The sequence below is a fragment of the Dyadobacter sp. BE31 genome (assembly GCF_031457695.1).
In the GTDB taxonomy this organism is placed as follows: Bacteria; Bacteroidota; Bacteroidia; order Cytophagales; family Spirosomataceae; genus Dyadobacter.
Map to the genome: position 1 here is coordinate 230,686 of NZ_JAVDXA010000006.1, position 230,686 is coordinate 461,371.

Annotated in this window: 201 protein-coding genes and 1 tRNA gene (2 of these 202 running past the window's edge); 115 read left to right on the forward strand and 87 right to left on the reverse strand. The window is 50.3% G+C overall.

The genetic code is table 11. The annotated features are described in order from the left end of the window. Together J2Y43_RS26500 and J2Y43_RS26505 are read right to left on the reverse strand one after the other, a co-directional pair. Positions 1–209, reverse strand: the 5' end (the start) of a protein-coding gene (locus J2Y43_RS26500) for a heavy metal translocating P-type ATPase (protein ID WP_309989817.1). The gene continues 2,020 nt to the left of window position 1, outside the view; only the first 209 of its 2,229 coding nucleotides appear in the window; it begins with the start codon at positions 207–209; the stop codon falls past the left edge of the window. Positions 210–304: 95 nt separating this feature from the next. Then, entirely contained in the window at positions 305–643 is a 339-nt protein-coding gene (locus J2Y43_RS26505; protein WP_309989814.1) for a tRNA-binding protein, read from the reverse strand. Between the two features lie 106 nt (positions 644–749). On the opposite strand from J2Y43_RS26505, the gene J2Y43_RS26510 reads away from it, so the two are divergent. Then, a complete protein-coding gene (locus J2Y43_RS26510; RefSeq protein WP_309989811.1) occupies positions 750–1,853 on the forward strand; it encodes a lactonase family protein in 1,104 nt (367 codons plus the stop codon). A gap of 31 nt (positions 1,854–1,884) precedes the next feature. Here the strand turns inward: J2Y43_RS26510 and J2Y43_RS26515 are convergent, their stop codons facing one another. Beyond that, a complete protein-coding gene (locus J2Y43_RS26515; RefSeq protein ID WP_309989810.1) occupies positions 1,885–3,291 on the reverse strand; it encodes a thioredoxin-like domain-containing protein in 1,407 nt (468 codons plus the stop codon). 105 nt (positions 3,292–3,396) lie between these two features. Here J2Y43_RS26515 and J2Y43_RS26520 point away from each other — a divergent pair, with 105 nt between their 5' ends. After that, positions 3,397–4,167, forward strand: a complete 771-nt coding sequence (locus J2Y43_RS26520) for a YdcF family protein (protein ID WP_309989807.1) — start codon at positions 3,397–3,399, stop codon at positions 4,165–4,167. A 12-nt stretch (positions 4,168–4,179) separates the two neighbouring features. Here J2Y43_RS26520 and pfkA read toward each other — a convergent pair whose 3' ends face one another. Then, complete coding sequence (gene pfkA, locus J2Y43_RS26525) at positions 4,180–5,154, reverse strand: 6-phosphofructokinase (protein WP_106597640.1); 975 nt, start codon at positions 5,152–5,154, stop codon at positions 4,180–4,182. 322 nt (positions 5,155–5,476) lie between these two features. On the opposite strand from pfkA, the gene J2Y43_RS26530 reads away from it, so the two are divergent. The 6 genes from J2Y43_RS26530 to J2Y43_RS26555 all read left to right on the forward strand — a co-directional run bounded on the left by J2Y43_RS26530 (position 5,477) and on the right by J2Y43_RS26555 (position 13,520). Beyond that, positions 5,477–7,969, forward strand: a complete 2,493-nt coding sequence (locus J2Y43_RS26530; RefSeq protein ID WP_309989805.1) for a hypothetical protein — start codon at positions 5,477–5,479, stop codon at positions 7,967–7,969. Next, the gene (locus J2Y43_RS26535) at positions 7,966–8,493 is read left to right on the forward strand and encodes a YfiT family bacillithiol transferase (RefSeq protein ID WP_309989802.1); all 528 of its coding nucleotides are present in this window, start codon (positions 7,966–7,968) and stop codon (positions 8,491–8,493) included. Before J2Y43_RS26530 ends, J2Y43_RS26535 begins: the two co-directional genes overlap by 4 nt. 2 nt (positions 8,494–8,495) lie before the next feature. Then, the gene (locus tag J2Y43_RS26540; protein WP_309989799.1) at positions 8,496–8,723 is read left to right on the forward strand and encodes a DUF2905 domain-containing protein; all 228 of its coding nucleotides are present in this window, start codon (positions 8,496–8,498) and stop codon (positions 8,721–8,723) included. 132 nt (positions 8,724–8,855) lie between these two features. Beyond that, complete coding sequence (locus J2Y43_RS26545) at positions 8,856–10,421, forward strand: MrcB family domain-containing protein (protein ID WP_309989795.1); 1,566 nt, start codon at positions 8,856–8,858, stop codon at positions 10,419–10,421. After that, positions 10,421–12,685 carry a DUF2357 domain-containing protein gene (locus J2Y43_RS26550; protein ID WP_309989792.1) on the forward strand — a complete coding sequence of 755 codons (2,265 nt, stop codon included), beginning with the start codon at positions 10,421–10,423 and terminating at the stop codon, positions 12,683–12,685. The genes J2Y43_RS26545 and J2Y43_RS26550 overlap by 1 nt, the downstream gene beginning before the upstream one ends. Before the next feature lie 82 nt (positions 12,686–12,767). Next, complete coding sequence (locus tag J2Y43_RS26555) at positions 12,768–13,520, forward strand: GDSL-type esterase/lipase family protein (protein WP_309989788.1); 753 nt, start codon at positions 12,768–12,770, stop codon at positions 13,518–13,520. Here J2Y43_RS26555 and J2Y43_RS26560 read toward each other — a convergent pair. Beyond that, positions 13,517–14,029, reverse strand: a complete 513-nt coding sequence (locus J2Y43_RS26560) for a hypothetical protein (RefSeq protein ID WP_309989785.1) — start codon at positions 14,027–14,029, stop codon at positions 13,517–13,519. The genes J2Y43_RS26555 and J2Y43_RS26560 overlap by 4 nt on opposite strands. 156 nt (positions 14,030–14,185) lie before the next feature. Between J2Y43_RS26560 and J2Y43_RS26565 the strand changes: the two genes are divergently transcribed. Further along, a complete protein-coding gene (locus tag J2Y43_RS26565; RefSeq protein ID WP_309989783.1) occupies positions 14,186–14,554 on the forward strand; it encodes a hypothetical protein in 369 nt (122 codons plus the stop codon). A gap of 89 nt (positions 14,555–14,643) precedes the next feature. On the opposite strand, the gene J2Y43_RS26570 is transcribed toward J2Y43_RS26565, so the two are convergent. Continuing rightward, entirely contained in the window at positions 14,644–15,645 is a 1,002-nt protein-coding gene (locus J2Y43_RS26570; protein ID WP_309989780.1) for an aldo/keto reductase, read from the reverse strand. Between the two features lie 125 nt (positions 15,646–15,770). After that, positions 15,771–16,679 (reverse strand): helix-turn-helix transcriptional regulator, encoded by a 909-nt coding sequence (locus tag J2Y43_RS26575; protein WP_309989778.1) that lies wholly within the window; start codon positions 16,677–16,679, stop codon positions 15,771–15,773. A 314-nt stretch (positions 16,680–16,993) separates the two neighbouring features. On the opposite strand from J2Y43_RS26575, the gene J2Y43_RS26580 reads away from it, so the two are divergent. The 8 genes from J2Y43_RS26580 to J2Y43_RS26615 all read left to right on the forward strand — a co-directional run bounded on the left by J2Y43_RS26580 (position 16,994) and on the right by J2Y43_RS26615 (position 24,849). Further along, on the forward strand, positions 16,994–17,449 hold the full coding sequence (locus J2Y43_RS26580; protein WP_309989775.1) for a carboxymuconolactone decarboxylase family protein: 456 nt from the start codon (positions 16,994–16,996) through the stop codon (positions 17,447–17,449). Continuing rightward, positions 17,442–18,266: an isocitrate lyase/phosphoenolpyruvate mutase family protein gene (locus tag J2Y43_RS26585; protein ID WP_309989773.1), complete on the forward strand. Its 825-nt coding sequence runs from the start codon at positions 17,442–17,444 to the stop codon at positions 18,264–18,266. Before J2Y43_RS26580 ends, J2Y43_RS26585 begins: the two co-directional genes overlap by 8 nt. A 136-nt stretch (positions 18,267–18,402) precedes the next feature. Beyond that, positions 18,403–18,981, forward strand: coding sequence for an XRE family transcriptional regulator (locus tag J2Y43_RS26590; protein WP_309989771.1), 579 nt, complete (start codon positions 18,403–18,405; stop codon positions 18,979–18,981). Positions 18,982–19,285: 304 nt separating this feature from the next. After that, positions 19,286–19,990, forward strand: a complete 705-nt coding sequence (locus tag J2Y43_RS26595; RefSeq protein WP_309989769.1) for an HAD-IA family hydrolase — start codon at positions 19,286–19,288, stop codon at positions 19,988–19,990. Positions 19,991–20,019: 29 nt separating this feature from the next. Further along, positions 20,020–21,147: a TIGR03364 family FAD-dependent oxidoreductase gene (locus J2Y43_RS26600; RefSeq protein ID WP_309989767.1), complete on the forward strand. Its 1,128-nt coding sequence runs from the start codon at positions 20,020–20,022 to the stop codon at positions 21,145–21,147. Positions 21,148–21,157: 10 nt separating this feature from the next. After that, a complete protein-coding gene (locus tag J2Y43_RS26605; protein WP_309989764.1) occupies positions 21,158–22,135 on the forward strand; it encodes an alkaline phosphatase in 978 nt (325 codons plus the stop codon). Between the two features lie 33 nt (positions 22,136–22,168). Continuing rightward, positions 22,169–23,527, forward strand: a complete 1,359-nt coding sequence (locus J2Y43_RS26610; RefSeq protein WP_309989762.1) for an aspartate aminotransferase family protein — start codon at positions 22,169–22,171, stop codon at positions 23,525–23,527. Between the two features lie 20 nt (positions 23,528–23,547). Next, entirely contained in the window at positions 23,548–24,849 is a 1,302-nt protein-coding gene (locus J2Y43_RS26615; protein WP_309989758.1) for a DUF5690 family protein, read from the forward strand. 86 nt (positions 24,850–24,935) lie between these two features. Here J2Y43_RS26615 and J2Y43_RS26620 read toward each other — a convergent pair whose 3' ends face one another. Next, the gene (locus J2Y43_RS26620; protein ID WP_309989756.1) at positions 24,936–25,157 is read right to left on the reverse strand and encodes a hypothetical protein; all 222 of its coding nucleotides are present in this window, start codon (positions 25,155–25,157) and stop codon (positions 24,936–24,938) included. Between the two features lie 269 nt (positions 25,158–25,426). Between J2Y43_RS26620 and nhaA the strand changes: the two genes are divergently transcribed. Continuing rightward, positions 25,427–26,605 (forward strand): Na+/H+ antiporter NhaA, encoded by a 1,179-nt coding sequence (nhaA, locus tag J2Y43_RS26625; protein WP_309989755.1) that lies wholly within the window; start codon positions 25,427–25,429, stop codon positions 26,603–26,605. 3 nt (positions 26,606–26,608) lie between these two features. Here nhaA and J2Y43_RS26630 read toward each other — a convergent pair whose 3' ends face one another. After that, a complete protein-coding gene (locus J2Y43_RS26630; RefSeq protein WP_309989753.1) occupies positions 26,609–27,115 on the reverse strand; it encodes a hypothetical protein in 507 nt (168 codons plus the stop codon). Between the two features lie 62 nt (positions 27,116–27,177). Between J2Y43_RS26630 and nfi the strand changes: the two genes are divergently transcribed. Next, positions 27,178–27,918 carry a deoxyribonuclease V gene (nfi, locus tag J2Y43_RS26635; protein WP_309989751.1) on the forward strand — a complete coding sequence of 247 codons (741 nt, stop codon included), beginning with the start codon at positions 27,178–27,180 and terminating at the stop codon, positions 27,916–27,918. On the opposite strand, the gene J2Y43_RS26640 is transcribed toward nfi, so the two are convergent. Genes J2Y43_RS26640 through J2Y43_RS26650 form a run of 3 tightly spaced genes read right to left on the reverse strand, consistent with a single transcriptional unit; the run spans position 27,910 to position 30,798 of the window. Continuing rightward, positions 27,910–29,076 carry a glycoside hydrolase family 18 protein gene (locus J2Y43_RS26640; RefSeq protein ID WP_309989746.1) on the reverse strand — a complete coding sequence of 389 codons (1,167 nt, stop codon included), beginning with the start codon at positions 29,074–29,076 and terminating at the stop codon, positions 27,910–27,912. The two genes, nfi and J2Y43_RS26640, sit on opposite strands and share 9 nt — an antisense overlap. Before the next feature lie 52 nt (positions 29,077–29,128). Next, positions 29,129–30,028, reverse strand: a complete 900-nt coding sequence (gene ligD, locus J2Y43_RS26645) for a non-homologous end-joining DNA ligase (RefSeq protein WP_309989742.1) — start codon at positions 30,026–30,028, stop codon at positions 29,129–29,131. Beyond that, positions 30,025–30,798 (reverse strand): Ku protein, encoded by a 774-nt coding sequence (locus J2Y43_RS26650; protein ID WP_309989739.1) that lies wholly within the window; start codon positions 30,796–30,798, stop codon positions 30,025–30,027. Before J2Y43_RS26650 ends, ligD begins: the two co-directional genes overlap by 4 nt. Before the next feature lie 542 nt (positions 30,799–31,340). On the opposite strand from J2Y43_RS26650, the gene J2Y43_RS26655 reads away from it, so the two are divergent. From J2Y43_RS26655 to J2Y43_RS26670, 4 genes are all read left to right on the forward strand, one after another. Beyond that, positions 31,341–31,553 carry a hypothetical protein gene (locus J2Y43_RS26655; RefSeq protein ID WP_223400093.1) on the forward strand — a complete coding sequence of 71 codons (213 nt, stop codon included), beginning with the start codon at positions 31,341–31,343 and terminating at the stop codon, positions 31,551–31,553. A 445-nt stretch (positions 31,554–31,998) separates the two neighbouring features. Further along, positions 31,999–33,228, forward strand: coding sequence for a multidrug effflux MFS transporter (locus J2Y43_RS26660; protein WP_309989733.1), 1,230 nt, complete (start codon positions 31,999–32,001; stop codon positions 33,226–33,228). Between the two features lie 24 nt (positions 33,229–33,252). After that, positions 33,253–35,163 (forward strand): AAA domain-containing protein, encoded by a 1,911-nt coding sequence (locus J2Y43_RS26665; RefSeq protein WP_309989727.1) that lies wholly within the window; start codon positions 33,253–33,255, stop codon positions 35,161–35,163. Between the two features lie 96 nt (positions 35,164–35,259). After that, on the forward strand, positions 35,260–38,025 hold the full coding sequence (locus J2Y43_RS26670; protein ID WP_309989725.1) for a DUF5686 and carboxypeptidase regulatory-like domain-containing protein: 2,766 nt from the start codon (positions 35,260–35,262) through the stop codon (positions 38,023–38,025). Positions 38,026–38,112: 87 nt separating this feature from the next. Here J2Y43_RS26670 and J2Y43_RS26675 read toward each other — a convergent pair whose 3' ends face one another. After that, positions 38,113–39,123: a PDDEXK nuclease domain-containing protein gene (locus J2Y43_RS26675; protein ID WP_309989722.1), complete on the reverse strand. Its 1,011-nt coding sequence runs from the start codon at positions 39,121–39,123 to the stop codon at positions 38,113–38,115. A gap of 235 nt (positions 39,124–39,358) precedes the next feature. Between J2Y43_RS26675 and J2Y43_RS26680 the strand changes: the two genes are divergently transcribed. Next, a complete protein-coding gene (locus J2Y43_RS26680) occupies positions 39,359–39,991 on the forward strand; it encodes an NAD(P)H-binding protein (RefSeq protein WP_309989719.1) in 633 nt (210 codons plus the stop codon). A gap of 57 nt (positions 39,992–40,048) precedes the next feature. Here the strand turns inward: J2Y43_RS26680 and J2Y43_RS26685 are convergent, their stop codons facing one another. Beyond that, complete coding sequence (locus J2Y43_RS26685; protein WP_309989715.1) at positions 40,049–43,024, reverse strand: FAD-linked oxidase C-terminal domain-containing protein; 2,976 nt, start codon at positions 43,022–43,024, stop codon at positions 40,049–40,051. A 272-nt stretch (positions 43,025–43,296) separates the two neighbouring features. Between J2Y43_RS26685 and J2Y43_RS26690 the strand changes: the two genes are divergently transcribed. Next, complete coding sequence (locus J2Y43_RS26690; RefSeq protein WP_310226674.1) at positions 43,297–46,635, forward strand: VCBS repeat-containing protein; 3,339 nt, start codon at positions 43,297–43,299, stop codon at positions 46,633–46,635. Positions 46,636–46,659: 24 nt separating this feature from the next. Here the strand turns inward: J2Y43_RS26690 and J2Y43_RS26695 are convergent, their stop codons facing one another. Beyond that, on the reverse strand, positions 46,660–47,448 hold the full coding sequence (locus tag J2Y43_RS26695; protein ID WP_309989709.1) for an SDR family oxidoreductase: 789 nt from the start codon (positions 47,446–47,448) through the stop codon (positions 46,660–46,662). 177 nt (positions 47,449–47,625) lie between these two features. Here J2Y43_RS26695 and purH point away from each other — a divergent pair, with 177 nt between their 5' ends. The 3 genes from purH (at position 47,626) to J2Y43_RS26710 (ending at position 51,831) form a co-directional block, all read left to right on the forward strand. Beyond that, complete coding sequence (gene purH, locus J2Y43_RS26700; RefSeq protein WP_309989706.1) at positions 47,626–49,161, forward strand: bifunctional phosphoribosylaminoimidazolecarboxamide formyltransferase/IMP cyclohydrolase; 1,536 nt, start codon at positions 47,626–47,628, stop codon at positions 49,159–49,161. A gap of 75 nt (positions 49,162–49,236) precedes the next feature. Beyond that, entirely contained in the window at positions 49,237–50,049 is an 813-nt protein-coding gene (locus J2Y43_RS26705; RefSeq protein ID WP_309989703.1) for a hypothetical protein, read from the forward strand. A 162-nt stretch (positions 50,050–50,211) separates the two neighbouring features. Continuing rightward, complete coding sequence (locus J2Y43_RS26710; protein WP_309989700.1) at positions 50,212–51,831, forward strand: sodium:solute symporter family transporter; 1,620 nt, start codon at positions 50,212–50,214, stop codon at positions 51,829–51,831. A gap of 73 nt (positions 51,832–51,904) precedes the next feature. Here J2Y43_RS26710 and J2Y43_RS26715 read toward each other — a convergent pair whose 3' ends face one another. Both J2Y43_RS26715 and J2Y43_RS26720 read right to left on the reverse strand, forming a co-directional pair. Beyond that, positions 51,905–52,345 (reverse strand): peptidylprolyl isomerase, encoded by a 441-nt coding sequence (locus J2Y43_RS26715; RefSeq protein WP_309989697.1) that lies wholly within the window; start codon positions 52,343–52,345, stop codon positions 51,905–51,907. A gap of 127 nt (positions 52,346–52,472) precedes the next feature. Continuing rightward, a complete protein-coding gene (locus J2Y43_RS26720; RefSeq protein WP_310226677.1) occupies positions 52,473–53,234 on the reverse strand; it encodes a lytic transglycosylase domain-containing protein in 762 nt (253 codons plus the stop codon). Positions 53,235–53,723: 489 nt separating this feature from the next. Here J2Y43_RS26720 and glp point away from each other — a divergent pair, with 489 nt between their 5' ends. The 6 genes from glp to J2Y43_RS26750 all read left to right on the forward strand — a co-directional run bounded on the left by glp (position 53,724) and on the right by J2Y43_RS26750 (position 58,229). After that, positions 53,724–54,914 (forward strand): gephyrin-like molybdotransferase Glp, encoded by a 1,191-nt coding sequence (gene glp, locus J2Y43_RS26725; protein ID WP_309989692.1) that lies wholly within the window; start codon positions 53,724–53,726, stop codon positions 54,912–54,914. A gap of 50 nt (positions 54,915–54,964) precedes the next feature. Further along, entirely contained in the window at positions 54,965–55,204 is a 240-nt protein-coding gene (locus J2Y43_RS26730) for a MoaD/ThiS family protein (protein WP_090148288.1), read from the forward strand. 9 nt (positions 55,205–55,213) lie between these two features. Continuing rightward, entirely contained in the window at positions 55,214–55,663 is a 450-nt protein-coding gene (locus J2Y43_RS26735; protein WP_309989688.1) for a molybdenum cofactor biosynthesis protein MoaE, read from the forward strand. A gap of 124 nt (positions 55,664–55,787) precedes the next feature. After that, positions 55,788–56,696, forward strand: coding sequence for a bifunctional molybdenum cofactor biosynthesis protein MoaC/MoaB (moaCB, locus tag J2Y43_RS26740; protein WP_309989685.1), 909 nt, complete (start codon positions 55,788–55,790; stop codon positions 56,694–56,696). A gap of 9 nt (positions 56,697–56,705) precedes the next feature. Further along, a complete protein-coding gene (gene moaA, locus J2Y43_RS26745) occupies positions 56,706–57,698 on the forward strand; it encodes a GTP 3',8-cyclase MoaA (protein WP_309989682.1) in 993 nt (330 codons plus the stop codon). Between the two features lie 114 nt (positions 57,699–57,812). Then, positions 57,813–58,229, forward strand: coding sequence for a hypothetical protein (locus tag J2Y43_RS26750; protein WP_309989679.1), 417 nt, complete (start codon positions 57,813–57,815; stop codon positions 58,227–58,229). A gap of 72 nt (positions 58,230–58,301) precedes the next feature. Here J2Y43_RS26750 and J2Y43_RS26755 read toward each other — a convergent pair whose 3' ends face one another. The 3 genes from J2Y43_RS26755 to J2Y43_RS26765 all read right to left on the reverse strand — a co-directional run bounded on the left by J2Y43_RS26755 (position 58,302) and on the right by J2Y43_RS26765 (position 61,152). Then, entirely contained in the window at positions 58,302–59,489 is a 1,188-nt protein-coding gene (locus J2Y43_RS26755; RefSeq protein WP_309989677.1) for a glycosyltransferase family 87 protein, read from the reverse strand. Between the two features lie 61 nt (positions 59,490–59,550). Next, the gene (locus J2Y43_RS26760; protein ID WP_309989675.1) at positions 59,551–60,480 is read right to left on the reverse strand and encodes an alpha/beta hydrolase; all 930 of its coding nucleotides are present in this window, start codon (positions 60,478–60,480) and stop codon (positions 59,551–59,553) included. Positions 60,481–60,564: 84 nt separating this feature from the next. Next, entirely contained in the window at positions 60,565–61,152 is a 588-nt protein-coding gene (locus J2Y43_RS26765; RefSeq protein WP_309989671.1) for a hypothetical protein, read from the reverse strand. Between the two features lie 126 nt (positions 61,153–61,278). Between J2Y43_RS26765 and J2Y43_RS26770 the strand changes: the two genes are divergently transcribed. Further along, entirely contained in the window at positions 61,279–64,362 is a 3,084-nt protein-coding gene (locus J2Y43_RS26770; RefSeq protein ID WP_309989668.1) for a PVC-type heme-binding CxxCH protein, read from the forward strand. A gap of 38 nt (positions 64,363–64,400) precedes the next feature. On the opposite strand, the gene J2Y43_RS26775 is transcribed toward J2Y43_RS26770, so the two are convergent. After that, positions 64,401–64,661 (reverse strand): hypothetical protein, encoded by a 261-nt coding sequence (locus J2Y43_RS26775; RefSeq protein ID WP_309989665.1) that lies wholly within the window; start codon positions 64,659–64,661, stop codon positions 64,401–64,403. After that, positions 64,658–64,849, reverse strand: coding sequence for a hypothetical protein (locus J2Y43_RS26780; RefSeq protein WP_309989663.1), 192 nt, complete (start codon positions 64,847–64,849; stop codon positions 64,658–64,660). Before J2Y43_RS26780 ends, J2Y43_RS26775 begins: the two co-directional genes overlap by 4 nt. Positions 64,850–65,024: 175 nt before the next feature. On the opposite strand from J2Y43_RS26780, the gene J2Y43_RS26785 reads away from it, so the two are divergent. Then, complete coding sequence (locus tag J2Y43_RS26785) at positions 65,025–67,727, forward strand: PVC-type heme-binding CxxCH protein (protein ID WP_309989659.1); 2,703 nt, start codon at positions 65,025–65,027, stop codon at positions 67,725–67,727. Between the two features lie 80 nt (positions 67,728–67,807). Further along, on the forward strand, positions 67,808–68,728 hold the full coding sequence (locus tag J2Y43_RS26790; protein ID WP_309989657.1) for a TIM barrel protein: 921 nt from the start codon (positions 67,808–67,810) through the stop codon (positions 68,726–68,728). Between the two features lie 149 nt (positions 68,729–68,877). Here the strand turns inward: J2Y43_RS26790 and J2Y43_RS26795 are convergent, their stop codons facing one another. Continuing rightward, positions 68,878–69,186: an isoamylase early set domain-containing protein gene (locus J2Y43_RS26795; RefSeq protein ID WP_309989652.1), complete on the reverse strand. Its 309-nt coding sequence runs from the start codon at positions 69,184–69,186 to the stop codon at positions 68,878–68,880. Positions 69,187–69,332: 146 nt separating this feature from the next. Then, positions 69,333–71,594 (reverse strand): TonB-dependent receptor, encoded by a 2,262-nt coding sequence (locus J2Y43_RS26800; protein WP_309989648.1) that lies wholly within the window; start codon positions 71,592–71,594, stop codon positions 69,333–69,335. Positions 71,595–71,769: 175 nt separating this feature from the next. Between J2Y43_RS26800 and J2Y43_RS26805 the strand changes: the two genes are divergently transcribed. Next, on the forward strand, positions 71,770–72,180 hold the full coding sequence (locus J2Y43_RS26805) for a DoxX family protein (RefSeq protein WP_309989645.1): 411 nt from the start codon (positions 71,770–71,772) through the stop codon (positions 72,178–72,180). A gap of 62 nt (positions 72,181–72,242) precedes the next feature. Here J2Y43_RS26805 and J2Y43_RS26810 read toward each other — a convergent pair whose 3' ends face one another. Beyond that, on the reverse strand, positions 72,243–73,214 hold the full coding sequence (locus tag J2Y43_RS26810) for an aldo/keto reductase (RefSeq protein WP_309989641.1): 972 nt from the start codon (positions 73,212–73,214) through the stop codon (positions 72,243–72,245). A gap of 162 nt (positions 73,215–73,376) precedes the next feature. On the opposite strand from J2Y43_RS26810, the gene J2Y43_RS26815 reads away from it, so the two are divergent. The 6 genes from J2Y43_RS26815 (at position 73,377) to J2Y43_RS26840 (ending at position 79,975) form a co-directional block, all read left to right on the forward strand. Then, a complete protein-coding gene (locus J2Y43_RS26815) occupies positions 73,377–74,141 on the forward strand; it encodes a M23 family metallopeptidase (protein WP_309989637.1) in 765 nt (254 codons plus the stop codon). Between the two features lie 66 nt (positions 74,142–74,207). After that, on the forward strand, positions 74,208–75,494 hold the full coding sequence (locus tag J2Y43_RS26820; RefSeq protein WP_309989635.1) for an aminotransferase class V-fold PLP-dependent enzyme: 1,287 nt from the start codon (positions 74,208–74,210) through the stop codon (positions 75,492–75,494). A gap of 182 nt (positions 75,495–75,676) precedes the next feature. After that, positions 75,677–76,288 (forward strand): hypothetical protein, encoded by a 612-nt coding sequence (locus tag J2Y43_RS26825; protein ID WP_309989632.1) that lies wholly within the window; start codon positions 75,677–75,679, stop codon positions 76,286–76,288. A 102-nt stretch (positions 76,289–76,390) separates the two neighbouring features. Beyond that, the gene (locus J2Y43_RS26830; RefSeq protein ID WP_309989630.1) at positions 76,391–77,563 is read left to right on the forward strand and encodes a glutathionylspermidine synthase family protein; all 1,173 of its coding nucleotides are present in this window, start codon (positions 76,391–76,393) and stop codon (positions 77,561–77,563) included. A 212-nt stretch (positions 77,564–77,775) separates the two neighbouring features. Then, the gene (locus J2Y43_RS26835; RefSeq protein WP_309989627.1) at positions 77,776–78,108 is read left to right on the forward strand and encodes a hypothetical protein; all 333 of its coding nucleotides are present in this window, start codon (positions 77,776–77,778) and stop codon (positions 78,106–78,108) included. A gap of 187 nt (positions 78,109–78,295) precedes the next feature. After that, complete coding sequence (locus J2Y43_RS26840) at positions 78,296–79,975, forward strand: hypothetical protein (RefSeq protein ID WP_309989624.1); 1,680 nt, start codon at positions 78,296–78,298, stop codon at positions 79,973–79,975. Here J2Y43_RS26840 and J2Y43_RS26845 read toward each other — a convergent pair. Beyond that, entirely contained in the window at positions 79,972–82,920 is a 2,949-nt protein-coding gene (locus tag J2Y43_RS26845; protein ID WP_309989620.1) for a glycosyltransferase family 2 protein, read from the reverse strand. The genes J2Y43_RS26840 and J2Y43_RS26845 overlap by 4 nt on opposite strands. Further along, a complete protein-coding gene (locus J2Y43_RS26850; protein WP_309989615.1) occupies positions 82,917–84,134 on the reverse strand; it encodes a glycoside hydrolase family 2 TIM barrel-domain containing protein in 1,218 nt (405 codons plus the stop codon). The genes J2Y43_RS26845 and J2Y43_RS26850 overlap by 4 nt, the downstream gene beginning before the upstream one ends. Before the next feature lie 292 nt (positions 84,135–84,426). Here J2Y43_RS26850 and J2Y43_RS26855 point away from each other — a divergent pair, with 292 nt between their 5' ends. The 13 genes from J2Y43_RS26855 (at position 84,427) to J2Y43_RS26915 (ending at position 101,311) form a co-directional block, all read left to right on the forward strand. Beyond that, positions 84,427–85,065 carry a GntR family transcriptional regulator gene (locus J2Y43_RS26855; protein ID WP_309989611.1) on the forward strand — a complete coding sequence of 213 codons (639 nt, stop codon included), beginning with the start codon at positions 84,427–84,429 and terminating at the stop codon, positions 85,063–85,065. 302 nt (positions 85,066–85,367) lie between these two features. Then, positions 85,368–88,559: a SusC/RagA family TonB-linked outer membrane protein gene (locus J2Y43_RS26860; RefSeq protein WP_309989606.1), complete on the forward strand. Its 3,192-nt coding sequence runs from the start codon at positions 85,368–85,370 to the stop codon at positions 88,557–88,559. Positions 88,560–88,571: 12 nt separating this feature from the next. Further along, the gene (locus tag J2Y43_RS26865; RefSeq protein WP_309989601.1) at positions 88,572–90,158 is read left to right on the forward strand and encodes a SusD/RagB family nutrient-binding outer membrane lipoprotein; all 1,587 of its coding nucleotides are present in this window, start codon (positions 88,572–88,574) and stop codon (positions 90,156–90,158) included. A 179-nt stretch (positions 90,159–90,337) separates the two neighbouring features. Next, positions 90,338–92,401 carry a beta-N-acetylhexosaminidase gene (locus tag J2Y43_RS26870; protein ID WP_309989598.1) on the forward strand — a complete coding sequence of 688 codons (2,064 nt, stop codon included), beginning with the start codon at positions 90,338–90,340 and terminating at the stop codon, positions 92,399–92,401. A 168-nt stretch (positions 92,402–92,569) separates the two neighbouring features. Further along, positions 92,570–93,370 (forward strand): creatininase family protein, encoded by an 801-nt coding sequence (locus tag J2Y43_RS26875; RefSeq protein WP_309989595.1) that lies wholly within the window; start codon positions 92,570–92,572, stop codon positions 93,368–93,370. A 100-nt stretch (positions 93,371–93,470) separates the two neighbouring features. Then, the gene (locus J2Y43_RS26880; protein WP_309989592.1) at positions 93,471–93,851 is read left to right on the forward strand and encodes a Rid family hydrolase; all 381 of its coding nucleotides are present in this window, start codon (positions 93,471–93,473) and stop codon (positions 93,849–93,851) included. Between the two features lie 29 nt (positions 93,852–93,880). Further along, positions 93,881–94,825, forward strand: coding sequence for a 3-hydroxyacyl-CoA dehydrogenase family protein (locus tag J2Y43_RS26885; RefSeq protein WP_309989589.1), 945 nt, complete (start codon positions 93,881–93,883; stop codon positions 94,823–94,825). Further along, on the forward strand, positions 94,822–95,955 hold the full coding sequence (locus J2Y43_RS26890; RefSeq protein WP_309989586.1) for a mandelate racemase/muconate lactonizing enzyme family protein: 1,134 nt from the start codon (positions 94,822–94,824) through the stop codon (positions 95,953–95,955). Before J2Y43_RS26885 ends, J2Y43_RS26890 begins: the two co-directional genes overlap by 4 nt. After that, a complete protein-coding gene (locus J2Y43_RS26895) occupies positions 95,952–96,890 on the forward strand; it encodes a DMT family transporter (RefSeq protein WP_309989584.1) in 939 nt (312 codons plus the stop codon). The genes J2Y43_RS26890 and J2Y43_RS26895 overlap by 4 nt, the downstream gene beginning before the upstream one ends. Before the next feature lie 12 nt (positions 96,891–96,902). Further along, positions 96,903–97,859 carry a dihydrodipicolinate synthase family protein gene (locus J2Y43_RS26900; RefSeq protein WP_309989581.1) on the forward strand — a complete coding sequence of 319 codons (957 nt, stop codon included), beginning with the start codon at positions 96,903–96,905 and terminating at the stop codon, positions 97,857–97,859. A 68-nt stretch (positions 97,860–97,927) separates the two neighbouring features. After that, positions 97,928–98,671: an SDR family NAD(P)-dependent oxidoreductase gene (locus tag J2Y43_RS26905; RefSeq protein ID WP_309989580.1), complete on the forward strand. Its 744-nt coding sequence runs from the start codon at positions 97,928–97,930 to the stop codon at positions 98,669–98,671. A 150-nt stretch (positions 98,672–98,821) separates the two neighbouring features. Beyond that, positions 98,822–99,910, forward strand: a complete 1,089-nt coding sequence (locus J2Y43_RS26910) for a hypothetical protein (protein WP_309989577.1) — start codon at positions 98,822–98,824, stop codon at positions 99,908–99,910. 12 nt (positions 99,911–99,922) lie between these two features. Further along, positions 99,923–101,311 (forward strand): Gfo/Idh/MocA family oxidoreductase, encoded by a 1,389-nt coding sequence (locus J2Y43_RS26915; protein WP_309989575.1) that lies wholly within the window; start codon positions 99,923–99,925, stop codon positions 101,309–101,311. A 1-nt stretch (position 101,312) separates the two neighbouring features. On the opposite strand, the gene J2Y43_RS26920 is transcribed toward J2Y43_RS26915, so the two are convergent. From J2Y43_RS26920 to J2Y43_RS26945, 6 genes are all read right to left on the reverse strand, one after another. Further along, complete coding sequence (locus J2Y43_RS26920) at positions 101,313–101,651, reverse strand: cupin domain-containing protein (protein ID WP_309989571.1); 339 nt, start codon at positions 101,649–101,651, stop codon at positions 101,313–101,315. An 18-nt stretch (positions 101,652–101,669) separates the two neighbouring features. Then, the gene (locus J2Y43_RS26925; RefSeq protein ID WP_309989569.1) at positions 101,670–102,368 is read right to left on the reverse strand and encodes a hypothetical protein; all 699 of its coding nucleotides are present in this window, start codon (positions 102,366–102,368) and stop codon (positions 101,670–101,672) included. A gap of 121 nt (positions 102,369–102,489) precedes the next feature. Further along, positions 102,490–106,026 carry a M4 family metallopeptidase gene (locus J2Y43_RS26930; RefSeq protein WP_309989566.1) on the reverse strand — a complete coding sequence of 1,179 codons (3,537 nt, stop codon included), beginning with the start codon at positions 106,024–106,026 and terminating at the stop codon, positions 102,490–102,492. A 13-nt stretch (positions 106,027–106,039) separates the two neighbouring features. Further along, positions 106,040–106,468, reverse strand: coding sequence for a hypothetical protein (locus tag J2Y43_RS26935; RefSeq protein WP_309989562.1), 429 nt, complete (start codon positions 106,466–106,468; stop codon positions 106,040–106,042). A gap of 14 nt (positions 106,469–106,482) precedes the next feature. Further along, positions 106,483–106,896 carry a hypothetical protein gene (locus J2Y43_RS26940; protein WP_309989559.1) on the reverse strand — a complete coding sequence of 138 codons (414 nt, stop codon included), beginning with the start codon at positions 106,894–106,896 and terminating at the stop codon, positions 106,483–106,485. 14 nt (positions 106,897–106,910) lie between these two features. Next, on the reverse strand, positions 106,911–107,339 hold the full coding sequence (locus tag J2Y43_RS26945; RefSeq protein ID WP_309989556.1) for a hypothetical protein: 429 nt from the start codon (positions 107,337–107,339) through the stop codon (positions 106,911–106,913). A gap of 452 nt (positions 107,340–107,791) precedes the next feature. Between J2Y43_RS26945 and J2Y43_RS26950 the strand changes: the two genes are divergently transcribed. The 7 genes from J2Y43_RS26950 (at position 107,792) to J2Y43_RS26980 (ending at position 117,489) form a co-directional block, all read left to right on the forward strand. Beyond that, a complete protein-coding gene (locus J2Y43_RS26950; RefSeq protein ID WP_309989554.1) occupies positions 107,792–108,349 on the forward strand; it encodes a hypothetical protein in 558 nt (185 codons plus the stop codon). 151 nt (positions 108,350–108,500) lie between these two features. Next, positions 108,501–109,067 carry a carboxymuconolactone decarboxylase gene (locus J2Y43_RS26955; protein ID WP_309989551.1) on the forward strand — a complete coding sequence of 189 codons (567 nt, stop codon included), beginning with the start codon at positions 108,501–108,503 and terminating at the stop codon, positions 109,065–109,067. 229 nt (positions 109,068–109,296) lie between these two features. Continuing rightward, positions 109,297–109,872 carry a carboxymuconolactone decarboxylase family protein gene (locus J2Y43_RS26960; RefSeq protein WP_309989548.1) on the forward strand — a complete coding sequence of 192 codons (576 nt, stop codon included), beginning with the start codon at positions 109,297–109,299 and terminating at the stop codon, positions 109,870–109,872. 35 nt (positions 109,873–109,907) lie between these two features. Continuing rightward, on the forward strand, positions 109,908–112,685 hold the full coding sequence (locus J2Y43_RS26965; RefSeq protein WP_309989546.1) for a TonB-dependent receptor: 2,778 nt from the start codon (positions 109,908–109,910) through the stop codon (positions 112,683–112,685). Between the two features lie 6 nt (positions 112,686–112,691). Then, entirely contained in the window at positions 112,692–113,918 is a 1,227-nt protein-coding gene (locus tag J2Y43_RS26970; RefSeq protein WP_309989543.1) for an MFS transporter, read from the forward strand. 154 nt (positions 113,919–114,072) lie between these two features. Beyond that, the gene (locus J2Y43_RS26975; protein ID WP_309989540.1) at positions 114,073–115,215 is read left to right on the forward strand and encodes a DUF3179 domain-containing (seleno)protein; all 1,143 of its coding nucleotides are present in this window, start codon (positions 114,073–114,075) and stop codon (positions 115,213–115,215) included. 63 nt (positions 115,216–115,278) lie between these two features. After that, complete coding sequence (locus tag J2Y43_RS26980; RefSeq protein ID WP_309989535.1) at positions 115,279–117,489, forward strand: TonB-dependent receptor domain-containing protein; 2,211 nt, start codon at positions 115,279–115,281, stop codon at positions 117,487–117,489. An 87-nt stretch (positions 117,490–117,576) separates the two neighbouring features. On the opposite strand, the gene J2Y43_RS26985 is transcribed toward J2Y43_RS26980, so the two are convergent. From J2Y43_RS26985 to J2Y43_RS26995, 3 genes are all read right to left on the reverse strand, one after another. Beyond that, positions 117,577–119,220, reverse strand: coding sequence for a hypothetical protein (locus J2Y43_RS26985; protein WP_309989532.1), 1,644 nt, complete (start codon positions 119,218–119,220; stop codon positions 117,577–117,579). After that, complete coding sequence (locus J2Y43_RS26990; RefSeq protein WP_309989530.1) at positions 119,220–119,753, reverse strand: sigma-70 family RNA polymerase sigma factor; 534 nt, start codon at positions 119,751–119,753, stop codon at positions 119,220–119,222. Before J2Y43_RS26990 ends, J2Y43_RS26985 begins: the two co-directional genes overlap by 1 nt. Positions 119,754–119,853: 100 nt before the next feature. Further along, on the reverse strand, positions 119,854–120,192 hold the full coding sequence (locus J2Y43_RS26995; RefSeq protein ID WP_309989527.1) for a hypothetical protein: 339 nt from the start codon (positions 120,190–120,192) through the stop codon (positions 119,854–119,856). Positions 120,193–120,382: 190 nt separating this feature from the next. On the opposite strand from J2Y43_RS26995, the gene J2Y43_RS27000 reads away from it, so the two are divergent. From J2Y43_RS27000 to J2Y43_RS27015, 4 genes are all read left to right on the forward strand, one after another. Continuing rightward, entirely contained in the window at positions 120,383–121,552 is a 1,170-nt protein-coding gene (locus tag J2Y43_RS27000) for a prolyl oligopeptidase family serine peptidase (protein ID WP_309989525.1), read from the forward strand. A gap of 78 nt (positions 121,553–121,630) precedes the next feature. Continuing rightward, positions 121,631–122,347 (forward strand): hypothetical protein, encoded by a 717-nt coding sequence (locus J2Y43_RS27005; RefSeq protein ID WP_309989522.1) that lies wholly within the window; start codon positions 121,631–121,633, stop codon positions 122,345–122,347. A gap of 10 nt (positions 122,348–122,357) precedes the next feature. Beyond that, the gene (locus J2Y43_RS27010; protein WP_309989519.1) at positions 122,358–123,179 is read left to right on the forward strand and encodes an outer membrane beta-barrel protein; all 822 of its coding nucleotides are present in this window, start codon (positions 122,358–122,360) and stop codon (positions 123,177–123,179) included. Positions 123,180–123,259: 80 nt separating this feature from the next. After that, positions 123,260–123,487, forward strand: coding sequence for a hypothetical protein (locus J2Y43_RS27015; RefSeq protein ID WP_090148206.1), 228 nt, complete (start codon positions 123,260–123,262; stop codon positions 123,485–123,487). On the opposite strand, the gene J2Y43_RS27020 is transcribed toward J2Y43_RS27015, so the two are convergent. Then, the gene (locus J2Y43_RS27020; RefSeq protein ID WP_309989515.1) at positions 123,484–123,879 is read right to left on the reverse strand and encodes a hypothetical protein; all 396 of its coding nucleotides are present in this window, start codon (positions 123,877–123,879) and stop codon (positions 123,484–123,486) included. The two genes, J2Y43_RS27015 and J2Y43_RS27020, sit on opposite strands and share 4 nt — an antisense overlap. Positions 123,880–124,019: 140 nt before the next feature. Between J2Y43_RS27020 and J2Y43_RS27025 the strand changes: the two genes are divergently transcribed. Continuing rightward, positions 124,020–124,316 (forward strand): YciI family protein, encoded by a 297-nt coding sequence (locus tag J2Y43_RS27025; protein ID WP_309989512.1) that lies wholly within the window; start codon positions 124,020–124,022, stop codon positions 124,314–124,316. Between the two features lie 114 nt (positions 124,317–124,430). Here the strand turns inward: J2Y43_RS27025 and J2Y43_RS27030 are convergent, their stop codons facing one another. Both J2Y43_RS27030 and J2Y43_RS27035 read right to left on the reverse strand, forming a co-directional pair. After that, positions 124,431–125,036 (reverse strand): hypothetical protein, encoded by a 606-nt coding sequence (locus J2Y43_RS27030; protein ID WP_309989509.1) that lies wholly within the window; start codon positions 125,034–125,036, stop codon positions 124,431–124,433. A gap of 321 nt (positions 125,037–125,357) precedes the next feature. Beyond that, the gene (locus tag J2Y43_RS27035) at positions 125,358–125,978 is read right to left on the reverse strand and encodes a cyclic nucleotide-binding domain-containing protein (protein WP_309989507.1); all 621 of its coding nucleotides are present in this window, start codon (positions 125,976–125,978) and stop codon (positions 125,358–125,360) included. Positions 125,979–126,138: 160 nt separating this feature from the next. Between J2Y43_RS27035 and J2Y43_RS27040 the strand changes: the two genes are divergently transcribed. The 4 genes from J2Y43_RS27040 to J2Y43_RS27055 all read left to right on the forward strand — a co-directional run bounded on the left by J2Y43_RS27040 (position 126,139) and on the right by J2Y43_RS27055 (position 131,311). Then, the gene (locus tag J2Y43_RS27040; protein ID WP_309989504.1) at positions 126,139–127,209 is read left to right on the forward strand and encodes a hypothetical protein; all 1,071 of its coding nucleotides are present in this window, start codon (positions 126,139–126,141) and stop codon (positions 127,207–127,209) included. A gap of 113 nt (positions 127,210–127,322) precedes the next feature. Further along, the gene (locus J2Y43_RS27045; protein WP_309989501.1) at positions 127,323–128,273 is read left to right on the forward strand and encodes a DUF4249 family protein; all 951 of its coding nucleotides are present in this window, start codon (positions 127,323–127,325) and stop codon (positions 128,271–128,273) included. Further along, the gene (locus tag J2Y43_RS27050) at positions 128,270–130,606 is read left to right on the forward strand and encodes a TonB-dependent receptor domain-containing protein (RefSeq protein WP_309989498.1); all 2,337 of its coding nucleotides are present in this window, start codon (positions 128,270–128,272) and stop codon (positions 130,604–130,606) included. Before J2Y43_RS27045 ends, J2Y43_RS27050 begins: the two co-directional genes overlap by 4 nt. A gap of 63 nt (positions 130,607–130,669) precedes the next feature. Then, complete coding sequence (locus tag J2Y43_RS27055) at positions 130,670–131,311, forward strand: hypothetical protein (RefSeq protein ID WP_309989495.1); 642 nt, start codon at positions 130,670–130,672, stop codon at positions 131,309–131,311. A 331-nt stretch (positions 131,312–131,642) separates the two neighbouring features. Here the strand turns inward: J2Y43_RS27055 and J2Y43_RS27060 are convergent, their stop codons facing one another. The 3 genes from J2Y43_RS27060 to J2Y43_RS27070 form a co-directional block, all read right to left on the reverse strand. Next, positions 131,643–132,122 (reverse strand): hypothetical protein, encoded by a 480-nt coding sequence (locus J2Y43_RS27060; RefSeq protein WP_309989491.1) that lies wholly within the window; start codon positions 132,120–132,122, stop codon positions 131,643–131,645. A 311-nt stretch (positions 132,123–132,433) separates the two neighbouring features. Continuing rightward, a complete protein-coding gene (locus J2Y43_RS27065; RefSeq protein WP_309989488.1) occupies positions 132,434–132,973 on the reverse strand; it encodes a hypothetical protein in 540 nt (179 codons plus the stop codon). Between the two features lie 435 nt (positions 132,974–133,408). After that, a tRNA-Ile gene (locus J2Y43_RS27070) sits at positions 133,409–133,482 on the reverse strand. Positions 133,483–133,599: 117 nt separating this feature from the next. Here J2Y43_RS27070 and J2Y43_RS27075 point away from each other — a divergent pair. The 4 genes from J2Y43_RS27075 (at position 133,600) to lpxA (ending at position 138,201) form a co-directional block, all read left to right on the forward strand. Then, positions 133,600–134,835 (forward strand): HD domain-containing protein, encoded by a 1,236-nt coding sequence (locus J2Y43_RS27075; RefSeq protein WP_309990290.1) that lies wholly within the window; start codon positions 133,600–133,602, stop codon positions 134,833–134,835. Positions 134,836–134,915: 80 nt separating this feature from the next. Then, positions 134,916–135,956, forward strand: a complete 1,041-nt coding sequence (gene lpxD / locus J2Y43_RS27080) for a UDP-3-O-(3-hydroxymyristoyl)glucosamine N-acyltransferase (RefSeq protein WP_309989487.1) — start codon at positions 134,916–134,918, stop codon at positions 135,954–135,956. 44 nt (positions 135,957–136,000) lie between these two features. Further along, on the forward strand, positions 136,001–137,392 hold the full coding sequence (locus tag J2Y43_RS27085; RefSeq protein ID WP_291196321.1) for a bifunctional UDP-3-O-[3-hydroxymyristoyl] N-acetylglucosamine deacetylase/3-hydroxyacyl-ACP dehydratase: 1,392 nt from the start codon (positions 136,001–136,003) through the stop codon (positions 137,390–137,392). Further along, positions 137,389–138,201 carry an acyl-ACP--UDP-N-acetylglucosamine O-acyltransferase gene (gene lpxA / locus J2Y43_RS27090; protein WP_223400176.1) on the forward strand — a complete coding sequence of 271 codons (813 nt, stop codon included), beginning with the start codon at positions 137,389–137,391 and terminating at the stop codon, positions 138,199–138,201. The genes J2Y43_RS27085 and lpxA overlap by 4 nt, the downstream gene beginning before the upstream one ends. Before the next feature lie 123 nt (positions 138,202–138,324). Here the strand turns inward: lpxA and J2Y43_RS27095 are convergent, their stop codons facing one another. Genes J2Y43_RS27095 through tsaD form a run of 4 tightly spaced genes read right to left on the reverse strand, consistent with a single transcriptional unit; the run spans position 138,325 to position 143,113 of the window. Next, on the reverse strand, positions 138,325–139,128 hold the full coding sequence (locus tag J2Y43_RS27095; RefSeq protein ID WP_309989482.1) for an MOSC domain-containing protein: 804 nt from the start codon (positions 139,126–139,128) through the stop codon (positions 138,325–138,327). Positions 139,129–139,130: 2 nt separating this feature from the next. Then, the gene (locus J2Y43_RS27100) at positions 139,131–140,462 is read right to left on the reverse strand and encodes an IPT/TIG domain-containing protein (RefSeq protein WP_309989479.1); all 1,332 of its coding nucleotides are present in this window, start codon (positions 140,460–140,462) and stop codon (positions 139,131–139,133) included. Continuing rightward, the gene (locus tag J2Y43_RS27105) at positions 140,459–142,087 is read right to left on the reverse strand and encodes a T9SS type A sorting domain-containing protein (RefSeq protein ID WP_309989477.1); all 1,629 of its coding nucleotides are present in this window, start codon (positions 142,085–142,087) and stop codon (positions 140,459–140,461) included. Before J2Y43_RS27105 ends, J2Y43_RS27100 begins: the two co-directional genes overlap by 4 nt. Positions 142,088–142,114: 27 nt before the next feature. Continuing rightward, positions 142,115–143,113 (reverse strand): tRNA (adenosine(37)-N6)-threonylcarbamoyltransferase complex transferase subunit TsaD, encoded by a 999-nt coding sequence (gene tsaD / locus J2Y43_RS27110; RefSeq protein ID WP_309989474.1) that lies wholly within the window; start codon positions 143,111–143,113, stop codon positions 142,115–142,117. Positions 143,114–143,182: 69 nt separating this feature from the next. Between tsaD and J2Y43_RS27115 the strand changes: the two genes are divergently transcribed. Beyond that, the gene (locus tag J2Y43_RS27115) at positions 143,183–147,808 is read left to right on the forward strand and encodes a translocation/assembly module TamB domain-containing protein (RefSeq protein ID WP_309989471.1); all 4,626 of its coding nucleotides are present in this window, start codon (positions 143,183–143,185) and stop codon (positions 147,806–147,808) included. Here the strand turns inward: J2Y43_RS27115 and J2Y43_RS27120 are convergent. Continuing rightward, on the reverse strand, positions 147,798–148,325 hold the full coding sequence (locus tag J2Y43_RS27120) for an acyl-CoA thioesterase (protein ID WP_309989469.1): 528 nt from the start codon (positions 148,323–148,325) through the stop codon (positions 147,798–147,800). The genes J2Y43_RS27115 and J2Y43_RS27120 overlap by 11 nt on opposite strands. Positions 148,326–148,352: 27 nt before the next feature. Further along, positions 148,353–148,748 carry a hypothetical protein gene (locus J2Y43_RS27125; protein ID WP_309989466.1) on the reverse strand — a complete coding sequence of 132 codons (396 nt, stop codon included), beginning with the start codon at positions 148,746–148,748 and terminating at the stop codon, positions 148,353–148,355. A gap of 168 nt (positions 148,749–148,916) precedes the next feature. Here J2Y43_RS27125 and J2Y43_RS27130 point away from each other — a divergent pair, with 168 nt between their 5' ends. The 3 genes from J2Y43_RS27130 to pafA (J2Y43_RS27140) all read left to right on the forward strand — a co-directional run bounded on the left by J2Y43_RS27130 (position 148,917) and on the right by pafA (J2Y43_RS27140) (position 155,307). Then, a complete protein-coding gene (locus J2Y43_RS27130) occupies positions 148,917–151,727 on the forward strand; it encodes a pitrilysin family protein (RefSeq protein ID WP_309989463.1) in 2,811 nt (936 codons plus the stop codon). A 131-nt stretch (positions 151,728–151,858) separates the two neighbouring features. Beyond that, complete coding sequence (gene pafA, locus J2Y43_RS27135; RefSeq protein ID WP_309989460.1) at positions 151,859–153,544, forward strand: alkaline phosphatase PafA; 1,686 nt, start codon at positions 151,859–151,861, stop codon at positions 153,542–153,544. A 122-nt stretch (positions 153,545–153,666) separates the two neighbouring features. Further along, positions 153,667–155,307 (forward strand): alkaline phosphatase PafA, encoded by a 1,641-nt coding sequence (gene pafA, locus J2Y43_RS27140; protein WP_309990286.1) that lies wholly within the window; start codon positions 153,667–153,669, stop codon positions 155,305–155,307. 75 nt (positions 155,308–155,382) lie between these two features. Here pafA (J2Y43_RS27140) and J2Y43_RS27145 read toward each other — a convergent pair whose 3' ends face one another. The 4 genes from J2Y43_RS27145 to J2Y43_RS27160 all read right to left on the reverse strand — a co-directional run bounded on the left by J2Y43_RS27145 (position 155,383) and on the right by J2Y43_RS27160 (position 160,673). Beyond that, positions 155,383–155,817: an NfeD family protein gene (locus J2Y43_RS27145; RefSeq protein WP_309989456.1), complete on the reverse strand. Its 435-nt coding sequence runs from the start codon at positions 155,815–155,817 to the stop codon at positions 155,383–155,385. Between the two features lie 4 nt (positions 155,818–155,821). Continuing rightward, positions 155,822–156,736 (reverse strand): SPFH domain-containing protein, encoded by a 915-nt coding sequence (locus J2Y43_RS27150; RefSeq protein WP_106596933.1) that lies wholly within the window; start codon positions 156,734–156,736, stop codon positions 155,822–155,824. 121 nt (positions 156,737–156,857) lie between these two features. Further along, positions 156,858–159,347: a glycoside hydrolase family 9 protein gene (locus tag J2Y43_RS27155; protein ID WP_309989451.1), complete on the reverse strand. Its 2,490-nt coding sequence runs from the start codon at positions 159,345–159,347 to the stop codon at positions 156,858–156,860. A gap of 159 nt (positions 159,348–159,506) precedes the next feature. After that, the gene (locus tag J2Y43_RS27160; RefSeq protein ID WP_309989448.1) at positions 159,507–160,673 is read right to left on the reverse strand and encodes an acyl-CoA dehydrogenase family protein; all 1,167 of its coding nucleotides are present in this window, start codon (positions 160,671–160,673) and stop codon (positions 159,507–159,509) included. Between the two features lie 212 nt (positions 160,674–160,885). Here J2Y43_RS27160 and J2Y43_RS27165 point away from each other — a divergent pair, with 212 nt between their 5' ends. Both J2Y43_RS27165 and J2Y43_RS27170 read left to right on the forward strand, forming a co-directional pair. Continuing rightward, positions 160,886–162,202 carry a UDP-glucose/GDP-mannose dehydrogenase family protein gene (locus J2Y43_RS27165; RefSeq protein ID WP_309989445.1) on the forward strand — a complete coding sequence of 439 codons (1,317 nt, stop codon included), beginning with the start codon at positions 160,886–160,888 and terminating at the stop codon, positions 162,200–162,202. Between the two features lie 36 nt (positions 162,203–162,238). Further along, a complete protein-coding gene (locus J2Y43_RS27170) occupies positions 162,239–163,231 on the forward strand; it encodes an SDR family oxidoreductase (RefSeq protein WP_309989442.1) in 993 nt (330 codons plus the stop codon). Positions 163,232–163,360: 129 nt separating this feature from the next. On the opposite strand, the gene frr is transcribed toward J2Y43_RS27170, so the two are convergent. From frr to dusB, 4 genes are all read right to left on the reverse strand, one after another. Beyond that, positions 163,361–163,921, reverse strand: coding sequence for a ribosome recycling factor (frr, locus tag J2Y43_RS27175; protein ID WP_223400191.1), 561 nt, complete (start codon positions 163,919–163,921; stop codon positions 163,361–163,363). Positions 163,922–163,944: 23 nt separating this feature from the next. Beyond that, on the reverse strand, positions 163,945–164,667 hold the full coding sequence (gene pyrH, locus J2Y43_RS27180; RefSeq protein WP_019940260.1) for a UMP kinase: 723 nt from the start codon (positions 164,665–164,667) through the stop codon (positions 163,945–163,947). A gap of 61 nt (positions 164,668–164,728) precedes the next feature. Beyond that, positions 164,729–165,256, reverse strand: a complete 528-nt coding sequence (locus tag J2Y43_RS27185) for a biotin/lipoyl-containing protein (RefSeq protein WP_309989438.1) — start codon at positions 165,254–165,256, stop codon at positions 164,729–164,731. Then, positions 165,250–166,239 (reverse strand): tRNA dihydrouridine synthase DusB, encoded by a 990-nt coding sequence (gene dusB, locus J2Y43_RS27190; protein ID WP_309989436.1) that lies wholly within the window; start codon positions 166,237–166,239, stop codon positions 165,250–165,252. The genes J2Y43_RS27185 and dusB overlap by 7 nt, the downstream gene beginning before the upstream one ends. Positions 166,240–166,296: 57 nt before the next feature. Between dusB and J2Y43_RS27195 the strand changes: the two genes are divergently transcribed. The 4 genes from J2Y43_RS27195 (at position 166,297) to J2Y43_RS27210 (ending at position 169,234) form a co-directional block, all read left to right on the forward strand. Beyond that, entirely contained in the window at positions 166,297–167,262 is a 966-nt protein-coding gene (locus J2Y43_RS27195) for a CPBP family intramembrane glutamic endopeptidase (RefSeq protein WP_309989432.1), read from the forward strand. Between the two features lie 24 nt (positions 167,263–167,286). After that, entirely contained in the window at positions 167,287–167,508 is a 222-nt protein-coding gene (locus J2Y43_RS27200) for a DUF2007 domain-containing protein (protein ID WP_223400195.1), read from the forward strand. Continuing rightward, positions 167,480–168,313: a phosphatidate cytidylyltransferase gene (locus J2Y43_RS27205; RefSeq protein WP_106596942.1), complete on the forward strand. Its 834-nt coding sequence runs from the start codon at positions 167,480–167,482 to the stop codon at positions 168,311–168,313. Before J2Y43_RS27200 ends, J2Y43_RS27205 begins: the two co-directional genes overlap by 29 nt. Positions 168,314–168,478: 165 nt before the next feature. Continuing rightward, a complete protein-coding gene (locus J2Y43_RS27210; RefSeq protein ID WP_309989428.1) occupies positions 168,479–169,234 on the forward strand; it encodes a carboxypeptidase-like regulatory domain-containing protein in 756 nt (251 codons plus the stop codon). On the opposite strand, the gene J2Y43_RS27215 is transcribed toward J2Y43_RS27210, so the two are convergent. Next, positions 169,231–170,037 carry a UDP-2,3-diacylglucosamine diphosphatase gene (locus J2Y43_RS27215; protein WP_309989426.1) on the reverse strand — a complete coding sequence of 269 codons (807 nt, stop codon included), beginning with the start codon at positions 170,035–170,037 and terminating at the stop codon, positions 169,231–169,233. The two genes, J2Y43_RS27210 and J2Y43_RS27215, sit on opposite strands and share 4 nt — an antisense overlap. Before the next feature lie 110 nt (positions 170,038–170,147). Here J2Y43_RS27215 and J2Y43_RS27220 point away from each other — a divergent pair, with 110 nt between their 5' ends. Then, entirely contained in the window at positions 170,148–170,891 is a 744-nt protein-coding gene (locus J2Y43_RS27220) for a hypothetical protein (RefSeq protein ID WP_309989423.1), read from the forward strand. Between the two features lie 34 nt (positions 170,892–170,925). On the opposite strand, the gene J2Y43_RS27225 is transcribed toward J2Y43_RS27220, so the two are convergent. Beyond that, complete coding sequence (locus tag J2Y43_RS27225; RefSeq protein ID WP_309989421.1) at positions 170,926–171,474, reverse strand: DUF4494 domain-containing protein; 549 nt, start codon at positions 171,472–171,474, stop codon at positions 170,926–170,928. A gap of 147 nt (positions 171,475–171,621) precedes the next feature. On the opposite strand from J2Y43_RS27225, the gene J2Y43_RS27230 reads away from it, so the two are divergent. The 8 genes from J2Y43_RS27230 to J2Y43_RS27265 all read left to right on the forward strand — a co-directional run bounded on the left by J2Y43_RS27230 (position 171,622) and on the right by J2Y43_RS27265 (position 180,486). Further along, complete coding sequence (locus J2Y43_RS27230) at positions 171,622–172,254, forward strand: hypothetical protein (protein ID WP_309989418.1); 633 nt, start codon at positions 171,622–171,624, stop codon at positions 172,252–172,254. Positions 172,255–172,286: 32 nt separating this feature from the next. Next, entirely contained in the window at positions 172,287–174,110 is a 1,824-nt protein-coding gene (locus tag J2Y43_RS27235) for a hypothetical protein (RefSeq protein WP_309989416.1), read from the forward strand. Between the two features lie 25 nt (positions 174,111–174,135). Continuing rightward, positions 174,136–174,900, forward strand: coding sequence for an exodeoxyribonuclease III (locus J2Y43_RS27240; protein WP_309989413.1), 765 nt, complete (start codon positions 174,136–174,138; stop codon positions 174,898–174,900). A 77-nt stretch (positions 174,901–174,977) separates the two neighbouring features. Continuing rightward, entirely contained in the window at positions 174,978–175,559 is a 582-nt protein-coding gene (locus tag J2Y43_RS27245; protein ID WP_309989410.1) for a Uma2 family endonuclease, read from the forward strand. Between the two features lie 29 nt (positions 175,560–175,588). Then, positions 175,589–176,194, forward strand: coding sequence for a pseudouridine synthase (locus J2Y43_RS27250; RefSeq protein ID WP_309989407.1), 606 nt, complete (start codon positions 175,589–175,591; stop codon positions 176,192–176,194). Positions 176,195–176,283: 89 nt separating this feature from the next. Continuing rightward, on the forward strand, positions 176,284–178,878 hold the full coding sequence (gene mutS / locus J2Y43_RS27255; protein ID WP_309989404.1) for a DNA mismatch repair protein MutS: 2,595 nt from the start codon (positions 176,284–176,286) through the stop codon (positions 178,876–178,878). A 52-nt stretch (positions 178,879–178,930) separates the two neighbouring features. After that, positions 178,931–180,121 (forward strand): nucleoside permease, encoded by a 1,191-nt coding sequence (locus J2Y43_RS27260; protein WP_309989400.1) that lies wholly within the window; start codon positions 178,931–178,933, stop codon positions 180,119–180,121. Further along, positions 180,118–180,486, forward strand: coding sequence for a DMT family protein (locus J2Y43_RS27265; RefSeq protein WP_309989397.1), 369 nt, complete (start codon positions 180,118–180,120; stop codon positions 180,484–180,486). Before J2Y43_RS27260 ends, J2Y43_RS27265 begins: the two co-directional genes overlap by 4 nt. Before the next feature lie 48 nt (positions 180,487–180,534). On the opposite strand, the gene J2Y43_RS27270 is transcribed toward J2Y43_RS27265, so the two are convergent. From J2Y43_RS27270 to J2Y43_RS27295, 6 genes are all read right to left on the reverse strand, one after another. Next, positions 180,535–181,206: an RNA-binding protein gene (locus J2Y43_RS27270; RefSeq protein ID WP_309989395.1), complete on the reverse strand. Its 672-nt coding sequence runs from the start codon at positions 181,204–181,206 to the stop codon at positions 180,535–180,537. A 169-nt stretch (positions 181,207–181,375) separates the two neighbouring features. Further along, positions 181,376–181,831, reverse strand: a complete 456-nt coding sequence (locus J2Y43_RS27275) for an RES family NAD+ phosphorylase (RefSeq protein ID WP_309989392.1) — start codon at positions 181,829–181,831, stop codon at positions 181,376–181,378. Positions 181,832–181,842: 11 nt separating this feature from the next. Beyond that, a complete protein-coding gene (locus J2Y43_RS27280; RefSeq protein WP_309989389.1) occupies positions 181,843–182,355 on the reverse strand; it encodes an antitoxin Xre/MbcA/ParS toxin-binding domain-containing protein in 513 nt (170 codons plus the stop codon). A 90-nt stretch (positions 182,356–182,445) separates the two neighbouring features. Further along, the gene (locus tag J2Y43_RS27285; RefSeq protein WP_309989385.1) at positions 182,446–185,883 is read right to left on the reverse strand and encodes a DUF1080 domain-containing protein; all 3,438 of its coding nucleotides are present in this window, start codon (positions 185,881–185,883) and stop codon (positions 182,446–182,448) included. Between the two features lie 54 nt (positions 185,884–185,937). Then, entirely contained in the window at positions 185,938–187,215 is a 1,278-nt protein-coding gene (locus tag J2Y43_RS27290; RefSeq protein ID WP_309989381.1) for a Gfo/Idh/MocA family oxidoreductase, read from the reverse strand. A gap of 168 nt (positions 187,216–187,383) precedes the next feature. Next, positions 187,384–188,943 carry an acyl-CoA carboxylase subunit beta gene (locus tag J2Y43_RS27295; RefSeq protein WP_309989379.1) on the reverse strand — a complete coding sequence of 520 codons (1,560 nt, stop codon included), beginning with the start codon at positions 188,941–188,943 and terminating at the stop codon, positions 187,384–187,386. Between the two features lie 85 nt (positions 188,944–189,028). Between J2Y43_RS27295 and porQ the strand changes: the two genes are divergently transcribed. Continuing rightward, positions 189,029–190,120 carry a type IX secretion system protein PorQ gene (gene porQ / locus J2Y43_RS27300; RefSeq protein ID WP_309989375.1) on the forward strand — a complete coding sequence of 364 codons (1,092 nt, stop codon included), beginning with the start codon at positions 189,029–189,031 and terminating at the stop codon, positions 190,118–190,120. A gap of 9 nt (positions 190,121–190,129) precedes the next feature. Here the strand turns inward: porQ and J2Y43_RS27305 are convergent, their stop codons facing one another. The 7 genes from J2Y43_RS27305 to pyrF form a co-directional block, all read right to left on the reverse strand. Next, entirely contained in the window at positions 190,130–190,657 is a 528-nt protein-coding gene (locus J2Y43_RS27305; protein ID WP_309989372.1) for a dihydrofolate reductase family protein, read from the reverse strand. 63 nt (positions 190,658–190,720) lie between these two features. Next, positions 190,721–192,223 carry an ATP-binding cassette domain-containing protein gene (locus J2Y43_RS27310; RefSeq protein WP_309989370.1) on the reverse strand — a complete coding sequence of 501 codons (1,503 nt, stop codon included), beginning with the start codon at positions 192,221–192,223 and terminating at the stop codon, positions 190,721–190,723. Positions 192,224–192,337: 114 nt separating this feature from the next. Next, on the reverse strand, positions 192,338–192,889 hold the full coding sequence (locus tag J2Y43_RS27315; RefSeq protein ID WP_309989367.1) for a type 1 glutamine amidotransferase domain-containing protein: 552 nt from the start codon (positions 192,887–192,889) through the stop codon (positions 192,338–192,340). Between the two features lie 213 nt (positions 192,890–193,102). Beyond that, entirely contained in the window at positions 193,103–195,706 is a 2,604-nt protein-coding gene (clpB, locus tag J2Y43_RS27320) for an ATP-dependent chaperone ClpB (protein WP_309989364.1), read from the reverse strand. Positions 195,707–195,828: 122 nt separating this feature from the next. Further along, entirely contained in the window at positions 195,829–196,293 is a 465-nt protein-coding gene (locus J2Y43_RS27325; RefSeq protein ID WP_309989360.1) for a YciI family protein, read from the reverse strand. A gap of 137 nt (positions 196,294–196,430) precedes the next feature. After that, entirely contained in the window at positions 196,431–197,660 is a 1,230-nt protein-coding gene (gene lysA / locus J2Y43_RS27330; RefSeq protein ID WP_309989356.1) for a diaminopimelate decarboxylase, read from the reverse strand. Positions 197,661–197,699: 39 nt separating this feature from the next. After that, entirely contained in the window at positions 197,700–198,524 is an 825-nt protein-coding gene (pyrF, locus tag J2Y43_RS27335; RefSeq protein WP_309989354.1) for an orotidine-5'-phosphate decarboxylase, read from the reverse strand. A 98-nt stretch (positions 198,525–198,622) separates the two neighbouring features. On the opposite strand from pyrF, the gene rfbC reads away from it, so the two are divergent. After that, the gene (gene rfbC / locus J2Y43_RS27340; protein WP_309989352.1) at positions 198,623–199,168 is read left to right on the forward strand and encodes a dTDP-4-dehydrorhamnose 3,5-epimerase; all 546 of its coding nucleotides are present in this window, start codon (positions 198,623–198,625) and stop codon (positions 199,166–199,168) included. A 10-nt stretch (positions 199,169–199,178) separates the two neighbouring features. On the opposite strand, the gene J2Y43_RS27345 is transcribed toward rfbC, so the two are convergent. The 4 genes from J2Y43_RS27345 to J2Y43_RS27360 all read right to left on the reverse strand — a co-directional run bounded on the left by J2Y43_RS27345 (position 199,179) and on the right by J2Y43_RS27360 (position 202,634). Then, the gene (locus tag J2Y43_RS27345) at positions 199,179–199,859 is read right to left on the reverse strand and encodes a type 1 glutamine amidotransferase domain-containing protein (RefSeq protein ID WP_309989349.1); all 681 of its coding nucleotides are present in this window, start codon (positions 199,857–199,859) and stop codon (positions 199,179–199,181) included. A 70-nt stretch (positions 199,860–199,929) separates the two neighbouring features. Beyond that, entirely contained in the window at positions 199,930–200,589 is a 660-nt protein-coding gene (locus J2Y43_RS27350) for a response regulator transcription factor (RefSeq protein ID WP_019940293.1), read from the reverse strand. A 4-nt stretch (positions 200,590–200,593) separates the two neighbouring features. Next, entirely contained in the window at positions 200,594–201,457 is an 864-nt protein-coding gene (locus tag J2Y43_RS27355) for a sensor histidine kinase (protein WP_309989344.1), read from the reverse strand. Between the two features lie 703 nt (positions 201,458–202,160). Beyond that, positions 202,161–202,634, reverse strand: coding sequence for a hypothetical protein (locus J2Y43_RS27360; RefSeq protein WP_309989341.1), 474 nt, complete (start codon positions 202,632–202,634; stop codon positions 202,161–202,163). Between the two features lie 336 nt (positions 202,635–202,970). Between J2Y43_RS27360 and J2Y43_RS27365 the strand changes: the two genes are divergently transcribed. The 3 genes from J2Y43_RS27365 to J2Y43_RS27375 all read left to right on the forward strand — a co-directional run bounded on the left by J2Y43_RS27365 (position 202,971) and on the right by J2Y43_RS27375 (position 204,508). Then, positions 202,971–203,246, forward strand: a complete 276-nt coding sequence (locus tag J2Y43_RS27365; RefSeq protein WP_309989338.1) for a SelT/SelW/SelH family protein — start codon at positions 202,971–202,973, stop codon at positions 203,244–203,246. A 257-nt stretch (positions 203,247–203,503) separates the two neighbouring features. Continuing rightward, positions 203,504–203,926 (forward strand): Hsp20/alpha crystallin family protein, encoded by a 423-nt coding sequence (locus tag J2Y43_RS27370; protein ID WP_223400226.1) that lies wholly within the window; start codon positions 203,504–203,506, stop codon positions 203,924–203,926. 252 nt (positions 203,927–204,178) lie between these two features. Beyond that, positions 204,179–204,508, forward strand: a complete 330-nt coding sequence (locus J2Y43_RS27375; protein ID WP_106596973.1) for a hypothetical protein — start codon at positions 204,179–204,181, stop codon at positions 204,506–204,508. Between the two features lie 44 nt (positions 204,509–204,552). Here J2Y43_RS27375 and metG read toward each other — a convergent pair whose 3' ends face one another. Further along, the gene (gene metG / locus J2Y43_RS27380; RefSeq protein ID WP_309989335.1) at positions 204,553–206,628 is read right to left on the reverse strand and encodes a methionine--tRNA ligase; all 2,076 of its coding nucleotides are present in this window, start codon (positions 206,626–206,628) and stop codon (positions 204,553–204,555) included. 146 nt (positions 206,629–206,774) lie between these two features. Here metG and J2Y43_RS27385 point away from each other — a divergent pair, with 146 nt between their 5' ends. Both J2Y43_RS27385 and J2Y43_RS27390 read left to right on the forward strand, forming a co-directional pair. Next, entirely contained in the window at positions 206,775–207,773 is a 999-nt protein-coding gene (locus J2Y43_RS27385) for an NAD-dependent epimerase/dehydratase family protein (RefSeq protein WP_309989332.1), read from the forward strand. 76 nt (positions 207,774–207,849) lie between these two features. Continuing rightward, positions 207,850–209,256, forward strand: a complete 1,407-nt coding sequence (locus tag J2Y43_RS27390) for a lipopolysaccharide assembly protein LapB (RefSeq protein ID WP_223400229.1) — start codon at positions 207,850–207,852, stop codon at positions 209,254–209,256. On the opposite strand, the gene J2Y43_RS27395 is transcribed toward J2Y43_RS27390, so the two are convergent. Beyond that, on the reverse strand, positions 209,257–210,378 hold the full coding sequence (locus tag J2Y43_RS27395; protein WP_309989328.1) for a glycosyltransferase family 1 protein: 1,122 nt from the start codon (positions 210,376–210,378) through the stop codon (positions 209,257–209,259). It abuts the gene before it with no gap. An 87-nt stretch (positions 210,379–210,465) separates the two neighbouring features. On the opposite strand from J2Y43_RS27395, the gene J2Y43_RS27400 reads away from it, so the two are divergent. Beyond that, on the forward strand, positions 210,466–211,758 hold the full coding sequence (locus J2Y43_RS27400) for a pitrilysin family protein (RefSeq protein ID WP_309989325.1): 1,293 nt from the start codon (positions 210,466–210,468) through the stop codon (positions 211,756–211,758). A 77-nt stretch (positions 211,759–211,835) separates the two neighbouring features. On the opposite strand, the gene J2Y43_RS27405 is transcribed toward J2Y43_RS27400, so the two are convergent. Then, complete coding sequence (locus J2Y43_RS27405) at positions 211,836–213,077, reverse strand: pitrilysin family protein (protein ID WP_309989322.1); 1,242 nt, start codon at positions 213,075–213,077, stop codon at positions 211,836–211,838. Between the two features lie 139 nt (positions 213,078–213,216). On the opposite strand from J2Y43_RS27405, the gene J2Y43_RS27410 reads away from it, so the two are divergent. Further along, on the forward strand, positions 213,217–214,335 hold the full coding sequence (locus J2Y43_RS27410) for an ABC transporter substrate-binding protein (protein WP_309989320.1): 1,119 nt from the start codon (positions 213,217–213,219) through the stop codon (positions 214,333–214,335). 10 nt (positions 214,336–214,345) lie between these two features. Here J2Y43_RS27410 and J2Y43_RS27415 read toward each other — a convergent pair whose 3' ends face one another. The 3 genes from J2Y43_RS27415 to J2Y43_RS27425 are packed head-to-tail and all read right to left on the reverse strand — an operon-like array spanning position 214,346 to position 216,477. Beyond that, positions 214,346–215,485 (reverse strand): amidohydrolase family protein, encoded by a 1,140-nt coding sequence (locus tag J2Y43_RS27415; protein WP_309989317.1) that lies wholly within the window; start codon positions 215,483–215,485, stop codon positions 214,346–214,348. A gap of 28 nt (positions 215,486–215,513) precedes the next feature. After that, positions 215,514–216,017: a 2-C-methyl-D-erythritol 2,4-cyclodiphosphate synthase gene (gene ispF, locus J2Y43_RS27420; RefSeq protein WP_309989315.1), complete on the reverse strand. Its 504-nt coding sequence runs from the start codon at positions 216,015–216,017 to the stop codon at positions 215,514–215,516. 19 nt (positions 216,018–216,036) lie between these two features. Next, positions 216,037–216,477 carry a hypothetical protein gene (locus tag J2Y43_RS27425; RefSeq protein ID WP_309989312.1) on the reverse strand — a complete coding sequence of 147 codons (441 nt, stop codon included), beginning with the start codon at positions 216,475–216,477 and terminating at the stop codon, positions 216,037–216,039. A 204-nt stretch (positions 216,478–216,681) separates the two neighbouring features. Here J2Y43_RS27425 and J2Y43_RS27430 point away from each other — a divergent pair, with 204 nt between their 5' ends. After that, positions 216,682–217,152, forward strand: coding sequence for a Dps family protein (locus tag J2Y43_RS27430; protein ID WP_106596983.1), 471 nt, complete (start codon positions 216,682–216,684; stop codon positions 217,150–217,152). Between the two features lie 75 nt (positions 217,153–217,227). On the opposite strand, the gene J2Y43_RS27435 is transcribed toward J2Y43_RS27430, so the two are convergent. Both J2Y43_RS27435 and J2Y43_RS27440 read right to left on the reverse strand, forming a co-directional pair. Then, a complete protein-coding gene (locus tag J2Y43_RS27435) occupies positions 217,228–217,683 on the reverse strand; it encodes a hypothetical protein (RefSeq protein ID WP_309989310.1) in 456 nt (151 codons plus the stop codon). A 12-nt stretch (positions 217,684–217,695) separates the two neighbouring features. Continuing rightward, positions 217,696–218,148, reverse strand: a complete 453-nt coding sequence (locus J2Y43_RS27440; RefSeq protein WP_106596984.1) for a hypothetical protein — start codon at positions 218,146–218,148, stop codon at positions 217,696–217,698. A gap of 246 nt (positions 218,149–218,394) precedes the next feature. Between J2Y43_RS27440 and J2Y43_RS27445 the strand changes: the two genes are divergently transcribed. Further along, positions 218,395–219,051 carry an HAD family phosphatase gene (locus J2Y43_RS27445; protein ID WP_309989303.1) on the forward strand — a complete coding sequence of 219 codons (657 nt, stop codon included), beginning with the start codon at positions 218,395–218,397 and terminating at the stop codon, positions 219,049–219,051. 19 nt (positions 219,052–219,070) lie between these two features. Here J2Y43_RS27445 and J2Y43_RS27450 read toward each other — a convergent pair whose 3' ends face one another. The 3 genes from J2Y43_RS27450 to J2Y43_RS27460 all read right to left on the reverse strand — a co-directional run bounded on the left by J2Y43_RS27450 (position 219,071) and on the right by J2Y43_RS27460 (position 222,715). Continuing rightward, entirely contained in the window at positions 219,071–220,723 is a 1,653-nt protein-coding gene (locus tag J2Y43_RS27450; protein ID WP_309989299.1) for a hypothetical protein, read from the reverse strand. Continuing rightward, positions 220,720–221,940 (reverse strand): hypothetical protein, encoded by a 1,221-nt coding sequence (locus J2Y43_RS27455; protein ID WP_309989297.1) that lies wholly within the window; start codon positions 221,938–221,940, stop codon positions 220,720–220,722. Before J2Y43_RS27455 ends, J2Y43_RS27450 begins: the two co-directional genes overlap by 4 nt. A 118-nt stretch (positions 221,941–222,058) precedes the next feature. Then, positions 222,059–222,715, reverse strand: a complete 657-nt coding sequence (locus J2Y43_RS27460; protein WP_309989294.1) for a C40 family peptidase — start codon at positions 222,713–222,715, stop codon at positions 222,059–222,061. Positions 222,716–222,880: 165 nt separating this feature from the next. On the opposite strand from J2Y43_RS27460, the gene J2Y43_RS27465 reads away from it, so the two are divergent. The 8 genes from J2Y43_RS27465 to J2Y43_RS27500 all read left to right on the forward strand — a co-directional run bounded on the left by J2Y43_RS27465 (position 222,881) and on the right by J2Y43_RS27500 (position 229,877). Next, on the forward strand, positions 222,881–223,492 hold the full coding sequence (locus J2Y43_RS27465) for a fumarylacetoacetate hydrolase family protein (protein WP_309989291.1): 612 nt from the start codon (positions 222,881–222,883) through the stop codon (positions 223,490–223,492). A gap of 53 nt (positions 223,493–223,545) precedes the next feature. Next, positions 223,546–225,504: a M23 family metallopeptidase gene (locus tag J2Y43_RS27470; RefSeq protein WP_309989286.1), complete on the forward strand. Its 1,959-nt coding sequence runs from the start codon at positions 223,546–223,548 to the stop codon at positions 225,502–225,504. 3 nt (positions 225,505–225,507) lie between these two features. After that, on the forward strand, positions 225,508–225,966 hold the full coding sequence (gene bcp, locus J2Y43_RS27475; RefSeq protein ID WP_309989283.1) for a thioredoxin-dependent thiol peroxidase: 459 nt from the start codon (positions 225,508–225,510) through the stop codon (positions 225,964–225,966). A gap of 104 nt (positions 225,967–226,070) precedes the next feature. Further along, positions 226,071–226,928, forward strand: a complete 858-nt coding sequence (locus J2Y43_RS27480; protein WP_223400246.1) for a transketolase — start codon at positions 226,071–226,073, stop codon at positions 226,926–226,928. Positions 226,929–226,980: 52 nt separating this feature from the next. Beyond that, entirely contained in the window at positions 226,981–227,934 is a 954-nt protein-coding gene (locus J2Y43_RS27485) for a transketolase family protein (protein WP_309989281.1), read from the forward strand. A gap of 422 nt (positions 227,935–228,356) precedes the next feature. Beyond that, positions 228,357–228,899 (forward strand): sigma-70 family RNA polymerase sigma factor, encoded by a 543-nt coding sequence (locus J2Y43_RS27490; protein ID WP_309989277.1) that lies wholly within the window; start codon positions 228,357–228,359, stop codon positions 228,897–228,899. Positions 228,900–228,953: 54 nt separating this feature from the next. After that, a complete protein-coding gene (locus J2Y43_RS27495) occupies positions 228,954–229,394 on the forward strand; it encodes a hypothetical protein (protein WP_309989274.1) in 441 nt (146 codons plus the stop codon). Between the two features lie 18 nt (positions 229,395–229,412). Then, on the forward strand, positions 229,413–229,877 hold the full coding sequence (locus tag J2Y43_RS27500) for a hypothetical protein (protein ID WP_223400249.1): 465 nt from the start codon (positions 229,413–229,415) through the stop codon (positions 229,875–229,877). An 80-nt stretch (positions 229,878–229,957) separates the two neighbouring features. Here the strand turns inward: J2Y43_RS27500 and J2Y43_RS27505 are convergent, their stop codons facing one another. Beyond that, a protein-coding gene (locus J2Y43_RS27505) for a SulP family inorganic anion transporter (RefSeq protein ID WP_309989269.1) crosses the window boundary here: on the reverse strand, positions 229,958–230,686 show its end. The gene runs 849 nt beyond the window's last position; 729 of the gene's 1,578 nt are visible here — the last part of the coding sequence; its start codon lies beyond the right edge, outside the window; its stop codon occupies positions 229,958–229,960.

A 230,686-nucleotide genomic window follows, 5' to 3' on the forward strand; every position in this document is an offset into this window, starting at 1 on the left:
CCGATGCTTTGCAGCACCTTGTCCATATCGGGTAGGTCGACGAGGTCGGGGTCGTAGGATACCGATACCGACTGATTGGCATAATTCACCGCAGCATTTGTGATCCCTTTGGTGTGACCCAGCATGGACTCCACGCTCACCGCACATGCCGCACACGACATGCCGGTGACCGGGAGCGTCACTTTTTTTATATCTGTTGTCGTTTCCATAGTCTTTCAGAATTGGTATACAAAAATAAAATCCAACGCTGCCGGCAGCATTACACAATTCTGGCTGTGGTTTACAAGATTCATGGAAACGCGCTTCACGCGAGGCGTGCGCCGTTTGGGACGGGGAAATCGGGGCTGGTGAGGATCACTTCGCCGTCGGGCAGCACGTAGCCGGTCGTGAGCACTTCGGAGCGGAAATCGGCGATTTGTTTTGGAGGAAAATTCACCACGCAAAGCACCTGTTTGCCTTTCAATTGCTCTTTGGTATACCGTTTCGTGATTTGGGCAGAGCTGGGTTTGATGCCTATTTCGGGGCCGAAGTCGATAAGGAGTTTGTACGCCGGCTTTCTCGCTTTCGGGAAATCGTCGACCTGAATGATCGTTCCGGCGCGCAGGTCGACCTGCTCAAATTCCTGCCAGGTAATCGTGTTCATGGGTTTCTGGTTTGATTTTAATGACACTTATCCGGCAAAGTAACATTAAAAAAGCCTTTTGGCACCCTTTCCCAAACATTGAAGGGATTCATTTAAAACGCAAACAATGAAAAAACTGCTGTTATCCGTTATGCTACTTTCGGCGGGCCTCAAAGCCTTCGCACAGGACAGAAATATTACTTTTTATGTAGGTACGCAGGATAAGGGAGCGAATTCTTCGATAACCCGCTGCGAGTTGAACCTCGCCTCGGGCCAGATTACGCTCGTCGATACCATCAACAAGTCCGTCGCGCCGGGTTATGTAGCCATTTCACCCAACAAGCGGAACCTTTACGCGATCGGGTCAGACAACAAGGTGTCGGCCTATGCCATCGAGCCCGACCGCAAGTTGACTTTTTTGAATAGCCAGCCTTCGGAAGGAATGGGGCCCTGCCACGTATCGGTGCATCCGGCAGGCAAGATGGCCTTTGTTTCGAACTATGGCGGCGGAAGTTTTTCGGCCTATAATGTGGGCGAAGATGGAAAACTGAGTGCGCCCGTTTATAAAGAGCAATATACGGGCACGGGCCCCAACGCCAAACGCCAGGAAAAGGCACACGCGCATTTCGCGACGGCGAGCCCGGATGGTAAATATGTATATGTAACCGATTTGGGGAGCGACAAAGTGATGAATTACAGCATCGACGCTAATGCCGGAAAGCTCACGCCCAATGCAGCACAGCCGTTTTTCTCAGGAAAGCCCGGTGCCGGGCCGCGCCATTTGGTCATTCACCCTTCGGGCAAACGATTGTTCCTGCTCAACGAACTCGACGCTACCATAACGGCCTGCTCGGTCGATAAAAAAGGGGTGATTACGGCCATCAAAACTTATCCTACGATCCCCGCGGATTATTCAGGGCCTACGAATACGAGCGCTGCCGTGCATTTGCATCCGAACGGCAAGTTTGTTTATGTTTCCAATCGCGGGCATAACTCGATCACCGCATTCAAAATACTGGGCAATGGCGAGTTGGAAATGGTGGATCAACAAACGAAATCCATTGCCACACCACGCGATTTCAATATCGATCCGACAGGCAAGTACCTGATCGTAGCCAATCAGGCATCAGACAACCTGGTGGTGTATGACGTAGATGCAGCAACGGGCAAATTCACGTTCAAGCACGAAAGCATTGCCGTGAAGTTGCCCATTTGCGTGGCATTTCTATGAGTGATTTTAAAATCGAAGCTTAACGAAATGGTCAGAGTTTTCTGGCCATTTTGTTTTGGTAGTAATTCAAAAAGTCCTCCAATTGCTCGACAGGCATTTTGCGGGCGATGATCTTTTTGTTTTTATCCAGAATGTAGATCGTCGGCGTCGTTACCACATCAAACTTCCGATTGAAATCGATCTGGTTCAGGGCGTCGTAGCCGTTGATGAGCTCTTCCAGGTGATAGGTTTTTACGAAGGATTTCCATTCTTCGATATTATGCTCGGTGGAAATGGTCATTACCTTGATACCGTTGGCCTTGTTTTTGTCGTAAAACGCTTTCAGCACCGGGGAAGCCTCCTTGCAATGCCCACAGGTAGGGGCGAAGAAGAACAATACGGTGTAATTGGCGTCAATAGTCTGGACACTTACTTTTTTACCGGCAGGATCGGTCAGGGTCAGGGCAGGGAAAGTTTTGTTTACCAGCAAGTCCTTCATCGTTGCGACTTTTTCGGCAATGCGTTTTTTTACATCGTCGCTAACGCCCATTTCGCCGGAGAGGTAATATTTGTTGGCCATGTATACCCAAACGGCCTCGGTTCCAACGGTTTTGGGGTTTTCGTATTGATTGGTAATGTAAAATACCGTCCATGCTTTCAGGTCCTTGTTAGGTGAAACCTTCTTCACGATCAGGTCGGCGTCTTTGATAATCGAATCGGGCACCTGAACCACCAGGTTTTTGAAGTACCGCTCTATTTTGGGTTCAAAAAAGGGCGTATTCACGATCCGCGGGTCTGTGAAATCGAATGCATCCCAGTAATGTGCTTTGTAGTAATTGAAAACCCACATCGAGTCGGTTTTGCCGTTGGCTAATTTCGGGGCTGTGGGAATTTCGGGATCCGCCGACATTTTGAGCAGCTGCGACGTAAAAGTACCTGCGTTTTCGGTCAGCAGCTTTTTACGATAAGTACCAAACCCTTCCTGAATCGTGCGGATACGCGCCTGCGCCTCGGGTGTCGTTTGTTTGCTAAGCGCTTCGATCTCCTTGCTGCCTTTGGCTAATTCTTTTCGATAATTGTAAAAAAGCTCGTTTTCTTTGGAACCGGTTATTTTGATCGAGGTATTCACATCGGCAGAGTCGGCTTCGAGGGCGATATTGTTTTCCTTACCGGAATAGATTAGCTCGATCATCTTCTGGTTCCCTGGAAAGAGGATCACGTAAAGGCCGCCGGGCAGCGCAGTTTTTCCTTCGAACACGACCTTCCCGTTGGCATCTGCCTTCGCCGTGTCTTTCGGTACAAATTGTGTGGCATTCCGGTTATAATGACCGATCACAAACGACGAATCGCGGAACCCCTTAATGGTGGCTTCTATGCGGTAGCCCTGGGAGTAAGCGGAGGAAAAAAGGCCGAAAACGGCCAGCAGCAGCAAAAGGTAAGTGCGGGTATAATCTCTCATCAGGCTATGGAAAGTTTGCTTTAAAGCTGTTTATTGGATTATTTCAAAGTTTGAAGTCTGTAAAATTAACTTCAAAACGCTAACATCAGCAGGGTTCTTATTCAAATGTTTTATTTTCTCTCCAAAGCGATCGACTTTCTCATAATGCCGCTCAGCATTGTGTTTTTTATACTTATCTATTCATTTTTGACCAAAAGCAACCGGCGCCGGAAACTGGCCCTGGGTTTGGGAATTGCGTCGCTCGCGCTGGCCTCCAACTCGTACCTGGTGACGAAGGCTATCAATGCATGGGAGCCGAAATTCGTCAATCTGGCTGAGGTGAAAAAAACTTATGACGTCGGGATTTTGCTGTCGGGCGGGCTGATCACGATGAGCACGCCAAGGCAGGACCATCCGGCAATGGGCAATCATGGCGACCGGCTCCTGCAAACCTACCTGCTCTACAAGCATGGCAAGATCAGAAAGATATTGATTACGGGAACGAGCGGCGAAATGCTGATGACCCGGAAGCTGGGCGAGACGCGCCAGGCGGCAGCGTTGCTCGCAAGTTGGGGAGTGCCGGCCAAAGACATCCTATTCGAGGAAAAAGCTCGGAACACGCATGAGAATGCCGTGTACTCGGGCCGGATCCTGAATAAAATGTTTCCTTCCGGAAAATATTTGCTGATTACCTCCGCATTTCACATGCGCCGGTCGGCCGGGTGTTTCGAAAAAATGGGGATCAAAACAGACCCCTTCCCGGCCGACTTTCGTGGGGGATATAACCGGTTCTTTATCCATAAACTGGTACCGGACCCCGAGGCCTTTGCCTACTTTTGCATGCTATGGCATGAATTCGTAGGGTATGTAGCCTATAAAGCAGTGGGTTACTGCTAAACCTTGCCTGTGTTATACACTCAGGATTTTCACCATTCTCAACAAATCTTCGTTGATCGGCTTCGGTAGTCTGATGGTATCTTCGAAAGGCGTGTATACCAGCTCATTGTTGATGATACCGGCCATTACATTCTTTTGTCCTGCGATGAGGCCTTCCAATGCGCCCAATCCGAGGCGGCTTGCCAGGATACGGTCGTAAGCAGATGGTGTTCCTCCGCGTTGGGTATGGCCCAGTGTGGTTACACGGATATCCGCGTTCTCATCCACCTGCACCTTGATTTTGTCGGCTACTTCCTGTGCGCTGCCTTCTTCATCACCTTCCGCCACGATAATGATGGATGATGATTTCGAACGGCTCCATCCCTGTTTCAGGGTTTCTACGACCTGAGAGATCGGGGTAAGGACTTCGGGAACCATCACGAGCTCGGCGCCACCTGCAATACCCGACTGGATAGCAATATAGCCCGAGTCACGCCCCATCACTTCGATGAAGAAGATGCGGTCGTGTGAGCTGGCGGTATCACGGATACGGTCGATCGCGTCCAGTGCGGTATTCACGGCGGTATCGAAGCCAATGGTATAGTCGGTTCCGTACAAATCGTTGTCGATCGTTCCGGGAGCGCCTACGGTAGGGATACCGTACTCGTTGCCAAAGATCATCGCGCCGGTGAATGTACCGTTACCGCCAATGGCGATCAGTCCTTCGATGCCGAGTGCCTGCAAGTTGTCGTATGCCTTCTTGCGGCCTTCGGGGGTCATAAACTCCTTGCTTCTTGCTGATTTAAGGATGGTACCTCCTCTTTGAACTATATTGCTGACCGAGTGAGACTCCATCTTGTAGACGTCTCCTGCGATCATTCCGCTATATCCTCTTCTGATTCCAAACACTTCAATACCATGGTAGCATGCTCCGCGTACTACCGCCCGGATGCAGGCGTTCATACCAGGGGCATCTCCTCCTGAGGTAAAAACTCCAATTCGTTTCATTTAATAATTTCGGGTTACTTCTAATCTTTCTATGTACAGCTCCATATTGAACCTTAAAGGCACAATTTCCGCAAATTTATCCGGTATTTTCTTAAAATATATGCCTTGATTCTTAATTATGTTAAAAAAATGCCGGAACAAGATTCGTTTTTAGCATCTCAAACATATACCAATACTCATATATTTGCGCCGGTTAATGGAAATTTAATATCCCTCAACCGACGTTCGTTGCTACTATTACTGTTTGAAAAGTCATATTTAGGGCGGGCCGTGTGCGGTACCGCTTTCATCCGAAATCAACCCGTAGCTTAATATTACCAAAATGAAAAATCTGTTCTCCTGGCAACGTCTCTGGCCTCACCTGGTAGCTGTCATCGGTTTTATGATCTTGTCTGTCGCTTACGTTTCACCGGTGCTGCAAGGCAAGAAACTCAGCGCGACCGACGAGATCCAGGCGCTGGGCGGTGCGCGGGAGGTGATGGATTATTACAAGCAAACCGGTGAACGGTCGTGGTGGACAAATGGCATGTTCGCCGGGATGCCGGCCTACCTTGTTTCGGCCGACTATCCTACCAGTATTCCCACCAAAATCGGGCAGGGGGTGAACAAACTGCTCCCGGCGCCGGCCAACTATTTTCTGATCGGCATGGTGAGTGCCTATGTGCTGTTTCTGGTGCTTGGGGCGGGCGGCTGGCTCGCGGCAGTAGGTGCGGTGGCATTTTCATTCTCCTGTTTCAACGTCATTAACCTGGAAGCAGGGCATATTTCGCAGGTGATCGCGATCATGTATGCACCGGGCGTGCTTGCCGGTGTGATACTGGCGTTCCGCCGTAACTGGCTGGCGGGAGCGGCACTTACTGCATTTTTCCTTTCCCTGGAGTTGTATGCCAACCACGTGCAGATTACCTACTATCTCGGGATTGGTATCATAATCCTGGTGATCATGGAAAGTATCACCCTGATTAAAAAAGGCCTCGCAAAAGACCTGGTGATGATCCTGGGAGGACTTGCCCTGGCGGCGGTTGTCGCGGTTGGCACGCACACCACAAGGCTATGGAACGCTTATGACTATACCAAAGAAACGATCCGCGGAAAATCGGAGCTGACGGCAACGGGCAAGGATGCCGCGGCAAAAAAGGGCAATGGCCTGGATAAAGAATATGCATTCACATACAGCTATGGCGTGGGCGAGTTGCTTACCCTGGTGATTCCGAACGCATATGGCGGTGCTTCGTACGGCCCGCTGTCGAATACATCCGAAACTTTCAAAACGCTCACAGGTCGCGGTATCGATGCTGCTACTGCTCAGAATATAGTTCAGCAGCTGCCACTCTACTGGGGTGATCAGCCGATCATGGGTGGGCCCAACTACATTGGCGTCATTGTATTTTTCCTGTTTGTGCTGGGTCTGTTTATAGTCAAAAGTCCTTTGAAATACTGGGCAGCGGGTGTGATTGTGCTTTACGTGATCTGGGCGCTTGGGAAGAGCTTGGCTGGCATCAATTATCTGTTTTTCGACTATTTCCCGATGTTCAACAAGTTCCGCGCCATGACGATGGTGATCTCGCTGGCGCAGCTGCTGATGGTGTTGATAGGTGTTCTCGGATTGTCGGTGATTGCTCAGAAGAAGATCGCCGTGAAAGAACTGCAGAAGCCGTTCTTGCTTTCGGTAGCCATTACCGGTGGACTCATGCTGATCATGGCATTGTTACCGGGCTTGTTTTTCAGTTTTAAGGGAGCGAACGATCCGATGGCCGCGCTTGCGCAGCAGTATGGCCAGCAGGTCCAAAATCCTGAGTTTGGCCAGTTGATTTTAAATTCAGTCATCCAGGACCGAGAGGGCCTCATGAAGGGCGATGCGATCCGCGGATTGATATTCATTGCATTGGCCGCAGGGCTGGTGTGGTTTTATGCCCAGGATAAGCTGAAATCGCCGGTATTTTACACTGCGCTGCTCGTGCTGGTCATTTTTGATTTGTTCGGGGTGGATAAGAGATACCTCAATAACGATGACTTTGTAAGCGCTTACGTCGCCCAGGGGGTTACTACTCCGTCACCGGCGGACGAGCAGATTCTCCGCGATACCGATCCGGACTACCGGGTGTACGACGTGGCTTCCCAGGGAGGGCCGTTCAACAGTGCACAGGCGTCTTATTTCCATAAATCACTGGGCGGATATCACGCCGCCAAAATGCGCCGTTACCAGGAGCTTTTCGAGAGGCAGTTTTTTACCGAAAAGCCCAATATGGAAGTGCTGAATATGCTGAATGCCAAGTATTTCATCACGCCGGACCAGCAAGGTAACAAAGTTACGCAGCCTAATCCGCAGGCTTACGGTCACGCGTGGTTTGTGAAGTCTTTTAAAGTTGTGCCGAATGCGGATGCCGAAATGGCGGCGCTGGGCACGGTGAACTTGCGCACAGAAGCCGTGGTTGATCAGCGTTTTGCATCCAAACTGGAAGGCCTTAAAGCAGGTGCCGACTCGACAGCCAAAATCAGCCTGATTTCCTATAAACCCAACGAGCTGGTGTATGAAACCAACGCCAATGCGGAAGGACTGGCGGTGTTTTCGGAGATTTATTACAATGTCCGCAATGAATGGCAGGTGACGATCGACGACAAACCTGCGGACATGTTGCGTGCCAATTACGTGCTGCGCGCGCTTCGCGTACCTGCGGGCAAGCACACGATCAAGTTCCGTTTCGAGCCGGTTTCGGTGGCTGCTGGCAGCAAAATCGACCTTGTGAGCTCGCTGTTGCTCGTCGGCCTGATCGCCGGTGCGCTCTTTGTTGAATCCAAAAAGAAGAGCGCATGACGGATCGTCGCTATCCCATTGGCCCTTTTGCGTTGAAGGAGACTTATTCCGACGACGAAATCCGTGAATTTATACGCGTCATCGCCGAAATCCCGGCCGAATACCGGAAGCGGGTAGAGAACCTCCCGGATGCGGACCTGTTGAAAACATATCGGGAGGGAAGCTGGAATATCCGGCAGATCATTCACCACGTAGCCGACTTGCAGTTTGTGCATTACCTGCGCATGAAAAAGGCTATTACCGAGCCGGATTATAACGAGGTAACACTCATCGATATGAACGCCTGGGCCGCTACGCCCGATTCTCTAAATGTGCCTATCGAGGCTTCGCTGGCTATTTTCGAAGGGACACATGCCCGCTATGCCTACCTGGCCGGAACGTTGAGCGACGAACAATTCGCGCGCCGTTACTTCCATCCGCTGCGCGGGTTTTGGATCGATCAGAGGCAAGCGCTTGCGATGTCGGTATGGCATGTGAAGCACCACCTGGCGCACATTGATCTGGCATTGGGTAATATCGAATAATAATGTCCCAGGCAACAGGTAAATATCTCATTATCATTGGGCTGCTGGTGGTGCTGGTCGGCATTTTCGTATATTTTCTCAGCGACAAATTGCATTGGCTAGGCCGCCTGCCGGGAGATATCCGCGTCGAAAAGGAGAATTTCCGGTTCTATTTTCCGATTACCACTATGTTACTCCTCAGCGGTTTACTAAATCTGCTGATCTGGCTCTTCCGGAAATTCATGAATTAGTATGGCTGTTTTTCTATCAGCTTAATAACCAAGGTTATAAATTCGTGCGGAGGTGCGAATAGGCTTGGGGGAGAACAAAATATCATTCATCTTTAAGCCACTTGAATGATTGGTTCTCTAACACACTATTTCATGGAATTTTTCGAACAGCTCACCCGCTTTCTGGTGCAATGCCAGACCGAAAACCTTAAAACCTCCCACTTCCCAGGCAAGCTGGAAGGCCTCAAAATCAAGATCAGTTTTGGAAAAGGTAACCTTGCGCGGGTGCCGTGGATTGCGTTTCTGGCTCCCGGGCAGCACATCAGCAATGGCATTTACCCATTTTATCTTTTTTATAAAAACCAGCAACTGCTTGTACTCGCGTTTGGCGTGAGCGAAACACTTTCGCCCGAAATACCGTGGCAGCAATCCGGCGCGGAAACAATCAGCAGCTATTTTAAAAGAAATGGATTAGGCAGGCCGGCCAGGTACGGCGGCTCGTTCGTATTCCGGGTTTATGAAGCCGCGGATCTTGAAAAACAGCAAGTTGAAGCAGACTTGCAGGAAATGCTGGGTATTTATAAGGCCACCCTTGCCGGTAGCATGCCCGGGGCGCCGCAGTTCGACTATCGGGCGTTTCATCGCATGGCCTTGGAATGCGGCCTGCAAATCGATCCGGAGCTCGTGCTTCGTTTTGCAGCGGCACTTATTGCAAAGCCATTCGTAATCCTGACGGGCCTTTCCGGTGCCGGAAAGACGCGGCTGGCGCATGCATTTGCACAATGGATTTGTGAAAGGGAAGATCAGGTGTGCCTGGTGCCGGTAGGGGCCGACTGGACCAACCGCGAGCCACTCCTGGGCTTCCCGAATGCCCTCGAACCGGGACAATACATGAAGCCGGAAAGCGGCGTAGTCGACCTGTTGGTGTCGGCCGAAATCAATGCGGATAAGCCGTATTTCCTGATCCTTGACGAAATGAACCTGAGTCATGTAGAACGGTATTTTGCCGATTTTCTGAGCGCAATGGAGTCGGGGGAGCCGATACGGCTGCATAATGATGCTGCCGGTGTGGTACCGCCGCGCATTCGGATATCGTCCAATCTGTTCATGATAGGGACTGTGAATATCGACGAAACTACCTACATGTTCAGTCCCAAGGTGCTCGACCGGGCGAGCGTGATCGAGTTCAGTATTTCGAAGGAAGAAATGCACGCATTCCTGAAATCCGGGCGAAAACCTGATCCCGGCAACCTCATCGGGAATGGGGCTCATGTGGCCGAAACGTTTGTGACGCTGGCGGGCAATAGTGTGCCGGAGAGCCCGGTCCGGGCGCAGCTCACCGATGAATTGCTCGCATTGTTTGAAATCCTGAAACCGGCGGGTGCGGAATTCGGCTATCGGAGTGCGGCTGAAATCCAGCGATTTGCCGGGGTGATCGATCATCTTGGAGCCAGATGGCCGGTGCAGAAAGTGATGGACGCAGCTTTGATGCAAAAGCTTTTACCTAAAATCTACGGCTCTCGCAGGAAACTGGAACCCGTATTGAAAGCCCTGGGCAAGCGCTGTTTAGCGAACCCCGACCTGCTCGACGACTACCTGGCCGGTAAGAAAGATTTGTCCGGGTCGGAAGCGGTACATTACCCGGCGGCATTGGAGAAAATCAGGCGTATTTACAGGAACCTGATCGACCACGGCTTTGCCAGTTTTGCGGAAGCCTGATGGAAGGGTATGAACTCCTGATGGCCGCCGAAACGTCCGACGGGCTCGTTTCGGTGCGCATTATCGCCGAAGAACGCGATAAACCCACCATTTTTGAACTTGACGAATGGGAAGCATTTGAGCACGGTGAGGCCCGTATCCAGCTACTGGAAGGCTGTTTTTATGAATATGAAGTGCTGGGTGACTACGTGTTACGGCCGTCACCAGCCGTAGTGCCTTCCCGCATTAACCCTGGGATCGGGCGCCTTACGCCGCATGTGTATGTAGGCACGCTGACGATCGAGGTGCTGAGGCTGACGGATAATGCCGGTTGCGGGGAGATAAAAGTGGAAATTCGCTCCAAAAAGGCCGGTTACCGAACCGATTACCGCCTGATGTTGGAAGGAATCACCGAGCATTGTACCGATCTGCTATTTTACTACAACGCGCCGGTTACCCATCCCTTCGCACCCGACTACCTCACTGATCCGCAGACGATTTATCAGCGATTTGCATTTGTGAATGCGGTACTCACCAGCCGGGCGTTCGAAATAGCATTCCAGAAAATAGTCCGCAATCCAATCACGAAATGGGCAGGAGAGGAGGCGGAAAGGGATATACGGAACGTCGGTCGCCTTCATCGGAGTACCATTGTTCAGATGAGAAAACGTGGCAATCGCATTGCTCTCCGCGACGATCATATTCTCAAAAACAGACTGGCTTCGGTACCATCGCGGATCAGCGTGAGTTCGAAAACAGATTCGGTGGATACGCCCGAAAATCGATTTGTAAAGCATGCATTGGAGGTTTTTGCGGGTTTTGTGAACCATGTTAAACGCATTGCGCCGGAGCGCAGCCGTTTTCTCCGGGAAGCTGCGGTGCTGGAAAATCACTTACACCAGATGCTTTCAGCGCCGTTGTTCAAAGAAGTGGGGAAGCCGCTACGGCTCGCATTGAATGGCCCTGGCCTGGTCCGGAAAGAAGGGTATAAGCAAATATTGCGTGTGTGGCTGATGTTCGATCTGGCTGCACGACTGGTTTGGCGTGGCGGCGAGGACGTGTATCATGCGGGGAAAAAGGATGTTGCCGTGCTGTACGAGTACTGGCTGTTTTTCGAACTGCTTGGCATTGTAAAAAGTGTATTTGCCATTGAACCGGCGCATATCAGCGACTTGGTGAAACCAACGAAAAATGGGTTGGGGTTGCAACTCAAACAGGGCCGGCATTTGCCTATCAGTGGTGTTTTCGATACCGGTTCGCGGAAGCTCAATGTGGAGTTCAGTTTCAACAGATCGTTTTCGGGGCAAAACGATTATCCACAGGCGGGCAGCTGGACCACCGGAATGCGGCCGGATTTTACATTGTCGATCTGGCCGGCAGGCGTTTCACAAGTACAGGCCGAAACCGAGGAACTGATCGTACACATTCATTTTGATGCCAAATACAAAGTCGAATCGGTGGCGGGGGTATTTGGAGAAGATGAGGCAGCACTCGCGTCCGGGCAAACGCAGTCGGACCACACCCGGGACGATCTGTTGAAAATGCATAGTTACAAGGATGCCATACGCCGGACTGCGGGCGCATATGTGCTCTATCCGGGTGCGGATGGGAAGGTTTACAAACGAAAGGGATTCCATGAGCTGATTCCCGGCCTGGGTGCGTTTGCGATACGGCCTTCTAAAACCGATAATGGCCGTGACGAACTAAAACGCTTTCTGCTCGACGTCGTGGCGCATTTTCAGAACCGCGCTTCGCAGCGTGAAAAGGTGGCCTTCCGTAGTTTTGATATTTACAACAATCAGCTATCGGCGGATATGCGGGAGCTGCTGCCGGAAGCATTTGGTAAAAACCGAGATCTGATCCCCGACGATACTTTTGTGCTGGTAGGATATTACAAAAACGGAGCGCACCTCAACTGGATCCGAAAGCATAATCTGTACAATTTCCGCACCGGCGCCCAAAGCGGGGCGCTGTCGCTTGGCGTAGCCGAAGTGAATGCACGATATTTGCTGCTGCACGGGCCGGGCCAAACGTTGTCGGGTATGCTCTTTAAGCTGCATAACAGGGCCCCCAGGTTGTTCTCTAAGCAGGATTTGATACAAAAAAAATATCCGGACCCGTCACGGGATTTGTACCTGGTGTATACGACGGACCCCGAAGTTGAGCCCGAGTTTGCGGGAATGCGCTGGGATGTGACACGGCTTCCGGGCTACCGTGCCAATCGGGCATCCGGACTGCCGTTTTCCGTTAGCCTGACGGACCTCATGAAAGTGCTCGTAAAATGATGGCCGTTTTTTCGGTAGTATTTGCGGTGTAGGTCTTTTCTTAAACATTAAATGCTAATCGCTCCCAATCCAGGTACATTCAATGAAAATTCAAACACTTGTTGCTGTATTTCTGCTGATTTCCTTCAACGTTTTCTCACAGGCCAAGCTGAGCATTGTTTTTATCGGCAACAGCATCACGCAAGGGAAAGGCGGAGATAACGGCTTTCCGCCGCCCACGCACGCTGTCAACTATCTGAAAGCGCAAAAGGGCGTCGACGACGTCTTGTATGCGAACGTCGGGCGGAGCGGCTCTACCACGGTAGACTGGCTTCCGGAAACAGGCAAGTATTTCGCGCTGGCCACTACGGCAGCCGATAGTTTGTATCTCAAAAAAGACCATCAGCTGCTGTTCTCGATGAAACTCGGGACTAACGATAGTGCGATAGAAGGTCCCAACGGGTCGCCTGTTTCAAAGGAAAACTATAAAAAGAATGTGCAGACGATCGTTTCTGAACTGCTGAAACGGTATCCGGGTAGCAAGGTCATCATTCATCACCCGATCTGGTACAGTACCAACACCTATAATCGCTCGAAATACCTTGCGGAAGGGTTGGAGCGGCTTCAAACGTATGTTCCGGAGCTCGATGCGCTGATCGGAGAATACAAAACCACCGAGCCAGGACGTGTTTTCAAGGGCGACACCAAAGCATTCAAGTACTTCAAAAAACATTACCTCCAACTCTTCAAGCCCGAAAACGGGCAGCAGGGTGTATTTTACCTGCATCCCAATGTTGAAGGCGTCGCGGTACTGGGCGAGTTTTGGGGAAAGGCGATTAAAAAGAAGGTGCTTTAAGCGCCGGAATCCTTCCTCACAGGCTTCAAACCCCTCATTGCTTTTAGCCCGATAGCCGGGCTTTGTACCGGGATGGACAGGAGTTTTTCCTCGGTTTCGGGCTCGGTGTATTCGCGGTAGCCGGTGATGTAGCGTTCTATGATGAAATCTTCTTCCCGCTCGAACTGGACAGAGGGCTGATTAACGATCGATGAAATGTTGTACAACTTTTTGTGCCACAGCAGGGCGTTGAGGTTGCCGTCGAAATGGTAATGGTTCTCAAAGCCCCGGTCGAATTTGAAAACGATCGGCTTCCCCGCGTTGGCAAGCAGGCTTTCGGGCGTACCCGTGAGTGTGATCGGGATGTAGGTCTTTTTGTCGTAAATAAAGCCTCCGTGGGTGTTTTTGATATATTCCCGCATTTGTCGCGGCGCGTCGCCTACGAGGAGTACATCCACGAGCAGGATGTGTTCCGTGGCATAAAACTGTCCGGGGTTCTGGATGAGCGGGAGTTGGGAGATTCGGATCATGTAATAATTATTCCTGGATATGGACGTAAAATTAGCTAACATTCCGAGTGTCACAATCATCCCCGAAAAGGGTGCGGCACGGGTGTAACAATTTTTAGACAATCGCTTGTAGCAGTAAATCCCGCGAAATATATTGAGCGGAAATAAATTGTCACCATGGTAAAAACATACAGGTTTATCGCCCTCCTCGGCGATGGTCGCGAGAGATATAGCGACAAGGAGTTGAATGCAGAATGGCCCACTGAGCCGATCGTGATCGATGCGTTCGGGTTTTCGGACGTTTACCGGTATTCGGGAGTGGTTTTTCTGAACGAAGAATGGTTCGGGAAATACAGCAAAAACTGGCGTAACGATACTACGGAGATCGATAAGCTGCTGGTGAATTTGGTCAAATACTCAGCCAAGGAAGCGCATTCCGAGAACCTGACTAAAATTAAAAGCTACCTGGCTTCCCCGCCGGAGACGGTCGAGGAAGCCGTGGCGCTCTGGAGAACCTTTTACGATCCTTCTTTGAAAACTATTTAGGGCCTTGGATTAAAATCCGAAGGCCAAGGTTGTACGCACCTCTGGCGCTCCTATTGCCCCGGGATTTTGACCCCGGGGACTCAAATTTTTTAATGATTGACCATTTTCAGGGCGCCTTCACTGTACCTTGCTCCGGTGTCGGGGTAGCGGGCAATGAGGGCGTCGATAGTTTTAAGGTCTTCGGCTGAAAGGCCTACCTCGAGTGCGCCGGCATTCTCTTCGAGGTATTTGCGTTTTTTGGTGCCGGGGATCGGGATAATATCGTCGCCTTGTGCGAGTACCCATGCGAGCGCGAGTTGTGCAGGCGTGCATTGCTTGCCCGCGGCGATTTCTGCGAAGCCGCTTACGAGTCTGGCATTGTTATCGGCCACATCTCCCTGGTACCGTGGCAAAGTGCGGCGGAAGTCGCTTTCTGCCAGGGTTTCCGTATTCAATGTGTTGGTGACGAGCCCTCTGGCCAACGGCGAGTAAGGGACCAGTGAAATGCCCAGTTCGCGAACCGTATCGAGGATCGTTCCCTCCACATCACGGGTAATAACCGAATATTCGCTTTGCAACGCGGCGATCGGGTGTACGGCATGGGCTTTGCGAATGGATGCCGCGGAAGCTTCACTCAGGCCCAGGTAGCGGACTTTGCCTTCCTTAACCAGCTCGGCCATGGCGCCAACCATTTCTTCCACAGGTACATTCGGGTCGACCCGGTGGGCGTAATACAGGTCGATAGTCTCAATTTTTAGTCTTTTCAAACTGTTTTCAACGGCGATTTTCATCCAGGCGGGTGAACCGTCGAAGTAGGCACCGGCCGAGTTGCGGGGTGTGCCGGTCTTGTCGCCGTAGCGGAACCCGAATTTGGTGGCGATGAAAATCTTGTCGCGGTTCGGTACCAGGACTTTCGATATCAGTTTTTCGTTTTCGCCATCGGCGTACATGTCGGCGGTGTCCCAGAAATTGATCCCCAGGTCGAGGGCACGATGCAGCGTGGCAATGCTTTCCTCGTCGTCGGTGGGGCCGTAAGCGAAGCTCATGCCCATGCAGCCTAATCCGATGGCTGATAATTTTTCTTCTGTTTTTCCAAGGCTTCTGTATTGCATTTGTTTGTTGGCTATCGGCTTTTGGCCGGGTGGATAATGCAGTTTTCAGGGTAATTCTGATGATACAAAGCTACTCTCGAGCGGCGGGTGTCGCTTTATAGTTTTCAAACAGATCTTTATAAAAATCACACAGCCTTTGTGCGTACGTTTCCAGGGGTAAGGCCTGTCTGTTTTTTGAAGAAAATATTGAAATAGGCGGGGTACTCGAAGCCCAGACTGTAAGCGATTTCCGACACGTTCCAGTTGGTATGGTTGAGGAGCGCTTGTGCTTCCTTCGTAATGCGAGCCGAAATGTGCTCTGTGGTCGTCTTTCCTGTAATTTCCTTCACCGAACGGTTCAGGTGGTTCGCATGTACCGAAAGGCTTTGGGCGTAGTCATTGGCGGTTTTCAGGCGCAATGCATTTTCGGGGGTGTCGATCGGGAATTGGCGTTCGAGCAGCTCCATGAACAACGAGGTAATGCGTGCGGAAGCATTGATTTGCCGCTCAAATGTCTCGGCCGGTTGCATTTTCATGGCTTCATGGATGATCAGGTGCAGGTAGTTTCGCAGCATGCCGTATTTGTGCTGGTAGTCGGATTCGATTTCTACCATCATCTTTCTGAAAATGAGCGAGAGCTCTTTTTGCTGCTGTTCGTTTACAAAATACACCGGATTTGCCCCGATTTTGAACAGTGGCGAGTCCTGTAAAAAGTCTTTGCGCTCCGCCGGATTGACGAAAGTTTCGGTAAACAAGGCAAACCAGCCCAGCTGGGATTCCGAGATCGCTTCCCACGAGTAGGGTACCATCGGGTTCGAAAAAAGCAATGCGGGACGGTCTATTTCGATCCATTTATCGGCATAATGCAAGCGCCCCGTGCCTATAATGAATGATACTTTGTAAAAATCGCGGCGGCTGTATGGCGTTTTTTTATAGCACGAATTCCTTTCGAACACATTGAAGTGTCCGACACCGGCATTGTTCAGCGACAAGTCCGCCGGGTTAGCCTGCGGTACGCGACGGTAAAATTCCTGGATTGATTCGGTATGGCTCATGGTGTAATATTATAAAATTCAAATAGCAGATGCGGTGGTGAAAGTTTCCGGAGAGGTCGAATTAATCGCTTTTTAATTTCGAAGCGACTGGCTTTTGACGAATATTGGACTATCCAAAATATGTTAGAATGGATCACAGAGGTAGTCCGCATATGGCGTAGATTTGATCGTCAGGTTTGGTCAGGCATAGTCAAGTATTGTCATGAGTAGTCAAGGCCTTGCAAAGTGTATCGTTAAGGCTCAACTGACCACACTTGACTATTCCTGACAATACCTGACCATTACGACAAACGTTCATCAATTAAGCACCAACTATGTCCCACCGCAAACCAACCAGTGAACTAACCCCAAATGCCTTCGCGGCCGTGCGGGAACTTGAAAAGTATGTCGCCTCCACCGGTCTCGACAAAGTGCATTATAAACTGATCAAAATCCGCGCCTCGCAGATTAACGGATGCGGGTTTTGCCTGGATATGCACGCGCGGCAGGCCCGCGAAATGGGCGTGACCGAACAGCGCATATATATGTTAAGTGCCTGGCGCGAGGCGAATATTTATACGGAAGAAGAAAAGGCGATCCTGGCGCTCACCGAGCAAGTAACGCTCATCAGCCAGGGCGGCGTGAGCGACGAGGTGTACGGTAAGGCGGTGGCACTGCTCGGAGAGGAATATACCAAAGCCGTGGTAATGGGCGTGGTGGCGATCAGCGCGTGGAACCGTATTATGATCACCGACGAGGTGGCGGTCAATGCTGTGGAGAGTTATGTTTAACAGTCGTCCTATCCAGATGAACAGCCAGTCGGAAAAGGCCGATTTGCTCAAAAAGCTGCACCATAGCGGTAAAATGCTCGTGCTGCCTAATATTTGGGACGCTGCCGGCGCGGTAATGCTCGAAAACCTGGGCTATCCGGCTGTGGCCACGGCCAGTGCCGCCATTGCGCGTGCCCACGGCTATGAGGATGGCGAGCGGATCCCATTTGATTTTTTGCTAAGTATCGTGGCGCAAATCGTGAAAGCGGTGAGTGTGCCGGTTACAGTGGACATCGAGGCAGGCTATGCGGCCGATAACGAGCTATTGAAGTCAAATATCCGTCGTCTCATTGCCGTCGGTGTGGCTGGGATCAATATCGAGGATTCCGAGGTGCGTACGCGTGAACTGCTGCCGGTGGGTGAGCAGGTGGAAAAGCTGAAAGTGATCGGGCGGGTGGCAGAAAGGGAAAATACGAGGCTGTTTATCAATGCCCGTACGGATGTGTTTCTCCTGAATCCGGAATTGTCCGAAGATCAGAAACTCGCGCTGGCGATCGAGCGCGGTCGCGCGTACGTGGACGCGGGAGCCGACTGTATTTATCCAATCTTCGCCACGAGAGAGGAAACGCTCAAAACGCTGGTAAATGCCTTGAAAGTGCCTGTGAATGTAATTGCCAAATGCGATACACCAGACCTGGATGTGCTCCAAAAGCTGGGTGTGGCACGTGTGAGCTTTGGGCCGAACGTGCACCGGGCAGCATTGTTATCGATGGAAGCATTACTGAAAGATGTGAAGGAAAGCCTCAGCCATAAACCGGTTACCGACCTGCTCATGTGACCTGGTGTGGACTTTTTGCGTATAGTATTGAAATCTCCCGGAGGCCGCAACCGGGAGATTTTCTATTTTTAATCAAAATTAGGATTTACTTTGTATCTATATCCAACGAACTTAACCCGTTACCACGCTCAGCGCTATGCAGGAGGACATTCTTTTTCAGATCAGCAATAAATTAAAAGAAGTCAGGAAAAGTAAGGGGGTTACCCTTCAAGAGATTGCCGACGAGGCGGGCGTGACGAAAAGTCTTGTGTCCCAGATCGAAAACAGCCGGACGATCCCCTCGTTGCCGGTGATGCTGGGGTTGATCAAGGCGTTGGATATTGACCTGAACGTGTTTTTCAAGGACATCATTTCAACTGCGCCGGGCGAAAGCGTGCTGGTTCGCCGGAAGGAGGAGTACCAGCCTTTCACCAAGGAAAACGCGAAAGGGTACTTCTATCAGCGCATATTCAGCAAACAATTCAAGGACAACCATATCGACGTGGTGCTGCTGCGGCTCGAAAAGGATGCGAAGCGGCCGATGGTGCGCACCAATGCATTCGAATTTAAATATGTGCTTTCAGGCGCGGTGGAGTACACCGTAGGAAAAAATAAATATATCCTGAACCAGGGCGATTCTATGTTTTTCGATGCGAACGAGCTGCACAACCTCAAATGCAATGATTGTGACGAGGCGGTACTGCTCGTTATTTACTTCTTCAACGAGGCTCAGTAGCCTTTCGGGAAATTCTTCTTGTTAAATATTAATTAACATTTGCTTAATCTTTGACTGGGCTTGGTTCACTAGTTTTGCGGTGATCAAGGTATTGTCATGCATAATTTTTAATATTAGTTAACTTTTACTTGGTCATTAAAAGAATTTGCGGTATTTTTCAGCTGTAAACCAATGTCGGCTTGGCAGTAATGAAATGTGAGAGTTAAATTTCACTAAACATTTCAACTTGAATAGCCGTTCCGCCCAAAAGCAGACATTGTTTACGAGAAAGTTTAGTATTAGTTCACCAATTATACCAAGTGAGATGTCGATAGAACTGGTAGTTTTCGATATGGCAGGTACGACTGTCAAGGATAAAAATTTTGTAGGAATTGCATTTCAGCAGGCCATGCGGTCGCAGGGATATGAGATCGCGATTGAGAATGTGAACCCGCTGATGGGTTACGAGAAGCCGCTGGCCATTAAAATGATGCTCGAAGTGCGGGAGTCCGACAAGTCGAAGATTACGGCCGAGCTGGTAGATACTATTCACACGCACTTTGTGAACGGGATGATCAGCTTCTATCAAACGACCACCGAAATTGCGCCGCTGCCGCACGTGGAAGAAACTTTCAGCGCGCTCCGCGAGCAAGGAATTAAAATTGCATTGAACACCGGTTTCTCCCGGGATATTGCCGACGTGATCGTGAGCCGGTTGGGCTGGGAAGATAAAATCGATTGCCTTGTAGCCAGCGATGAAGTGCCTTACGGGCGTCCTTACCCAGATATGATCCGCAAGATCATGGCCGAACTGGGGGTAGCCTCGGCCGAGCGCGTTGCCAAAGTAGGTGATACCGAAGTGGATATTAATGAAGGGATTAATGCGGGTTGCAAATACGTGATCGGGGTTACGACCGGCGCATTTACCCGTGAGGCGCTGCTGCCTTACAAGCCTACGCATATCATCGATGATATTGCCGAGGTGCCGGGCATTATCTCGGCCAGTCACGAAATGGCTGTCCAGGGTTAATTCACTTACATTCATATCAGATTAAAAGCATGAGCAAATCTGCGATTGTCATCGGGGCGGGAATAGTAGGGTTGGCGACGGCAAGGGCTTTGGCCACAAGAGGTTACCAGGTAACAGTGATCGAGCGTTCTACGCAAGCCGTGGGGGCGTCCATCCGCAATTTCGGGATGGTATGGCCGATCGGTCAGCCGGAGGGTAAATTATATGAAAGGGCATTGCACGCCAAAAGTATCTGGAAAGAGGTGCTGGCGGGTGCGAAATGCTGGTCGCAGGAGGCGGGAAGCCTGCATATGGCCTACCAGCAGGATGAGTTGGAAGTGATCCAGCAGTTTGTGGAGGTGAGTCCTTACCGCCCTGTGAGTTTCCTGAATGCGGAACAAACATTGGCGAAATCACCGGCTGTGAATCCCGATGGGTTGTTGGGGGCGCTGTATTCGGCGGATGAAATGATCGTCGACCCACGCGAGGCCATTGCCGCTATTCCGGGTTATCTCACTGCCGCATTGGGCGTTACATTTATATGGAATACCGCTATTTCGCAGGTGACATACCCGGCGGTGTTGTCGGGTTCGAAAAGCTGGTCGGCGGACGAGATCTTCGTTTGCAGCGGCCAGGATTTTGAAACACTTTATCCCGAGCAGTTTTCGGCCGCGCCGCTGACCAAATGCAAGTTGCAAATGATGCGCCTCGAAGCGCAGCCCGACGACTGGCGCATTGGTCCCGCGTTATGCGGAGGATTGTCTTTCATTCACTATCACGGGTTCAAAGCGGCGGCGTCATTGCCCGGCCTGAAAGCCCGATACGAAAGCGAATATGCCGAATACCTCAAATGGGGCATTCACGTGATGGCGTCGCAAAACGGTTTGGGGGAGATTACGGTGGGTGATTCACATGAGTACGCGCTCACTTTTGATCCGTTCGACCGGGAGTTTATCAATACTATGATCCTCGACTACCTGGGTACTTTCGCGCAGTTTAAATCGCCGAAAGTGTACCAGAGCTGGCACGGGATCTATCCTAAAATGACGAACGGGGCGACGGAGATTGTTTTAAAACCCGAAAGCGGCGTGACGATTATCAACGGCCTCGGCGGAAACGGCATGACCCTTTCGTTTGGTCTTTGCGATGAAGTAGTTGGCGGAACTTACCAGTCTTAAATTCTGATATATGCTTGCAAAAGTTTTCTGTGCATTGGCGGTAGCCTCGTTGTTGCTGACCGCATTTCATTCCCGGTTTGAAGGAGCTTCATCGGGGCACACCGGGTTGGACGAAAAGCCGACGGGCATCGAGCACGTCATTGTGATCGGGGTCGATGGATTGAGCCCGGATGGTATCCAAAAGGCCCAAACGCCGAATATCGACCGAATGGTGGCCAATGGTGCGGTGAAATGGAACGTGCGGACGGTGCTTACCTCTGCAAGCAGCCAGAACTGGGCGTCGATGATCATGGGCGCGGGGCCGGAGCAACACGGGATTATCAATAACGATTGGGAGTTGAACAAGCACACGCTTCCGCCCATTGCGCAGGAGGCCGATGGTCGTTTCCCGACGATTTTCAGCATTTTACATAAGGCAAAGCCCAATGCGGAAATCGGTACGGTGTACCATTGGGGTGGTTTTGGAAGATTATTTCAGAAGAATGCAGTGAACTACGACAAGCATTTCTCAACGGAAGATTCCACGGCCACTGATTTCATTCAATACATTAAAAATAAAAAGCCGGTACTGGGCTTCGTGCATTTCGATCACGTAGACCACGCCGGCCACCACGACGGGCATGGGTCGGTGCAGTATTATCAGTCCGTTTCGAAGGCCGATTCGCTGATTGGCAAAATTCTGGCGGGTATTAAAGAGGCTGGTATCGCCGAAAAAACGCTGGTAATCCTTTGGGCCGATCATGGCGGCATTGGTAAGGGCCACGGCGGCGCCACGCCGCAGGAGGCGGAAATAGCAGGTGTATTTTCCGGTGCTGGTGTGAAGAAGGGTTATTCAATACAACAGCAAGTCTATACTTACGACCTCGCTTCGACGATTGCATTTGCGTTAGGTATCGAGCAGCCTTATGCGTGGATCGGTCGCCCGGTTAAGCCGGTTTTCAAAGGGTTTGATGAACCTAAAAACCTCTGGCTCGGCGAAAAACCTTAAATTGGTTCGAAGCATTTAACCTGAACCCTGCGAATGGCAGCTGTACACAACCGAACGGAAGGCGACATCAATTTATCATCCGCGCGTCAGGATTGGTATGCGGTCATCAGCGACCCCGAAACCTCGGGGTTCCTGCATGAAGATGCGGAATATTTTCTGCACCAGTCGCTTTCCACGCCCTGCCTGGACGTGCTCGCCTCGTGCGAGGGCATTTACCTGACGGATGTGCAGGGCAAGCGGTACATGGATTTTCACGGCAACAATGTGCATCAGCTGGGCTATCGACACCCTTATGTGATCGAAAAGCTGAAAGAGCAAATGGATATCCTGCCGTTTTCGCCGCGCAGGTATACCAATGTGCCGGCTATTGAGTTGGCCAAAAAGCTCGGTGACCTTATGCCGGGCGACCTCAATCGCGTGCTTTTCGCGCCGGGAGGCACTTCTGCGATCAGTATGGCTTTGAAACTCGCCCGCATTGTGACCGGCAAACATAAGGTAGTATCGCTTTGGGATTCCTTTCACGGCGCTTCGCTGGATGCAATTTCCGCAGGTGGCGAGCTCGATTTTCGGAAGGATATGGGGCCGCTCTTGCCCGGCGTGGAGCGCATTCCGCCGCCGATGACCTACCGCGGGCCGTTTGCAGCGGCCGGAAACGGTGACGTTCCTTATGCGGATTACCTGGAATATGTAATTGAAAAAGAGGGTGATATCGGTGCTTTTGTGATCGAGACTATCCGCAATACCGATGTGCAGATTCCCTCCCAGAGCTATTGGAGGCGTGTACGGGAGATTTGTACGAGGCATAAAGTACTCCTCATTCTGGATGAAATTCCGATCGCATTCGGGCGGACGGGAAAGATGTTCGCCTTCGAGCATTACGGTTTCGAGCCGGATATCGTGTGCCTCGGCAAAGGACTGGGCGGCGGTGTGATGCCGATGGCCGCCATTGTGGCGCGCGATAGTTATAATGTGGCGCAGAGCGTTTCGTTGGGACATTTTACGCATGAGAAAAGTCCCTTGGGCAGCGTGGCCGCATTGGCGATGCTGGATTTTATCGAGCAAAACGATCTGCTGGCCAAAGTGAATGCGGACGCGGAGTTTATGCGTGTGGAGCTGGAAAAACTGAAAGACAAGTATCTGCTCATCGGCGAGGTGCGCGGGATCGGACTGTTGTGGGGTGTGGAACTGGTGAAAGACCGCGGGACGAAGGAAAAGGCTGTACACGAAGCCGAAACGGTGATGTACGAATGCCTCAAAAACGGTTTGAGCTTCAAGGTATCGCAAGGGAATGTGGTGCAGCTTTCGCCGCCGCTCATCATCACCCGCGAGCAACTGACAGAAGCATTGCAGATTCTGGAAAAAGCCATTGAAACGGCTTCGGTTTTGGTATAGAAAACTCAACACTTAACCATATGCGCCTGAAAGAAGCACTTACGCGATCGAATACGTTTTTTATCAGTTGGGCTGTTATCGCTTCGTTCGGGGCTTATTTCTGTATGTATGCTTTCCGTAAGCCGTTTAATGCGGGGCTCTACCAGGGGCTCGAACTCGGCGAGGTGAGCTACAAGGCGATCCTGATCATTTCACAAGTGGCGGGTTATACGCTTTCCAAGTTTGCGGGAATTAAAGTGATTTCTGAATTGAAACATAATGCGCGGGTCAAGCTGGTGATCGGGCTGATCCTCATTGCGGAGCTTGCATTGCTCTGTTTCGGGTTGGTCCCGTATCCCTACAATTTCGTTTTTATGTTCATGAACGGCTTGCCGCTCGGGATGGTCTACGGTGTGGTATTCAGCTTTCTGGAAGGGCGCCGGTTCACGGAAATGCTGGCGATGGGTTTGAATATCAGCGTGGTGGTGGCGTCAGGGATTCTAAAAACAACTTATATTGAAGTCCACAGCCTGTTTCCCGGCATCTCGGAGTTCTGGATGCCGTTTTTTATGGGCTTGCTTTTCCTGCCGCTGTTTCTGATGTTCGTATGGATGCTTTCGGTGATCCCCAAGCCGACGGCCGAGGACATTGCCTTGCGTACGGAGCGCGTGCCTATGACAAGCGCGGACAAGCGGCTGGTAATGCGGCAGTTTGGCTTTCCGATCGTTTGCCTGGTTATTTTCTACGCCACACTGGTGGTCGTGCGCGATTTTCGCGACAATTTCACTATTGAAATCTGGAACGAGATCGATTCGCACTGGGGGAGCAGCGTGCTCACCACCACCGAAATGATCACGGGAATTGTGGTGCTGGTAATCATCGGCGGGTTGGCATTTGTGCGGGATAACCTCACGGGTTTCAAGCTTACCTACCTCATTCTCTTTGCAGGTATCACGCTGATCGGCATAGGGACGCTACTGTTCGAGAAATCGGTAATCAGTGGTTTCGATTGGATGCTGATGGTCGGCTTAGGTTTGTTCCTGGCCTATACGGTACTTCAAACCGTCGTTTTTGAGCGGATGATCGCATTGTATCGCATCAAAGCCAATGCGGGGTATTTTGTGTACATCTGCGAGAGTATTGGCTATATGGGTAGCGTGGGGCTATTGCTCTACAAGGAGTTTTTTATGAAGGACCTGAGCTGGTCGCGGGTGCTGATGCAATTCTCTTACCTGCAATTCGGCTTGGGGTTGCTGCTGCTCGCAGCCAGCAATATCTTCTTCGATAAGTACCGTTCGGGGCGTTCGGCTTCCAAGGTCGGTACGCCGTTTGCTGCGGCCTGATTACTTCCGGAAGGGGCATAAAAAAAGGAGGTGCAAGTGCCCTCCTTTTTAACATCTCAATTTCACCTTTCAATTTTTACTAAAACCTATTTTGTCGTTTTAAGCTCCACGATGGCCGCTTTCTGAGCAGGCGTTTGTGTTGTATATGGGTTCACTTTAGTCGCTTTCGGTGGTGCCGGTGTTTCCACAACCGGGGTGGATGCTGGCAACGTATTCTTAATTGTGTTAGCTGATTTATTGTCGTTGGCAAATGCAACTGAACTGGTCAATGCGATAACGCTAACGAGGGTTGTGATCAAAGTTTTCATAGCTCTATTTATTTTTGTTTCTTGTCTTTGTCTTATTTGATGATGCAAATATAAATGGGATTTTATGAATGGTTATATATTTATTCAATGAGTGATCAAACGGCTATTTGAGTGGTTTTTATTGGTGATGAGTGATTTAATGGTTTTTTGGCAGGTGTTTTGTTTTGAAATATTCAAATATATCCCAACATGCTAATGAGATGGTTTTTATTTGAAAAGTACAATATTTGATTCGATTGTAATTTCCCGCTAATTACTATATTGCCGGTATGGCTAAAATCATCAACCTCAAACCTTTCAAGGAATTTGTCCAATCGGAATCGCTGGGCGGCGCGATACTGATCATTTGTGTGGTTATCTCGCTCATTATTGCCAATTCATCCCTTGCGGGCGCGCTCGAAAACCTGCTCAACACGGAGCTGGGTTTTCATACCGAGAGCATTCATTTGCGCTACCCCGCGCTTTTGTGGATCAACGATGGACTGATGGCCATTTTCTTCCTGCTCGTGGGGTTGGAGATCAAACGGGAGCTCGTAGAAGGCGAGCTATCATCATTCAAAAAAGCAGCGTTACCCATTTTCGCGGCGCTAGGAGGTGTGCTGGCCCCGGCGGCGATCTACTTTATAGCCAACCAGGGCACATCCACGGCTGCCGGCTGGGGCATTCCCATGGCGACCGACATTGCCTTTGCCATCGCGATCATCACCATGCTGGGCAACAAGGTGCCGCCCTCGCTCAAAATCTTCCTCGCGGCCCTCGCTATTGTCGATGACCTCATGGCCATTCTCGTGATTGCCATTTTCTATTCCTCGGAGCTGCATTACAATTACTTGCTTTATGCAGGAGCCATTTTCGGCGGCTTGTTGGTGATGAACCGTGCGGGTGTCAGGAGCCTGGCGGCTTACCTGGTTCCGGGCGCGTTTATCTGGTATTTCGTGCATCACTCTGGCGTACACGCTACCATCGCGGGCGTGCTCACAGCCTTTGCTCTACCCACTACACCCGACGCGCAGGAGTCGCCACTCGAAAAGCTCGAACATATTCTCGTAAAGCCGGTGAACTTCGTCATTATGCCGGTTTTTGCATTAGCCAATACCAACATTACCTTCGAACAAGGGATGCTCGAAGGGCTTACCACTCCACTTGGGCTGGGTATAATCCTTGGGCTGGTAGCAGGCAAGCCGTTGGGTATCAGCTTGCTTTCATGGCTGACCGTGAAGCTGGGCATCAGCAGCATGCCGAGCCGGACCGGTTGGGCGCATATTATCGGCGTCGGGATGCTGGGTGGTATCGGTTTTACGATGTCGGTGTTTATCGCATTGCTTTCGTTTCCGGGCGAGCACCTGATCCTTTCGGAAGCGAAATTCTCGATCCTTTTGGGTTCGATCCTCTCGGGTGTACTGGGTTACCTCATGCTGACCAGCGTGAGCAAAAAGTCGGCGCGGTAGGCGCTATTCGGTTTTGCTTTTGATGAGAATGTAGTCTACATAGCCGTTTTTGGAGAATGCGGTGATTTGGGAGTATTTCTGGTAATTGTCCCAGGTTTTTACACCTCCCTGGTCGATATTCGGCGCGATGTTTTCCGAAAGATTCAGCAGCCCCAGGATAATACGGTTTTGGAAGGCATAGTCGGAGAGCTTGTTTAGCCTGATCTGGTCTGCAATCTCATTGATGTAGATAATTTCGACTTTGCCCTCGCGGTAGCTTACCCGCGGGCATTTTTCGCAGTCCGCCCGTGCGTCCCTGTAATAACTTTCCAGCCGACCTTTGCCGAGGATTGCCGCTACTTCCTGCTGGCTTCGCAGGGCGACCTGCGGCAGGTCGAGTTCGACGGTGACGACTCCGTTCTCGTCGTGTTCATCGAGCACGTAGAATTTGACAAAGATGGCAATGAGTATCACGACGAACGAAATGAATTTCCAATTCGCCCATTTGCGTCTGACGGAGGTTTGTTCCATGAACCTGGCGTAGTTTTTTAATATTCAAGGGTAATGACTTTCGGATACAACCACGAAATATCATGCCAGACTCACTGAACCGGATGGTTATCACCCCCGAGCTGAACTACGATCAGCTCACGATCGCCGAAGCGACGCTTATTCAGCAGCAGCTGCACGGGTATTTAAATCTGGAACCCTTTCAGAAAGACATCACAACGATCGCAGGCGCGGACATTTCTCTCGCTCTTTACAGCGAAACCGTTTACGCCGGGCTGGTGGTACTGAGTTATCCCGAACTTCAACCGATAGCTTACTCATTGGTGAAAAGCAGCACCATATTTCCCTACGTGCCCGGTTACCTCGCATTCCGCGAAATTCCGGCTATTCTGAAAGCTTACGAGCAGCTTCCGGTGAAGCCCGACGTAATCATGTTCGACGGAAACGGCATTCTGCACGCCCGCAGAATGGGTATTGCCTCGCATTTCGGTGTGCTCACCGGCGCTGTTACTATGGGTTGCGCCAAGAAAAAGCTCGCCGGAAAATACGACGAGCCGGGCACCTTTAAAGGCGAATACTCACCGGTGACCGACAAGGGAGAGGTGATCGGTTACGCGGTGAGAACCAAGGGTAATGTAAAGCCCGTTTTCATCTCACCGGGCCATCAGATGAGCCTCGAAGACAGCCTGGCCCTCGCACTCAAATGTACCGGCAAACACCGCCTGCCCGAACCCACACGCTACGCACACGAGTACGTGAACAGGTTCAGGATAGGCGCGCTCACCGAAGGCTATCACAAAGTCGACAGCTGGACCCTATTTTAGCGACTTATCAATCTCGTTGAGCAAGTATTTTTTTGGATCTGAATCATACTCCCAGAACATCACTCCGCCCAGCTTGTTGGCCAACACGTATTTGCATTTTTCCCTTACCGACTCTTCGTCGTCATAGCTCAGCACATCGCCGGTTTCCGCATTCAGCAGGTAGGGTGCTTTGGCCACAGTGTCGCGGTATTCTTTATAGCCTTTTTTGTTGACGAGGCTGTCCTTGATGTAGGAGTAGCCGTCGATGTATTGCTGCTTGATCTGCTTTTGTCCCAATCCTTTTTCCAGTTTGGCAACCGTGAACATCCGGCCATAGAACGGAAGCCCTACCACGAGTTTTTCCATCGGAACGCCCGCAGCGTGAAAGCCTTTCACTGCATTATCCACCGATTTGGCCGTTTTGTAGATTTTGGAAGGATATAAGCTTGCATGGTGAACCGCCGTGTCGCCCTGGAACAAGTCGTAGGTCATCAGGTTCACGTAATCCAGGTAACGCTGGGCTTTACCCATTTCGGTTGCATTCAGGAATTCGATCCAGCCTGCCACCGCGGTGGTGAGCAGCTTTTTCTTGCCTGTTTCTTCTTCCAGCATATCCAGCTCATTGCGGATCGCATGGAACATTTCAGTGTAGTTCTGCTTGTCTTCGGGGCGGAATACGTTACCATCTTCGCCAGGGAGGCCAGGGTATTCCCAGTCGATATCCACGCCGTCGAGATTGTATTTTTTAATGATTTCAACACTGCTTTTCGCAAATACCTTGCGGGATGAGTCGGTCAGCACCGCGTCGGAGAAGTTTTCGCTCCACGCCCAGCCACCGATCGAGATGAGGATTTTGAGGTCGGGATTATCCGCTTTAAGCAGGTTGAGCTGCCGGAAATTGGTCGTGTCGGTTTTCTCATTGCTCAAAAATGCCTTGCCGTTTTTAATATCAATGAAGGCATAATTGATATGTGTCAGCATTTTAGCCTCGATGTTGCTCGTGTTGAGCAAGCCGTGGAAACCGCCCACGTAGCCGATCACGACGGGGCGTTTGGTGGAATCGGCGTCGCCTTCGCCCTTTTTTTCGGACGAGCAGCCATTCAGAAACAGTAATGGGGCAATGAGGCATACGATCAGCAACGCCGTGCCGATGTTCTTTTGAATAGGGATTAGGCGCATGGTATTGGTTTTGGTTTGAAGGGTTAAAATAAGCACACCTTCAAATCATCTCCTAATCCTGCACCGGCACCGATAGCTTTTGTAATGCTTTGTTGAGGTTAATGCCCTTGCCCAGCACGCCTTTGAACAGGTCGCCCTTTTGTTCCAGGCGGTCGAAGATGTTTTTGATCGTGAAATCCTTCGGACTCAGGCCGTGTTGTACCTCGCTCCATTCCAGCGGTGCGGAGACCGTCGCGCCGGGCTTCGGGCGGGCGCTATACGCACACGCGAGCGTCTGCCCGATGCGGTTTTGCAGGTAATCGACGTAAATCTGGTTCTTTTTGCGTTTCGCGAGCGAGCGTTCGAGCGTCGTAAGCCGGGGCAAACGCTCGGTAACCATATGCGCGAGCATTTCGGCGAAGTCGCGGGCCTGGTCGTAGTCGTATTTCCTGCCGAATGGAATGTAAACGTGCATCCCGCTGGCGCCGGAGGTTTTGCAAAAGCCTTCCACCTCCATTTCGTCGAGAATTTGCTTGATGGTCAATGCCACGTCGATTACGTCGTCGAACGTGTTCTTGTCCGACGGGTCGATATCCATCACCACCCAATCGGGGTTATCGATTTTGTTGATGGTCGAGTTCCACGGATTCATTTCAATGCAGCCCAGATTGGCAATGTACAGCAGGCTCTCCACGTCGTTGACCACGTGGTAATTCACCATTTTTCCCGTCGATTCGGCGAGTATTTCAAAGGTCTTGATCCATTCCGGTACCGAATCACCGGCATCTTTCTGAAAAAAACCTTCGTCCTTGATGCCATTGGGCTGCCGACGCAGCGACAGCGGCCTGTTTTTCATATAAGGCAAAATATAGGGCGCGATATTCCGGTAATAGTCGATCAGCTCGCCTTTCGTAATGTGCTCATCGGGCCAGTATATTTTTTCCGGATGGGTAATCTCTGCTTTCTTTTTCATGATGCTTTTCGTTTAGGCGCGGCCAGACTTTCCTTCAACTGGGCCATCAGGTCACGACTTTTCGAATGCACGACCTTCATTTTAGTAGCGGCCGGTTTCTTGCCTTTGGCTTTGGCCATGATCAGTTTCAGCAACTTTTCATTATAGGTATCCTTGTAATTGGTAATGTCGAAATCGGTGGTAAGCTGCTCGATGAGCTGCACAGCCATATTCATTTCTGCGGGTTTGATCTTTACATCGGGGATATTCAACTCGTCGGTGTCGCGTATTTCTTCGGCGAAGCGGATTTTGTTGAGTATCAGCAGGTCACCTTGCGGTTTGATGAGCACCAGGCTTTCGCGGTTGCGCAGGACGTACGTGCCCAGTCCGCATTTACCGGTTTTCTTCAACGCGTCGCGGAGCAATGCATAAGGTTTTACACCGGACTTTTCGGGTTGGAGATAATAGGGCGTTTCATAATAAATGCTGTCTATCTCCTTTTCGTCCACAAACTCGGCGATTTCAATGATTTTTGATTTTTCAGGACTCGCCTTCTCAAAATCAGACTCGTCGAGCACCACATAGTTATCCTCGACTTTATAGCCACGGACTATGTTCTCCCATTTCACCTCGCGTCCGGTATTGGCATTGACGCGCTGGAAATGAATGTTGGCATGGTCTTTCTTGTCGAGCATATCGAGATCGAGCTCGCTAGCCTGGACGGCGCTGAAAAGTTTAACGGGGATATTCACCAGGCCGAACCCGATCGCCCCGGACCATATTGCTCTCATATTTCTTTTCGGTTTGAAAATCGGGTAAGAGCAAAATCTGTGCCTTCGCTGCATTACATTACCCGTATGGAAATCGCAGGCTTCGGAGAAGCCCCCTGTTTATAGCAAAACCTACAATAACGATAATCCGCGGCTCCATCGGAGCCTCCTGCAAGCAACGACGGTTTCATAGGCGGAGAAAGGAGGCTCCGATGGAGCCGGGAAGCATTCATCACAACTATATCTATAAACAGGTGGCTTCTCCGAAGCCTGGTGCGAAATGCCAGTAACAGGTACGATCAAATTGATAACATTTCCTCAAAAACGGACAGCCGGCGCCCTTGCGATGGGATTATTTCGATAGCATGTATAAATTTTTTGTAGAAAATTACAAAACGCTTGTAATCAATTAATTGTATTTATATATTCCTTGGAAGTTACCACGTAAGCCTCCCCGAGTTATCCTTATACGTTAGTTGTGTCCGGGAATCTGGCATGTCTTTTTAATAGTTGCTTCCCGAAACAATTTCACAACAAGACTAACTCTTAAATCGGATATAACTATGGTAGCGACACTAGGTAACAACCCAGCGAAAAGCTTGAAACCCGGCGCAGTGCTTACCGTTACAGGTGCCAGATCTGAATCGGAAGCGCAGAGAGAAGTGGCTGATTTTCTACAATTGAGTAACCGGACCGACCTTGGCTATTTCCTTATTTCAAAGGATTACTTCCTGCTCTACCTGAAATCAGGAGATTCGATTCGTGGAATTGCATAAGCATTAACTTTTTTCATTTAGAAGGACATGGTACAGAAAGGTACTTTCAAATTGCTTGGGCAAAAGCTCATTAATATTATCATCCACAGAGAAGACGTTCTTAAAATTACCCCCAATAAGAAAGGACAGGGTTGCATCATTTATCTTAAAAACAAAGTCCCCTACACAGTAAGTGAAAGCGAGAAAGAGGTGCAGAAGAAACTGAATTGGGTTGCAGCATGATCTCCGGTCTGTTGCCATGAAAATAAAAGCAGGGCTCCGGCGTAAGTCGGGGCCTTTTTTATGACCGCCGACCGCTGACGACCGACCGCCGACTGCATGTAGATCGATCGGCGGTCGGCCGTCGGCGGTCAATTACCCCACCGTTAAATTCCCTCCCTCCCCGAACCCTCCCGCGCCGTTCCGTGTTACCCAAACACCGAATTTCTCCACACCACAAAAATCCATGTCCAAAAAGACTTACTTTTTTCTGATCCTCATTCTGGGGAGCCTGACTGCGCTTGGCCCTTTTTCAATTGATATGTACCTGCCGGGGTTTCCCGCCATTGCGCGTGATCTGAACACAACCGCCGCCAAAGTTTCGCAGACATTGTCGGGGTATTTCGTCGGCATTTCGCTGGGCCAGCTGCTTTATGGGCCGCTACTCGACCGGTTCGGGCGGAAGAAACCTTTGTTTATCGGTTTGGCGGTTTACATTCTCGCGTCGGCGGGATGTGCCGTGGCTACGAGCGTCGAGCAGCTGATCATTTTGCGCATAATCCAGGCCGTCGGCAGCTGTGCGGCCACTGTGGCTTCTGTGGCCATGGTACGCGACCTTTTCCCGGTGAATGAAAATGCCAAAGTGTTTTCGCTATTGCTGCTGGTGGTAGGTTTCTCACCGATGATCGCTCCGACCGTCGGCGGTTATGTTACCGACGCATTCGGCTGGCATGCCGTATTTATGATATTGACCGTGATGGGCGTCGCCATTTTTGCGGCTACCGCATTGTGGCTGCCCGACAGCTACAAGCCCGACAAAACGCTTTCGCTCAAACCGAGGCCTATTATTATGAACTTCCTGGAAGTGCTCCGGGAGCCGCAGTTTTATACTTATTCCGTTACAGGTGCAGTCGCATTCGCGGGGTTGTTCGCCTATGTTTCGGGCTCGCCCATTGTGTTTATGGAAGTATTTCATGTGGATGGCAAAGTGTATGGGTGGATTTTCGCCTTCCTGTCCGTCGGCTTCATTGGCTCGGGGCAGGTTAACACTTTAATGCTGAGAAGGTTTTCCAGCGAGCAGATTGTCAATGTTGCGTTGATATGCCAGGCGGTGATTGGCCTTGCATTCCTTGCGGCAGCTTTAAACGGCGCATTGACGCTTACTTCCACACTCGTGTTTTTGTTCCTTTTCCTTTGCTGCGTGGGTTACACGTACCCGAATGCGGCCGCGCTTTCGCTCGCGCCCTTCACGCGTAATGCGGGCAGTGCGTCGGCGCTCATGGGTGCATTTCAAATGGGGGCTGGCACCTTGATTTCCATTGCGATCAGTTTGTTTGAAGAGCCATCAATCATTCCGATGGTAGCGGCCATGGCAGGCTCGGCTACGCTGGCGCTGATTATGCTGGTAGTGGGCCGGCGGTTTATCACCAACAAAGTGGAAGTGCAGCAAGGTGCCGGTGCCGGTGTCATGCATTAAGCGGCCGGTTTATTTAATTTGTAAATGGATTACTTTAAGCGACTACTCGAATTACTCAAAATAGAGAGGGAGGAAGACAAGCAATCGTACCAGCGATTGATCGAACGGTCTTCTGTTTCCGAACGCCGCGCCGGCGGATTGGCGTGGTACCCGATTGCCATTCGCGGCCAGGAAATGAGCCGCGGCGATTACCTCACCGTAGAAGTGGAACGCACCACGCATCAGGATGTGCCGCATCAGCTGCGGTTCGGGATGCCTGCGGTGTTGTTCAGCAATCATGAACCGAAAAAAGACCGCGTAGAGGGGGTGATCTCGCACCAGGGCGGCAACCGGTTGAAAATCACATTGCGGACCGACGAACTACCCGAATGGTCGCGCGACGGCAAGCTGGGGATCGACCTGCTTTTCGATGATAACAGTTATGATGAGATGCAATCCGCATTGAAGGCTGCGGATTCGATCGGTTCGTCGGACAAAGAGGGGCATTTGATCAAAGTGCTGACAGGCGAGAAAGCACCTTCTTTTGATAAAGACATTTACCCTGTTACCCTTCCCAAGCTGAACCCGTCGCAACAGCGCGCGGTGCAGAATATCCTTTCCGCACAGGAGCTCGCAATCGTACACGGGCCTCCGGGGACAGGGAAAACCACCACGTTGGTGCAGGCTATCAAAGCTTTGGTCAAAAAAGATAGCAGGCCTGTTCTCGTGGTTGCACCAAGCAACACGGCTGTGGATTTGCTGAGCGAGAAATTGAGTGAAGAGGGCTTGAATGTGCTTCGGGTAGGAAACCCGGTGCGTGTTTCGGAGCGATTGTCGGCGTTGACTTTGGATAGCAAAATGTCTTCGCATGCGAGCGTGAAGGACATTAAGGCATTGAAAAAGCAGGCCAACGAGTACAAAAACATGGCGCATAAATATAAGCGCCATTTCGGGAAAGCCGAACGCGACCAGCGCAAAGCACTATTCGATGAGGCGCACCGCATTATGAAGGACGTCGCGAATATGGAACAATACATTATCGACGATCTGCTGACCAAAACGCAGGTGGTAACGGCTACACTCGTGGGTTCCAACCATTTCACGGTAAGGAATATGAAATACCGCACCGTGGTGATCGACGAGGCCGGGCAGGCATTGGAACCGGCCTGCTGGATTCCGATCCTTAAAGCGGAGAAAGTAGTATTCGCCGGTGACCATTTGCAGTTGCCGCCGACTATCAAGTCCGAGGACGCGGCGAAAGGAGGCCTGGCTACCACTTTGCTTGAAAAATGCGTCGCATTGCACCCTGAATCGGTGGTGTTGCTGGAAGAGCAGTACCGGATGAACGAGGCGATTATGGGGTATTCTTCCAAAGTGTTTTATAACGGTCGACTGAAAGCGCACGAATCGGTGGCGGGCCGGGTGTTATTCCCTGGCGAGGCACCGCTGGCATTCATTGATACAGCCGGATGTGGTTTTGATGAAAAACTGGAAGGTACGAGCTCGACAAACCCGGAGGAAGCTGCATTCCTTTTCAGGCATTTGTCGCAACTGGCGGTGGAATTTGCGCAGCGTAATGCTAGGCCAGAAGATTTTCCCAGCATCGCCATTATTTCACCTTACAAGGAACAGATCAATATTCTGAAAGACCAGCTTGCCCATGCAGTGGACTTGAAACCGTTTCTTGAAAAAATAGCTGTGAATACCATCGACAGCTTCCAGGGGCAGGAGCGGGATGTGGTGTACATCAGCATGACCCGAAGCAATACCGAAGGGCAGATCGGCTTCCTGGCGGACATTCGCCGGATGAACGTGGCCATGACCCGCGCACGCAAGAAACTCGTCGTAATCGGCGACAGCGCGACGCTTTCGGTATTGCCTTTTTACGAGCATTTCATCGCCTATGCCGAAGGCCTGAATGCCTATCAAAGTGCCTGGGAGTTTTCGGATTTGTAACTATGTGATGAGCGGATTTTCTTTTCAAAGCAACCGGATTATCTTTAAAAGCATCTAGCTGAAACAAAGACATTCATCCGACTTGCTGAAAACCGTATGCTCAAACAGTACCTGCTCACGTTTTGTCTGATCATTGCTACATCTCTTACTGCCCTCGCGCAAGCGCCCGCCAGCGGGGTGAAGGGGGTTATTAAAACCAAAAAAGGAGAGCCGCTTCCATTTGCAGCCATCATTGTCAAAGGAACGAGCGTCAGTACGATTTCCAATGAGGAAGGCCATTACCAGCTCGATCTGAAACCCGGGTATTATGAAGTGATTTTTCAATACCTGGGTTACAAGACGGGTCAGAAAGGCTTCACTGTGGAAGATAAGATGCAAACCTTCGACCTCACGATGGAGGAGCAGGCGCTGAACCTCGGCGAGGTCCGCGTTGGTGCCCGGGACGAGGATCCGGCATACACAATTATGCGGAGCGCCATTGCCAAAAGCCGCTACCATTTCCTGCAAGTAGACAGTTACACGGCCAAAGTGTATTCCAAATCGTCGTTTGTGATCACGGACTTGCCGCTGGAATTTCTGTATAAGAAGGAAATGAAGGAAATGGAGAAGGAAACCAACTTCAAAAAGGGCGTTCCGATGCTGAATGAGACGGTTTCTGAGGTGACGTTCCGGCAACCCAGCGTGTACAAACAGCGGGTGATCGCCACGCGCAGCAGTATGGATAAGAACATCGCCGATCCGAATATGTACCTGCTGGCGAGCTTCTATCAACCGGAAGTGGTAAAAGCCGTTTCGCCGCTCTCGCCGCGCGCATTTGCTTATTATAAGTTCGAATACCTGGGTGCGTTCCGCGAGAATGGCATCGAAGTCAACAAAATCAAAGTGACGCCCCGCAACTGGGGCGAGGGCGTGTACCGCGGCACGATCCAGATCATCGAAGGTGAATGGAGCATTTATAGTCTGGATTTACAGACGGTCAATACCGGTTTTCGGCTGGATATTAAGCAGGTATATAGCCCGGTGCAGGGGGTCTGGATGCCTGTTAATCAACAATTTCATGTGGAAGGAGGTATTTATGGTTTTAAGGGAAAGGGCGATTTCGTGATCTCGCAATCGTTCACGAATGTGAAAGTCAATCCTACCTTCAAGCCGGATATCGTTGTAATCGACAACAAGAAATATGCTGACGAAGCAAAAAAGGTACGGCTGACCGGCCGGGAGATCAAGGCGCAGAACATGGAGCAGGTGGTGAGTAAGCAGAAAGCGTTTTCGGCTAAAGACCTGCGCAAAATGATGAAGGAATACGAAAAGCAGGAGCTCAAAGAAAAAGAGAAGAAAGGCGAGGACGTGGACTTGAAAATGAGCCGGGAGGATTCGACACAGGTGGATTCGATGGCTACCCGGCGGAGCATGGCCTTCTGGGATTCTCTGCGGACTGTGCCACTTACTGTGGCGGAGGTGAAGAGCTACACGCGGCTGGATAGCCTGGTGATTGTGAATGCAGGTTCTGAAAAACAGCGGGATAGCTTGAAAGCGCGTAATGGGGATACGCTTAAATCGAAGAAGGGCCGCCAATTTGGTTTCGGAGATTTGCTTACCGGGCACAATTTTCGACTGGGCAAAGAAAGTCCCTACCGGCTGGATTACATCGGGCCATTGCCGGGTGTGCAAGTGAATACAGTGGAAGGGTTGGTACTGAATGGGGCCGGATTGAAATTGCGGCATTCGGGCACTCGTGCGGGTGTAAAGACGGGTGCAGGTGGGAAGTCGGAAGTTGTCAGGGGTGGTCAGGAATGGTCTCTGGGAGGGGTAACCCGGTATTCGTTTGGGCGCAATAAGCTGCTTGTGACGGGCATAGGCGATTACAGTTGGGCCCGCAACACAATCAGCGTTTCCGGTGGTCGGGGCATTGCCCAGTTCAATGGCGAAAGCCCGATGCATCCGTTGCTGAATACATTTACGACATTGTTTTTAGAACAGAATTTTGTCAAGGAATACCAAAAGGATTTCCTGCGGATCGATTTCAAAAACAGCCGGGAAAACGAGCATTTCGAAATAAAAGCGAGCGTCGAATACGCAGACCGCACAGCGTTGCCGAATCTCGAAAAAACGTCGCCGTACCGCTGGATCGACTGGAAACGACGGGAGTATACTTCCAACGTTCCCTATAATGTGGAGACCGAGACGGATGCGAAAACACTACCTCCGCCAATGCGTCCCCACCAGGCACTGACCGTCGGCATTGCGGCTTCCTACAAGCCCTGGCAAAAGTACCGCACCCGCGGCGGCAAAACATCGTACTATGACGACGATTCGCCCAAACTTTCGGTCAACTACCGGAAGGGCGTCCACGGTGTATTCGGCAGCGACGTCGATTTCGATTTTGTGCAGATCGGCATTCAGCACGGCTTCGACCTCGGTATCCGAAGCCGCTTGCGCTACAAGCTCGCCGCCGGGAGTTTTCTCAATGCGGACAGCCTGCAATTCCCCGATTTCCAGCATTTTGCCGGCAACCGCTTTTTCTTCCAGTTCGGCGATCCCGTCGGGACATTCCGCATGCTGGATTATTACAAATACAGCACTTCCAAAGAATTTCTCGAAGCCCACGTCCTCGCCGAGCTCCGCCAGTTCCTGCTGACTCAAATCCCGTGGTTCCGCATTCTGGGCGTGAAGGAGAACTTTTTGCTGCATTACCTGGCCACTCCGGATTCCAACAACTATGCCGAGCTCGGTTATGGACTTGATATCGGCATCCGCTTCCCGCTCCGCGTGGAGGTGGTGAATAATTTTGAAGGGTTTAAATATAAGAGTACCGCGTTTCGGATAGGGACTACGATGAATATTAGTTGGGGGAGGAATTAGAGATTGGCAACTTTTTGGGAATGGATTCCTAAAAAACATCGACTTTTTAGGAATCCATTCCCAAAAAGTCAGGTTTTTCGGCTTCTTTTAGTAGAAATCTCTAAGTTTGGCTGTAATCTCTTCTTCGCTGGGTAACAGTTTTCGATATTGCTTGGGCAACTGGTTGGTAGTGTTGTAGGTGGCAACACCGATAGGCAATGCGGTATTTTTTAAAGAATATTCAACAACAGTCCTATCCTTGTTTTTACAAATGATAATTCCAATCGACTCGTTCTCGTGGGGCAGCCGCACCTTGTCATTCAAAACTGATAGATAGAACTCCATTTTGCCCTTATGCTCGGGTTCAAACTCGCCAATTTTAAGGTCAATTGCGATCAGGCATTGTAGTTTTCGATGGTAGAGGAGCAGATCGACCCAATAATCCCTTTCTCCGACTTCGATTCGGTATTGATTTCCGACGAAAGTGTAGTTGTTTCCCATTTCCAGCAAAAATTTCCTGATGTTTTTCACGAGCTGCTGTTCCAACTCTGATTCGGAATGCAGTTCAGCGAGGTCAAGAAAATCGAATGTGTAGTTGTCCTTGACTGCTAAAAGAGCCTGCTTGCTCGTTGGTTCAGGCAAGGCATAATTAAAATTGGTTTGATTGAGCAGATACCGTTCAAATGCCTTGTTTTCGATCTGGTGGATCAGCGTATTTTTCGACCAGCTGTACTTGCTAGTGGAGAGGATGTAAAATTGCCTTTCCTGACTCAGTTTACATTTGGATAATATGACCAAATGCTTGCTCCAGCTAATTTCTCCAACCAGTGGTTGGAGATTTATATCTGATTGATAATCAGTATAAAACTGTACCATATACCAAATATTTGTCGTCGAGAAACCACTCGATTTCGGGAACTCTGCTTGCAGTTCTTTCGACAGTGACGCAACGATCGATTTGCCCCAGCTTTCGCTTTGTTTTTCAGCAATCGATTTACCGATTTCCCAGTATAGCTGGATTAGTTTGACATTGACGGTCTTCAATGCCTCGTACTGTGCTGAGCGCACTTTTTCTTTGATTTCAGCAATAAACTGTCTCTCTGAGATTTCCGGATTCATATGTAAGATGAGTTAGGTTCCGACCTTTTGACGTATGAACTCCGATTTGGTAACTGTTTGTAGAATAAACTTTTTTGCAAACATCCCATATTTGTCTCTCTGGTGACTTATCTTTACCCTCATTAAAATCTCCTGATAAAATACCATCTCCACAGAATCGAGCGCAGCTCTTCTGTAATCTCCCGGGATCTTCGATCGGGACAGTTTACTGCATCCAAAATTTTATCAGAGAGAAATGGAAAGAATACAAAAAATAGCCGTGATTGGCGGCGGAGGTCGTACGGGCCAATATCTTGTCAGTCAGCTTATTGGAAAAGGTTATTCACTCAAATTGCTGCTCAGGCATCCCGAACGGTTTACAATTCAGAGCGATTTGATCGAGATCGTGCATGGCGATGTCCTCAATCCGGAGGCTGTCGGTGCATTGCTGGAAGGGTGCGACGCCGTTTTGAGCACGGCGGGGCAGCGGCAGGACCAGCCGCTGGTAGCAAGCCAGGCCAGTATCAACATTCTGAATGCGATTGGTGACCGGCCGGTGCGGTACATGGTATTGGCTGGATTGAATGTCGATACGCCGACGGACCGGAAGAGTGAGGAAACAGCGAAGGCGACGGAGTGGATGCGTACGACTTTTCCGGCCATTCACAACGACCGCCAGAAATCTTATGCAATTCTCGCAGAAAGTAATGCTGAATGGATCATGGTGCGCGTGCCGTACATTGAATTCAATGGGAACCGTGCCGAAGTGAGGGTGAGTGCCACAGATTCGCCGGGCGCCAAGATCGACGCGGCGGATATCGCCGGTTTTATGATTGATCAGCTTACGGATGATACCTGGCTGCGTAAGGCGCCGTTTATCTCCAACTAAAAGCAATGGCCGGCAAATTTCGTTTGCCGGCCATTTTCTATATTGAATCAAATGTGTTTAAACCAGTGCATTCCAAAGGATTTCCGCGGGATGCAGCGCCCTGCGGCCTGTTCCGTCGTGGATCTGGTGTCGGCAGCTGGTACCCGGAGCGGCGATGATCACTTCCTCCGGCTGCTGACGCACCGTCGGGAAGAGTACAAGTTCACCGATTTGCATAGAAATATCGAAGTGCTCTTTTTCATATCCGAATGAACCTGCCATACCACAGCATCCCGATGGAATGAGTTGTACGGTATAGTTTTCAGGCAATGAAAGCATCTTTTTAGTCGGTATTACACTCGAAATAGCTTTTTGCTGACAATGTCCGTGCAGTTTGATGAGCCGTTTTTCTTTCGTAAACTGGTTTTTCGAAATGTTTTTCAGCTCGATTTCGCGCGCAATAAACTCGTCGAACTGCAATGCATTCTGAGCTACTTTTTTGGTGTCTTCTACCAGTTCGTCGCTGACCAGATCAGGGTATTCGTCTCGGAATGTGAGGATCGCCGATGGTTCGATGCCCACTAGCGGCGTATCGTGCGAGATAATGTCTTTCAACAGACGGATATTCTCCTCCGCGATTTTCTTCGCGTCTCTCAGCAAACCTTTGGATAGCTGCGGCCGTCCCGAAGGTCCGTGATTTGGAATAATCACCTCGTAACCCAGCTTTTCCAGCGCGAGAATAGCCGTTTTACCAATTTCTACATCATTATAATTGGTAAACTCATCGCAAAACAAATACACTTTTCGCTCTGATTTTGGGGCGTTGTTTTTCCGCTGGTCGTACCACTTTTTCAATGTCGTGCTGTGTAGCAGCGGCATGGTGCGTTCCGGGTGGAAGCCTACGACGGTATTGGCAATTTTGCGTAGCGGCGCATTCTTGAAAATCAGATTGTATGCCCAGGGAACGTAGCTGGCAATGCCGGTCATTTTCGAGAAATTACCGATCAGCCACGAGCGTACCGGAATACCGTTGGCATCATGATATTGCTGTAAAAACTCCATTTTCAGTTTCGCAACATCCACATTAGAAGGGCATTCGCCTTTGCAGCCCTTGCAGGCGAGGCACAGGTCGTACACCTCCTTGATCTCCTTGTTGTCGAACCGGTTTTCTTTGGGCGAGCGCGTGAGCATCTCGCGCAGGATGTTCGCACGGGCGCGGGTGGTGTCTTTTTCGTTGCGCGTAGCCATGAAGCTCGGGCACATGGTACCACCGCTCAGATGCGTTTTCCGGCAGTCGCCCGAGCCGTTGCATTGCTCGGCGTGTTGCAGGATATCCTGGTCGTAGAAACGGAAATTGGTTTTGAATGCGGGCGTTTTCTGGTCGGCCTCGTAGCGCAGGAACGTGTCCATCGGTGCCGTGTCGACGATCTTGCCCGGGTTGAAAATGTTATTCGGGTCCCAGACTTTCTTGATGTCCTTGAAAAGCTGGTAGTTATGTTTGCCCACCATTTTCGGGATAAACTCCCCGCGGAGGCGGCCGTCGCCGTGCTCGCCTGAAAGCGAGCCGTCATATTTCTTCACCAAATCCGCAATCTCTTCCGCGATCATCCTGAACTGGCGGTGTCCTTCGCTGGTTTTGAGGTTGATAATCGGCCTCAAATGCAGCTCTCCCGAGCCTGCGTGCGCATAATGCACAGCCGACATTCCGTGTTTTTTCAGGATTTCGTTGAATTCGCGGATGTATTCCGGCTGATCGTAGACGTCTATTGCTGTGTCTTCGATCACGGCAACTGCCTTTTCATCACCGGGGATATTGCCCAGCAAGCCGAGCCCGGCTTTCCGCAACGTCCAGATCTTTTTGGTATCATCGCCGAAAAGCAGCGGATAATGGAAACCAATACCCGCTTCTCTGAATTCTTTTTCCAAATCCGAAGCCAGCTGCTCCACCTCCTCTTTTGTTTCGCGGGAAAGGTCCACGACCAGGATCGCGGGAAACTTGCCGTCGGGTTTGTTCTTGACGAAGAATGCGTTTTTTCGCTGTTCTACATTGGTAGCGGCGCATTCCAGGACATACTCGTCGATCAGCTCCACTGCGTGCGGGCCGTATTTGAGTGTCAGAATGGTTGCCCGCAGTGCTTCGTCGATCGTGTCGCAATGCACGCACACGAGGCCTTGTGTCTTCGGCGGCAGCGGCACCAGGTTCACCTTGATCTCCGTCAGAAAACACAGCGTACCTTCCGATCCGGCGATGAGGCTGCACATGTTGAATGGCTTGTCGGCATCGGTACCCGTCGTGTAAGGCGCCATGTTCAGGAGCATATCGAGCGCATAACCGGTATTGCGGCGCTCTACCGAAGGTTTCGGGAAGTTTTTCCGGATCTCGGCCTGGTTTTCGGGCGAGGCCAGGATGGCATCTGTTTTAAGGTATATTTTATCCAAAAGCGAGGCGCTGCCGTTTTTCTGACGGGCGTCGTTCAGGAGCGATTGCAATTCGCCGTTGCTCACTTTTTTGAATTCCGCATCGCTACCGTCGGCCAGGATCGCCTTTACTTCCAGCAAATGCTCCCGCGTGCTCCCATACACGATCGAGTTGGAACCGCACGAGTTGTTACCGACCATCCCGCCAATCATCGCCCGGTTGGCGGTAGAAGTCTCAGGCCCGAAATACAGTCCGTAGGGTTTCAGCGCCATATTCAGTTCGTCGCGCACGACGCCCGGCTGCACGCGTACCCAGCGTTCTTCCGCGTTTATTTCAAGGATTTTATTGAAATTTTTCGAAACGTCTACTATTATACCGTTACCTACTACCTGGCCTGCGAGCGAGGTGCCTGCAGTGCGGGGAACCAGCGAAACTTTCTTTTCCGTGGCATACGAGATGAGCGTTTTCAAATCGCCGATCGACTTGGGGATCGCGACGGCAAGCGGCATTTCACGATAGGCAGATGCGTCGGTTGCATATAACGTCCGCATGGTATTGTCGTAGAAGAGGTCACCCTCGAGGCGTTGTGCAAGCAAACTCAGATCTGCATCTGATACTGGAGACAGGGATGTCATAAATGCAATTAACTGGAAAAATAACGAACTCAAAGTTACGCACAACCGCGAAGGAAGTCCAGCAAAATGTTGGGTAAAGTGCGAGGTGACTGCTAATCCTCACAGCGGGCATTTGCATTACGCTCCGTCACGGCCATTGCTTCGGGCCTAGATTGACGGCAAAATGGCCGCTGCAAGCAATTATTGATCGGCAGATTAGCAAGATGTCCGGTAGAATGACATATTTGCTTCTTTTTTGAAAAGGAAGTGTTTGATTCCATGAGTTTAACCTAATGACGATTAACTGTTTTATAGCTTCACGGACATTCATTTTGCTCGGTTGCCTTGGCGCCTTGTTTTCTTGTAGTGATTCTGAAAAAAATGAGAATGCCCTGTTCGAGCAAATGGATGCGTCCGAAACGGGGGTTGATTTCGTCAATAAAGTCGAAGACAAGGAAGATATCAACATATTCAACTACCGCAATTTTTACAATGGCGGTGGCGTGTCGATCGGCGATATCAACAATGACGGCCTGCCGGATATCTATTTCACCGCAAACATGGGTGAAAACAAACTTTACCTGAACAAGGGCAACTGGAAATTCGAAGACATTACCGCCAAAGCAGGGGTTGCCGAGCCTGAGAAATGGAGTACAGGTGTGGTGATGGTCGATGTGAATGGCGATGATCTGCTGGATATTTACGTGTGCAATGCGGGTTATCAGAAGTTTGTGAACAAGCAGGGCAACTCGCTCTATATCAACAACGGGGACCTGACTTTTACAGAGTCGGCCAAAAAATACGGCCTTGACGAGACCGGGTATACCAGCCAGGCCGCGTTTTTCGATTATGACCTCGATGGAGATCTCGATGCCTATATTCTTAACAATAGCTTTATTCCGGTAAACACGCTTAATTATGCCAACGACCGCAATTTGCGGGCGAAAGATTGGCCGGTGAAGGATTTTCTGAAGGGGGGCGGTGCCAAGTTGTTGCGCAACGACACCGGAAAATTTGTGGATGTGAGCGAAGAGGCTGGTATCTACGGCAGTCTGATTGGCTTCGGCCTGGGCGTGACGGTGGGGGACATTAATGGCGACCTCTATCCCGATATGTATGTGTGTAATGATTTTTACGAGCGAGATTACCTCTATATCAACCAAAAGGACGGTACTTTCTCGGAAGAGCTTGAAAAACGCGTAAAGCATACCAGCCTGGCGTCGATGGGGGCAGATATGGCGGATATCAACAACGACGGCTTCCCGGAAGTGTTCGTGACGGATATGCTTCCCCGTGACGAGTATCGCTACAAGACCACTACTTCCTTTGAAAACCACTACCTGTTCAACCTGAAAAAGGAAAAGGGCTTTTACAACCAGTACATGCAAAACAGCCTGCAATTGAACAACCAGGATGGGACATTCAGCGAGATAGCCAATTACTCGGGTGTTGCGGCCAGCGATTGGAGCTGGGGTGCATTGCTTTTCGATGCCGATAATGATTCGAAGACCGATATCTACGTTTGCAATGGCATTTACCATGATATTCTGAATCAGGATTTTATCGATTTTTTTGCCAACGAGGTGACTCAGAGAATGGTGATGTCGGGCGAAAAGGAGAATATGCAGAATATCATCGATCACATGCCTTCCACGCCTATTGCCAACAATTTTTTCCATAATGAAGGAAATCTGCAATTCACGGAAAGAGCGCAGGAATTTGGGTTTGGAAAGACCTCATTTTCAAATGGGGCCGCCTACGCCGACCTGGACAACGACGGCGATCTCGACCTGGTTGTGAATAATGTGAATGAGCCGTGCTTTGTCTATAAGAACAAATCGGAGTCGGTTAAGGAGAAAAACCACTATATCAAACTCAACCTGAAAGGCAATGGCATGAATACGCATGCCATTGGTTCGAAGGTGGAGATTTATGCCGGTGGACAGGTTTTCAGTAAGCAGGTAAATCCTTCCCGCGGTTACCAGTCGAGCACGGAATATCCGCTTACCATTGGTTTGGGGAAAATTGCAAAGATCGATTCTGTGCGGGTGCTTTGGCCCACGCGAAAAGTGACCAGTATGCGCGATGTAAAACCCGATACGCTGCTGACCCTTAAAATCGGTGACGCTGCGGGTAATTACAGCATGCCTTCTGATAAGCCGGGACGAATGCTCATGAGTATTGCGCCCAACGGCTTCGATGCGCATCGGGAAAACAAATACGAGGATTTTTACAATGAGCGGAACATTCCGGCTATGCTGTCGCGGGAAGGGCCGAAAGCGGCTATCGGGGATGTCAATGGAGATGGTCAGGACGACATTTATATAGGTGGTGCCAAAGGGCAGGGGGGGCAGTTGTATTTGCAGAAAGGAGGGCAGTTTATCAAATCGCCGCAAGTGTCTTTCAGCGATCAGGCGGGCTTTGAGGATACGGCTGCGTTGTTTTTCGATGCCGATGGGGATGGCGATAAAGACCTCGTTGTAGGCAGTGGCGGAAATGAAAGTCTGGTGAAAAGCCCCGATCTGCCGACACGTTTATACCTGAACGACGGCAAGGGAGGTTTTACCCTCCATAGCGGCGCATTCCCTCCTAATGCGATGAACACCGCCGTTGTCGTGGCCGATGACTATGATCGTGATGGCGATCTCGATCTTTTCGTCGGCAGCAGGAGTGTCCCGCGGGAGTATGGATCTACGCCCACCAGCTATCTATACGAGAATGATGGAAAGGGTGTTTTTAAAGATGTTACCAAAACGATAGCGCCCGGGCTTAGCAAGGCGGGAATGGTAAGGGATGCCAGCTGGACGGATATTGACGGCGACGGTAACAGGGAATTGCTCGTGGTAGGCGACTGGATGGCCCCGCTGGCGTTCAAGTTTTCGGGCGGGAAATTCAATCAGGTTCAAACGGGCCTCGAAGGCCTTACAGGTTTCTGGGGATCATTGAAAGCCGAGGACCTGGATGGCGACGGCGACCAGGATATTGTGCTCGGGAATATCGGTGAAAATTTTACATTGAAAGCTTCGGCGAATGCCCCCTTGAAGATATGGATCAATGATTTCAACAAAAACGGGACGATAGAGAAAGTTATTTCCAAAACGGTAGATTCAAAAGACCTGCCCGTGCTCCTGAAGCGTGAGGTGACGACCCAGTTTCCTTTCCTGAAAAAGAAAAGTATCAAACATTCGGAGTATGCGGTGCTGACTATTCAGGATTTGTTTCCTGAGGAATTGCTGAAATCGGCGGTGGAAAAGACGGTCAGTTCCGTGCAATCGGGCATTGCGGTGAACGACGGCAAAGGACGGTTCAAAATGGCGGCGCTGCCTTACACGGTGCAGTTTTCGTGCCTGAATGCGATCCAAAGCCAGGACGTGAACCACGATGGTAAGCCGGATATCATCGTAGCCGGGAATTTCAGCCATTTCATTCCGCAGCTCGGTAGCCTGGATGCCTGCCGGGGCAATGTGTTGATCAATAAGGGTAATATGCAGTTCGATGTGCTCCGTGCCAATCAAAGCGGATTCGCATTGGATGGAGAAGTGAAGCAAATCAGCCCCATTAACATTCAGGGCGGGCATTACCTGGTAAACCTGGTTAATAATGCACCGCCCGTTCTTTTTAAAATCAATTAGCAGGAAATGATCGCGTACTTGCGATCATAAACTTTCCGTTCTGCCGCCGTCCACAGCCAGGCTCACGCCGCTGATGCTCGCCGCCGCGGGACTAGCCAGGAATGCTACGGCCGCAGCCACTTCTTTGGCCTCGCTGAACCGGCGGATAGGGATGCCGGCTTTCAGCTCTTCGGCTACTTGCTCCTGGGTTTTGCCCTGGTTTTTACTCCGCATTTCCAGCACGGCGTCGAGTCGCGCCGTTTCGGTATAACCAGGTAATACATTGTTGACGGTAATGCCGTATTGCCCGAGTTCGAGTGACAGCGTTTTGGCCCAGCTGGCTACGGCGCCGCGAATGGTGTTGGACACGCCGAGGCCAATGATCGGCTGCTTCACTGAGGTGCTGATGATATTGATAATGCGGCCAAAACCTTCCTTCTTCATCGAGGGTACCACCGCCTGCGCGAGGAACTGGTTGTTGATCACGTGCATTTGAAAAGTTTTCAGGAACTGGTCGGCCTCCGCTTCGATGATCGGGCCACCCGAAGGACCTCCGGTGTTGTTGACGAGAATATGGACTTCCGGGCAGAGGCGGAGGTAGTTTTCAATGGCCGATTTCACGGCTTCATGATCGGCGAAATCGGCTACCACATACCGGTGGAGCTGTCCTAGCGAGGTGTCCAGGTCTTCGACGGCCTCACGCAGTTTTTCTTCGTTCCGGGCCACCAGGGTCACGTTTGCGCCCAGTAATGCGAGTTCAACGGCAGCTGCGAGCCCGATGCCCTGGGTGCTCCCGCATACCAGCGCTGTTTTTCCGGTCAGGTCGAGGTTCATGGTTTTAGCTTTTTAAACTTGGTTTCAGAATGATAACGTTTTGATTTTCGTCTGTTCCGCTGCCGGTTTCGTTGATTTTTCGGCTATCTTTGCGGTTTATTTTTCAACATGGGACAAGCCGAAATGCCGAATGTAAGCAAAATCCCGCATTTGTAATCTTAGAGCAAACGTTGCACAATGTCTAAAAAAATCCAATCCGCGCTTATTTCTGTTTATTACAAAGACGGTCTTGAGCCTTTGGTCCGCCTCCTGCACAACAACGGCGTAAAGCTGTACTCCACCGGGGGAACTCAGACTTTCATTGAAAATCTCAACATTCCCGTAACCGCTGCCGAAGAGCTGACCGGTTATCCATCGATTTTCGGCGGGCGTGTTAAAACGCTTCACCCGGCCATTATGGGCGGTATTTTGTATCGTCGCGACGATGCGGGCGATGTAGCGCAGGCAGCGCAGTACAATATCCCGGCCATCGACATGGTGGTGGTGGATCTTTATCCTTTCGAGGAAACAGTGGCATCCGGCGCGAGCGAGGAGGACATTATCGAAAAAATAGATATTGGCGGTATCTCCCTGATCCGCGCAACGGCAAAGAACTTTAAAGACACATTGATCGTCTCTTCCCGCAGCCAGTATGCGGAGGTTGTAGAGTTGCTGAATGCAAAAGCGGGTGCTACGGATGTCGAAGACCGTCGTTACTACGCAGGTCTGGCATTTGGCGTTTCGTCGCATTACGACGGCGCTATCAATAGCTTCTTCACATCGGGAAAAGAAACGACTGATAAAGAACTTTTCGATTTCACCAACCTGGCGTCCCAAACGCTTCGTTATGGAGAAAACCCGCATCAGAGCGCGACTTACTACGGCGACCTTGAAGGTATTTTCGATAAACTGCACGGAAAAGAACTTTCATACAACAACCTTGTGGACGTGGATGCGTGCGTGAGCTTGATCGACGAGTTCGCCGACGCTCAGCCTACATTCGCGATCATTAAGCACACCAATGCCTGCGGTATCGCTACGGCGCCTACCGCGAAAGAGGCTTATGACAATGCATTGGCTTGTGATCCGGTTTCGGCATTCGGTGGTGTAGTCATTACCAATACCAAAGTGGATCTGGCAACGGCTGAGGAATTGAACAAGCTGTTCATGGAAATCCTGATTGCGCCAGCTTACGACGAAGAGGCGTTGACGCTTTTGAAATCCAAAAAGAACCGCATACTGTTGAAACGTAATAATGTGGTGTTGCCGCAAATTATGTTCAAAACCATTCTGAACGGCGTATTAGTGCAGGACAAAGACCTTGCTACCGAAGTTGCGGCGCAGTTTACGACTGTTACCGAGAAGGCGCCTACCGCCGGCGAGGTTACTGCCCTTGAATTTGCATTGAAGGTTTGCAAGCATACCAAATCGAACACGATCGTTCTTGCGAAGGAAAACCAGTTGCTGGCAAGCGGTACCGGTCAAACTTCACGCGTGGATGCATTGCGCCAGGCGATTGAGAAGGCAAAAGCATTCGGCTTCGACCTGAATGGCGCGGTAATGGCTTCCGATGCGTTCTTCCCGTTTGCCGACTGCGTGGAAATCGCGCATCATGCGGGTATTACCGCGGTGGTTCAGCCGGGTGGTTCTATCCGTGACAAGGATTCGGTGGATTATTGCAATGCAAATGGCCTTGCGATGGTAACTACCGGGGTTCGTCACTTTAAGCATTAATTTTTAGTTGCCACGAAGGCACGAATTACCACGAATTCGTGCTATTTCGTGTCTTTGTGGCAAAAAATATAACCCTTGAACCCACTCCGGAAAGTCACCCGATTTCTTCTGACCGGATTCATCATCCTGTTGGGTAGCCTCTTTTTCCTCTACCCGCAGATCTTCTACTGCGAGCTCATCGCATTCTCCAACTTCAAGTCGACGGATAAAAAGGTCTATTTCAGCCCGGATATCAACCGAAACAGATACAAAACCCTCAAAAGTACCATCGCGCTCGCCGAGGCGCGCATTGATTCCTTTTACCAGGGCAAAAAATCCAGCCCTAAAATCATCATTTGCCAAACCCCGGAGCAATACAAGAGATATTGCAGTAGCACCGAAGGCGCCGGGTGCAGCATTGGCACACCCTGGGGAAGCTCCTACATCATCCTGAATGCGCAAGGCGCGAATATCGACGTGATTGCGCACGAAATGAGCCATATCGAATTGCTGAAACGCATTGGCTGGTGGCGCACTACCAACGACATTCCCCAATGGTTCAACGAAGGCCTGGCATTGATGCTCGATCGCCGCTTTGTAAGCGAAACTACGCCGCGTGATCGTTACCGCGCGTATAGGTACGAGTGGCGTTACTACACGCGCAATGGCCGCGACCTGCTTTTGCTTAAAGACATTTCCACCATGCGGGAGTTTTTTGGCGGTAGGCAAAAACACGTAATGAGTGCCTACATGACCGCCGGAATGGAAGTGTCGTACTGGCTTTTGCTTCGTAGGGAGGCTGGACTGCAACGTTTTATCGCCAAAATGCAGAATGGGGCTTCCTTCGACGAAGCGTATGGGCCCATGCGTCCCCACCATTTTAAAGATTCGAAGAAAATATCAGAGTAAAGCATTACGAATAGGTGCTTACAGGCTATATTTATGCGCTCCTTTTCAAAACGGGATGGAATATTGGCATGCCTGTTCGGGTTTTGCACTTTTTTTTGAAAATAATGTACGTTTCAATCTAAGCTGATCAATTTCATTCATTCATCTATTTTATTATTTGAAATGCAACAATTACAAACACTGGATTATGTCGTCTTCTTCTTTTACTTCATTGTAGTCTCCGGTTACGGTTATTGGATTTATCAGCGGAAAAAATCAAAAGTTGAATCTACAAAAGACTTCTTTCTCGCGGAAGGCTCCCTCACCTGGTGGGCGATTGGTGCTTCGCTGATCGCGTCGAACATTTCGGCGGAACAGTTTATCGGGATGTCTGGGAATGGCTTTTCGATGGGTCTCGGGATTTCGACTTATGAATGGATGGCGGCGGCAACACTCATTATAGTGGCCGTCTTTTTTATGCCTATCTATCTCAAAAACAAGATTTACACCATGCCCCAGTTCCTCAGCCAGCGGTATAACCAATCGGTGAGCTTGATTATGGCGGTGTTCTGGCTGGCATTATATATTCTCGTGAACCTGACGTCGATCCTGTATCTGGGAGCGTTGGCCGTTTCGGGGATTTCAGGGCTTGACTTTCAGTTTTGTATGATCGCGCTGGCGGCTTTTGCCATTATTATTACAATCGGCGGGATGAAAGTAATCGGTTTTACAGACGTAATTCAGGTGTTCTTCCTCGTGATTGGTGGTTTGGCTACTACTTATCTGGCGATTAACCTCGTATCGGACAATGCGGGTGTGGAAGGCATCGCGCAGGGTTTCAAAGTAATGCGTGAGAATCACGACGATCACTTCCATATGATTTTCCCTAAATCCAGCCCATTCTATATGCAGCTGCCTGGCCTGGCTGTATTGCTCGGCGGTATGTGGATCGTGAACCTGAACTACTGGGGTTGTAATCAATATATTACGCAGCGCGCATTGGGAGCGGATTTGAAGACTGCCCGTAACGGTATTCTTTTCGCGGCATTCCTGAAATTGTTGATGCCCGTAATTGTGGTATTGCCCGGTATTGCAGCTTATGCATTATACAGCAAAGGCATGTTCCAGGCTGAAATGCTTGGTGAAGACGGTGTGATCAATGCGGATAAGGCATATCCGGTGCTTCTGAACTTGCTTCCAACCGGTTTGAAAGGCCTCTCTTTCGCTGCATTGACAGCGGCCGTAGTGGCGTCCCTGGCTGGTAAAGCAAACAGCATTTCAACAATTTTTACACTCGACATTTTCAAAAACTACATCGGTAAGAACGCCGACGAAAAGACCCTCGTGCGCATCGGCCGCGCGGTGGTGGTGATCTCGATGATCCTGGCAATCGTGGTTTCTCCTTATATGGGTATTGATAAAAAAGGCGGCTTCCAATTCATTCAGGAAATGACGGGTTTGTTGTCGCCGGGTATTTTCGCGTCGTTCATCATGGGCTTCTTCTGGAAACGCACCAACTCCGCGGGCGCATTGTTCGCGATCGTGGGCGGGTTTCTGATCGCGCTTGCGATGCACAACAACTATTTCCCGTTTGCCGACTGGACTCAGGTTCCGTTCCTCGACCGCATGGGCCTCGTGTTCCTGATATGCGTGGCGGTAATGTTCATCCTCGGTATGGTTATGCCTGACGAGAAAAAGGGCCTTGCCATCGATGCTTCGATGTTTATGCCGCACCGCACTTTCGTGACCGGTGCCATCGTCGTTATTGCGATTATATCTTACTTGTACGGCCATTTCTGGTGAGATAGCCGTCATATAACACAAAAGGGGTCGGAATCAATTTTCGGCCCCTTTTTGTTGGTGATCGATCGAGCGCTTATGCTTCTTCGATGATCGTGATTTTCTGGATCTTGTCGCCCTGGCGGATCGCGTCAACCGTTTCGATGCCTTCTACCACGCGGCCGAAGCAAGTGTGGTTCCTGTCGAGGTGCGCGGTATTATTACGGCTGTGGCAGATGAAGAACTGTGAACCGCCGGTGTTACGGCCGGCATGTGCCATGGAAAGCACGCCACGGTCGTGGTACTGGTTGCCGCCGGTAAGCTCGCAATCGATGTGGTAGCCAGGACCTCCACGGCCGGTGCCGGTAGGGTCGCCGCCCTGGATTACGAAATCAGGAATTACGCGGTGGAAAATCACACCGTCATAAAAGCCTTTTTTAGAAAGATCAACAAAGTTTTTCACTGTGTTGGGAGCATCTTCATCATAGAATTCGATGAGCATTGTGCCCTTGTCAGTGATCATTTCCGCTTTTGTCATGTCAAAAGTGAGTATTAAAGAGGTACGAAAGATAAGCAGGGCCGCATTGTGCCCTTGCTATAATAACACAAAGAAAAGGATAATGTATCCTTTTCTTCTTATGAACTTTCAAATAAAATAACGGAGGTTATGACCCTGCCTTGGGCCCAGTTTCAGCCTTAGCCAGCGCTGCGGCTTTTTTCTGCTCGATCTTGAAGGCAGAAAGGCGGTCGACCACATCGCCGCTTCCCCATTCGCGGCTTCTTTCGGGGTTGGAGAACCATTCTTTTACGGCGAGAATCTTATAGAGGTACCTCGCAGTCTCCGAATTGAGGCGGAGTTTGAAAAAATCATCCTTATTCTGTGAATCCATCCGGTTTTGGATGTGCGTCGGGCCTGCGTTGTATGCAGCAGCTACCAATGTCCAGGAACCTAGTTGTTTATACAGGTCGCGGAGGTACTTGCCTGCCGCGTGGGTCGATTTGACCAAATGTTTGCGGTCGTCCCTGGTTTCATTTACAACCAGCCCGAGAGATTTTGCCGTAGATGGCATCAGTTGCCAGTATCCGGCGGCGCCGCGATGAGAAGTAACCTCATCTTTCATAGCGCTCTCTATCAAAGGAATATACTTAAAATCGGCTGGTACTCCGTACTTCTTGAGAATGGGTTCAATGATCCGCATTCTCTTTTTCGTTGTGGTCATCAGCTTACGAAAAGTGGGATTGTCGTAATTTCTGATCGTGTTTTGATATCGCTCGGCGATTCGAAGCTCTGATAAAGGAACGGCTTCGCCACAGAAGTCAATAGCAAGAAGATCTGAATCAATGATGGTTGTTTCTTTCAGCTCCTTCTTTTCCACCTCCACCTCGCTCATCGGACTTTTTCCGAATAATGCGATTGAGAAGGCCATAAAGATAAGTCTAATCATGCATTTTGTATTTCGTGAAACATCATTTCAGGCACAGGGCCGAAGTGCAAAGATAACGGGATTGAATAAATAAAATTTCAATTTGAGGTAAAAAACTGATTTTTAGGGGTTTGTTAAAGGCGATTCTAGGACAAAAATAAGAATGCTGCATTTGGCCTCCGGCAAGTGATCCTGAATAAAAACCGCGCCAGCCGGGCACAACGTGAAATTTTAATTGGTAAAATGCGCTTAGCACCAAATGCAAACTCTTGTATTAAATGTAATTATAGCAAGAGGTGGTCTTTTTAGTATAAGTTTTACCTATTGATGGTCAGTTGGTTACAAACTAGTGTTCTGTGGGGATAATGGTATTATTGTGGAAAATGTCGCCAATTGTCGGCTGGAACTGACTTTTCGGAGACAATTTCGAGCTGTTCCATTTACACTCGCGAATGTGTTAACTTGCACTTTCTGCATGGCATTTTTTGAAATATGGTCACAGTCAACGAGGCAAGAGAGAGAATTATTGCAAACACTGAAACGTTGCCATCGGTACAAATACCATTGGGACAGGCCGTCGGCAGTTATCTGGCGGCAGACGTAGTTTCTCCGATAGCGCTTCCGCCATTCAGGCAGTCGTCGATGGACGGGTACGCGATCGTGCATTCCGATGTGACCGAAGCCGGGACATCGCTGCACCTCGCAGGGGAGTCGAAGGCCGGCCAGGCCGATTTGCCGGTTGTGAGCGCAGGCATGGCGGTGCGCATATTCACAGGTGCACCCGTACCCGATGGTGCTACGGCGGTGGTGATGCAGGAGAATACCTCGTTGGCGGACGGTTCCGTACAAATCCATGAATTTCCGGTTACGGAAGGAAAAAATGTCCGCCGGGCAGGACAGCAGATCGCTCAGGGAGCGGTTGCATTGCGTGCCGGAACGCTCCTATCACCGGGTGCCGTCGGGTTTTTGAAGGGAATGAATGTGAATGAGGTGTCGGTTCATGCAAAACCGCGGATAGGTTTGCTGGTCACAGGTGATGAGTTGCTGAAAGCGGGCGAAGCGTTGGAACCCGGCAAGATATACGAATCCAATTCGGCGATGCTGCAAGCCGCACTGGCTCAGGCCGGTATCACCGAGGTTTCGATTAGCTATGCTTCGGACGACTTCGATGCTACGGTGGCAGCGCTGGGAGCGTTGTTGGAAGCGTATGACGTAGTACTTGCTTCGGGCGGGATTTCGGTAGGTGATTATGATTTTGTAGGTAAAGCATTGGAAGCATTGGGGGCAGAGACGATCTTTTACAAAGTGCGGCAAAAGCCCGGGAAGCCGCTTCTTTTTGGCAAAAAAGGTGAAAAACTGATTTTTGCATTGCCGGGTAATCCGGCGTCCTCACTGGTTTGCTATTATGAATATGTATTGCCGGCATTGAAAAGAATAATGGGCAGCAAGGAGCCGTTCCTAAGATCGGTGAAGCTGCCTTTGCGGCATGCGTACCGTTTCGACGGCGAGCGCGACGAGTTTTTGAAAGCGCGGGTGGAAGCCGGCGAAGTGGTATCGCTCGATGGGCAGGAGTCGTTCGTGATTGGCTCATTTGCGGTTGCCAATGCGATCATTTACCTGCCCGTGGTGCAAAATCGGGTCGAAGCGGGTGAACTGGTGGAGGTACATTTGCTCCCGCTCTGAACCCGACGGGCCGGATGCGGGTTATTGGGTTGAACGGATATCAGGTACCAATGAGTTTTCAAGTCAAATATTTCGGAATGCTCGCGGAGATCGCCGGGCTATCGGACGAAGTCTGGAATGCGGCCGGTGGCCTGACGGTAGGCCAGTTTCGTGCGCAAATGCTGGACAAGTATCCTGCTATGCGCGATAAAAAATTCAAAATAGCGGTCAACCAGAAGATTTCAGAGGATTTTGTATTAATCGAAACCCCGGCGGAGATCGCATTGCTCCCACCGTTTGCGGGAGGTTAACAGCAGGACATGGAAAAAGCACATAAACCGAAAAAGGTATTTGTTCAGGGGCCGATCAGCCCCGATTTTGTCGCGAAGTCGATTGCGAGCCACCAATCCAAAACCGGCATTGGTGCCCACGCAATATTTCTCGGGCAAATCCGCGCCGACCAGAAAGAAGGCGGTGCCGTGACGGGCATCGACTACACCGCCTACGAGGAAATGGCGGAGCAGGCATTCCACGACATCCGGGAGGCCGCATTTGCCAAATTCGAGCTCACTTGCATGCACATATACCATAGCCTTGGCCTCGTGCCCACGGGCGAAATCAGCCTTTTTGTGTTCGTTTCATCCCCGCATCGTAGGGCTGCATTTGAGGCTTCGGAATATATCGTGGAAGAAATTAAAGCCAACGTGCCCATTTTCGGTAAGGAGCTGGTAGGTGAGGCGGGGCAGCATGTCTGGAAGGAAAATACGTAGTCAGGTATTGTCAGATGTAGTCAGGAGGTCAGGTGTAGTTATGCAATTGTCTTAGAAACCAATACTTGACCATTTCTGACCACACATGACAATACCTGACATTTAAAACGATTCAAAATTGTAAATGGTCGACATTACCCATAAAACCAACACACTTCGCATTGCAACTGCGCAGGCTATTGTACAAGTAAGCAAGCCGGAGACTGTGGAGGCGATTCAGAACCGTACTGTGCCGAAAGGTGATGTTTTTGAAATGGCAAAGGCTGCGGGCTTTCTGGCGGTTAAAAAAACGCCCGATTTACTGCCCGACTGCCATCCTATCCCGGTGGAATACACCGGCGTTCAGTACCGGATCGAGGATTTGACGATCGTCATTGAATTGACGGTCAAGACAATATATAAAACAGGCGTCGAGGTGGAAGCCATGCACGGCGCGTCGGTGGTAGCACTCACGATGTACGACATGCTCAAACCGATCGATAAAGGCGTTGAGATTCGGAATATCCGTTTGTTGGAGAAAAAGGGAGGGAAAAGCGACCGCAAACCCGCGCCGGAAGGTCTGAAAACGGCCGTAGTAGTCTGTTCTGACAGTATCTCAAAGGGAATAGGCGAAGACAAATCCGGCAAGAAGATCATCGAAAAACTGAAAGCATTCAAGCTGGAAGTGAGCGATTACAGCATTATCGCCGACGACAAGACGGGCATTCAAACCAAATTGCAGTCACTGCAAACGGGAGGATACGATATGGTGCTCATTACGGGTGGTACCGGATTGTCGCCCAGAGATGTAACACCCGAGGCGGTGTCCGAGCTGCTCGACCGGGAAATTCCGGGCATTGCGGAGACGGCGCGCCAATATGGCCAGGAGCGTGTCCCGACGTCGATGTTGTCGCGATCTGCGGCCGGTTTTATCGGCGAAATGCTGGTTATTACCATGCCCGGCAGCACGGGAGGTGTAACGGAATATATTGATGCGCTCTTTCCGCATGTTTTACATGTTTTTAATGTTTTAGAGGGGAAAAAACACGATTAACAACAACCCATGGCATTGCCTATTGTAGATACATTTGGTCGCAAGCACACTTATCTGCGCATTTCGCTGACGGATAAGTGCAATCTCCGTTGTACCTATTGTATGCCGCAGGAGGATATGCAATTCATGCCTTCCAAATGGCTCATGCAGGCTGATGAAATCGCTTATCTGGCAGGCCTGTTTGTGGAAATGGGTGTTGAAAAAATCCGGCTTACGGGCGGTGAGCCGCTGGTCCGCAAGGATGCCGGTGATATTATTTCCGATCTTGGGAAGCTGCCTGCTTCACTCACGCTGACGACCAATGCCGTTTATGTGGATCAGTTCATACCGGAATTGAAGGCGGCCGGGGTGACTTCGTTGAACGTGAGCCTGGATACGCTGCAAGAAGAGCGATTTCGGTCCATTACCAAGCGTGATCATTTTGGTAAAACACTGGACCACATCCGCCTGCTCCTCGATGAAGGCTTTGTGGTGAAATTGAATATGGTGGTTATGCGGGGAACGAATGACGATGAGGTCAATGACTTTGTGCGGATGACGCTCACGGAGCCTAACCTGCACGTCCGTTTTATCGAGTTCATGCCTTTCAAGGGTAATCAATGGGATTTGTCCAAAATCGTTTCCTATGCGGATCTGCTCGCCGGTATTGGTCAGGAGTTTGAATTCCAGCCGGTCGCTGGTGAGTTGCACGATACTGCCCGTCGATTTCAGGCAAATGGCGGCGCCGGTACTTTCGGCATTATTGGCACTGTCACCCACCCATTCTGCGAAGGTTGCAACCGAATCCGTCTCACCGCCGACGGAAAACTCAAAAATTGCCTTTTTGATACCTCCGAAGTCGACCTTCTCACTCCATTGCGCAAAGGCGACGACGTGCGTCCGCTCATTTACGCGCATTTCCACAAAAAACACTTCGCCCACGGCGGCCACGCCAGCTTCTCCGAACAGCAAGCCAAGACGGAATACGAGCAGAATCGGGAGATGATTGCGATTGGAGGGTAACACCGCTTAACCTCCTATTTTACCGTCCAAACTTTGTATGCAACAGTGGCCTGAACGGTTACCTCATTGGTTCGAAATCAATTCAGTTTACCAATCAGTTAACCTTCAAGAGCCATGCCAAACATCTTAAAAACCGCCGTTACCGCAGCATTCGCATTATTTACAATGACTGTCCAGGTGCAAGCCGATCCGATTGTTTCGCCGAAAGCGGAATGTAAAAACAACACTTGTGAAAAGTTTCGCGTAGGTATGTACCGCGTGCGCAACACGATGTCGATGAATGTGCTGATGGAAAAGGAAAAAGGCGAAAAGGTGGCGATTCGCCTGTTGGATAGCAAGGGGAATTTGCTTCACGAGGAATTCGTACCTAAGTATATTACAAAAACCGGCCGGAAAATAAAGTTTGATGAAATGGGTGATGGGGTTTATACGCTCGAAATCTCGAATGACAACGAGAAGATCGTTAAAAGCATCTACCTGTCTACCAAAGAAGTGCGTGAAGTAAGCCGGACGCTTTTAGGAGTGAATTAATTCAGGTTACCCAAATATGTGCGTTACAGGATGCCGCCGCAGCGTTCCTGTAACGCTTTTTTGTATCTGAATTTATTGCACAGCCTCCACTTCTGCGGGCCGCGGATGCAGTTCCGTGAAGAGCAGGTCGTAAATGATTTTGCCCCAAATGAGAATGCAAGGCACCGCTTTCACGACATATGGCCAGAAATAGGTATTCCGGATAAATGGGGGAAACACGTCGGTAGGAGATAGTGTGGTAAATATAAATGCCAGCACGAGCAGCACGTGGTTCAGTCTTGTCGGCGCTTGCAAGTAATACCAGACCGCCACGCCAGCAATGGCAATGATAAATGTCGGCGACTCCGCACGGTGGTTGAAAATCACCACCCATACCAGTACCGAAGCCAGCATTAATGCCCGGAAAACGTAGTTGCCGTATGATTTGATTTTGAGCAGCGGCAGGCAGAAGAGCGCCATGCCGACCAGGTTAACGTAAGCTTTGTTCACATCCAGCGAAAACCAGATTTTTAGCCAGCCTATGACGGAAAGGCCGTCGGAAAAGTCGCGGTCTGCGGCGAGGAGTTTCCACCAGGTTTTATACAGTACAACAAATTGCTCGGGTGTGACTGCGACGATCGGCAATATGGTGAGCAAAACAACCCATGCAGCGGTCGTGTAGGCCAGTTTGAGCTTGTTCGGGTACAGGAGATACAGTGCCAGGGCAACAATGCCGAAAAGTTTGATGAAGATCGTGGAGACGATGCACAGCGAGGCCATCCAGTATTTATCCCGTTCGAGAAACCCGAATCCAAACAGCAGCAAGCCGGCGATCAGTGCGTTACTCTGCTCATTTTGCGTGGCAGTGAGGAGCTCTACCAGCATAAAAGAGACCATCAGTCCCTTCGTCCGTAAGTCGATTCTAGGAAGAAAATAGACCGAAAAGAAGAGCACCGCCACATTGATCAGGTTCCAGAAAAACAGACCGACGAATGTAGGCATAATGGAAAGTATGCCAAAAACGAGTGCGAATGCCGGGCTGTATTTGAACAGGTCCCAATACTCGTCGACATGCCACCGGTACAGGTTCTTCCCTTCGATCAGGTGGAAGAAAGACTGTTTGAAAATGACGTAGTTGTTATAGGTAGTGTAAAGTTGCGGCTGATTCGCGAAGGTTTTGGGGTGGGAGAATACCGATTGAAGCGTAGCAAAGGCGGCAATGGCCAGTACAATAAAGAGGAGTGATCGCTTGCTGACCACCAGGCGGTTAAAAGCATTCATAAACTGAATAATCCCTAGCGTTGATTTTTCTTCAAAACTAGGGATTAATTCATCGCCGCCGTCAATTTTTCTGGTATCCCATCGCTTTCAGCCAACCTTCCATCGCGGCAGGCCAGTTCGCCAATGATCCTTTGTCTTCCGTACGCATGCCGTAACCATGGCCGCCTTTGGGGTACAAATGCATTTCAGCAGGGATCTTTTTCTTTTTCAGCGCGAGGTAATATTCGATGCTGTTTTCGACCGGCACGCCCGTATCGTCCATAGCGTGAACGAGGAATGCGGGAGGAGTTTGATCCGACACCTGCAATTCGTTGGAGTAATATTTAATCAGCTCATCCGATTTTTCAGGTCCGAGCAGATTGTCACGCGAGCCTCCGTGTGCGAGGGCGGGCGTAAGCGAGATCACCGGGTAAATCAATATAGAAAAGTTCGGTTTGCCGTCAGCTGAAGCTTTTTCGCCCATATTGTAGTGCGTCGAAATCGTGGCTGCCAGGTGGCCGCCTGCCGAGAAACCCATAACGCCGATCTTGTTCACGTCGATGCCCCATTTGGCGGCATTCTGGCGGATCAGCTTCATGCCTTGCATAGCGTCCATTAATGGCACCTCGTGCTGGTGGGCCATCGCTTTTTCGTTCGGCAGCCGATATTTTAATACAAAAGCTGAAATACCGCGTTCATTGAACCATTTGGCAAAATCACTGCCTTCGTGGGAAGCTGCCAGTATGCCGTAACCGCCCCCCGGACAGATCATCACCGCTGCTCCGGTTGCTTTCTCTTTGGGTGCAATGTACGCTGAAATTGTAGGTACCGTTACGCCGCTGATCCGCAGGATACCCTGCTCATCGGTAACCGATTTTTCTTCTACATCACTCTTTTTAAAATTGGGGACTTTGCCTTCCGGCCAAAGGTTCATGGTTTCTGTTTGCGCCATAGATGGAACTGATAATGCGAGCAGGCTCAAAACGGTAAGGATACGTGCTGTTTTTTTCATTGATTTCCCGTTGCTTTTCATCGAAAAGACACCTGTGTTGGCATTATACCCTCAAAATGGGTTGTAAAGACGCTGTTTTGAAGCCTAGGGTTTCGGCGGATTAATCATAATATGTGCCCTATGTGTACCCGGGTCCATGATCCAGGGCATTCCCGGAACGTCCGGTTTCAGGGGAAGGCCGGTACTTTCGGCGGTTGCAAAGGGAATATATACCACGTACCGCAGGTAGCCGTTTTTGAGTGCCCCGGTTGTGGCGTCGTAGTTATCCTTGGAGCCGGACAGGACGTATAGGGTCGACGATTGCTTCGGCATTTTCAATTTGCCTTCTTTTACTTCCTTTTCACGGATATCGAAAATTTCCTTTTGGTTCTTCCCTTCTTTGGCGAGCACGCGCCCCCGCTCCATAAATGCGTCGAGCTCCGCGAGGTAGCAAGATACGCTGATATCCTCTTTTTTGGGGTCATCGGCCAGGCAAACGAAGTCGTTGCTGCCCTCGCGCAGGATTTTGAATGTACCGTCAGCTGCGTAGCCGTACACTTTTGCTCCCGCCTGCTTATCCGACGGTGCAGCCATGACGGCCGTCTTGATTTGCACCTCGGCAGGAAGGATATTTTGTGCTGAAATTTCAGCAGCGACGCACAGCGCCAGGCAGGAAAAAAAAGTCGTTTTCATGATAGTAAATATAAGTAGGTGGTCCCTTATAGACGTAATTAAAATTATTATTGTAAAAATGACACGTATAGGTTTTGATCAGGCTAATGCTTTCTGATTCAAGGCCGAAAAGCGCTTGATTTACCTATGAACTTCAAAAAATCGCTTATCCTCTTTCCAGCCGGTTGTTTGCTGGCCGGTCTGATGGTCGCCTCTTATCAGCGTTCGAACCCCAGTACGATTGACGCCGCTTCGGCCGACACGCTTTACAAAGATCTCACGGATGCTCAAAAACGTTCGTCGAGATATGCCGTAGCAGGTCTGACGACGGCAAATAGGCTGGAAGCAACCCTTTTTACGTCGGAGCCGACGATCACGAACCCGACGAATATCGATGTGGACCATTTGGGAAGGGTCTGGGTTTGTGAAGCGTATAACTATCGTCCGGCGATTAACGGCAATCCCACAAAAAATGAGGGCGACCGCATTATGGTGCTGGAAGATACCAATGGGGATGGCAAGTCCGATAAATCGACAGTCTTTTATCAGGGATCGGAAATCAATGCGCCGTTGGGTATTTGGGTAATGGGCAACAAGGTGATTGTTTCTCAAAGTCCGTATGTGTGGCTTTTCACGGATGAGGACGGTGATTTGAAAGCCGATAAGAAGGAAGTTATCTTCGAAGGCATCGGCGGCGACCAGCACGACCACGGCATGCACGCGTTCGTATTCGGGCCGGATGGAAAATTGTATTTCAATTTCGGAAATGAAGGCGACCACCTGCTCGACGGCAAGGGGAATCCTGTGGTGGGCAAAGATGGTAAGCCAATCGATTTTTCGAAGTTGAAGCAGGGTATGGTTTTTCGCTGCGATCCTGATTTTACCAATATTGAAGTACTCGGGAGTAACTTCCGCAATAATTTCGAAGTAGCGGTGGATAGCTACGGCACCATGTGGCAGTCGGATAACGACGACGACGGTAACAAAGGCGTCCGTATCAACTACGTGATGCAGTACGGCAACTACGGTTATACCGATGAAATGACCGGAGCCGGCTGGCGTGCGAACCGCACAAACATGGAAGACTCGATTCCTTACCGTCACTGGCATTTGAATGACCCGGGCGTAGTGCCCAACCTGTTGCAAACCGGCTCAGGATCGCCGACGGGTATGGTCGTTTACGAGGGAAAATTGCTTCCCAAAGAATTCTGGGGTCAGATGATCCACTGCGAGCCCGGCCACAATGTAGTCCGTTCGTACCCTGTTGAAAAGGCAGGTGCAGGTTATTCGGCTAAGATCGTGAACATTGTGGACGGCAAACGTGACCAATGGTTCCGTCCGTCGGATATTTGCGTAGCGCCGGATGGCTCCCTGCTCGTTGCCGATTGGTACGATCCGGCGGTAGGAGGTCACCAGGCGGGTGACCAGGGTAAGGGCCGCATTTACCGCATTGCCCCGTTAAATACGCCTTATCGCATCCCGAAATCGGATTTTACGACGGTGGCGGGCGCGGTGGAAGCGCTGCAAAGCCCCAACCTTTCCATTCGTTACCAGGCATGGACAGCTCTGAACGGAATGGGTGCCAAGGCTGCGCCGACATTGGAAAAACTTTTTGCGAACAAAAATGCAGAGCCACGTATGCGGGCGCGGGCATTGTGGTTGCTTAGCAAATGGCCATATACTGCAAAGAAATCCGTTGACCTGGCTATCAAGGATGCGAATGCAGACATTCGGATTGCAGGACTTCGCGCGGCATCCGAATCGAAACACCTGGAAGTACTTCCGTATATCAAGGTATTGGTTAAAGACTCCGATGCACAGGTACGGCGCGAATGTGCATTGCTTTTACATCATAATCCGTCACCCGAGGCCCCCGCATTGTGGGCATCGCTTGCGCAGCAGTACGACGGAAAAGACCGCTGGTACCTCGAAGCCCTGGGCATTGGTGCCGATGCGCAGTGGGACTCGTTTTTCAAAGCATGGCTGGGCAAAGCAGGCGCTAACCCGGTCGCTACGCAGGCTGGTAAGGATATTGTATGGCGCTCGCGCGGGAAGGAATCTGTTCAGCTGCTGGCTTCGCTGGCGGGTGATCCGACGGTCGATTTGAAAAGCCGGCTGCGCTATTTCCGCGCATTCGACTTCAACTCGGCAGCTCATGAAAAGTCGATGGCACTGCTGAAACTTACGAATGGAACCGGTAAAGACCAGGATAAGGTGAATGAGCTGGTAATGCGCCACCTCGACCCTGCCTTTGTGAAGCAAACGCCCGAAGCAATGGCTGCATTGAAAAAGATGCTCGACGCGACTTATGGCACACAGGCTTACCTCGAACTCGTTGCCAAATATGAGCTTCCTTCCGAGAATCAGCGGCTTTTGACAATGGCCGAGGAACAATCGAATAGCCGTGCCGGATCGGCAGCGGCGTCGCAGCTGATCAAGCAAGGCGGAACGCCAATGCTTTGGAAAGTGGTAAAAGGGCCGGACGAATCCAAAAGTGTTGCTGTTTTGACCGCATTGAAATCTGTCGGCAGCAAAGATGCACTTGATATTCTCAGAACGGTAGCTACCGAAAGCGGCTTTTCAGAAAACCAGCAGATAATTGCGGCGAAATCCTTAGGCGGAACCATGAGCGGGGAAGACCAGGTGCTGGTATTGTTGAAAGATGGGAAACTGACCGGAGAAGCAAAAGCCGCCGCCGTACAGGGCCTTAACGGTGCCTGGCGGAAATCCGTAAAGCTGGAAGCCGCCAAATACCTGGATGGCCCGGCCGTAGCTGCCAGGAAACACCCCGAAGTGAAGGAGCTGGTAGCGATGAAAGGCGACCTCACCAAAGGCAAACAGGTATTCACATCCTATTGCTCGGTATGCCACCAGGTGAATGGCGAAGGAATGGATTTCGGCCCGAAATTGTCTGAAATCGGAAGCAAGCTCCCGAAAGAAGCCCAATATGCAGCCATTTTAGACCCGAGCGCCGGTATTGGTTTTGGCTACGAAGGCTTTGAAGTGACTTTGAAGGATGGTACCGCTGTTTCCGGTATCATTTCCAGCAAAACCGAAACCGACCTGATCCTCAAATTCCCTGGCGGTTCGACGCAGGAATACAAAATGTCGCAAGTGAAATCGATCAAGCAGCTCAAAGATTCGATGATGCCGTCCGGCTTGCAGGATGCGATGAGTACGGAGGAGTTGGTGAGTTTGGTGGATTATCTGAGTAATTTGAAGAAGAAGTGATAAAGCGAAAATAGGAGCCGGAAGGCTCCTATTTTCGCTTATTGGTGCTGGGATTCTGCCAGTTTCATGGCTTCGAATTCGGCCAGGACCTGCTTGAATTCCTCATGAGACTCTTCGCATTTGGCAAGTACCCATTGGCTAAATTTTCGCATTTCGCTTCGCAAATATTCCTTATCCTTCTCGGAGGCAGATTGATATAGTTCCGACCAGTTCTCTCCTGCTTTATCAATGGCTTCTTGTGTTGATGCAGTATACAATGCCTGTACCACCGCTTCTTTTTCCATAAGTTTTTCGGTCATTGTTTCAATTGTTTTAACACTCTTTCTAAGATTTTAATTTCTTCGTCGAGGCGTTGTAAGCGATCTAAAAGAATATTTAATTCTTCGTCGGTGTCGTTACCAGCCTCGGTCATTCTGTGGAGGGACATTTTAACAAGGCCCTTTTGGATGAGCTTCTCGGCAATTAAATGCCTGATTTTTTCTTTCATAAGTACTGATAGTGCATGTAATCCTTCTCTAAATTTAACCACCTTTCCCCTCAAAATCAACCTACTTCAAATCGCCGAAAGGTTACATTTTTCCGAAACTGCATTTCTTATTTCCCGAAATAGGAGGTATTTTTATAACGTTTTTTGAAATTATCTGCATCATCAAAAATTCGTTTTGAAACAATTCCCTATCGTGAGATCTGCGTGGTGTGCTGCGGTTCTTTTTACCTCCCTTTCATTTCAAGGTTTTAGTCAAGTTGCTGATTCACTGATAGTTGTTAATCCGGATAGTGCCTATGCGGCATTGTCGGAAGCGGAGCGGCGCTTCTCGCGTAACGCGGTTGCGGGCTTGCAGGCGGCCGACGGGCTCGAAGCGACACTCTTTGCTTCGGAGCCGAATGTGATCAATCCGATTAATATCGATGTCGACCATCGCGGACGTGTGTGGGCGTGCGAGGCGTACAATTACCGGCCTGCCGTAAACGGTAAATCTGAACTCGGGCAGGGCGACCGGATCGTCATTTTGGAGGACAAGGACGGTGACGGCAAGGCGGACGTTACCAAGGTCTTTTACCAGGGCCCGGAGCTCAATGCTCCACTGGGTATTTGGGTAATGGGTAATAAGGCGATTGTCTCACAAAGCCCCTATGTGTGGCTTTTCACGGATACCAACGGAGATGATAAAGCCGATACGAAAGAGATTCTTTTCAAAGGCATTGGCGGCGCGCAAAATGATGCAGGTGTGCATGCATTCGTGTTCGGGCCGGATGGCAAGTTCTATTTCAATTTCGGTAATGCGGGAAGGCAGTTGGTCGACGGCCAGGACCGTCCGTTGCTCGATAAATACGAAAGGCCGATCGATTTCAGGCAGTACAAGCAGGGCGTGGTGTTCCGCTGCGAGCAGGATTTTACCAAAGTCGAGATCATGGCCGAAAACTTCCGCAATGGCTGGGAAGTAGCTGTGGATAGCTACGGTACCATGTGGCAGTCGGACCAGGAGGAACCAGGGAACGGGGGCGACCGCGTGTCGTATGTGATGGAGAATGGTAATTTCGGTTATATAGATGAAATGACCGGCGCAAGCTGGCGCCTCAACCGCACCAACCTGGAAGACGAAATCCCGCGCCGTCACTGGCACCAGAATGACCCGGGAGTAGTGCCCGATTTGCTGGAAACCGGTTCTGGTTTTCCGATGGGTATGACGATCTATGAGGGCGATTTGCTGCCGCGGCGCTACTGGGACCAGATTTTGCTGGCCGATGCCGGGCAGGGTTACGTGAGCGCATTTCCTGTGCAAAATGACGGTGCCGGGTATAAATCAACAGGCATTCTGCCCATTCTGGAAGGCAAGCGCGACAAATGGTTCCGGCCGACGGACGTCTGTGTGGCACCGGACGGCTCACTGATCATTTCCGACTGGTATGACCCGGTAATGGGTTCCAACAAAATGAAAGACCGTAGCCGGGGTCGTATTTTCCGTGTTGCGCCGACGGGTACGCCTTACAAAATTCCGGTGTACGACTTGTCGATACCCGAGCAGGCGGTAAAAGCATTGCAAAGCCCCAACTTGTCGCAGCGTTACCTGGCATGGAATGCCTGCGTGAAGCACGGCTGGGCGGCGGAGCCGTTCCTGGAAGAGCTTTTCAGGTTATACAATGGAAATCCAAAGCTGCGGGCCCGTGCTTTGTGGGTGCTGAACCGCATAGAAGGTTTCAATTACCGAAACCTCGATATCGCTTTCCGTGAATTGAATCCGAACTTGCGCATTACCGCATTGCGGGCTGTACGGCAGCGTAACAGTGATCCGACGGAATATATCAAACGCCTCACCTCCGACCGCGACCCGCAGGTGCGTCGCGAATGCGCATTGGCTATCAACCATAACCACACCTACGAGGCATTAGACGTGTGGCTTCAACTGGCTAAGCAATACAAAGGCAATGACCGCTGGACCGTGGAAGCACTGAGCATCGGTGCCTACGATCAGTGGGAGCGCCTGTTTCCGGCATGGCTCGAAAGGCAGGGGCCGAAACCCTGGCTCAGCGACGCCGGGAAGGATATTATCTGGCTCGCGCGTACACGCAAGGCCATTCCATATTTGAGTGAACTGGCAGCCGATACGTCGGTGAGTTTCAAAAGCAGGCTGCGCTATTTCCGCTCGTTCGACTTTTTTCACGCGGGTTATGAGAAAACGCAGGCGTTGCTCAATGTGCTGAATGTTCCGTCTTCCGATCGGATCGAAGTGAGCAAGCTGGCATTGCTGCATTTGGATAAATCGTTTGTAACCAACTCCCAGCAGGGACTCACTGCTCTGAACAAGCTTCTCGACGAAACCTACGGTACCGAGCATTACATCGACCTGATGACCCGTTATGAGCTGGAATCGGAAAACGACCGGCTGCTGAAACTTGCTTTGAGTAAATCCGACGAGGTAATCGGCCGTGATGCAGGTGCGCTGCTGCTCGAACAGGCGGGGATTTCGTATGTTACCCAAAAGCTGGCCACTATGAATGAGGAAAAGAAGTCGGCATTGCTGGCTTCGATTCAAACAGTCGGTAGCTCGGAGTCGGTATACCTGCTACGCTCGGTATTGCTGAGTTCGGGCGAGCCAATGAGTGTGCGCAAGAACGCTGCGCGCTACCTGGGCGGAAGCTGGCCGGGAGAAGAAGCGGTAGTAAAGTTGCTGAGAAACGAACAGATCGACGGTGAGGTGAAGGAGGCAGCATTGGAAGGCGTGAAGAATGCCTTCCGGGAGGAGATCAAGGCGCAGCTGGCGCCTTATTTACCCAAACCTCCTGTGGAAGAAGTGGTAGCCGCCCCGGCGGAGGAGCCCAAAAGTGGTAAGAAGGAGCGACGGAAACGCAGAAAAAACCAGTAATAAGAAGATTGAGCAGTGATTTTGGGGTATATTTCCGGACTGTACATCTTTAATTCTGAAACAAAAACATCGAAACATTTATGCTCCGCAGAAATTTTGTAAAATCTACCCTTGGTTTGGCTGGTGCCGCAATCGCAGCAGGAGATGCATTTGCCACCGCTCCTATGGCCAAAAACAAGTTTAAGCTCAAATATGCTTCCCACTTCGGGATGTTTCAGAACAGCGCCGGAAAGGATCTGATCGACCAGCTTAAATTTATGGCAGACCAGGGTTTCATGGCGTTGGAAGATAACGGTATGATGGGCCGTCCGGTGGAGCAGCAGGAAGCCATTGCTAAAGAAATGAGCCGCCTGGGAATGGAAATGGGCGTGTTTGTGGTAGATAAAGGTGGTAATGGTGCCAATACACTGGCCGCTGGCAAGCAAGAATATATCGACATTTTTCTGAATGGCTGTAAAAAAGCGGTGGAAGTTGCGAAACGGGTGAATGCGAAATGGATGACCGTTGTTCCGGGTGATTTTGAAAGAAACCTGCCGATCGGCGTGCAAACCGGTAACGTAATCGACGCATTACGCCGTGGTGCCGAAATCCTCGAACCACACGGGCTGGTAATGGTGCTCGAACCGTTGAGCGATTCACCAAACCTATTCCTGAGAACTTCGGATCAGACGTATGAAATCTGCCGCGGAGTGAACAGCAAGTCCTGCAAGATCCTGTACGATATTTACCACATGCAGAAAAACGAAGGCCGCCTGATTTACAACATCGACCGCACATGGAGCGAGATCGACTACTTCCAGATCGGCGACGAGCCGGGCCGTAAAGAGCCCACAACCGGCGAGATCAATTATAAAAACGTGTTCAAATACATCTACGACCGCAGCAAGAAAGAAGGCAAGTCGTTCATTATGGGTATGGAGCACGGAAACTCCAAGCAAGGAAAAGAAGGCGAAGAAGCGCTGATCAAGGCTTATGTGGAGAGTGATGGTTTTACAATATAAGGCTGTAAGCATTAGGCTTTAAGCGATAGGCTATAAGCTATATGCTTTAAGCAATAGATTTTGCGATATACTAAAAAAACCGGGACTGTACAGCCCCGGTTTTTTAATTAGCTTACAGCCTAAGGCTTATAGCTTAAAGCTTACTGCCCTTAAAGAACCACTACCGAATTCTCAGTAGCATCTACGCCGGCAGGAACATATTTGTCGGCTGCCCAGTCGTTTTCCCACTTCTCGCCGTCGAGGATGTAACGGAACTGATATTCTCCGGCACCCAACTCCACGATGGTTTTGAATGAGCCGTCTTTTTGTTTTTTTAATGCGATCGCTTCTTCCGGGTTCCAGCCATTGAACTCGCCTACGAGGGCAATATTCTTCGCTTCTGACGCTGCTTCCGCAGGAACTGTAAACGTCACTTTGTAAACAGACTTACTTTTTACAAATTGTTTTGTTAATGCCATAACTTGTAGTGTTAATTGGTTGATGGCTCAAAGATACAATCAAAAATTATTCAAATCAATGAATATCAGTGTGCTGAATGTTTATGATCTTTGAAAAGTTATATAATAACATTTCATGCGACATTTTTTGATGTCGGGCCCTCAACCTATCTGAGCGTATATCTCATCCCTAAAAATGCCCTGATGCCCTGATTTGGCGCATATACGTACGATGGATCGAACGTTAGCCGGTAGGGGTTGTCCGGCGTTGCAATTACTTGTCCTTGCCCGTCAAATTTTACGTTTTTGTCGAACGGATCGTTCGCGCGGGCGATCGAGGTGGCAGGCGGAGTGAAGTTGAGCAGGTTTTTAACGCCGCCGTAAATTTCCAGTCCGTTGTCAAACTTTTTGGTTACCTGGATATTCTGCAAAGACCAAACCGGCGAGTTCGCGGCGCGGGGGTCGGTTTCACTCAACAGCGGCAGGCGCATTGGCCCGTAAATGTTCCCCGTGTAGTCGAATGAGAGCCCTGCTTTCTGTATTTCGTAGGAAACAGACCACGTTCCGGTGAACTTCTCGGTCAGTACGGGTCTGAAACGCACACCGTTTTCCTTCTGGAAGTTATCCATATAGGTACCGCCGGCAATGATTTTCAGCGGAAAAGGGAAGTTAAAGTCCAGATTGAGGCTAATGCCTTTCGAAACCGCGTAGCCATCAAGGTTATCGTAAATGATTTCGTTCGGATTGGTATCGTAGTCGGGCAGGATACGGTTGGTGAAATGGGTATAGAACACCGAAGCATCGATTCCGACGAACGAATTCCCCGTTACGATCTTCTTAACGACGTTGATATTCGCATTCCAGCTTTGCTCTGGTTTCAATGCCTCTTTCAATACGACTTCGCGCGAGCCGGTCAGCGCTGCGTGATCTTCGGTAAAAAGGTTCACGATGCGGAAACCGCGGCCGATATTCAACCGAATTACGTCCGTTTGATTGAACTTGTATTTGTAAGCCGCTCTCGGTGTGAAAATGCTTCCGTGGCGGCTGTTGTAGTCGTACCGCGCACCCAAAAGAATGGAATGCGGGCCGCTTTTGAACTCGTCCTGAATGAATATGCCTGGGAGGTAAATCTTGTCGGCGTGGTCCTGGCCGTCGGAGTAGCGGGTCGCGGGGGTATTGTCATTATAAAAAGTGTAGCGGAAGGGTGTTCCCATGAGCAGGCTGTGCTTCCCGATTTCCTTATCCCACAAAAACTGCGCGAATGCGATCTTCTGGTCGGCATTGAACGGCACGTGACCGTATGCCGAGTTCTGGTTATGTGAGCTGAAAGAGTATTGCAACGTAATTTTTTCAGTAAACGGTAGCTGGTAGTTCCCTAAAAGCTCGAAACGTTTGGTGTAAATACTTTCTCCATAAACCTCGTCACCGCCGCGGTAGGAGCGGTTCCATTGCATTTGCCCGCCCCAGCGGTCTTCATAATAGTAGCGTGCAGCCACATTTGCCTGCCGGTTGTTTTTCAGGTCGAACGACCATTTGTTGAAGATGGAAATGCGGTTCTGGAGTGTGAGATCGGTGAAGCCGTCCTTGTTGTTGTCGATCGGGTTTTGGTAGTTGAAATAATTGACTCCCAACAAGGAGCTGCTCTTTTCGCCTGGGGTAAATTTCACTCCGAGGTCCACATTATAGTCGCGCCAGGTGGTACCAAACACATCGGCCGAGAATACCGGCGCCTTCGACGGGTTTTTGGTAATAATGTTGATTAACCCGCCCACAGCTTCGGAACCGTATAGTGTAGACGCAGGCCCTTTCACGATCTCCACACGCTCGATCAGGCTGTTCGGAATGCCCGAAAGTCCGTAAACGGTGGAAAGCCCGCTCACCATCGGCATGCCGTCGATGAGTACCATGGTGTAAGGCCCTTCGAGGCCGTTAATGTGAATATCGCCCGTGTTGCAGACGTTGCAGTTCAGCTGGGGCCGCACGCCGTTCACATAGCTCAGCCCTTCAAAAATGCTCGGGACCGGGTTTTTATAAATGAATTTGGAAGTAATAATATCGACCGGTACCGGGCTGTCGAGCTTCGAAACTTCTTTCATAGTACCGGTCACAACCACCTCTTCCAGTGCATTAGCGCCCGATTTCATCACAAAATTTCGGGTAATGTCGCGGTCTATCCGCACATTCTTTTCGGTGATTGTGGGCAGGGAAACATAGCTGACGCGCACTGTGTAAGTTCCTTTGGGAATGCCGGCGAGCTTGAAATAGCCCGCGGTGTCGGCCGTGGTGCCGGTTTTTAGTTCATTGATATAAACCGATGCCCCGAATGCCGGGTCGGTCAGGCCTTCCAATGATATTTTCCCGGAAAGTGAAAATTGAGCCCAGGCACCGAATGGCAAACAACTGAACAATAAGAGTATCCGTAGCTTCATAGAATGGCCGAATTATTATTTTACTTGTATCTCAATATAAATTTAGACAAACCTAAAAATAAAACTTGATATATGAAAATTAAAAATTCGGTTATATTAAATTGAAGGGAAACTATCTTCGACGCGGCATTCGTTGTAACCTTGCCAATTTATCTGTAAACCAGTTTAACTCACTATGCTTAAAAGATTTCTGAAACCGATTAAACTGCCTGCTTCGGCGGACTGGGCGGTGCTGATCCTGCGGGTAGGGGTGTCGTGCCTTATGCTCACGCACGGTTACGCCAAACTCACGACATTTCTTGGCGGCGACCATTCATTCGCTGACCCGATCGGGATAGGCGAGGAACTGTCCTATGTACTGACTATCTGCGCCGAGTTCGGCTGTTCGATCCTCATTATCCTCGGTCTCGGAACCCGCGCGGCGCTCATTCCGCTGATTATTACGATGGTGGTAGTAGCGACGGTCGTGCATGCCAAAGACCCATTTGATATGAAGGAACATGCGTTATTGTATGTCTTTCCTTATATCGCATTGTTCCTGACAGGCCCGGGGAGGTTCTCGGTGGACGCGAAATTGTATCGGTAAAAACTCGAAGTACTGACAAACAAAATGCCTTCCGGTCAGGGAAGGCATTTTGTTTATATAAACTATTGCGACCATTTGGTAGGCTGGCGGTCCCAGCGGTGGGCTTTCATTTGCTCGGCCACTGCGGCGTCGAGCCGCACACCGTCGCTGACGGCCACGTTCGAGCGTACGTGCGGGAGCTTGCGCATGCCTGGGATTGTCGTATGCACATCGGGATTGTTGAGGATGAAACGCAATGCGAGTTCGGGCATCGTCATACCTGCCGGGATATCGGCGCGCAATGCTTCGGCATGGTCCACGCTCGCATTCAGGTTTTCGGGCACGAAATAGGTCGAGCGCCAGTCGTCGGCCGGAAATTTGGTTTCCTTGGTCAACAAGCCGGTGAGCGTTCCCTCATCGAAAGGCACACGGGCGATCACGCCGATGTCGAGCTTCCGGCAAAGTGGGAAGAGGTTATCCTCCGGCGCCTGGTCAAAAATATTGTAAATCACCTGTACGGCGTCGATCAGGCCGGTTTCGAGGGTTTTCAATGCATTGTCAGGCTCCCAGCGGTTAATGCTGATGCCCCAGGCTGCTACCTTCCCTTCTTGGGTTAGTTTTTGAATGGCTTCTTTCCATTCGTCTTCTTCCGCCCAGGCATCTTCCCACACGTGGAATTGCAGCAGGTCAATCTGCTCGGTACCGAGGTTTTGAAGGCTTTTTTCGGTGTATTCTACAATGTAATCGGCCGGAAATACGTCTTTCAGCGCGAATTCGGAGCGCGACGGCCATTGGCGGTTTTTGGGAGGTATCTTGGTGGCGGCGTAAATCTTTTTGTCGGGATTGCGTTTGATCAGCTCGCCGAGGATGCGCTCGCTCAGGCCCTCGCCGTAGCCCCAGGCGGTATCGAAGAAATTGACACCCGATTCGACGGCCAGGTCGAGAGAGTCGTCCGTCTCCTTGCGGTCGGAGCCTGTCCAACCCGCAAGCCCCCACATTCCATAACCTATTTCGCTGATTTCCCAGCCAGTTCGTCCAAAACGACGTTTTTGCATTGTAATCTGATTTTAGTGTTTGACCAATAAAGAACTTCTCTGCATTTATTTAATATAGAACGGATACCTTTGCAGCGCTTTTTTATTAGTGAGCCTTCTCGCTATCGTTCTTCAAAAAACAGGGTTTAAGTGAAAGAAAAGGGGTTAGTTAACGCATTGTTGATGACATTTAAAAGAATTGCCGGGATCGTGTTGGTGATTTGTGTGGCCGGTTTGACGAACCAGAGTGAATCTTCCGATAAAATTGCAGAATACTGCCGGACTTTCCATCAGATCCAGATGGATATCCGCGATAATGTAATCTCGCCCGATTCTGCTCGCGCGGCGTTTGGAGCGGTAATGCGTAACCTCCGTGCCGAATTTCGCAGGGATACGTGCCGGTCCATCGACTCATCCTATTTCGTTTACCCGATCAAAGGCTACACGGCCAGGGAGTCGGTCGGTTCCAGAGGACGGGGCTACCGCCCCAATGGCTTCGATCTCTTCGATATGAGTGTGACCGGCAGCCATCCGGCTCACGACCTGTTTGTACGCGATAAGGACCAGGACGTGCTCGACGACCGAACCTGGAAACCTATCGACGTCCTCGCATTCACGTCGGGCCTCGTGGTGGCTACCGAAACAAGCTGGAAATACGACAGTGAATACCGGGGCGGCAATTGGATCTGGATTTACGATCCCTGCCTCGACGGCCTATTCTATTATGCCCACAACAACATCGTGGAGGTCCAGCCCGGCCAATGGGTGAATGCGGGCGACAAGATTTCAGAGATGGGGCGCACCGGCTATAATGCCTACCAGAAACGCTCACCTACACATTTACATTTGATGTTCCTGCAACTCGACGTCGACGGGCTGCCCATGCCTGCCGATACCTACGAATGGCTGAAAGAAGCGGCAGTGAGGGACGGTTTAGGGGCTGAGTAATTGGGATTGAAGTAGATATTCAATATATTGTACTTCACTCCATTACTATTCCTTAAACAAAATTGTATGAACAACCGCCGTTCCTTTTTCCGGAAGAGTGCTGCCTTGGGTATGGGCGCTTTCGGGATCAACAGCCTTTTCAACCAGCTCCACGCCGGGCAATTCCTCGAAGCAGAACAACTTTGGAACCCCGCCAGCGAAAGCAACGAAGAATACTGGTCGGTAATCCAGGATGCTTACACTGCCAGCAAAAGCGAAATCATTATCCTCAATAACGGGGGCGTATCACCCTCGCCGATTGTGGTGCAGGAGGCTTTGGACAAATATAACCGAGCCGCAGCCCAGGGCCCATCCTATTATATGTGGCGCATTATGGATAAGGGCCGCGAACCGCTTCGCCAGCGCCTTGCCAAGCTGGCTGGGACCGATGCGGAAGAAATCGCGATCAATCGCAATGCCACGGAGGCATTAAATACCATTATTTTCGGCCTGCCGCTGGAAAAAGGCGACGAGGTGATCGGTACTTTGCAGGATTATCCGAATATGGTACAAGCCTGGAAACAGCGCCAGATGCGGGACGGCATCGTGTACAAGCAGCTTTCCTTTGATTTTCCCATTGAAAACAAGGAGCAAATCGTGAAAGCGTATGCCGATGCGATCACTCCCCGGACTAAGATTATCCACGTAACGCACATTATCAACTGGGTCGGGCAGATTATGCCGGTCAAGGAGATTTCTCAAATGGCACATGCCAAGGGTATCGAGGTAGTTTGTGACGGCGCGCACACTTTTGGTTTATTGGATTATAAAATCCCTGACCTTGAATGCGACTACTTTGGTACCAGCCTGCATAAGTTCCTGAGTGCGCCTGTGGGAAGCGGGATGATGTGGATTAAAAAAGACAAAATCGAGAAAATATGGCCGCTCCTTTGCAACAGCGAGCCGAAAAGCGGCAATATCCGCAAGTTTGAGACGCTGGGCACCCGCAGCTTCCCGATCGAGCAGGCGATAGGCGAGGCCATTAATTTCCAGGAAGGCATCGGTAGCAAGCGCAAGCAGGACCGCATTCATTACCTGAAAAAATACTGGGCGGAAAAAGCCGCGCAAATCCCCGGTGTGAAAATCCATACCTCATTGAAACCCGAGTTCTCCTGCGCGATAGCGGGCGTCAGCATCGAAGGCATGAAACCCGAGGAATTGGATGGGAAACTGATGAAGGACTATCAAATACATACCGTGGGTATAAACTGGGAAAACATCCAGTGTGTGCGTGTGACGCCGCACGTATACACGAAAACCAGCGATCTGGACAAGCTGGTAGGCGCCATCGAGAAAATTGCGAAGAAGGCCTGATATTTTTGAACATTAATGTCCTTGGAGCATAGCTGGGTTAGCTGCCGGTTATGCTCCAATTTTTTGCCGCCTGTAAGTCCACAGGTTAGGATATCCACAGAAAAAGCCATTGGCACGAATCATCAATCAACTGCCGTCTTCATGCATTACTTTTGAAAAATCCTCAACAGAAAATCAACATTATGACACAGTTACGAAAGGGCTCTTTTGTCAGAAAGGTAAAAGATATCGGCATAGGCGGCGCATTGGCGCTGGCATTGTTGTCGGGGACGGCGCTCGTTTCCTGTTCTTCGAATGATGATGAATCGGAATACAGCTATGAAGAAACAACTTACGGTAAAGGAATCCGATCGCATATCAGGGAAGTGAGTCCGGGAGAATTCAAGATCATCAGCGAAGAAAACGTCCCGGCCGACAGCTCTATGGCGATTGTGGACTACCTCGATGGGCACAAGGATACGCTGAACCCCATGGCGGCCAAGGCGCTGATCGACCAGGAGATCCGCTCGAACCCGCATATGGGCTATCACAGCGGGCTTTCTAGCATGTTGCTGTATGGCGGAATGGGTTACCTGCTGGGTCGCAACTCGTCGTATTCTTACATGAACAACTACCGCGACAGGATGGATATGGAACGGAGCAGATCGTTTTATGCCAACCCGGGCGCGTGGGCCAGCTCCCGCAGCGCGACGCTGGGCGTGGAAAGTTCCCGTTCGGTAAGGACGGTGACGACAAGGCCATCGGGAGGCCGGAAAGGTTTCTTTGGAAGGTCGTCGGGAAGAAGCGGCGGCTAAGAGCGTTCAGAGTTTATGGGTTTAAAGTTCATGAAGTCAAACTTCGTGAGCTTACGAATGCTACTTATAGACTTATGAACTTGTAAACTTTACACTGAAAATATGGTAAAATTGAAATCACTGCCGAATCCGCCGCAAGCTGCATTGCAGAAGGCTGGCTGGGATTGGGCGCTTGGTACCGACACGGCCCCGTACGTCGTAAACGACATGGTGATCGTCACCGAGCAGCAGGCCGGGAGCTACTACGAGGCTGCGGGTACATTATACGATATGCTGATCGAAGCGGGCCAACACGCCATCGATCACAACCTTTTCCGGGAAATGGGCATTCCCGAAAACCTGGTCGAGCTGATCAAGCTCTCCTGGAGCGACGACCGGCAGATACATCTATATGGTCGGTTCGACCTGGCTGGCGGATTTAACGACGAGCCCGTCAAACTAATCGAGTTCAATGCCGATACGGCTACCTGCGTTCCCGAAACGGCCGTCGTGCAATGGGCGCATTTGCGGATGAACGGAATGGATGAATCACGGCAGTTCAATACGCTCTTTGAAACCCTGGTAGGGCAGTTTGCCTACCTCAAAGCTGAGAACGGCGACCTCACACCTTCGATGTTGTTTTCGGCGATGCGCGGCTACCCCGAGGACGACACCAATGTAGCCGTACTGATGGAAGCAGCGAAAGAAGCCGGCTTTGACGTAGAATTTGCCTATATCGACGACGTGGAGTTTTCGAATGGCGAAGGCATATTCTACCAGGAGCCCGAGCATGGGCATTTCGTCCGGTTCGATTTCTGGTTCAAACTGGTGCCTTGGGAGCACATCGGGGCCGACGAGCCGGAACTGGCGGCAATGCTGACGGAGATAGTGAAAAACAGGAAAGCGGTAGTGCTAAACCCAGCCTACACCTTGTTGTTCCAATCCAAATACATTCTGAAAATCCTGTGGGACCTATATCCATACCATCCGTTGCTGCTGCAAACGGAACGCGACGTGTTGCCGCATAAAAAATCGGTGAGCAAGGTGTTGCTGGGCCGTGAGGGGGCAAACGTGGTCATACACGATGAAAGCGGGGCGGTGCTGGAAACCGCAGCAGGAGAATACGACGACCAACCACGCATTTACCAGGAGTACGTGGCGCTCCCGACCGACGAAGGCGGCTACACCTACCAGGCTGGTGTGTTCTACGCCGGTGAGGCATGCGCGCTGGGGTTCAGGCGGGGCGGGAAGATTTTGGACAACACAGCACAGTTTGTGGGGCATGTTGTGGATTAGTAGGATACGTAAATTTACTTGCCTATGAATCAGATTGTTACCGGAGGATCATTGAGATGACCGTTTACTAATCATTTTGCTGAAAAATCCCTGGCAGCGGCGAAGTTTGTAAAGTTTTACAGGCGCTGCTGGTATGAAAGTTTTAAGGAAGCCCGAAACATCGTCAGCAGTTCAGCAATATTCATCGATCCTTAATACTTAAAAGACAAGTCATGATTCACGAGAAAATTTTCCAACTAAAAAGCGGCAGGGAGGTTAAAGTCGTCGTAAAAAGTTACTTCCTCCACGACAGTCCGCAACGTGATACCGATTGCGAGATTTTAATCCGCGAACCCAAAGAAAAATACTTTCGTACACCCATCGGGGTTAATCACCCGCAATACTGGAAAATGAAGCGGTCCAGCGCACAACAGGCCAAAGTTCTTCTGATGGAATACAGTGGAATCACTCAGCGTCAGATCAACCAGGCCATTAGCGAATTTAACCGCATTCTCAGTTACCCGCCAACACACATTGGTTTTCAATACGAAAGCGAGCTGGTTTAGAAATGGTTAAGCTTTGATACAGAGCACTAACTAAGGAATATTAACACACACTGGGAACCGGGCATGGTCAGAATCAAGGGAGGCTGACCATCGTCCGGTTCTTTTTTATGTACTTACCTGCCGCTTTTTGCCTTAGGGTCAGGTGAATTTGCTAATTTAAGCCCGCAGCATTTTTTTTCAGGGTTTTATGAAGGCAAAAGGCGTTCTCCTGCCAGCCGCAGGATTGATATTGATCGGGGCACTCGTGTTTTATTGGACCCGGTTTTACCCGTTTTCAAAATCCGGCAATTACTCCTCAGATGTCCTGAATGCTGCTTTCGCAGAGCAGCCGGTAGGTTATATCAACCGGGCCGACTCGTTGGGCGTAACCATGCGAGGCCTTCAACACATTTCAATTCAACTTTATCCGAATACCGCAGATACGGCGCTTGCGGCCGTATTAAAAGACCTCGCTGCGGACAAAGATTTGCTCTTGACTGTCGTGGCCGAACAGAAAGCAGCGCTACGTATGGTGAGGGACGGTGACTTCGACGATGCCCTGCGCTCGCTATGCAGCCTGTTGCCTGACAAGAAACGCATTTATCTGCGCTGGGATCCGGATATGGAGGTGCCGGTTCAAAGGCACTCGTGGCAATACCAATCTCCGGCCGATTATGTCAAGGCGTTCAGGCATATGGCGGAGATTTGCCGGAATGCAAAGCCAACACTCCAAATCATGTGGTCGCCGGCCGGTTATCCCGGGACGGAAGAGTACTGGCCGGGAGACGATGTGGTGGATGCCGTCGGGATTTCGGTGAATGGCCAGAGCGAGCTTTCAGCGAACGCCTTTCCAGCGGATCCCGATCAGCGAACGGCACTTAGGCGGAAACTGATCAGGACGCGGTTTATGAACAAGCCGGTTTGGGTGTTTGCTTCCGGCAGCGACAGCCTTGTAAATGCGCTGCGAGTTGATTTGAGGGAAGCTGTAAAGGGGATTAAGCAAGATTCCGGATTTCTTTTTCAGCACTATGCGATGAACGAGCCAGCGGGTAGGGCAGCGAACACCATCCCGCTTTTAGGTGTTTACGATCCCCGGCAGGCACTTACAGCTTCGAAGGACGTGCAGGTCGAACATCTGTTTGTGGATTTGGGCAATATACAAACCGGTGGTTTTGCCAGGGATTTCGAAGCCGTTGTGCGACGAGGGCATGAAGTAATCGTCAGCGTGGAGCCTTGGCGCGATGGCAAAGTCAGAAAGGATTCCTCGGTTTTGGAAAATACGATTTTGGGAGTTTACGATGAGGAATTCAAGTCGCTGTTTAATACTATTTCAAAGACTAACCTCGCAGTTTACGTTCGTTTTGCCCATGAAATGGAAATACCCATCCACCGTTATGCATGGCAAAGCCAGGATCCGGCCTTGTACATTCGGGCGTTCCGGCATTTTATGGAGCTGGGAAAAGGTATTAAAAACGTGAAAAAAGTGTGGGGGCCGGCCGGGGATCGGGGCTCCATGGAGTGGTACCCCGGTGGCGATGTGGTCGATTTGGTCAGTATTGCCATTTACGGCCTGCCTGATAAGAATATTACAGACCCTACGAAGCAGGAGTCATTTGAAACCATCTTCAACCGCAAGGCGTGGCGTGTGCGCCCGACGTCCAAGCCGATCTTTATTACGGAATTCGGTGTGAAGGGGCCGGAGGATTTCCAATCCGAGTGGTTAGAAAAAGCCGCTGCCGTGTTAACAGACCACAAAGAAGTTGTCGGTGTATGTTACTTCAACCTTGCCGATAATCCGAAAGTATGGGGCGATATCGAGGCGCCGGATTGGGGGATCAGCCCATCTACATTCAATCATTTTGTTGAGGCATTGGATTCGGATCGTTAGCGATTGCGAGACTCTAGTCCCGGTGTTAACGGCGTATTGAGTTGAGATTCGATGATTGCATTGACGGTTCCACCCTGCACTACGTACAAATACAGCCGGTAAAGCGACGGGTGTTTTGGTATGGTTAAGCTCAACCGGGGGCCATGGCCGACGTCCGTCATTTCGACCGGATTATTGAAACCATCCGTTCTGACAAGTTTCCATTCGAACTGTGTGCTCTTGGCAGGCTCTTTGATGACTTTCCATTGATCATTCTGGAGAATAATGGCGTGGTAATCCAGCGCGGAGCCTTCGAATGTACCCAAAGCAGGTTTTAGAATCTTACAATGAGGGGCGAGTGAAGGCATTTTTTGGTTGCCCCAAATTGCTTCCAGCATTTGGAACGAATGCTTGGGCCGACCCTCATAGTCGTGCAAGCCATCGAAACTCACCTGTTCGAATATCTTCTCATCCTGCCAATTGGAAATGAATGTTCCGGCACGCCGTTCCTGACTGCGGGCGAATGCATCGGCATTTATGTAGCTGAAATAGAACGGTACTGCAAGTCCCCGGAATACGGATTCATGGGGCCGTTTTTCAACATCCGTCAAAACAAGCCCTACGGCATCGACGGCCGGAGCAACCTGTTTGACCAGGTATGCCAGGTTTGGCGTTTCTGCATTCAATTCGAGGTCTACTGTTACGGGGCGGGAGCCGTCAATCTTTTTAATCGCTTCGGTAACCTTTTTTAACCAATACAAATATTGCTTTTGCTCCCCGGTACGCTCCGACCGGCGGTGACGCTGGATGGCTGCATTGCCGATGTTCCAGGAAACGATGTGCTTTTGACTTTTAAGCCGGCTTACAGTCGTTAAAATCTCATCTGTCAGATCATCGGCACCGCTTTGATCGTCCACAAAATCGAGCGTTTCAGGCACCCAGAAAGTATAGTGCACCCGGATTCCCGCGCGGCCTGTGGCCATCAGGATATTGTAGTCATAAATGCCGGGGCCAAAATGCCGGATCGCATTGATGCCCGCTTTGCGCATTTGCCCCAGGTCGGCTTGGAGCTCATGTTTTGTAAATGCCGGGTACCTCCTCGACCAGTTATGTCCTTTGGTATAATTCACGCCCCGTGTTCCCTCAAAAAACTGAACGGGCTTTCGCATGCGAGGGCCGGTCGTGTCCGGCTCCCGCATGCCCATCGCGCGGTAGAGCGCAGGTACATCCGGGTGCCGCGGAGGCTTTTGTTTTGTCAGGCTGAGTGCATACGCCTGGTTTTGCCTGGCGGCTGCCAGGTTGTATTCCAATGTGGGGTTGAAGCGCCTGAAATAAATGATGACGCTGATAAACAACACCGTGATCAGGAAAGCGGAGGTCCTCACGCCGCTGTAAATGCGTCGGCGCAGGATCCAGAAATTGCCTTTCAACTCTTTGATAGCCTTAAATACGCGATCTAATGAGGCGGAAGAGCCGGAGAGTTCACGGATCTGCTGTTGGCGGCTGGCTGCGATCGTGAAGCACATAAAAAAGCAATTCAGCCCGGCGAATCCGGCCATGATCAGGTTATAGGGGTTCAGATCCTGATAGAGCCCGTAAGCCATTGCCAGCAGCGAGACGCCCAATACAGCCAGGTTCGGAATGTTCAGCGGCCAGTTGTTGGCCTCGTTGCCGTCTTTGGGGGTGGGTACATAAGGGATTTTCTTACCTGAAATCGTGTAGAGCACGCCCAACATGAATATCCACCAGGTCCCTATCATCAATAGCCCACCCACGACGTGGAACCCCCGCTCTTCGTCTTCCATTACCCACCATTGTACGAAATGCCGGATAAGGATCACACAGAAAGCCATCGGCAGGCTCACCAGCAGGAAGTCGGTAAGGTCGAAATGCATCGGGCTTACGTCCAGTACCAGTGCCAGAATGGGGATCAGGAAGTTGATCAGGAAAATGAAACCCGACAAGTAATGCAGCGGAATAGTGCCGTAATGAATGCGCTGGGCCCACGTGAACTTTGAAAACAGTTTCGGATACACGTGTACAAACAAATCAAATACCCCGCGGGACCATTTGAGCTGCTGCTTATAGTAGGCCGAAAGCGTGGAAGGCACCAATCCCCGCGCGAGTACCGCCGGCACATACAGCGATTTCCAGCCCTTCGCATGCAGCTGCATGGATGTGTGCATATCCTCGGCGAGCCCGGCCGCATGCCCGCCTATGGATTCCAGCGCGGTGCGCCGGAAAGTGCAGTTGGCACCAATTGCGAGCACGGTTCCGTAATGGTTCATGGTCATCATCATCGGGCCGTAGAACTGGTATGTCTGCTGCGCCGCACCCTTGGCGATTAACCCCTCGTCGTGGTTTTTATACGCTTGTACAATCTGCACATAACCGATTTCGGGATTGTCGAAATGGGAGATGATCGGATCGAGGAAATCGGGAAAAGGAACGTGATCGGGGTCGAGGACCACACAAAGCTCTCCTTTTGAAATACTTAATGCATTATTGATATTGCCGGCTTTGGCATTCCGCTTGTCGGTGCGCGTCACGTGATGCACGCCCAGCTGTGCGCATACATCGCGCAGGTAAGGGTCATCGGCTTCGTCGCACAGGTAGGTTTCATGGGGGTAGGTAATGGCCTGGATCGCCGTCAGCGTCTCAACGATCATTTCGTACGGCTCGCCGGCGCAGAAAGTGGTGAAAATATCGACCGTGTACCGACGCGTCAGCGGCGGTGTCGGCGGTACGGTGATAAACAGGTAATGGTACCATTCGTGCAGTACTTTCAGGCAGGTGTAAACAAACGTAATCACGAGCATCCAGTACAATGGCGCATAGCCCCTGACGGCCTCGGAGAGAACACTGGATAGGAAAAATCCCATCGACGCCAGTCCGAAGAAGATCATCAGCCGCAGCATGATCAGTTGCTTGCGGGTGGGGGGCTTTACATATAATGTTCGCTTCATGGAGGGCTTACGACGTAAAAAGGAGTGTTACATGAAGCAAAGTTTCCGGCATGGTCATAAATCGTGGCAAAAAGCCGGTAGGGCCCTTCCTCTTTCGGAGCCGAAAACGAAAGCCGGAGGTTTTGTCCGGAGTTTTCGCTCGTCGCCAGGGGTACCAGTTTCCGGGTGCTGTTGGCCCGGTTTTCACGGTACCAATCTTCTCTGAATACCTGCCACCGGATCGACCGGATGCGATCGTGGCCCTGAAAGAGGAGCACTTCGGCAGAAGCGGGCGCCGATGGATTCAGCAATATGTTGTCACGTGCGCCCTGGCTGTTCAGGAGCATGTATTTTATGTCAGGATAAGTAGTCGGGGAGGATTGGCCGGTCCAGATACGCTGCATCGCGCCTACCGCTTCGGAAGGGTGGCCGTTTTCGTCGAAAATGCTGAACCACGTGTGGGTAGTTTCCTGTTTATGTCCCCAAAAGAACACGCAGGCTCCCAAAAACCGGGGGTCCTGCAAAGGCATGAACTGCCGGTAACGCTGCTGATAAATGTCGGCTTTCTTTTTGCTGGTATCTTCGATATACGCACCCCATGCCGTTTGTTCGGTGCCTTCCCAGGGGCCGTTGATCCCCCATTCGAGCAACATATATGGGCCTTTCCAGAACCAGGCAAGGTCGTCGAGATCTCTACGGAGCAAGGACAGATTGCTGAAAATGTTAAATGAGATCACGTCAATATCGCAGCGAAGCCCGATGTTAAAAATGTATTTAGGATTGAAATTCAGGATTGTGGTGGTGATGGGGTGGTTCGGATCTTCGCGATGGATCATGTCCGTAAGCTCGTTGAACGAATCGTAAAAACTCCCGTAAGTCCATTTGTAAGGAAAGTCGAGCTCGTTCCCCAGGCACCACATTAATACCGCAGGATGGTTTCTGAACCGTTTGATAACCGATTGCAGTGCCCGAAATCGAGTTTTGGTAATTTCAGGATTATTGTACAAAGAAATATCGCCGCTGTTGGGAAGCGGAAGCCCTACGATAACGGCCAGTCCTTGCGTCTGTGCGCTGTCGAGGACCTGAGCGAGATGGGTGGTATCCCAGGTGCGCAATGTATTTCCGCCCGCTTCATGAAGTTCGCGGAAATGGGATTCCCCCCCGGCGCCCCTGATGTTGAAAGGTTTTCCGTTTCTTACGAGGGTGTATCTGCCATCCTTGTGTTCGATGTACACTTTGGCCGATCTGTTTGGTTGTTTTTCGCCCAAACACCCTGACAAAATAATGGAAAGCGTCAAAGCTAACAGCAATAGCGAGTGAATGCGGATGGACAATGTCGGATGTAGTTGTAACCTGAGGCTGAGTTCTGAAAGAGTAAAATACGATAAAAATGGCTTAAAACAGAAATAGTTTCTTAAATCTGCATAGAAGTACATAGATTGTATGCACATATATAAGTTATGAATATTGCTTACCTTTATATAAATGTTTTAGTTTACCAAATTTTGAATTTTTGTTTACATTAAAATGAAGGAAGACTCACTCTCGAACAGGGCATATACAGAATTGCGGAAAAAGATACTGTCCAATCAGCTGACGTCAGGAACGCGGCTGAAAGAGGATGAATGGTCTAAAAAACTGGATGTCAATAGGATGGCTATCCGAGAGGCCCTAACGAGGCTGCTCGGTGAGCAGCTGATCGTACAAGGGGAGAAGGGAGGCTTTTTTGTAAAGACGCTCACCCTGGAAGATAGCCACAAGATCCGGGAGCTCCGCGAGATCCTTGAAATAGGTGCATTGCGCCTGCTCATCCAGAAAGTTACGGCAGAACAGGTGGCGGAATTGGACCGTATCTGTGAAGACTTTTCATCGATGGTCGAGCGCGGGTACTTCGGCGGAGCGTGTGAGGCGGATGTGAAATTTCACGAAACTTTGATAGAATGTGCTGGTAATGAGAGGCTTGTTGATTTGTATCAGGCGAGTAATATCCCGCTGTTTCATCAAAAATTGGGTAAAACCCAGACACATATGGACGACTACGAATTGACAGATCAGGAGCATCGTGAAATCGTAGCGGGCATTAAAGAGCGGGATGTCAAACGCGCGGAAGAGGCACTGCTGAAACATCTTATACGTGGTGAAGTAGCGTCAATCGACTTGACCTAGCCGCTCCTAAAAGCATATTGTGCCTCTCTGAGCCGGTTTCCTGCAAAGGAAACCGGCTTTTTTGTGCCATAGGATTTTCTGTTGAACAGGGCAGTTGTCGACAGGCATTCGGCGGGCCGCTGCATTCGCAGTAGATCATTTGCTGAAAACACGGAACAATAATTTTTTCTAAATTTTTTTGTTGACAAAAAAATAATATATTTGTTAACATTATTTCGAATGCTGCTTGCGTGCTTGTCCCGCCCGGGATGGGTGGTTTCTGTTGCCCTATTAAACCCATTACTGTTCCGAAATCTTTGTTTATGAAAAAATCTCTAAAATTCCCGGAATCCTTCCCTTCGGAGATTCCTTTACTGCGGTTCCGTTTACGTAACCGTCTGCGGATCCTTTCGCTGATGCTATGCGTGCTGTGCTCGGCCGCGCATTTCAATCAGACCTATGCACAACAGAGTAAAAAGATTACAGGGAGAGTCATCGATCAGAAAGGTGCGCCGGTTCCCGGAACATCTATCGTAGTAAAGCATTCTACATCAGGGGCGATTGCCGACAAGGATGGTAATTTCGAAATCGCGGTGCCGGAAAGCGCTGCAAACGCGGCTGTGATTGTGATTTCATACATCGGGATGAAAACGCAGGAGGTACCGGTGGGTAACCATAGCGCATTGGGTGACATCACGCTTCTGGACGATGCGATGGGCTTGCAGGAAGTGGTTGTAACCGCCCTTGGGATCGAGCGGGCTGCGAAAACGCTCACTTATGCGACTCAGAAAATAGGCGGCGATCAGGTAAATGAGATCCGTGACGCGAACTTTACGAATACCCTTTCCGGGAAAATCGCCGGGCTTACCATCACGCCGTCCGCGAATGGTCCCGGTGGTGCTACGAGGATCGTTTTGCGGGGTAACCGCTCGATCCAGGGCTCGAACAATGCGCTGATCGTCGTGGACGGTGTGGCGATCGACAACTCCACGCCCGCGGGCCAGGTACGCTACGACGCGGGCGGGCACAGCGGGAGCGATGGTGCATCGAGCATTAACCCCGATGATATCGAGTCGATTAACGTGCTGAAAGGCGCGGCGGGTGCGGCACTTTATGGCAGCCGTGCTGCCAATGGTGTAATCATGATCACGACCAAAAAGGGGAAAAGCGGCAAAATCAACGTGAATGTGAATTCCGGGATCACATTTGACAAGGCGCTGGTAACGCCGTCGTTGCAGAATACTTACAGCCAGGGATCGGGCGGTACTTATTCTACGCTGACCAATGGCAGCTGGGGTGCCCGCATTGCCGGCCAGAGCGTGCAGGACTGGGCGGGGAATACCATTTCGCTTAAAGCCTATCCCGATAATATCAGGAACTTTTTCAAAACCGCGATTTCCACCAACAATTCGGTAGGTGTAAGCGGTGGCTCGGAGAAGGTACAGTCCTATTTCTCCTACGCCAATAATTATGTCAACGGCATTGTGCCGCATAACCGGCTGTCGCGGAATACTTTCAATGCGCGACTCAGCTATGATATTACCAGCCGGCTTTCGGCGGATGTGAAGGTGACCTATATGTTGCAGAACATTTTCAACAAGCCCGGTGTGGGGGGCGACGGTATGGTGGTCGCGAATGCCTACCGTATGCCGCGCAGCGTTGATCCTGAAACACTTAAATCTTACAAGAAAGTAGATGTTACCGGCGTGGAAACGCCCACTTTCTGGACAAGCCCCGATGCGGTGTACATGAACCCCTACTGGACGATCAACAATACGCACCGCGACGAAAACCGCAGCCGCGTTACCGGGTTGTTTGTTTTGAGATACAAACTGACCGACTGGCTGAACATTCAGGGCCGGGTGAGCTCGGATAGCTACAACGACTTTATTACACAGAAGTATGCCAACAATACCGTCAACTACGCCCGCCAGCCCGGAGGGTTCTATTCGGAGGGTAATGATTATATCGCCGAGCGCAATGCCGACCTTTTGCTGACCGGTACAAACAATATCGCGCCGGATCTGAAGGTGACGTATAACCTGGGTGGTTCAATACTGAACCGGAGCATGCGGCACCGGATCAATGCCGCCGACGGACTTGGTTTTGCCAATAAATATGACCTGAGCTATGCCACAACGCTCAAAACAGAAACCGCGACTGCGAAGCGACAATTGCAGTCGGTGTATGGAACGGTGCAGTTCGGCTACCGCGACTACCTCTTCCTCGATCTTACCGCGCGGAACGACTGGTCGAGTACGCTGCCGTCGCCGTATTCGTATTTCTATCCGTCGGTCGGGTTGTCCGCGGTTATTTCCGAGATGGTCAAACTGCCGCAATGGGTGAACCTGGGTAAGGTGCGTGCATCGTTTACGAAGGTCGGTAATGACGCCGATCCTTACCTGTTGGGGCAGACGTATACTTATATCCGTGGGGGCTTTGGGGGCTATATCGCCAGCAGCAGTACCAAAGCGATCGCGGATTTGAAGCCTGAATTAACTCAATCTGTTGAAATAGGTACCGAATGGCGGTTCTATAACAACCGCCTGGGCATTGATTTGACCTATTATAAAACCAATTCCAAGAATCAGCTGATCAGGGTCGCATCGCCGGCGTCGTCGGGTTACTCCACATTGAATGTGAATGCAGGAAATATCCAGAATAAGGGATTTGAAGTGGTGTTGAGTGTCAAACCGGTTGTTGCAAAGGATTTTACCTGGAATATGGGTCTCAATTATGCATTGAACAAGAGCAAAGTCGTAGCGCTCTACGACGGTGTGAGTCAGCTGTACCTGGGGTCGTCCACGAGCGTGCGTACGGCTACTCCGCTCATTAAGGAAGGCGGTTCGTTCGGGGATTTGTATGGTTACAAATGGAAAACACTCAATGGTAAGTACGTGGTGAGCGATAAAGGCGTGCCGGTCAAATCGGATGCAATCGAAAACCTGGGCAATTATAATCCCAAATTTTCGGCGGGTTTCAGCAATAACTTCAACTATAAAAACTGGGCGCTCGGAGTGCTGATAGATGGCAAGTTCGGAGGCGTAATCACTTCGGGTACAGCTGCACAAATGGCCTACAATGGCACGGGCATCGATACCGAAAAATTCCGCGACCCGGGTTCGTGGGTGATAGAAGGCGTCACCGCCGAAGGTGCTCCGAATACCAAGGCGATCAATGCCGAGGCATTCTGGCAAACCGTCGCGCAGGGTGATTATTCGTGGGGAGAATTTTTTACCTACCACGCTACCAATGTACGTGTGCGGGAAGTTTCGCTCGGTTATGATTTCAAGGGTCTGCCCGGTTTCCTGAGTACGGCGCGGCTGTCGGTCGTTGCGCGCAACCTTTTCTTCCTGTACCGCGGTAACGCGATCCTCGACATTCCTGGCATAGGTAAGCGGAAAATGGATTTCGATCCTGAAATGAGCCTCGGTAACAGCAATTACCAGGGTATCGAATACTTCAATTTGCCATCGACCCGGAACATCGGATTGAACCTCAAACTATCATTCTAAAAAGCACTCATTATGTTGACGAGGATAAAAAATATAAGTCGGGTACTAAGGAAAATGCTGCCGATGGTCCTTTCAGCGGCCATTCTGGCGGGCTGTACCGATAATTTCGATTCGCTGAATACCGACGCGACCAAGATCAGCAGCGTCGGCAGCAAGGAATATCCGTTCATGTTTGCCTATGCGTTGATGACGCCCACGCTCAGTCCCGACAATTTCGAGGTCGGTGAGGGGACGATTGCGTCGGTGTATTCCCAGTTTTTGTCGCAGGCCGCGCACTCTTTCCCGACCGACCGCTATGTGATCCGGCAGGACTGGATGCCAGCTTGCTGGAATCCGGTGTATACTGCCGCAGCGCCGCAGCTGAAAACCATCATGGCCGGCACCGAAACGCAAAGTGCTGAGAATGCATTGGCGAATATCTGGTGGGTTTGGATGTTCCACCGGATTACCGATTACTTCGGCCCCATTCCGTATTCCGATGCCGCTTCGGGTAAGCGCTATGTTTCTTATACGCCCCAGGATTCCATTTATTACGATTTTTTCAAACGGCTGGATGCGGCCTCGGCGGTCCTCAAATCGCGTTCCGGCGATAAACCGTTTGGTACTTACGATCTGGTTTACAACAAGAATGCCGCACCCGCCGCAGCCTGGATGAAGTTTGCCAATACCCTCCGCCTGCGCCTTGCATTGCGGATATCGAAAGTGAACCCGGAAATGGCGAAGCAGCAAGCCGAAGCCGCTGTGGCAGCGGGTGTGATCACCGACATTGCCGACGATGCCTACATGCCGAAATCGACTACGACCTATGCCGAATACAACGGATTGGCCGTGACGGCGGGCTGGGACGATGTGCGTATGAGTGCTTCCATGGAGTCGATTTTGAAGGGGTATGAAGATCCGCGGCTGCCGATTTACTTCCAGCCATCGGTTTCGACAGGTACCTACGAGGGCGTTCGCAATGGATTGTTTACGTCCGAGAAAATCATCGATATCAATTCCAGGCTATTCAATTCCAACATGGGTACGCGCTGGGCTACCTGGGTAGGAAGCGATTGGAAAACCACTTACAATGTGCCCCAAAACATCCTGCACGCGGCAGAAGCCTATTTTCTCCGTGCGGAAGGTGCACTCAATGGCTGGAATATGGGCGGTACTGCCGAGGATTTTTACAAAAAAGGCATTCAGGCTTCGATGGCCCAGTGGGGCGTGACAGACCAGGCGGCTATCGCAAAATACATTGCGAATGTGGCGGTTCCCATTGCGCCAAAGGATGGGATGAATTCGCCTGCGGTAAACGACTACCCCGTGAAATGGAGTGGTTCCGAAAGCATGCAGCGCAAGCAGGTAGCGCAGCAAAAATGGCTCGCATTGTTCCCGGATGGCATGGAAGGCTGGGCTGAGGTGCGCAGAACGGGACTTCCGAAGCTCTATCCGATTGTTCACAGCGAAAATCCCGACCTGCCGGAAGGTACATTCATCCGTCGGATGCCTTTCCTTGATACCGAAAAGCAAACGAATGCCGCCGAGGTGGAGAAGGCCGTGAAAATGCTTGGTGGACCTGATAATGCCGCTACGCCGCTTTGGTGGGACAAAAATTGATATTGTCAGGAGTGGTCATTTGAGGTCAGGAGTAGTCATTTGTAGTCAGGGGTGGTCATTTGTAGTCGACGGCGGTCATTTGTGGTTATTTGGAGGAAAGCATTACAATACCTGACTCTCTGACCTCCTGACTAGTTTACTCCTGACTAATTTTAACTATTGTTCAAAAATTTAGAAAGATGCTTCCTCGCCTGCTGATTGCCTGTTTGTTTGTGACATCTGTCTTTGCTCAAAATGCGCCTGTGTTGTTTCCGAAGCCGCAAATGGTGCGCTATTCGGAAGAGAAATTTCCGGTATCGTTGCTGACCGTCGCGGTGCCGACGGCGGCCAATGCAGAGGTGCGGTTTGCATTACAGGAACTAAAAAGCATCGTGGGCGAGCACACGGAAATGGGTATCAGAAATGCACCTTCTTCTGCCTCGGCGACCTTTCAATGGGTGGTACGAAAGGAAGGAGGTGCATTGCCCGAGGTTTCGGAGCGGGATGGCAAAAGCAACCGCGAACATTATAGGCTGACGGTCTCGGCCAAGGGAGTGCGGATAGAAGCGCAGACGTCCGCGGGATTGTACTATGCCGTGCAGACATTGCGACAACTGATCGCAGGCGAGGGTAAAACTGCATTTATCCCCGGTGTAGTTATTGAAGACCAGCCTGCGTTGACCTATCGCGGCGTGATGATGGATTTCGCGCATGGCGGCCTGCTCACCATCGCGGAAATCAAGCGGCAGATCGACTTCCTGGCCCGGTGGAAAACCAACCAGTATTACTTTTATAATGAGGTTAGTATCGAGCTGAAAGGTTTTCCGAACATTGCGTACCGCTCGGGTTACACGCAGGCGCAGGTGCGGGAGATTATCGCCTACGGCCGGCAGCGGCATATGGATGTGGTGCCGTTCCTGAATTTGTATGGGCATTTGCACGAATTGCTGCGGAATGAGCAATATGCCGGTCTGGCGATCGGCCAATACGGCCACGAACTCGACCCGCGCAAACCGGAGACGAATGCGCTGCTGAAAGACTGGATCGGCCAGTATGCGAATCTCTTCCCTGGTCCGTTCATCCACGTTGGATTTGATGAAACCTGGGAAACCAAGCGCATCGCCGATGATAAAGATGCCCGCATTAACTCGGAGGACCTCTGGGTGCAGCAACTTACGTTCGTTCAGGCGGAGCTCAAAAAGTACGGTAAAGCCGTGCTGGCATGGACGGATATGAACAACTACTATCCGGATATCATTCAAAAAATCCCGGCGGAAGTAATCCCGGTTTTGTGGGAGTACAAGCCTGATACTGTCGAGATTAACCGGTATTTAAACCCGATTTTAAAAGAGCAAAAACCGTTTTTTATACAACCTGCCGTTTCCGGCTGGGGCCACATTTATCCTGATGCCAACTATACTTACGACAATATCGATCTCTGCCTGCAAGCGGGAGTAAAGCATAAGGCGCTGGGGTTCATCCACTCGGTATGGACGGATCCCGTGGAGCCGTTTGTGCGGGCGTCGTGGCTTTTTATGGCTTATGGCTGCATTGGAGCTTGGCAGGGACAGGTGCCTGATAAAAAGCATTTTACGGAGATGTACAGCCGCGTGATGTACCCGCAGGTGGCAGGAGAAATGCAAAAAGCATTTGACGACCTGGAGGCTTCCAATGAGGCTCTGGATAAATGTCTCGGCCGGAATACCAACGGCATGCCGCGCGGAACGATTATCGAAAGCTGGTCGAACCCTTTTTTGCCCTATTACCTCAAAAACACCGGTGAACACGTGACCGATTTCCGGAATGCGCGCAGGTTGAGCGAATCTGCTCAGGCGGAACTGGTTACCGCATTGGCCAGGTGCAGTCCGAAGGATACCGCATTCATTCACTCGATGATCGTCACCGCGAGGTTGATGCGCTATTCGGCGACGCGATTTTTATGGGCGAAAACCATCTGCGACCGGTGGAATGAGTCGATGTTGGAGCGGAAGAAGAACGATTTCGTGGCTTACGACCTCGTTTACCCATGCCACGGCCTGCTTGTGGATGTAATGGATGAGGCCGGTGAGCTGAAAACGGCCTATTCGGAGGCTTGGCGTTCGGAATACATGCCTTACCGGCTCAATACCATGCTGGGCAGGTTCGATGTCGAGAATGGGTTGTGGCAGAAGCTTTCTCTGAAAGTGATCGGCTACCGCATTGAGAACAAGCCCGATCACGTAGCTGATCAGTCGTTTGAAACACTATTCAAGCCGGATTTTTAAGCTTTTGGGTTGAAGCGCTCCTGGTGCTGCCGAATCCGCTTTGTAATCTTTATGTGAATAATTAGTATAAAAGCCATAGTGCAACTTTTTTGTAAACTATTTTATATAAATTTTGTAAACAAAAAATTAATCAATACATTTGATCATCGCCTGTTCCGAACCTTTGCCATGTTATTCGCCAATTTGAACTATCCATCGATCCGTGCATTCGCGGAAGACGCAGTAGCGGTGCTCCCGCTAGGCGCTACGGAACAGCACGGCCCGCACATGGCGGTGTCGACGGATACGGATATTGTGACGCACCTGGCCGGTGCCGCGGAGGCATCCCTACCCGGGCGTGTGGTGCTGTGTCCGACGTTGCCGTTCGGTTCAAGCCATCACCATTTGTCGTTCGGCGGGACGATCAGTATCAAACCGGCATTATACACACAGGTCATTGTGGACGTGGTCGACTCGCTGCTGCAAAGTGGTTTCCGGCGGATCGTGCTCCTGAACGGTCATGGCGGAAATATTACGCCGGTGAAACAAGCGCTTGCCGTACTCAGCAGTGATGTTGATCGGGCGAACGCGGCCAACATCGCATTGGTAACGTATTGGGAGCTTGGCGGAAAGCCGTTTGCCGGTGAAGCGCCGATGGAAAGCCCCGCGCTGAGCCACGCCTGCGAATACGAAACGAGTATGATGCTCCATCTTTTCCCGGAAAAGGTTTGGATGGAAAAAGCAGAACGGGCCAAACGACCAGCCAGCAATGGCTATATCCCCTGGGAGGACGATGAGCCGGGCCGAGGCGTAACGCTTTTTAAACAAACCGCCTACATTTCCAGCAACGGCAGCAGCGGAGAACCGCAAAAAGCCACCGCCGAAAAAGGCGCACATTTGATCGGTAAAGCCACGGAGGCGTTGGTGACGTTCCTGGATGCATTTGCGGAGTGGGGGATTGGGGGTAGGCTTTTAAGTAGTAGGCTGTAAGCAGTAAGCTATAAGCTATAAGCATAAAGCTTTTCAAGATAGAATTGTTCAATAATTATAATCAAACGCTTAAAGCCTACTGCTTAAAGCTCCATTCCATATGCCCAAACAGGAAATCAAGCATCCCGATAAAAGTGTCAGCACCGGCGCGTATTCTGCCGGTGTTTTGAAGAACGGCTTACTGTTCGTGAGCGGGCAGGGACCGCTGGACCTCGCGACGGGCGAGGTGAAGCATGGTACCATCGAAGAAGAGACATTGCTCACGCTCGAACACGTGAAGAAGGTCGTGGAAGCCGCGGGCGGGACCATCGACGATATTATGAAATGCACGGTGCATTTGAAGGATATCAATGATTTCGATCGCTATAATGCGGCTTATGCTTCTTTTTTCAAAGGCATTCTGCCGGCCCGCACCACCGTACAGTCGGTGTTGTCGGACGGCATCAAAATCGAGATCGACGCCATTGCACTGATAGGTTAGTTTAAGCACCCAGTTCTTGCATTATAACTATGAGTTTAAAAGAACGCATTGGTACTGTTGGCCTTGGCCTGATGGGAAGCAGCATTGCTACCTGTATTCTCGCGGCCGGGCACGAGGTTACTTCGCTGGTCAAGGATGAAAGTGAGGCCGAACCTGCCCGCAAGCGGATTCTGGGCTACCTCACGGAACTCCACGATGAAGGTATGTTGAAAGAATCGCCCGAGACGGTGGCCGGACGCATTACCATTACGACCAATATCGCAGAACTGGTGGGCCATGAGGTGGTGATCGAGTCGATTACCGAGGATGTGGAGGCCAAAAAGGCAGTTTATAATGCATTGGAAACTGTCCTTTCCAACACCGCCATTATCGGCAGCAATACATCGGCGATCCCGGTGTCGGTTTTACAGGCCGGTTTGTGGCACCCCGAAAGGCTGCTCGGCATTCACTGGGCCGAGCCGGCCCATATTACCCGGTTCATGGAAGTGGTTTGCGGGAAAGACTCGGACCTGAAATATGCACAGCGAATCGTGCAACTAGCCGAAAGCTGGGGTAAGGAGCCGTCGCTGCTGCGGAAGGATATCCGCGGATTTATCACCAACCGCATCATGTACGCCATGCTGCGGGAGGCATTCAATCTGGTGGAAAACGGCTATGCGACCGTCGAGGACGTCGACCGTTCGCTGCGCAACGACCTGGGTTACTGGATCACGTTGGCCGGTCCGTTCCGTTTCATGGACCTGACAGGCATTCCGGCTTATCTCACCGTGATGAAGGATCTGTTTCCTGACCTCGACAACCGACCGACAACCCCCGAAATGATGGAGCAGCTCGTAGCCGCGGGCGCGAAAGGCGTGAGCAATGCGCATGGATTTTACCCTTATACGCCGGAGAGCGCCGAAGCCTGGGAGAAAGCATTTATCGATTTCAGCTACGACATCCGGAAGCTGGCTGAAAAATACGCGCAGAAATGACAACAATCGTATCACTCCGCGCCACGGAAGTAATCGTGCCGGCCAAAGCCGGAAGCCTTAATTCCGAAACCGTGCTGGATAAGGACACCGCATTTGCGCAAAAATTCCTGACAGGCGAAAGCTGGACGGAGTTTGCGAACCAGCCCAAATGGATCATCGAAATGACCCTCGCGAACGGGCTCACGGGCGTAGGCGAGACCTACCGGAGCGCGTCAGGCGAGCTGATCCGCGAAGCTTTGCAGGAATTTGTGGGAAAAGATGTGCTGAAACTGAACTGGCGGCGGCTACCCGTAACCGACCAGCGCATTTATGAGGCATTCGAAAGCTGCGTGCTCGACCTGGTGGGGAAACTGCTGCATGTACCAGTGCACCAGTTGCTCGGCGGGGCCTACCGCAACACGGTCAATTGCATGGGCTGGACAGGACGGCGGACACCGGAAGACGCGGCGCAGAAAGCATTCGAGGCGATGCAGAAAGGCCATAAGGTATTTAAATTCAAATGCTCTGACGAAGACCCGGTGCGGCTTTGGACAGAGGAGATCAAAAAGCAATGCGGCGACGGTATTAAGGTCCTGCTCGATCCGAACCAGCGCTGGAACGATGTGAAAACAACGATGAAACTGATGGATGGGGTGGAAATGGATGTCATGCTGGGCCTCGAAGACCCGATTCTCCATGCAGACGTGGAGGGTTTTAAATACCTCAAAAAACACCTCGGAATACCACTCTACCGGCATATTTCGCTCCCGTATACGCAGGACATCCGCGATATGATCACGTTCGTGCGTGCCGATGCGGCCGATGGCTATAATTTCAACGGATCGGCATATAACTGCGTGCTGCTGGCGGAGATCGCGCACCTGGAAGGCAAGCCGTGCTGGCGTGGTTCGGAAGTGGACCTGGGTATTTCGGAAACCATGGGCCTGCATATAGCGGCGGCGAGCATTAACTGCACCATCCCGTCGGATATTTTCGGGGAGCTGGTGCGGGTGGACGACCTGCTGACCGACCCCATTGTATTTGAAAACGGAGCCGCAAAAGTACCGCAGGGCCACGGGCTGGGCATTACGCTCGACCAGGACGCACTCCGAAAATATCAAACCGGAAAAATCCTAACCGCGCATTCATGAAGAAGGCATTCTTTTCGTGGTCCATTCTCTTCTTCTGCAACCTGATCTGGTCGTTCCATTTCACGTGCATTAAGCTCACGCAGGATCAGGTAGGGCCGTATTTTACCGTGTGGCTTCCCATGCTGCTTGCTACGGTTTTCCTGGCTCCCTATGCCTGGCGGGACTTTAAAAAGGGGAATAAGAAATTCAAAGATGTACTCATTTTTGTACAACTGGCAGCTATTGGCGCATTCCCGTCGCAGGTACTCATGACCTGGGGTACGCAATATTCCCTGGCAAGTAATGCGGCCATTCTGATCCTCGCATTGCCGGTCGTAACAGCCGTTTTTGCCTTTTTTATATTAAAAGAAAAAATGAACCGTATCCGATGGATCAGCTTCGGGATTGCGATCGTGGGCGTGTTGCTCTGTTCTACCGACGATATCCGGAACATGGATATGAGCTCGCAATATGCGGTTGGTAACTTGCTGATATTCCTGGCGATACTTGGTAACGGCTATTACAATGTGGGCTGCAAGAAAGTCGCCGAACAATACAGTGAGATGGAAATGGTTTTTTACACCTACCTGGTGATGGTGATCCTGCTTGCGCCGCTGGTGTGGTATTACGAGCCCGAAATGTTTTCGGTGATACCGCATTACACGGCCCAAACCTGGACAGGGATGATCGCGCTGACGCTTTTTCACAACTTCCTGTCTATGCTGCTGTTTTTCAAGGTACTCAAATATCTCGATGCCACGCAGGTTGCCTTGTCCAACTACCTCATTACGTTCATGGGATTGCCCATTGCGGCTTTCGTTTTGGGCGAAACTTTGAAAACACAAGCCATTATCGGTGGCGTCCTGGTACTCGCGTCGACGTTGATACTCACCATTGTAGACAGCCGTGCGGCGCGGGAAAAGAAGCAGGAAGAACTGGTCAATGCCAATCCATAAAACCCTAAGAGTATGAATGCAGAAAACGAACTGTACGGCGTCGTACCCATTATTCCGACGCCATTCACAGAAGACGAGGAAATCGACGAAGCGGCCCTCCGCGACCTGATCGATTTTGCCGTAGCGAGCGGTATCGAGGCGGTTTGCCTGCCTGCTTATGCCAGCGAATTTTACAAACTGACCGACGACGAGAAGTTGCAGGTCGTGCGGATAGCGGTGTCGCAAGCGGCCGGGCGCATTAAAATCGTCGCGCAGTCCAACCATCCGTCGCTGAAACAGGCGATCCGGCTCGCGCAGGCCAATGTGGCGGCGGGTGCAGACGTGGTGTCACTGGCTGTGCCGCGGATTTTCAGCCTGCCGGAGGATTCGCTCAGGGCTTACCTGTCCGGATTTTTGGAATCAGTCCCCGACACACCGGTACTGATCCAGGATTTTAACCCGGGCGGCTCGTCGATCAGCGTCGGCTTCATCCGCGAGTTGATGGAGAGCCATCCGAATTTCAAATACCTCAAACTCGAAGAGCCGCTTTGCGCACCGAAATTTGAGAGCATTATCAGAGAAACTGCCGGAAAAATCGGACTTTTTGAAGGATGGGGCGGCTTGTATATGCTGGAACTCGTCCCGCTCGGTATCCGTGGCGTCATGCCGGGACTGGCCGTGTCGGATATTTTGCAGAAAGTATTCACGCTCCGCAACCAGGGCGCGCACCAAAAGGCTTTTGACTTGTTCGAAAAGGTAATGCCGCAGATATTCTTCTCCCTGCAAAACATGGAGCTCTTCCATTATGCCGAAAAGGAGCTGCTGATGGCACGGGGTATCCTTAAAAACAGCATTGCCCGTAAGGCCGCGTATATCCCCGATCCTTCGTCTGTTTCCTATATCAAGGAATTGAATCAGAGAGTTTTGGATGTAATTAATGATGAAACGTGGGAAATCAAATCACTGGAAACAACCTTCTCGAAAGCGTGAGTAAGAACGGAGAAAAAAGTATTTTTAAAACCGGCAAGTCTAAATCCAATCCAAAACGCGCTGGTAAAATGAACACTTTCGAGAATCAGGTTGCCGTCATTACCGGTGCCGCTTCCGGTTTGGGGCTCGTGATCGCCCATAAACTGCTGTATGAAGGCGCCAGAATAGGATTACTCGACTTGAACGAGCAGGCACTGAACGACGAATTTGTCGGGAATCCGGAGCAGGAAGAGCGCATCGGCGTGGATGTCACGGACGAGCAGCGGGTAGCCCAGGCGGTAGCGCGCGTGGCGGAGCGTTTTGGTAAAATCGATATCCTGATCAACTGTGCGGGCATTACGGGTGCTACCAACATCAAAAGCCACGAGGTGGATACGGCCAATTTGCAGAAAGTGTTCAATATCAATTTTATGGCCAGTTTTTACACGGCCAAGGCGGTGCTGCCTTATATGCTCCAAAACAACTACGGGCGGATTCTGCACGTTGCATCTATTGCCGGAAAAGAGGGAAATGCGGGTATGCTGGCCTATTCGGCTTCGAAAGCAGCGGTGATCGGGATGGCCAAAGTGCAGGGGAAGGAGTATGCCGAGACGGGCATTACTGTGAATGCGCTGGCGCCCGCGGTGATCCAAACGCCGCTCGTGGACGCGATGCCCGAGGCGCAGGTGAAATATATGACCGACAAGATTCCCATGAAACGCTGCGGCACGCTCGAAGAAGCCGCCAATATGGCCGCATTCATCGTTTCACCGGAAAATAGTTTTGTTACCGGGTTCACGTTCGATCTTTCTGGGGGCAGGGCGACGTATTAGTGGACTGACCGCCGACGGCCGACCAACGACAGCCGATTGCGGTCATGGATCATCGATGAGGTCAAATCTTGTATATTCTGAAAAATCATAAAAACATCGGCGGTCGGCGGTCCGTGGTCGGCCGTCAAAATCTTCAACACATTACCTCACATGCATTCCCCCAACACTTCGCTAACTTTTCTCTCACCCGTCGAAGGCGACGTTTTCCATGCCTTTGACGGCGATTTGTCGGATGGCAAGTTAAAAATTACAGTAAAAATGACCGCGCCGGAAGACGCCGAATTAGCGGTGAATAGCGTCCCGGCTATACGCGTGGACGATCACTTCGAGGCGCAGGTGGTTTTGGAAGGATATGAAAACAGACTGGAAGCCGTAGATCATGTGAGTGGAGAGAAAACGGCGATCCGTGTTTTTCTGCTCAATGATTTCGCAGGGCATTACAGGCTGTCGATCGATGATAATATCTGGTTTCTGAGGGATATTCAGCAGAATAAGAACCGTTATGCTTCGCTTTTCGAGAATCCTTACCTCGGATTTTTGAAGCAGGTTAATGCGGAATATGGTACCAAAATCCACCTGAACCTGTTTTACCAGACCGAAGGTTTCAATCTTTCTGACTTCACGGACCAGTACAAAAATGAATGGAAAGCCAATGCCGACTGGCTGCGGTTGAGTTTCCATTCATTGCAGGAGTTTCCCGACATGCCGTATGTGAATGCCGGTTATGAAGAAGTGAAGCGCGATTGTGACCTTATTATGAACGAGATCCGGAGATTTGCCGGAGAAGAAGTGATGCATTCGGTCACCACGATCCACTGGGGTGAGGCTACTGCGGAGGGCTCGCGCGCCATGCGCGATGCGGGTTACACGACGCAAGTAGGCTATTTCAATGTGGATGATAACCTGCCTTCCGCTTCCTATTACCTCACCGTGCCGCAACGAAGGCATCTCAAAAGCCGCTTCGTGTGGCGCGACACGGCCCAGGACATCACGTTCGTCCGGGCGAGCATCGTCATCGATACCAAAAAGCTCGAAGACATCAAGCCGCACCTCGATTCGCACGAAAAGACCGGCCGCAAGCCGCCGTACCTCGATTTGCTGGTGCATGAGCAATATTTCTATCCGTTCTATTTCAACTACCAGCCCGATTTCCGCGACAAAATCCGCGCTGCCGTGCAGTGGGCTGGGGAGAATGGCTATACGCCGCAGTTTTTGAGTGAATCTGTTTCAAATGCATAACCCGCTCCTCCGATGGATCAGTACCGCAGGGATTTTATCAAACTAACCGGCCTGGGGCTCGCTTCGGCGGCCTTACCACAGGGTGCTTCCGGGATGCCGGCGGTCCGCGCGGCCGGTCCGCAGCAATTCAATATGTGCAATTATGCCGCTCCCAAGCTGGAAACGGTGCGCATAGGCTTTATCGGACTGGGTAACCGCGGCATGGCGGCCGTAGAACGCATGAATAAGATCGCGGGCGTGGAAATCAGGGCGGTATGCGATCTACGGGAGGGCAAAGTCAACGAGGCTATTCAACTGGTAGCCGGCAACGGGCACAAACCGCAGGGTTACCATACCTCTCCCGACGCCTGGAAGAAGCTGTGCGAACGCGGCGACCTCGACCTCGTGTACATCGTGACACCCTGGGCATTGCACACGCCGATGGCGGTATTCTCGATGAACCACGGCAAGCACGTTTGTGTGGAGGTACCTGCGGCCAAAACCATCGATGAATGCTGGGAGCTTGTCGAAACCTCGGAAAAGACGCGGAAGCATTGCATGATGACCGAAAACTGCTGCTACGACTTTTCAGAACTGCTTACATTAAATCTCGCGCGGCAAGGCTTCTTCGGAGAAATCACCTATGCCGAAGGCGCTTACATCCACAATTTACAGGAATATGTGTTTGACAAAGAGCGTTTTTACCAAATGTGGGAGCTGAAAGAGCTTTCGCAACGGACAGGTAACCTCTATCCTACACACGGCCTCGGGCCTATTTGTCAGGTAATGAATATCAACCGGGGCGATGCAATGGATTACCTGGTGTCGATGTCGAACAATGATTTTGTAATGGCTGGTACGGCCAGAAGTTTGGCCGCTAACGATCCGGATTTCAAGCCATTTGTCGGGAAGCCGTTCAATGGAATGATGAACACCTCGACGATCCGTACGAAAAAGGGTAAAACCATCATGGTGCAGTTCGACGTAGCGTCGCCGCGCCCTTATTCCCGCATTCAGCTTGTGAGCGGTACCAAAGGTGCCGCATTGAAATATCCGGAGCCCGCCCGCATTGCCCAAGGCCACGAATGGCTTTCACCCGAAGCTTACAAAGCGCTCGAAACCGAGCATACGCCGCCCATTGTGAAGAAAATAGGGGAGGCAGCCAAACAGGTTGGCGGTCACGGCGGTATGGATTTCCTCATGGACTGGCGCACCATCGACTGCCTCCGAAACGGCCTGCCCCTCGACCAGGATGTGTATGATGCCGCATTGTGGAGCTCTATCGGCCCGCTCAGCGAATGGTCGGTAGCACACCGTTCCAACTCCATCGACGTCCCCGATTTCACCCGCGGCAGTTGGAAAACCAACGCGCCCATTGATATTTCCATGGAAAAAGGAGGTACAACGGGCGTGAGGCTTTGAGTCAGGACTCTTTTTCCAGCTCGATAAAATCCTGTCTTGCGGGTGTGAAACAATCGATTACCCTGCATTGTGTATGGGCGATTGCGGAATGCGGTGCGTGCGGGGGAATGTGGGCCGTCATACCCGGCGTGAGCAGCATTGTTTCGCCGTCGACGGTAAATTCCAGCTCTCCTTCCAGCACATGGCACCACTGTTCATGGAAATGGCTGTGCTCCGGCAACACGGTACCGGCAACGATCGTAAAATGCCCGAACGTCTGCTGCTCCGAATGCCCCAGCGTGCCATAAATACCGTCCCAGATTTTGACTACTTTGTTGGTTTTGAAATTGACGAATGGCATTGTGAAATGATTTGAATGCTATTTGAAAATGGTAAAAGTAGCTTTTGCGGCTATACGTTGCGTTAGAATTCCTGCTTTTTTATCCATGAAGCCTAGCTTTTCGGGATCATCGCGCCGGGCGCGTAATAGGTCGTGACCGTAGTCGGCCATCAATGCAAACCGGCGCCACTTGATGCCAGCCGCTGCCGATGCAACCGGCAAAATACGATCATAGCCGAATGCATCCCAATTTACCTGCTTCCCTTTTTGATACGGTCGGTCGATAGCCGCCACAAACATATTGACCCCTCCTTTCAATTCTGTAAAAAAGATGAGCTTCGATTGGGGATTTATGTACCATCGCATACCGATTTCTGCCTGTGCATGGTGGTGAGTTTCCCGCGCGTACCAGAAACCTGAATCGTTCCATTGACTGTAAATGTCTGGCAAGATGTCGGTTTGGTGATAAGTCAGTTGGGTGAGCCCGGAAAAGTTTCGATTAAAATGCCTTTCAATCCAAAAACCCACACCCCACACATAGTTGGACTTAAAGTGGGATATATAACCTTCGCCATCGTCTTTAAATTTTCGGTAATCCTCATAATACAGTCGGTCGTAGTAAGAACGGCCAAAATCAGCCGATATGCCGTATTCAATTGGGGAAGTGTACTGCGCGGCCAGGTTACCGGATAAGCAGGATATGTACAGAGTAATGGTAATTGTCAGCAGCGTTTTCATAGCTTATCGATTTAAAATGGAAGATTGCAGATTAGAACTTTGATGTAATTTATCCGCCTCGAATAGCAGGTTTGAACGGCTGTGGGGCAAAAGCCCCAGCCGTTCAAATCAAATAGTCTCGTTATTTTAGGATGACCGTCCTGGTCGACGTGCTGCCGCTTTCCCCTTTTAATTGCACCAGGTAAGTGCCGGAGGGGATATTTGACAGCGAAACCTTTTGACGATAAATACCTTCGCCGGAAAGTGTCTTCCGGAAATGTACATTACCCCGCATATCCAGCACCGAGAGCTCAGTTTTTTCTCCTTTGTTGAGATAAAAAGAAACTTCGAATTGCCCGGAGTTTGGATTGGGTGAGACAAAAAGACCAGTTACCGGCGTGGCCTCCTGAGCCTCCGCACCAACCCTCGCATTGGCATTGCTATTGACACAGATGCGGTCCTGTCGGCAACTACCACCACCGACCCCCTGGATGCGGATGGTATTGTTGCCCGCGGCGAGGTTAACGCTGATCGTCTGTTCCGTCCACACAATGTTCCACGAACCGGAGTGGGGCAAATTGACGGTTTGGGCGCTGCCTCCATTTACCTGCACGGTTACCGTGGGAGCGGTAGAAGAGTAATAGCGTAGTTTCACATAATACGTGCCAGCCGCGGGAACACTTGTAATGGCGTAATCGACATAATGATTATTGTTGTTTTCCTCGCCGCGCGTTTGCCCGTTGGACGCATTCGGGTCGCTGGTGATTGCGCCCGTGCCCGCCGACAATTCGGATTCTTTGCATTGACTGAAATTGGGAGAGCCATTCACAGTTACCGTCACCGCCGCCTGGTTGCTCGTGCAGCCGTTGACGGTGCAGGTAGCGTAATACGTAGTGGTTGACGCCGGGGCTACATTCACGGAGCTATTGTTTCCGAGGCCATTGGTCCAGGTAATTGTCCCATTGCAATTAGATGCCGAAAGCGTGCTGGACGCCCCGGCATTAATGGTCGAAGGATTGGCGCTTACGGAAGGGGGGCTCGGTGGGTTACATCCGCTTCCGCCGGTTACACAAATCTTGTATTGCCGGCAACTCCCACCCCCGACGCCCTGAATCTTGATGGTATTGGTGCCTGCGTTGAGATTGACATTGAAAGACTGTTCAGCCCAGACGATGTTCCAGGACCCGGAATGAGCCAGATTAACCGTTTGCCCGCCGCCCCCATTGACACTCACGCTGACCACCGGTGCACTCGATGAATAGTACCGGAGCTTGACAGCGTAAAGCCCGTTGGAGGGAACACCCGTAACCACATAGTCGACGTAATGGTTATAGTTATTCTCGGCTCCGCGCGTCTGTCCGTTTGAGGCATTCGGATCGCTGCTTACCGGGCCATTGCCATTGGCATTTTCTGACTCGATGCAGGCATTCAGGGCGCCTCCGTTACTGACATTGATGCTGGTTGTGGCAGTTTTGGAACCACACCCGTTTCTTGTTGCGGTAACGGTGTAGGTGTAGCTGCCGGTAGCACCAGGTGCATTGATACTAAGCGGGGAGGTACTGCCATTGACCCCATTTCCGCTCCACGCGTAGGAGACGCCGCCGCAATCGCCGCCTGTGCAGCTGTAAAGTAATTGCAAACCCTGGCCGGGAGCAGGGTTACCATTGCTGTTAGATGCCGACACGTTGAAATTGCAGCTGTTCTGGGTGGTGAGATTGAGCGGGACGACATTCAACAGGCAGCCGGTTTTGATTGTACTCACGTTGTAGGTGTACGAACCCGGTGCGGCGGGCGCATTGATGGTAACGGATTTCCCGGTCTGCACCAGCCCATTGCCGGTCCATTGAAAGCTGTTGATGTGTGAGCACCCTGAGCCCGAACAGCTGGCGGCGAGCGTTACCGGAGCCCCGGACGCAGGCGCAGCCGGTGAGGCGCTGGTAGTGATCGTAAAGTTGCAATCGGTACAAGGCGTAACCTGCGAAATCCCTACCTGTGTCCACGCGTAGGCGGCCTGGCGGGCGATATCGGAGCAGGCGCCATACGAATCGATCGCCCCTTGTATGGTTGCCTCCACCGCGTCATAATACGTGGAGTTGGATTGCAAATAGAACTTCAACGCCCGGTAAACCACCTTCGCCGGCTTCGCGTAATCCAGAGGCGTGCCGGTAGGACCGCCTGTGCGCATGTACCAGTACCATTTGTTCATGACGCCGCTGTTATGGTGGACGCCACCGTTGTCATTCGAGAGATCATTTGTTGGCAGCCAGTTGGGGCCCAGATAGGTATCCGGATCACCAAATAAACCAGGATTAGACATATCTCTTGCCGTTTGGCCATCCTCACCGTGTGTGTAGTTGGCATTTACGCCTAGTAGATGATACTCTAAGGTGGTACCCATAATGTCCGAAATGGATTCATTTAATGCACCGGATTCTCCCTGATAAACTAACTTGGCGGATGTTGCGGTCACGCCATGAGTGTATTCGTGCCCGAAGACGTCCATGGTGACCATACTGCTTCCATTTGCAAAACGTGCAAATTGAGCCTGGTTCCCGATCCAACCCGTATGGTGATCGTCAGTTTCAATAACTACAACTCTCGGATGATTACCATTCCCGTCGTATCCATTCCGCAGAAATAGAAGCCAGCACATGTCATGCATCTTTTGTGCCAGCCAATGAGCGGTTGTGGCGTTTCTGTTGGCATTACTCCAATTAATTGTGGGATTAAAAACGTCCGGGTACCACGACCAGGGAAACGTAACATTAAAATTATCAATCACCGAAAATGGAGCAATCCGCGTATTCAATTGGTTATTGTACGCGCTCAAGCGATATTGGCCACCAACCTGTTCGGTTTCGAAAGTGATATTAGGTTGGCCATTCAAATAGCGATTATAATTTGGGGTCATGATGGAGGCAACCCATGGTGCGTGAGCATTCATTCCTGCTTTGGGGTATTTTCCTTGCGCTCTTTGCTCATGCGATGCTGCGACACAACTCATGAACAGAGGCACCTTTTTCAGGATACTTCCTGTCCGAGCATCCACATACACCCGATAAGGCTCCTGGATTTTCTCCGATTTCAGGTCAAATACCCAGGCCAGCCGGTAATTTTCTTTCAGGAAATGCTCGTCCTTTCGGGCCAGGATCAATGAACCGGTAGGAAGAATATTGCCGTCAAAATTATCCTGGGTAAGTCGTTGCTCGTCCAGCGCGGTTTGCAGGGCGACGGCCGCATCGATTGCTCCGGATACGTCAATATCCAATCCGGCTACGATTCGTCCGTGTGCAGTTTTCAATACATTTTCGATGGAATGCAGGCTGAACTCATTGCCCTCTACCGGTATGTTTTTATAATGCAGCTGAAAAAGCTGATGACGCATTGTCACCGTCGTTCCTTCTGGTGTTTCAGTCTCTTCTTTTACCGCTTTCAGCTTGTATCCTTCCGACAAGCCAAGGTTGGTTGCATAACGCGCAACAAAGGAATCCGGCGAGATTCGTGATGATGGATCATCTTTCAGGAATAACCATCCGTAGTCCGTCATCCTATTGAAAAGCGAATCGAAAGCGGCATCTCTCTGACTCCGATAGTGAGCTTTGTATTGAGGCTGAGCCAAGGCAGAGCTGGCGAATACTGCGAATAATACGCAGAGGGCGGTTTTGAAAAGTGTTCTCATGTTGAATGTGTGTTTAATTGATTTTTTCGATTTTGTCTATGTAAAGTGTCAGAATGGGCAGATGAACAGCTTTTTCGCCTTTCCAATCCAATAGTTTTCCTGACACGCGGTATGGGAATGCATTCGAGTCATTATTCTTTCCGTAGCTAAGGGGAAACCCGCTGAGTTTATGGAAAGACTTTTCGCAAATGCTGGCTAGATCGGTGAAGTATCTCCCGTCGGACTTACTCGGGAATTTCCTCGAAAACTGAAAGGCGTGGTACGCATAATAGGGCGGACCTGTCAATGCGACGGGCTCGTCAACCAAATACTCGACGTATTCGTACGCAAATGGATTACAACAAGAAGCATCCAGGCATTCCGGATCAGGCTTATCGCGCTCGCAACTGAAAACAGCCAGGAAGAACAATGCGCTGGCGCAGGAAATCATTTTTCTTTTCATATTAGATGTGTGTTTTAGTTGATTTTTTCGATTTTGTCAATGTAAAGCGCGAGTATCGGCATGTCGAGATATTTCTCCCTGTTCCAATCCAACAGTTTTCCGGACACCCGATACGGGAATGAATCAGGCTCCTTCATACCTCCATATGTAAGCGGAAAACCCGCGAGCTTGTGTATGGACTTTTCGCAAACACGGGCACTATAACTCCAGTAGTGTTCTCGCCTTTTAGTTGGGAATTTCCGGGTAAACCGGAAGTAGCAGGGAGGCCCCAAAGCTACCGGCTCATCTACGATGTATTCGACGTAATCAAACGAATAGGGATTGCAACACGAAGCATCCCTACATTCCGGATCAGGCATATCGCGCTTGCAATTGAAAACAGCCAGGAAGAATAATGCACTGGCGCAGGAAATCATTTTTCTTTTCATGTGTTAGGTGTGTTTTAATTGATTTTTTCAATTCTGTCGATGTACAAAATGAAGTAGGGTAGATACACTATGTCTCCAGGCTCGGAGATCAGGAGCTTACCTGATACACGGTAGGGAAAAGAATCCGGCACAGCCTTGCTTTTATGGGTAAGTGGAAACCCCTCAATTTTGTAAAGTGATTTTTGGCAAATGCTAGCCTGACCACGCGGAAATTCTGCACCGCCCGCATAAGTCGATAACTGTTTTTTAAATCGAACGTAATACACTGGAAAGTAAGGAGGGCCAGTTAATGACACCGGCTCATCTTCAATGTATCGTACATACTCCCAGGGATATCCGCAACACGAAGCATCCCTGCATTCCGGATCAGGTTTATCGCGCTTGCAATTGAAAACAGCCAGGAAGAACAATGCACTGGCGCAGGAAATCATTTTTCTTTTCATGTTCAATGTGTGTTTGGTTAAAATTTCAAGCGATGCACAACGTGAGGATCGGAAGACCTGCATCTTTTCTTCCGTCCTGTTCACCGATAGCAGCGCTCGCGGACGGGCGTTGTATCGGGCAGGGCATGACCATACAGGGCAGTGATTTTTGCCCTTTGTTCCTGTGTTTATTTTACCCGAACGGGTGTGTTGGAGTGCGATATTTGGGACAATATCAAGGAGATATTTGATAATTGGATACGAAAATGGGAGAAATGATCATAGGCATCTGATGGATTATCAGGCGGCGAAAAAGCGTGCGCCAGGTAACGGTCTACGATATAGGTACTAGCTCAAAGGTGAACGATGCACGCGAAACCGGTATTACTGAAACTTTTAAATACCGGCCTGATGATTTTCTCACTTGTTTTCCTACATTTGTACAAACCGCTCAAAATTTCAATATTTCAACATTGCGCAGGATCATTTCCATATTGCTGCTGGGGCTGCTGCTTTACAACATGGTGGGCTATTCGATAGTCTATCTGTCGGAGGAGCGATATACCATCAGCTCGGCTGGGAAGGGCTTTGTGGAGCAGGCGGCAGGTTCTGCGGATATTGTGATCAAAGTGCCGGTGGCGGTGCCTTACCAGGCCAACTGGGACGCGCCGGAGCCCATTCAGGGGCAGATCGAGCACGAGGGGCAGTTCTACCAAATGAAAAGCCAGCAGCTGATCAACGACACACTGTACGTGCATTGCGAGTTCGACCAGGGTGCCCGCGCCCGCTTTTCGGATCTCGCGTCGAAGATCAACGACCAGGTGACAGGCCATGCAACCGGTTCGCAGAGCGACGCGCATTCGAGTATTTTAAAGAATTTCCTCAAAGAATATATGACCGCCGGTCGCCAGCATGTGTTTTATGTGCTGGAATGGGAGCCATCGAAACATTTGGCCCCGCAATTTCCCGCCAGATCTATTCTGCCTGAAAAATATTACTCCATTCCATCCCCGCCGCCAGATCTGGCTTAGTACATCTTCTTTATTCTTCCTGAAAATGTGGAACGTTCATGTGTGTACGTTACGCGCGTCTGTACGATGCGTGCAGGTATGCAGGTTGCACACTTGAACGCCCGTATGCAGGAGGAAAGACCGATTTACTAACCAGAAATCTTACTTCCCGATGGCGCATATTGCTCTACCCGATGAATCGCTGCCCGGCATTGTCGGACTCTTCAACTTCCGGCCCGAAACGGCTGGCCCGCTGCAATTGCTGGCGGAAACGCTCTTGCGTGGCGAATCGCCCCTCACAAGCGGCGAACGCGAACTGATTGCTTCTTACGTGTCGCTGCTCAACGACACCCATTTCTGCCATACCTCGCATGGTTCGGCGGCAATGGCGCACCTTGGCTATGATCTGAGCCTGATCGACGACATCAAAAACGGCTTTCAGCAGATCGACATTTCGCCCAAACTGCGTGCATTGCTGAACATCGCTGCCAAAGTGCAGAAAAGCGGCAAGGCCGTAACCGACGAGGATATCGCAGCAGCCCGTGCGGAAGGCGCCGGTGATAAGGAGATCCACGATACGGTGCTGATCGCCGCGGCGTTCTGCATGTTCAACCGCTATGTGGACGGCCTCGGTACCTGGGCGCCCCAAGAGAACGAAGCGTACCGCGAAATGGGGCAACGCATGGCGTTTACGGGATATGTGCGCTTTCCGGTCAAAGCGGACGTTGTCGAGGTGTAGTGGCCATGGGGAGTCATTTGTGGTCAGGTGTAGCCGGGTGTAGTTACTTATTGTCTGGTGTTGTCAGGTGTGGTCAAGTGTAGTCAGGTGTTGTCATTTATTGTCAAGTGTAGTCAGGTGTAGCTAAGTGTAGTCATCAAGAGCTAGTGCTTTAACAACTCATGACCACCTCCTGACCACTCCTGACAAAAAAGCACCATATCGTTAACACAAAAAGCAGCAACGTATCATGCCACATATTCCTTTACCGGAGCACTTGCCCGGGATTACCGGCTTGCTGGAATACAGCCGCGTAACGGCTGAGCCTATACGCCAGCTGACACAATTCATTTTGCGGGGCGAGAATTCGCTGTCGCCCGCGGAGCGCGAACTGATCGCGACCATCGTGTCGCATAACAATGAATGCCGGTTTTGTACCGCTGCGCACACCGCAGCGGCCGACTTGCTGCTGGGAGAAACCGAAACCTGCGAGATCATGAAGCAGGATATCGACGCTACGCCGGTGTCCGAAAAAATGAAAGCATTGCTGAAAATCGCGAAGCAGGTGCAGGTGAGCGGCAAAGCAGTAACGGCCGAATCGGTTGCGAATGCCAGGGCGCAGGGCGCTACGGATACGGAAATCCACGACACGGTGCTGATCGCAGGGCTCTTTTGTCTCTACAATCGCTATGTCGATGGTATGGCGACCGTCGCGCCGGCCGACCCGCAATTTTACACCGGCCTGGGCCAACGTTTAGTGGACCACGGTTACAACCGGTTACCGAACGGCTATGATCATTTGAAAAAGCAATCCCAACCTTCCTGACCTATTTAAATCGGACCTCTATTCAAACCTAACCTATGAAGAGACTTTTACCCATCCTCTACCTCCTCATGAACCTGTGTTTCGCAGCGACGCCCGGCGCGCTGGCGCAGGCAACGAAAGTATCGGGACATATTTTTGACAACGATTCCCAGAAACCGCTTTCGGGGGTGTCGGTGTCTGTCAAGGGCAGAAATACCGGTACCATTACCAATGCGGAAGGCTATTTTGAACTAAAAACCAATATACCGACGACGCTGATCATCTCGCTCGTAGGCTATGGACGACAGGAGAAAGAAGTGGCTTCTTCGGAGGGGCTGCGGGTAAACCTGGTACCGGCCATCGAAGAGCTGAATCAGGTGGTGGTAACGGCCTCACGGGTGGAGGAGAGCATTTTGCGGTCGCCGGTGAGCATCGAGAAAATGGATTCCCGCGCTATTCAGCAGACGCCTTCCGCTAATTTCTACGATGGTTTGGTCAACCTGAAATCGCTCGATATGGTAACGAGTAGTCTGACATACAAACAAATCAACACCCGCGGGTTCAACACGACGGGCAACAGCCGCTTTTTGCAGCTCGTGGACGGCGTGGATAACCAGCCTTCCGGCCTGGGTTTCGCGATGGGTAACCTATTCGGTCCGCACGATATCGACGTCGAAAGTGCGGAATTGATACCCGGCGCGGCCTCCGCATTGTACGGCCCGATCGCATTCAACGGAATGCTCAATACACGCACCAAAAATCCATTTGAGTACCAGGGACTGAGCGCGCAGACCAAGTTCGGCATCAACCACATCGGCGATGGTACCGGCCTCGGCGCAAAACCGCTTTACGACCTGGCCATCCGATACGCGAAAGCCTTCAACAACAAACTCGCATTCAAAGTCAATGCATCGTACCTCAAAGGCACCGACTGGTATGCCAACGATTACACCGACATTGACCCAAACACCAATCCTGAAAACCGCGGACCGAACAACCCAGGCCGCAATGCATTGAACATTTACGGCGACGAGGTGGCGCAGACATTGCCGAATATCGGCCGTGTGTCGCGTACGGGTTATGAGGAAAAAGACCTCGCTACCTATGGTGTTTACAGCCTGAAACTGAGCGGCGCATTGCATTACCGCATTACCGACAAGCTGGAAGCGATTTACCAGGGTAATTTCAACCAGGGTACGGCGCAGTACACGGGCTCGAACCGCTTTGTGATCAATGACTTCAAGTTTGTGCAGCACCGCCTCGAACTCCGCGGAAGTAATTTCTACGTGCGTGCCTATACGAACCACGAGTATTCGACCAATTCGTATAATACCCGGGCATTGGGCCAGCAGATCAATCGCACGTGGGTGAAGGACCTGGCGGGCAACACCGTGGCGCCGAATAAGGCCGATTCGACCTGGTTTGCAAGGTATGCCGCTGCCTACACCGGGGCAATTACCGGTGTGACGCAGCAAAACCACACTGCTGCACGTGCATTCGCCGACGAGGGACGTGTCGTTCCGGGGTCGGAAGCTTTCGATTCCGCCAAAGATCGTCTTATCAAGACGCGCGGATTGGCCGGCGCCGGCATTCTCAGCCAATGCAGCCTGAACCACATAGAAGGGATGTACGATTTCAGTTCGCTGCTGAAAGTGATCAATTTGCAGGTCGGCGGTAACTACCGGAAGTATTTCCTCAACACGGGCGGGACGCTTTTCGATGACAAGGACAAAAACCTTACTAATGAGGAGTATGGCGTGTTCGCACAGGCATCTAGATCACTTTGGAAAGACCGCTTGAAACTGACCGTTTCGGGCCGTTATGATAAGAATGAGAACTTCGACGGACGGTTCACGCCGCGCGCATCCGCCGTTTTCTCGCCAACGGAAAACCACCATTTCCGCGCATCCTACCAGACGGGCTTCCGTAACCCGACTATTGGCGATCAGTATATCAAGCTGAACGTCGGCCCGATCATCATCCTCGGCGGTGCGCCGGTGAATTCAGAGGGAATGAATGCCTATTCGAACTCGGTGACGATCGCTTCGTTCTCGCAATTTGCCTCGGCATTTGGCGCGGATATGGCAAAGGGTGTCCCGTTCCCGCAAGCAGTAGCCAACAATAAAAGCAAGCTGGTGAAATCGAATGTGCCTTATATCAAATCCGAAAAGGTGAAAAGTTACGAGGTGGGTTACAAGGGTTTGATCGCTAAGCAATTGCTGCTCGATGTTAACTACTATTACAGCCAATACACCGACTTCATTATCAACACCGTAGTGGCGGCTGCTCCGTCGGACATCCTTTCTGCCGATGGTTCGGTGAATCAGATGGCTGCCATGGAGCTACTGGGTGCCGGGCGACAATTGTATCAGTTGTATACCAATGCCAAAGATAAAGTGTCGATCCAGGGTGTAAGCGCGGGTTTAACTTACTCTCTTCCTAAAAACTATAAGGTATCGGCTAATGCGACCTGGATCGATTTCAACATGGGCGAGGCCGATCCGAACAACATTCCTGCATTCAATACCCCCAAATGGAAAACCAATGTGATGTTCGGCAATGCGAAATTGACCGACCGCATTGGTTTCAACGTGGCCTGGCACTGGCAGGAGGCTTTTGATTGGTACGGTACATTCACGGAAATGCGCCCGGGCCGCGTGAACGCCTACAATTTGCTCGATGCGCAGGTGAGCTACCGCATTCCCAGCCTGAAAACGGTGGTGAAACTGGGTGGTTCCAATATCACCAATAAATACATCGTGCAGGCTTACGGCTCACCGGCTGTGGGCGGGCTGTATTATGTAAGTCTGAACTTCGACGAACTATTCCGCTAACGGACTATGGAAACTTTGGAAATACAACGTGTGGAACCGATCAGCGTCAGTCAGAAATGGCTTGCATTCATGCTGTGCGTCGTTGCGTATGCGCTGAGCGGCACGGTATCGACGCTGATGTCGGTGTACTTGCCGGTGGCCATTCCGGAGCTGAAAGGTTCGGCGGTGAGCGAAGCGGAGTTGGGCGAAATAGGTGCTTATGTGAATGCGGTTTACCTGTACGGCTGGATGTGCGGAGGGCTGCTGTTTGGCGTGGTAAGCGACCGTATCGGCCGGAAGAAGTCTCTCACGCTCGTTACCGCGCTTTATGGCATTTCGACCTGCCTGGTTACCATTGTTCCCGACTGGTATTCATTGCTAGCCATCCGTTTCACCGCCGGAATGGGCGTTGGCGGTGTGCTGCTGATCACCACGGTTTATATCTCCGAAATATGGGAAGACCGCAGCCGTGCCGTAATCCTGGGCGTGCTGGCGGTTTGCTTTCCCATCGGGATTGTTACTACGGGCAGTCTTAATTTATTGTTTTCAAACTGGCGTACTGCATTTGGCATCGGGTTCATTCCTGTCGCCGCGGCAGTGCTGATCTTTCTGCTCTTGCCGGAATCGGATCGGTGGAAGGGTGTCAGGGAAGTCAGAAGTGGTCAGGAAGTCAGGGAGTCGATTTTTGATGCTCAAAACCTGCCGAATGTGATCCGTGGCTCATTGATTTTCGGTGCTGTACTGATCGGCCTTTGGGGGATATTCTCCTGGCTTCCTACGTGGGCGCAGTCGTTGCTCGCGAGCGGGCAGGATGGCCAGAAGGAGCGGGGGCTGCTCATGATCCTGCTCGGAATGGGCGGCATTACAGGCGGTGTGTTTTCGGGGATACTGATGAACCGTTTTGGCAAGAAAAACACCTTGCTGGCCACGTTCGCGACTTGCGTGGTGATGTGCGGCGTGCTGTTTATCACCAACCGCACCTTTTCCAATATCATTTACATCGAAACGGCCATGCTTGCATTCTGTTTCGGTATCAGTCAGGGGGCATTGTCGAGCTACATTCCCGAGCTGTTCCCATTTGCGGTGCGTGGCACGGCCACAGGTTTTTGTTTTAACGTCGGCCGGTTCTTTACCGCGACGGCGGTGTTTTTCATCGGCTCTCTGGTGGCGGTGCTTGGAGGTTTCGGGAATGCATTACTCGTGTTCTCGCTGCCTTTCCTGGTTGCCTTGTTGGTCACCTTCAGAAGCAAATGAGCTGGATTATGCGTATTATCATAGGTTAATATATTAGGCAAACGGGTTCGCCGCCTGGCGAACCCATTTCTTCAATCTTTCGGTGCTCTGCACCTACAAATCTTTCGGTGCTCTGCACCTTTTTGTGATCTGACTATTGTTTGGGGTTTTATATATGAAGAAGTTTTTCTATTTAGGTATTGTTGGCATTATCCTTTATGAAATAGCGAAGGTGTATTTTATCATGCCTATGCCGGGCAGCCAGCGGATGAACAGCATCGATGCCGCATACTTCCTGCATACCTGGCGCTGGCCGTTGCGGATATTGTTTTGGACGATGATCGTAGCCGGCGGGGTCGCCGTGTTTTCTGCTAAAAGAAAATGGCTGCCAGCCATTTTGGTGCTGCTTGCGGCAGGTATTATTTATGCGACCAACTTCGAAATGGCTGCGGATACGATGTTTTACCAGCCTTCACAGGTAATCCAGCACAATGCCGCTACCAATAAAGTAGCTATGGACCGGCTGGTGATCGGCGTGGAGGCCAATGGGGAAGCGAAAGCCTATCCGATTCAATATATCGGTTACCACCACCAGGTGCGCGATGTACTCGGCGGGAAGCCCATTATGGTCACTTATTGCACGGTATGCCGTACCGGACGCGTTTTTGAGCCGACGGTAGACGGCAAGCCGGAGGTGTTCCGGTTGGTTGGGATGGATCATTTCAATGCGATGTTTGAAGACAGTGAAACCGGCAGCTGGTGGCGGCAAGCCAACGGCGAAGCGATTGCCGGTCCGCTGAAAGGCAAAATGCTTCCCGAACTTGCCAGCACCCAAACTTCACTCAGCCAATGGCTGAAACTCCACCCGGACAGCAAGGTCATGCAGCCCGATCCGGTGTACCAGGCCAAATACGACTCCATGAGCCGCTACGAATCCGGCCGCGGTAAATCCGCACTGACTAAAACCGACACGTTATCCTGGAAAGACAAATCGTGGGTAGTAGGCATTCAGGCGGGCGGCGCGGCCAAAGCTTTCGACTGGAACCGCCTCCAAAAAGAGCGCATCGTCAATACCCAGGTCGGTAATGTGCCGGTAGCACTAGTAATCAGCGCCGACAACAAGAGCTTTTTCGCATTTGACAAAGGAATCAATGAACCATTCACATTAAGAAACGACACCATTTTTACCAAAACAAGTACCCATAACCTTCTCGGCAAACGCCTCAGCGGCACCGGTAACGACCTGAAACGCATCAACGCTTACCAGGAATTCTGGCACAGCTGGCGCACTTTCCATCCCGGTACCGAACAGTATTGATTCGTGTCCATTAGTGCCTTCACGGTCGGCCGCTGCCATGGCATTATTACAATACAAACGCTAATGAAAAAACTTTACTCAACCACCCTCATCCTCTGCATTCTTCTTCAAGCCGCTCACGCGCAAACCGACAAAAAGAAGGACTACGAAAAAGTTTTAGACCTCAAAGAAGTCACCGTAGGCGAGCGCAAGAATACCATTCACACCGAGCGTCTCCCGGATGTCCATAACACTTACATCACCGCTGGCAAAAAGAGCGAGGTGATCCAGGTCGATGGCGTGAATGGGAATATCGCCGAAAAGACCGGCCGGCAGATTTTTGCCAAAATCCCGGGCGTGTTTGTGTACGACATGGACGGCAGCGGTAACCAGGTCAACATTTCCACCCGCGGCCTCGACCCGCACCGATCCTGGGAATACAACATCCGGCAAAACGGCATCATCACCAACTCCGATATGTACGGTTACCCCGCGAGCCATTACAGCCCCGCCATGGAGTCCATCCAGCGGGTGGAAATAGTGAGGGGAACGTCCTCATTGCAATATGGCGCGCAGTTTGGCGGGATGATCAACTACGTCACCAAAGGGCCGGATACTACCAAAGCATTTACATTCGAAACCATTAACTCGGCCGGCTCATTCGGGCTGTTCAGTTCCTATAATGCCATTGGCGGCAAGGTGGGCAAGCTCACTTATTCGGCCTATTACCAGAAGCGCCATTCGGATGGTTACCGTAAGAACGCGAAGTCCGATGCACAGTCGCAATATGTGAGCCTGATGTACGAAATCAGCAAAGCGTTCCGCATCAAGGCGGAGCTGGGCCGTTCGGAATATGTGTACCAGATTCCCGGACCGCTCACAGACGCAATGTTCAAAGAAGATCCGCGCCAATCCACCCGCTCGCGTAACTATTTCAACCCGGATATTTATGTGCCGTCGATCGTGATGGATTGGAAAATTAACCCGCAAACGCAGCTGAAACTGACAACCTCGGGCGTATATGGCGCACGCAACAGCGTCATGTTCGATGCATTTGCGAACGTACCCGATACCATCAGCCGCGTGACCAATGCCTACCGCGCCCGTCAGGTGGATATCGACAATTTCAAAAGCTTCACTTCCGAACTGCGCCTGGTGCACCAGTACGATTTCCTGGGTTTCCGCAATGTGGTTGCCGGCGGGGTTCAGTACATGCATAACAAACTCCGTCGCCGCCAGCTGGGCAAGGGCACGACCGGCAGCGATTTTGATCTCACACTCACCGACCCGCAGTTTGGCCGCGACATGTACCTCACGACCGACAATATCGCATTGTTTGTGGAGAACCTCATATTCATTACTCCGCGACTTAGCTTCTCGCCGGGTATCCGCGTGGAGAAGGGCGGCACCGACATGACCGGCAAAATCACCTATTATGACCCGCAAAACCTGCCGAATACCATCAAACACAGTTTTCCGCTGCTGGGAATCAGCTCACAGTATAAAATAGGAGAAAACAGCCGTGCCTATGCAGGTTTTTCGCAGGCTTACCGTCCGGTTGTTTTCAAGGACATTATCCCCGGATCCGTTTTGGAGCAGGTTGATAAAAACCTGAAAGATGCGACGGGCTACAACCTGGAAGCGGGCATTAGCGGAAATATCAAAGATGTGCTGAAATACGATATCGGGCTGTTCCAGGTAATGATCAACAACCGGATGGGTACCGTTTCGATGAAGGATGCCAACGGCAATGCATACCTGTACCGGACCACCACCGGCGACAGCAGGACCCGGGGTGTGGAAGCATACCTCGAATACACGGCATTCAAGCGCCAAAATGGTAGCGAGCCGCAGACCGAATTGTCGTTTTTTACCTCTACTTCCTATTTCGACGCTCAGTATGTGCGGGGAACGGCGGTATCGAATGGCGAAAACAAGAGTGTCGCTGGCAACCGGGTAGAGGGCGTTCCAACCTGGATTTCGCGCAATGGTATTCAATTCCAATACAAAAAGCTTTCGGTAACAGCCCAATACAGCTACGTAAGTTCCAATTTCGCCAACCCGCTCAATACCGTGGAGCCTTCGGCCAATGGTACGATCGGCGAAGTGCCAGGGTACGGGCTGCTCGACCTGAATGCTACGCTTTTCCTGGGGCAGCATTACAAGCTGCGTGTCGGCGTGAACAATATTACCGACAAGCAATACTTCACCAAACGCCCCACGATGTACCCCGGAGCGGGTGTGTGGAGCTCGGACGGCCGCAGCATCGGCATTTCGTTCGGGATCAGGATTTAATTATGCAGATAGGGATAGCACGAACGTCAACGTTCGCGCTATCCCAGGTTTTTGCCTGTAAGCAGGAAGCCGCTCTGCGGCCAGGGCCTACTTGACCAAAAACCTCAACGACAATTGAATATTGGGAGAGTTAACCTTTTTAAACCCGGTGAGCGATAGATTCGATACCGGGATAATGGTCATCCAGGCAACCTGCAATCGATTGTTCAGTATCCCGCGCGAATAGAATAATATCCCGGCGCGGATGTTCCATTGCTGCGGGTTCATGTAGGATTTCAATGCGCCCTGGCCTCTGGCCGTCAAATACGCCTCGTCGACGATTGTACCATTGGTGTAGTCAGTTTCCTTTCGGAGCAATGCCGACGAGTACCGGGCATACGAAAGTCCGCCCACCAGCGAAAGCCCACGAACCACATGGTATTGGTATTGAAGGGAAAAATTCAGTCCGAATGCTTTGATGAAGTTGGTATTACGCTTGACTTGTCGAAGTGTTGAATCCGCAGAGGGAATCGTATCTACGCGTTGAGCCACGCGTTCCTTGTCGCCGAAATAGGAATGCAGCGGATTAAAGATGAACGTTGCGGTATGCCTGTTCCAGCTTTTGGAAACAAATACACCCGGGATCGCCAGTCGCAAGGGATGCTTTGTGCTGTCGGCACCCGTGAACATGTAATTGGGCGCGACGAAAGACCGAGTGATGTTCCATTCCGGCCCGAAATGGATGTCCTTCCACACCGGATTGCGGGATTGGGCGGGTGGTTGCGGTGCATTGGGTAATGCCGGCTTTTGAACCAGCTTGCTCAAATCGCTATCCATACTTTTGAAATGGCCCGCGAGAGGGGCCAGGTTGTTGAGCGACATTTGTGCAGGGACCGCAGGGGTATTTTTTTCATAGCTAAAAGATGGGACCGTTTCTTGCGGCGCCTGTCCGGACTTCGAGCTGTTTGCCTGAGAGGCAGCATTATTTTGCCGGGTAACACGATCAGGAAACGTGTCATTTTCGCTTTCTCGGGTAACACGGCCTGAGAATGCGCCAGGTTTATTTCCGCTTTCGATGGTAGTGCGACCGGGCAATGCGTTATGCTCCTTCTCGTGTGCGCCTGCCGATACACGCGTCTCTTGCGGGCGCGTAGCGCTGGTGGTGCCTGTATGTATGCGGGAAGAGCCTGCCGGATGGCTCAGTAAATGACTGCTTTTGTTTTCAATGCGCCCGGACTTTGAAATGGCCGGTTTGCCGGTTGAAACGTCTGAAATTACCTGACTTGCGGCGCCAGCGCTACTTCGTGCGCTGGTAGTTTTTGATGAGGTAATTTCCGGTGAAGGAGTTGCAGGCGGATGTTTTTCGGACGGGCTAGATGCTGCAATGTCAACTTGTTCCGTCTCAGACTTTGAAATATTTCTTTCCAGTTTTGTCTTAACCGCAGCGGAGTCCTCAATGGATGATTTAATGGATTGACTTTCAGTTGATTTTTGGGTTTTTGTTTCTGCATTCAAAACAACCAATGCAATTACTGCCGAAACAGTAACTACCGCAGAAATCGCTATGAGCAGCCCTCTGAGCTTTCCAATGGATTTCCAGAAATGTGCAGGTGCTTTTACCCTGTTCGCTTCGTCGTTTGCTATGGCGTCCAGCATATCGCTCATGCTTGTCCACGCGTCGTCCGCCCGAATTTCGGGCTCCGGCAACGGGTCGCGGAGAAACTTGTCGATATGTTTGTCTATCCTTTTCATCACAGAGGGTTTTCAAAAATGACTTTCAACCTGTTCCTGCTCTCGCTTAAATGCCATTTGACGGTTCCTTCGCTGATTGCCAGGGAACCGGCTATTTCTTTCACCGAAAAACCATCCATATAATACAAGCTGCAAATGCGGCGTGTGGCCACCGGCAGTTGCATGAGGTATACATGAATATCAGTTCCCGACAACTGTTCAAAAGGGTTGTCCTGCGAGACAAACCCCATTTTATCCTCGATTTCCACGTAGTCGAATGCCTGCGTTTTCCGATCGCGGAGCATGGTGAGTGCGGCATTGCGAACGGTGGTATACATCCAACTGAAAAACCCGCCTTTGGCCGCGTCGTACTGGTCGATGTGCGTGAACACTTTCAGCATTCCATTGTTGATCGCCGTGACGATGTCGTGTTTGTCCTCAAAAAAGTTCTTGCAAAGCGCAAACAGGACTGGGTAAAATTGCCGGTACAATTTTTCCTGACTCTGGCGCTCCCGTCGCCTGCAACCTGCCAATATCTCGTTTAATGGATCCAAATCGTATTGAAATGCCTGACCGGCATAATGCAGGCCGGCCAGGCTGGGTTATTTCAATGAGACGTAAAACGTAAGTTCTCTTAAATTTCCATAATTACTTTCAATGGACAGTTTTGAGCCGTGCCAATGCTCCGGAAGGAGCGGCCTGGTTCCGGCGTCCGAGTGTGTCGGCGAAAGTGCTGTCGGCGACTGTACTGTCGCGACCGAGGGTATCGGGATAAAGCGTGTCGTGTGGGATGCTGTCTTTCCAGATCGAGTCTTTTCGAATACTGTCTTTTCGTATGCTGTCCCAAGCAATACTGTCCTGCCAGGCACTATCTGCACGTGTCCTCGCCGAAACCGGCACCGGAGCATTTTCTTCCATTTTCCCCCGTTCGCAGGCGACCAGCTGGATCAGCAGCAATGCGACGCATAATACCAGCCATTTTTCTGTTCTCATGACCATCAGTGTTTAAAAATTTAGAAATAAATCAGGTGGCCACCTGTCAATAAAATAAACTGCGGAGGAAGAGAGGAAGGTTGGGTCTCTTTTGAAAAAAATATCGGGGAGATTGGATTAACATGGGCTTTGTCAGTAAATACCAGCTATTTGCGCGTTTTATTTTGAAATGGATACCCAACTAATTCACATGAAGCGAATAGCCCTTTTCATTATCCTGCTGGCCGGTTATCCGGTTTTTTCTCAGAATTACGACGAAGCGAAAGTGCCACATTACACCTTACCGGATGTGCTGAAAACCGCGTCGGGGAAAACAATCCGGAATGAAGAAAAATGGGAGAAGCTGAGGAGGCCGGAAGTCCTGAAATTATTTGAAGACCATGTTTACGGGCAAATGCCCACAGACTACGACAGCATCCGCTACGCGCTGACGGAAGACGACGGCGCGGATATGGCCGGTAAGGCGGTTTTGAAACAAGTGGGAATCACCGTTTTCAGAAAAGGCAATTCGGTACAAATCAACGTGGTGCTTTTTATTCCGACACAGGCGAAGAAGCCGGTACCCGTGTTTTTGCTGATCAACAACCGCGGAAAGGAGAATACCGACCCGACGAGAGCGAAAAAGAGCGAATTCTGGCCGGCCGAAATGTTGATAGACAGCGGTTTCGCGATCGCGGCATTTCACGTGAGCGACCTTGCGCCGGATAACAAAGACACCTACATGACCGGCGTTCTGCAAAAGCTCTATCCCGAACAATTGAGAAAGGATAACGGGATGAAGGCCATCGGTGCCTGGGCCTGGGGTGCCAGCCGTGTGATGGATTATTTTGAGACGGACAGGGATATCGACGCTAAAAAGGTAATTGTAGTAGGGCATTCACGGGGGGGTAAAACATCATTGTGGGCGGCTGCGCAGGACCAGCGCTTTGCGGCTTGTGTGACCAATTGCTCGGGCAATACCGGGGCCGCTTTGGCACGGCGGCAATTCGGTGAGCGGATCAGCCGTATCAACACCACTTTTCCGCATTGGTTTAGCAACAATTACAAGAAATATAATGACAAAGAGAATGCCCTGCCGGTAGACCAGCACATGCTCATCGCGCTCATCGCGCCCCGGCCCGTGTACGCGACGAATGCGTCCAAAGACCTCTGGGCCGACCCCAAAGGAACGTTTCTCGCGTTGAAGGCTGCCGAGCCGGTATATGCATTGTACAAGATCCAATCAGGATTACCCAAAGACCCGCCGGGAATCGACAAGCCGGTTATCGGGTCGCATTTTGGTTATCACAACCGTGAAGGCGAGCATGATATGACGGTTTACGACTGGGGGAATTTTATCCGGTTTGCCAGGAAGTTTTGAGAAAGTGCAACGGTTTAAATTAGATTTGGCTCTAAGTAACCGGACATCACTATTTACCTCTGTTTCCTATCAGTATTTATGTTTCAAAAATTTACGATCGCTTCGCTGTTCGCGTTGTTGCTCATGGCCGGGTGTGCCCCCAAAATCCGGACGAATGTCTCTCAAAAATACCAGCCGCTTAATTACGATGAGGAGGTTTGGGTGCTTCCCATGGACTCGGCCGGTATAGGCCTCGCAGAAGTGCTGGGTACTGTGAAGGTCGGCGATGCCGGCATGACAACCAATTGCAGCTACACTGTTGTGCTCGAAAAGGCCAAGGAAGAAGCCCGGAAATCGGGTGGTAATGCTGTGCGGGTCATTGAACACAAGACCCCGGATTTTATGAGCTCCTGCCACCGCATTACGGCGGGGGTTCTGCGGGTGAGCCCGGATCAGATCGCAGCGTTGAAACAGGTGGAGGCCGAAGCCGATTCGCTGATCGATCATGCCATTCTCTACGTTTATCGTAATGGAGGAGCCGGGGCGCTGGTTAGCTATAACCTGAGCCTTGGAGATTCGGTCATATGCCGGGTTACGAACAAATTCCGCCAGAAAATAGAAATCCGGACGGAGGGGGCGAAGGAACTTTGGGCTAAAACGGAGTCAAAAGCCTCCATACCCATCGATATCAAGAAAGGTCGAACCTATTATCTCCGCTGTGGGGTGGGAATGGGCGTGGTCGTAGGCCGCCCGACCCTCGACCTGGTCGACCACCGGACAGGCAAAGCCGAATACATGGGGAAAAAACGTAAATAAGCCTCATCCAATGAAGAACTTCCTTTTTACATTCCTGATCTGCCTGATCGGGACTGTGACTGCACATGCGCAGGACCTGATTGTAACCACGTCCGGCGATTCGATCCGATGCAAAATCACGCGTGAGCAGGGTGATTTCGTGTATTTTACTTACAATAAATTCGGGGTGCCGGCCAAGACGCTCATGTCGATCAGCGACATAGCGGATAAGCGAACTAATTTTTATCATGAGCCCGTTGCAATCGTTCCAAAGCGGACGTATAGTCGCTGGCTATACCGTTTTCAGGGGGGCTATTCCCGTCGCGTCGCGCGGATCAGCGATCAGGTACCTTCGGGCACGATGAGCTATTTGAAGAAAATGAAGTCGGGGTATACCCTTGGCGGGGACATTCATTACTTCATTTCGGAGCCGTTCGGCTTGGGGGCGAAGTACAGTTACAACCACTATCAGTTCAAAGATGTCAGTTTTCGGGACAAGGTCAATCTCAACTATTTCGCGGTATCCGGACTGAACAGGCTGGTTCTGCGGTCGGGAAGCGAAGTGTACATAGGCGCGAATATGGGTTACCAGTCGTACAAGGACCAGGTAAATAGCAGCGGCGCGCTGGTGAGCATTACCGGTGGAACTGTGGGCGTAGGGCTGGAAGTAGGATACGGGATGAGGATGAGCGATGCCTCGAAATTGTACCTGAATTTTTCGGTATTGAGCGGGACCATTTCAAGGGTAACTGTGAACAGCGGCGGGCGGAAAGAAACTGTGCAGCTGGGCAAAGGCGAGTACGAGAGTCTGGCGAGGCTGGAACTGACGCTCGGCCTGGCATTTGGTCATTAACCGGCCTCAGGCATAAAATTTGCGGGTAAATAGGTAAAAGAAGGTAGAAATGCCTTCTTTTATCAATAAAAAATAGCGTAATGAAAGACAGGAAACTCCCCGAAGACCAGTCGCTGGTTCTGTTTACCGATATGAACGGCGTTCCCCGCGAAGGGACTTATAAAAAGGCTTCGAAGGCATTTATTGAAGCTATTGGAGACGAAGGGCCCGAGGATACAGGCAATATTTATCCGGAAGAAGATATCGTGTCCTGGGAATACCTCGATAAAAAAGACCGGCCCAATCCGGATATTATGGTTATCCTTTAAAAGGCCAGCAATGCGCCGCTGCTGGTAGAAGACGGTTTCGATGGCCGCGCAGATTTGCGGATAATCAGGACATTATGCGGATCGGCCGGGTCTACATCCACCCTGATGACCTTCCCCGTCACCAGTTCGCGCCATTCGGGATAGGAAGCGTCGTAATCAAACTCCACGACGAGTGGCCTCTCCGCCAATATCTGCACTTTTAACCGGATGTTTTCTGTATTGAAGATGGAAGGTCTGATAGGCTGCGCGTTGAGGATGAGCGCTTCATATTCACGGCCTGTTTTCAGCACACGTTTCAACCTTCTGTTTTCGCGTACGAGCATCCATTTGCCGCCGCCGACAAGTGTAACCGTTGCAAAAGCCAGCGAAGCGATCGTGTAAAGTGTGAGCATTTCCTGTTTCTTGGATAGTGTAAAGACTCACGAAATTGCGGTACCCGACGCGTAATGGCAAGAAACAGTTAGTGAACGGAGGTTTTTGAGTAGTTTTAGGGAGGAAAGTAACTTTACCGAACCACCTTATCCATTCTGTTATGTATTTTTTCTTCCGACTCATTCCTCCGCGGCCGACCTACCATCTCGACATGTCCGAAACCGAGCGGACGATCATGTTGCAGCACATCGACTACTGGACCATGCTCACCGACGCCGGCTCTTCCCTCTTGTTCGGCCCCGTCCTCGACCCGAAAGGTGCTTTTGGAATGGCCATTATAGAGGTGTCTTCGGAAGAGGAGGCCCATGAACTTGCAGAGAAAGACCCCGTCATTGCGGAGGGAATCTGCACCTACGAACTGGCGCCTATGCGGATTGGGGCGGTGCGGAAAGTGTGAGAGGACTGTTCAGTTGATAATTTGCTGGCTGAAAAAAAGCCATTCACTCCCTAGTCTTTTGATGGATACGTCAGCGAGAATGGCGGCCTCGTTTCTTCCGCCTGTATTTTTTAGTTAATCATTGGACTGCCGTTCTCTGAGTAACTGTTTTGCCGCTTCAAGCGCTTCCGGGACAAACTTTTTTTCAATTACAATTTCCCTCAGCATTTCTATGGAGTAGCTGCCATACTTTTCTTTGAATTTTCCGACGCTTTCTTGAAATCTGGCGATCTCTATTTTGCCTTGTTCCTCCGGTGTTGGCTTATTCGTCAAGTTATCGATAACAAACTCGTTTACTCTCTTAAAATTGATAATGTAGGCAAGCAGTCCCGCTAAAAATGCCGACGGCTGGAAACTCACTTTCAACTTGCTAAATGCAAAACTTTGCGTCGTTTCCAAAGCAGGGAAAGTCATGAGGTTAAAAAGTCCGATGGTAATGGTTAACCCTAAAGTGTATTTGTAAAATGGACGGAAGAGAAAGTAGGTTAAGAAATTCAGCCCGATCGCGCCAAATGCGATGTAGTGTTTTGTAGTCAATTCAAAATAATAGGTATTACCTGCCAGAACAACCGATCCGCGAACGGCTGAAACAATGGCGCTGATGCAATACGCTGTCAGCATCAAAAGCGGAAGCAATTGTCGTTGCTGTCTGAATGTTGTCCCAATTTGTTGTATGCCCATTTGACAGATGCCTAGTTAGGGTGGACTTTGTTTCCCGAAAGTGTAAGTTAGAACATTTGCCCAATGTATAGCCTAACATCAAAAAGAACATATCCAAGCAAACACCGAAGGAAGTTTCGCTGCATTACTTTCAGACAGAGGTGATTTACCAACTCCTTGATGCCGGCGTGCTGATCGCCAGCAGCTCCTACTAGTATAAGCTCGCGGTAAGCCTGGAAGATCTCAATGACTTCGTCAGCCGCAGTAACATGATCATCATGCCGATGCTCTCGAGGGCGGTTCCGCGGTAATTTAAAAAAAAATCGTAGGTGCAAATTCAATTCACCAGATATCTAGGAAGTCGACTAGGTGGAAAATAAAAGTGGATACTTTTATTTGTGAAAACCGGCGTCTTATTCTTGATAGATCAAACGCACTAATCCCCAAATAACTAGCAATGTGCTGTCCCTGTACAGTCTTTATAAGGCTTGGCTTTTCCTTGCAAAATTGCTCATACCGTTCGACTGAGGTCAACATTTTCCAATTATACATCCTAGTAGTGCTTAACCGCAAATTGCAATACGACAGCTTACCGACCAATACGTGAAGTTCAGCATATTTAGCTAAAAGCTCATGGTAATCGTCTTTTGAAATCTCCCAAAATTCTATCGGTGTACAGCACTCTATATATTCCTTTGATGGTTCGTCGAAAAGAAAACTATCAATAGATAATACCAAATCACCAGCTTGGGAGAATCGGCTTGTCCATTCCTTTGTTTCCATTCTATAAAAGTTTCTAGTTACGCCTTTCACCAAAAAAATAAGTGTTTGTTGTCGATCATTCGGAGCCAAGATTTGGGCTTTTCGTGGCAATTTTCTTTTGACAATCCGTTTGGCTATCTCAGACAGGGCATCCTCACTGACGTCAAGGTGAGATTTTATCAATTGGATTATTAATTCCATGCAGTATCCAACAATTTCTGGTAGCTAAAAAGTAATCATTGGTTACAAACTAGTCCATTTCTTGCGAATTCGCAATAGTTTAATAAAAAATGAAAGAATAATTTTACGCCAAATGTAAATAGAAAGGCCTATTCATTGAATAATTCTTTGAGCTCGTAAAATGAATTTCTTCGAATATAATTTTAAGAGTGTCTCTACCAATTCAAAAAAAACTCACCCAGGATTTTGCGGTCGGAGGGTGAGTTCAAAAGCAGTTCAAACTATTTTTCACAATTTAAACCAAGGTAAAAGTATGAAGAAATTGTTGCTTTTATTAGTCGGAGGTGTATTCTTCCTGTCCTGTGGTGACAAAGAAGGTAAAATTAGCCCGTCACCTGATGTCGAGCGAGCGGGCTCGATAAATGATGTTGAGCTTGTGGACGGAGTACTCAAATTCTCCTCCAAAACTCATCTGAATAGCGTGATTAGGGAAATTGCGAATCAAAAGGATATGGTTAACTGGTATACCGGGTCTGGTTTTACATCATTACTGAAACGGCAAAATGCCATAACCACAGCACAATATGATAAAATCGCTGAAACTGGTGAGTTTGGCGAGCTTTCTGACCTTGCAATATTCAGAGGGAGCGGCGAAAATAAGATCTTGGAGAAGATCGTAGATGATCCAAGACTGGCAGCAATTTTGAATGCAAAAGGATACATAATAGTGTCTGATACAGCCTATCATATTGGGGCTGAAACGGCAAGCGCAATAAAAATTGGTCAAGACTACGATATTTTGAAAGAATTCCTGGCTAATTATAACATGGCAGGGGTGAAATACAGCAAAGTTATAAATGAACAGCTGGGGAATGCCAGGGTACAAGATTACCAAAATACCGATGGGAATCGCCGGATTATTGGCGAGTTTAAGCGTCATCTAGCTCCTTTTTATAGCTCTCTCGTTGTTAAAGTAAGCTATAAAAAGAAAAATTTGATTGGATGGAGCGGTACTGCGGCAGATCATCTCAGTTTCACAACATCAGGCACTTACGAGAAAAATGAGGCAGGCTTTATTTCAAGATCTCCTTTTTCTGGATCAAGAAGTGGGAACAATGTGGAGGAGATCAGTATGTTCGTTGTCGAAGTTTACGGACCGGCAGGGCTATCCTGGCTCTCCGATTGCCGTGCTAACATGTATTGCCAAGTTACACCTTCAAAATTGTATAATGTGGATTTTTATCCAGAATGACCCGGGTTTTTATAATTTGCATACTCATTCAACGAACTATGCAGATTTAAATTAAGATAGCCAAGCCGTGTAAATGCTATTTGTGTATACATGGTTTGGCTTTAAGCATATATATGACCATGAACATTAGGCGCTTTCTTTTTCTCTCACTAACATTCTTAGTCGGCTGTAAAGAACAAGATTTGGAAATGAATGTTCCATACTCGGGCGACAAACTTGTTCTGTGGGGGAAACTTCAGGCAAATTCCTCATTCAAATTGCAAGTCACGAAGACTTTTAATCCGGTTGGAAATATTCCAAACGATGTTACAGTGAATAATGCCACCGTTGTGGTGTTTAAAAACGGAAAAACATACCTGACACTTTCGCATTCTGGCAAGGAGCCTGGGTTCTATACATCCGATAGCGTGATTCAGGCGGGTGCCAGCTACTTCGTCCGGGTGTCAGCACCTTCGTTACCTACGGCGGAGTCGGCTGTTGTGACTGTGCCCGCCGAAATATCTGAGGTGACTGCAATTCGAACACATGATGTTGTTCCTCAAATGAACCATCAAACTCCACAAGATTTGGTTACGCTATATCTTGCAAATGAAGATGCGATGTCTGATAAGTATCTTAGCATAAAGTTGATGAGTTACTACAAAAGCGATACACTTTCCAGCTACCCCTATGCTTCGGCAGATAATATACCCGCCAACGAAGAAGATTGCCATACTTGGGGAACGGAACCTGAGAAGCCAAAATACAATGCGGTTATAAAAGCATATCTTTTTCCACAAAGTCGCGTCTTCTTGATGTCCAGTCAATGCTTGCCAGTACCGGCGATCCCACTGAAATTTTACGTTGAAACGGCAACTGGCTACAATTATACTGAGCGGGCCTTAAAAGTGACTGCGCGTATTGGCGTAGTTTCCAAAGAATACTTTGAATATGCGAAAATAGAAAACAAGCAACCGGAAGGTGTAGATCACTTGGTTCTTCCTCCGCAGCGGGCACTAACCAATGTCAAAAATGGCTATGGACTTATTTTTGCGTCCAGCGAAAAAACCATAGAGCTACTATGAACCAGCCGTTTAAATATATTTTCATTTTGCTGTTTACTTCCATTGGACAGGCTTTTGCACAAAAAATTACTGTAAGTGGAACGGTTCGTGATGCTACAAGCGGCGAATTGCTCATCGGAGCTTCTGTTAGCGATAGCATTGCGGGAACGGGAGTGCAAACTAATGCATATGGCTTCTTTAGCATTGAAGTTCCTTCTTCGGGTCATCATCTTAAAGTAAGCTATGTGGGTTATTTGCCAACTCAAATAACCAGCATTGGCGATCTTGGTTTTCCTTTGGAAGTAAAGTTGCATCAGCAAAATAATCTCAATGAGATAAGCATTAGGGAAAATAAGCTTTTTAGTGCACCTATTGGGAGTTTGTCAATTCCCATTCACAGAATTAAAGCGTTGCCGGCACTACTTGGTGAAGTGGATGTTCTAAAAGCTTTAAGCTATACCCCTGGTGTTTCCACTGGTACAGAGGGAAGTGCAGGATTATACATTCGCGGTGGAACGCCGGATCAAAACTTGATTCTTCTGGATGAAGTACCTGTATACAATGTCATGCATTTAGGTGGGTTTTTCTCAGTATTCAACCCAACTTCGTTAAAATCAGTAGATCTGTACAAAGGTGCATTCCCAGCCAGGTACGGGGGCAGGCTTGCCTCTGTTATCGATCTTACGATGAAAGATGGGAACAATCAGAAATTCGGTGGGGAAGTCGGGATAGGACTGCTAAACCAAAAACTTACGCTGGAAGGGCCTCTCATTAAAAATAAGGCATCCTTTATCATATCAGGTCGCGTTTCGACATTAGGGCTTACTTCACTATTCAGTTTACGTAAGAAGCGCAGCTCTGGCACAGGAGAGGAGCGTGTGTATCGCTTTTATGACCTAAATGCGAAGTTCAATTACCAGATCAATAAAACGGATCAAATGTATATTAGTTTTTACAATGGCTTTGATCGATTCAAATATACCGAGTGGAGTGCCAGCGGTAATGGTAAAGAAACGGAAACAGCCATCGGGAATAATTGGGGAAATACGACGGCGACACTCCGGTACAGCAAAGTATTCTCTCAAAAACTTTTCGCAAGATTTGCTGTTCTGTATTCGAAGTACACCAGCGAATTTACGAATGACTTCCAAGACAAAAATATAAATGAACAACCTGTAAATTTTTATAGGTATACCAACGCTGGTGTAAGCGATTGGGGGGCCAAAATCCAGTTTGACTATTTTCCGGTGAATTGGCTGGGCTTGAAGTTTGGCATCGACGGCACACGACATTCATTTAGCCCGTTTGTAACGAAAAGCAACTACAACGGGTTGTTCGATAACTCCAAAGAAGGTCGGCTTCCCGCGTATCAGTTAGATTTATATGTTGACGGGGATATCGCTGTAATTTCGGGCATCCGGCTTAATCCCGGGTTACGTTATAGTATTTATAAAGTAAGCGGCCGTACATTCTATAATCCGGAACCACGACTCGGATTAAGCTATTCCCTTTCAAACAACTGGAAACTGAAAGCGGGTTTCTCGGTGATGAATCAATATTTGCACCAACTGACCAACAACGGCTTCGGATTTGGTTATGATGCATGGGTTCCTTCTACGGACAAGGTAGTGCCTTCGAGGGCTGGGCAATTATCACTGGGATTGTATAAAATTTTTCCAGACTCAGGCTGGGAACTATCAGTCGAAGCATACGCTAAAAGGCAGAAAAATCTGATTGACTATCCCGATGGCACCAATTTCACCGGTTTGTTGGCCGATTCCTGGGATTCAATTGTTATTAAAAATGGGATAGGTAGGGGAAAAGGATTGGAATTTATGGTCGCCAAAAACATCGGTAAGTTTAAGGGGTCGCTTTCTTACACCTTGTCCAAATCTGAGCGAAAGTTTACAGGCATAAATGATAACACCTGGTTTCCAATGAAGTATGACAGGCGGCACAACGTTTCGATTACCGCCGGCTATGCGATTGGAAATAAATGGGTTATCAATAGCGCGTTTGTTTATCAAACAGGACATGCTGTCACATTACCTGTGGCCGCCACACTTACGGAAAATAATTCTGACCCCAAATTTATATACGACCATCGGAATAACGGAAGGATGCCGAGTTTCCATAGACTGGATATTGGTGCTGTCAAATCTTTAACAACTGCCCGCAAACGCAATGCTGATCTTGGGATTGGGCTATACAATGTTTATAACAGAAAAAATCCTTTATACCTTGACCTTAAAATTCAGCGTAGTAATAGTGATTTCAAGCCGACAGGAATTTCCATCAAGCAGGTTTCTTTTCTCCCAATACTGCCTTATATAAGCTACACTTTGAGATTTTAGCTGCGTTTGTAGCAAGTTGGAAGAAATTTGCTCTTTTTACTGTTCATCTCAGACGATATTTCTATGAAACAAATACGGGACAACGTTATTATCTGGCTTTTTATCCTTGCGTCAATTAGCCATACGCATGCACAAGAAAATTCAGCATTGAGTGAGCCAACCAGTAGTTCGGAGAATACTTCTTCTGTGGGACTGAAAAAAGGGCACATCGTTGCGACGTTAAATGCCTCGGCATCTGCGGCTAATGATATACAACAATTGACAAGGACTTGGTCGCTTAGCCCCCAGATCGGCTACCTTGTAGCGGATCGTCTGGTAGTTGGATTACAATTTTCAATGGGGAAACGGTACCAACGGAATAAGTCGGGAGTACCAGGTACTTACGTGTTACCTGAATATCAACTATATTCTGCGCTCCCTGAAATCTATTCCCGCTATTACCTTCTTAGGTTCAAACTAAAGCCATTTTTGCAACTCTCCTCCGGCTATAATTTCCAATGGGGAAAGGAGGACACCGATGGTATGCACACGACCGTCAATTCTCAAAACTTTGCCCTATCCGGCGCGTTTGGATTGAACTTACGGCTTAGCCGAAGTATTGGCTTAGAGGCTCTATTTAATACGCGTTTTGATAACAATTCCAAGCTCACCGATGCAAATGAACTCCTCAAGTATAGACTAGGCGTATCAATATGTATCAATTAGTTGCTTAAACGCCGTACTGAGCTGTTTGTTAAACGTATGGATTCGTAGATTATCAACTTTGAAGAACACGACCAAACTCATTAACTTGACATTATTGGCCGAATAATTCTAACCTAAGGAAGAAGGTACCGATTTACGCCATCTGATTTTTCAACTGATGTTGAAAGTTGATGCGCTCGAACGAGAGCAGAAGGAATTCATTAGAGAGCGAGATTTGTTACGCATTTTAAATGAGCGACTTCAAACAGACGCTAGGGCCATTGGCGGGTTCTAGTCTTGCACACACGCCAGAACTAAACAGGCCCTGCTTATTGGTGGGGCCTGTTTAGTTTCATAGCTTGGTAAATGTTACCAAGTCTTCGCTGACATCCCCGCGAAATACTATTGCTGTTTTTGACTTCACATCCAATTTGCCTCCTACTAAATTTCCTTCGAACACTACCCGCACTTTTTCCATTTCTCGCGAATCAAGCCGCCAATCAACAGTTCTATCCAAAGTGAAGCCATCTTTCCGGGTTAATTCGATATCATTAAAGGTTATTTCTAAAGGCTCTGTTGTATGCTGGATAGGGCCAGTTGGGATAACTTGTCCGGTTTCTCTGTGGCTCAGGCTGATCTTGTTGTCGGCGGTTTTCGTAATAATCCACTTCACGGTATATTCGATGGTGATGTTCCCTAAGTAAACCTCTGAATAGCGATACTGATATGAGCCAACCAAGTCGCGGGTTAGATCATTCGATGGGGTAGGGTCGGAGTCTTTTTTACAAGAAATCGAAGTTAACAATATGGCGATGAACAGCAGTTTTCTCATTAGAAGGTTCTTTAAGACGCAAACTTCGGAATGTCACTTGGAAAGTCCAATTAGTTGCAATTATTCGTTAAGTTTATTTCTGAACAAGTCAGAGGGTGTACCAGAAAATTTCCTTTATGAGATGACGCCCATTCCATTAAATAGTTGTCACGCTACTAATTTAAAAATTTTGCAACTAATTTTTGGGTGCTACCATACTTTGAAAGGGAATATATAGGTTTCTTACATATTTATATCGATTTGTCCCTTTTCGCCACGTGGTATATGTCGTTTTACTTCCTTGATCTCGTACCCTTTAATGACTTCGTGATCTACCGAAGGGTCATAGGCCTTTTTACCTCCATCACGACTTCCAGTGCATCTCCCTTGGAAAAACTGTCTCCGTTATCCACATTTTCATAAAACGCCTTGTCCCTGATATAAGCGGAGATTTTATTCCCTTGGTAATAAAAGTCTGATTTGTACTTGGGGTCGAAAGAGAATTTTAGAATGCTGAGAATGGCGCTTTGCGGCCTTTCTGACGTTTCTCCATCAACCGTTGGAGTTGGGGCCGATAGTGCAGGAAAGTCGTTGCGCTCCACTTGTAAAATTGGTGTTCCGTCTTTCGCTGCAATCTCCACGGCAGATACTTGTTCGTCGTTCTCCAATGTCTCGAATTGCTTTTTTATTGATTCGTTAACCTGTGGATTGTTGGCTTGAATGTTGTAGGCTTTTGAGTCAATTTTTAGGATAGATCCGTCTGGGTTTTCAATTACAACGTAGTCTCCGTCTTTGGTGATCTTTTGTGCTTTTTTTCCTTTAAGAAATTTTTTGATTTCAACGATGGACTTATAGACTGATACTATAGTCAATAGGTATTTTAAGTTGCCAACCGTAAAGAGGGATAGGACTTGATCGAGAATAGACTGTAAGCTAGAAAGCTACCTGATTGAAAGGCATTGATTTTGACAGTAATCCTTCAATCACGAGCCAAGTCGTTATTGATCTCCTGGATCACTGAATTAAAGTGTATCAAGTAGTTGACAAATGTGTTCGAATCAATTTGATTTGAGGCTACATCAAACCGTATGATAAACTGTTCTTTCATCAAATTGTCATCAATGCTCATTGTCGTAGAGTTGGTAGAGAGAGTTTTATAGCACGTAAGTTACGGTTACAAAACATTTACTCTAACTACCAATAAGTAAATTCAAGCATTTGCGACTGTATTTCAATCATTGTTAGTCGCACCGTTAGGAAAGAAAAAAGCACCTAGCGTTTTGTTGCTAAGTGCTTGATTTTCAAAGTGGGCCCACTTGGAATCGAACCAAGCACCTACTGATTATGAGTCAGTTGCTCTAACCGAATGAGCTATAGGCCCTTTGCCAAACTTTCGTTTGGGTTGCAAAATTAGCGAATCGGTTCAATTCTCCAAATGAATACGACAAGATTAGCTTCTTTTGTCCGTTGGTTGTTTATTACTTTTGCCAAAAAATCGATTTTGAATAAAAGGAAAATCATCAACGATCCGGTCTACGGATTCATATCTATCGCGTCGGATCTGCTCTATGATCTGGTCGATCATCCTTACTTTCAGCGGCTCAGGAGGATAAGGCAGCTCGGCCTGGCCGATATCGTTTATCCCGGCGCTCTGCACACACGTTTTCACCACGCGCTTGGCGCTATGCACCTCATGAGCCAGGCATTACGGACGTTGCAGGAAAAGGGCCACATGATCTGGGAGCCCGAATCGGAAGGGGCGCAGGCAGCGATCCTGCTGCATGACCTCGGCCACGGGCCGTTTTCTCATGTTTTGGAGAGTGTAGTGCTACCCGGTGTCCCGCATGAAGCGATTACGCTCGTGATGATGAAGGATCTCAACCGTCAGTTGAATGGCCGGCTCGATATCGCGATCCAGATGTTCGAAGGGAAGTATCCGCGTAAATTTTACCACCAGATGATTTCCAGTCAGCTGGATATGGACCGGATGGACTACCTGAACCGCGACAGTTTCTACACCGGGGTTATCGAAGGCTCCATTGGTGCCGACAGGTTGATCAAAATGCTGGATATCAGCCATGACCAGCTGGTGGTGGAGGAGAAGGGGCTTTTGAGTATCGAAAACTTCCTGCATGCGCGCAGGCTTATGTACTGGCAGGTGTACCTGCACAAGACGCTCCTGAGCGCGCAGGCCATGCTCACGCAGATCCTGCACCGCGCCCGTGAACTGGCGGCGGCAGGAGAGCAGCTTTTCGCCACGCCCGATTTTGCCCGCTTCCTTTATAACCGTTTTACCCTCGCTGACTTCGACAATGAACCCGATTTGCTGGCGGCATTCAACGGATTGGACGATAACGACGTATGGGCTTCTGTAAAAGGATGGAAAACGCATTCGGACCCTGTTTTATCGACGTTATGTCAAATGCTGTTGGATAGGAACCTGTTCAAAATCAGCTTTTTTAATGAGCCGCCAGGCGAAGAAGTACTGGCGCCGCTCCGTGAGCGCCTGACGGCGCGCGGAATATCCGAAACGGATATGAAATATTTCCTGATCACCGGCGAAACCACCAATTGGGCCTATGCGAAAGAACAGGACCCGATTCGCGTTAAAATGAAAAAGGGGAATTTGCTGGATATCGCCGATGCGTCCGACATTCCGACCATCGAAGCCCTCACTAAGATTGTACGCAAGTACTATGTATGTTGGGCTAAAAATGTATCTTTGCGTGGTTAATCAGGACCCAAAAAAGAAGGCAGAATTAATAATTTTTACAACGTACTCGAATACCATTACCCGAAATTAGCCGATAAAATATGAAATTTACTGTCAGCGAGATTGCTCAGATGCTGAATGGAACTGTTGTTGGAAATGATCAGATTACAATTAGTTCGGCTGCAAAAATTGAAGAGGGCCTGCCGGGTTGTATATCTTTTCTGGCCAATAGCAAATATGAGCATTATATCTACTCCACACAGTCTTCGGCAGTAATTGTCAATAAAGATTTTACTCCCAAAAAAGATATTGCAGCGACGTTGATCTACGTCGAAAATGCCTATACCGCCTTCACGATCCTGCTGGAAGAATACCAGAAACGCCTCGCCGGCATCAAGTCGGGGGTGGAGCAGCCGAGTTTTATCGGAGAGAACAGCCAGACGGGGGATAACTGCTACCGCGGTGCGTTTTCCTATATCGGGAAAAATTGCGTGATTGGAAAAGAGGTGAAAATTTACCCGCAGGCCTGGCTGGGTGATGGGGTCGAGGTAGGCGATTACTCGGTGATCCATCCGGGTGTGAAAATCTACGATAATACGGTGATCGGTAAGAATGTAACGATTTTTGCGAACACGGTGATCGGCAGCGACGGCTTCGGTTTCGCACCGCAGGCCGATGGCAGCTATAAGACGATCCCGCAGCTCGGAAATGTCGTGATAGAAGATAATGTGAGCATCGGTTCTAATACAACGATCGACTGTGCGACGATGGGCTCGACCATTATCCGCCAGGGAGCGAAAATAGATAACCTGGTTCAGATCGCACATAATGTAGAGATTGGAAAAAATACCGTAATTGCGGCCCAGTCGGGCGTGTCCGGTTCTACCACTGTTGGCGACCAATGTGTGATTGCCGGGCAGGTTGGTCTGGTCGGACATATTACGGTAGCAAACAATACTAAGATCGGGGCTCAGAGCGGGCTTGGCAAATCCATTAAAAAGGAAGGCCTGTCGCTATCGGGCTCCCCCGCCAGGGACCTGAACGAACATTTACGGTCCATGGCTTTGGTGCGAAGGCTGCCTGAGCTGGAAGAACGGCTGAAAGACCTGGAACGCAAACAGGAAACGTCTGATTTTCAGTAATACAGCATCCGGACGCACCTTATTTAGAAAAGGAAATAGATATAATGAACGAAAAACAACAAACCATTTCTAAGTCTGTATCCGTAACTGGAGTGGGTTTACATACCGGTGTTGTCGCTACGATGACATTCGTGCCGGCGCCGGCCAACCACGGGTACAAGTTTCAACGTGTTGATTTACCCGACCAGCCCATTGTAGATGCAGATGTCGATAATGTAGTGGATCTTTCCCGCGGTACTACCATCGAGCAGAACGGCGCGCGGATCCATACGGTTGAACACACACTTGCCGCATTGGTAGGTTTGCAGATCGATAACGTGCTGATCCAGCTCGATGGCCCCGAACCGCCGATCATGGATGGCAGCTCCATCAAGTTTGTGGATGCGTTGCTGGATGCGGGTATCGAAGAGCAAAATGCTTATCGCAATTATTTCGAAGTTCCGGAATACGTACATTATAAAAATAAGGATAAGGATACCGAGCTGGTAGCACTGCCGCTCTCGGACTATCGCCTTACGGTGATGGTGGATTATAATTCTACCGTCATCAGCAGCCAGCACGCCTCGCTGAACGATATCACGTTGTTCAAAGACGATATCGCATCGTGCCGCACATTCGTGTTCCTGCACGAGCTGGAAGCACTTTACAAGCAAAACCTGATCAAAGGCGGAGACCTGACGAACGCGATCGTGATCGTAGACCGCGAGGTGAAAGACGGTGAACTGGATCATCTGTCGCAGCTTTTGAACAAGCCGAAAGTGAGTGTCGACAAATCCAAGGGTATCCTCAACAATGTGGACCTGCATTATTCCAATGAAATGGCACGCCACAAGCTGCTCGACCTCATTGGTGACCTCGCGCTGGTAGGCCGGCCGATCAAAGCGCAGATCCTGGCTGCACGCCCGGGCCATGCGGCGAATGTGGCCTTGGCTAAAAAGATCAAGAAACTGATCAAATCAGGAAAAGGAGACATTCCTCAATACGACCCCAACAAGGCTCCTGTATTCGATATTAACCAGATAGGCCAGTTGCTGGCGCACCGCTATCCGTTCCAGATGATTGACAAGATCATCGCGCTGGACGAAAACAGCGTGGTAGGGGTTAAGAATGTGACGATCAACGAACAATTTTTTCTCGGACACTTTCCGGGTAACCCGGTAATGCCTGGCGTCTTGCAATTGGAAGCAATGGCGCAAACGGGCGGAATCCTGGTACTTTCCAGCGTTCCTGATCCGGACAACTACTGGCCGTACCTCATCGGAATCGATGCATGCCGTTTCCGCCGCAATGTTTTTCCGGGGGATACAGTTATTTTCAAATGTGAGTTCACTTCGCCGATGAAGAGGGGGATAGTAAAAATGAGCGGCCGGGGATACGTAGCCGGACAGCTGGTGTGTGAAGCGGATATGATAGCAAGCCTGGTAAAGAAAAAATGACTCAATCATTAGCATATATCCATCCTGACGCTAAGATTGCTCAGAATGTAGAGATTGAACCCTTTGCAATGATCCATGCCGATGTTGAGATCGGGGAAGGATCTTGGATCGGGTCACACGCTGTAATCAATTCCGGTGCGCGTATTGGTAAAAACTGTAAGATCTATCCCGGTGCCGTTGTTTCTGCAACACCGCAGGATTTGAAATACAATAATGAATATACCCTGACGGTAATCGGCGACAATACGACGATCCGTGAGTATGCGACGATCAGCCGTGGTACCGAAGAGCATTGGAAAACGGTGGTCGGTTCCGACTGCTTGATCATGGCCTATGCGCACGTGGCGCATGATTGCCGGGTAGGGAACAATGTCATCATCGGTAATAATGTGCAAATGGCGGGACACGTCCATGTGGGCGACTGGGCCATTGTGAGTGCATTGAGTGCGGTGCACCAGTTTGTAAAAATCGGTATACACGCGTTCGTGTCGGGTGCTTCGCTGGTGCGGAAAGACGTACCCCCGTTTACCAAAGCTGCACGCGAGCCTATTTCCTATGTGGGTATCAACTCTGTTGGATTGCGTAGAAGAGGCTATACCAATGAGCAAATCATCGAGATCCAGAACATCTACCGCTACGTGTACATGAAGGGTCTTAACAATGCCGAAGCGCTTCAAAAGATCGAACTGGAAATGGCGCCTTCGGACGAACGCGACGAAATCATCAATTTTATCCGTAACTCGGAAAGAGGGATTATGAAAAGCCCCTTTCAAACAACCGGAGCGAGCGAAACAGAAGCTCAGTCTTGATGGAGGTTTATAGGGCAATAGGCTATAAGCTATAAGCAATAGGCTAAGCCGGGTAGGCTAATGGTGTTGAAGAGTTTAATTCTTTATCATGTAAAAGAGCTCCGTTTCTTCGGAGCTCTTTTGCTATTCCAGGACCGTGAGCCGGTCGCCTACTTTCAGTTCTCCGAAATCCTGCACCGTTACATTCTGGCCGAACAATATCTTGTTGCCGTTGCGGCGGTAGCTAGCGAGCGTTTTGAGCGGCTCGGTACCTTTTTCGGCGGTTTCGGGGTTAATGGTCGTGAGTACGCAGCGCGCGCAGGGCTTCACCACTTCGAAACGCAGATCACCAATGGTAATGTGCTTCCATTGGTCCTCGGCAAATGGCTCGGTGCCGCTGATCACGAAATTAGGGCGGAAACGCCGCATTTCGATCGGCTCTGCGAGGCGGGCGTTCAGGTCGTCGAGGGAAGCCTGCGAAATGACCAGGTACGGAAAGCCGTCGGCAAAACTCACATTCTCGTTGTGCCGGGCATAGCGTGGGTCCGCCTTTCTTTCGGTCGAATCGGGCATTACTACCAGCCGGAGTTTCATACCGAGCTGCCGGGTGAGCCATGCGTCGGCTTCGTCGGAAACCGTGAGCGCTTCCGCGGTATCGTCCCACACTTGCACAGTGACGGGCAATGCGGTTACCGGCTGATAGGGTACGAGTACAAAATCCGTCGGATCGGCGCGGAGGTATATTTTTAGTCCTTCTTCTTCCAACGCGACGTCTATCAGCGCCATTTTCAAATGCGTACGCTGGGTGATGAACACGTTTTCATCATCGATGATCATCCAGCGGCGATCGTATCGAAGCCCTCTTTCTTCTGTTAATGCTTTGGTGAGCCTGATCCCGCCGAGGGATTTTACGGGATAGACCCAGATTTCTGACAATGTCATGGCCATGATTATTGGATGGTCAGCTTACGTATGCGCTGATTAGCTGAATCTGTAACAAAAAGATTTTCGTCTTTGTCCAAAGTGCATCCCTGAGGATGCTTAAAAAGTGCATTTTCGCCGGTTCCTTCGTTGTACCCCTCCGTTCCGCCTTTGCCTGCGAGCGTAGTCACGTACCCATCCGGGTACACGAGGCGGATACAATGGTTCCAAAGGTCGTTTACATAAAGGTTCCCGAGCTTGTCGATCTGGATATTACAAGGTTGGTTAAACATCGCCTGGCCGGCTTCACCGTCGCGGTAGCCTACTTGGGTGGGCGTTCCGGAAAATGTGGTTACCATTCCATCCGGCGTAATCTTGCGAATACAATGGTTGTGTTTATCGGCGACGAAAATATTGCCGTTTTCATCGAAATTCAGGTAGGAAGGCATATAAAATTTTGCATCCCTGAGTTTTCCATCGGCATAGCCTGGTGTACTGCCGGCGAAAGTAGTCACCTGGCTGTTCGCCAGCTTCCGGATCAGGCCGTTCTTGGTATCACAAATCCACAGTGTACCTGTTTTGTCGAGCTTTACGCCATAAGGCTGATTGAATTGGGCAGATGCCAGTCCGCCATCTGCCGATCCGGGGCGATCAGGCTCGCCGGCCACGGTAGTAAGTGTGCCATCGGGAAACAGTTGGCGGATGGCGTGGTTTTCATGATCCGCGACAAATATGGACCCGTCGGGAGCCAGTTCGATGCCGATTGGGAACTTCATCAACCCCTGGTTGCCTTTGCCGTCTTTAAATCCCCCGCTCGCCGCACCTGCGACGGTGGAAGTGCTGCCGTCGGTATCAATGCGCCTCACCATGCAATTGCCCAGGTCGGCGGCAAACATAACGCCTTTGCCATCCATAGCAATGTTGTATAATGTCCCGAATTTGGATTTTAAGGGCGCTCCATCTTCGTAGCCACCGAGGCCGCTGCCTGAAAAGTAACTCGTGGTGGCCGTGTAGAGGTACCGGAATGCAGCCGAAGAGCTGATTTCTTTACCGTTTATTGTTAGTACCAGCTTTCCTAAGCCACATTTATCGGGTACCACCGCCGATATTTCACTATCAGTAACAGTGTTGATAACCGCTTTCAAGCCGTTGATTTGCAGCGAAACTTTCGCCTTATCCGTACCAAAATGCCTGCCCTGGATTTTGATAACAGTGCCTTTTTTACCCGATAGCGGTGAAAAGCCGGTTAGTTCGGGCGGCTCATTACCGCCGGTTGCCGGAGGTGTAGGCTGCGGGGATTCGCTGCACGACAGGCAGATCGCAAATACGATCATGAATGCAGATAGGATGAATGCTTTCACGGGTTAACGACAAATCGGGTGGTAACCTGCTGCTGCTGCGACTCTACTTGAAGCACATAAGTGCCTGCCGGAAGTTTGGAAACATCCAGCTCGGTTTTCCCGTGTACATGCCGCTTTTCGCGGATCAGCGTACGGCCGGTCATATCGGTGACGGTCATTTGGGCATTTTGCTGGATTGGAGGTCCCTGGATTTGCATTCTGCCCCGGATAGGGTTCGGGTACACAGTGAATGCATTATATGCGGGTTCGACCGCCGTGACCACTTCCTTTGGAAAAGTGATTTCCCAAATCTGGCCCTGGCCTTCGAGCACATATAACTTATTGTCGACGATCGTAGCATCCGTTGGCTGGAAAAAATCGGAGACAATGCGGTAGGTATTCAATGTATAATCGTCACCAGCGGCATTTTTCTTCAAATCGAGCATTAGTAAATCCTGCCCGGATTCCTGCATGGGGCCGTAAGTGGCGGAGCCTTCCTGGAAATTCAGCACAAACCCTTTGCCCTTGTACGCGCCTCCAAAGGCTGACTTTTTGTCAAAAACCAGCCCTAAAGGCGATCTGTGGGCAGTGAATGTGCTGATCGTATTGCCGGTTTCGCTTGCGTCCATCACTTTCCCCGTGGCCGGGTCGCGGTACATGTCGGCGTCGGGGCCGGCATTCCGGATTGGTTTGTGAAAAGTCAGGTTCTTCGGTTTGGGAGGATATTGCGGATCGTCATGAAACGCGCCGATCTGGTAGGCTGTGTAATTGCGGTTGATCAGCTTGTCATCCGACGGCTTGTACCCGGCAAACTGCATAGGCGTGTCGTTACCGCCCATTTCCCAAGGAAAACCATAATGCGCACCAGGCCTGATCCAGTTCATTTCCTCGGGGTCGTCGCGATCGCCGGAGTTTTCGACGCTGAACAGGTCGCCGTTGGCCGCAAATGCGAGACTGAAAGCATTCCGCACGCCGCGCGCGTGGACGTAAGGCGCAAGCGCGGCCGAGTCATTGGGAAGTTGCAAATTTTCGGTATTGGCGGGTATTTTGAAGATGCAGGCTGTCAAAGGCAATTCGCGCAGGCCGGGGTAGAGGCCCTCATTATCCTTCACTTCGCCGTGGTCGGTGCGAGAGCCGCTCGCGATGTAAATGTCCTTGCCGTCGGGCGAAAAACAGATGGCACTGAAAGCGTGGTCGAAAAGTGTTTTTGAAGAGGCGTGTTCGGCAGTTTTAAAGATCTCGGTCCAAGTCAGTTTGCCGCCGGTCAGTGGGGCTTTCACGGCCTTGCCATAACCCGAAACACCTTGCGTGATAACCACATTACCGGCGAGGTAAACGCTGCCTTCGTGCAATGCAAGTCCTTGCAGGTAGTTGATACCATGATCCTGTGATGAAGCCAGTCTTTGAATGCTGTAATTCCCCGATCCGTTCGGGGTCAGGTGAAAAAGGTCGCCATTCCAGGCGATGGTGTAAAACGACTTATCGGAAGCATCGTATGCGAGCCTGGTTTGGGTATCGGTACTGTCGATCCGGAAGAATGGCTTGATTGTCAGGTCGCTGCGGAGTGCGCGCGCGGGTTGTGCGAAAAGCGGCGCGGTCGCGGACAGGATTGAAAGAAAAAGAATGCCCAGGCAAAAGTGTTTCATACAATCCTTTTTAGGTTAGCACTGTTTCTAAAACTCCATCCTTGCAAGCGGACTGACCGTCTGGTCGCAGAAATCGCCCGCTTCGAACTTGTAATGCGCTGCGATCGCGATCATGGCTGCATTGTCGGTGCAGTATTCGAAAGCAGGAATATACACATTCCAACCCAGCTGTTGGCCCAGTTCCTGCAACGATTTGCGCAAACCTGAGTTAGCGGAAACACCGCCGGCGATGGCAATTTCCTTGATGCCTGTTTCGCGGGATGCTTTTTTTAGTTTTTTAAGGAGAATATCAATCAATGTAAACTGAATGCTGGCACAAATGTCGGCGATATTTTCCTGGATAAAATCCGGGTTCTGGCGGACCTGCTTTTGGAGAAAATACAAAAACGAAGTCTTGATCCCGCTGAACGAAAAGTCCAGGCCCGGGATTTCCGGAAGCGGAAATGGGAAGGCTTGCGGATTGCCCTGCGCGGCATATTTGTCGATGAGCGGGCCGCCCGGGTAGGGCAGGTCGAGCAGCTTGGCCGTTTTATCAAAAGCTTCGCCCACGGCGTCATCACGCGTTTCGCCGATGATTTCCATGTCGAGCGGGCCGGTAACTTTCACGATCTGTGTATGCCCGCCACTCACCGTAAGGCACAGGAACGGGAATGCGGGTTTGGGTGCGTCGATGAAGTGCGCCAGCACGTGCGCCTGCATGTGGTTGATCTCGATCAGCGGAATATCCAACCCGAGCGCCATCGACTTCGCGAACGAAGTACCTACCAGCAAAGCACCCAGCAAACCCGGTCCCTTTGTAAAAGCAATGGCATCCAGGTCTTTTTTTGCTATTTTTGCATCATTCAATGCTTTGTCCACCACCGGCAGAATGTGTTGCTGATGCGCTCTCGAAGCCAGCTCGGGGACGACGCCGCCGTACTGGGTGTGGATGAGTTGCGTAGCAACAACATTGGAGCGGATATTCCCGTTTGTTATAACAGCTGCGGAGGTTTCGTCACACGACGATTCAATGGCGAGGATATTCATACTGTGGAAAATATTCGCAAAATTAAGCATTAACAATAAGATAAGCAGTATCCCGCTGCGAAGCTATATATGTTAAAATTCCTGAAGGCGCTTGGTAATGGTCTGATCGTGGTTATCATCTTCGTGCTGCTGGCACTAGGGATTGCTACTACCGCATTACAGCTTCCTTCCGTGCAAACCTGGGCTGTGCGGCACGTAACGGCCGAGATCTCCACCAAGCTTGGGTATCCCATTTCCATTGAAAGGGTTAATATCAAATGGTTCGACGTGGTTTCGCTCGAAGGGGTTTCTGTGAAGGATTCCTCGGGTGCGGACATGATCGACGTCGGCCGGCTGGATGTCAATCTGAATGTCAACAACATTATGCGCGACTCGGCGAAGGAGATATTTCTCGACGAAGTCAATGTATACCGGCCCAATGTGCACCTGGTAATCGTGCCGAGATCGGGTGACCTAAATATCGACGGGTTCATCGCCCGTATTAATGAGCTTACCGCCCCGGCGGTGCCCCGGCCACCGAACGCCCCGGAGAACAACACGCCTTTTATCATCGGCAAAGCCAAGGTGATCGACGGTACATTCGGCTATGATGATCCCCGTCAGCCCCGGGATCGTGGTTCGCGGGTATTTGACTACTCGCATTTCAGCCTCAAACACCTTTACGGCGAGCTGAGCGATTTCCTCGTTCAGGGAGACACCATTGCCTTTCGTGCCAAAAACCTGAAAACGGTTGATAAGCAAACCGGCCTGGAAATGCACGACCTCGATACGAAATTCCTTTTTTGCCAGAAGAAAATGGAATTGAAAGAGCTCGATGCGCACATCGGGAATTCGCATTTGAAAGACGAGGTGATATTCTATTACAACCGGTCGGGCGAATTGGGCGATTTCAACCATAAGATCCGCATGAAAGGGCACCTGGTCGGCAGCCGTGTGGATTCGCGCGACCTCGGGTTGTTTTCGAGCTATATCGATGGTTTGAACGAAACCTGGCTGATATCGGGTGATTTCAATGGGAAGGTCGATGATTTTGTGCTTTCCAATACCGACCTGCATTTTGGCAAGAACAGCAGGCTCATAGGCGATATCGGTTTCAAAGGACTTCCCACAATCGAGGGCGTGCTGATGGATATCCGGCTGTCGGTTTCGAAGATCGACCCCGTGGACCTGGTCCAATATTACCCCGAATGGGACATGCACCCTGATCTGCAAAAATTCGGCTACACGCTGCTGGATGGCACATTTAAAGGAACACTCGAAGATTTTGCGGTGAATGCCTCGGCTTCGTCGGAGCTGGGCGAGTTGTCGGGCGACCTGGTGTTCCATATTGCCGATGCCAAAACGACCACCTATTCGGGTGAAGTAAAAACGGCGTCCTTCAACCTGGGTACTTTGCTGGAAGACGAGGATAACTGGCAGGAGCTGGATTTTGAAGGGAAGGTTTACGGAAAAGGGTTGGAACTGTCGGTGGCTTCCGCGGATATGAATGCTCTGGTGCAACGGGTGGGTTTCCGGAATTATGATTATAAGAACATCCGGCTGAGAGGTAATCTGCAAAACCAGTATTTCAATGGCCTGGTGAGCGCCCGCGACAGCAACCTGGTATTAAACCTCGACGGCGAATTCGACCTTTCGAAACAGCAGAACATGTTCGACGTCAAAGGGCTTATCGAACGGGCCAATTTGAAGGAACTGGGGCTTAGCGAAGATCCGATCACGCTCCGCACGCAATTGAATGTGAATGTGACGGGTAACACGGTCGATGAACTCGTAGGTGATGCCAAATTGCTGGATACCTATCTCGTGATGACCAATAAGGAGCGGAACCTCGTCGTGGATACGCTCGTGTTATCTTCCCGGAATCACCTTGGGAAGCGCCGCTTGCAGCTCGACAGCGAGTTTCTGACGGCGAAGGTGGAAGGCAACTTCCTGCCGACGCAGGCCTGGAAGGACGTGAGCCAGGTTTTGGAAGAATATAAATTGTATTTCTTTGAAAACGAGGCCAGCCGGAACGAATACTACGCGCGGAAGCCGTTGAAGATGCTGTCGCGGAGGTACGATATCGACTATTCGATTCAGACGCATAACCTGTCGAAGTTCCTGGCCTTCCTGAGCCCGGATATTTACATTTCGCGCGGGGCAAAGGCGGAAGGAATTTTTAAAATGGATAATACGGCTGTGCTCACTTTCAATGCGGTGTCGGATACGGTGAGCTATGGTAAAAACCAGTTTATGAATGCAGAAGTGGATGTTACCACCTCGAAATTCGTCAACAGCGCGGAGGTACTCGCGTCCATTCTCGTGACTTCCGACAAGCAGCAGATCAGCAAAATGGTGCCCACCGAGAAAATGGAGCTCGAAGGAACCTGGGATGTGGACCACATCGACTTCAATGGCGCGGTGCATCAGATCAAAAGTACCAACCGGGCTAATCTGGCGGGTGAGATACGGTTCCTGCCGGCCGGTCTGGATATTGGTTTCAAAAATTCTAAACTGAATCTGCTGGATGAAGAGTGGAATGTGCCTTCGGAGAGCCTGATCTCGATTGTAGGTGATGATATTACAATGTCCAACCTCGGTTTGGTGAGTGGCAAGCAGCGCATTTTCCTTAGTGGAACCGCCTCGGAAGATCCGGAGAAGAGCCTTTTGCTCGATATTAAAAACTTCAAACTAGCCAGCTTGAACCCTGTGTTCAATACCAAACTATCGGGGATTATGGATGGCTCGGCGAAGGTGAAAGACATTTACAACAGCGTCATGCTGGACGCGAATTTCGCGATCGAAGGCCTTGGATACGGACAATACGAATTCGGGAACCTGCTCGGTACGGGCGACTGGGATCAGATTACCAGCGAGTTGCAAATCGATGCCCAACTGAGCAAGAATGCACGCCGGGTTTTCAGTCTGGTGGGGTCCTACCGTCCGAAACTGGAAGCAAATACTTTGAACCTGAAAGCGATTTTCAACCAGGCGGATTTCAAAGCGCTCGAACCTTTCGCGGAGGGGCTTGTATCGGACATCAGCGGAACGGCGCAGGGAGTCGTATCGATCAGGGGTGTGGTCGACGCGCCCATTCTGGAAGGCTCACTTACCGTAGACAAGGGCCGGATGAAGTTCGATTACTTGCAATCGGTGTTTACATTCAGTGATAAAATCAATTTCTCTGAGAGTGAAATCACGGGGAATAACATTCTCGTTACCGATTCCGACGGTAATACGGCCACATTGCGCGGCGGGGTGTTTCATGACGGTTTCAAGTATTTTTCCCTCGGTTTCAATGCCGACCTTCGCAATTTCAAAATTTTGAACACCACTGTGAAGGACAACGACATGTTCTATGGGACGGCCTACGTCACCGGCCCTGTGGCGGTGTACGGCCCGATCGATAAGCTGAATATCGAAGCTAATGTGACCAGTAACAAAGGTACGCGCATTCACATACCGCTGGACGGGGCTACCGAGGTGGTGACACAGGATTATATCCAGTTTGTGAGCAAAATGGCGCCCGCCGACAGCACAGCCGGCGTTCCCGCTGCCGACTCCGTGGCCCGGAGCCAGATCGCCGGAGGGATCAAAATGGATTTTAATTTCAACCTCACCCCGGACGCGACCTGCGAGATCATCTTCGACCGGCAAACCGGCGATGTGCTGCGCGGAAACGGGAGCGGACGTCTCAACCTGAACATTGATACCCAAGGCGATTTCACCATGGCTGGAACGTACGAGATCGAAAAGGGGGAGTATAATTTTACCTTGCAGAATGTTATCAACAAGAAATTCAACATCAAACCGGGCAGCAGGATCATCTGGGCGGGCGATCCCTACGCTGCGCAGCTCGATGTAAAAGCCGGATACACCCAGATGGTTTCGCTGGCAGGCGTGTTGCCCAATACCGGCAATCTTGGGAACAACAGCGGCGACGCATTGTCGAGAAGGTATCCTGTGGAAGTGACCATCGGGCTATCGGAGCGGTTGATGTCGCCCACGATCCGGTACGACCTCAAAATCCTCGATAATCCCTCGCTAAGCGCTTACCGTGGTCAGCTGGAAGCATTTCAGAACAAGTTGAAATCCGACGAACAGGAGCTAAGTCGGCAGGTGAGCAGCTTGCTCGTTGTGAACCAGCTGCTGCCTGAAAGTAGCCTGGCAACGGTGGGCAGCCAGAACTTCCTCGGAAGCAGTATCAGTGAGCTCGTGTCGAACCAGATCAGCCGCTGGGCTTCGGGGATCAACGAAAACCTCGAAGTGGGCGTTTCGGGCCTTTCACTGGATCAGAATGCATTGAATAATTTGCAGCTCCGCTTTTCCTACCGGTTCCTGAACGATCGCTTCCGCGTCACGCGGGACGGCCGCTTTACCTCCGGCACGCAATCGCAAACGGGCGCTTCGCAATACGATGCGGCGAGCTTGCTCGGTGAATGGACATTGGAATACTGGCTGAATGCCAAAGGCTCAGTGCGGGTGAAAGCCTACAACCGCAATATCCAGAATAACCTGGTGTTCAACAGCGGAACCTTCACAACCGGCGGTGTGAGTATGCAGTTTACCCATAGCTTCAACCGCTTCACCCGCTCGCCGAAGCCGGGCGTGCGGATTCCTTTCCTGCCGGCAGATTCTGTTCGCCAGGACGCCCCGCAAGATGCCAAACAGGATACGACACGAAAATTGATTTCAGAAAAAGATCCTACGCGTTAGCCCCGGCCGCCAGTTCCTGCTTGATCGCATGAATGCGGTCGTTGAAATGCAGGTTTGGGAAATCGAGGCCCGGCACGCAGGTTGCGCCCAGGTAATCCATAACCTCCTTCGGGTGCGGCACCCGTTGCCCTGAGGCAATGCTGATATGCTTGGATGTAGTCCAGAGCACGGTTTTGAGCTCGGTACGCAGGTCGTTGGTCATGAAATACTCCGTCACCATCGTGTCTTCATTATAGTAGATCACGCGTGAGGTAATGCGCACCCATTCGCTGATGCGCGCGGGCCTTACGTACGCGATCTGATGCTGGTACACGACCCAGCTCGTGCGCAGCTCGCGAAACATCGCCTCGAAACTGAAACCATACAGTTTGGAAACCTGATCTTCCCGTGCATTGAAGAAGTAATCGAAGTATTTGGAGTTGTTCAAATGCATCAGCGGATCGCAATCCTGAAAACGGATGATCACCCTCGATTCCGCTTCGACGGGCATGTCGGATAGTTTGGCAGTAAACAGCATGGTTTTTAGTTTATCTTGTTAGAAGTGTCATTCTCCCCGGTACCGCACGGCCAGCCCGCTCAGCATATAGCCCTCCTTGTTCACGCTCGTGTAGTATTTGTATTTGACATTGATAATCGCGTCGGCGCCGATTTTCTGGGCCTTCATTACCAGCCGCGCAGTCAGAAGCTCCTTTGTCTTGGCGTCGTTTCCGCGGAACATCATTCTTTTGTCCTTCGTTTGGTCGGCGGTCAGTGAATCCTCGCTGCCGATCTCCACCACCGCCAGTTCGGAATAGGGGCGTTCCAGCGGCTGGTTATCATACAGGACCTCGATCGGATATTTGGTGTTGGATGAAATAGGTATCCCGTTACCGGCGCAGGCGGATAGCAAGGTAGCTGCGAGGATGGAAAACAGGATCGGGGCTTTTTTAAATGTGGTCATTCTCTTTCAATGAGGGACATGTTTGAAAACGCATATGCAACCCATACACGCCTGATACGACATTATGTTGCAACGTATATTATTTTGCCATTTGTCACCAATCCATTGGTAAATGTGATATTCTGCACTATTTTCAAGGATTATAAATCTAAACTAATGGTTTTTAATATGGTCATGAAATCTAAAAGAACAAATTTGTTCAGGCACGGCTCGCTGGTCGGAATGATGCTCGCTGCGATGCTGGCAATGCCTTCCGAAGCACAGCAGTTGCCGAAAGGCGTTACGAAAGTGACGTCCGTGGAAGGGATTACGGAATACAATCTCGAGAACGGCCTGAAAGTACTGATGTTCCCCGATCCGTCAAAGCCGACCATCACGGTGAACGTCACCTATCTCGTAGGCTCGCGCCATGAGGGTTATGGAGAAACGGGGATGGCCCACTTGCTCGAACACCTCGTGTTCAAAGGCTCTCCGAAGCATACGAACATTCCGCAGGAGCTTACCGAGCACGGCGCACGGCCGAACGGTACCACGTGGTACGACCGTACCAATTATTTTGAAACTTTCGCGGCATCCGACGAAAACCTGAAATGGGCGCTCGATCTCGAATCCGATCGGATGGTGAACTCGTTTATCGCCAAAAAAGACCTTGATAGCGAGTTCAGCGTGGTGCGCAATGAGTTCGAATCGGGCGAAAACAGTCCGTTCCGCGTGCTGATGCAGCGGGTTATTTCGGGCGGTTACCTGTGGCACAATTATGGCAAATCGACGATCGGTAACCGCTCCGACATCGAGCGCGTGCCCATCGAAAACCTGCAAGCATTCTATAAGCGATATTACCAGCCCGACAATGCCGTACTGACCGTCGCCGGAAAGATCGACGAGCCCAAAACACTGGCATTGATCAACGATTATTTTGGCAAAATTCCCAAACCGACACGCGTCCTTCCGCACTCGTATACCGTGGAGCCCACCCAGGACGGCGAGCGTTTTGTGGAACTGAAAAGAACCGGCGATGTGCAAATGCTGATGGCGATGTACCATATTATGCCCGGCTCGCACGCCGATTATCCTGCGATGGAAGTGCTCACCGAGGTGCTTACCACCGAGCCGAACGGTAGATTGTACAAAAACCTCGTCGATACGAAGAAGGCATCGTCGCAATTTGGATACACATTCCAGCTGTTCGACCCCGGGTTCGTATTGTTCGGAGCTGAGATCCTGAAAGAGAAGTCTCTGGACGAAGCAAAAAAGGCATTCACCGCGACGCTGGATTCTACCGCCACGTTCAAACCTTCGAAGGAAGATGTAGAAAGGGCCAAAACGACAATCCTTAAAAACTGGGACTTGGAATTCCGGAACTCGGAAAGGGTTGGGTTGAGTATCAGCGAATCCATCGCGACCGGCGACTGGCGGTTGGCATTCCTTTTCCGCGACAATATCCGCAAAGTGACACCCGAGGACGTAGCGCGGGTTGCACAATATTATTTCAAACCATCCAACCGTACACTGGGAACGTTCATGCCGGAAGCTAATCCGGTGAGGGCCGAGATCCCCGAAGCGCCGAAAGTGGCCGATCTCGTAAAAGATTACAAAGGCGAGGCCGTGGTGGCAGAAGGTGAGGCATTCGATCCTTCGCCAGCCAATGTGGAAAGCCGTACAACGCGGGTTGAAAAAGCCAACACGATTGAAACCGCGCTGCTCCCTAAAAAGACCCGTGGTAATGTAGTTGCGGCGCGCATTTTCCTTCGTTTCGGTGACGAGAAGAGCCTGCAAAACAAAGCGACGATCTCCGACCTGACCGGCTCGATGCTTGACAAGGGGACCAAAACCAAAACCCGCCAGCAGGTAAAGGATGAGTTCGACCGTCTGAAAGCACGCGTCAGCTTCTTTGGTAATACCAATCAGGCAGGGGCGAGTATCGAAACGACCAAAGAGAACCTGCCTGCCGTGATGAAACTGGTGGCGGAAGTATTGAAAACCCCTGCATTCGACGAAAACGAGTTTGAGAAATTGAAGCAGGAAGAGCTCGCAGGCATCGAATCGCAGCGTAGCGAACCACAGGCCATCGCATTTAACCAATACCGCCGCATTACTTCGCCCTACCCGAAAAGCGACGTGCGTTATGTCGGCACATTCGATGAGGATATCGAGAGCATCAAGGCGACGACCATCGATCAGATCCGGCAGTTTCACAAGGATTTCTATGGGGCTAACAATGCCTCGGCAACAGTAGTCGGCGATTTCGACAAGGATGCGATCCAGAAAATCCTGAACGACGAGTTCGGAAGCTGGAAGAGCGCGAAGCCATTCACCCGCATTTCCTCACCTTACCAGGCGGTAAAAGCGGAGAACAAGGCGATCGAGACGCCGGATAAGGCCAATGCGATGTTTGTGGCCGGGTTGAACATGCCATTGCAGGATACGGATCCCGATTACCCGGCGTTGATTATGGGTAACTACATGCTCGGCGGCGGCTTCCTGAATTCGCGCCTGGCTACCCGCATTCGTCAGAAGGAAGGATTGAGCTACGGCGTTGGCTCGCAATTCTCGGCGAGCCCGCTGGATAAGAACGGTTCCTTTATGTCGTACGCCATTTATGCACCTCAAAATGCGGAGAAGCTGGAAGCGGCATTCAAAGAGGAGATCGAGAAGGTCATGAAGGAAGGATTTACGGCGGACGAGTTGAAAGCCGCCAAATCGGGATACCTGCAATCGCGGCAGGTGGCGCGCTCGCAGGACGCGTCCCTCACGACGACCCTCAGCAGCAACCTTTATCTCAACCGTACCATGCAATGGGATGCTGATTTTGAGAAGAAAATCGAAGCATTGACGCCGGACCAGATCAAGGCTGCATTTAACAAGCATATCGACTACAACAAGCTCGTGATCATCAAAGCCGGTGATTTTGAGAAGGCCAAAAAAGGCGCTCAAACCGGAGGTGCACCCGCGCAGCTTGGCGGAAGCGATAAAAAATAAGATTAAAATAAAATTAAGATTCTGGAAACCGGTCGTGAAAAGCACGCCGGTTTTCTGCTTTTAAACGTAGTACATCTTTATCTTTGCCGAGTAATATTTACACGGAACCTCACGCTGTCAATAGCATCACAATGAAATTGATCCATCATCCGCTTCTCAGAGTTTTGTTCGCGGGACTCGTCATTATTCAACCTGTTTTTGCTCAAACCAAAAGTAAAACGGGCGGGGCGGCTTCCACGGCCGCAACCAAGTTGGAAAGGCCCAAACTGGTAGTAGGCATGGTCGTAGACCAAATGCGCTACGATTACCTGTACCGCTATTACGACAAATACAAAGAAGGCGGTTTAAAAAGGCTCATTAACGAGGGTTTCAACTGCCGCAACAACCATTACCACTATGCATTGACCGTGACGGCAGCGGGCCATTCGGCTGTTTATACGGGTTCGATGCCGGCTATGAACGGGATTGTGGGTAACGACTGGTACGACGTTGCGCAGGCCAAAAATATGTATTGTACAGATGATAACACGGTGGCGACGGTAGGGAGCAGCAATGTGACGGTAGGCAAAATGTCGCCGCGGAACCTGCTGGTAACCACGGTTACCGATCAACTCCGAATTGCTACTAACTTTCGATCCAAAACCGTCGGTGTGGCGATTAAGGACCGCGCTTCCATTCTGCCTGCGGGTCACGCGGCGTCAGGTGCTTATTGGTTTGATTCCAAAACCGGGAATTTCGTGACGAGTACCTATTATATGGATAATTTGCCGCAATGGGTTACCGATTATAACAGCCTGAAAAAGCCTGCCGAGTACATGGGCAAAGGTTGGAATACAATGTTGCCTATTGGAGAATATACCCAAAGCTCCCCGGACGATGTGCCCTGGGAAGGTAAGCTTTCGACCGCTGCCAAGCCGGTGTTCCCGCATGACCTGACGGGCAATGCAGGTGATGCCTACGGTCCGATGACAACTTCGCCATGGGGCAACACGATTACCAAGGAGATGGCCATTGCGGCGATCAAAGGCGAAAACCTCGGTAAAGGTGCTGATACCGATTTCCTTGCCGTAAGCTTTTCTTCTCCCGATCGCATCGGCCATATGTTCGGGCCTAACTCGGTGGAGCAGGAGGACGACTACCTGAAACTGGATCGCGAGTTCGCCGATTTCTTCAACTTCCTCGACAGCTGGGCAGGCAAGGGTAACTACACCGTGTTCCTCACCGCCGACCACGGGGCCATGGATGTGCCCGCATTCTGGCAGGAGCACAAGCTGCCAGCGGGCTTGCTGAATGCAACTACCCTGACGCGTACCATCGTGAAGACGCTGAACGATGCCTATGGCGAGGCCGAATATGTTTCCGCATTTGAAAACTACCAGCTTTACCTCAACAAAGCGATCCTGAAAGAGAAGAAGATCACCGTGGCAGATGTGTACCAGACATTGCGCGACGCATTGCTGGCAGTTGATGGCGTAGCAGATGTGATCAATCTGCGTGACATGGGTAAAGCACCGTTGAATACCTATCAATTGGAGCTGTTCAAGAACAATATCAATGCCAAGCGCAGCGGCGATTTGCAGGTGTTGCTGCAACCGGGCTGGTTTGCTTCGACCATGAGCACCGGCACCGACCACGGCACGCCCTATAACTACGACACGCACGTGCCTTTCTTGCTGTACGGCTGGGGCATCAACAAAGGGGAAACGCTTCGTCGTACTTCCATTGCCGACATCGCACCTACCATTTCGGCATTGTTGCACATTCTGCCCCCGAGCGGCAATGTGGGTAACCCGGTGCAGGAAGCATTGAAAAAGTAACCTGAAAAAAGAGTATTCGCTGCGGGCCATCCCGGGTTCGGGCAGTATAGGGCTCCGCAGTTTTTTTGTTTTACCTAAATCCCTTAATTGTGAGAAGATTAGCTTGCTGGGTATTGGCTGCAATGGCTGCGACGGCCGTTTCCGCACAAACTCCCAAAAAGGCGGCCAGTACCAAGGCCGCAGCTGCGAAGGCCACTGCACTTGCCCGTCCGAAACTGGTTGTCGGTATTGTGGTGGACCAAATGCGTTACGATTATCTCTACCGCTATTACGACCAGTATACCGAGGGCGGTTTCAAAAGAATGATGAACGAGGGCTTTAACTGCCGCAACAACCATTACAGCTACGCGCTTACAGTGACGGCTGCGGGGCACGCGTCGGCGTACACGGGCTCGGTACCCGCTATCAACGGGATTGTTGGTAACGAATGGTACGATCCTATTGCAAAACAGGATGTGTATTGCGTGGAAGATAGTACGGTCAAAACCGTAGGAAGCAGCAACGTGGCGGTAGGTAAAATGTCTCCCAAAAACCTGCTCGTGAGCACGGTGACAGATCAGCTCCGCATTGCGACCAACTTCCGCTCGAAAACCATCGGCGTAGCTATTAAAGACCGCGGTTCGATCCTGCCCGCGGGCCATGCTGCGAATGCAGCCTACTGGTTTGACTCCAAAACCGGCAACTGGGTGAGCAGTACCTATTATATGGACGATCTGCCGCAATGGGCCAAAGATTACAATGCGAAAAAAATGCCGGCCGCTTATGCGCAAAAGGGCTGGGACCTCCTGCTGACAGCGGACGCTTACACGCAGAGCTCTCCCGACGATGTACCCTGGGAAGGCAAGCTGCCCGGAGCAAAAAAACCGGTATTCCCTTATGAACTCGTTGGAATGGCGGGTGACGCATTCGGGATTGTAACCGACACGCCGTGGGGTAACACCATCACCAAGGAAATGGCTATCGAGGCGATTAAAGGCGAGCAGCTTGGGAAAGGAAAAGATACCGACTTCCTGGCGATCAGTTTCTCGTCGACCGATAAAATCGGTCACCGCGTAGGACCGAACTCCGTGGAGCAGCAGGATGATTTCCTGCGTCTCGATCGCGAGTTTGCCGATTTGTTCAATTTCCTCGACGGCTGGGTAGGAAAAGGCCAGTATACGGTATTCCTCACCGCCGACCATGGCGTAGTGGATGTTCCGGGCTTCGCGAAGGAGCACAAGCTGCCGGCAGGCCTCGTCGATCGTAAGTTGCTCACCAATGCCGTTACCGACGCGTTGAATGAGGCTTTTGGAAAAGATAAATATGTGGTAGCTACGGATAACAACCAGCTTTATCTCGACCATAGCCTCCTAAGAAAAAAGAACATCACCATAGCAGCCGTACATAGCGTGGTACGCGACGCCTCATTGACGGTGCCGGGCATTGCCGACGTGATCGACCTGACCGATATGGGCAAAGCACCGCTGAATACCTACCAGCTGGAACTGTATAAAAACAACGTGAATGCGAAACGCAGCGGGGATTTGCAGGTAATATCGCAGCCGGGCTGGTTCTACGGAACTTCCACCGGAACCTCGCACGGAACACCTTACAACTATGATACCCAGGTGCCGTTTGTGATGTTTGGCTGGGGTATCAACAAAGGGGAAACAGTCAAAAGAACTTCCGTTTGCGACATTGCGCCTACCATTGCTTCGCTGCTGCACATTTTACCGGCGAGCGGCAACATCGGACATCCGGTGGAGGAAGCGCTGAAAAAGTAGTTTTTAGTGTAAAACAAAAAGCCGTGGGTACGAATGTTCGTGCTCACGGCTTTTTGTTTGGATTAATATTTAAAGTCAGGATTCTTCGACGATCAGGACAATGCCCTCTGTTTTTTTGATCACGACTTTGCTGCCGGCAGGGATATTCTCATGATTCTCGGAAATGGCTTTCCATTCGGCGCCGCGGTAATAAATGCGGCCTTCGCCGTTGCCGGGAATGTCGCGGATCACCATGGCGGTTTCGCCGGTAAACTCGCTGTATTCCGCCGCAGAGCGACGTTCGAGCAAATTACGGGCGTGTTTCCGGAGTACAAGCAGCGAAATCAGCGAAATGGCTGAAAAAGCTAATATCTGGCTTTCAGTGCTCGGGAGCAGGCCGATAGACGTGAGGAGGGATGTGAGTAATGCGCCGGCTGCGAAGAAAACGAACACGAGCAGGACGCTGACCAGTTCTGCAACAAGCATTACCAGCCCTACGATGAGCCAAATCTGAGGTAAGGTCAAATCCATGATACTATTGCTTGTGTTCCGACGATTTGACTACGGTTAATGCCGTCGCGATGAGCGAGCCCATATCGGCGAGGTTAGCCGGGAGAATGAGCGTATTGCCGGCTTTGGCTATTTTACCAAACTGCTCCACATAATTTTCGGCCACTTTCAATTGAACTGCCTCTGCGCCGCCTTCCTCGCGGATCGCCTGGGCTACCAATCGGATACTTTCGGCCGTAGCTTCTGCCACCGATTTCAAGGCCGAAGCCTCACCTTCCGCCTCGTTGATTTGTCGTAAACGGATACCTTCCGATTCCAATACCACTTTTTGCTTTTGCCCCTCAGCTACATTGATAGCTGCCTGTTTTTCACCATCCGATTGCAGGATCACCGCGCGTCGCTCACGCTCAGCCTGCATTTGTTTCTCCATCGCATTCAACACGCTCTGCGGCGGGGTAATGTTTTTGATTTCATAACGGAGCACCTTCACGCCCCAGCCCGTAGCTGCCTCATCGATCGATTCTACCACGGCACGGTTGATCGTCATACGTTCTTCGAATGTCTTGTCGAGATCCAGCTTACCGATCTCGCTCCGCATGGTGGTTTGCGCCAGCTGGATTACCGCAAAAGTGTAATCCGAAATACCGTATGCCGCTTTGCGCGGGTCGATTACTTGTATAAAAATGACCCCGTCCATGCGTACCTGCACGTTGTCGCGGGTGATACAGATCTGCTCGGGAATATCAACAGCGGCCTCTTTGAGCGTGTACTTGTAAGCAATCCGGTCGAAGAAGGGAATGATGAAATTGACGCCCGGTTGCAGGACGGCGTAAAACTTTCCCAGACGTTCCAGAATGTAAGCACTTTGCTGTGGGACAACCTTGACGGTCATCAGAATGGTGAGCACCACCAGGACGAGCAGAACAATGAAAGGGGTCATAACAAGTCGGTTTAAGGTCTATGGCGAAAATAACACGAAGTGGCGTTCAATCCTATCGGTCTCGGACTAATGTAAGGTAACGGTGCCCGTCGGTCGATGTCCCGGATAAATGGTCAGATGGCTAGGGGATCAGTACCTTCCGGCTGCCCAAATCCTCGCCCGTCGCGTTTCGCAGGTGCATAATGTACATGCCCGCAGGCAACCGGGAGGTTTTGAAAGTCATATTGTCGGCGGAAGAAACTTGCATGATTTTCTGACCCAATATGTTGTAAAGCTCACCCCGATACTTATTTGGCTGTTTGTCGGAACGATTTTCAATGTTGATCTTGTAGGTGTCGGGTTCAACGGGAAGAATGGCCCATTGCACGTCGCAGCCGGGCAATTTTGCACAACGTGTGACAGAATTCCCAGATGTTCCCTTCGTGCGAACAGGTAACGGATTGGCGAGAACGCTGCTGAAATACGCAAACACTGACGCGGTTACAGCAATCTCCTGCACTGTAAACTCCGACATTTCAACCGCCTGTCGTGCGTCGGTGTAACGGCGAAGCACCGGGTACGGATCTTCTTTCTTGTAGCCGTAAGGGTACCGGTTCAATGAGTCCTGGATGATGAAACTCGACGGCCGGTTCATCAAAAGAGAAGCGGCCGGTCCGAAAACCGGTACACCGGGTACCGGTTGGGCATATTGGCCGGTTACGGTCGACCAATGTAACGGATATGCAGGCGCGTGCACGCCGGTACCTGTGATAAAGCATTGTGACAGCGGATTATTGCCTAGCGGAATATCGATCTGAATTTTCGCATAATCCAGTAATTCCTGCTTTTGGAGCAGGTGTGCAAACATAATATAGTCAAATGCGTAACTCTGCGCCATTCCGAAGGAGCCGTAGCCCACATAACCTTTGAATTGGTGGTAGGCACCATGGTAGGCGTGGATTTTCATGGTCCGGTTGTAGTAATTCACCAAAACCTCGCTGTTCAGTTTGTTTTTGAATTCGTCTACAAACGCATTGTTTACATCGAAAGTAGTAGTCGCGTAGGCCCATGCGGCTTTGAAAGTGTGCTGCTGCCAGCTCATAGTCGCGTGGAACTGGTGCGGTATCTGGCCATACCATTCATTGAAATCTGCATTGTATTGGGCTTCGCCGGTCGTTTTGTACAACTCTGCCGCTGCCCAGGCCCGGTTGTCGGCGTCGATCGGATCGGGATAGGGGCCGGCTGAAATGCCCGGCACACTTACCGGTGGCGTGGGAGCGAGGTGATTTTTCAGGAATGTCCACGCATTGCGGGCTTTTTCGAGGCAGAGCGCCGCATAAGCTTCGTTGACGTCTTTGAAATTTCTCGCTGCCATAGCCATTGCAGCAGCGAACACGGCGGTCGATTGCGTGGTTTTTTCGGAGATGTAGAGGGGATTTTGCTCATCGCCGGGCAGGCCCTGTGACCAGGTAGCCGGTGTAACGCGAAAATACACACCGCCGTCGGGTGCCTGCATTTGCAGCAGCCAATCGGTTTCGTACTTCGCCTCATCGAGCCAATCGGGGATGCCGTTGCCTCCTTCCGGAATGTTGAGGTGGTTATCCGGAAATTTTTGAGGGTACATTTCAAAAGCGGTGAACATGATAAACAGCGCACTCGCCGCGGTGGGCACGTATCGCCCGTAGTCACCGGCATCGAGCCAGCCGCCCTGCATCGGTAGCTTTGTACCGGGAGGATAATCGGAGGCAGAGTAAAGTGCCGAATTAAGGTGCGAGGAATGGATTTGCGCAGTTTCGGCAGGGAGCCCTTCGCGGGCCCATTCGCCTCCGCAGGCAGGTTCGATTTTCCCCGACCGCTGATAGTATAATGCCCTGGCGGTGTTGAAATAAAGTGTGTTGTAGCAATCCGGAGCAATAATGAATGTTTCCGAACGGCCATAGCCGGGCACATAAACGTAGTATTTGCCCGGCGTTTCCAAAGCTGAAAAATTCATTTCAAATACGCTTTCCCCACTGAATGCTGAATCGGATTTGAGATAAGTGCAAATGCCGTTGAATGCAACCTGTTGATCTTCGCCGATAACCTGGAATGCGAGTGGCAGCAGCGAATCGACGGGCATAAACCATGCATCGCCCAGGAAGCTGCCTAGTTTTCCCAGTTTGGGACTTTCAGGCAGATAACCCACCTCGTTAACTTTTACATTTCCATGGATTCCGGCGTCGTTGAAAAGGAAAGTAGTGTCCAGGTTTACAACATTGCCGTCCGTATCGCTGATGTTTGCAACCTGCAAATGGTAGAGACTACTGTTTTTCAGGGGTTTTTCAAAAATCACATACAACTCGAAAACGATTGTAGGATCGTCCGAAGGTGAGAGTCCTTTTACGAAGCTATGCCGACCTATTCGGACTGGTTGTGTAATCGATTGATAATCAGGATCTGTTGCGGATTGCAGCGAATAGCGCTTTGGATCGTGGCAACTCGTGGTATCGAACCTCTCGCTGACGGTGAGCAAAACAACCTGGTTTGAAACCAGCGAAGCTGTTATCGACGGACTGCCAGGCACGGAGCCGGCTGGTTGTGCATTTGTGTAGCTGACTACCATCAGGAGCAGCATTAGTACCGATCTTTCCATCACATTTCACGTTTGATTTGGGATAGCGGAAAGCGATTGCTGTGCCGTTGGTAGAGCTGAATAAGTAATAAATCCCAACCGGTAGCGCTTATTTATCAGCCGGTTGGGATAATTATTATAGTATATTAAAAGCAGGGATCGGAGTAACGAAAGCGGGATTTAATTCCTCAATATCTCTTTGGAAATCACTATTTTCTGTATCTCACTTGTACCTTCGCCTATGGTACAGAGCTTGCTGTCACGATAGAATTTCTCGGCGGGATAATCTTTCACAAAGCCGTAGCCTCCGAAGATTTGCACAGCCTCATTAGCCACACGTACAGCGGTTTCGGACGAATGGTATTTGGCCACGGAGCTCGCCAGCGTCACTTTTTCGCCGGCGTCTTTCAATGCGGCGGCGTGGAAAGTGAGCAGCGAGGAGGCCTGGACGTCGGTGTACATGTCGGCTAGTTTGAATGCGATGGCCTGGAAGTCGCAGATTGCTTTACCGAACTGCTTGCGTTCTTTGGAATAGGCCAATGCGGCCTCGTATGCACCCCAGGCGGTGCCTACGCCCAACGCTGCAATGGAAATGCGGCCCCCGTCGAGGACTTTCAATGATTGTATAAACCCGTCGCCGATTTCGCCGAGGCGCTGGCTGTCGGAAACGCGGCAATCCTGGAACAGCAGTTCCACGGTTTCCGAAGCGCGCATACCGAGCTTGTCTTCCTTGCGGCCCGCGCTGAAACCGGGGGTCGAAGTATCGAGTACGAATGCGGTGGCGCCGTGTTTGTCGCCCGGTTCGCCGGTACGGGTCATTACTACGAGCACATCGGCGCTTTTGCCGTTGGTAATGAAGTTTTTAGAGCCATTGATCACCCAGTCATCTCCATCCCGCACGGCCACCGTGCGCATATTGCCGGCGTCGGAGCCGGTATTGGGCTCGGTAAGGCCCCACGCGCCCACGAGCGAGCCTGTGGCGAGGCCGGGGAGGTATTTTTGCTTCTGTTCGTCGTTGCCGAACATGTAAATATGATTGGTACAAAGCGAATTGTGCGCCGCCATCGACAATGCTACCGACGGGTCGACTTTCGCGAGCTCGATGATGGCCGTCACATACTCCCGGTAGCCGAGGCCGGCACCGCCGAAGCTTTCGGGAATGAGCATGCCCATGAGGCCAAGCTCGCCCATTTGTTTGAAAAGCTCTTTCGGAAAATGCTGCTGGTCATCCCAGGTGCGGATATTTGGCCTGATGTGCAGCGAGGCGAAATCCCTGACGGTTTGTTGGATAAGGTTACAAATTTCGTCGGAGGGGTTTGTAGTCAGGTCTTTTTCTCGTGTGTCCATAGGTGTTGATGATTATATTTGTGTGATTACCCAATGATAGTGAGAATGCAACAAAATCGCTAGCCAGTAACGAACAAATACAAATCGCGAAGGTGAACATTCGCTTAAAAAAATTACTTTTGCAACCGTCCTTACGCACTGGACTTAGTTAAGTACAATTCCCGGATTTTATTAAACAAGTGCCAAAACAGCTATATAATAATTAACCGTTTATGAAAATTGCAGTAGTAGGAACAGGATATGTTGGTTTGGTGACAGGTACTTGCTTTGCCGAGACCGGCAACCAGGTGACTTGCGTCGACATCGACGTCAGAAAGGTGGAACGCCTTCAAAAAGGAGAAATACCCATTTACGAGCCGGGCCTCGACGTTCTTTTCGACCGCAATGTGGCGGAAGGACGCTTGTTGTTTACGACCAATCTGGCCGAAGGTATCAAGGATGCGCAGGTGATATTCCTCGCATTACCAACGCCTCCGGGTGAAGACGGCTCGGCCGACTTGAAATATATTCTCAAAGTTGCCGACGATCTCGGACCGATCCTGGATCAGTATGCGGTGATCATCGACAAGAGCACGGTGCCGGTCGGAACGGCTGAGAAAGTACGCGCAGCAATCGCTAAAAATGCGAAAGTGGAATTTGACGTGGTATCGAATCCCGAGTTCCTCCGCGAAGGCGTAGCCGTGGAAGATTTCATGAAACCCGACCGCGTGGTGGTAGGTACAACCTCGGAAAAAGCCAAAAAGGTAATGGAGAAGTTGTATGCTCCGCTGGTGCGCCAGGGCAACCCGGTGATCTTTATGGATGAGCGCTCGGCCGAAATGACCAAATACGCAGCAAACTCGTTCCTGGCGATGAAGATCACGTTCATGAACGAAATCGCGAACCTTTGCGAGAAAGTAGGTGCCAATGTGGACGATATTCGTCGTGGTATCGGAACCGACAGCCGTATCGGCAAGCGCTTCCTTTTCGCGGGTATCGGATATGGCGGTAGCTGTTTTCCGAAAGACGTGCAGGCACTGGCCAAAACTTCGAAGGACTACGATTACGATTTCCGTATCCTGAAATCGGTGATGGACGTGAATTACGACCAGAAGAAGAAATTGCTCCCAATGGTGGAAAGCTACTTCGCCGGTGACTTGAAAGGCAAGACGATCGCCGTTTGGGGATTGGCATTCAAACCTTATACCGACGACATCCGCGAAGCTCCGGCATTGGAAAACATTGAAGCATTGCTCGAAGCCGGCGCGAAAGTAGTGGCTTACGATCCGGAAGCGATGACGAATGTGAAAGGTATCCTGGGAGATAAAATCACTTTCACCCACACACCTTATGCAGCGCTCGACGATGCGGATGCATTGATGATCTTTACCGAATGGCCCCAGTTCCGTACGCCGGAATTTGAAAAAATGGGTAAACTGCTGAAAAACAAAGTGGTGTTCGACGGAAGAAACCTGTACGAACTCGATCAGATGCGCGAAATGGGTTATACCTATTACAGCATCGGTCGTGAGAAGGTGGTGCCGGCCTGATCATAAAATAGTAAATACTCTAACTTACTCATCTTAATGAAACGTGTTTTAATTACGGGAGCAGCAGGTTTCCTGGGTTCGCACCTCTGCGAGCGTTTTTTAAAGGAGGGAATGTATGTGATCGGGATGGACAACCTGATCACCGGCGATATGCGCAATATCGAACACCTGATGCCCAACCCGAATTTCGAGTTCTACCATCATGATGTGACAAAATACGTGCACGTACCGGGCGAACTCGATTACATTATGCACTTCGCATCTCCCGCCAGTCCGATCGACTATCTTAAAATTCCGATCCAGACGCTCAAAGTAGGGGCAATGGGAACACATAACCTGCTGGGATTGGCCCGTGCTAAAAAATCACGTTTCATTATCGCTTCCACTTCGGAGGTATACGGCGATCCGCTCGTGCACCCGCAAACCGAAGATTACTGGGGCCACGTGAACCCCATCGGGCCGCGCGGCTGCTATGACGAGGCGAAGCGTTACCAGGAGGCGATTACGATGGCTTACCACCGCTACCACGGCCTGGAAACGCGCATTGTACGGATTTTCAATACCTACGGACCCAGAATGCGCCTCAACGACGGACGTGTATTGCCTGCATTCATGGGCCAGGCGTTGCGTGGTGAGGACATTACCGTATTTGGTGATGGTACGCAAACACGTGCATTCTGCTATGTGGATGATTTGGTGGAAGGTATTTACCGCCTGCTGATGAGTGACTATTCGTTGCCGGTCAACATCGGTAACCCGAAAGAGATTACCATCGGGCAGTTCGCAGAGGAGATCATCAAGCTCACCGGTACCGACCAGAAAGTGGTGTACAAGCCGCTTCCGCAGGACGATCCGAAACAACGCCAGCCGGATATTTCGAAAGCAAAGGAAATCCTCGGATGGGAACCCAAAGTATCCCGCGAAGAAGGCCTCCGCATTACATACGACTATTTCCGCAGCCTGCCGAAGGAGCGTCTGTACGAAGAATCGAACCACCGAGGCTTCGAAGGATTCAGCGCGAAAAAATAATTTTTGTTCCCCCGGACTTCAGTCCTGGGCTATATGATCCCATTGCCCCGGACTTCAGTCCTGGGACCTTAATCAAACAAAAAACCCGCCGAAAGCGGGTTTTTGTTTGGTTAAGGTAGGGAATCAGTCTTATACTTCCATGATCTCCTTTTCCTTCACGGAGAATATCTGTTCGATTTTGGCTACAAAGCTGTCGGTCAGTTTCTGAACGCGCTCTTCGCTGGATTTTACCAAATCCTCGGAAACACCTTCCTTGGTCAGTTTACGCAGCGAGTTGTTCGCGTCCTGACGAATGTTGCGGACGTTGATCTTTGCAGTTTCAATTTCGTTTTTGGCGCGCTTTACGAGCTCGCGGCGGCGCTCTTCATTCAATGGGGGAACAGAAATCCGGATCAGCTCACCGTCGTTCGAAGGGGAGAATCCCAGGTTACTATTGCGGATCGCCTTTTCGATGTCGTTAATGATCTTCTTTTCGAAAGGTTTGATAGCCAGCGTCCGTGCATCGGGGGTATTGATTGTTGCCACGTTCTGGATCGGCGTCATTGAACCATAGTATTCGATCTGAAGACCTTCCAGCATCTGGGGAGATGCTTTGCCGGCGCGGATTTTACCTAATTCAATAATAAGGTGTTTGATTGCGCCGTCCATGGTATCTTTGGCGTCGTCCAGATATAATTCTATTTCTTCCATTGTTTTATAGTAAGCTGTATTTTCTATTGATTCGAGATCAGGGTTCCGACGTTGCCACCCATTACGAGATCGTACAGGTTACCGGGCTTGTTCATGTCGAATACGATGATCGGCAGATCGTTTTCCTTGCACAATGTGAATGCAGTGAGGTCCATGATCTTGAGATTTTTGGACAGCGCTTCATCAAATGAAAGCTGGTCATATTTGGTAGCAGTCGGGTCTTTCTCCGGATCGGCGGTATAAACACCGTCTACGCGCGTACCTTTCAAGACCACCTCCGATTCCGACTCGATGGCGCGGAGGCCTGCGGTAGTGTCGGTTGTAAAGTAGGGGTTCCCTGTTCCTGCTCCGAAGATCACCACACGGCCTTTTTCGAGGTGGCGCACTGCGCGGCGGCGGATCAATGGCTCGCAAACCTGCTCCATTTTGATAGCCGACATCAGGCGTGTGTTCATTCCGTGTTTTTCCAGTGAGCTCTGGATCGCCATGCCGTTGATTACGGTTGCGAGCATGCCCATGTGATCGCCCTGCACGCGGTCGATCCCGGATTTCTCCACGGAAGCTCCGCGGAAAATGTTTCCACCACCAATTACGATTGCAACCTGCACGCCTACCTCGGTAATCCTTTTGATTTCCTTGGCATAATTGTCGAGAATGTTAAAGTCGATGACCTGGGCTTTGTCGCCCCCGTTGAGTGCTTCTCCGCTGAGTTTCAGTAATAAACGTTTGTATTTTGGTTCCGGCATGGTTGTGAGTGGTGTTTTGATCCGTAAAAATAAGCGGACGAAGTTCAGAATCACAAGTAATTTAGTGAAACTCCAATAATACCTGGTTTTTTTCCACAATCTGTCCGGGCGTCACTTTCAGCGTTTTAATGACCCCGCTACCCGACGATTTGATCACGTTTTCCATTTTCATGGCTACCAGCACAAGCAGGTTGTCGCCTTTGGCGATGCTATCCCCTTCGGCTACCGCGATCGACTGGATCAGCCCAGGCATAGGGGCTTTTACATTGTTGATCTTTTGAGCGGAACCATTCTGCATGCCCATTTTTTCGAGCAGAAGATCGAGGTCGTCCTTTGCTGTGGTGTGGTAATGCTGGCCGTTGATGAGCAAATGCGTCGTTTTCTCTGCCGGGTTACGGTCGAGGACCTCGATATTGTAGGATTTGTTGTTCCAGATGATGTGAAAGCGGTTGTTGCCAAGCGGTGCAATGTCGCCGTCGAATGCACTACCATCGATAAACCAGCCTTCTTTCCGCTGGTCTATTTCAAATGCATGGTTGTTTTCAGGCTGTTCGGCCTGCGGTTTGTTGCCCACGTTTACTTTCAGCATACCATTTCGCTGTAATCGTTGGAGATTTCTTTGAGGATGCTGTCGAGTTCGTCGAAAGTAGGCGCTTCCACGAGGCGCATTCTGTAAGGTTTGAAGTGTTCCAGCCCTTTGAAATAATTGGTATAATGCCTTCTCATTTCAAAAACACCTGCTACCGGCCCTTTCCAGCGGATGGAGAATTCGAGGTGCCTGCGGCAGACATCCACGCGTTGTTCCATCGTTGGCGGCGGCAATTTTTCACCGGTTTTGAGATAATGCTTAATCTCGTTGAAGATCCAGGGGTTACCGATCGTTGCGCGGCCGATCATGATGCCGTCCACCCCATAGGTGTTTTTGTATTCCAAAGCCTTCTCGGGCGTATCGATATCGCCATTCCCGAAAATAGGGATGGTAATGCGCGGGTTTTCTTTCACTTTGGCGATGAGCGACCAGTCGGCTGCACCTTTGTACATCTGCACGCGCGTACGCCCGTGAATGGACAGCGCCTTAATGCCGATATCCTGCAAACGCTCGGCCACTTCCTGAATGTTCTTGGTATTATCATCCCAGCCCAGGCGGGTCTTTACAGTCACCGGCAAATGCGTCGATTTAATCACCGACTCCGTCATCTTGACCATTTTGGGAATATCCTGCAACAATGCAGCGCCCGCACCCCGGCACGCGACATTCTTCACCGGGCATCCGTAGTTGATATCGATCAGGTCGGGGTTCACGCGTGACGCGATTTCGGCGCACGAGCCCATGGTTTCCACATCGCTCCCGAAAAGCTGGATACCCACCGGTCTTTCGTACTCAAAAATATCCAGTTTCTGAACGCTTTTGGCAGCATCCCGAATGAGCCCTTCCGACGACACAAATTCGGTGTACATCAAATCGGCGCCGTTTTCCTTGCACACTGCGCGGAACGGCGGGTCGCTTACGTCCTCCATCGGCGCGAGCAGCAACGGAAAATCACTCAGTTCTATATTTCCAATCTTAACCATAATCCTTCAATACCACTTCGCAGTAATATGATAATAAACTGTAAATTTACACCAATTATGCAAAATAGTAACCCGAATCTGGTTGTTTCGCGCGTACCCGGCACCTGGGGCAGTTTGTTGGTACTGGTCGGCTTCATGCTTATCGGCATGGCCGTAGGCAATGTACTGGCTGTAATGGTGCTCGCGGTTTACCTCGGTGCGGACACTGAAAGCGTTACAGCCCTGCTCACCCAGCTATTCGCCGAACCCGAAAAAATACCAAACGGATGGAATGCGCTGATGATCATGCAGGGGACTGTCCATTTCTTTTCCTATTTGCTTCCCACGCTCATTTACTGGTTCTATATCGAACGCCGTACAATAAGCGACCTCAGCACTGAGCGCAAACCGGTGTGGTACATTTGGGTGCTGGCGTTTTTGCTGGTACTGGCATTTATCCCGGCAAACAGCAAGTTTATTGAATGGAACCAGGCGATGGATCTGCCGGATGCATTGTCGGGCCTTGAAAAATGGATGCGCGACAAGGAAGACCAGCTTTCGGTGATGACGGAGTTTCTTACGAGTTATACCAGTTTTGGTCAGTTGCTGATCGCATTGTTTGTTGTGACCGTGCTTCCTGCGCTAGGAGAAGAAATCCTTTTCAGAGGGGTGGTCCAGACGAAGCTTTTGCAGGAATTACGCAATGTTCATGTGGCGATCTGGGTGTCGGCGGCAATTTTCAGTGCTATTCACTTTCAATTTTATGGCTTTCTGCCGCGTATGATGCTTGGTGCATTGTTCGGCTATCTGTATTATTGGACCGGCAATTTGTGGGTCGCCATCCTGGCACATTTCGTTAACAATGGTTTTGTGCTGGTAATGATGTACTTACACAATGTGGGTTTGGTAGAAATCAATATCGAAGAGGCAAAATCAATGCCCTTAATGCTCATTACGGCGTCGGTGGCGGTATCAGCAGGTATTCTGGGAGTGATCAGAAAGAACGGCCGGGAGGCGGGGACGAGCGCTTCACGCAACATTTAAGATAATTTAACATTTTGAAAAATAATGGAGGAAAACTGGGCTAAGGCCTACCAGAGCGGACAGGCAATCCGGGCCGAAATTGCCCGGGAGATTTTGGATCAGAACGGAATCGGGGCGGTGATTGTGAACAAGCAGGATAGCAATTACCCGATTTTTGGAAACTTTGAAGTGCATGTGCCCGCGGCCGATCTCATAACGGCCCAAACAATACTAACGAATGAAGAAGCGCTTAAACAACCTGAGTAATTTACAGCAAAGGACCATCACCGGGTTGGCGGGCGTATTTGTCATTATTAGTTGCATTGTTTACAGTGAATGGTCGTTTTTGCTGCTTTTTTGCGCCATCAGCTCCCTCACACAGCTCGAATTCTACAAACTGCTCGGCCTCGACGGTAACCAGCCACTTACATATTATGGCACGTTCTGTGGCACAGTCATGATGCTTCTTGCGTATTTGATTGAGCAGGACATTGTCGAGTTTGAAAACTACTTCATTATCAGCCCGCTGCTGTCGATGATCTTTTTTATCAAACTCTATAAAAAGAACGACCTGAAACCCTTTACGAACATCGGTTTTACGTTCCTGGGTATTATTTACGTCGCATTGCCATTCGCATTGATCATCGTGATGGCGCTGCGGGGAGGGACTTACAATTACGAGATCGTGCTCGGTAGCCTGCTGCTCTTGTGGGCGTCGGATATCGGGGGGTATTTCGCGGGTACCAAGTTTGGAAAAAGGAAACTGTTCGAACGCATTTCTCCCAAAAAATCCTGGGAAGGATCGATGGGCAGTGCCGTCTTTGCGGGTATCATCGCGTTTGCGCTGGGGCATTATTTCCGTACCTTCGAACCCTGGAAGTGGTATTGCATCGGCGCGATCATCGTGGTGGTGGGTACTTACGGCGACCTGGTGGAATCGTTGTTCAAACGGAGCATTGCCATCAAGGACTCGGGGAGCAGTATTCCCGGTCACGGCGGCTTCCTCGACCGTTTCGACGGCCTTTTGCTGTCGGCACCATTTATTGTTACATTTTTGAAGTTATTTTCCTGAGCGAAATCGCTTTGTATAATTCATAGGGCAATGCCCGGTTACTCAGGTCGTTTGTAAAATAAGGAACGGAATTTTACAGGCATTCGGCAAACACTATTTGAAGGGAAATTTATCATCGTGCTAATCAAAGTTTCCGGGTGTTTCCCGGGGCGTAATCTGGAAGGAATGAAACGGAGTCTTTTTATATTTTTCCTCGTGCTGGCGGGAATGTTGTGTGGGCGGGAAGCATTTGCTCAGGGTGAACAGAAGGCGATTATCTTCTCAGGGGTAGTCGTGGGAGGTAAAACCACCGAGCGCTTGCCGGGTGCCACCATTTTTATCGTGAATGCAGGGCGGGGAACGCTTGCCAAAGGCGACGGTTCATTTACTATCCCGGTTTTCCCGGGCGATAGCATCGTGTTCAGTTATGTGGGGTATAAAAAGCAATTTCACATCGTTCCAAGAGGCTACAACTCGGATATCTATTCGGCGATTGTGGCGCTGCGTGAGGACGTGGTAACACTTTCAGGTGTTACGATTTACCCTTATTCAACCGAAGAAGAATTCAAAAAAGCCTTCCTAGCCCTCAAATTGCCCGATCAGGCGGAGCGGGATGCATTGGCCAAGAGCACGGATCCGGATTATATCAACCGCCTTGCCGCCCAAATGCCCAACAACGCACAGACCAACTACCGGTACTCGATGGACCAGCTGATGTTCGGCCGGGAATCCGCGGCGAACAAAGGCTTTGCGACGAGTTTCCCCTTCCTGAACCCATTTGCCTGGGCCAAGTTTATCAAATCCGTCAAAAACGGGGATCTGAAACAAAAGGATTGGAGCAAAGAGCTGAATGCAACCCCGCGTGAAAATATCACGAAGCAGGATTTCATTATACCAAGCCCTGCCGAAACGGAAGCTGCCAAAAAGCGGAGCGGAAACTAGTTCGCCGGTTCAAACTTTTTCAACTGCAAATCATTCCCGTCAAATACGGCATAATGCTGCTGGGTAACCCATTCGCCAAGGTTAATGTAGCGTGAGTGGGCGCTCACGTGCATGTCCAGCACCAGGTGCCGGTGCCCGAAAATGTAATAGTCGTGCGGGGCCGTGGCTTCCACCTCACGGCAATATTGGAACAACCATTCATGATCCGCACCTAAAAAGCGCTCCTCGCCCTTATTCACATTGGCTAACCGGCTGCGTTTCGACCATTCGGAGGCGATCCACATGCCCAGGTCCGGGTGCACGACGCGAAAGAGCCATTGAAAAAAGCGGTTTTCGAATACTTTCTTCAAAAACTTGTAGGTATGGTCCCCTGGCCCCAGGCCGTCGCCATGACCAACGAGGAGTTTTTTTTGCCCCGAGGACGAGGTAATGTTGAAACTTACCGGATTGCGGTAAATGGGGGCGCCGAGTTCTTCGGTGAGATAGCCCGACATCCACATATCATGGTTGCCTGTGAAAATCACGAGCTCTATTCCTTCGTCGGCCAACTCGGCCAGCTTCCCCAGCAAACGCACAAAGCCTTTTGGTATCGCCCGGTTGTATTCAAACCAGAAATCAAAAATATCGCCTACGAGAAAGATGACCTGCGCATCGTGCCTGATCGATTCCAGCCAGCTTACAATGCGCCTTTCGCGCTCACGGCTTGCGGATGCGGTGGGTACTCCGAGGTGAAAGTCCGACGCGAAGTAAATGCGACGCCCCGGGGCAAGGGTAATGTTTTTTTGCTGGAATGAAAGACTCATGTAGATTGGTCAAATGCGGTGCAATTTACGATGTTCGTGGAAAATGCAGTGATGGTATGGTTTTTCAGCAGGCTCTTTCTAGCTTGCATCCATTTTAAAGAACTTGTGAAATGAAACGCTACATATCCATCTTCACCCTCTCGGCGTGCCTCCTTGGCGCTGTTTTGCCGGCATCGGCACAGGCCCCGAAAAAGATCCCCGCCGACAAGCAGCGCATTACGCTCTGGAAGCCCGACAAAGGTCAGTACTATTTTAGCCACGCGCTGGTTTTCGATTATCAGAACAAAGCGGATAAGACTGCCGGAACGATCAAAATCCACCTGGATCCGGTTACTGGTGCCATGTGTTTTGTAAAAGAGACAAGTTTCGGGCAAGGCGGCAAGTCGTTTGACTTCGTGATAGGTTTCCCCGACGGGAAATACATTTTCTGCGGCACGGATGAGGACGGGAAGAAAGTCAGGATTAATGAAGTGGTGAAAGAATTCAAGCCTGATGCAGATACCAAAAAGCAACAGCAGGACGATTTCAAAACCTACGTCGTTCCCACGGAAAACAAAAGAGAGGAATTTGGCTTGGCGAGCACCGAGTACGACCTGACGTACGCCACTTCGGGCAGTCAGGAGAAAATCTGGCTTATCCACACACCATTCAGCGTGTATCCACTCTACGGCCTGGAGTTCGTCGAAAGCGCCGTTAGCTTACCCGTTTCGTTCGATTATATGAACCTGCTGCCTTCGGATTTGCTGCTTTCGGAGATCAATTCGAAGGATGTGGTATTGAAACTGAAAAGCTTTGGCAAGGATCCTTACACGGCGAATGCCAAGGGTTATACAGTATTGAAAGTGAACGACTAAGCAAACGGGGCGCCTTCCAGCGCCCCGTTTTATTTTATGCATTTTCGGCTGGTGCCGCCTCGGCTGTTTCTGCTTCGGGTGCCTCCGCCTGTGCGCGTTCGGCCATTACCTCGGATAACGGACGCATATTGGCAGGAATTTCCGGCTCCTTATCTTCATCTGCCGAGTACGGGAACACGTCGAGGATCGGCGTGAGGGTAATGTCAGTCACCTCGTAAGGGATCAGGAAGTTGCGCATGCTTTCGTTGATCCGGTCGAGGGCTTGCTGGATGCCTTCCGCGTTGACCAGCATATAATTCACGATTTTTTTCTCCTTGCCGCTTTTTTCATCCACGGAGAAGTAAATGACCTTTGCTTTAAACCACTGTTCGCCTTCTTCATAAGAGAAAAGATCGGCGAGGCGCATTCTGCTGATGGCCGTCACGCTGAAATCGCTGGCGTCGGTGAGGATCTGCTTGTACAGCCTCGCTTCCGACTCGGTGTATGAAACTGCATCCACGAGGTACGTCTCATTGATCGTTTTCAACCTTCCTGCTTCATCTTCTTTTTGATACCGAATTTTTCCTAAATACCAGCTGGCCATTGTTCGTGTTGATTGGGTGAAAATTAGAGTGTGCAAATGTAGAGGCTGGCTCGAAAGCACGCAAAAAAATAACACCAGAAACTAATAATCCCCGCCCCGGGTATGCGTTCTGATACCTACTGTTTAACTTGCGTAAAATACATTGTAATGAAAAAACACATTTGGTTGGCTGCAATTGTCCTTGTTGCGGCTGTAATGACAAGTTGCGGCGTGAGTCGCCAGGTTTCGGAAGCGAAGGTTTTTGGTGATTGTAAATATGATATTGCGTCGGTAGATAGCGTTTATCTCGCCGGCATCGACATCCGCGAGTTCAGGAATATCAGGAGTTTCAGCGATTTCGATCTGGCCAGGTATCCGCGACTGGCAATGGGACTGTTACGGAAAGACGTGCCTCTGAACCTTCGGGTGAATGTGGACATCACCAATCCTACCCGCAAACGGGCGGCGATCAACCAGCTGGAATACAAAGTGCTGCTCACAGAAAGCGAAATTTTCAACGGATATCTGAGCCAGTTGATAGAAGTAATGCCGGGCACCACGCCTACACGTGTACCCGTAAGCTTGCAAACCAATGCGTACCAGTTGCTTTCGAACGACAAAACGCGCGATCAGTTTGTGGACATGATCCTCGCCCTCACTGGCAAGTCGGATGCCAAGCCATCGAAGTTTGTTGTGAAAGTGAGGCCGACGCTGGATATTGCCGGAAAGCAGGTCAATTATCCCGGGTACATTACTTTTGAAAAAGAAATAACCAGCCAGATGATGACCGGAACCCGGTAAGCAGGCGCATTCAGTTCCCAAACACCTACGTTTTGAAGCTATTTCTCGAAGATCCTCATCTGTTTGAGTATTACAGCCTTGTTGTTGTGCTGCTGCTACTGTTTGGAGCTACGTTTTTGGTAGAAAAAATAAAGTCCTGGCGGCAATGGACCGGTATCGGCCTCATTTTGCTGCCTGTTCTCTATTTTTTCATTCTCCTCGATGCACACCTCGTCAATATCCCTTACACCGACGATTTTAACCTGCTCGAAACCGTGCAGAAACTGCGCAATTCAGGAAGTGTGATGGAAATGCTGAAAGCGCTTTTCGAGCAAGTGAACCAGCACCGGTTTGGCTTCGAGCGAATCGTTATGTTGATCATGTTCGTGTTCACCGGCACGGTCAATATCAAAACGCAAATCATCATCGGGGATCTTTTCATGCTGGGCATAGGGTATTTACTTTACCTGAGCCTGAAACGGGAGGGAATTTCATGGTATTGGTTCATTCCCGTTCCCTACATACTTTTCAATCTGGTTTACTTTGAAAACGCTTACTGGGGAATTGCGGCGCTGCAAAACACACCGCTGATCTTCTTTGCGATGCTGACCGCCTATGGCCTGGCGCGTGACGATGAGAAGGGCTTCCGCATTGGGCTTATTGCTGCATTGCTCACCACCTTTACGAGCGGCAGCGGACTACTCGCTTGGATCGTGGGAATGATTATACTGGTGTTTCAGAAACGGTTCAAAAACCTGCTTTGGTGGCTCGCGGCCAGCATTGCGGTACTCATGTTCTATTTCTTTTTCGATTACCAGTTCGTCAGCTCCCAGGGTGAAAAAGTCTGGAATCACCCGGTTTTCAATGCGATCTTCGTGATGGCGTTCTGGGGAAATGCATTGTATCTCGACGTCCGGCATCCGCTCGTGCCGGTGTTTCATAAAGACATGATCGCTTGTGTCGTGCTGGGGGCCGGTATCACATTCATTTTCGCGGCCTGGGCATTACGGATACTGCTTGCACGCAAGCCCACCTGGTCGGACTGGTTCCTGCTGGGCACAATGATGTTTATCATGGGTACGGGTGCGATGTTCGTCATCAGTCGGCCGATCAACAACTACGTGATGTACGGCGGCACCGTGTTTTCGCGACGGTACATGATATTCGGGATCGTGCTGGTCGCGGCCTGCTATGTGTGTGTGGTTATTGTTTTGAAAAATTTCAAATCCTGGAAAAAACTGGCTGCCATTGTTGCGATGCTGTTTTTTGTAGGGTTGAATTTCGTGAGCTATTTTACCTCCATTGTATCAATACGAAAGCTGCACGACGACCTGGTGATCGACAGCTACTTTTGGAAAAACTACAAAACATTCCTGACGATCGGGGACTTGTTTACCGACATCCCGTTCTGGAACCACCCCACGCGTATGCGCGATCTGATCATCAGCCTTGAATCGGACGGAATTACGGATTTTTACCAGTTTTATGATATGCCTGCGCAGGAAGATCTGATTCGCCAGACGAAGTCAGGAAACCCATTCGCTGGGAGATTTGACGCGCAGTCTCAGTACAGAAACGGCGAAAGCAATCATTCGGTGAAGTATTTCAAATTTTTTGTGACGCCGGAGAAAGTGCAAAAGGAAGCCTTTTACATTGTCCTGGAATCGGAGCAGCATACGATCGTGCTCCCCGCGGTTCCGGAACCCAATACGGTTTCCGATTTTTTACAAAAAGCCTCATATTACAGCAACAATTACCAGTACTCGCTTTACAAGGCAAAGCTTCCCGAGGGAAAATACCGTGCGTGGATCATGTCGCGCGGCGAATCCGGAAAATGGGAATCGGCCGCTACCGGAAAGCAAGTACTATTTTACTAGGCCTGCCAACGCCTGCCCCTCATTTATGCAAATACTTACCTACAATCTGAACGGCATTCGCGCCGCATTAAAAAACGGCCTGCTCGACTGGCTTCAAACCACGCCGGCCGATGTTCTTTGTTTCCAGGAAGTGAAGGCGACCCCCGATGTCGTCGACCTTTCGGGCTTCCGGGAGCTGGGTTATGAACTGGCGGGCTGGCATGCAGCCGAGAAAAAGGGTTATAGCGGGGTCGCGATATTTTCCAAAATCAAGCCGGACCATGTAGTGGAAGGATGCGGTATTCCGGCCTACGATTCGGAAGGACGTGTGTTAAGAGCTGATTTCGGCGATATCACTGTGCTGAACTGCTATTTCCCCTCGGGTACCAGCGGCGATGTGCGCCAGAGCGTGAAAATGCGCTTCCTTGCCGACTTTTTTGTTTGGGTAAATGAATTGAGAAAAGAACGTCCGAACCTGATCATCTGCGGCGACTATAACATCGCGCATACTGAAATTGATATCCACGACCCGGTAAGGAACCAGAAATCGTCCGGCTTCCTTCCCGAAGAGCGCGCCTGGATGACCGAATGGTTTGCGAATGGCTACACCGACGCCTTCCGTTTCATGAACCCGACATTGCGCCAATACTCCTGGTGGACCTACCGCGCCGGCGCCCGCGGCAATAACAAAGGCTGGCGTATCGATTACATTTCCGTAGCCGATACGATCAAAGACCGCATCATCGCCGCCCGCCAGTACAACGACGCTGTCCATTCGGACCACTGCCCGGTGTGGTTGGAAATTCAGTAGGGTATAGGGGTAAATGTATGTTTTAATGCCGGTGATAATTGTTTATTTTTGGTAGAAGCGAAAAAACTCAATGACCTATGGATGCGGAAATGCAGGTGACTTTAAGAATGGTTAGCCCGATGAGTGATGAAGAATTCTTTGAGTTCTGCCAAATAAACGACACACTGGAGTTCGAAAGGGACTCGCATGGAAATATTATAGTTATGTCACCAACTGGATCAATCGGGGGAGGGTTTAATGCAGATGTAATTACTGCTTTAAATGTTTGGAATAAACAGGCGGGTCTAGGAAAAGTCTTTGAATCATCTTCTGGTTTTAAGTTGCCGGATGGTTCCGTTAGATCGCCGGATGTGTCGTGGATCAGGAGGGAAAGGTGGAATGCTCTTTCTAAAGAGGAAAAGCAGAAATTTGCCCCGATTTGTCCGGATTTCGTTATTGAAATCCGTTCCATATCTGACGGTTTGCAATATTTAGTGGACAAAATGAAAGAATACATTGCAAACGGAGCCCAACTGGGCTGGCTAATTGACAGTTTCGATGAAAAGGTTCATGTTTTTCGCATCGATGGAACTGTCGAAATCAAGCAAATCAATGAAATTCTTTCTGACGAGGAAATTCTTCCAGGCTTTTCAATTGACCTTACCGAATTTCTGGAATAGCTATTTTTTGTTCACTAATATTCTCCATTTTGTTCCAATACTACCTCATCTACAAACCTTTCGGAATGCTCTCGCAGTTCTCCCGCGAAGGCGATCACCAAACACTGGCCGATCTCGATTTTACATTTGCCAAAGACATTTACCCGGTTGGCCGCCTCGACGCCGATAGCGAGGGGCTTTTGTTGCTGACCAATGATAATTTCCTTAAAACAAAACTGCTCGAACCGCGCAACAGACACACGCGTACGTATTACGTGCAGGTGGAAGGCGAGGTGACGGACGAGGCTTGCAGGCAGCTTTCCAGCGGTGTGAACATTTCCATTAATGGGAAACAATACAAAACACTGCCTGCCGAGATCTCGAAAATAGCGGAACCGGAGCTCCCGGAACGGAATCCGCCGATCCGTTTCCGGAAGAATATCCCTACTTCCTGGCTATCGGTTACATTGCATGAGGGCAAGAACCGGCAGGTACGTCGAATGACGGCGGCAGTCGGTTTTCCGACGCTCAGGCTGGTGCGCTGGTCTATCGGAAAAATTTCATTGGCGGATAAAAAAATAAATCCTCCTAAACCAGGGGACGTATGGGAAGTTACACCGAAAGAGGCTAAACTTTTTTATGAAAGGACCTTTTGACGAGGGGATAAATCATTTGCCCTGACTTGCCAAACCGGAGAGAAGGCTTAATTTTGTACAAATCCTTGTTCTTAAAATTAGGCTGATAATTGGCAAAGGCACACAAAGAAACTCCGCTTAATAAACAATACAATCAGATTAAAGCCAAATACCCCGGAGCATTGCTGCTTTTCCGGGTTGGTGACTTTTACGAGACTTTCGGAGAGGATGCGGTAAGGGCTTCCAAAATCCTGGGCATCGTGCTCACGCGCCGGAATAATGGCGGTGCACATGAGGAGCTTGCGGGTTTTCCACACCATTCACTGGACAACTACCTGCCCAAACTCGTTCGTGCAGGCGAGCGCGTGGCGATTTGCGATCAGCTCGAAGACCCGGCGGCCGCGAAAGGTATTGTAAAACGCGGGGTAACGGAGCTGGTTACGCCCGGCGTGTCGTTCAACGACAATGTGCTCGATATCCGTAAAAACAATTACCTGGCGGCGATACACGTCGGTAGCGACGGCCTTTACGGGATCGCTTTTCTGGATATTTCGACGGGCGAATTCATGGCATCGCAGGGTAATGCGGCGTACGTGGATAAAATGTTGCAAGGCTTCGGCCCGGCTGAGGTACTGTATTGCAAAAAGCACAAGCAGGAATTCAACGAACTCTTTGGAGGGAAATACCATACTTTTCACCTGGAAGACTGGTGCTTTGGCTATGATTACGGCTATGAGCAACTTACAGGGCATTTTCAGACCACAACCCTAAAAGGTTACGGCATTGAATCGCTCCCGCTGGGCATCATCGCCGCGGGGGTAATTTTGCATTACCTGCGTGAAACCGAGCACAAGGAAGTTGCGCATATCAGCCGCATTACGCGGTTGGAAGAGGAGAAATATGTATGGCTGGATCGTTTCACCGTTCGTAACCTGGAACTCGTGTACGCCCAGCAGGAAGGTGGCGTGCCGCTGATCGACATTCTCGACCACACGGTTACGCCAATGGGCGCAAGGCAGCTGCGGAAATGGATGGTATTGCCGTTAAAAGACAAGGCGCCCGTAGAGGAGCGCCTGAGCGCGGTGGCGCATTTCCTCGCACACGAGGAGCTCCACGAATCACTGGTCGGGTATTTCAAGCAAATCGGTGATCTGGAACGCCTGATTTCCAAAGTGGCAGTGCGGCGTATCAATCCAAGGGAATTGGTTCAGCTTAAAAAATCATTGAAACAAATTGCCCCCGTAAAGGAACTACTGACGGGCGGAATGCTGGATAAATTCGCGGCGCAGCTGGATGCTTGCGGTACATTGGTTGATAAAATCGAGCGCGAACTCCGCGATGATGCTCCCGTACTCTCCAACCAGGGACGGATGATCCAAAGCGGCGTAGACAGTGAACTGGACGAGTTGCACGCTATTTCTTACGAGGGCAAGGACTACCTGATCAAACTCCAAAACCGCGAGATCGAACGGACGGGCATCGGTTCACTGAAAATAGCCTATAATAAGGTTTTTGGTTACTACCTCGAAGTTACCCACGCACATCAGAGCAAGGTTCCTTCGGATTGGATCAGGAAACAGACGCTCGTGAATGCGGAGCGGTACATTACCCCCGAACTCAAAGAATACGAAGAAAAAATCATGAATGCGGAGGACCGCATTTCGGCGATCGAATTCAGGATATTCAGTGAAATTGTTCAAACGGCTTCGGAATATGTGGCCGCTATTCAGCAAAATGCGCAGGTAGTATCAGCGCTGGATGTGCTGAGCTCGTTTGCATTGGCTGCCCGGAAGAACAAATACGTGCAACCGGTGATCAGTGAAGGCAACGAGCTGGATATCAAGGAGGGGCGTCACCCGGTGATCGAGCAGCAATTGCCCGTGGGCGAAAGTTACGTGCCAAACGACGTTTACCTCGACGATGCCAGCCAGCAGATTATCATTATCACGGGTCCGAACATGGCCGGTAAGTCGGCATTGCTTCGGCAAACGGCATTGATCGTGCTAATGGCGCAAATGGGTAGCTTCGTCCCGGCCAAATCGGCGACAATCGGCCTGGTCGACAAGGTTTTCACCAGGGTAGGAGCGAGCGATAACCTGAGCAAAGGAGAAAGTACCTTCATGGTCGAAATGACCGAAACGGCCAGCATCCTCAATAACCTGAGCAGCAAAAGCCTCGTGCTGATGGACGAGATTGGCCGGGGAACGAGCACCTATGATGGCGTTTCCATTGCCTGGGCCATTACCGAATACCTCCATAGCCAGTCGAATTGCAGGCCCAAAACGCTTTTCGCAACGCACTACCACGAACTAAATCAGCTTGCGGAAGATTTTCCGCGCATCAAAAACTTCAATGTGGCTGTAAAGGAAGTGGACAACAAGGTGGTGTTCCTGCGGAAACTCAAACCCGGCGGCAGTGCGCACAGTTTCGGTATCCACGTGGCGCAGATCGCCGGTATGCCGCAACCGATTGTGTTGCGCGCGAGCGAGATCATGCAGCACCTGGAAAAGGACCACGTAGCACATGAGCACAAGAAGCGGGTGAAGGATATTCCTAAAAACAACTTCCAGCTCAGCATTTTCGAGCCGGCAGACCCGAAGCTCGACGAGTTGAAAGAAAAGCTGCTGCTCGTGGATGTCAACACTTTATCGCCGATCGAAGCATTGCTGAAACTGAACGAGTTCCAGAAGCTTATCAAAAAGTAAATTCATTTTCAATGTTATACCAATCAATCTCCTACAACCGCTAACCTAGTTTATGAAAAATTCGACCCGCTTTCAGTTGATGGCCATGATGTTCCTGCTCTATTTTGTGTGGGGCGCATGGTACGGGCAAATGAGCAAGTATATGTTTACGGAATTGGGCGCAACGGGCGTCCAGGTGGGAAATGCCTACGCGGCATTCTCCATTGCGATGATCATCGCGCCATTCTTCGTGGGGATGATCGCCGACCGTTATTTCGCGGCACAAAAAGTGTTGGGAATCCTGAATTTGGTGGGCGCGGGCATTCTGTATGTGTTGTCGGAGGTAAAAGATCCCGACACGTTCTTCTGGGTGATCCTCGCCTATTGCATCACTTTCGCACCGGCGATGTCGCTCACGACATCCATTGCCATGCAGCAGGTGACCGATTCTGAAAAGGATTTTCCAGCGATCCGCGTTATGGGAACAGTCGCCTGGATCGCCGTAACGAACATTGTCGGATACTATAAGATCGGTGATACTGCGCTAATCTTCAAGATCTCGATGTATACCGCGGCATTTCTGGGGGTTTACTCTTTCTTCCTGCCTAACACGCCTCCAAAACCAACTTCACACACGTCTTTCTCGGATATCCTTGGTTTGGATGCGTTCAAATTGTTCAAAGACCGCTCTTTCGCGATCTTCTTCATCTCTTCGCTGCTGATCTGTATTCCGCTGTCATTCTATTATGCGATGGCGAACCCGTCACTGACGGATTCCGGTATGACCAACGTGGAGAATAAAATGTCCCTCGGGCAGGCTTCCGAGGTCGTATTTATGTTGCTGATCCCGTTGGCATTTTCACGTTTTGGTGTGAAATGGATGCTCGTAGTAGGGCTTATCGCCTGGATCATTCGTTTCATTGGCTTCGGTTATGGCGATGCTTCCAGCGAATGGCTGCTTTACCTGGCAATCGTGCTGCATGGTGTTTGTTACGACTTTTTCTTCGTTACCGGCCAGATTTACACCGACAGCAAAGCGGGCGAGCAATACCGTTCCTCCGCACAAGGCCTGATCTCCATCGCTACCTATGGTATCGGTATGGGTATCGGTTCGTGGATCGCCGGTGTGGTGGCTGACATGTACACGGTCGACAATGTGAAAAACTGGACGTCGATCTGGATGGTGCCGGCTGGTATCGCAGCCGTAGTATTGGTTCTTTTCGTGTTATTCTTCCGCGACAACAAAGTTAAAGCTGCTTCATGAAATCATTCCTGACCATCGGCCTTCTGGTATTGTCCAACGCTTTCATGACGATGGCGTGGTACGGACATTTGAAATTCAAGGAGATGGCCTGGTTTAGCAAACTGGGGCTGTTCTCCATTATTCTCATCAGTTGGGGAATAGCCCTGTTTGAATATTGTTTTCAGGTACCTGCCAACAGGATCGGCTTCAAGGAGAATGGCGGCCCGTTTTCTCTGGTAGAGCTGAAAGTGATACAAGAGGTGATCACCTTGGTCATTTTCATGGTTTTCACCCTGGTCTTTTTCAAAACGGAGACCTTCCGGTGGAACCACTTCGTCGGGTTCCTATTCCTCGTCCTGGCGGTTTATTTCATATTCAGGAAATAAAAAGAGCCTGCAAGCGAAACTTGCAGGCTCTTTTTTCAATGTGATATCTCAATCCCAATCGTCGTCGCCACCAAACCGGCGACCGTAGTCTTTCGAACCGCCTCCGCCTTTTTTGCTGCTGTAACGATCTTCCATTTTGGGTCTGCCTCCCTGATGGCGGTTATGGTCATGTCCGCGGTCGTAGTGCCCCTTGTCGCGTTGTTTATCGGGCTGGCGGAAGTTGTTACCCCCTCCCGAGAAGCCCCGGTCGCCAAAGCTGCGTTCGGCAGGCCTTGCCGGTGCGCTGGGCGCATCGTCATCGTCCTGATCGTCGTCGTCAAGAGATGGTTCTTGCCGGGTATAATCCCTTCCTGTATTTCTATCTTGAGTATAGGGCGTTCTGTTGCCTGGACCGTCATTTCCCGCCGGTCGTGGCCGGTTAAAGCCTTCCCGGCTGCGCGTATCAGGGCGTGAAGTACCGCCGCCGTCGCTTCTGGGTTCTCTCTTCTGGGATTCGTTCACCACCAGAGGTCTGCCATACATATCCGCCCCATTCAACGCATTGATGGCAGTTCTCGCTTCTGTTTCATCGGGCATTTCAACAAACCCGAACCCTTTGCTTTGACGCGTAATTTTGTCAATGATAATTTTCGCTGAGCTCACTTTACCGTACTTTTCGAAAGCTTCACGCAGCTCGCTTTCCTTTAACTTAAAAGAAAGACTACCAACAAAAATGTCCATGAAACGCCTTGATTTTATTGATTTTAGATGTAATAAATATATTTTACTTTATCCACTCAAGAGCCAAAGCCGGCTTATTTACTTTTCTTGGTCTTGATTTTCTGATTATTATATCAAAGCTAAATAAAATTGCCCAAAGTGATCCAAGGGGACATTTTTTAATTTTTTTCTATAATTTGAGTCTGACGTCATAAATAAAATCCCTGACCGACCCAATCGCATACGCCTTGGCTTTATGAAACAGCGGATTGAGCAGGTAATTAAATTCGTCGTCGATGATTGCCGAAGGGATTTTGATGATCCCGTAGTCGGCTTTCCGGAGCAATGCAGTGCCAAAATCTTTGGTCGAGGCTGGTGCAGGCGCATCTTTCCAGTCACCCGGCAAGGCGCTTGCAGGCAAGTCTAAAATGTAGGTAGGATCTATTTCAAATGCGGTAATGCTCAGTGCCCTCGGAATGTCGTCGATATTCACATTGGCGGTGTACTCCAGCAAAGCCAGCGCACGGCTTTCCGAAGTATAAATGCAAGGCGTAAGCGGATGATTCCAGCGACCGCCATGCAGGCGTGCTCCCTCGCCATCGAGGTCGCGGGCGTATCGTGTGCGCCCGACTCTGTAAACGACCATCAGCTACGGCATTAAGAATAAACCCCGTAATCGATCCGGCCAATCAGATTTTTGACTTCCTCGCGGCCAAACTGATTGTCCATAAAATCAAAGGGCCGCTGACCGCCTAATGCCTGATTAGGCCTGAAAACCCAGTGGTTGAAGCGCTCCACATCCTCGAACACCTCGTAGCCATAGGAATAAATATCCGCAAGGCTCACGATCCGCTCACTCAGGGATTGGTTAAACTTCTCATCCCCCTTTTTGTTGATCAGTGTCGCCCGCGCGACCAACAATGCATTGGCCAGTTGATCATAATCCAGGCCTGCCTTGTCTTTAAACCGCTCAAAATCATTTTTGCTGATCCCTTTCCGGATCATATCGATTTTCTGAAAACTCGTCATCTGGCTTTCAGGCTTTTGAAGGGAAGTTTTGAAGATGATGCCAGGGTGCTGCGCACCGTGGTAGGCGACGTAAGGCTCATTAAAAGTGGCGCCCGGAGCGTCATCAGGCTCGGGGTAAGGCTTGGGTGTGTGCTTTTTCATCGTGATTTAAATATCTACTAAATCAAGTATAATTTTATACTAAATCTACGAAAATAAAAATGCCCCGCAAATAGCGAGGCATCTTCAAAATCACTTTTTCTTCTTATTCTTTTTCTTTCCGGTCTCAACAGGTTCGGGAGCGACTTTGCTTAGGTCCTTGATGCGGATGTTCCTGAATTTGAGCTCGGAACCGTGGCCGAGGAACCCGAGGTGGCCGCTGGTCCTTTTCAGTCCCGGGTGGTCCTTATGGTCGGCGGTGCCGTTTTTGCTGGCTTCTGCGAGATCGCCATCCAGGATCACGGTGCCGTTGAGTGTTACCTTAATTTTCGAGCCCTGCACCCGTACCTCTTCGTAATTCCATTCGCCAACGGGTTTCAGATAACCTCTTTTGGCAGGAATAATGCCATAGGCGGAGCCGTGGTACTGGTACTCGTGCAAATCCTTGTAAATATCCGCGTCGTTGTCCAGGATCTGAATTTCTGTTCCCACGTAAGCCGCGTCGCCTTCCATTGGCGTGCGGATGCCCAGGCCGTTGTTTGCACCCGGCGTAAGCTGGAATTCGAAACGGAAATCGAAGTCGCTGTACTCGTCCTTGGTATACAGGTTGCCTTTGCCGCCCTTTTTAGGATCAACAACCAGCTCGCCGTTCTGGATGAAGTAGTCGGTTTTGTTGCCCACCCATTCAAACATATTGGTACCATCGAAGAGGACTTTGAAATCTTCCTTCTGCTCTGCTTCCGGTAATGTAAATTCCGGACGCGGGATTTCACGAACGTAAATGTCGCGGTAGTGGATCTCGTTGCCGTGCGCTTGCAATTCGAGCTGCTCTTTCGCGAAGATCGGCAAGTTGCGGTCCCAATAGTTTTCCAACACCACATTATCCACCACATTTTCACCATTCAGGTCCACCGAAACACGATCACCGATCATCGTGATATGGAATGTATTCCATTCGCCAATCGCATTGTCGGCTACTTTCGAAGGCTTGCTCGGGTTTTTCTGGTTGTTATAAAGCCCTCCCGAGCCCACCTGCGCGCCTACGCTTACACGGGAGGTGTCCCAGATCTGCACCTGCGGCGTACCTCTAAGATAAATGCCCGCATCACCGTCTTTCTGGATTTTCCAGTCGACGTACATTTCGAAATCACCGTATTGCTTCACAGTGCAAAGGTTATCACCATGGCCGGAGAACACGAGTTCGCCATCTTTGGCAAACCAATCTTTGAATGCAGCCTCATCCGCTTTTTTCTGTTTGAAAGCCAGCGTGTCGGCGCTCATTTTACGGCGTGCGATTGGGTTTTGTACCAAACCCTTCCAACCGGAGAGGTCTTTGCCATTGAATAGCGACACAAAACCTTCACCAGCCGGCAACTCCGCCAAATGCTTGCGGATCGATTCGCGTTGGTAGTCAGCGTCCTGTCCTTTCAAAATCGGTCCGGCTTTGGTCAGAAGCTCCCGGATTTCAGCGCTGTACAGGTTTTTGTTAGCCAATGCGATGTTCATTACCGCCTGCGCCGCAGCCTGCTGTGTGCCTGCGTTATCCAGGTATTTTCCCGCCAGTATCAGCGAATTGAAAGTTCTGTTTCTTCCCAGTTCCTTGATAATCGCCTCTTTCTGCGCATCGGTTTTAGCGATCGCCAACGCTTCACGGAGCATAATCACCTTGTTGGCGGCCGTTTTGCCGGATTTCGCTGTCGCGGCTACATAACCCGTCAATGCGGCATTGAAATCGTCTGAGTCACTGGTGTTGCGTGCGATCGCCAGCAACTCTCCGGCCGCGCTCGCATCGGACCATGCCGAAAGGGCTGCAATGGCCGATTTTTTCTTTGCCGCATCTCCGTTTCCGTAGGCTTCCACCACCGATTTGAGCGCTTTTTTACCACCGATACCAGCCAGAACCGCAAGGTAATTGCCTTGTTTATCAGCAGGGGCAGCTTGTATTTGTTTCAAAACAGCGTCTGTCTGGCTGTTCACATCACCGCTTTCCTTAATCGCCACATTCACCGCGCTCTGCGTAGCCGCAATTTCGTCAGCATTGGAAACCGTGTTAAGCAGGGTATAGAGTTGAGGTAAATCGTTACCCGTAGCCAGCGATTTCAATGCACTGAAAGCTGATTTCCGGACTTCGGGATTCGTATTTTTCAACTGCGCGGAAACAACCGGAAGCTTAGAGCTCGCTCCTCGTGCAGCTAATACGTCGATCAATGCCGACTGCGAAGCAGCAGGAAGAGTAGGGATAGCAGTTGCCACCTGATCCACGAGCGAGGTACCTTTGATCGTCAGCAAGCTGCTTTTCACTGCCGCGATTTCATCTGCATTGGCGGTTTTCAAAACCGGAATCAGTTTGGCGACGCTGCTTTCCTGTCCGATTCTCCCCGCGGCCCAAACCGCAGCCGTTTTTACTCTGCCATCCTTGGAAGCCAGGGCTTTCAAAACTACCGGCAACGCGTCTTTCGACTCTGCGCGGCCCAGCATGGTGATAATCTCGGCCTGGACGGTAGGGTTAGCCTTTTTGTATGCATTCAGCCACGGGGTAGTGCCATCGGCCATCAGGTATTTCTGGCCCAGTTTCAATGCAGCAGCGCGGTATTGCGCGTCGGTGCTCTGCAATGCGCTTACGAGCACGGGTACGGATTCCCGCTTTTTGATATCCGAATAGATCTTCAATGCAGAAGAGCGTGTTGCCGACTGCTTCACATCAGGTGTAGCCTTGATCAATGCGAGCGTTGCCTTTTCAGCAGAGGCGGCATTGCCATTGGCTGCCAGATTTGCGAGGTATTTGAGGTAAACAGCAGTTGCGTCGGCTTCATCGTAGCCGTAAGCAGCCTTCTGAGCGGCCCCTGCGAGGATACTTTCAGAAGAAGGTGAGCCAATTTCCGAAAGCGCGTAAAGGCTGACCTTGCGGAGGTTACGCTCGGAGCTGGTGGCCGTTTTTTCAATCGTGGTGGCTGCTTCTTTGTAATGCGTGCCGCCCAATGCCTCAGTAATCGCGAGCTGTGCGCTTCCGCTGGCATTACCCAATGCTTGCAGTAACGCGGCACCCGCAGCTGGCGAGCCGATGCGTGCCAATGTCCGTGCGGCAGGTTGCGAAAGTCTTTCGTCTTTAAGATACCCTTTCAAAACATCTACCGACTCATCCTTTCCAACCGTTTGAAGCTGGTAAATGAGGAAGTTTTTGCTGTCCGGATCGCTTACCTTCGACAATGCTTCGCCATAGGCTTCCGCAGCGTCTTTGCGCAGGGCCTCTTTGCCTGCTTGGGAAGCATAATAGGTGAAACCACCCAATGCATACTGGATTTTGGTATTGTCCCCTTTGCCGAGCGGCGTCAGCATGGAGGCGATCTGCACCAGGCCGGGTTTGCCGAGCTGGGCGAGTTCATCCATGTTTTTCTTCAACGCAGCCTCATTCTGTGAAGGGAGCTTTGCCAACACCGCCTTCACTTTGGCGTCGAGCGAGTTGTCGGATTGGGCCATCAGCTGCGAGGATGCCAGGCAGAGGGCCATAATAGGGTAAAGTCTTTTTTTCATCGGATATGCCGGTGCTGCAAGCGCGGAAGGCTTGTCAGTGTAGCTTTTAGGTTCTTAAATGGTCCAGGGAGCGCGCATGGGCTGGTTAATGAGCCTGTTTGCGCCTTCGTCGTCGATAAATTCCTGCTTGTCCGGATCGAATTTCAATGAGCGGCCCAGGCGCAATGCAATCAGGCCCATGTTCACGATCGTACAAGAGCGGTGACCGTTCTCTTCGTTCAATGCGAATTTTTTGCGGTTCTTCACGGCGTCCACGAAGTCGGTAACCTGTGGCTCAGGGTCGGGGAATGCGGCGAGTTTCTTTTCCAGGTCCGGAATATCCGATTTGAAATTTTGGTACAATTTGCCTTTCGGGCCTTCGATATACGCTACTTTATCGTCCTTGGCCTCGCCGTCGAGTACGATCTGGCAGCCATCGGCATAGGTATAAGTAATGCGGCGCCAGGTGCCTACGGCCTCGGTATGCTGCTGAGGCGCATCCACCTCCACGCTTACAGGGCTCGTATCGTCCTTGCCGAGGAAATATTGGATCGGGTCGATGTAATGCTGGCCCATATCGCCCAGGCCGCCGCCATCGTAATCCCAATAGCCGCGGAAAGTCTGGTGTACGCGGTGCTCGCTGTATGGTTTGTAAGGCGCTGGTCCGAGCCACATATCGTAGTCGAGCTCGGCCGGTACCGGTTGAGGGGCATTGTTTGTTTTACCAACCCAATAAAACTTCCAGTCGAAGCCGGTATGCTTGCTCACGGTCACTTTCAATGGCCATCCGAGCAGTCCGCTCTGAACGAGCTTTTTAATAGGTTTTACGGTGGTGTTCATTCCGTAGAAATTGCTTTCAAACCGGAACCAGGTATTGAGACGGAACACACGTCCATGCTGCTGCACGGCCTCCACCAAGCGCTTGCCTTCGCCGATGGTACGTGTCATCGGTTTCTCGCACCACACATCCTTACCCGCGCGGGCAGCGTCGGCGGCGATAATGCCGTGCCAATGCGGCGGAGTTGCCACGTGCACGATGTCGACTTCGGGAAGCTGGATCAGCTCGCGGTAATCGGAGAAGGTTTTGACGCCCTTATCGACCATATTGACCGCGATGTCGAGGTGCCGTTTGTCCACATCACACAATGCAACCACTTTGGTACCTGCGTAAGGGATATGGCCGCGGCCCATGGAGCCGGTGCCGACGATGGCTTTGGTGAGCGTGTCGCTCGGGGCGAGGTAACCCTTTCCCAGCACATGGCGGGGAACGATCGAAAACGTTGCCAGCGTCGCCAGTGAGCCTTTGATAAAGCTCCTGCGTGAGGACGCGGAAAGTCCTTTCTCTTCTTTCATTCGTTAAGGTTCTTTTAGGAAGTAATTGAGATTGTTTAGTGCTTGTGAAATTAGGACAATATCAGGAATGTGCCAAAGCATTGCCTGGCATTACCTGATATTAATACAGTAAGGCTGCGGAATAGACTAAAAAATCAACAAAAAAGGGCAATACGCGCTGCGTGCTCGTTACAACGGAATATTGCCATGCTTCTTTTTCGGCAGTACATCCACCTTGTTTTCGAGCATTTCGAAGGCGCGGATCAGCTTGGCGCGTGTCTGGTCGGGGTAGATCACCTCGTCGATATAACCGCGGTGCGCGGCGCGGTAGGGGTTCGCGAATTTGTGGGTATAATCGTCGATTTTCTCCTTCAATTTCTCCGCCGGATCTTCTGCTTGTGCGATCTCGCGTTTGAAAATGATTTCAGCCGCGCCGCTCGCGCCCATTACCGCGATTTCCGCGGAAGGCCAGGCGAAGTTCATGTCCGCGCCGATGTGCTTGGAGTTCATCACGTCGTACGCGCCCCCGTACGCCTTGCGGGTGATCACGGTAATGCGCGGCACGGTAGCCTCGCAGAATGCATAGAGCAGTTTGGCACCATTGCTGATGATCGCATTCCACTCCTGATCGGTGCCGGGCAGGAAGCCGGGAACGTCTTCCAAAACCAGCAATGGAATATTGAAACAATCACAAAAACGCACAAAACGCGCCGCTTTCTGACTCGCATGGATGTCGAGCACGCCCGCGAGCACGGCAGGCTGGTTGGCCACAATGCCGATGCTCCTACCCGCAATGCGCGAAAAGCCTACGACGATATTTTCGGCGAAATTTTCATGTACTTCAAAAAAGGCGTCAGGATCGGAAAGCTCGGTGATAACTTCCCGCATATCGTATGGTTGGTTGGCATTCTCCGGGATGAGCGTGTTCAATGCAGGTCGGAGCTCGTCACCAGGCGTGTAAGGTTGCCGCGGTGCATCGTCCTCGCAGTTTTGCGGCATGTAGCTCAGCAATTTTTTGATCGATTGCAGGCATTCAACCTCATTGGCAGACACAAAATGCGTGACGCCCGATTTCGTCGCATGCGTCATAGCACCGCCGAGTTCTTCCGAAGTTACTTCTTCGTGGGTTACCGTTTTAACCACATTAGGCCCGGTCACGAACATGTAGCTCGTGTTTTCAACCATCAATATAAAATCCGTGATTGCGGGGGAGTATACCGCGCCGCCCGCGCAGGGGCCCATTACGGCCGATATTTGCGGTATGACGCCGGAAGCCAGGGTGTTTTTATAAAAAATGTCGGCATAGCCCGCCAGGGAGAGTACGCCTTCCTGAATGCGGGCACCACCCGAGTCGTTAAGGCCAATGAGTGGCGCGCCGTTTTTCATGGCGAGATCCATCAGCTTGCAAATCTTCTCCGCATGTGTTTCCGAAAGCGACCCGCCGAAAACCGTGAAATCCTGTGCAAATACGTACACCAGCCGGCCATTGACTTTGCCGTAACCGGTTACCACGCCATCGCCGAGGTAATGCTCCTTGTCGAGCCCGAAATCCTTGCTGCGGTGCATCACAAACCGGCCTATTTCTTCGAAAGAACCTTTGTCGAGCAGAATGGAAATGCGTTCCCGGGCGGTGAGCTTGCCCTTCGCGTGTTGCGCCTGGATCCTGTTTGCACCGCCGCCCAGCTCAGCCTCAGCATTTTTTTGGTCTAAAAGTTCTTTTTTTGAAACAGCGGCTGATCGGGATTCCATGTAATGCGGGGATATGGTTACATTTGTTGGTGAACGGTTATAAATATAGCTGCATTTTAATGATTCGGGAAATTATTGGACGTTTATGAGGTCGACAGGCTGTGGTTTGCTTTTCCTGATCACATGGCTCTGCTCGCCGTGGAATGCAGCTTTCGCTCAGGTGACGGGTGGCCGTTCGCGTCTGGATTTCCTACAATTACCCGCCCAGGCGCGCAGTACTGCATTGGGTTCCAATCACATTACCGCGCAAGGCAACGACCCCGCATTATTTCTCCAAAACCCCGCATTACTCGATTCGGCGAAGATCAATAACGTATCACTGAACCTGATGCCTTACCTGGCGGATACGAAGTTTGTGAATATGGGTTATGCCAACCGCGTCCGCAAAACGGGCGGGATTTGGGCGGTTGGGCTGCAATACCTGAACTATGGTACCATGCAGGAAACCGACGACATCGGGAACGTGGTAGGGGAGTTCCGTGCGGCGGATTATGGCCTTTCTGCGGGTTACGGGCACACCATAGGCGCATTCACATTAGGCGCGACGGCCAAGTTCGTGGGCGCGTCCATCGAAAGTTACCAGACCTGGGGTATGGCCTTCGACTGGGGCGCCACATTCCGGCATCCGCAAGAGGACCTTACAATCGGTTTTGTGGCCAAAAACTTCGGCTTTTTAAAGCAGAATTACAATGGTGCATCGACGCCGGTATTGCCACTGGATATGCGGGTAGGGGTAACCTTCAAGCCTAAATATATGCCGGTGCGTGTGTCGTTGACGGCCCACCATTTAAACCGCTTCGATATGGTTTACAATGATCCGAACCTATTTTACACTTACGATATCAATGGTACTAAACTGCCCAAAAAAGTGGGGGTTGCAGAAAAGCTGGGTAGGCATTTGTCGCTCGGAGCGGAGATTTTGGCGCATTCCAACTTTCGCATTTTATTAGGTTATGACCATTTGAAAAGGCAAGAACTTCGTTTGACAAACCGCGGGGCACTGGCAGGCTTTTCATTCGGTGCGTGGCTGCGCATTAAGCGATTCGAGGTAGGTTATGGCCGGGCGCAATATGTACCGGGCTTTGGCAGCAGTTCCATTTCCATTGTCATGAATCTCAAAAACGGCTTGGTAAGAAGCAAATGGGACGAGCCGGTGAAAGCCCGGCCCGTCCGGTAATGCAATGCGCTATCTGCGCGTGTAATGCAGTTGTACCAAACCTTTTTCGAAAGATTTGCTGCTCACGAATGTAAGATTTTGTTCAGGCCGACCATCTTTGAACAAGCGGATGCCATCGCCGAGCAGAATAGGAATCAATGAAACGATGTATTCATCGATCAGGTCCATTTGCATGAGCTGATTGACCACTTCGGCGCCGCCATCGACGAAAATGTGTTTCCCTTCTTTTTGTTTCAGCTCTTCTATGAATGCTTTCAGGTCGTCGGTGTGGAAGCGGACATTGCCTTCCTGCGCACGCGGGGTCCGCGTCATGATGTGGTATTCCTTATCGGCCCGAAGGTATTCAATGCCCATGGCCTGCACTTTGTCATACGTTTTGCGGCCGATGATCACGGTGTCAATTGTGTCGATGAACTCGGCATAGCCGTAATCTTCGCCCTCTTGTTCAACGAGGGAGAGGAAGGTCAGGTCATCGTCGTGTTTGGCAATGTAGCCGTCGAGGCTGGCTGCAATGTAAACGAATACTTTTCTGGTCATAGCTGGTGATTTGGTTAGTACAGGAAAAATAGGATGGCTGTTTCCCGTAAAAAGTTGGAACCGCTAGCGGGATTCGACCACTTTACCCTTTTCCAGTCTCAAATAATGCTTCACACAGCTCGGGATCTCATTCGGATAATGCGAGACATAAATCAGTGTCCGCTGATCGGTATCGCAAATGGCGTTCACAACCGACTTGAAATAGTCGATTGCATCGGAATCCAATCCCTGGCAGGGTTCGTCGAGGATCAGCAGCGGCGGATTTTTAACCAATGCCCGGGCAAGAAGTACCATTCTTTGCTGCCCTTTGGAGAGCTGTGAAAAATCCTTTTCGATCAGTTCATGCACATGCAGGAGTTCGGCCACTTCGTGCACGCGCTCGATTTGTGTTTCAGTGAGTTTCTTGAAGAAAACGCCTGTCGCGTCGAAAAAGCCGGATGCGATGGTTTTGAAAACGGTGGTATTTCTGGGGAAATACAAATGCAGTTCCGGCGAAACGTGCCCGATTTTTTGCTTGATATCCCATATGGAAGCGCCTGCGCCGCCGCGTTTTTGATCAAATAAATCATAATCGTTCGCAAAGCGCTGCGGGTTATCGGCCGTGATAATGCTTAGCAAAGTAGATTTACCGGAGCCATTCGGGCCGGATAATGCCCATTTTTCTCCCCTGGCGATTTTCCAACTTACGCCGTCGAGAATCTGATCTTCGCCGTATTTGACTCGAATGTTCCTCAAATCGAGCGCGTGCTGAAAGCCGGTGAATTCGGGATGGCCGAAATGCGCCAGTTTTTGCGGATCGGGCTGTGGAAAGTGATGGGTATGGGTAGCTGCGGAGCGAAATTGCGCCACGGGTTTTTGCGCTTCAATCTTCCCGGCTTCGAGTTCGAGTACATCGGTAATGCAAGGAGGGATTTCCGTAGCCGTAGTGGCCATGATAATGGTTACCCCTTGCCTGGTCAGTTCGGTCAATGCATTGCGGAGCACTTCGCGTGAATGCACGTCGAGGCCGCTGAATGCATTATCGAGCATGAGTACTTTCGGCTTTTTCAAAAGGGATTTGGCCAAAAGCATCCGCCTGGTTTCACCATTGGAAAGCGTCACAAACGGGTGGTCGAGCAAATGGGTAATGGATAGCAGGCCGGCCACGCGTGCCAGTTCTTCATCACTCACTTTGGAAGGTGCTAATGTTACCGATTTGTCGTCGACGGTGCCTACCGGTTTCAATTGGTCGGTCAGGATCGCACGTACACTGGGCGCTCGCTCGGACTCGTACGCGTGAAAGCGTTGCTGGTAATACTCGGCGCCGGCACTTACAATGCGGTTGAACGAATAGTCGTTGGAGGCAAGTTCGACATGCTCACGAACGGGTGTGGTCCAGTCGTAAGCGATTTTGCCGGTGAGCACAGGCCATTTTCCCGCGATCACTTCCAGCAGCACCGACTTGCCGGAGCCGTTCGGGCCAATGATCGCCCAGTTTTTCCCTTGTTCAATATTCCAGTTGATTTCAGAAAGGACCGTTGATTCGTATTTGCGGACGGAGACGTTTTGAAGCGAAATGAGTGTCATGCGAAAACCAGGTAATGAAAGAGCAAATACCAAAATTTTGGCCTTAAATGGAAACAAAAAGAGCATCCGTTGCGGGATGCCCTGGCTAAGCGTTTGAATCAGTGATTAATGCATTTAATGGTGGAATTCCATATTGAACTCCCTGATCATCATGCTCACGAATGCCGAAAGGTCGTCCGTTGTGCGGCTTGTGACGAGCCCGTTGTTGGTCACCACTTCCTGATCCACCCATATTGCGCCGGCATTTTCGAGGTCGTGGCGGATGGCTGCGTAGGAGGTAAGCGTGCGGCCCAGCACCACGTCGGCGTCGATCAGTATCTGGGGGCCGTGGCAGATTGCCGCCACCGGTTTTCCCGCGATAAAGAACGAGCGTACAAAATCTACCGCCTTTTGGTTGATCCTCAGTGCATCGAGCCCCATAACCCCGCCAGGGAGCAGCAATGCGTCGTAATATTCGGCACGTGCCATTTCAAGCGGGACGTCTACCCGGTGGTTTTCGCCCCAGTCCAGATGGCTCCATCCTTTCACAATGTCCTTGCTGGGCGAAATCACGTGGGTGGTCGCGCCACGTTGGTTTAGGACTTTTCTGGGGCAGGTCATTTCAACCTGCTCAAATCCATCGGCAACCAGTATCGCGACTTTAATTGAATTCAGTGATTGTTCCATGGATTTAGGTGTGGATTAAAAGGTTAGATTATAAGAATAAATAATTGTACAAAAACTATGCCAAAAAAGCGATCTGTTTTTGGGTCGAGCACGCGGCAGCGGGGCGGTGCGGACCTTCCACAACGTGGGAATGGAGCCTGTGGCAAATCCCGATTTGGGGAAAACAAAAAGAGCGGCATTGCTGCCGCTCCCTGTATTAGCATTATTCTGTGATTATATCTCTACGCCTCCGACGTTTTCGAAGACGAGTTCACCTTTCGAATCGAGCTCCATCATGATCACCGAGTCTTTCGCAACTTGTCCGCTCAGGATACCTTTCGATAATTCATTCAGGATTCTTCTTTGAAGTACCCTTTTCAACGGACGCGCACCGAATGCCGGGTCGAAACCGTCTTCACCGAGCTTGGTTAACGCTTCATCAGTCGCATCGAGCGTGATTCCCTGCTCTTTCAGCATGTGCTGAATGCCTTTGAACTGGATATCCACAATTTTGCGGATGTTTTTCAGCGTCAATGGTTCGAACAGTACAATCTCGTCGATACGGTTCAGGAATTCCGGCCTTACCGACGCTTTCAGCAGATCGAGCACCGCCTGTTTGGCTTCTTCGATGATTAGTGTGTGGTTCCAGCCTTCGTCTTCCGCGAATTTCTCCTGGATGATGTGGCTGCCGATGTTGGACGTCATGATAATGATCGTGTTTTTGAAATTCGCCACACGACCTTTGTTATCGGTCAAACGGCCTTCGTCGAGCACTTGCAGCAGGATATTCCACACATCCGGGTGTGCCTTTTCGATCTCATCGAGCAGGATCACGCTGTAAGGTTTGCGTCGCACGGCTTCGGTGAGCTGGCCTCCTTCGTCGTAACCCACGTATCCCGGAGGCGCGCCCACGAGGCGGCTTACGGCGTGGCGTTCCTGGTACTCGCTCATATCGATCCGCACCATGGCATTCTCGTCGTTGAAGAGATACTCAGCCAGCGTTTTTGCGAGCTCGGTTTTACCTACCCCCGTCGGGCCGAGGAAGAGGAAGCTGCCGATCGGCCGTTTCGCATCCTGCAAACCTGCGCGGCTGCGGCGTACGGCATCGGATACCACTTCAATGGCCTCATTCTGGCCTGCTACACGCTGGTGCAAATGCTCTTCGAGTTGCAGCAGCTTCTCGCGGTCGCTTTGCAGCATTTTGCTGACAGGTATACCGGTCCATTTAGCCACTACTTCGGCAATGTCTTCCGGCGTAATTTCTTCCTGCATCAGGCTTTCCGCATGCTCCGATTTTTGAAGCTCTTCCAATTTGGCCTGAACCTCGGGAATGCGGCCATAGCGGATCTCGGCTACCTTACCGAAATCGCCCGAACGCTCGGCCTGCTCCGCTTCGAGGCGGAGCTGCTCGCTTTGTTCTTTCAGCGCGCGTACTTCATTGACTTTACCCTTTTCATTTTCCCATTGGGCTTTCAGGGCATTACGTTGTTCGCTGAGGTCGGCAATTTCTTTGTTCAGGACAGTCTCCTTGTCCTTGTTGTTTTCACGGCGGATCGCCTCGCGCTCGATTTCGAGCTGCATAATGCGGCGGTTCAGTTCGTCGAGTTCTTCGGGAACGCTGTCCATTTCCAGGCGGAGCTTGGAAGCGGCTTCGTCCATTAAGTCAATCGCCTTATCGGGCAGGAACCGGTCGCTGATGTAGCGGTTCGAAAGCTCCACGGCAGCGATTACAGCATCGTCCTGGATGCGGACACCGTGGTGCAATTCGTATTTTTCCTTAATACCCCGCAGAATGCTGATTGCGTCGGAAATATTAGGTTCATCCACCATCACAGCCTGGAAACGACGTTCCAAAGCCTTGTCTTTCTCGACATATTTCTGATATTCTTTCAGCGTGGTAGCACCGATCGCGTGCAGTTCGCCACGTGCCAATGCGGGTTTTAGCAAGTTGGCAGCGTCCATTGCGCTTTCGCCACCGCCACCCGCGCCGATCAACGTGTGGATCTCGTCAATGAAAAGTACAATCTCTCCTTCCGAGTCGGTTACCTCTTTGATAACCGCTTTCAGCCTTTCTTCAAATTCACCTTTGTATTTCGCACCCGCAATCAGCAAACCCATATCGAGCGACACGATGGTCTTCGATTTCAGGTTTTCGGGAACGTCGCCCTGCACGATCCGCTGGGCCAATCCTTCCACGATTGCGGTTTTACCCACCCCCGGCTCACCGAGCAGGATCGGGTTGTTTTTGGTACGGCGGCTCAATATCTGCAACACCCGCCTGATTTCTTCGTCACGGCCGATCACCGGGTCAATTTTACCGGCTTTGGCCAATTCATTCAAGTTTTTGCTGTACCGTTCCAGAGAGCGGTATTTGGCTTCTGCGTTTTGATCTTTCACAGGGTTATTCTTTCCTCTTAGTTCTTTGATTGCATTGATCAGTTCCTTCTCCTTGAATCCCAGCTCCTTCATCATGGTGGCTGTGGAATCTTTTCCGCTGAGTATACCCAGTATCAGCAGCTCGATGCTGATGAATTCGTCCCCGAATTCTTTGAGGTAATTCTGTGCCTTGCCACTGGCAGCGGCCATATCGTTGCCCAGGTAGGGCTGTCCCCCGCTTACACGCGGGTACCCGTCCAATATCTTTTGCAAACGGTTGTTAAGCACGTCGGCGCTGATATTGAGCTTGTTAAGTAGAAATAGTGACGTATTAGGGTCCTCCTCCAAAATGGATTTCAACACGTGTCCCGTTTCAATGGCCTGCTGCTGGTTGCCCTGGGCCATTTGCGCGGCGTGCTGGATTACCTCCTGCGCCTTGATAGTATATTGGTTAAAGTTCATGGCGTTGATCGCTTTGTTAATGGTACAACGCTAATTGAAAAATGGTGTGCCGACCAGTTAAATCGGAAATTTTGTCTCAAAAGAGTGACGTAATGCGATTGTTTCGGACAAAATGGCAAGAATCAGTGGCTTTTTTTCTCGATCTTCTTGTGAATTTCGAGCGTTTCGGACAGGGCTGCGGAGCCGTACCACATCAATAAATCCATGTCGAGAAGCTTGGCCTGAACGGCCGGGTCCGTTTCTACGAGTTTCCTGCCTTCCTCGATAGAGTCAGCATTGAGGATGAAAATGCCCCGGTATTGATCATTTTTGAAGAACGGACCCGCCACCACGAGCTTTCCGGTCTTGGCGAGGTGATTGATATTCCGCATATGCCCGGCAAAGGCGCTGTCCGATTTGCTTTTAGGAACGTTCGTCGCGCTGCCGGTTTTGAGGAAAACCATCACATACTTTTTCATACCATATTCATCCGCATTCAGTTTTTTGGCAAGTGTGGAATCGTAGGTTGTGTTGGCGGACTGGGCAATGCTGTCATGGCAAATAGCCGAGAGGCAGGCCAGCAGGAGTGTGGCGTACAGTGTTTTCATCAGTTATCCATTTGAGTATAGGTTAATGAATAAATGTATTGAAATTTTGACTGAAAAGGAATGCACGCCGGTACCAAAAGCAAAAAGCTGCACAGGTACTTTTGTGCAGCTTCTCTCGATGTATTTGTAGGTAAATCTTATAGCTCGGCTTGCGTTCTCAACAAATCCTCCATTGTCTCGCGCCGTCTTACCAACTTGGCCACGCCGTTGTCGATCAGCACCTCGGCCGGCCGGAAGCGGGCATTGTAGTTTGAGCTCATCGTCAGACCATAAGCGCCGGCATTCAGGAACGCCAGCACATCGCCTTTGCGAACCTCGGGAAGTTCACGGTCTGTCGCGAATGTATCGGTTTCGCAAATGTAGCCTACCACATTGTAGTGCTTCAACTCGCCTTTCGGATTTGAAATGTTGAGAATGTGGTGGTAAGAACCGTACATCATCGGGCGGATCAGATGATTCAGGCCCGAATCGACATGTACGAAGTTACGCGCCGGGTCTTCTTTTACCACGTTGGTCGTTACAAAGAGGAAGCCCGATTCGCTCACCAGAAACTTGCCCGGTTCAAACCAGAGTTGCAACTCGCGGCCATATTCCTGGCAGAAAGTCTGGAAACGTTTTGAAATCTTTTTGCCCAGCAAATCCATATCCGTAATGGCATCGCCCGGCAGATAGGAAACTTTGAAACCACCACCCAGGTCCACCACCTGAAGGTCGGGGAAATGCTTCGCGGTTTCGAAAAGAATATCGGCCACTTTCAGGAACGGTTCAGCATCTTTAATATCCGAACCGGTATGCTGGTGCAGCCCGATCACTTTAATGTCATATTTTTTAATTACTTCCAAAATCTTATCCAGGAGCAACACCGAAATCCCGAACTTAGAATCGGCATGAGCCGTCATGATTTTAGTATGCCCGCCCGCAGCGACGTTAGGCTTAATGCGGATCATGCAGGGCTTGGCATTTCCGTAAGTTTGTCCAAACCATTCGAGCAAGGGAATGCTATCGACGTTCACAATGGCGCCGGCTTCCACGGCCTCGCGTACTTCCTCGAAGTTCACACCGCTGGGCGTAAAAGTGATTTGGCCGGCATCGTAACCCGCCATTTTCCCCATTTCAAACTCGCCAGGCGATACCACATCCAGCTCCACCCCGATTTCGCGCATCAGTCGCAGCACGGCCAGGTTGGTATTGGCCTTGCAGGCATATTTGATCTTCATATTTACGCCGGCAAATGCATGTTGCAGCTCTGCCGCCTTCCTGCGGATGGTCGCGCCGTCGTACACGTAAAGCGGGCTTCCGTACTGGTTGATGAGCTCGACAGGGTCTATTCCCTGGATCGAATAGGGGTAATGGTCAGAAAGTTGCATTTTTGATATGGGCGGCAGTGACGTGCCGGAATGATTGGATTACAAATATTTGTCGAGGTAAATGGCCATTTCCTGTTGCAGCGCTGCTGCCTCCTGCTTCGCTTTTTCTGCGAAATCGGTGCCGTTACTGGCGTAAATAATGCTGCGCGATGCATTAACAAGCAATCCGCAACTCTTATTCATACCAAACTTCGATACCTCTTCCAGGTTACCGCCTTGCGCACCTACGCCAGGTACGAGGAGAAAGTGATCGGGTACAATAGCACGGATGTTCTGGAAATCGGACGGGTGCGTTGCGCCTACCACATACATCATACGCTCTGCGCCTGCCCAGGTTTGCGATGTACGAAGCACGTTTTCATATAAAGTACCGCCTTCCACGTCGAGCCGCTGGAAATCGCCGCTGCCCGGGTTGGAAGTCAGCGCGAGCAGAATCACCCATTTGTTTTCGAACGCGAGGAATGGCGTCACCGAATCGCTGCCCATGTACGGGGCCACGGTGATGGAGTCAAAATCAAGGCCTGAGGATGATTTATCGAAAAATGCGCGGGCGTACAGGCCAGATGTATTCCCGATGTCACCGCGTTTGGCGTCGGCAATCGTGAAATGGCTCTTCGGAATGTACTCGACCGTTTTTTGAAGGCTCTCCCAACCCTTGGGTCCCAATGCTTCATAGAATGCGATGTTGGGTTTGTAGGAAACGCAATAGTCGGCGGTTGCATCGATGATCTGCTTGTTGAATTCAAAGATCGGATCGTCGGTTTTCAACAAATGCGCCGGGATTTTCTGGATATCGGTGTCCAAACCCACACACAAATAGGACTTTTTGGTCGAAATTTGCTGGAAGAGCTCTTGATAAGTCATGATTTTGTAAATATTGCGGCGAAATTACAACCTCTTCCAATAGATTCATAAATTTGCCCCAACATTAAACTTTGCTCCAACCAACACATAACCATCATATGCAGATTCGAGAAACTTCCATTGCCGGTCTAGTTGAAATATTTCCAAGGGTCTTCGGTGATGACCGTGGAGTATTCTTTGAATCGTATAATGAGGAGATATTTAAAAAACTCGGTCTGCCGGTAAACTTCGTTCAGGACAATCAGTCGTTCTCCAAAAAGGGCGTGGTAAGAGGTTTGCACTTCCAGAATGCGCCTTTCGCGCAAGGTAAGCTGGTGCGTGTGATCTCGGGCAGGGTACTGGATGTGGCTGTGGACATCCGCCCGGATTCGCCGACATTCGGTAAGCACGAAGTATTTGAACTGAGCGGGGAGCAAAACAATATCGCCTACATTCCGGAAGGCTTTGCACACGGGTTTGTGGCTTTGGAAGATTCCGTTTTCAGCTACAAATGCACCAACCTTTATAATAAGGAATCCGAGTCGGGCATTCTGTGGAACGATCCCGATTTGAATATCGACTGGGGAATTTCCGATCCGATCGTTTCGGAAAAGGACCTGATCCTGCCTACTTTCCGCTCCCTTTTCGGTGAGTTGATCAAGTAAAATCCGGTACCTATTTTTCAAAAAGTTCTTCTAGCGCTTTCGACGCTACTTTCCGGGCCGAATGCGAATTTTGCCCGGTAATGAGCCTTTCGTCCATTTCTATGAATTCCACGAAAGGAATCATGGCTTTGGTGTAATGCGCACCGCGTTCCTTCAATTTGTCTTCGAGGTAGAAAGGAACTTCGCTCACAAAGCTCACCAGTGCTTCTTCGACATTGGAGTAGCCGGTCACGTATTTGTCCTGGATAAGTAGTGTGCCATCGGATAGCCGGACGTTGAGCAGCCCGCAAACGCCGTGCGCAATAGCTGTGACCATCCCATTCCGCTCATAAATAGCCTTCGAGATGTTTTGCAGTTCGGTGTTCTCGGGGAAATCCGACATTGCGCCGTGGCCGCCCGCGAAATAGATCAGGCGATAGTCGATGGGGTTAACATCCGATGGTTTAAGGGAATTTTGAAGCTTTGCACGAAAAGTGAGATCTTCCCAATACCGTGCATTGCATTCGTCTTTCAGGTCGACGCTTCTCTCGTCCACGGGAATAACACCGCCCAATGGACTTACGATGTCCACCAGAATGCGCCTTTTGGCCATTAAGTCATAAAAGTGCGTCAATTCATTCAGCCAGAGACCTGTTTTAGAGGTTTTGGTTGGGTATGAGTCGTGGTTAGTGCAGACGATCAGGACTTTCATAGCTATACATGGAATGGCTCCGGGAAATATAATATAAACCCCGGAAGTTTTCACCATGAAAGCGTTACGCTTAGCTCAGCAGCTGGTTTTTGTAGGCGAATGCCACTGCGGCTGCGGTACTTTTTGTCCCTGTTTTTTCCAAAACCCGTAATCGGTGCCCTTCGACCGTGCGTACGCTGATAAAAAGCTTATCCCCGATTTCGGTAGTTGAAAGCCCGTCGCATATCAATTGAAGTACTTCTTTCTCGCGTGAAGAGAGCGCTACATTACACGCATTCGGGAAGAACGGGTGCTTGTTGACCTGCCTGTTCACCATTTTACGGTGCATGGCCTTGGACACGAAGTCGTTGTAGTAGAAACCTTCTTCGTGCACCCTTCTGATCGCCTTTTCGACTTCGTCGGGGCTGGTATCTTTCAGCAAATATCCCTGCACGCCCTTTTCGAGCATATGTATCACGAAACGGTCCTCATTATACATCGAAACCACGATGATTTTGATGTTCGGAAAGCGTTCAAATGCAGCTTCCGTGGCCTGAATGCCGTCCATAACAGGCATTTGAAGGTCCATGAAAACGATGTCAGGCGTATTGGCGGGCAGGCGGTCCAGCAATTCCTGGCCGTTGCCGGCTTCCAGTACAAATTCGAAGTCGGGAATGCCGCTCAGCATGGAGATAAACCCCTTTCTGAATAGTTCGTGATCGTCGGCAATTCCTAGTTTAAGGGTGCTCATAGCATTAAATATTCACTCGTTCCCGGCGGAATGGATGTAATGGTTCAGGTTTATTACCGGATGCCGGGTTCACCGGAATCCTCGCGATGGCGCTGGAACCGCCCTTGGCCGGCTGCTCGTACTGGACCGTTCCATTCACAATAGCCAAACGGCTTTCAATTCCAAGCAAGCCCAGCCCGGCCAGGTTGCTTTCTTTTATTTTTTCCGGATCGAAACCAACGCCGTTGTCGGTTACCCGCAAACCTATCATTTCTTCGTCGATTTCCAGCACAATATCGATTTTTGTACAGCTCGCGTGCTTAATGGCGTTATTGACCAACTCCTGCATAATGCGGTAAAGCGTCAGTTCCAGTTTCTGGCCCTGACGCGGAAATTCCTCAGTATTTGACTGAAAAGCAATAATCAGATTATTATCTTCTTCCAGCTTATGGATAAACTCTTCGATCGCCTCCATCAACCCGAACCGTTCGAGCGTCGTCGGTACCAGGTCGCGCGTAATGCGCCGCACGTGGAGGATCGTCTCTTCCACGAGCGACTGCGACTTCTTCATAATGCTCTCCTCCTTCTCATCGCCCGAGTTGGCTACCAGCTTACTCAATTGATTGAGACTTAACTTTGTCAACGATAGCATCGTGCCGATGTCGTCATGCAAATCCTGCGCAATCCTTCGTCGTTCTGTTTCTTCGGAGTTCAGCGCGGTATCAAGGAGCAGGCGGTTGTAGTTTTTCTCGATGTCGCTGATACGCTTTTCTTCTTCGAACCTTTTCTTCTGGTAGTACATTACGAACGTGATGACAAAAAAGGCCATCATCAGCATTGCGATCGATGCGATGAGCAGTACCAGTTTCAGTTCGTCGTTATTTTGCATAGGAGTTGTCACGATATTGGGCGATCCCAACGCTGAAAAGTATGAGACTCACGCTCTCAAACACATAAGGTAAATAATCCAGGGTTCCTATGTCCATCCATTGGTCCCACTTGGCGGCATAATGCATAACCGGAGCGATGAAGAGGAGGCTTGAATAAAATAAAAGTAGGCCAGAACAAATCCAAAAAAAAGGATAAGTCAGAAGATTCGGGATTTTAAGTGCGCGTATGGTATTATAAAAGTAAAGCAATATCCAAAAAAGCATCAGCAGGCTTTCAATCGTGGCCGAGTATAGAACCACATTTTGATTATGCACGTCGCTTATCGATGGGTTTGTGTGAATAGTATCCCATATAGAAAACCCTATGAACAATGGCCAAGATGCAAGCAGCCATCTACGTTGCAATTTGCTGTCGAACTCGTAATAGTACATCCAGCTTGTCAGAACATATCTTACAGGAATGCTCACATTATAGTAAATTACATTGTTCTCCCTATGCGACGCCAAATCGAACATCACAAGGTCAACACCAAGTTTTAATATCAAATAGACAAATAGGATGAGTAACAATTTCTCATTGTATGCTCTCTTTCGCCAAATCAGTAAAATAGGCAGCAGGTTCAAAAATACCGGGGCACTGATAACCGGCTGCCTTATGATATAGGAGAAGTAACTCTCAAGCATTGAAAATGATCTAAAATGTTAGCAGCGGCGCGGGCAAAGCGGGCCGCCAGTCATTGCTTCGCCCGAATCAGGCATATCTTTCAAGCCGCCCAGTTGTGCAGTCCTGATAATGTCTTTGCCATCTGCATCAACAGGGACCAGAACTAGTCTTGGGGTTGGCTTCTTTGATTTGTTTGTTTTTGTATCGTCATCCTCTTCCTCGTCTCTCAGCCCGTAATACACCCGGAATCCCACACAATTATCGCCGTGCAGCTTGATCAGCTCGTTGAATGTGTGAATGCCGAAAAATTCAGCCTTCACATAGTTTTCACCTTTGTCGGTGAAGTAACGTTCCCTTTTTTGATGTGGAATAGTAAGCTCCTGGGCTTCCGATGCTGAAATCAGTCGACCCTCCCGACCTGTAAATCTCTTGCTGTCCATAGTTTTAGTTAAAATATAACAATTAATCAACGTAAATGTAAATAGGGAGGCGGCGAAGGGCAAGCCAACCATTTGCAATTGATTTAACGGTTAGTTTGTAACTAATTGTAAATCAGTTGTATTTGTTCCTTACTTCTGAAAATCACGTAATTTTACGTATAGTTTTCGGGCAATAATACGATGTCATACTTGTAAGCCTACCCATGCTGAAAATCGGGGATTTTTGCGCTAAAATGCTTGTGTAGAGCGCTGTACATTTGTAAAGCGTTAGGGAAGACTTTTCAAAAAGCTTTCTCATCAAGATTAAAGGGTTAGGTTATAGTCGAAAGCCGCAAGGGGATGTCCCTGGCGGCTTTTTTGATTGTTTGCTTCCAATGCCGACTTTTGGCTTTGAAAGCAAATGAAGATATGAAACCAACCATAGAAATCGAATACTGCCCCAAATGCGGCTGGCTGCTGAGGGCGGCCTGGATGGCCCAGGAGCTGTTGACCACTTTCAGCGATGATTTGCATGCGGTGCAATTGCGCCCTTCGGAAGTCGCGGGGCGCTACACCATTATCATGGATGAGGAATTGCTTTGGGATAGGAAACGGGAAGGGCATTTCCCCGAGCCAAAGGAAATTAAACAGCGGGTAAGGGATATTATCGCACCCGATCGCAGCCTTGGGCATAGCGACCGCTGACCGGGTTAATGTACTGAAAGGTGTCATTTTGGCGTAGTGGGTAGGGCGAGGCTGTAATTTTGACATTTTCTTTCGTTCTATATTTCAGCGGATAGAGAAGAATAGGGCAAATGCACTACTGGGCTTCTACGGCTGGTTCCGAGCGAAAAAAAGACCTAATTAAATCTCGCCGTCCATCACATTTTTGTCCAAAAACGATCTTTGGCACGCAGTTTTTCGTTAATAAGTAAAACTTGTGAACCTAAAACGCGATAGCTATGGAAAGCAAACTGAAAATACCACGGGAGATGTTGATGAACATAGACTTTATCAACACAGTGAACGGTGGAATGAGTGAGCCCTCTATCAAGCTTGACAAAGGATCGGACGGTTTTGAAGTAGTTGTGAAAATTCCAGGCATCGAGGTTGAGGATCTTCAATTAGAGGTTGTAAAAGGCAAGAGAAACTCAAATAACTTAAAGCTTTTCCACTTGCTGCCCATATTTTCACAGGAAAACTTGCCCGACGAAGAGCAGTGGAAGACAATCCGTTTCATCAATACCTTCGTTATCCCGGACGGAGTAGATATAGACAATATATCAGCAAGATACGACGATGGTCGTCGTCAGTTGGTTCTGTTCCTTCCTTTCGGGGACGAACAGGGCGATTATCACCGCAAGGTAGATATCGAACGTTGGTAAAAATATCGACAGATTATAAAGGAGCCTGGTAAATAACCGGGCTTTTTTGCTGCTCAGGAGCCGCTCAGGCGGCTTTTTGACAACCAATACGAAGTAAACAGAGGTGATATATGGTACTAATCCTGGTAGGGTTTGTACGCTTCCAATAGAATGCATTAAGATTGAGTAAAGATTCCACACTTTTTCTAAAAAGGAATTACATATCTGTATCTTGCACTATTAATTCCCTTAGTGCTCGTCAATCTCAACGTTATGAAAAAGTCTAATATTTTCGCTTTTATTGAGCTTACCAAGTTGGTCGAAGAACTTAAAGTTGACCAGTCTAAGCTAAGGCAGAAACTGAAATCGCAGTCGGCCTACTTCAACATTATCGAACCGAGGTATTTTTCAGAAGGATTGGTTGGAGAGTGGGAAAGCATTCTCAGCGTAATCAAGCAGAAAGGCGCCAAGGTGAACGAAGAAGGCCGTGTGGTGTCGAATGCCGTGAGTAACACGATCGACCACCTGAGTGACAAAGAGTGTTTGTCGCTGGTAGAGCGGGTCAACTCGATCTACGACTCGGTGAGAAAAGAGTTTCAGTAAAAAAGGGCCCTGCATGGTACTCCGCCAATGCAGGGCCGATGAGTTTAGTTCACCGTTCCGCCGTTCCAGACATCTTTGCCCGGTTGAACGAATGCCAGGCTGCCGTCGCGGTCTTCGGCCATAAGGATCATTCCGTGGCTTTCCATTCCCATCATCTTTCTGGGAGCCAGGTTTGCCAGGTATAGTACTTTTTTGCCTATTACCTCTTCCGCTTTGAAATGTTCGGAAATACCGCTCAAAACGGTACGTTGCTCCGAGCCGATATCAATCAATAACTTCAATAACTTCTTGCTTTTAGGGACATTTTCGGCTTCGAGGATGGTCGCGATGCGAATATCCATTTTCGAGAAATCATCATATTGGATTTCAGGTTTGACTGGAAGCACGGTTTTACCTTCCAATTCATTCTGACGTTTGGCGTCGTGAAGCTTCTGCACCTGTTTTTCGATCACGCTGTCTTCTATTTTTTCAAAAAGCAGTTTGCCTTCCAAAACAGGCTGACCCACGGCGAGCAGATCTGCATTACCTGCATCCTGCCAATTTTTGTCCGACAGGCCCAGTTGCTCCTGAATTTTAGCCGAAGTAAACGGCAATACCGGCTCGGAAACGATCGAAAGCGTTGCTGAAATCTGCAATGCGATATTCAAAATCGTATTCACGCGCTCAGGCTCGGTTTTGATCGCGTGCCATGGCTGGGTATCTGCCAGGTATTTGTTTCCGGTGCGGGCGAGGTCCATAATCAATGCGAGCGCTTCGCGGAAGCGGTAATTCTCCATCGACTCGGCGATCCTTGCCGGGAATGCGGCCAGTTCGTCAAGCGCGACGCGGTCGATATCCTGCAATTCACCGCGTTGAGGCACTTTGCCGTCGCAGAACTTCTGCGTGAGCACCACCGCGCGGTTGATGAAGTTACCATAAATACCTACCAGCTCGCTGTTATTGCGGGTTTGGAAGTCCTTCCAGGTGAACTCGCTGTCTTTGGTTTCGGGCGCATTCGCGGTAAGCACGTAGCGCAGTACATCCTGCTTGTCGGGAAGTTCTTCCAGGTATTCGTGCAGCCATACAGCCCAGTTGCGCGAGGTCGAAATTTTGTCGCCTTCGAGGTTCATGAATTCGTTGGCGGGCACATTATCGGCGAGGATGTAGTTGCCTTCGGCCATCAGCATTGCGGGGAAGATAATGCAGTGAAAAACGATATTGTCTTTCCCGATGAAATGTACGAGTTTGGTTTCACCCGCCGACGCATCCTTCGCAGGTTGCCACCATTTCTGCCAGCCGTCGGCGGTGCCGTTCTTTTGGATTAACCAGTCTTTGGTTGCCGAGATGTAGCCGATAGGCGCTTCGAACCACACATAAAGCACTTTGCCTTCCGTGTCTTCGACAGGCACTTTAATGCCCCAGTCGAGGTCGCGGGTCATAGCGCGGGGTTTGAGGCCGTCTTTCAGCCATGACTGACATTGCCCGAACACGTTCGTCTTCCATTCGGAATGGCCGTTCACATAAGCCTCAATGTCCGGCTGCATTTTGTCCAGGGGCAAATACCAGTTTTTGGTTGCCTTCAAAACCGGTTTCGCGCCCGAGAGCGTCGAGCGAGGGTCTTTCAATTCCAAAGGGCTCAATGTAGAACCGCAACGCTCGCATTGGTCGCCGTAAGCATTCGGATTGGCGCAAACAGGGCAGGTACCTACAATGTATCGGTCGGCGAGGAACTGCTGCGCCGTTTCATCATAGTATTGCTCGGTCGTTTCTTCGATGAATACCTTTTTATCGTACAAATCCCTGAAAATTTCGCGGGAAGTTTCGTGATGAATCGGCTTGCTCGTGCGCGAATAGATGTCGAATGAAATGCCCAGCGATTTGAATGAGGCGTCGATTTGCTCGTAATACTTATCGACCACCTGCTGAGGTGTGAGACCCTCCTTTTTGGCGCGGATGGTAATGGGCACACCATGCTCGTCGGTGCCGCTGATAAACGCTACTTCCCTGCCGGAGGAGCGGAGGTAGCGAACGTATATATCAGCAGGTACATAACAGCCCGCCAGGTGGCCTATGTGGATCGGGCCGTTGGCGTAGATCAACGCTGCTGTGACGGTATATCTTTCGGGATTTGAAATCGGCATTTGAATTCAGGGATTTGGTTCAATCATTGGAGCATAGGCTAGCTCCCCGGTGTGGCCGGAGCGTAAAATTAGTAAAAAGGCTTGCAATGGTGTGACAAACTACTTTTTTACTACGAACTTTGACCCAAACAATTTGTTTCGCTTACATGAAAGTTCTCATTACCGGTGCGACGGGCTTGGTGGGCAGTGCAGTAGCCAGAAAGTTTTTGTCGGAAAATCATGAAGTCTTTGCGTTGGTGCGCCCGGGTGCGGATAAGCGCCTGCTCGCGGAGGCGCATCCGAAACTGACCTGGGTTGAAGGTGATATCCTCGACATTCTATCACTGGAACAAGCCATTCGGGAAGTGGATTACGTCGTTCACACAGCCGCAGTCGTATCCTTCGTGCCGCGCGACCGGAAAATGATGTATAAGGTAAACCAGGAAGGTACTGCCAACGTGGTGAATGTGTGTTTGAAATACCAGACACAAAAGCTGGTGCACGTAAGCAGCATTGCCGCCATTGGCCGCCCCGATCCGCGCAAGCAGGCAACCGGGCAGGACGTAGTTTTGAACGAGGAGCAACGGTGGGAAGATTCGCCCGAAAATTCGGAATATGCCAAAACGAAACACATGGCGGAACTGGAAGTGTGGCGGGGCATTGCCGAGGGGCTCAATGCGGTGATCGTAAATCCCACCATTATTCTTGGCGAGGGGGATTGGGAGAAGAGCAGCACCCAGCTTTTCCGGTACGTATATAGAGAAAAGCCATTTTATACCGAGGGTATTGCCAACGTTGTAGACGTAATGGATGTGGCCGAAATCGTGTACCGCCTGGCGGGTTCGGATATCACCGGTGAGCGTTTCCTGCTCAACGCGGGGAGCATTTCGTACCATAATTTGTTCAATATGATAGCGGATAAAATGCGCCGCAAAAGGCCGTCGTTCAAGGTTGGTGCCGGGTTGGCTGGAGTGATATGGAGGGTAGAGGCAGTGCGGACCTGGTTGTTGGGTACGAAGCCGCTGATTACCAGAGAAACAGCACAATCAGCCGCCAGAAAAATCAACTATGACAATGGCAAAATCAGGAAAGCATTGGATTTTCAATTTAAGTCAGTTGAGGAAACGGTGTCCCGCATTAGTGAAAGTTTGATTAGGAGGATTTGAAATCCGGGGAATTATTTTATAACTTTCTTTCATTAACAGTGGTGCATTTGCCCTCGATTCTAACCTAGCGGTTCGTATGATGGAGAAAAATTTTGGTGAAAGGAAGGATTATATGAAGGAGACACTGCTCAGGTTCGAAAGAATGCTGAAAACCAGCGAGCCGGTCTTTTTTGATTTGGACACTTACGAAAAGGTTACAGTACATTACATAGAAAAGGGGGATTGGGAAAAGGCTTTCAAAGCCTGTGAAATGGGCCTGTCGGATTACCCCTATTCGCTCGACCTGCTGCTCAGCATGGTCCAGCTGCACGCCAACCGCGGCGAGCACGAAATGGCCCTCGAAATATTGGAGCGTGCATCACTTTTTCATCCTGGTGATATCGAAATCTCTTTCATGCAGGTGGCGGTAGCCAATATGATGGGAGAGTATGAAGAGGCGATCGAGATTCTCGAAAACCTGCTCGGCAGGGTAGAGGACAGGGATGAAATTTACTTCCAGATCGGGCAGACTTACCAGAACTGGGGCAAATACGAAGACGCGATCAAGTATTACAAGCGGTCGCTTCGCAATAATCTGAACAACGAGAATGCGCTGTACGAACTGGCCCATTGCCTTGACCTGGTAGGGCAGCTCGAAAGCCATTTGGAATATTATAACGACCTCGTTGATCGCGATCCGTTCTCGCATCATGCGTGGTACAACCTCGGGATTGCATTCAGCAAGCTGGAACGCCACGAGGATGCTGTGCACGCATACGAGTACGCGACGCTCATTAAGGATGATTTCGCCTCTGCATTTTTCCAGCTCGGGAACTCCTACATGAACCTGGAAAAGTACGAGGATGCCAAAATCCAATACCTGCGTGCGATTGAACTCGAAGGCGACCAGCCCGAAACTTGCTGTTGCCTGGGAACCTGCTACGAGAAACTGGGTGAATTTGAAACAGCCATTAAATACTACCGCCAAACCGTCAAGCTGGATAGCCAATGGGACGACGGCTGGTATGGCCTCGGTATCTGTTTCAGCGAGCTCGGTCGTTGGTATGAGGCGGTAGGTTTTCTCCGCAAGGCAATCCAGATCACCGAGCTGAACCCCGATTACTGGCTGGCTTTGGCCGAAACCGAATTCAAAGTAGGTAATGTCGTTTCGGCATTCGAAGCATTTGAAAAAGCAGCAGAAATAGAGCCTTCCAACCCGGATATCTGGTTGAAATGGTCATACGTACTATTCGAGCAAGGTAACTATGCCCGGGCGTGCGACCTGCTGCAAGCTGCGATCGATGAAATGTCGGAGGAAGCGGATTTATACTACCGCATGGCTGTTTACCAGATCCACGCGGGACAATACCGCGAGGCATTGGTGAACCTCGAAATCGGTCTGACGCTCGATTACGATGCCCACGAGCAGCTTTTCGATTTCTTCCCTGATCTGGAAAAACAGAAAGCATTGTACCGCATTATCGAGCAGTATCGTGAGAAATAATTACCTCAGACTTTCATAAAGCTGAACAAGCTGCCCGGCAATGTGTTTCTCTGAAAATTGTTGAACATGTTGCTTCCCGGCCTCGGATAAAGTCCTTCTAAGATGAACATCAGTGACCAGTTTTTGTAGCTGTTCGCTGATGTTTTCTGTTTGAAAGGGATCCGCATAAAGCCCGCCCGGCCCGCCGGCTTCTTCCAGGCAGGAGCCTTTGGCCGCCAACACCGCCGTGCCGCTGTGCAATGCCTCGACGATGGGGATCCCGAAGCCTTCATAAATGGAGATATAAGCGAATACTTCTGCCTGTTGGTACAATGCGGGCAAATGCAGTGTCGACACGTTATGGAGCAGCACTACCCTGTTTTCGAGTTTCAGCCGTTGGATCGTATCCTTGATTTTTTGCAAATAGCCGGTTGGCTTACCTACCAATACCAGTTTGAAATCATGGTTTTTCAAATGAGCAAATGCTTCTATCAACCGGTGCTGATTTTTGCGCTCTTCCAAAGTGCCCACACAAAGAACAAATGGGCCGTCGATCCCGTACGCAGCGCAAATGCGGCCGCTTTCGTCCGAAGTAAGTTGTTTTTGAAATACTGGGTTGCAATCCTGGTAAATGACTTTGATTTTGGCGTCATCCACGCTGTAAAGCTCGATCAGGTCACGACGCGTTTGATCGCTTACTGCTACCACGGAATCGGCACGCTTGCAGGCGGACTGGAATTTGTGGCGGTAAATGGCGCGGTCGACAGGTTTGAAAAGATGCGGCAGCCTTTCGAAAATCAGGTCGTGAATGGTAACAACGGACCTGATGCCCGCCTGGTGGAGCCCCCGCGGGATTTCGTTGCTAAGGCCGTGGTAAATGCCGACATGGTCTTCGCGCAGCTGTCGGGTAATCCGCGAGTACCTCCAATAGGCCGACAACTTTCGGTTGAAGAACCCTTTGGGGTAACGGATTGATCCGCTGGGAAATCCGTCGAACAGATGTCGGTTGTTTTTGGGGGTGTAGGCAAGATATTCGTGGTCGGGTTCATGCGCCGTTAATGCATCGAGCACGAAGCGGCTGTAATTTCCCAGACCAGTTTTATTGGCAAACGCTCTTTTAGCGTCGAATCCGATGCGCATCATGTATCACTGCAAGGCTTTCCGGGCAAAAGTCCGTATTTTTGCGGATACCACCGAAAATTATTGGTGGCTATTTTGTGTTAAAAAGGAATGAAGAGAAACAATGTTCGCAAACGGGGTAACCCCAAAGCATCCTCCCTTTCAACAGCCGAAGAATATCAGATACACACGCTGGCCAATGGGATCCGCATTGCACATAAGCAGGTTCCTTACACGCAAATAGCGCATTGCGGCATTATGCTGGATATCGGTAGCCGCGACGAACAGCCGCACCAGCAAGGCCTGGCCCATTTTTGGGAACACATGGCTTTCAAGGGCACTGAAAAACGAAGCTCCTATCACGTGATCAACCGACTTGAAAACGTCGGCGGCGAGCTGAATGCCTATACTACCAAAGAGAAGATATGCTTCCACGCCTCGGTACTCGACGATCATTTCGAGAAGGCGATGGATTTGCTGGCCGATATTACTTTTCACTCCGTGTTTCCTGATAAGCAGATCGAGCGGGAGCGGAATGTGATTTTGGAAGAAATGTCGATGTATGTCGATTCACCGGAAGATGCTATTCAGGATGATTTCGATCAGCTGATTTTCCCTGAACACGCGTTGGGTGCCAATATCCTCGGCACGGCCGAAACGGTCAATTCATTCGGTCGGGAGCAACTGTACGAATTTATCAATCATAATATCGATACCGAGCGGATTGTAGTGTCGTCGGTGAGCCGGTTGCCGTTTTCAAAAGTGATCCGCATTGCTGAGAAGTACCTGGGCGCTGTGCCGCACCGTACGACCAGCAGGGAGCGTATCGCGCCGCTTATCTACACGCCCGTGCGTCAGGAACGCGAGCGCCCGATCCAGCAGGCGCAGGTGGCGATGGGTCAGCCTGCCTATGCATTGCTCGACGAGCGCCGTTTGCCGTTTTTTATGCTGGTGAACCTGCTCGGAGGGCCGGGAATGAACTCCCGTTTTAACCTCTCGTTGCGTGAGAAATATGGGTTTGTGTATTCGATCGAAGCGAATTATACGCCTTATCTTGACAGCGGATTCATGGGTATTTTCTTCGGTACGGAGAAAAAGCAATTGAATAAGAGCATTTCTTTGATTAACAAAGAGTTGAAGCGAATCAGGGAGGTGCCTTTGACCACGCTGCAACTGCATCAAACCAAAGTGCAGCTCATGGGCCAGCTGGCGATGTCGGAAGAAAGCAATATGAGTTTTATGCTCATGATGGCGAAAAGCATTCTCGACACCGGCAAGGTCGACTCGCTGCCGGAGATTTTCGGCGAAATCGAGCAGATCAGTGCGGCCCAGTTGCAGGAAATCGCGATGGAGCTGTTTAATGAGCAGAATTTCAGCTATCTGACATTCCTTCCAGAGGAATGATTAGTTCATATTAATACAAAAAAAAGCGCTGCCGGTTCCATTGAAACGGCAGCGCTTTTTTTTGTATTAATCTCTTCTTATTTCGCTTCGGCGCGATAATACATTGTCGAGGTATTCTCAGGCCTCAGAATATTTTTTGCGGCATTGTTAATATCATCGGGAGTAAGCGCCCTGATAATGTCGGCATCGGCATTGGCCCAATCCACGTTGCCCGCGTTGGCAGCAAATGCGAGGTTCATCGCCCGGTTGAGCAACTCTACCTCCGAAAATGCCAGAGACGCTTCCGATTGGTTTTTTACCTTGGTTACCTCTTCTTCCGAAGCACCATTTTCGACAATTTCCTGCAAAATTTCAGTCACCGCCGCATCGGCCTCTTCCAATGTGACGCCGGGGTTCAGGTTTCCTTTCACCATCAGCAGTCCCGGATCGAGCGAAGAAATGATGCTGCCGCTCACGCTGTTGAACAGTGCGCGCTCTTTCAGCAATTTCTGATACAGACGGGAAGATTTCCCTCTTCCCAAAACATCACTGAGCAAATCGCCCGCGTAAAAACCGGGCTCATACCTTCCCGGCATGTGGAAAACCTTGATCAGCGAGTTGAGCGGGACATTAGCGGATGTTTCCAGGAACCGAGCTTCGGTTTGAACCGGTTCGGCTGGCAGGTTGCGGACGTAAGCCGGGCCGGCCGGGATTCCACCAAACCACTTTTCGGCAAGCTCCTGTACTTTTTCGAATGACACGGCACCCGCAACTACCATTACCGCATTGTTGGGACGGTAGAAACGGAAGAAGAAATCCTGCACATCATCCATGGTAGCCCGCTCGATGTGACCGATGTCCTTACCGATCGTCGCCCAGCGATAAGGGTGTGTTTTGTAGGCTAATGGGCGCAATTTAAGCCACATATCACCATAAGGCTGGTTGAGATACCGCTGTTTGAACTCCTCGATCACGACCTTGCGCTGCACTTCAAGCACGTTAGGATCGAAAGAAAGGCTCAGCATCCGGTCAGATTCCAGCCAGAATGCCGTTTCCACATTATCTGCCGGTAATGTGATGTAGTAGTTGGTAATATCGGGAGAGGTGAAGGCGTTATTCTCGCCGCCCACGTTCTGCACCGGAACATCGTAGCTGGGAATGTTTTTGGAACCGCCGAACATCAAATGCTCGAACAAATGGGCAAAGCCGGTCCGTTCTTCGTCTTCATCCCGCGAGCCTACGTTATACAGGATATTTACCGCAGCCATGGGCGTTGAAAAGTCTTCGTGGACAAATACCCGAAGGCCGTTACCCAGTGTAAACTGCTTATAGCGAATCATATTTTATCAAAAAGGAAGTTGAATAGAGAGTATATGCCCAAAATAAAACCTGCGGTCGAAACCCGCACCATCAATTATGGGTTATAAACAAAGCTACTGTTCAGCTGGGATACCACCAAACCAATTTGAGTTGAAAGCCATGCAAATTACACTTCGTTGCCTGTGCCTGGGGATTTTACTTGCCCTTTGTTCCTTCCAGGCCAATGCCCAATTGCTGAATGACCCCGCCTCATTAAAAAACATCCAGAATAGCCTCGACAAAATCTACAACTACGAGTTCGACGAAGCGGTTCAGATCATCGATCAGGTTGAGAAAAAGTATCCCAACCACCCGGTTTCCTACATCCTGGACTCGTTTATCCTCTATTGGAAATACCTGCCGATTAAAGACAACCCGGCCAAATCGAAAGAGTACATCCAAAAGCTCGACCAGTGCCTGGAAGCGATCAACAAGCGCTACGGAAAGAATAGTACCGATCCCGAAGCCGTGTTTTACACCATGGTAGCGCGGGGCTATATGGCAATGATGTACAACTACCGCGGAGAAATGATGGCCGCGGCAGGTGAGGGGAAAAAAGCCTATAACGCATTTGTGGAAGGCTTCAAACTGATGCACAAGAACCCGGAGTTCTACTTCACATCGGGGATGTATAATTACTATGTGGAAGTGTATCCGGAAGAGCATCCGATCGTAAAGCCATTGCTGGTGTTTTTCAAAAATGGAGACAAAGCGCTGGGATTGAAACAGGTGGATACGGCTACGAAAGTCGGGACGATCACGAAAGCGGAGTCGTGCTACTACATTTCGCACATTTACCTGAAATATGAATCGAAGCCAGAGAAGGCGGTTTCTTACATGGAAAAGCTGGTGGATATGTACCCGCGGAATCCTATTTACCTGATGAAGCATTTGGAAGCGCAGCTGCTCTCGGGCAGGTACGACGAGGCGTATGAAGGCGTGCAGTTGCTCCGGAAGCAAAGTGCCGGTTTTTACCCGGTTGCCTGGCGGACGTTTCAGGGGATCTTGGAAGAAAAAGACCGGAAAAACGACGCTGCTGCCCAAAAGGAATACCTGGCCGCGCTCAAAACGCCTCACGACGATCAATACACGAAGGAATATCACGCATTTGCCTATGCAGGCCTCGCGCGCATTTCCGCGCGTGCAGGCAACAAGGCGAAAGCCAGGGAATATTACAAAAAATGCCTTGGCAAAGCCGAATATCGTTCGATCGTCCGGGAGGCCAAGGCATTCAAGTGAGGCTGAAATGTTAGTTTGGAAACAGGCTCTTGTCGAGTCCCGGAATGATTTTCAGCGCATTTTTATAGTAAAGCTTTTTCAAAATTTCATCGGATAGCCCCATTCCGTACATGCGCCAGAACGCGTGGTACTTTTTGTGGTAGGGGAAATACTCGTCTTCGGTTTCCAGCACGCGGAAATAGGTGGCGTATTCGGCCGGCACCCAGCTGTCTTTTCCAAAAAGGACGCGGTCCTGGTATTTATCAAAAAACTTCTTGGCTGTGCGTGGCTGGCGGCCCAGTTCAGCAATAACAGCGCCTATTTCCACATACATATTCGGGAAGGCGATCATCAGGCTGTCGAGCTTTTTGAGGTTGTTGGGATACCAGCCCATATGCGCATTGATAAACGTCGTCTTCGGGTTCACCTTGAAAATATGGTGCTGCTCGGCGATCAGCGAGTCGAATGGGATAGGGTCGTTAGGCCCGCGTTTGCGGCCGGGATGCGTTTTCAATTCCAGCCAGCGCTCGTTATAGCGGTCCATCGGATCCCAGAACGACGGGACATCGGCAGTGTGGATCAGCACGGGAATACCCAGCTCGCCGCATTTCTGCCATACCGGCTGCAAACGGGCATCGCTCACCGGTACACGGTTGCCTTTGTCGTCCTTGATGCCCGCAAAGCCGAGGCTTTTATAGATTTTCAGACCTTTCGCGCCCATTTTTACATCTTCCTCCAATTGCTTCACCGCTTTGGCCGACCAGTCTTTCTCGCCAAAACCTTTGAATTGAAGGTTTGTAAAAACAGCAATGCGCTTCGGCTCATTTTTAGCTACATTTTCCAGCGAGCCCTTCAAAGTAGCCGTGCCCTCCGCCCATTCCTGCGTCCAGCCCCGGCCACTGAGGTTCACCATAATGCCCATATTCAGCGCATCCATCTCCTTTACCAGCGCTTTCAGGTCTTGCGATGGCATCTGGTACTGGTGGTTATGCACGTCAATGAATGGAAATTTCGCCTTTTTCAGGGGGTGTTCTTCCACCTTCAATGTGGAAATAGGGTCGTATTCTTCAAAACCGAGGGGTTGCTCGGTAAGCGGCGCGGACGATTGCTGGGCGCACGCGGAGAGGGAGATACCAATGGAAACAGAGAGGAACAGTAGTGCTTTTTTCATGCAAATCTATTTTTAACAGGAACGTTGGCTATGCATTCCCCGGAAACGCGCCGGGTTTATAAATCAATGCTACACAATGCGCGGCAATGCCCTCTTCCCTTCCCACAAATCCCAAATGCTCGGAAGTGGTCGCTTTGATCGAAATGTCTTCTTCTGAAATGCCGGTAACCTCCGCCAAACAGCTTTTCATAGTCGGAATGTGCGGATTGAGCTTCGGATTTTGCAACACGATAGTCACATCTACATTGCCCACTTCGTAACCTTTTTCGCGGACCATTTCCAGCACTTTTGCCAGCAGGATCTTGCTGTCGACGCCCTTCCATTGTGGGTCTTTGTCGGAAAAATGGTAACCGATATTGCGCATATTGGCCGCGCCCAGGAGTGCGTCACACATCACGTGACAGACTACATCGGCATCCGAATGCCCTTTGGCGCCATGTGTATGGGGGATTAAAATACCGCCAAGCCAAAATGGCCGGCCTTCTACTAACTGGTGAACATCGTAGCCCTGGCCTACGCGGAATGGGAACATATATATTGTACTCGGAGTGTTATAAGTTATCTAACTTTCTTTTGATAGCCTCGATACTGTCATCGAGCCTTTTGGTTTTGCCTCTATGTTTCGTTAATGCAGCTTCCAGGCGATCGATATGCCCCTTCGCTAGATCGTACTTTCTCATCATGTATTCGTACAACAGTGAAAGGTCGTCCTTCGCGAGCGTGTTTCTTGCGTAGTTTTCAATGTCGATGGTGTTTTTTCGGGTAATTGCAAACACGTCGAGAAGCGTTCTATGCAACTTCGCATGTCTCATCTCGTAGATTTGCTGCTGACGCTTTGTCCGTGCCGCCATGGAGGCTGCCGACCGGATGTCGTTCGCCTGGCTAATGTCGAGCAATCGTATCTTTTTGAGATCGTTGTCGATTCTGTCGAGGATAAGATAAATATCTGCCGTCATTTCTTCCAGATTACTGATTCTTTCACTGTCTTTCATAAAAGATAGGTTAACAAATATAACAATTCTTTCCTACCTATACGGAACAACAGGGCTTTGGTAACGATATATCGGACGGCAATTTTCCTGCGGTGAAAAAAGTGACTAAAATCGCTTTTTTTGACGTTGCAGGGCAACTTTTTACCAACTAGCTTTGGTTACCTTTATGAATCAACACAATCAACATATCAAATACAGAGACGCATGAAAACCAACATCGGAATATCAGACGAGCATAGCCAGGCTGTTGCCTACCAGTTGAACAAATTGCTCGCCAATGAATTTGTACTGTATACCAAAACCCGTAACTACCACTGGAATATCGGCGGCATGAATTTCTTTGAATTGCACAAGCTTTTTGAAGGACAGTATGAGCAGCTGCAAGTGATCCTCGACGATATCGCAGAGCGTATCCGAGCCATCGGTCACTATTCGGAAGCCCGCCTGGCGGATATCCTGAAACTGACGGACCTCCTCGAACCGGAGTACACCACCGAACCGAAAACGCAATTGCAGAATTTGCTGGACGATCACGAAACGATCATCCGGCTGCTTCGTCCATTGGTTACCGAATTTGCTGATACTTACAAAGACCTCGGATCAAGCGATTACGTGACTGGCCTGCTCAGAGAGCACGAGAAAATGGCCTGGATGCTCCGCGCATTCCTGAAATAGGGCCTTGCAATCAACATAAAAAAAGCCGGTCGGATCGCAATGTCCGCCGGCTTTCGTGTGTACAGGTAGATATTTTTACTTGTTGTTCACTTGTATCTCAGTCTTGATCTTTTCGAGTTCCTCCTGCTGTGCTACCGATTTGAAATAGAAATATAGACCGGCAATCAGGAAGATTTTCGACAGGATGAAAACGGCAATGAAGGCCGGGCGCCACAGCTTGTGCACCTTCATGTGCGTGTCGTTCACCTCCACGTCGAGGTATTGCTTCGCATTGACCGGCTCTTCGTAGCCGCTGCGGCCTTTTTTCTCGCGGATGCTTCTCAGTAGTATAATTTCCCGCACGGCTTCGGGTGGAGGTACCGATCCTTCCGCGAAGTACCGTTTGATATCGTATTCGAGATCATTTACGTACTCGGCCATTTCGCTGTCTGTCAGCATCATTTCCGCGACTTGCGCCTGCTCTTCCTCGTTGGCGAGCCCCATCAAATGTGACTCGAGAATCCCGCTCTCGATAAATTCCTGTTTGCTCAATGGGTGTAAAATTTATGCGTTGCGATATGATTTGAAAAACTCGTGAAAAGAACGAAGCACTTCCTTCTTGGATATATTCAGTTTGCCTGCCACCTCATCCGGCGTGAAACCCTGCCTGAATGCGAGATCGAAAATGCTTTGCGGAGAAGTGTCTCCAGGAGCATATTCGGCTCCTGCCGGTGCCAGGGCAGTCAATTTGCGCTTGGCTTCTACGGCTTTGGCACGCGCCAGTTTAATCACGCACGCTGCAAAGGTAAATGGATAACTATTACAAGACTGCAATTGAGGAGAGGAGAATACACTTACCAGTACTTCCTGCGCCAAATGTACCTGCGGCAAAATTTGTAATATGATGCCATATGCCATGGCGCCGTACTGGTCATAAACTTCAAGGGAAGTAAGCGTTTTTGGCTTCGAAAGTGCGTGACCGTCGACTCCATTGCCAGCTCGTTCTAATTCATTCATATACGCAATTAATTGATCGGAAATTGGGTCGGGTAAATCGGGGAGCTTTTGGTATGATACTGAATTTAAGGAAGTTTAGCGCAAATAGTGTGAGGCGTTGCAGGTAAATTTAATAGAATGCTCCATAAAAAGGTCAGTTGCGTGTAAAAAGTTTGAATTTAAATTGTCAAATTATTTCAAGGGCTGTACCATTTTTAGTTCGGCAATTCATTTTCGTGAAGGATTTTCGATGGTTAACTTTGCAGGATGAAAGAAAAATTAGCAGTCATTTTTGATATGGACGGCGTGATTGTCCATACCAATCCTTATCACTCCCGCGCATTCCGCGAGTTTTTTTCAAAACGAAACCTTTCGCCTACCGAAGAGGAATTTGCCCAACATATGTATGGCAAAAGCAACAGCTATATTTTAAGCCATTTCTTGCAACGTGTAGTCGAAGGCGAAGAATTGCTGCAAATGGAGGAGGAAAAGGAAGGGCTATTCCGTGAATTGTATGCGCCCTATGTGGAACCGATCAAAGGGATCGTAGGATTCATGCACGATCTGAAAGCAAACGGGGCCGTGCTGGGTGTAGCCACCTCGGCGCCGCGCGCGAACCTCGATCTGATCCTGAGCAAGGTGCCTATTCAGGAAATGATGGGCTCCATCCTGGCCAGTGAAGATGTAAAAAAACATAAACCTGATCCCGAAGTTTACCTCAGTTCGGCAAAGAACCTGGGCGTGGAACCGGGGCAATGTGTAGTGTTTGAAGATTCGTTCTCGGGCGTTTCGGCTGCACTCAATGCCGGTATGCGGGTGGTAGGCGTACTCAGCTCCCACACCCGTGAGGAATTGCCGCCGTGTAATCTGTATATAAATGATTACAGCGATCTCTCGTACGAGAAAATCGCTGCGCTCTTTTAGACATTGGATTTCTGAAATGCTATAAAGTAACCGGATCATTGACCCGCACATCGAATGCGCCGGTCAGGACCTTTTCGTTTCTTTTGATTTGCAGGAAAATCCGGTACTGACCGCCTTTCGGGAAAGCGTACGGGAACGAAATGCGTGTTCCATGTTCCATGCCGGTCATACCGCCTTCGGAGGCATTGTACATGCCCATTTCCTTCATGAGGAATAACTCCCGGTCGATGGTCGGCATGGCTTTGAGATTGGCTAAATGCCGGTCGATGCTGTCGCGGAAAACGTCCGCTTTGGGCCATTTGGCTACGTGGGCCGTATCCGAAATGCGGTTTTCAAACGACTGCTCGGCTGCCATCGAGTAGGAGCCGCTCGGGTGCAGGTGAATGTACACCGAACCATCGGAACGCATGATCACGGCGTGGCCGAGCATACCCAGGTATGGTTCCGGGAAACAAGGACTGTTATCCGGATTGTATATTTCAAAATTAAGCTGATAAGGTTTCCCCGCTTCGAGCGCCTTGTCGGGCTTACCTTCCCAAATGGCGTAGGAACCGTCCTTGAAAACGGTTTTGGTGCCCGGTTTTCCGCAAATGACCACATTCTCGCCCATCGGTATCCTGCCGGGCGTATCGAGCGGGTCGGTAATGATGTAGGTATCGTCTTCGGATATTGCCTTGGCGATGTGTGAGGACGGCTTGGCAGGGACCACCAGCGTATCGACGATCGTTTCCGCAAAGCCGGAATATTGAACAATATCCGAGTAAACCAGGTACTTGCCGGCAGGCAAATCGGGTAATGCCGCTTCAAATGTCAGGCTATCCTTGCGGTCGGGATGGACGTGTGCAAATGCGTCGAGCCCCGGCATGCGCACGAGGAACGTGTGCATGATCTTGCCATGATCGGGGATGAGGGTGCTGAGCATGCTTCTTTTCTTGCGGTGATCCCAGTTGGTCGTGTCGATTTTCAATTGAAACACACGCTGAGAATCGGCCTCGATGATCGCGGTTTTTGCATTCAACGGCTTGTATAGCCACTGCTTGTACTCGGCCGCCCAGCTATCCCACCAGCTGCTTCCACCATACAAAATCAGGGAGCACACTGCGGTAGCAATGCCCATATTGATCCATCGTTTACGTTTTTGGGCCGTGGTGAGGTTTTGGCCTGGCTTTAAAAGGCCATCGCTCACACTGGCACCGATGGTCGTGATCATCAGCAGGAAAAGCAACAATCCCACAATGCTCAGGCCAATTCCGAGCCCTTTTGGCATATCGCGCTCGGCGGTTGAAACGGCTACTACGGGAATAATCAACTCCGCATCGCCCTGGACGCCTTCAATGCTGATCTGCGCGCTGGAAGAGCCCGGCTCCATGAGCCAGACTGCTCCCTGGAACTGGCCTTTTTGTCCGGGGACGGGCGTCAACGCATCGGCGGTAGGCGCGCCCTTGTCGCCCGAGTAAAAGTAAATCGGCCGCACCGACACTTTGCGGGCTTCACCATATTCAATAAAAACCGTAACCTGCGCCGTTCCCGGAATGACGTCGGGCGGGGTCACGCTCACGAGCACCTTGTAGGCGCCGGCTTGTGCCTGCATTTGCACGCCTGCGCTTCCTACGTGTGCATATGAGGCCATGCTTTGCAGCAATAGAAGAAAGAAATACAGATATTTTTTCATCGTTGAATCCGGTGCATCCAATTACCCCACGCCAGTCCGATGCGGGTTGAGATTAATGTTAAAACCAATGCGACGCCCAAGCCTTTGAGCAGTTGAGATGTACCTTCTACCATCCAGGGGCCGAATTTGTAGCGGTACTCCCAGTTGGGGTCATTCCCGAAATACCAGTAATGGCTTCCGAAAAACCAGTTGCGGGCATAGGGCGACTCCATCAGGAACCCGCCGAAAAACCATTGCACTACAAAAAATACGACCAGGAATGCGACGCCGAGCAGGACGGTCAGTTTCCACTCGTTCCAATGTGCAAATCGGTAGCGCAGGATGTCTATTACAATGGCCGGAGCGATGAGCAAAAGCGGGAAATGAAAGCCCTGGTAATGGGTAATGTGGTTCAGGATAGGTCCGAGTTTGGGTTCTGCGGGAAAAAGCGGAATGATCCACAGCGTACCTAGCATGAGGGCGGTGTAAACGCCGGTCACTGCGGTAACGGCCCATTTATGCGAAACGGCCCTGCCCACCGCTACCAAAAGAAGTGGAAACGCGGCGCCCGCAAATATGTAAAAGCTCGACCGGTGCGCGCGCATTCTGCCTAGTTCTTCGGATATTAATGTAAACCAGATGGTTAACAAGAATCCCGCCGACAATGCGAAAAGCCAGAAAAGCGTTTTGTCCAATTTCTTAACGCCTTCCTCACCCGAAGCGCCAAAAAGCTTCATTTGGTTCTTTACGGCAATAACGCTGATCATCGCACCAAACTGAATGCCGATAATGCCGAGGATCAGCACGGTATGCGGGGGAGAAAGGATCGTGACATCCAGTCCGTAGGTATTATGCCACCAATCGTCGAAAGGGGCGGAGGTGAGCATTGATAATGCGCCCCAAACGCAGAACAAGGAGCCGAGCGAACTGTAAAAGAAGCCCCAGATTTTAACACTGGCAGCTTTTTCGATGTCACTGCCCCAGAATGTCTTTCTCAAAATCTCATAGCCGGAAAACAAACCGGCTACCACGGCACCCAGGTATATGACCAGGTGCGGCGGCGACAGCAGCCCGTCGCGTCCGATGCTCATATGCCAGCAGATATCCCAGATCAAGCCGGTAATCACGCAAAAAGATGCGAAAACGGTGGCGAAAATGTAAACAGGGATGTCCGGACTGGCCGGTATGGTCAATGTCCGGTCGCCGGATAGCGGCGGAGGGGCTGCGGTTTCTTGCATATGGCGGAGAGGAAAATGGAGTTACGACTGCAAATTTCGAAAAGGACAACCAGATTCCGCGCTACCCCTATGATAGTTGTTTATTTTAATGAGGCAAATTCGTAAACGGTTGCGAGGCTCAGAAAGGGCGCATGGCTTTCACGAAACGGCCTTTGAAATAAGTCGAAAACAGATTGTCCTCACGCACACCGCGAGAGGTGGAAGCGTGGATGAATATGATCTCGTCGCGCCCGCGTACATCGGTGACGATACCCGCATGCGAAACATAACCTTCCTTACCCGCCTCGGGGACAAAGAATAGCCAGTCGCCCGCTTTAATCTCCTCTACACTGCCCACTTCCTGTCCGAACTCCGATTGCTGCCACGAAATGCGGGGGACTTTTACGCCCATTTCGGAATAGACCTGGCAAATGAGGCCTGAGCAGTCGATGCCTTGTTTGTCGTTACCGCCGGAACGGTAAGGCGTACCGGTGTAAGTCCGGGCGATTTGCACCACTTGCGGGACGTTCTCGGTATTGGCGTCACCAGGGCGAGAGTAAGTCGCGGCGGTTCGGGCGGGCGCAGGTTTGTTGCTAGATGGTTTCCTCACCGGGGCCTTTGCTACGGGCTTGCGGGCAGGCGGGCGGCGGGTAGCTGACGTGCGCCCGCGGGACGAAGATCCTCGGGAAGAGGTGTTTCTTTCGGGCGTTGTCCGGAATACTTCGCAGGAAAGCAACGTGGTGATCAGGAAGATGAAAATCGTGCAGGAAAGGGATTGGGAAAGGTACTTCTTCATGCGTAAGCGAAATTGGCCTGATACTTTTTCAAAAATAGCAATTAATGTGTTTACTATTTTAACTGCATTAGGTCTGAAAAATTGTGACAAATATTGTGAGGCCCCCGCTTTGTAAGTAGCTTTGTCCCTGACGTTCATTCCTTTTAAATTAGCATTTGACCCCTGATGAAAATTATTTGTGTAGGCCGGAATTACGCAGAGCATATTGCCGAACTGAACAACCAGACGCCCGATTCCCCGGTTATATTTCTGAAACCTGAAACCGCACAGCTTCGTCCCGGCGAGGATTTTTATTACCCCGAATTTTCAAAAGACGTTCATTACGAAGTCGAACTGGTCGTGAAAATCAATCGGGCTGGGAAAAACATCGAGGAAAAATTCGCTCATAGATATTACAGTGAAATCGGAATAGGCGTGGACTTCACGGCCCGCGACCTGCAATCCGAACTGAAAGCAAAAGGGTTGCCATGGGAGCTTGCCAAGGCCTTTAATGGCTCTGCACCGGTGTCGGACTTCGTGCCGGTGTCGGACTTTGCGGATATTCAGGACATCAATTTTAGTCTGGATGTGAATGGCGAGACGCGGCAGAACGGCAACTCGTCGATGATGATCTACCGCATCAATTACCTGATCTCTTTTGTTTCCAAATATTTCATGCTCAAAACGGGCGACCTCATCTTCACAGGCACACCAAAGGGTGTCGGCCCGGTGCAGATCGGCGATAAGCTGACGGCCTCTATCGAAGGCAAGAAGATGCTCGAACTGTTCGTTAAGTAAACCGTACTCGTCATATCACACGGTAGTTGTACCGACTATTCAAGCACTTTTTCATGCGTCATTATTTTCGGGCATTTGTCCGTTCAGGGTTGTTTGTATTGGGGTTGGCAGGTATTGCGGGGGGAGCATTGGCTCAAAAACAATCCTATCCGAAAGGTTATTATCAGTTTCCGATCCGTCCGGGTTTGCCTAATTCACTGGCGGGCGGTCTCGGCGATTTGCGGAGCAACCACTTCCATGCGGGCCTGGATATCCGTACGCAACAACGCGAAGGCTTGCCTGTGTACGCCGCGGCCGAAGGGTATGTTTATAAAGTGGCGGTTCAGCGCACAGGTTACGGCAACGTAATTTATCTCCGCCACCCGAATGGACAAACGACGGTGTATGGCCATTTGCTGAAATTCAGCGATCCGCTGGCGTCATGGGTGCGGCAGGAGCAATATAAAAAGCAGACATTTGAAATTGACCTTTTTCCGGAAGCGGGCCAGTTTACATTCAAGAAAGGCGAGGTAATCGCATTGTCGGGCAATACGGGCGGTTCGGCCGGGCCGCATTTACATTTCGAAGTACGGGATTCCAAGGACAATTACCTGAATCCGTTGTATTTTGGTTTTAATGAAATCAAAGACGTTACGCCTCCGAAATTCGTGAACCTGGCGATCAGGCCGATGGATATTAACGGGCGGGTGAACGGACAGTTTGATCGCCGGGTTTACACGCCTGTCAAATTGAAAGATGGTACCTGGCGTTTGGCTGAGCCGGTTTCCGCGACTGGGATTGTCGGCCTCGACCTCATTGCATTCGATCAGATGACCGGCACCGGTTTTCGCTATGGTTTGCAATGCATAGAGATTAAGATGGACGGACAGGAAGTGTTTTCCTACAATATCGAAGTTTTTCCAAACGCCTCAACCCGGGATTATAACAACCTGATCGACTATGAAACAGAGCAGGCGACGGGGCAGCGTTTCCTGAAATGCTACGTTCCCGACGGGAATCAATTCAATTTATATAAAACCAATGCGATCAACGGCAAGCTCAATATTGCCGATACGCTGAGTCATGAAGTGAAAGTGAGGATCTCGGATTCTTACGAAAACTTCTCCGAGCTGATATTCACGATCAAGGGCGAACTGCAAAACCCGCCGCTTCCTGCATTCAACACCGAAGTGAATCCGGAATATGTGCAGACTGAGATACGGGAGAACACATTGGTAGTAAAAGCGAAGTATTACCGCAGCCAGGACCCATTCGCGACTTTTTATATTAAAGGGAAACCCGAAAGGAAAGTGCCGAACCTATATGCCGGAGAATCGGCTATTTTTCTCACTGATTTGAGGAAAGAAATGCCGGATTCGGTGAAAGTGGGCACTACTACTGTCAAGACTTTCCTGCGCAGTCAGGTGCTGCCAGGCGTTGCGTCGTCATTCAAGGACGCGAAATGGTCGGTGGACCTGGATAACACCAGTCTTTTCGATACGCTGTTTTTAATGGGCCAGCGCAATTTCAATGCATTGACCATTAACAATCGCGGAACGGCATTGAACGATTACATTCACGTCACGTTCACACCCGAGAAAGCGCCCGAAGACAAATCGCGCACGTATGTGTACCGCTACCTGAACGGTGATTACCGGTTCCTGGGCGGCAAATGGGACGGAGACCTGATCCGCTTTGATACCCGCGAGCTGGGCACTTTTGTGATCCAGGAGGATACCGTTCCGCCACGGGCGCGCCTGGTGGAACATAGCAAGCATCGCATACGCGGGTATGTGGGCGACGGGCTGTCGGGGATTGCCAATTTCAAAGCGCTGGTGAATGGTGAATGGGTTTTGCTGAATTACGATTTTAAAAAGGGCTATATATGGTCGGAAAAACTGGATGATAGCCAGCCATTTGAAGGAGAACTCGTGTTGGAAGTGACGGATAGGGCGGGAAATAGTACTATCTTGCGAACAGAATTGGTAGACCTGGTTGTTAAACCTAAGAAAACCAAAAAACGTAGAAGATAGATTATGGGACTACAAGTCGGTGACCCCGCACCCGCATTTTCAGTAAAAGATCAGGATGGAAACCTAGTAAAGCTGTCGGATTTGAAAGGAGAGAAAGTTGTTTTGTACTTTTATCCCAAAGATAACACACCTACCTGCACCAATCAGGCCTGCAATATCCGTGATAACTACGGGGCGCTCCTGAAAAAAGGCTACAAGGTATTCGGGGTGAGCCCCGACAGCGAAAAATCGCACCAGCGGTTTATCAAAAAACATAACCTCCCATTCCCCTTGCTCGCCGACACGGAGCATCAAATGGTAGAAGCTTACGGCGTCTGGGGAGAAAAAACAATGTTCGGGCGCACCTATATGGGTGTACTCCGCACGACCTTCGTCATCAACAAAAAGGGGATCATTGAAGAGATTATTTCCAAAGTGGAATCGTCGAAACACACTGATCAAATTCTTGGAAAAACTGAATAATAATCAGTCATTTTACCATTCCGAATTGCAGGACATTTACGCCGCCTAAATCGTCCCGCTTCGGGTAACCCGATTAAGGACAGTCCAATAGAAAATAAATGAAAATGGAAATTGAACAATTAGAAAAAGTAGCATCCCAGGTTCGCAGGGACATCGTACGAATGGTACATGGTTGTCAGTCGGGACACCCTGGCGGGTCGCTGGGTTGCACCGAATTGTTGGTAGCATTGTACTTTGAGCGCATGAAGCTTAAAGAAAACGATGGTAAGGTTGTATTCGACATGGATGGCAAGGACGAAGACCTTTTCTTCCTTTCGAACGGCCACATTTCCCCGGTATGGTACAGCGTGTTGGCACGCAGAGGGTATTTCCCCGTATCGGAGCTGGCTACTTTCCGTAAGCTGGATTCACGTCTGCAGGGACACCCTACCACGCACGAGCACCTCGAAGGTATCCGTATCGCGTCGGGCTCATTGGGCCAGGGATTGTCGGTAGCACTGGGCGCGGCAACAGCAAAGAAATTGAACAACGACAAAGGAATCGTATATGTACTGATGGGCGATGGCGAGCAGCAGGAAGGCCAGGTTTGGGAAGCCGCTACTTTCGCACCGCACCACCAGGTGGATAACCTGATCGCATTCATTGACCTGAACGGCCAGCAAATCGATGGCCCGACTGTCAAGGTAATGAACAACCGCGACCTGGGTGCCAAATATGAAGCATTCGGATGGGAAGTAATCTCTATCGAGGAAGGAAACGACATGGCGGCAGTGACGAAAGGCCTGTACGAAGCCAAAGGCCGTTTGGGACATGGCAGACCGATCATGGTATTGCTCCACACCGGCATGGGCTATGGCGTTGACTTCATGATGGGCAGCCACAAATGGCACGGTGTAGCGCCTAACGACGAGCAGTTGGCGGCGGCACTGGCTCAGCTTGACGAAACTTTGGGAGATTATTAATATCCGGATCGGCGTGGCAACCACGCGGTTTCATAAAACAGACATATTCAAAATGAAAAAATACACCTTCACTGAGAAGAAAGATACGCGTTCGGGCTTCGGTGCCGGAATGCACGTGCTGGGGCAGCAAAATCCCAACGTCGTAGCGCTTTGCGCCGACCTCGTGGGTTCTTTGAAACTCGAACCGTTCATCAAAGAAAACCCTGAGCGTTTTATCCAATGCGGTATTTCCGAGGCTAACATGATCGGTGTTTCTGCCGGTTTGACCATCGGAGGCAAAATTCCTTTCGCTACTACTTTCGCGAACTTCGCGACTGGCCGTGTGTATGACCAGATCCGCCAGAGCGTAGCGTATTCTAACAAAAATGTGAAAATCTGTGCTTCACACGCAGGTTTGACTTTGGGAGAAGACGGTGCTACCCACCAGATCCTCGAAGACATCGGTATGATGAAAATGCTTCCGGGCATGACCGTTATCAATCCTTGCGATTACAACCAAACCAAAGCGGCTACCATCGCCATTGCAGATCACGACGGACCGGTTTACCTGCGTTTTGGTCGTCCGGTAATCCCTGTTTTCACTGATGCTGACCAGAAGTTCGAAATCGGTAAAGCATGGATGGTAAACGAAGGTACCGACGTGAGTATCATCGCTACCGGCCACATGGTATGGGAGGCGATCCAGGCTGGCGAAATCCTCGAAGCCGAGGGTATCAATGCGGAGATCATCAATATCCACACCATTAAGCCGTTGGACGAAGAAGCGATCCTGAAATCGGTTGAAAAAACAGGTTGCGTAGTAACAGCTGAGGAGCACAACCGCATTGGTGGTTTGGGCGACAGCGTGGCGCAGGTTCTGGTTAAAAACAAACTCGTTCCGCAGGAATACGTAGCTGTAAACGACAGCTTCGGAGAAAGCGGTACGCCAGCGCAATTGCTCCAAAAATATGGCTTGGATGCGAAACACATCGTAGAAGCCGCAAAAAGAGCGATCGCAAGAAAATAACATCCTGCATTGTCATCTGCCACAGCGCATCATGACATCCTGCAAAAAATGCATCACTTTGCCGTCGACTTAAGTCGACGGCAATCGGATTAAAAAGCATGTTGCATTATGGAGTGCCGAATGTCATCAAGACATCTCACAAAAGAATGCATCGCCTTGCCGTCGACTTAAGTCGACGGGAATTGATTAGAGATTAGATTAGATTGATCAAATCTGAATATTTATCAAATCAGATTAATCAATAGAATAGAATCAATTGAGCTCTGAGAATGCAAAAAGCCATTTTTGCATTCTCAGAGCTCTTTTATTTGTCCTGCACAAAAAAATAAACTATTATTGATCGGCGTTGACTTCGGGCTCCGGTACAATTATTGGTCACGCGGATTTCCCCTGTAAAAAACGATCAGGTTAATACTGATTAAATGTCCGACGAAGAATTATTATCCCTTTTTGAAAATCTCGAAACGCGAAGGAACGCTTTCAATCAGCTGGTGCGGAAGTACCAGCAAAAAGTATATTGGCTGGTAAGGAAGATGGTGGTCGATCATGATGATGCCAATGACATTACCCAGGATGTATTTATCAAGGCATGGAGTGCGCTGGAAAACTTCCGCGGCGATGCCAAGCTGTACACCTGGCTGTACCGCATTGCGAGCAACGAAGCCATCAATTTTCTCAATACAAAGCGGCGGAAATACTTCATCCCGATTTACGACGTCGAGAATGAGCTGAGCGAAAAACTGGAAGCCGACCCTGACGTGAGCGGTGACGCCATTCAGCTGAAATTGCAGAAGGCATTATTAAAATTACCAGAAAAGCAACGTTTGGTATTTAACCTGAAATATTTTGAAGATTTACCCTACGAAGAGATTTCGGAAATCACCGGAACGTCGGTAGGAGCGTTAAAAGCCTCATATCATTGGGCTTCGAAAAAAATTGAGGATTTTTTGAACGACACGGATTAAACTATTTGCATTCACATTGGTCAAACCTTCACAAGACAGGAAATATAAATAATCATGGACAAAAAACGTATACGGCTGGATGATCTGAAGAGGGAGACGCCCTTTTCCGTGCCGGAAGGTTATTTTGACAAGCTGCCGCAAATGATCCAGGCCCGGATCCCCGCGGAGCCCGTCCGTAAACCCCTCGTAAGCTGGTCGTGGCAACGTTCTGTCGGATTGGCGGCAGCATCGGCACTGATTCTCGTGCTGGTGTGGGTAACGGTACCGGAACGCCAGGGATCGCTTGGGCAGGAGCCTTTGAGCGACATCAGTAACGCCTCTATCATTAGCTACCTGGAAGACCAGGACATCAGTTATTACGATCTAAGCGAACATAAGGTGGTTCAGAAAGCATTCGAATCCGATTCGACGGTGCTGAATTACCTCGACGGCCTGGAAGACGATGTTCTTCGCCAGCAGTTGGAGGAAGCTATGGTTGCCCCGGAGAAGATTTGACCCTAACGAACAATCGAAATGAACTTACAAATTGAATTCAAACGGTATCGGAACACTTTTGCTCTTTTGCTCCTATTCATCGGGGTTGCATCCACGGCAGCTCAGGCACAGCGTCGTTCCGAGGAAGAAATAAAGAAGATCCAGGACGCCAAGGTGGCGATCATCACCAATCGCCTCAACCTGACGCCGGAGCAATCCACCGGTTTCTGGCCGATGTATAACGAATATTCCCAGAAAAGAAGGGAAATACACCGGGCGCAGCGCAAGATCATCAACGATAAAAAGGCAGAAGGCCAGAACGACGAGGCCGTGCTGGACAATTTGAAAGAAGTTCAGGAGCTTCGCCAGAAAGAGCTCGATCTGGAAAAGGAATATCAGAACAAGTTTTTAAAGGTGATTACAGCGAACCAAGTGATCGAATTGTACAAAGCTGAACGTACATTCAACGACATGCTGATCCAGCGGTTGAAGCAAAAGAATTAAGTTAGCCTGCTTGTCGATTTATTACAAACAGAAAGGCCCGCTTCCTACGGAGGCGGGCCTTCTTTATGAAACAGGTTATGCTAATGAGCTCCCACGGCTTCCACTTCGCCCACTCCCCGTGTTTCGACGGAGATATTGCGGAGCGGCGCCTGGTGTTTTTTGAAGTCCTGGATGATTTCGAGCACGTCGTAATCGATGTTCATCGATTTGGAACCGTCGATCACCACAGTAGCGCCGTCGGGCAGGTTGTCGAGCGTCGCGCTGATGCTTCCCTTGTTCAGGAATGTAACTTCCTCCGAAAGCAAAAGCGTGATCACATCGCCGTCGCGGTGTTCTTCTTTGATATAGTGGTAAGAATGTTTGTGATTCTTTTTCAGGATGAAATAGATCGCCACTACCATTCCGATACCGATACCTTTGAGCAAATCGGTGCTCAGGATCGCGATGATGGTCACTACAAACGGAATGAACTGTTCGAGACCGAGCTTGTACATTCCTTTAAACAACTCGAATTTGGCCAGTTTATACCCTACCATCAGTAATATCGCTGCGAGCGACGCAAGCGGGATGTAGTTAAGGTATTTGGCAATAAACACCGCCGAAATAAGCAGAATGGTACCGTGAATGATGGTACTGAGCCTGGTTCTGCCACCGGAATCGATATTGGCCGAGCTGCGGACGATTACCTGCGTTACAGGCAAGCCGCCCAATAAGCCGGAAATCATGTTGCCGGTACCCTGCGCCATGAGCTCGCGGTTCGTAGGCGTGGTGCGCTTGAACGGGTCAAGACGGTCGGTCGCTTCCACGGA

Coding starts and splice junctions, on each gene's coding strand:
- J2Y43_RS26875 (WP_309989595.1), top strand. CDS start 92,570: ATGTTATTCGCCAATTTGAACTATCCATCGATCCGTGCATTCGCGGAA.
- J2Y43_RS26690 (WP_310226674.1), top strand. CDS start 43,297: ATGACGATTAACTGTTTTATAGCTTCACGGACATTCATTTTGCTCGGT.
- J2Y43_RS27045 (WP_309989501.1), top strand. CDS start 127,323: ATGACCATGAACATTAGGCGCTTTCTTTTTCTCTCACTAACATTCTTA.
- J2Y43_RS26610 (WP_309989762.1), top strand. CDS start 22,169: ATGGCAGCTGTACACAACCGAACGGAAGGCGACATCAATTTATCATCC.
- J2Y43_RS27485 (WP_309989281.1), top strand. CDS start 226,981: ATGAAAAAATACACCTTCACTGAGAAGAAAGATACGCGTTCGGGCTTC.
- J2Y43_RS26985 (WP_309989532.1), bottom strand. CDS start 119,220: ATGAAAAGGATAGACAAACATATCGACAAGTTTCTCCGCGACCCGTTG.
- J2Y43_RS26675 (WP_309989722.1), bottom strand. CDS start 39,123: ATGAATCCGGAAATCTCAGAGAGACAGTTTATTGCTGAAATCAAAGAA.
- frr (WP_223400191.1), bottom strand. CDS start 163,921: ATGGAAGAAATAGAATTATATCTGGACGACGCCAAAGATACCATGGAC.
- J2Y43_RS26640 (WP_309989746.1), bottom strand. CDS start 29,076: ATGCGCCTAATCCCTATTCAAAAGAACATCGGCACGGCGTTGCTGATC.
- J2Y43_RS27225 (WP_309989421.1), bottom strand. CDS start 171,474: ATGGCCAGCTGGTATTTAGGAAAAATTCGGTATCAAAAAGAAGATGAA.
- J2Y43_RS27150 (WP_106596933.1), bottom strand. CDS start 156,736: ATGACCCCTTTCATTGTTCTGCTCGTCCTGGTGGTGCTCACCATTCTG.
- J2Y43_RS26590 (WP_309989771.1), top strand. CDS start 18,403: ATGCAGGAGGACATTCTTTTTCAGATCAGCAATAAATTAAAAGAAGTC.
- J2Y43_RS27280 (WP_309989389.1), bottom strand. CDS start 182,355: ATGAAAAAGCACACACCCAAGCCTTACCCCGAGCCTGATGACGCTCCG.
- J2Y43_RS26815 (WP_309989637.1), top strand. CDS start 73,377: ATGACATTTAAAAGAATTGCCGGGATCGTGTTGGTGATTTGTGTGGCC.
- ispF (WP_309989315.1), bottom strand. CDS start 216,017: ATGTTCCCATTCCGCGTAGGCCAGGGCTACGATGTTCACCAGTTAGTA.
- J2Y43_RS27315 (WP_309989367.1), bottom strand. CDS start 192,889: ATGGAACAATCACTGAATTCAATTAAAGTCGCGATACTGGTTGCCGAT.
- J2Y43_RS27170 (WP_309989442.1), top strand. CDS start 162,239: ATGAAACGTGTTTTAATTACGGGAGCAGCAGGTTTCCTGGGTTCGCAC.
- J2Y43_RS27260 (WP_309989400.1), top strand. CDS start 178,931: ATGAAAAATTCGACCCGCTTTCAGTTGATGGCCATGATGTTCCTGCTC.
- J2Y43_RS26565 (WP_309989783.1), top strand. CDS start 14,186: ATGGTAAAAACATACAGGTTTATCGCCCTCCTCGGCGATGGTCGCGAG.
- J2Y43_RS26825 (WP_309989632.1), top strand. CDS start 75,677: ATGACACAGTTACGAAAGGGCTCTTTTGTCAGAAAGGTAAAAGATATC.
- J2Y43_RS27440 (WP_106596984.1), bottom strand. CDS start 218,148: ATGAATGAATTAGAACGAGCTGGCAATGGAGTCGACGGTCACGCACTT.
- J2Y43_RS27275 (WP_309989392.1), bottom strand. CDS start 181,831: ATGGTCGTTTACAGAGTCGGGCGCACACGATACGCCCGCGACCTCGAT.
- J2Y43_RS27390 (WP_223400229.1), top strand. CDS start 207,850: ATGATGGAGAAAAATTTTGGTGAAAGGAAGGATTATATGAAGGAGACA.
- J2Y43_RS27415 (WP_309989317.1), bottom strand. CDS start 215,485: ATGAAAAAAGCACTACTGTTCCTCTCTGTTTCCATTGGTATCTCCCTC.
- J2Y43_RS26510 (WP_309989811.1), top strand. CDS start 750: ATGAAAAAACTGCTGTTATCCGTTATGCTACTTTCGGCGGGCCTCAAA.
- J2Y43_RS27160 (WP_309989448.1), bottom strand. CDS start 160,673: ATGGACACACGAGAAAAAGACCTGACTACAAACCCCTCCGACGAAATT.
- pfkA (WP_106597640.1), bottom strand. CDS start 5,154: ATGAAACGAATTGGAGTTTTTACCTCAGGAGGAGATGCCCCTGGTATG.
- J2Y43_RS27085 (WP_291196321.1), top strand. CDS start 136,001: ATGAACGAAAAACAACAAACCATTTCTAAGTCTGTATCCGTAACTGGA.
- J2Y43_RS26660 (WP_309989733.1), top strand. CDS start 31,999: ATGTCCAAAAAGACTTACTTTTTTCTGATCCTCATTCTGGGGAGCCTG.
- J2Y43_RS26685 (WP_309989715.1), bottom strand. CDS start 43,024: ATGACATCCCTGTCTCCAGTATCAGATGCAGATCTGAGTTTGCTTGCA.
- J2Y43_RS26890 (WP_309989586.1), top strand. CDS start 94,822: ATGACAACAATCGTATCACTCCGCGCCACGGAAGTAATCGTGCCGGCC.
- J2Y43_RS27310 (WP_309989370.1), bottom strand. CDS start 192,223: ATGACACTCATTTCGCTTCAAAACGTCTCCGTCCGCAAATACGAATCA.
- purH (WP_309989706.1), top strand. CDS start 47,626: ATGTCTAAAAAAATCCAATCCGCGCTTATTTCTGTTTATTACAAAGAC.
- J2Y43_RS26820 (WP_309989635.1), top strand. CDS start 74,208: ATGAACAACCGCCGTTCCTTTTTCCGGAAGAGTGCTGCCTTGGGTATG.
- J2Y43_RS26845 (WP_309989620.1), bottom strand. CDS start 82,920: ATGAAGCGAACATTATATGTAAAGCCCCCCACCCGCAAGCAACTGATC.
- J2Y43_RS26575 (WP_309989778.1), bottom strand. CDS start 16,679: ATGAGCCATACCGAATCAATCCAGGAATTTTACCGTCGCGTACCGCAG.
- J2Y43_RS27210 (WP_309989428.1), top strand. CDS start 168,479: ATGAAACGGAGTCTTTTTATATTTTTCCTCGTGCTGGCGGGAATGTTG.
- J2Y43_RS27000 (WP_309989525.1), top strand. CDS start 120,383: ATGAAGCGAATAGCCCTTTTCATTATCCTGCTGGCCGGTTATCCGGTT.
- J2Y43_RS26945 (WP_309989556.1), bottom strand. CDS start 107,339: ATGAAAAGAAAAATGATTTCCTGCGCCAGTGCATTGTTCTTCCTGGCT.
- J2Y43_RS26980 (WP_309989535.1), top strand. CDS start 115,279: ATGAAAAAACTTTACTCAACCACCCTCATCCTCTGCATTCTTCTTCAA.
- metG (WP_309989335.1), bottom strand. CDS start 206,628: ATGCCGATTTCAAATCCCGAAAGATATACCGTCACAGCAGCGTTGATC.
- J2Y43_RS26750 (WP_309989679.1), top strand. CDS start 57,813: ATGCCAAACATCTTAAAAACCGCCGTTACCGCAGCATTCGCATTATTT.
- J2Y43_RS26720 (WP_310226677.1), bottom strand. CDS start 53,234: ATGGCCTTCTCAATCGCATTATTCGGAAAAAGTCCGATGAGCGAGGTG.
- J2Y43_RS27375 (WP_106596973.1), top strand. CDS start 204,179: ATGAAAAAGTCTAATATTTTCGCTTTTATTGAGCTTACCAAGTTGGTC.
- J2Y43_RS27040 (WP_309989504.1), top strand. CDS start 126,139: ATGAATTTCTTCGAATATAATTTTAAGAGTGTCTCTACCAATTCAAAA.
- nfi (WP_309989751.1), top strand. CDS start 27,178: ATGCCAGACTCACTGAACCGGATGGTTATCACCCCCGAGCTGAACTAC.
- J2Y43_RS26910 (WP_309989577.1), top strand. CDS start 98,822: ATGCATTCCCCCAACACTTCGCTAACTTTTCTCTCACCCGTCGAAGGC.
- J2Y43_RS26615 (WP_309989758.1), top strand. CDS start 23,548: ATGCGCCTGAAAGAAGCACTTACGCGATCGAATACGTTTTTTATCAGT.
- J2Y43_RS27015 (WP_090148206.1), top strand. CDS start 123,260: ATGAAAGACAGGAAACTCCCCGAAGACCAGTCGCTGGTTCTGTTTACC.
- J2Y43_RS27345 (WP_309989349.1), bottom strand. CDS start 199,859: ATGAAAGTCCTGATCGTCTGCACTAACCACGACTCATACCCAACCAAA.
- J2Y43_RS27005 (WP_309989522.1), top strand. CDS start 121,631: ATGTTTCAAAAATTTACGATCGCTTCGCTGTTCGCGTTGTTGCTCATG.
- J2Y43_RS26550 (WP_309989792.1), top strand. CDS start 10,421: ATGGAAGGGTATGAACTCCTGATGGCCGCCGAAACGTCCGACGGGCTC.
- J2Y43_RS27400 (WP_309989325.1), top strand. CDS start 210,466: ATGAAGAGAAACAATGTTCGCAAACGGGGTAACCCCAAAGCATCCTCC.
- J2Y43_RS27265 (WP_309989397.1), top strand. CDS start 180,118: ATGAAATCATTCCTGACCATCGGCCTTCTGGTATTGTCCAACGCTTTC.
- lpxD (WP_309989487.1), top strand. CDS start 134,916: ATGAAATTTACTGTCAGCGAGATTGCTCAGATGCTGAATGGAACTGTT.
- J2Y43_RS26760 (WP_309989675.1), bottom strand. CDS start 60,480: ATGAAAAAAACAGCACGTATCCTTACCGTTTTGAGCCTGCTCGCATTA.
- J2Y43_RS27350 (WP_019940293.1), bottom strand. CDS start 200,589: ATGAGCACCCTTAAACTAGGAATTGCCGACGATCACGAACTATTCAGA.
- J2Y43_RS27425 (WP_309989312.1), bottom strand. CDS start 216,477: ATGAAAGACAGTGAAAGAATCAGTAATCTGGAAGAAATGACGGCAGAT.
- J2Y43_RS26555 (WP_309989788.1), top strand. CDS start 12,768: ATGAAAATTCAAACACTTGTTGCTGTATTTCTGCTGATTTCCTTCAAC.
- J2Y43_RS26665 (WP_309989727.1), top strand. CDS start 33,253: ATGGATTACTTTAAGCGACTACTCGAATTACTCAAAATAGAGAGGGAG.
- J2Y43_RS26515 (WP_309989810.1), bottom strand. CDS start 3,291: ATGAGAGATTATACCCGCACTTACCTTTTGCTGCTGCTGGCCGTTTTC.
- nhaA (WP_309989755.1), top strand. CDS start 25,427: ATGGCTAAAATCATCAACCTCAAACCTTTCAAGGAATTTGTCCAATCG.
- J2Y43_RS26800 (WP_309989648.1), bottom strand. CDS start 71,594: ATGAAGCTACGGATACTCTTATTGTTCAGTTGTTTGCCATTCGGTGCC.
- J2Y43_RS27115 (WP_309989471.1), top strand. CDS start 143,183: ATGTTAAAATTCCTGAAGGCGCTTGGTAATGGTCTGATCGTGGTTATC.
- J2Y43_RS26965 (WP_309989546.1), top strand. CDS start 109,908: ATGAAGAGACTTTTACCCATCCTCTACCTCCTCATGAACCTGTGTTTC.
- J2Y43_RS27495 (WP_309989274.1), top strand. CDS start 228,954: ATGGACAAAAAACGTATACGGCTGGATGATCTGAAGAGGGAGACGCCC.
- J2Y43_RS26880 (WP_309989592.1), top strand. CDS start 93,471: ATGCCCAAACAGGAAATCAAGCATCCCGATAAAAGTGTCAGCACCGGC.
- J2Y43_RS26570 (WP_309989780.1), bottom strand. CDS start 15,645: ATGCAATACAGAAGCCTTGGAAAAACAGAAGAAAAATTATCAGCCATC.
- J2Y43_RS27155 (WP_309989451.1), bottom strand. CDS start 159,347: ATGGAAAGATCGGTACTAATGCTGCTCCTGATGGTAGTCAGCTACACA.
- J2Y43_RS27450 (WP_309989299.1), bottom strand. CDS start 220,723: ATGAAAAAATATCTGTATTTCTTTCTTCTATTGCTGCAAAGCATGGCC.
- J2Y43_RS26925 (WP_309989569.1), bottom strand. CDS start 102,368: ATGAAAACGCTGCTGACAATTACCATTACTCTGTACATATCCTGCTTA.
- J2Y43_RS26830 (WP_309989630.1), top strand. CDS start 76,391: ATGGTAAAATTGAAATCACTGCCGAATCCGCCGCAAGCTGCATTGCAG.
- J2Y43_RS27130 (WP_309989463.1), top strand. CDS start 148,917: ATGGTCATGAAATCTAAAAGAACAAATTTGTTCAGGCACGGCTCGCTG.
- J2Y43_RS26920 (WP_309989571.1), bottom strand. CDS start 101,651: ATGCCATTCGTCAATTTCAAAACCAACAAAGTAGTCAAAATCTGGGAC.
- clpB (WP_309989364.1), bottom strand. CDS start 195,706: ATGAACTTTAACCAATATACTATCAAGGCGCAGGAGGTAATCCAGCAC.
- moaA (WP_309989682.1), top strand. CDS start 56,706: ATGGCATTGCCTATTGTAGATACATTTGGTCGCAAGCACACTTATCTG.
- J2Y43_RS27290 (WP_309989381.1), bottom strand. CDS start 187,215: ATGAAAGAAGAGAAAGGACTTTCCGCGTCCTCACGCAGGAGCTTTATC.
- J2Y43_RS27060 (WP_309989491.1), bottom strand. CDS start 132,122: ATGAGAAAACTGCTGTTCATCGCCATATTGTTAACTTCGATTTCTTGT.
- J2Y43_RS26935 (WP_309989562.1), bottom strand. CDS start 106,468: ATGAAAAGAAAAATGATTTCCTGCGCCAGCGCATTGTTCTTCCTGGCT.
- J2Y43_RS27465 (WP_309989291.1), top strand. CDS start 222,881: ATGAAAATTATTTGTGTAGGCCGGAATTACGCAGAGCATATTGCCGAA.
- lpxA (WP_223400176.1), top strand. CDS start 137,389: ATGACTCAATCATTAGCATATATCCATCCTGACGCTAAGATTGCTCAG.
- J2Y43_RS26855 (WP_309989611.1), top strand. CDS start 84,427: ATGAAGGAAGACTCACTCTCGAACAGGGCATATACAGAATTGCGGAAA.
- J2Y43_RS26885 (WP_309989589.1), top strand. CDS start 93,881: ATGAGTTTAAAAGAACGCATTGGTACTGTTGGCCTTGGCCTGATGGGA.
- J2Y43_RS27385 (WP_309989332.1), top strand. CDS start 206,775: ATGAAAGTTCTCATTACCGGTGCGACGGGCTTGGTGGGCAGTGCAGTA.
- J2Y43_RS27470 (WP_309989286.1), top strand. CDS start 223,546: ATGCGTCATTATTTTCGGGCATTTGTCCGTTCAGGGTTGTTTGTATTG.
- J2Y43_RS27325 (WP_309989360.1), bottom strand. CDS start 196,293: ATGAAAACACTGTACGCCACACTCCTGCTGGCCTGCCTCTCGGCTATT.
- J2Y43_RS27035 (WP_309989507.1), bottom strand. CDS start 125,978: ATGGAATTAATAATCCAATTGATAAAATCTCACCTTGACGTCAGTGAG.
- J2Y43_RS27270 (WP_309989395.1), bottom strand. CDS start 181,206: ATGGACATTTTTGTTGGTAGTCTTTCTTTTAAGTTAAAGGAAAGCGAG.
- pyrF (WP_309989354.1), bottom strand. CDS start 198,524: ATGACTTATCAAGAGCTCTTCCAGCAAATTTCGACCAAAAAGTCCTAT.
- dusB (WP_309989436.1), bottom strand. CDS start 166,239: ATGGTTAAGATTGGAAATATAGAACTGAGTGATTTTCCGTTGCTGCTC.
- moaCB (WP_309989685.1), top strand. CDS start 55,788: ATGGTCGACATTACCCATAAAACCAACACACTTCGCATTGCAACTGCG.
- J2Y43_RS27500 (WP_223400249.1), top strand. CDS start 229,413: ATGAACTTACAAATTGAATTCAAACGGTATCGGAACACTTTTGCTCTT.
- J2Y43_RS27455 (WP_309989297.1), bottom strand. CDS start 221,940: ATGCAAGAAACCGCAGCCCCTCCGCCGCTATCCGGCGACCGGACATTG.
- J2Y43_RS27030 (WP_309989509.1), bottom strand. CDS start 125,036: ATGGGCATACAACAAATTGGGACAACATTCAGACAGCAACGACAATTG.
- J2Y43_RS26765 (WP_309989671.1), bottom strand. CDS start 61,152: ATGAAAACGACTTTTTTTTCCTGCCTGGCGCTGTGCGTCGCTGCTGAA.
- J2Y43_RS27120 (WP_309989469.1), bottom strand. CDS start 148,325: ATGCTGTTTACTGCCAAACTATCCGACATGCCCGTCGAAGCGGAATCG.
- J2Y43_RS26865 (WP_309989601.1), top strand. CDS start 88,572: ATGTTGACGAGGATAAAAAATATAAGTCGGGTACTAAGGAAAATGCTG.
- J2Y43_RS27295 (WP_309989379.1), bottom strand. CDS start 188,943: ATGGAATCCCGATCAGCCGCTGTTTCAAAAAAAGAACTTTTAGACCAA.
- J2Y43_RS26860 (WP_309989606.1), top strand. CDS start 85,368: ATGAAAAAATCTCTAAAATTCCCGGAATCCTTCCCTTCGGAGATTCCT.
- J2Y43_RS27480 (WP_223400246.1), top strand. CDS start 226,071: ATGGAAATTGAACAATTAGAAAAAGTAGCATCCCAGGTTCGCAGGGAC.
- J2Y43_RS27245 (WP_309989410.1), top strand. CDS start 174,978: ATGGATGCGGAAATGCAGGTGACTTTAAGAATGGTTAGCCCGATGAGT.
- J2Y43_RS26755 (WP_309989677.1), bottom strand. CDS start 59,489: ATGAATGCTTTTAACCGCCTGGTGGTCAGCAAGCGATCACTCCTCTTT.
- J2Y43_RS27410 (WP_309989320.1), top strand. CDS start 213,217: ATGCAAATTACACTTCGTTGCCTGTGCCTGGGGATTTTACTTGCCCTT.
- J2Y43_RS26670 (WP_309989725.1), top strand. CDS start 35,260: ATGCTCAAACAGTACCTGCTCACGTTTTGTCTGATCATTGCTACATCT.
- J2Y43_RS26795 (WP_309989652.1), bottom strand. CDS start 69,186: ATGGCATTAACAAAACAATTTGTAAAAAGTAAGTCTGTTTACAAAGTG.
- J2Y43_RS27405 (WP_309989322.1), bottom strand. CDS start 213,077: ATGATTCGCTATAAGCAGTTTACACTGGGTAACGGCCTTCGGGTATTT.
- J2Y43_RS26835 (WP_309989627.1), top strand. CDS start 77,776: ATGATTCACGAGAAAATTTTCCAACTAAAAAGCGGCAGGGAGGTTAAA.
- J2Y43_RS26600 (WP_309989767.1), top strand. CDS start 20,020: ATGAGCAAATCTGCGATTGTCATCGGGGCGGGAATAGTAGGGTTGGCG.
- J2Y43_RS26770 (WP_309989668.1), top strand. CDS start 61,279: ATGAACTTCAAAAAATCGCTTATCCTCTTTCCAGCCGGTTGTTTGCTG.
- J2Y43_RS26605 (WP_309989764.1), top strand. CDS start 21,158: ATGCTTGCAAAAGTTTTCTGTGCATTGGCGGTAGCCTCGTTGTTGCTG.
- J2Y43_RS26905 (WP_309989580.1), top strand. CDS start 97,928: ATGAACACTTTCGAGAATCAGGTTGCCGTCATTACCGGTGCCGCTTCC.
- J2Y43_RS27125 (WP_309989466.1), bottom strand. CDS start 148,748: ATGACCACATTTAAAAAAGCCCCGATCCTGTTTTCCATCCTCGCAGCT.
- J2Y43_RS26780 (WP_309989663.1), bottom strand. CDS start 64,849: ATGAAAGAAAAAATCAGGCATTTAATTGCCGAGAAGCTCATCCAAAAG.
- J2Y43_RS27490 (WP_309989277.1), top strand. CDS start 228,357: ATGTCCGACGAAGAATTATTATCCCTTTTTGAAAATCTCGAAACGCGA.
- J2Y43_RS27230 (WP_309989418.1), top strand. CDS start 171,622: ATGAAAAAACACATTTGGTTGGCTGCAATTGTCCTTGTTGCGGCTGTA.
- J2Y43_RS27185 (WP_309989438.1), bottom strand. CDS start 165,256: ATGCTGAAAGTAAACGTGGGCAACAAACCGCAGGCCGAACAGCCTGAA.
- J2Y43_RS26775 (WP_309989665.1), bottom strand. CDS start 64,661: ATGACCGAAAAACTTATGGAAAAAGAAGCGGTGGTACAGGCATTGTAT.
- J2Y43_RS26955 (WP_309989551.1), top strand. CDS start 108,501: ATGGCGCATATTGCTCTACCCGATGAATCGCTGCCCGGCATTGTCGGA.
- glp (WP_309989692.1), top strand. CDS start 53,724: ATGGTCACAGTCAACGAGGCAAGAGAGAGAATTATTGCAAACACTGAA.
- J2Y43_RS26620 (WP_309989756.1), bottom strand. CDS start 25,157: ATGAAAACTTTGATCACAACCCTCGTTAGCGTTATCGCATTGACCAGT.
- J2Y43_RS26975 (WP_309989540.1), top strand. CDS start 114,073: ATGAAGAAGTTTTTCTATTTAGGTATTGTTGGCATTATCCTTTATGAA.
- J2Y43_RS26790 (WP_309989657.1), top strand. CDS start 67,808: ATGCTCCGCAGAAATTTTGTAAAATCTACCCTTGGTTTGGCTGGTGCC.
- J2Y43_RS26895 (WP_309989584.1), top strand. CDS start 95,952: ATGAAGAAGGCATTCTTTTCGTGGTCCATTCTCTTCTTCTGCAACCTG.
- J2Y43_RS27195 (WP_309989432.1), top strand. CDS start 166,297: ATGCAAAATAGTAACCCGAATCTGGTTGTTTCGCGCGTACCCGGCACC.
- J2Y43_RS27050 (WP_309989498.1), top strand. CDS start 128,270: ATGAACCAGCCGTTTAAATATATTTTCATTTTGCTGTTTACTTCCATT.
- J2Y43_RS27020 (WP_309989515.1), bottom strand. CDS start 123,879: ATGCTCACACTTTACACGATCGCTTCGCTGGCTTTTGCAACGGTTACA.
- J2Y43_RS27055 (WP_309989495.1), top strand. CDS start 130,670: ATGAAACAAATACGGGACAACGTTATTATCTGGCTTTTTATCCTTGCG.
- J2Y43_RS26900 (WP_309989581.1), top strand. CDS start 96,903: ATGAATGCAGAAAACGAACTGTACGGCGTCGTACCCATTATTCCGACG.
- J2Y43_RS27360 (WP_309989341.1), bottom strand. CDS start 202,634: ATGGTTGGCTTGCCCTTCGCCGCCTCCCTATTTACATTTACGTTGATT.
- J2Y43_RS26560 (WP_309989785.1), bottom strand. CDS start 14,029: ATGATCCGAATCTCCCAACTCCCGCTCATCCAGAACCCCGGACAGTTT.
- tsaD (WP_309989474.1), bottom strand. CDS start 143,113: ATGAATATCCTCGCCATTGAATCGTCGTGTGACGAAACCTCCGCAGCT.
- ligD (WP_309989742.1), bottom strand. CDS start 30,028: ATGAAAAAGAAAGCAGAGATTACCCATCCGGAAAAAATATACTGGCCC.
- J2Y43_RS26710 (WP_309989700.1), top strand. CDS start 50,212: ATGCAACAATTACAAACACTGGATTATGTCGTCTTCTTCTTTTACTTC.
- J2Y43_RS26680 (WP_309989719.1), top strand. CDS start 39,359: ATGGAAAGAATACAAAAAATAGCCGTGATTGGCGGCGGAGGTCGTACG.
- J2Y43_RS26930 (WP_309989566.1), bottom strand. CDS start 106,026: ATGAGAACACTTTTCAAAACCGCCCTCTGCGTATTATTCGCAGTATTC.
- J2Y43_RS26505 (WP_309989814.1), bottom strand. CDS start 643: ATGAACACGATTACCTGGCAGGAATTTGAGCAGGTCGACCTGCGCGCC.
- J2Y43_RS26545 (WP_309989795.1), top strand. CDS start 8,856: ATGGAATTTTTCGAACAGCTCACCCGCTTTCTGGTGCAATGCCAGACC.
- J2Y43_RS26535 (WP_309989802.1), top strand. CDS start 7,966: ATGACGGATCGTCGCTATCCCATTGGCCCTTTTGCGTTGAAGGAGACT.
- J2Y43_RS27285 (WP_309989385.1), bottom strand. CDS start 185,883: ATGAAAAAAAGACTTTACCCTATTATGGCCCTCTGCCTGGCATCCTCG.
- bcp (WP_309989283.1), top strand. CDS start 225,508: ATGGGACTACAAGTCGGTGACCCCGCACCCGCATTTTCAGTAAAAGAT.
- rfbC (WP_309989352.1), top strand. CDS start 198,623: ATGCAGATTCGAGAAACTTCCATTGCCGGTCTAGTTGAAATATTTCCA.
- J2Y43_RS27205 (WP_106596942.1), top strand. CDS start 167,480: ATGAAGAAGCGCTTAAACAACCTGAGTAATTTACAGCAAAGGACCATC.
- pafA (WP_309989460.1), top strand. CDS start 151,859: ATGAAATTGATCCATCATCCGCTTCTCAGAGTTTTGTTCGCGGGACTC.
- pafA (WP_309990286.1), top strand. CDS start 153,667: ATGGCTGCGACGGCCGTTTCCGCACAAACTCCCAAAAAGGCGGCCAGT.
- J2Y43_RS26730 (WP_090148288.1), top strand. CDS start 54,965: ATGAGTTTTCAAGTCAAATATTTCGGAATGCTCGCGGAGATCGCCGGG.
- J2Y43_RS26810 (WP_309989641.1), bottom strand. CDS start 73,214: ATGCAAAAACGTCGTTTTGGACGAACTGGCTGGGAAATCAGCGAAATA.
- J2Y43_RS26695 (WP_309989709.1), bottom strand. CDS start 47,448: ATGAACCTCGACCTGACCGGAAAAACAGCGCTGGTATGCGGGAGCACC.
- J2Y43_RS26520 (WP_309989807.1), top strand. CDS start 3,397: ATGTTTTATTTTCTCTCCAAAGCGATCGACTTTCTCATAATGCCGCTC.
- J2Y43_RS27355 (WP_309989344.1), bottom strand. CDS start 201,457: ATGCAAAATAACGACGAACTGAAACTGGTACTGCTCATCGCATCGATC.
- J2Y43_RS26960 (WP_309989548.1), top strand. CDS start 109,297: ATGCCACATATTCCTTTACCGGAGCACTTGCCCGGGATTACCGGCTTG.
- J2Y43_RS27395 (WP_309989328.1), bottom strand. CDS start 210,378: ATGATGCGCATCGGATTCGACGCTAAAAGAGCGTTTGCCAATAAAACT.
- J2Y43_RS27370 (WP_223400226.1), top strand. CDS start 203,504: ATGGAAAGCAAACTGAAAATACCACGGGAGATGTTGATGAACATAGAC.
- J2Y43_RS27430 (WP_106596983.1), top strand. CDS start 216,682: ATGAAAACCAACATCGGAATATCAGACGAGCATAGCCAGGCTGTTGCC.
- J2Y43_RS26655 (WP_223400093.1), top strand. CDS start 31,341: ATGGTAGCGACACTAGGTAACAACCCAGCGAAAAGCTTGAAACCCGGC.
- J2Y43_RS26585 (WP_309989773.1), top strand. CDS start 17,442: ATGTTTAACAGTCGTCCTATCCAGATGAACAGCCAGTCGGAAAAGGCC.
- J2Y43_RS27025 (WP_309989512.1), top strand. CDS start 124,020: ATGTATTTTTTCTTCCGACTCATTCCTCCGCGGCCGACCTACCATCTC.
- J2Y43_RS27445 (WP_309989303.1), top strand. CDS start 218,395: ATGAAAGAAAAATTAGCAGTCATTTTTGATATGGACGGCGTGATTGTC.
- J2Y43_RS26715 (WP_309989697.1), bottom strand. CDS start 52,345: ATGACAAAAGCGGAAATGATCACTGACAAGGGCACAATGCTCATCGAA.
- J2Y43_RS26995 (WP_309989527.1), bottom strand. CDS start 120,192: ATGAGAACAGAAAAATGGCTGGTATTATGCGTCGCATTGCTGCTGATC.
- J2Y43_RS26940 (WP_309989559.1), bottom strand. CDS start 106,896: ATGAAAAGAAAAATGATTTCCTGCGCCAGTGCATTATTCTTCCTGGCT.
- J2Y43_RS26540 (WP_309989799.1), top strand. CDS start 8,496: ATGTCCCAGGCAACAGGTAAATATCTCATTATCATTGGGCTGCTGGTG.
- J2Y43_RS27220 (WP_309989423.1), top strand. CDS start 170,148: ATGAAACGCTACATATCCATCTTCACCCTCTCGGCGTGCCTCCTTGGC.
- J2Y43_RS27460 (WP_309989294.1), bottom strand. CDS start 222,715: ATGAAGAAGTACCTTTCCCAATCCCTTTCCTGCACGATTTTCATCTTC.
- J2Y43_RS26870 (WP_309989598.1), top strand. CDS start 90,338: ATGCTTCCTCGCCTGCTGATTGCCTGTTTGTTTGTGACATCTGTCTTT.
- J2Y43_RS27095 (WP_309989482.1), bottom strand. CDS start 139,128: ATGGCCATGACATTGTCAGAAATCTGGGTCTATCCCGTAAAATCCCTC.
- J2Y43_RS27105 (WP_309989477.1), bottom strand. CDS start 142,087: ATGAAACACTTTTGCCTGGGCATTCTTTTTCTTTCAATCCTGTCCGCG.
- J2Y43_RS26805 (WP_309989645.1), top strand. CDS start 71,770: ATGCTTAAAAGATTTCTGAAACCGATTAAACTGCCTGCTTCGGCGGAC.
- pyrH (WP_019940260.1), bottom strand. CDS start 164,667: ATGCCGGAACCAAAATACAAACGTTTATTACTGAAACTCAGCGGAGAA.
- J2Y43_RS26915 (WP_309989575.1), top strand. CDS start 99,923: ATGGATCAGTACCGCAGGGATTTTATCAAACTAACCGGCCTGGGGCTC.
- J2Y43_RS26630 (WP_309989753.1), bottom strand. CDS start 27,115: ATGGAACAAACCTCCGTCAGACGCAAATGGGCGAATTGGAAATTCATT.
- J2Y43_RS27215 (WP_309989426.1), bottom strand. CDS start 170,037: ATGAGTCTTTCATTCCAGCAAAAAAACATTACCCTTGCCCCGGGGCGT.
- J2Y43_RS26595 (WP_309989769.1), top strand. CDS start 19,286: ATGTCGATAGAACTGGTAGTTTTCGATATGGCAGGTACGACTGTCAAG.
- J2Y43_RS26580 (WP_309989775.1), top strand. CDS start 16,994: ATGTCCCACCGCAAACCAACCAGTGAACTAACCCCAAATGCCTTCGCG.
- J2Y43_RS26530 (WP_309989805.1), top strand. CDS start 5,477: ATGAAAAATCTGTTCTCCTGGCAACGTCTCTGGCCTCACCTGGTAGCT.
- J2Y43_RS27200 (WP_223400195.1), top strand. CDS start 167,287: ATGGAGGAAAACTGGGCTAAGGCCTACCAGAGCGGACAGGCAATCCGG.
- lysA (WP_309989356.1), bottom strand. CDS start 197,660: ATGCAACTTTCTGACCATTACCCCTATTCGATCCAGGGAATAGACCCT.
- J2Y43_RS27305 (WP_309989372.1), bottom strand. CDS start 190,657: ATGACCAGAAAAGTATTCGTTTACATTGCAGCCAGCCTCGACGGCTAC.
- J2Y43_RS27365 (WP_309989338.1), top strand. CDS start 202,971: ATGAAACCAACCATAGAAATCGAATACTGCCCCAAATGCGGCTGGCTG.
- J2Y43_RS27240 (WP_309989413.1), top strand. CDS start 174,136: ATGCAAATACTTACCTACAATCTGAACGGCATTCGCGCCGCATTAAAA.
- J2Y43_RS27010 (WP_309989519.1), top strand. CDS start 122,358: ATGAAGAACTTCCTTTTTACATTCCTGATCTGCCTGATCGGGACTGTG.
- J2Y43_RS26840 (WP_309989624.1), top strand. CDS start 78,296: ATGAAGGCAAAAGGCGTTCTCCTGCCAGCCGCAGGATTGATATTGATC.
- J2Y43_RS26970 (WP_309989543.1), top strand. CDS start 112,692: ATGGAAACTTTGGAAATACAACGTGTGGAACCGATCAGCGTCAGTCAG.
- porQ (WP_309989375.1), top strand. CDS start 189,029: ATGAGGTCGACAGGCTGTGGTTTGCTTTTCCTGATCACATGGCTCTGC.
- J2Y43_RS27145 (WP_309989456.1), bottom strand. CDS start 155,817: ATGGATTTGACCTTACCTCAGATTTGGCTCATCGTAGGGCTGGTAATG.
- J2Y43_RS26650 (WP_309989739.1), bottom strand. CDS start 30,798: ATGAGAGCAATATGGTCCGGGGCGATCGGGTTCGGCCTGGTGAATATC.
- J2Y43_RS27165 (WP_309989445.1), top strand. CDS start 160,886: ATGAAAATTGCAGTAGTAGGAACAGGATATGTTGGTTTGGTGACAGGT.
- J2Y43_RS26735 (WP_309989688.1), top strand. CDS start 55,214: ATGGAAAAAGCACATAAACCGAAAAAGGTATTTGTTCAGGGGCCGATC.